The organism is Amycolatopsis sp. FDAARGOS 1241 (assembly GCF_016889705.1).
Lineage (GTDB): Bacteria > Actinomycetota > Actinomycetes > Mycobacteriales > Pseudonocardiaceae > Amycolatopsis.
Genome location: NZ_CP069526.1, coordinates 1,521,285 through 1,746,958 on the forward strand (window position 1 = coordinate 1,521,285; position 225,674 = coordinate 1,746,958).

Consider the following 225,674-nt stretch of genomic DNA (forward strand, 5'->3'; position numbering starts at 1 on the left):
GGTCTCGGCGTCGTGGTGGGAGAGCCAGTCGAAGAACTGGGCGGCCCGCTTCTCCCGCACGTCTGCGACGTCGTCGTCCATCGCGGCGAGGTTCATCGACGGCGGCATGACGGAGTCGAGCCACATGGCCGACACGTGGCTGTCGAACAGCGTCCGGTACTCCGCGCCGAGCGCCGTGCCCCAGGAGGCACCGTAGAAGCCGATGTTCTGCTCGCCCATCGCGGCGCGGATCGAGTCGACGTCACGGGCGACGTTCGCCGTGGTCAGCTGCTGGACGAAGTCGGGGTCCTTCGCCGCGCACTGTTCGTTGAACTTCGCGTTCGCGTCGAAGATCGCCGTGAGGAACTCCTGGTCGGTGGCCGTCGGCGGGAGATCGGCGTGGAAGTCGACGTCGCAGTCGATCCGGTCGCTGTACCCGACGCCGCGCGGGTCGAAGCCGATCAGGTCGAAGTCGGTGTTCAAAGGGGCCGGCCCGCGTGAGGTGAGGCGCAGCGGGTAGGTGATCCCGGTGCCACCGGGCCCGCCGGGGTTCACGACGATCGCGCCCTTGCGCTTCGCCGGATCCTTGGCCTTCAACCGGGAAACGGCGACGGTGAGCAAGCGCCCGCCGGGTCTCGACTAGTCGACCGGCACGGCGACGGTGGCACAGTCCATCGTGGTGTCGCCCTGCGAAGCGTCCGCCCAGTCCTTGAACACCTCCGCGCACGGTTTCCAGTCCAGGGTCGGCTCGGTGGCCGCCGCCGAGGCGGGAGCGGCGAACACCTTCGCGGCGACCAGTGTCATAGCTGCACACGCAGTCAGTCGTTTGATCGCGGGAGCCACGGTCCCGGGAGCACCGCACCGGACGGCCATGGCTCCGTCATCGACCGGTAACGGGTGTCACCGCGTCGAGTAACAGTCCTTTGTGGATGCACGGAGCGTGATTACCGCGGGTCGGGCGTCAGCCCTTCCGGTGTTCGGCCGTTCACCGAGTGGGTGCGGCGGTACGTGGTCGGTGTGGTGCCCACCTCTCGCCGGAAGCTGGCGCGAAAGTTGGCGGCCGTACCGAACCCGGTGGCGGCGGCGATGCGTTCGATCGGCCAGTCGGACGTCTCGAGGAGCCGGCGCGCGCTGAGGATGCGGTGGCTGACGACCCAGCGCATCGGCGACATGCCCGTCTCGAGCTCGAAGCGGCGGATGAACGTGCGCCGCGGCAGGTTGCTGCGCTCGGCCATGCGCTGCACCGTGATCGGGTCGCCGATGTGCTCCATGACCCAGCTGCGCGTGGCCGACAGGTTCGCCCGCGGCGACGTGAGCACGTCGACGTACTGCGGCTGCGCACCGTCGCGGGCGGGCGCGGCGACGACGTCCTTGCCGGCTTCGTGCGCGGCCGCCTCGCCGAAGTCGGTGCGGATCAGGTGCAGGCACGCGTCGATACCCGCCCCGGCGCCCGCCGACGTGAGGATCTTGCCGTGTTCCACGAAAAGCTGGTTCTCAATCACCCGCACGAGCGGGTACCGCTCGCGCAGCGACGCGAGGAAGCGCCAGTGCGTGGTGGCTTCGCGCTCGTCGAGGATCCCCGCCTGCGCGAGCGCGAACGTGCCGGTGCAGATCGCGACCACGCGCCCGCCGCGGTCGGCGCTGCGGCGGATCGCGTCCAGGTACTCCTCGGGCAGCGGTGCTTCCGGTTCCTCGTAGCCCGGCACGATCACGATGTCGGCTTCGGGCACGTCGGCGAGCGGATGGGTGGGCGTGATGCCGGCCGCGGCGTCCCGCTCGTCGCCGCACACGAGGACGCGATAGCCGGCTTGACCGCCGAGGAGGTGGACGGGGATGCTGAAGTCGAGCGGGATGACCCGGGGCACGGCGAGGAGCGCCACGGTCAGCTGCTCGGTGCGGGACAAGGGCTTCCTCCGGATCCGGAGCGCGACGGCTCCCTCCCGCCAGGTTACCGGCAGTGGCACGATCCTTGCCCATTCTGGCATCGGCACGTCTGGTGACCACGGTGAAGCGGCTCGTAGTGTTCGCCCCAGAGGTGATGATCACCCAGCAGGAAGGCTGACCCCCATGACCAAGCCGATCGAGAGGGCCACGGAGAACTTCGGTGTCCCGTGGGAAGGTATCTACGGCTACGCCCAGGCCGTGAAGCACGGTGACACCATCTACGTCTCGGGCCAGCTGGCGCACGACGGCGACCAGCTCGTCGCGCCCGCACCGGTGGACGAGAACGGCGCGGTCACGGACTTCTCGGCGATGGAAGCGCAGATGCGCCGCTCGTACGAGAACGCGACGGAGCTGCTGAAGCGCTTCGGAGCGTCGCTGGCCGACGTCGTCGAAGAAGTGCTCTACGTGCTCGACATCGACGCGGCCTTCGCCGTGGCGGGGCCCGTGCGCAAGGCGGCCTACGGAAGGGAGGATCCGCAGGTCGCCAGCACCCTGGTCGGCACGACGCGGCTCGCCTTTCCCGAGCAGCTCGTGGAGATCAAGCTGATCGCGCGGGTCTGACCTCGTCCACGCGGCACCCCCACCGGACGCTTTCCCGGTGGGGGTGCGGGCGCGTCAGGCTCGCGCCGAGTCGCGCGCCGAGTCGCGGCCGGAGTCGACGAAGAAGGCCGCCACCACACCGCCGGCAGCGCACAGGACGCCGATGACCACGAAAGCGGTGTTGTACCCGTCGACCTGGTTGTCGGCGTGGTCGAGCAGCGCGCCGGTCGCCCACGGCGCGATGATGCCCGACGTGCTCTGCAGCGCGATGAACAGGCTCAGCACACTCGTGCGCTGCGAGGGTGCGGCCGCCGTGCCGATCGCCGCGTACACGATCGGCTGGGCCACGAGCGTGAGGCAGTAGCCGGCGATGAGTACGAAGTACGCGAGGTAGCGGGAGCTGCCGGCCAGCGGCAGCACGGCGAGCAGGACACCGCCCAGCGCGAGCGCCAGCGTGGGCACCAGGCCGTGGGCCACGCGCGCCGACACACCGCGGGCGAGGAGCCGGTCGGTGAGCCAGCCGGAGCCGAGCATGAACACCATGCCGATCACGCTGGGCAGGCCGAACAGGAAACCCGAGGTGATCGGCGAGAAGTGCAGGCCCGCCTGCAGGTAGGACGGGAACCAGCTGAACACCACGGAGATCAGCGCGTACATCGGGTAGGTCGCGATCAGCAGCACGATGAACGTGCGGCTGGTGGCCACCTTCAGGAACGTCCGGCGGCGTTCCGCGCGTTCTTCCTTCCGCGGTGCCGCCGGCGTGACGGCGAACGGGCCGGTGCGCCCGGCGAACAGCCACACCGCGCACCACACCAGGCCCGCGAGCCCAAGCGCCAGGAATGCCGACCGCCAGCCGGAGTGCACGATCAGCAAAGTCAGCAGGGGAGCGGCCACGATCTTGGCGAGCGACGCGCCCGAAGTGAGGACAGCCGTGGGCAGCCCGCGTTTCTCCCGCGGGAACCAGCTGTACGCGGTGGAATTGGCGACCGCCGTCGCCGGCCCCTCGGCCGCGCCGAGCCCGATGCGGGTGCCGAGCAGCACGCCGCCGCCCGCGAAGAAGAACACCGGCAGCTGTGTGGCCGCCCACAGCAGCGACATCACGAACAGCAGCCACTTCAACGGCACGTGCCGCGTCGCGAGGAACCCCACGCCGACGGCGCTGATGCTGTAGAGGAAGTAGAACGAGCTGCTGATCAACCCGAATTGCGCCGCCGACAAATGCAGCTCCTTGATCAGCGGCTGCGCGGCCAGGGCCAGGGAGATGCGGTCGGCGAAGTTCAAGATCATGAAGACGGCCAGCAGGAGCAGCACGGTCCACGCCGGCACGGGCCGGTACCGCGGTTCGGTCCGGTCCACTGAGACGAGCGGTATCTCCGGGGATCTCGAGGTGGTCACGGGAATTCCCTTCGCTGGTGCGACGACGTTGTCGGCATCGCGGTCTGGAGTGGTGGTACTCGCCGGATCGGCCTGCCGGGCGAGTCTGCAGTGGACAGTTCACTTCGGAACGGAAGTGAGCGCGCCGATGCCAGGTCCGATGGCAAGGTGGCCCGCGCAGCGCGCTGGTGCGCAATCGCCGCGTCTCCCGTGCGGAAGCGGGCGTGTTGTGAAGTGAGCGTCGGTGGGAGATCCGGTCGTGGCGAGGGCGGCTCTCGGTGGAGACCGAACGGGTCGGGGATGCGTGGCGTCGCTGTGCAGTGACGCATGTGGTGGAAGCTCGCGGGCCGCACCAGACGCGCCGCCGTTCTCAGGGCACGTTCGAAGGGCGCGCCGGCCGGGCCGGTCGCGGCGAGGGACGGGGCGCCGCCGGGCGTGGAGGATGGTGAAACGCCCGGCGGCATCCCGAGGGTGGAGAGTCCTTTGTGATCAGTCTCGCGGGAAGTTCCACAGGGGGCCGGCGGCGGTGGTGCCGATCGGGCTGCCCCAGCGGTTGCGGCTGCTCACCTCGTGCACTGGCCTGCGGTTGGCGGCGACGCCCCAGCGCCCGAGCGGGTAGCCCATCGCCAGCATCGCCGTCATCTCCCAGCCTTCGCCCTCGGGGACGCCCAGCAGCTTCAGCACGGTGTCCGCTTCATAGCGCAGGACTGTGGTGATCACACCACCGACGCCTTCGGCGCGGGCGGCGAGCAGGGCGCTCCAGATGGCGGGGTAGATGTTGGCGCCGCCGTGGTCGTCGATGGCGAAGACGAACAGCAGCAGCGGGAGGTCGGCGAAGTTGGCCGCGAAGTGATCGCCCGAGGCCTTGATCTTGCGCATCGTCGCGGCGTGCGCTTCGGAATCGTGGCGGGTGGTGCCCAGGGCGCCGGCTGCGATGTCGCGGTACTCGCGGGCGCGGCACTCGCGGTAGAGCTCGGCGAGCTCCTGCTTCGTCGCGGGGTCGTCCACGGCGAGGAAGTGCCACCGTTGCGTGTTGCCGCCGTTGGGGGCCCGGATCGCCGCGTCGAGGATCCGGCTCTGCACGTCGAGCGGGATCGGGTCCTTCCGCATCCGGCGCATCATCCGGGTCGTGTACAGCGCTTCGTGGATCTCCATGCTCAGTCCTTCGGGGAAGGTACAGCGAAAGCACCTGCGGTGGGAGGGGTGTCCGGGGAACGCCCGGGCGATCGGTGTGAGGGACAGTAATGTCGGAGTTGCGTTACAGTCAACACTTGCAACTTAATAACCCGAATCGCCGGCGGCGCGGCACCACTCCGGAAACGTCGGCCTGCCAAGGGTTCCGCAGCCCCCGGACATCACACGAGCTGCGGCTGCAACTCCTCCGCCGTTTCCCGCAGCACAGGCAGCACGCGTGCCCGCATGTCCGCCTCGGAAATCCGCTCCACGCTCGTGCCGATGTTGAGCGCGGCGATCGGCGTGCCGTCCCAGCGGTGCAGCGGCACCGCGGCCGAGTGGAACCCGGCCTCGACCTCGTGGGCGACATACGCCGAACCGGCCTCGCCGACCTCCGTGATCTTCTTCTCCAAAGCCGCGACGCCGGCGTCGTCGAGACCGGCGTGCGTCACCAGATGCTGGTGGCGACGCTCGTCGTCGAGTCCGCTGAGCAGCACGAGCCCCAGCGCAGACTGCACGGCGGGGACCTGGAACCCGAGGCCGGAACCGATGGGCAGGGTGTGGCGCGGCAACGCCCGCGCGATCATCACAGCCACCGGCCCGTCGAGGACCGCCGCGGTGCACGAGGCCTGGAACTGTTCGGCCAGCCGGTCGCACTGCGGCTGCAGCACCTGGCTCACGGGATTGGTGGTCAGGTACGCCGACGCGAGCGTGAGCACCTTCGGGGCCAGCCGGTACGCCTTGTCGTCGGCCACCACGTAGCCCAGGTGCGCCAGCGTGAGCAGGGCCCGGCGCACGGTCGCCCGCGGCAGTTCGAGCTTGCGCGCCAGCTGTGCCTGCGTGAGCCGCTCCTCGGTGTGGTCGAACGCGGTCAGCACGAGCAGACCGCGTTCCAGGGCTTCCGAGTAGTCCGCGCGGTTGTTGCCGTCCACCTCGCGGGCCGCCCGGCGGGCCTCGTCGCGCGCGTTGAGCTTCGACACTCCACCTAGCTCCGTTCACCAACTGTCTGTGTTCGAACAAGTGCGTATGTTCGATTAACGCACACTCTGTCACAAAATATAACACCGACCGCCGGTGAACTCTTGCGGCGACCGAGCGGGCGTGCCTACAGTGCTCACATCAGAACCAAGTGTTCGTTAATTGAACACCTTCCTGAACTACCGGCCCACCACGCTGGACGACGAGGTCGCGAGGAGAACGCTGTCATGCGCGCGGACGACAACCGGAAGATCACCGAAACCGGGCCCGGCACCCCTGGCGGTGACTGGATGCGGCTGTACTGGCAGCCGGTGGCGCTGACCGAAGAGCTGGCGACCGAACGCCCCGTCGTCCCGCTGCGGGTGCTCGGCGAAGACCTGGTGCTGTTCAAGAACGCCGACGGCTCACTCGGGCTCATCGACCGCCGCTGCGCCCACCGCGGCGCCGACCTCTCCCTGGGCCGTCTGGAAGACGGCGGCCTGCGCTGCTACTTCCACGGCTGGCTGTTCAACGGCAACGGGTCCTGTATGGACACTCCGGCCGAGCCCGAGGACAGCAAGCTCAAGGACAAGGTGAAGATCCGCTCGTACCCGGTACGCGAGTGCAACGGCATCGTGTGGGGTTACCTCGGAGAGGGCGAGCCGCCGAACCTGCCCGCGCTCGACTGTTTCATCGCGCCGGCCGAGTACACCTTCGCGTTCAAGGGTTACCTCGACTGCAACTGGCTGCAGGCGCTGGAAGTCGGCATCGACCCGGCTCACGCATCGTACCTGCACCGGTTCGAGGAGGACGAGGACACCGCCGACAGCTACGGCAAGCAGTTCCGCGGCGCTTCCCTCGGCACGAACCTGCCGATGACGAAGATCCTGCGTGAGTACGGCCGGCCTGAGATCCTCAACGCCCGCACCGAGTACGGCCAGCGGATCGTGGCCCTGCGCAAGCTGGACAAAGACGGTCTCGACGGTTCGTCGACCCACGTGCGGATCACCCACCAGGTCTTCCCGCACGGCATCACGATCCCGCTGAGCTCGACCATGGCGATCACGCAGTGGCACGTGCCGATCGACGACGTGTCCTGCTACTGGTACGCGATGTTCACGAGCCTCGACGAGCCCGTGGACCAGAAGACCATGCGCGAGCAGCGGCTCGACGGCATCACGCTGCCCGACTACAAGCCGGTGCGCAACCGCGCGAACAACTACCGGTTCGACTTCGAGGAGCAGCGCACCCAGACCTACACCGGGCTCGGGCGCGACATCAACGTCCACGACCAGATGGCCGTCGAGGGCCAGGGCTACGTCTACGACCGCAGCCGCGAGCACCTCAGCCGCTCCGACCGCGCGATCGTGACCTACCGCCGCATGGCGCTGCAGGCCATCGACACCGTGGCCGAGGGCGGCAGCCCCGACACGCTGCTCAAGGACACCGCCGACGTCGAGAGCCGTGGCCCGATCCCGCTCGACGGCATCGGCCCCACCGGCGAGTGGGAGAACTACTGGGCGAGTTCGATCGCCGATCTGCGCAAGGCGAGCCCGTGGGCCTCGCACCTGCAGGCGGCGCTCGCGACCGGACCGGCGGGCGTGCCCGGTTCGGAGCTCGAACCCGATCGCTCACAGTCGCCCGACGCCTACGACCGTTCGCAGGACTGAGGGCCGCCGCCATGGGGTTCATCGAGAAGTTCGGGCTGTGGACCGAAGAGCAGCAGGAAGCCGCTGGAGCGGTCGCCGCCCGCGTCGAGGCCGAGGGCGTCCGGACGCTGCGGGTGTCCTTCGTGGACCAGCACGGCGTGCTGCACGGCAAGACGGTGCCGGCGAGCGCGCTGCCGAGCGTGTTCCGGAGTGGACTCACCTGCGTGTCGACGCTGCTGTCGAAGGACACGTCCGGCACCACCGTGTTCTCCGCCTTCAACGCCGACGGCGGCCTCGGGGTCGCCGAGATGGCGGGCGCGGCCGACGTGGTGATGGTGCCGGACCCCACGACGTTCCACCTCGTGCCGTGGGCCGAGAACACCGCCCGCCTCCTGTGCGACCTGCGGTTCCAGAACGGCGAACAGGTGCCCTTCTGCAGCCGCGGGGTGTTCCGCACGGCACTGGAACGCGCCGGCGCGGCCGGGTTCGACTACGTGACCGGACTCGAGATCGAGTTCCACCTCTACCGCCGTGCCGAGCACGACCCCAACGGTGACGGCATCGGCCGCTGCACCACCACCCCCACCCCCGTCGAACCGATCAACCAGGGCAACCAGCTGCTCAGCGAGAACCTCGGCGACGAGGTCGAGCCCGTCACCAGCCGCATCCGCGAGGTGCTGGAGCGGATGGGCATCGAGCTGCGCAGCATCGAGGTGGAACTGGGCGCCAACCAGCTGGAGGTCACGCTCGACCCGGCCGCCGGGCTCGCGTCGGCCGACGCGATGGTGCTGCTGCGCAGCGCCGTCAAGCAGCTGGCGCGCCGCACCGGCTACCACGCGACGTTCATGTGCCGGCCTCAGGTCCCCGACAGCAAGTCGAGCGGCTGGCACCTGCACCAGAGCCTGGTCGAGCACGAGGGCGGGCGCAACGCGTTCGTCCCGGCCGACGGCGAGGGCGCCATCTCCGCGCTGGGCGGGCAGTTCATCGCCGGCCAGCTCGCGCACGCGAGCGCGGCCTGCGTGTTCGCCAACCCGACCATCAACGGCTACAAGCGGTTCGCGCCGTACTCGATGGCGCCCGACCGGATCGCGTGGGCGCGGGACAACCGCGGTGCGATGATCCGGCTCGTCGGCTGGGCCGAGGACGGGTCCACGCACATCGAGAACCGGGTCGGCGAGTCGGCGGCGAACCCGTACCTCTACATGGCTTCGCAGCTGCATTCGGGGTTGGCGGGCGTCGACGGCGCGCTGGCGCTGCCGCAGTCGGCCGACGACCCGTACACGACCGAAGCCGGCCGGCTGCCCGCGAACCTGCGGGAAGCCGTCGACGCGCTGGAGGCGGACACGGCGCTCACCACCGCGATGGGCGCGCAGTTCGTCGCCTACTACGCCGCCGTCAAACGAGCCGAGATCGCCCGGTTCGAGCGCACGGTCACCGACTGGGAGCACCGTGAGTACTTCGACCTGTTCTGACGAGCTGGAGTGGACGACATGACCGACTCGGCGCTGCGCGTCACCCGCGTGACCTGGGAGGCCGAAGGAGTTGTCGGGCTGCGGCTGTCGTCGCCCGACGGCAGCCCGCTGCCCGAGTGGGCGCCCGGTGCGCACCTCGACCTGAAACTGCCGTCGGGGCTGGGCCGCCAGTACTCGCTGTGCGGCGACCCGGCCGAGCGCCGGCACTACGACGTCGCCGTGCGGCTCGAAACCGACGGCCGCGGAGGTTCGGCGGAGATCCACGGCACGGCGCTGGTGGGGAAGACGCTCGTGGTGAACCACGTGCGCAACCACTTCCCGCTCGACACTGCGGACTCGTACCTGCTGATCGCCGGCGGCATCGGCGTCACGCCACTCGTGCCGATGGCGCGCGAGCTCGCCGCACGCGGCGCCGACTGGTCGGCGGTCTACTGCGGCCACGGCGCGGACACCATGGCGTTCCGCGAGGAGCTCACGCGCGTCGGCGGCGACCGAGTGTCCTTCGTGGACACCGCGGTCGCGCCGCGGCCGGACCTCAAGGAGCTGATCGGCTCGCTGGCGCCGGGCGCGGTGGTGTACTGCTGCGGCCCGGCCGGCCTGCTCGACGCCGTCACGGAGATCTGCGAGGCCGCGGGCGTGCGCTGCGAGACCGAGCACTTCAGCGCCGCCACGCCCGACCCCGACACCGCCCCGGGTGACGAGGTCGAGCTGGAGCTGCGCGAATCCGGCATCACCGTGGTCGCCGACGCGGACACCACGCTGCTGCAAGCCATCCGTGACGCCGGGATCGACGTCGAGTCGGACTGTGAAGAGGGCTACTGCGGCACGTGTGAGACGCGTGTGCTCGAAGGCACACCCGACCACCGCGACGTCGTGCTCTCGAAGGCCGAGCGCGCGGCCGGCAAGACGTTCTTCCCGTGCGTGAGCCGGGCCTGCGGCCGCAAGCTCGTGCTCGACCTCTAGAGGGGAACCCGATGGCGAACCGCGCCCTGATCCTCGTGCACGACCCCGCGCCCGGCCGCCGCGAACGCGTGCCCGGGGCGATCGGGCCGGCACTGTCCACTCGTGACATCAAACACGAGGTCGTGTCGCTCGTGACCGAGGACGCCCCGGACCCCGCCGGCTACGACCTGCTCGTGGTGATGGGGTCCAGTGAGTCGGCCGCCGACGACACGGTGCCGTGGCTGGCGAAGGAGCTCGCCTTCGTGCGCGCGGTGGTCGAGCGCGGAGTACCGACGCTCGGGGTCTGCTTCGGCGGGCAGCTGCTCGCGCGGGTCCTCGGTGGCAGCGTGGGGCGCGCGGCGCTGCCCGAGTTCGGGTTCACCGCCGTCGACACCGATGACGCGGCCCTCGTGCCGGCCGGGCCGTGGCTGCAGTTCCACTCCGACGCGTTCGTGCCGCCACCGGGCACGGAGCTGGCGCGCAACGCCAGCGGCTCGCAGGCCTTCGCGACCGGCAAGGTGCTCGGGTTGCAGTTCCACCCCGAGATGACGGCGGACACGTTCGCGAGCTGGTGCGAGCGCTGGGCCGCCGCCGGCTGGGCCCCGAGGTCCGAAGTGGACGTCGAGCGGCTGCGGGCCGACGTCGCCGCCGGTGAGGCGCGTGGCCTTCAGTTGTGCGACCAGCTCGTCGGTGCCTTCTGCGCCGTTACCCTCGTGGGATGATCATGACTTCCACCTACGTCAACGGGCACTTCCTCACGTTGGACAGCGAAACGCCGGTGGCTTCGGCCGTGGCGATCCGCGCCGGCCGGTTCACCGCCGTCGGCGATGACGCCACCGTGCTCACCCACGCGGGGCCGGATGCGGAGGTCGTAGACCTCGGCGGAGCGACCGTGATCCCGGGCTTCAACGACAGCCACTGCCACATCGAGTTCGCCGGGCAAGCCGGCCTCGTGGTCGACCTGGCGGGCGTGGGCACGGTCGCCGAGGCGCTCGCCGTGATCCGCGACTTCGTCGCCGGGCAGCCGGCGGGTGAGTGGGTGACCGGCAGCGGCTGGCACCCGCCGTCGCAGCTGGCCGAGGCGCGCTACCTCACCCGCGCCGAGCTCGACGAAGCCGCGCCGCGCAACCCGGTGTTCTTGCCGACCGTCGGCCACGTCGCCATGACGAACTCCGCCGGGCTCGAGCGCGCGGGCATCGACGAGAACACGCCCGACCCGTCCGGCGGCACGATCGAACGCGACTCGGCCGGCCGGGCCACGGGTGTGCTCTACGAACACGCCATCGACCTCGTCACCGCCGTGAAACCCGGCTGGACGACCGAGGAGCTGGAACAGCAGTTCGCCGCCGGATTGGCGCGGGCCAACAGTTTCGGCATCACGAGCGTGCTGCAGCCCTACCTGCACTCGCGGGGGATCCGCGCCCTGCAACGGCTCTGGCAAGACGGCCGGCTGACGGCGCGCGTCGGCGTGCTGTGGGCGCCGGATCCGTCCGTGTCCCTCGACGAGTGGCGCCGCACGGTCGAGGCGACCGGTGTGTCGTCCTGGTTCGGCGACGAGTGGCTCAAGCTCGCCGGGATCAAGCTGATCTCCGACGGCGGCATGACCCTGCGCACCGCATTGATGCGCGGCGCGTATCCCGGCGACGGGCACGACCACGGCATGGCCACGATGTCGGCTGAGCACCTGACGGACCTGGTGGTGGCCGCGCACGAGCGTGACTGGCGCCTCGGCGTGCACTGCGTCGGTGACCTGGCCGTGGACCGTGTGCTCGACGCGTTCGAGGCGGCCGACCGCGTGCGCCCGATCGCGGGCCGGCGCTTCGCGCTGATCCACGGCAGCCTCGGGCGGCGCGAGCAGTTCGAACGCGCTCGCGCGCTCGGTGTGCGGCTGGAACTGCAGCCGGTGTTCCTCTGGGGCAAGGCCGCGACGATCGAGAAGGGCCTCGGCACCGAGACCACGAACCGGGCGATCCCGATGCGCACGGCGATCGACGTGTTCGGCATCGACGCCGTCTCGATGGGCACGGACTTCCCCGCCAACGAACTCAACCCCTTCTCCGGTCTGCAGCTGGCCGTCACGCGCCGCGACGCGCGTGGTGTCGCCTATGGACCGGAAGAAGCGGTGACCCGCGAAGAGGCCTTGCGCTCGTACACGGCGTCGGGCGCGTTCGCGACCCGTGACGAAACGGTCAAAGGCACGATCTCGCCCGGAAAACTCGCCGATTTCGCCGTGCTGTCCGACGACTACCTGGGGGTCGACGCGGACCACATCAAGGACTTGGAGGTGGTCCGGACCGTCGTCGGCGGCCGGGTCGTCTTCGAGAGGTGAACCGATCCCCACCACGTAGAGGAAGCAAGCCATGGCAACGACGCCTACGCCTTCTCCGACCGGCTCCGGCCCGGCCACGAGAGAGCCCGCTCCCGCCCGCACCCGCTGGGTCGCACCCCTGTGCTGGGCGGCCGTCGCGCTCGAAGGGTTCGACCTGGTCGTGCTCGGGGTGGTGCTCCCGACGCTGTTGCGCAACCCCGCGTGGGGCCTGACCCCGGGCACCGCCGCCGTCATCTCGTCGGCCGGGCTGGTGGGGGTCATGGTCGGCGCGCTCCTCGTCGGGCCGCTGACCGACCGCTTCGGCCGCCGTCGGTTGCTGCTGGGCACGGTCGTGGCGTTCTCGCTGCTGACGCTGGCGTGCGCGTTCGCGACCGGGCCGTTCGTGTTCGGCCTGCTGCGGTTCGCCGCGGGGCTGCCGCTCGGCGGGGTGCTCCCGGTGGCGCTCGCGATGGTCAACGACGTCGCGCGGTCGGCCAAGAGCGGGCGCGCCACGACCACACTCATGACGGGGTACCACGTGGGTGCGGTGCTGACCGCGTTGCTGGGGATCGTGGTGATCCCCGCCCTCGGCTGGCAGGCCATGTTCGTGCTCGGCGCGTTGCCCGCGCTGGTCCTCGTGCCGCTGATCGCCGCGCGGCTCCCGGAGTCGATGCCGGAGAAGTCCGAAGTGGATGGAGTGCGCAACCCGGTGGCCGTCCTGTTCTGCAAGGGCAGCCTGGGCGCCACGATCGCCTTCTGGGTCACGTCGTTCATGGGGCTGCTGCTCGTCTACGGGCTCAACACCTGGCTGCCGGAGATCATGCGCGCCGCCGGGTACCAGCTGGGCACGTCGCTGGCTCTGCTGCTCACGCTCAACGCCGGCGCCGTCGTGGGCATGCTGATCGCCGGCCGTGTCGCCGACCGCATCGGGATCCGCGCGGCAACGATCACGTGGTTCGTGGCCGCGGCGGTGTTCCTGGCGCTGCTGAGCGTCAAGCTGCCGGGCGGCGGGGTGTTCGTGAGCGTGCTGCTGGCCGGCATGTTCGTGTTCAGCACGCAGGTTCTCGTCTACGCCTACATCAGCCGCCGCTACCCGGCCGCCGCCCGGGCGACGGCGCTCGGCTCGTCGAGCGGCGTCGGCCGGCTCGGCGCGATCACCGGTCCGCTGATGGGTGGAGCCCTCTTGGGCGCCGGCTTGGCCTACCCGTGGGGTTTCTTCGCCTTCGCGCTCGTCGCGGCGCTCGGCGCGGTCTCGGTTGCGTTGGTCGGCCGGGCGAGTGACGGTTACGCTGCCGAGCGTAGCTGATCTTGGGGTTCCGCTCCTCGCCCGCAGCCGGGCGAGGAGCGGAACCGCTTGGGACACAAGGAGGAAACGCCGCGTGGACGGAGAAAATCGCACGAAGGTCGTGGTCGTGCGACCCGGGGACGAATCGGACAGCGCGGTACTGCCCGGTTTCGGGGCGGTGTTCAAGCTGACGCACGAGAACAACGGGGGAGAGGTGTCGATCCTCGAGCACCCCTTCGCGGTCGGTGCCATCACCGCGCCGCACCGGCACACTCGCGAGGACGAGCATTCCATCGTGCTCGCCGGCGAGATCGGCTTCCGGTCCGACGACAGCGAGGTCGTGCTCGGCCCCGGTGGCTACATCACCAAGCCGCGCGGGGAGATGCACGCCATGTGGAACGCCGGCCGGACGCCGGGCCGCATCGTCGAGGTGATCACCCCGGGCGGCTTCGAGAACTACTTCCGCGAGCTCAGCGACCTGCTCGCGGCCCACGTCGCCGGCGAGCTCGGCAGCGATGCCAAGAACCTCCACGAGACCGACGAATTCGCCCGGCTCGCCGTGAAGTACGGCCTGACGTACGGCACCCCCGACTGGCTCGACGACGTCGTCCAGCGCTACGGCCTGGACCATCCGACCCACTGAACCCGGCGGCGCGGGAGGCCGGTCTGGCTCCCGCGCGCGGCTGATCAGTTCTCGTCGGCCGGGGCGGCGCCGTCGTTGTCGTCGAAGACCGACAGCGCGCGGCGTTGCTCAAGCAGGCGCATCACGGCGTCGAGTTCGTCCTCGAGTTTCCGCAGGCGTGCCTGCTCGGTGTCCGACAGCCCGCCGCCGTGGTGGAGGGCGCGGGTGCGCAGGTCGTGTTCTTCGTCGAGGAGCGTGGCGAGGCGGTCGGTGATCGCGCGAGAAGTCGGGCCCATGTGGTTCTTCTCCCCAGCGGCGTCGGGTACCCCGACCCGGCTGCCGGCCCCGGGGAAGGCGCCGGCAGCCGGGTGATCAGGCTTGGTTCCCCGCCACCGTGGCGAGGGTCTTGCGTGCGGCGGCCACCACGGCTTCGGGCGTGAACCCGAACTCGCGGAACAGCGTGGCGTAGTCGGCCGAAGCGCCGTAGTGCTCGATCGACACGATCTCGCCGGCGTCGCCCACGAACTCGTACCACGGCATCGCGATGCCGGCCTCGACGGCGACTCGTGCCTTGACCGACGGCGGGATGACCGAGTCGCGGTAAGCCTGGTCCTGCGCGGCGAACCACTCGAAGCACGGCAGCGACACGACCCGCGTGGGCACGCCCTCGGCCTCCAGCCGCTCCCGCGCGGCGACGGCCAGCTGCAGCTCCGAACCCGTGCCGATCAGCACCAGCTGCGGGTCTCCGTTCGACGCGTCCGCCAGCACGTAACCACCGCGGGCCACGGCGTCGGCCGACGTGCCGGCCAGCACCGGCACCGGCTGGCGCGTGAACGCCAGCGCACTCGGGTGGTGGATGTCCTCGATCGCGGCCTTCCACGCGCCGATGGCCTCGTTCGCGTCACCCGGGCGCACCACGTTCAGGCCGGGGATCGCGCGCAGCGCCGACAGGTGCTCGATCGGCTGGTGCGTGGGGCCGTCGCCGCCGACGCCGATGGAATCGTGCGTCCACACGTACACGACCGGCAGCTGCATCAGCGCGGCCAGCCGCACCGACGGACGCATGTAGTCGCTGAACGCCAGGTACGTCGCGCCGTACGGGCGGGTGCCGCCGTGGAGGCTGATGCCGTTGAGGATGCCGCCCATCGCGTGCTCGCGGATGCCGAAGTGCAGCGTGCGGCCGAACGGTTCCGCGGTCCACATCTTGGTCGACGCGGCTTGCGGGCCGAACGAGTCGGCACCGTCCATCGTGGAATTGTTGCTCTCCGCGAGGTCGGCCGAACCGCCCCACAGCTCCGGAAGCTTGGCGGCCACCGCGTTGAGGAACGCGCCCGAACCCTTGCGGGTGGCGATCTCGGCGCCGCCCGGCTCGAACGTCGGCAGGTCGTCGGCCCAGCCGTCGGGCAGCTCACGCGCCGAGAGGCGCTTGAGCAGTGCGGCCCGCTCGGGGTTCGCGGCGGCCCACTCGTCGAACGCGACCTGCCACTCGGCGTGCCACTGGGCGCCGCGGGCGACGGCCTTGCGGGTCAGGGTGAGCACGTCGTCGTCGACCACGAAGTGCTGCTCCGGGTCGAAGCCCAGCACGCGCTTCGTCGCGGCGACCTCGTCGGTGCCGAGCGCGGAACCGTGGATCTTGCCGGTGTTCTGCTTGTTCGGGGCCGGGTAGCCGATGATCGTGCGGACGCGGATGTAGGACGGGCGCGAGTCGGCCTTGGCGGCCGCGACGGCGTCCTGGATCGCGGCGACGTCTTCGCCGTCCTCCACGACCTGGACGTGCCAGCCGTACGCGCGGTAGCGCTCGTCCGTGTCCTCCGACAGCGCGATGTCGGTGTGGTCCTCGATCGAGATGTCGTTGTCGTCGTAGAAGACGATCAGGTTGCCGAGCTGCTGGCGCCCGGCGATCGACGACGCCTCGGAGGTGATGCCCTCCTCGATGTCACCGTCCGAGGCGATCACGTACACCCAGTGGTCGAAGATGCTCTGGCCCGGCTCCGGCTCGGGGTCGAACAGGCCGCGCTCGCGCCGCGCCGCCATCGCCATGCCGACCGCGTTGGCCAGGCCCTGGCCCAGCGGCCCGGTGGTGACCTCGACACCCTTGGTGTGGCGGTACTCCGGGTGGCCCGGAGTCAGCGAGCCCCACGTGCGCAGCGCCTTCAGGTCGTCGAGCTCCAGGCCGTAGCCGGCGAGGAACAGCTGGATGTACAGCGTCAGGCTCGTGTGCCCGGCGGACAGGACGAACCGGTCGCGCGCGATCCACTCCGGGTCGGCCGGGTCGTGGCGCAGTTCGCGCTGGAACAGCGTGTAGGCCAGCGGCGCGAGGCTCATCGCCGTGCCGGGGTGGCCGCTGCCGGCCTTCTCGACGGCATCGGCGGCGAGCACGCGGACGGTGTCCACGGCGCGGGTGTCCGTGGCGGTCCAGCCTTCCGGCGTGCGCCGGGCGGCTCCGGCGGGGGGCTGAGCGATGGATGCGGTGTCGGGCACTGGAATCGGACTTCCCCTGGGTTCTGTGGAGTTTTGTCACCCGCGGTGGCTCGTGCGAGCTCGCGGTGGCGGGCCGCGGGACGACGCGAGCCCACCTCGTTGCCGGGCTGACTGTAATGAGCGAAGACGAGGCCCGGCAACTCACCGTGGGGCTGCTCTCAGCCCTGCTGTCCAGCGGGCCAGAGCGGCTCGGGCACGGACACGCCGAAGTCGCGCCCCCAGCGGTTTCGGCTGCTCACCTCGTGCACCGGGCGGCGGTTCGCGGCCACGCCCCACTTGCCGCGAGGGTAACCGAGCGCCAGCATCGCGGTCAGCTCCCAGCCTTCACCCTCGGGTACTTCGAGCAGCTTCATTACCCGATCGGATTCCATCCGCAGCATCGTCGTCAGGACACCGCCGACACCCTCGGCGCGCGCGGCGAGCAGCGTGCTCCAGATCGCGGGGTAGATGTTGGCGCCGCCGTGATCGTCGATGGAGAACACGAACAGCAGCAACGGGATTTCGGTGAAGTGCTCGACCAGGAAGTCCGACGACTTCGTGATCCGCTGCATCGTTTCGGCGTGGCCCTCGACGTCCCGCAAAGGCACGGCGAACGTGCCGGCGTTGATCTCCTCGTACTCCTTGTCGCGGCAGCGGCGGTAGATCGGGGCGATTTCGGCTTTGGTGTCCGGGTCGTCCACGGCGAGGAAGTGCCACCGTTGCGTGTTGCCGCCGTTGGGGGCCCGGATCGCCGCGTCGAGGATGCGGGCCTGCACTTCAAGGGGGATCGGATCGGCGTGCATCCGCCGCATCATCCGCGTGGTGTACAGGGCTTCGTGGACGTCCATGTCCGGCATGCCGCCGATTATGCTCCGGCTTACGTTACAGTCAATGGCCGAAACCGAAGAGGTGAACGGTCGGTGTCTGTCCGTGCTTGTCCGTGCCTGTCGGTGCTCGTCAGTGCTTGCCGGCGCGCCGCCGCGCGGCGGGCTTCTTCGCGATCACGGGCCACAGCACGGACACGACCGCCTCGGGGATCTCGGCCGTGGACTCCCCGCGGTGGAATGCCGCGAAGTAGCTGCCGAAGCACATCGACGCGATCGTGTGCTTGTCGATGTCGTCCTGCACCGCGCCGCGGTCCTGCAGTTGCGTCAGCACGCTCTCGACGAGTTCGACCCGTGGTTCCACCGCGTGCTTGCGCAGGATCTCCAGCAGTTCGGGCGTGCGGATCGCTTCACCGGCGAAGTTGCCCATGAGGATCATGGCGTCCGGGTTGAAGTACGTGGGGTCGAGCCGGTGGACGGCCTCGACGAACGCCTCACGGGGTTCCAGACCGGACAGATCGAGTTCGTACATGTCGCGCTGCTTGCGGAAGCCGTAGTCCAGCGCGTCGACGGTGAGCTCGAACTTGGTGCTCCAGCGCCGGTACAGCGTGGGGCGGCTGACCTTCGCGTCGGCGGCGATGTCGCCGATCGTCATGCGGGAGTAGCCGTCGAGCACCAGCCGGCGGCGCGTGGCGAGGATGATCGCCTCGTCGAGCGCCGCGTCGCGGGGCCGGCCGCCCGGGCGAGGGGTCTCTTCGGTCGCGACGTGTCCTTCCGCCGCCGCTTCGCGTGTGCGCGCCATGGCTCCCACCTCGCCGAGAATGCCGATCCGCGCAGCATATCCGATCCGTTACACGCCGTCATCGTTACCGGAGTATTACATCCTCTGCCTGTAACGAAATACGGTGTCCTGGCGGGCTGCTGCGAGCGCCCCGGGCCCGTCGCCGGATCGGGTGCCGTACTCCTCCAGTTTCGTTACATGTCTTGACCGTAACGGAATGGCGACGTACGGTCGAAGAAGATCGAGCACACCGCAGAGAACGGAGTCGACGATGACCACGCCCCAGGAGCTGATCGACCGCAGCATCCCGTTCCTCGAAGAGGTCAAGAACCGCACCGCGGGTGGGGAGCTCGAGGCCTGGCTCAACGACAAGTACGGTCCCGACTCGGAGCTCTACCAGGACCTGGCCCGCATGATCACCGACGGTGTGGAGCAGGGCTGGGCCGCCAACATCGAGGTCGAGGGCAAGAAGTACCGCCGCAGCCGCATCGCCGAGCCGGCCGACGTCCTCAACTACTTCAGCATCACCGCGGTGTACATGGACAGCATCGAGCCGTTCCGCGGCCAGTACCACCAGCACCCGTACGGCGAGCTCAACCTGGTGGTGCCGCTCGACCCCGCCGCGAAGCTGATGGGACCGAACGGCTGGCGGGGCAAGGGCTGGACCGCGCCCGGGCCGGGCAGCCACCACTACCCGGAGGTCAAGGACGGCGCGCTGATCGCGCTGTTCTACCTGCCGGCCGGGCGCATCTCCTACGACATCCAGCCGCCCGCGGCCTGATCGAGGAGCCGGCGCGATGACTGTGGTGTCTGCGGTGTCGACGATCGAGGAAGCGATGCGCACGCGGCGCAGCTGCCGGGCGTTCCTGCCGACCCCGGTCCCGCGCGAGCAGGTCGAGCGGCTGCTGGCGATGGCGGCCCGCTCGGCCAGCAACTCCAACAGCCAGCCGTGGCAGGTGCACGTCCTGACGGGCGCCGCGAAGCGGGCCCTGACGGCCGACTTGCTGTGCGCGCACGACGAAGGCCGCCGGGTCGACGTCGGCGAGTTCCCCTACCAGCCGGCGGCCGACGCCTGGCCCGAGCCGTTCCGCTCCCGCCGCCGGAGCTTCGGCCAAAGCTTGTACGGCGAAGCGCTCGGTCTGGCACCCGACGACACCGCCGGCCGCCTCGGCCACCACCGCCGCAACTACGACTTCTTCGGCGCGCCGGTCGGCCTGGTGCTGACCGTCAGCCGCCGGCCGCTGCAGGGCGCACTCGTCGACGCCGGGTTGTTCCTGCAAGGCCTCATGCTCGCCGCCCGCGGTGCCGGCCTGCACACGTGCGCCGAGGCGTCGTTCATCGACTACTACCCGGTGCTCCGCCGCCACCTGACCATCCCCGACGACCACGTCGTGGTGTGCGGCATCGCCCTGGGCCACGCCGACGAGACGCACCGGCTGAGCACGCACCGCACCTCGCGCGAACCGGTGGAGTCGTTCGCGCGGTTCTACGACGCGGCCGTGGCTCCCCAGGCCGAGCCGGTGTGAGCGGCAGGCGGGTGCTGTCGCCCGCCCGACACCGGCAGCTGCGAGCCCGCGGTGTGGTTCGTGCGGTTCGGGCGGGCGGAGCCGGCGTGAGGGGCGGCGGGTGGCACAGCACGCGGCCGGTGTCCGCGGGGTGGTGCGGGCGGTTCTACGATTCCGCTGTGACTTCTCGGGCGGAGCCGGCGTGAGCGGCGATCGGGATCTCGTCTACGCGACCGTGGACGGTGCCGAGCTGCGGCTCGACGTGTACCGCGCCCCCGTGGCCGCCGCGCCGGTCGTGGTGTACCTGCACGGAGGCGGGTGGAGCCGGGGCGACCGGGGCGCCGAGGCCCATCGGCGCCAGGCGCCGCTGGCGGAGCACGGGGTGAACGTCGTCTCCGTGGACTACCGGCTCGCGCCGGGGGCGGTGTACCCGCGGCAGGTGCACGACGTGAAGGGCGCCGTTCGCTGGCTGCGCGCCCACGGCGGGCGCCTCGGTCTCGAGACCGGGCGACTCGGGGTCTGGGGCGCCTCAGCGGGCGCGTACTTGGCTTCACTGCTGGCGCTTTCGCCAGGTGACGCCGAGCTGGAGGGCACCGTCGGCGGCAACCTCGAGCAGTCGAGCGCCGTGCAGGCCGTGGTGCACTGGTTCGGCCAGGCAGACCTGGCGGCGACGGCGGCGCGCAGTGAGGTCGAAGCGCGGCTGTTGCCGTTCCACTTCGAAGCCGACTTCCTCGGCGGAGCCGACCCCACGGGGTTTTCGCTGCTCTCGCGGGTGACGCCGGACGCCCCGCCGTTCCTGATCGCCCACGGCGACCGCGACCGCATCGTGCCACCCTCGGAAGGCCGGGCGCTGCACGACGCACTCGTCCGCGCGGGCGCGTCGAGCCGCTTCGAGCTGCTGGGCGGCGCGGGCCACGAGGACGCCGCGTTCGACAGCCCGGTGCACCTCGCGACCACGGCGGCGTGGCTGCGCGCCGTCCTGTCCTGAGCAGCCGGGACTAACTCACCAAGTGGTTTCGTTACACACAATGAACGTATCGAAACCGCCTGGTGAGGAGACCTGCCGTGACCACGACCGTCGAGCACTGGTTCGACTTCCTGTGCCCCTTCTGCTACATCGCCCAGGACCGCAACCGCATCCTGCGCGAGCGCGGCGTCGTCGTGCACGAGCACCCGCTGCAGATCCACCCCGAGATCGGCCCGGGCGGCAGTCTGGTCGGCACGCGCGTCGGCCCGACCTACGACTTCCTCGGTCAGCAGGCGGAAGCCGCGGGCCTGCCGCTGCAGTGGACCGACCGCATCGCCTACTCCCTGCCCGCACTCGGCGCGTACGCCACGCTGTCGGCCGAGGACACCGAGGTCGCGAACCGCTTCGCGGCGTCGGTCTTCAACGCCTACTTCGGTGAGGGCAAGGACATCGAGTCGCGGGACCTGCTGGTGGCGCTGACCGAGGCGGCCGGCGGTGACCCGGAGGTCGTGCGCGCCGCGTGGGAGTCGGGGGAGGCGGACCAGGCCGTCGGCCGGTCGGCGATCCTCGCCTACGAGAACGGCGTGCAGGGCACCCCGGCGTGGGTCGGCGGCGGCCAGAGCTTCTCGGGTCTGCGCAAGCGCGAGTTCTTCGAGAACTGGGCCGATTCGCTCACCAGAGACTGACCCGGGTAGCGGTGTGACGAGCGTTGCCCGCTGCTGGTCCATCCGGGTAATAACCTCGATCGACGTCACCCGTTCGGCCGCCGAAGAGAAAGCCCGTTCACGATGACTCTGTTCGGCCCCGGCGACGAACTCACCTTCGCCTTCGACGAAACCCGCCGGCTGCGCATCGCCGCGCCCGAGGGGCAGCTGCCGCTGGCCGCGTTCCTCTACACGGACGCGCAGTCGGACGCCCACGCCGTCGGCGAGCTCGCCGCGCTGTTGCGCCGTGCCCAGTGCGAAGCCAAAACGTGGCTGGGCAACGGCTGCTCCGTCGACCTCACCGGCGACGTCGCGGTGCTCGACAGCCTCTACGGCACCTGGCCGCGCGCGACTTTCCCGCAGCCGGTGTTCTGGTCGGCTCTCGAAGGTTTGCAGCGGTTCCTGGTGGAGTCGGGCCCCGGCGCACCGGCGACGGGCGTCGCCCGGGCGGCCACCGAGTACCGCAACCTCACCAACGGCCGCTTCTGCTTCGTCGACCACACCTACTTCCCGAGCGATTGGTCGCCCGCCGCGATCACCGAAGCGGGCACGCGCGCGTGGGCCGCCCGCGAAACGCTGCGCGACCCCGCCACCGGCGCCTGGTCCGGCTCGTTCGGTGGCCTGGAAATCGCCGGCTACTACCAGCCGGCGACCGGCGAGGCGCTGACGTATTTCCCTGTGCTGCGCTGACTTCGCGGCCTAGGCTCGCGCCCGTGACCGGGTGGGAGTGGGACGAGTCCTTGTACGCGGGCAGCGCCGAGCACTACGCACGCGGCCGTGTTGCCTACCCACGCGAACTCGCCGATCGGCTCGCTTCGCTGCTTCGGCTCGACGGCTCGGGCCGCCTGCTCGACGTCGGCTGCGGACCGGGCTCCCTCACGCTGCTGCTCGCCGGCCACTTCACCGAAGCGATCGGCCTCGACGCGGACCAGGCCATGCTCGACGAAGCCCGCCGCCTCGCCGCGCGAGCGGGCAAGGACACCACGCGCTGGGTGCGCCGGCGCGCCGAAGACCTGCCCGCCGGGCTCGGCACCTTCCGCCTCGTGACGTTCGCGCAGTCCTTCCACTGGCTCGACCGCCCGCGCGTCGCCGCCGCCGTGCGCGCCATGCTCGACACCGGCGGCGCGTGCGCCCACATCCACGCGACGACGCATCGGGGTGTCGCCGCCGCCGGGACGCACCCGCGGCCGCCGCACGGTGAGATCGCCGAGTTGGTGCGGCGCTACCTCGGGCCGGTGCGGCGCGCGGGCCGCGGCGTGCTGCCCGGGGGTACCGCGGGCGGCGAAGCCGAGATCTACCGCGCCGCCGGGTTCACCGGCCCCGATCGGATCGAGGTTCCGGGCCGACCCGTTGATCGGGACATCGACGAACTCGTCGCCGCGGTGTTCTCCCTTTCGAGTTCCACGCCGCACCTCTTCGGTGAACACCGGGGCGCTTTCGAAGCGGACTTGCGGGCACTTCTCGCCAATTCGAGCCCGTCCGGAAAGTTCGCTGAGCAGATGTGCGGGATCGCGGTTGATGTCTGGTACCCGTGAAATCCGCCAAGGTTGTCACACCAACGAGTGATTCCGCGGGTCGTCGCCTGGAAGTACCCGGCAATGCGGCCGCGCGGCCGCCGGGATCCCCCCTCCCGCGCCGAAAGCGCTCGTGCCGGCCGCAACCCGCTGACCACGGTGAATACGCGAAAAGAGCCTCATTTCCCTAGTCCCCCTATTGGGTCCGGGGCCGGACTCCCTATCGCCGGGACCCGGAACCCCCGGGGTGGCCCCCGATGGCCGCCGAACGGGCTAGCCCTATCTTCATTCCGAGCCAACGGCCTCGCTCCGAGATGCCGAATCATCTGTACACAGGAGACTACGAACTATGGACGCGGTGCAGAACCTGCACGAATTCGCCATGACGCTGCTGAGCGACCCGCAGGCCGCGGCCGCCTACGCCGCCAACCCGCAGGGCCTGCTCGACACGGCGGGCCTGGCCGACGTTTCGCCGGCGGATGTGCAGGACATCATGCCGCTGCTGGCCGACACGGCCCCGCTGGCCGCCGCCCCGAGCCTGCCGGTCTTCGGCAACGTGCTCGAGCACGCGGCCGCCGAGCGCGCCGACCTGCCCAACCCGACCGGCATCGTGAGCGACCTGCCGAACCTGAGCGGCGTCTTCGAGGCCGTCAGCGACGTCGCCGACGAGACCGGCCTCAACACCGCCGCCCACGAAGTGCTGGGCACCGCCTCCGGTGTCGTCGACGGTGTCGCCGGCGCGGTCAACGGTGTCCCGGTCGCGGGCCCGGTCGTGGCCGCCGGCGCGATCGACCTCGAGAACACCGTCGCCGCGGTGGGCGACCACCTGTGGGACGGCAAGCTCGTCGGTGCCGCGGTCGACGCCACCACCAACCACCTGGGCGACGCCCTCATGCCGCAGGCCGCCGTGGCCGCGGTCAACACCGTCCCGGTCGTCGGTGGCCCGGTCTCCGGCCTGGTCGAGGACGTCCGCGAGACGGGTGCCGGCCTGCTCGGCCACGTCAACGAGGCCATCGGCTCCACCCCGGTGGGCCTGCACGGCGACGAGCGCGCCGACTTCGGTGCCGCGGGCGACCTGTCCGGCACGCTGGACAACGCCGTCCACGCGGTTCCCGCCGCCGCGGCTCTGCCCGCCCTCCCGGCGGTTCCGGCTGTGCCGGCCGTGCCCGCGGTCCCGGCGCTGCCGGACGCACCGCACGCCGTCGGCTCCGTGACCCACACCCTGTCGGCCGCCGTGCCGCAGGTCCCGGTCGCGGGCGGGGCCGTGCACCACGTGCTCGACACCGTCGGCCACGCCGACACCGCGGGCATCCAGCACACCCCGATCGCCGACGTCGCGGACGCGACCCACTCGGGCTCGCTGCTGAGCGGCGTCGAGTCCCACGCGCAGGACCTGACCCACGGTCTCGACCTGCACGCCGCGGGCGACGCGCTCGGCGGGCACGACCTGCCGCTGCACTGAAGCACCTGCTGACGGAAAAGCTGGCCCGGACCACCTTGGTCCGGGCCAGTTTTTTGTTGCTGTTTTTCACGAAGCTGCGTGCGTGCGCCGGTAGTGGCGCGCGACCCGCGCGCGGTTTCCGCAGATGTTGCCGGTGCACCACTGCCGCCGCTTTGTCTCGGCGACGAACAGCATCGAGCACGCGGGGTTCGCGCACCGGCGCAGTTTCTCCAGCTGCGCGGGGGAGGACAGCAGCGCGATCGCCTCGTCCGCGATCGCGGCGAGCGCCGCGTTGCCCCCGTGCTCGGTGTGCCAGCGGGTGGTGGCCGTGAGCGTGCCGCCGGTGTCGCGGGTCAGCCGCGAGCTGCGGGGCACGGCGGAGGCGAACGCGTTGAGGTCCTCCACCGAAACGGCTTGCGGCGCCCGGTCTGCCAGGTGTGCCACGAGCAGGTCGCGGATCGCCGCGCGCAGCCGGCGTGCCGCCGCCGGGGCCGGGAGGTCCGCCTCCGGCAGCCGGGGCAGCTGCAGCCGCCACCACTTCTCGTACTGCTCCGCCGGTTCGAACAGGTCCACGGCGGGGTCCACTGCCGTCATCACCGTGTCGGCCAGGTCCAGCGCCACGAGCGGCTCGCCGCCCATCGGGAACCCCGCTGCCTGCACGTCCTCGAGGTTCGGTCCGCCGGTCATGGCCCCACGATATCCGTCACACCCCGCGGGGGTGGTCATGGTGCTGTTAGTAACCCATACTGAGGTTACTAACGAGTAGGAGGTGCCATGAGCCCGTGGTCGAGGGTCGGTGCGGCGGTGCTCGCGGTCGGCTGGGGTGCGAACCAGTTCTCGCCGCTGCTGATCGTCTACCGCGACCAGGAGCACCTCTCGCCGACGGTCGTCACGGCGATCTTCGGTGCCTACGTGGTCGGGCTGATCCCGGCGCTGCTGCTGGGCGCGCGGTTCTCCGACCGCTTCGGACGGCGGCGGATCATGCGGCCAGTGCTGGTGCTTTCGGCGGTCGCGTCGCTGATCCTGCTCCTCGGCGCGGGATCGATCTGGCTGCTGGCCCTCGGCCGGCTCGTCGCGGGTGTCGCTTCGGGCGCTGCGTTCGGGCCGGGCAGCGCGTGGATCAAGGAGCTCTCGACGGACGCGGGTCCGGGCGCCGGCGCTCGCCGGGCGGCGATCTCGCTGTCCGCCGGGTTCGGCAGCGGACCGCTGGTCGCGGGCGCGCTCGCGCAGTGGCTCCCGGCTCCGGCCGTGGTGCCGTACGTCGTGCACATCGTGGTGACGGTGGTGGTGGGGGTGCTCGCCTGGCACGTGCCGGAAACCGTGACCGGCGCCGGGAAACCCGGTGCGCGGCAACGGGCGCTGAAGCACGCGCTGACGAGCCGGGAGTTCCTGCGCCGGATCGTGCCGAGCGCGCCGCTCGTGTTCGCGGTCGCGACCACGAGCTTCGCGGTGCTGCCCGCGTTGCTGCCGGTGCCGGTCGCCCCCGTCGCGAGCAGCGGCGCCATCGCGGGGCTCACGCTGGGCAGCGGGCTGCTCGTGCAGCCGGTGGCCCGCGCGCTGGAACGGCGGCGCAGCCCGTTCGTGCTCTCGTGTGGCCTCGCCTTGACCGTGCTCGGGTTCCTGCTCGCCGCGTTGTCGACGGCGCTCGGCCAGGCGTTGCTGACGCTGCCCGCGGCCGTCGTGCTGGGCGCGGCCTACGGCATGTTGCTGGTGGGCGGGCTCAGCCGGGTCGAGGCACTCGCGGAGCCCTCCGACCTGGCCGGGGTGACGGCCGTGTTCTACTGCCTGGCCTACCTCGGTTTCGCGGCGCCGTACCTGTTCGCCGCGGTCGACGTGGTGGTGCCGGCGCCCGCCGCGTTCGTGGTGGCCGCCGCGGTGGCCGCGGTCCTGATCGCCGTGACCGCGCCCGTGCGCCGGCTGTCCGGGAGGATCTCGTGAACCAGCCTCGCACCCGCGTCACGGCCCAGCTGCGGCAATTGCGGTTCGACGCCGGCGCGCGCTCCCTCGACCTGGTGGCCACGGTCGGTCGCCGGCCGAGCGTGCACATCGAACGCCTCGAAGACGTGAGCCGGCTGGAAACCTGGGCCGAGGGTGTCGGCTTGCCGCTGCTGCCCGGTGAGGCGACCGCGGCCGCTCTCGCAGACGTGGTTCGCCTGCGGGAGGCGGTGTTCGCCGTGGTGACAGCGGTTCTCGACGACGCGCCCGTGCCCGCCGAAGCGGCGGCGCTCGTCACGGAGTACGCCGCCATCGAGCTCGCTGCACCACAGCTGGAGCTGACGCGCGACGGTCACCTCGTGCCCGGCCCGCGCCGGCGCACCGCGCGCGAACTGCTGGCCACAACGGCGCGCGACGCGATCGACCTCGTCACGGACCCGGCTCGGCGGGATCGCTTGCGCGCGTGCGATTCTCCGTTGTGCCGCATGCTCTTCCTCGACGTCCCGGGCGGCCGGCCGCGGCGGTGGTGCTCGATGCAGCGGTGCGGCAACAACAGCAAGGCGGCTGCGTTCCGGGAACGCGACCGCCGCTCGTAGCCGATCAGCCGGTCACGCCGTCACGTGCGGGTTGTGCGGTGACGGCACCACACCCGACGAGTGCAGCGCCAGGCCCTTCTGCGAGACCATCTGGGCCGGGTGGAAACGCACGCGGCGGCCGGTCGCGTCGTCCTCGCCGGCGGTACCCTGGGTGACCCACTCCAGCGTGGCCGTGCCGGTGAGCTGGAGCGCGGAGCCGGTGGTGAAGTCGACGAACAGCAGCGAAGCTTCGGGGTCGCTCGCGATGTTGCCGAGGCTGTTGAACATGTTGTTGCCGGCGTAGTCCGGCCACCACAGGTCGGCGCCGTCGACGCGGACGAAGCCGGGTTCCCCACCCTTGTGCGAGGTGTCGGCACCGCGGGTGGGGTGGGTCGTGCCGAGGAGGAACGTGTCCGCGTGGCGGATGAGTTCGCGGTGCGCGGCGGTCAGCGCGTCGGAACGCTCGACGTCGACTGTTCGCCGCCCGGGATCGATCGCCAGCCGGCGCTGCTGGATGTAGGACGGGCAGTTGCCGTACGCCTGCTCGACGTCGACCAGGAACCCGCCCTCGCCGACGGCCACGACGGTCCCGTTCACGCGCAACCGCCGCCGCGTCGCGAATTCGACGGCCAGCAGCCCGGCCGCTTGCCCCGCGGGCAGCTCGTGCAGCGGGTCACCGGCGGCGGGGCGTGTGTGCACGACGAGCGTCGTGTCGAATCCTTCGAGGAACCCGGCGCGGCCCAGCAGCGGGGCCGTCCACAGGGTCCCGTCGGCGGCCCGGGCCGTGACGGCCGCGAACTCGCGCTGCGCCAGGAAACCTCCGGCGCCCCGGCTCAGGTGTGCCGGCGCGAGCATGCCTTCGAGCCGAGCCGCTTCGTACTCGAGCCCGGCCTGGCGCTGCACGCTCAACTCGCCGGGGTGAAACCCGGCCGCGATCGCTTGCTCGGTCATCGTTCCTCCTGCCCGGCTTGCGGGACGTGGGTGCGCCGGTAGTGCCGTGCCACCCGGACGCGGTTGCCGCACACGCTCCCCGCACACCACCGCCGGCGGCGGTTCGTTGCGAGGAAGAGCATCGTGCAGTCGGGGTTCGCGCACCGGCGCAGGCGCGAGAGCCGTCCGGCGTCGCCGAACAGCTCGATCGCCTCCCGCGCCACCGCGGCGAGCGCGACGTTGCCGCCGTGCTCGGTGTGCCAGCGCGTGTGCGCGGCCAGTTCGGCCTCGGGTGACGGTGAGCCGGCTGCCGGCTCCCGCCCGAGCCGGGGACTCGTCGGCACCGAAGCCGCCACCGCGTTGACCTCTTCGACCGACGCCGGGTCCGGGCTGCGGCCGTCGAGATGGGCTTCCAGCAGCTCGCGGATCGCGGCCCGCAAGCGGAGCGTCGGGACCAAGCCCGGCGCAGGTGACGCCGGCAGGCTCGGCAGCTGCAGTCCCCACCACGCCGTGCTGCGCTCAGGCGACGTCAGCAGCTCGCCGTCGCCCGGGGTGGATTCGGCGGCGAGGGTGTCGGCGAGGTCCAGGGCGACGAGCGGCTCGCCGCCCATCGGGAAGCCCGCCCGGTGCATCTCCTCAAGGCCGACCCTATTGTTCATGTGTTGATAGTAACCATTAGTCAAATCGATGTACAACTAGAAATTTGGCACTTGTGTCGAGATATCTAACGGATTTACAGTCTCGGTACACGTTAGCAAGAAAGAAGGCGAGAGACATGGGACTGGCATGGCAGCAGGGACCGCTTTCGACCAGGTCGGTGGGCAGGTTCCTGACCCCGGAGCCGTTGCCCGAGCGGTTGCTCTTCGTGGAGCCGCTGCGCCGGCGGATGCGGGTCCGCTTCGGGGGTGAGTGGCTCGTCGACACCGAGGACGTGCTGCTACTCCACGAGCCGGGTCACTACCCGGTGGCGTTCTTCCCGAAGAGCGCCGTCGCCGACGGGGTGCTGGCAGCGAGCCGGACCACGCAGCACCGCGAACTGGGTGAGACGACCTGGTACACCGTCACCGCCGGCGACGGCCGAACCGAGCGCGCGGCGTGGGAGTACACCGGGCTGCCCGAGTACGCCGACGCGCTCGAGGGCCGCGTCGCGTTCGCGTGGCGGGCGATGGAGGCGTTCTACGAGGAGGACGAGCGCATCGTCGGCCACGCGGCGGACCTCTACCACCGCAACGACATCCGCAAGACCTCGCGCCACCTCGTCGTCCGCGACGGCGAGCGCGTCATCGCCGACACCCACCGTCCGGTCGTGCTGTACGAATCGGGTTTCGCGCCGCGGTGGTACGTGCCGCGCGAGGACATCGACGAGACGGCACTGGCGCACGTCGACACCCAGACGTTCTGCCCGTACAAGGGCATTGCGAGGTACTACGACATCGGCACGCACGCCGGCGCCGCCTGGTCCTACGAGCACGCCTGGACCGAGGTCGAGCGCGTGTCGGGGATGGTCTCGTTCGAACCGGACAAGATCGAGGTCTACCTCGACGGTGAGCGCCTCGCCCTGGAGCCGGGCCAGACCGTGATCGCCCACGGTGTCGACCGCGGGCTCGACACCGACGAAATCCTCAAGCGCGCCTCCGCCTGAAAAACCCCACACAGCGGCAGCGAAGGAGCCATCATGACCAGCCGCGAAGGGCGCAAGGTTCTCGTCGTCGGCCGCGGCAGCGGTACCGCCCGCGCGGTCGCTCTCGGGGCGCGCGCCGCCGGTGCCGAGGTCGTCGTCGCCGGCCACGATGCCGAAGCACTCGAGAAGGCCTACGCCGACGATCCCGGCATCACCGCCGAGCCGGTCGACCTCACCGACGAGCAGAGCGTCGTCGCCCTCGCCGACCGGCTCGGCACCGTCGACCACGTCGTGTCCACCGCGTCGGCGCGTGCCCGCGGCACGGTCGGCGACCTCAAAGCAAGAGACGGTGCTGCTTTCGTTCAGCACCAAGGTCGTCGGCCCGCTGCTGCTTGCGAAGCACCTCGCCCCGCGCATGCCCGCCGACGGCTCGTTCGTCCTGTTCTCCGGTGCCACCGCGCGCAAGCCGGCGATCGGCATGCTCGCCGTCTCGGCCACCAACGGCGCCGTCGACGCGCTCACGAGGGCGCTCGCCGTGGAGCTCGCGCCGATCCGCGTGAACGCCGTTTCGCCGGGCACCATCGACACCGGCGCGTACGACGCGCTGGGCGAGGACAAGAAGGCGGCACTGTTCGCTCGGCGTGCCGAGACCAACCCGGCCCGTCGCATCGGGGCGGCCGAAGACGTGGCACAAGCGGTTCTGTTCGCGCTCACCACCACGTTCCTCACCGGCGCGTCGCTGCCGGTCGACGGCGGCGAACCGCTCGTCTGAGTCTTACCGATCCCGAACGAAGTGCGGAAACCGGCGGAAACCGTGCTTAGGTGGTACCGCCCTTGCTGCAGGAGGTGGACTCATGACCGCGATGGTGCTGTCGGTCAACGTCGGGCTGCCGAAGGAGGTGTCCTGGGAGGGCAGGACTGTCCACACGGGAGTGTGGAAGCGTCCGGTCGGGGGGCCGGCGATGGTGCGGCGGTTGAACATCGACGGTGACGGGCAGGGGGACACGGCCGGTCACGGTGGTGAGCAGCGGGCGGTGTTGGTGTATCAGCTCGGCTCGTACCGGCATTGGGAGAGGTATTTCGGCCGTGGGGGGCTGGAGTACGGGTCGTTCGGGGAGAACTTCACCGTCGAGGGCCTGGCGGATGACGAGGTGTGCATCGGGGATCGTTATCGCATCGGTGAGGCCGAGTTCGAGGTGACGCAGCCGCGGGTGACGTGTTATCGCGTCGGCCTGCGGATGGGGGAGCCGGAGTTGCCGGCGTTGCTGGTGGCCCACCACCGGCCCGGGTTCTACTTCCGGGTGCTGCGCGAAGGCCACGTCTCGGCGGGCGACGAGATCGTCAAGACCCGCACGGGCCCCGGTGCGCTGAGCGTGGCCGACACGGATGCGTTGCTGTACCTGCCGGGCAAGGACCGGGAGAAGCTCAAGGTTGCCGCCGAGATCCCGGCGCTGAGCCCGGGCTGGCGGCAGTCGTTCGAGGATCTGCTGGCCGTGGACGCGGAGTCGGCGGGCCCGGCGTGGGACGGGTTCCGGCGGCTGCGGGTGACCGCGGTGGAGCCCGAAAGCGCCACGGTGTCGTCGGTGTATCTCGAAGCCGCGGACGGCGGTGCGCTGCCTGCGGCGCGCGCGGGCCAGTACCTGACGGTCCGCGTCGCGGGCGCTGCGCAACCGGCGCCGGTGCGCAGCTACTCGCTCTCGTCCGCGCCGGGGCCGGACGGTTACCGGATCAGTGTCAAACGCGAAGGTGTGGCGAGCACGTACCTCACGACACAGGTGCCGGCCGGCGCGGTGCTGGACGTCGCGGCCCCGCGCGGGGACTTCGTGCTCGGCGACGGCACCGGTCCGGTGCTGCTGGTGTCGGCGGGCATCGGCGTCACCCCGGTGCTGGCGATGCTGTACGACCTGGCGGCGCGCGGCAGTGCACGCGAGGTGTGGTGGATCCACGGCGCCCGCGGACCGGAGGAGCACCCGCTCGCCGACGAAGCGAGCGAACTGGTGGCGTCCCTGCGCAACGGATGCTCACACGTGTTCTACAGCCGGGCGACCGAGGCCGAACGCGGGTTGGCCGGCGCCCGGGCGGGCCGGCTGAGCAAGGACGCGCTGGCCGAGCTCGGCGTGCCCGCCGACGCCACCGCCTACGTCTGCGGCCCGGCCGCGTTCATGACCGACATGACCGCCGCGCTGACCTCGGCCGGACTCGACCCGGCGCGGATCCACACCGAACTGTTCGGCGCGCTCGACGCCATCAACCCCGGGCTCGTCGGGCAGACCACCCGCCCACCCCACCCACCGGCCGGGCCGCCCGGCACCGGACCCGTCGTGACCTTCGCCCGCAGCGGCGTCGCCGCCCCCTTCCCCGGCGGCAGCCTGCTCGAATTCGCCGAAGCCTGCGACGTGCCCGCCCGCTGGAGCTGCCGCACCGGCGTCTGCCAGACCTGCCTCACCCCCGTGCTGTCCGGCTCGGTCGACTACGCACCGGCACCACTGGAGCCACCGGCCGCGGGCCAGACCCTGCTGTGCTGCTCCACCCCCCACACCGACCTCGTCCTGGACATGTGAAAGGAAATCCTCCGATGAACTGGGCTCTCGAAGTCCTCACCCTGTCGGTCAGCGATGTCGACAAGGCGCTCGAGTTCTACACCGACCGCGTCGGCTTCACCCTCGACGTCGACTACCAGCCGCGCGACGGCTTCCGCGTCGTCCAGCTCACCCCGCCCGGCTCGGCCTGCTCCATCCAGCTCGGCGCCGGCCTCACCGACGCCGCCCCCGGCTCGGCGCGCGCCACCTATCTCGCCGTCACCGACGCCGAGGCCGCCCACCGCGAGCTGACCTCCCGCGGCGTGGCCCCCGGTCCGCTTCGCCACAAGAAGGACGCCGACACCTGGCAGGGTGACTGGGAACCCGGCCTCGCGCCGGACCGCCGCGACTACGCGAGCGCGTTCGACTTCGCGGACCCGGACGGCAACACGTGGGTCGTGCAGGAGATCGGGTACCGGCCGGCTGCGTAGGGTGCGCGGGGACGAGGTTCTCGTGTCCCGCTGCTGTCCGCCGTCCCGCTCGTCGGGAGCGTCGGTTGATGTTCCGCTCGGCCCGGCGACCAATGCCGACGGTCTGCTGGTGCTGCCCGGCGGCGCGTTCCGGATGGGCACGGACGACGCTGACGGGTTTCCCGATGATCGTGAGGGGCCGGTGCGTGAGGTGACCGTGGAGCCGTTTGCGATCGACGCGTTCGCGGTGACGAACGCGCGCTTCGCGGAGTTCGTGGACGCGACCGGCTACCGAACCGATGCGGAGAAGTTCGGTTGGACGTATGTGTTCGCGAAGTTCGTGCCGTCGGCGTTGCGCAAGGGGGCGCCGCGGCCGCAGCAGACGCCGTGGTGGATCGGTGTTTCGGGCGCGTACTGGCGGGCGCCGGAGGGGCCGGGCAGCGACGTTTCGCTGCGGCAGGACCACCCCGTGGTCCACGTGTCCTGGACCGACGCGCTCGCTTATTGCGCCTGGGCCGGGCGTCGGCTGCCGAGTGAGGCCGAGTGGGAGTACGCCGCGCGCGGTGGGCTGGACCAGGCCCGGTTCCCGTGGGGTGACGAGCTGACGCCGGGCGGGGAGCACCGGTGCAACATCTGGCAGGGCCGCTTCCCGGTGCACAACACGGAAGAGGACGGCCACGTCGGCACCGCCCCGGTGGATGCGTTCCAGCCCAATGGGTTCGGTCTCTACAACGTGTCGGGCAACGTGTGGGAGTGGTGCGCCGACTGGTTCGGCACCGGCAACCGCTCGATGCGCGGCGGCTCGTACCTGTGCCACGAGTCCTACTGCAACCGCTACCGCGTCGCCGCCCGCACCGGCAACACCCCGGACAGCTCCAGCGGCAACACCGGCTTCCGCACCGCCGCCGACATCTGACAGTGACAATGGGTGCGGGGTCATCCGCCCGAGTTGATCCGTTGTCTGACCGACCTTGGTGTCTTTGCTGAGCTACGTCGCTCGGTGCGGTGGCTCCGCCCGCACGTCACCTGCTGAGCGGCGTGACCTGAGTGGAGCCTGGCTGGAGGCGCCCCGGCAGTGTCTTGTCCGCCCGTTGCGGTGGGTGCCGTGCCACCACCGGATGAGGGAGACGGGGGCCGAGGTGGCGACTGACCGCAGGCGACCACCTCGACCGGCTCCACAGCGACCCCGAATAATCAAACCGTTCGTCGCCCGCGAGATCCGGCACGCCCTCCCGGCTTGAGGATCCAGAGGAGCAACTCAGGCGCCCAGGTACGCCATGACGCCGGCCGGGTCGGGTGCGAAGTGCACGAGCTCGTCGAGCGGGAGCGGCAGGAAACCGTCGTCGTCCATGCGGCGCAGCTGCAGGATCAGCCCGTCGTAGAAGCCTTCGGTGTTGAGCAGCACGATCGGTTTGCGGTGCAGGCCGTGCTTCTTCAGTTCCAGCACCTCGGTGACCTCGTCGAGGGTGCCGAGACCACCGGCCAGCACGACGACCGCTTCCGAACGCGACAGCAGCAACGCCTTGCGCTCGGCCAGGTCCGCCGTGATCACCATCTCGTCGGCGTTCTTCCGGGCCTTGCCCCGGAACAGCTCGACGGAGATCCCGACCAACCGCCCGCCCGTCGCCTGTACCTCGTCGGCGACGACCTTCATCAGGCCCGTGTCCGAGCCACCCCACACCAGCGTGTGCCCGCCCTTGCCGAGCAGCTCCGCGAACTCCCGCGCGGGCCCGGTGTAGCGCTCGTCGAGGTCGGCGGCCGACAGGAAGACGCACACGTTCATGGTCCGCGACTATAGGGTCAGCCGACCCGGTACCGGGCCACCGCGTCGGTGTCCCAGTCGACGCCAGTGCCCGGGTGGTCGGGTGGAGTGGCGCACCCGTCGACGATGGCCAGGGGCTCGCGCAGGATCGGGGCGGCCCAGTCGACGTACTCGAGCCAGTGGGCGGTCGCCGACGCGGCCAGCAGGTGGGCACTGACCTCCGGGTAGAGGTGTGACGACAGCGGGATCCCGTGTGCGTCCGCCAGCGCGGCGGCGTCGCGCCAGCCGGTGACGCCGCCGATGCGGTCGAGGTCCGGCATCACGAGGTCGCACGCGCCGTGGGCCAACGCGGTGGCCATCGCGCGCGGACCTGCCAAGTTCTCGCCGAGCTGCACGGGCGTGTGCACCGCGGCGGTCAGCTGGGCGGCGGCCGCGTAGTCGTCGTGGCGGACGGGTTCTTCGAACCACGCCAGGCCTTCGTGGTCGAGAGCGCGGCAGCGGGCCAGCGCGTCCGGCAAGTCGAGAGCCTGGTTGTAGTCGGCCATCAGCCCGACGTCAGGGGCCAGCGCCGCCCGGACGGCGCGCACGGCGGCCAGGTCGTCCGCCGCGGAGCGGCCGAGGCGCATCTTCACGGCCGGGAAGCCCTCTGCCGCGAGTTCGACCGCTTCCGCAGCCGCCGCGTTCGGGGTGATGAGGCCCAGGCCGTTGCTGTTGTACGCCGGGGTCGGCCGCAGGTCCGCGCCGAGCAGGCGGGCGAGCGGCAGGCCCGCGGCGATCGCCAGCGCGTCCCAGCACGCGGTGTCCACGAGCGACACCACGGCCCCGACCAGCCCGCGCACGCCGAGCAGCTTGAACTTCGCCTCGAGCGCGGACCGCACGGCCGCCGGGGCAGCCGCGACGCCGGCCAGCACACCGTGTGCCTCCCGCACCAGCGCGAGCGCCGCGTGCCCGGCGGATTCGAGGTAGCAGAACAGGTACGCCCGCCCGGTCACGCCGTCGGTGGTGTGCAGGTCGAGCAGCAGCAGCGGCGCATCCGTGACGCGCGCGGCGCTGGTGCCGAGCGGCCGGCGCATCGGCACCTTGACCATCGTGGCCTCGACCGACCTGACGGTGTCACTCATGGCGGCCCTCGGCGTGCACGGCGAGCAGGTCGGTGATCGCGCGGTTGCACGGCGTCGGCACGCCCAGCGCCTTGCCGCGCTCGACGACGTCGCCGCTGAGCCACGTGACCTCGAGCCGGTTGCCGCGTTCGAGGTCGTGGTGCATCGACGAGGTCATGCCCTCGGGCACGCTGTCGGTGAAGGCGAGCCGGTCGTCGGCGTAGTCCTCGGGCAGCGCCACGCCCTGGGCGCGCGCGACCGCGACGACCTCGGCCAGCACGTCGTGCAGGAACGCCCGCGATCGGGGGTTCGCACGGATCGGCCCGATCGGCGTGCGCACCGTGGTCGTGGTGCCCGAAAGGCCGACGAGGAACACGAACTTCTCCCAGATCGTCTGCTCGATCCGGTCGCTGACCTCCACGTCGATGCCACTCTCGGCGCACGCGTCGCGGAACTGCCGCACCCGCGCGGACGGGGTGCCGTCGTACTCGCCGAACACCAGCTTCTGCAGGGAGCCGGTGTGCCTGATGACGCCGGGTTCGGCGATCGTCGCGGCGATGTAGCAGACGCCGCCGATCACGTGCTGCGGGCCGAGTACGCGGCGCAGGATGTCGTCCTTGACCACGCCGTTCTGGAACGACACCACCCCGGTGTCCTCGGTCAGCAGCGGTTTGATCAGCTCGGCCGACGACTCGGTGTCCCACAGCTTCACGCCGAACAGCACGAGGTCCGCGGGCTCGAGCGTCGACGGGTCGTCGGTCACGTCGATAGTGGGCAGGTGGAAGTCGCCGAGCGGGCTCTCCACGCGCAACCCGTTGACGCGCAACGCTTCCAGGTGCTTGCCGCGGGCGATGAAACTCACGTCGTGGCCGCCCTGGGCCAGCCGCGCCCCGAAGTAGCCGCCGACTCCTCCCGTGCCCATCACCACGACCCGCATGCGTCCTCCTTAGTTGAGCGCACGTACAAGTAACGTGCACTGGTTTTCTACCATGTCATGAAGCTGACGTCGATATTCCTGAATATCTGCTCTACAATTTTTTCCGTGGGACGGACACGCACCTTCGACGTCGGCGAAGCACTCGCCGCCGCACTGGACACTTTCTGGGAGCGCGGTTACGAGGCTACGTCGATCCAGGTGCTGTGCCAGGCCATGGACCTGCAGCCCGGCAGTGTGTACGCCGCCTTCGGCAGCAAGCGCGACCTGTTCGTGGCCGCCCTGAAGTCCTACGCGGAGACCGTGTCGGCCGAAGCGGTCGAGCGGATCAACACCGCGGCCAGTGGTGTCGGCGGCCTGCGCGACTACTTCGCGCACCTCGTCGACGCGATGGTCGACGGCCCGCGCCGCTGGGGCTGCCTCGTGACCAACTCACTCGTCGAACTCGCGGAACGCGACCCCGAACTGGCCGGGATGTTCGAGCAGCACCTGGCCAACCTGCGCACCAGCTTCGCGGGCGCGCTCGCGCGGGCCCGGGCCGCGGGCGAGCTGCGGCCCGGCGCCGGCCCCGATTCGGCACCACTGCTGGTGGCCGTGGTGCAGGGGATGAACGTGCTCGCCAAGACGAAACCTGGCCGGCCCGCGCTGCAGGCGATCGCGGACACCGCGCTCGCGGGACTGGTGTCTACTCAGGACTGAATTGACGCTGCCCGGCGGTGAGCGGTTCGCCGAGTTCGGCGCGGACCACCGTCGTGGCCTCACGGTCGCGGGCTCACCGCATGCGCGGTGGTCCTGGGCGATGGCGGCGAGGTTCCGTTCGACGGCGTGTATCGCGACCGGCCCGGCCGCCCGGCGGGTGCCGGGTCAGCCCGCCACCGGGGGCGTGTTCGCGCTGCGGACGCTCGACGACGCGCTGGCGTCGCGGAGAAGCCTTTTGCCGCGGCGCGCCTGGGTTGCGACCTCGACGACCCGCACGCGCGGCTGATGCCGTTGCCGGGGTGGCGCCGGGGTGCGCTCCTTCGCGCTGGGGTCGATTCCGACGACGAGCTCGCGCGGTTCAAGACGCGGCTGGCCGGGGCCGGCGTGAAGCCGCAACGCCGCCGCGCCGCGCGCGCCACGTTCGTCTCCGGCGCGGGCCTGAGCTTCGCGACCGCCGCAGCGATGGTGAAGCCGCTGCCGGAGTCGATGGGCTTCCTCTCACGGCGCCGCCCCCGCGGCGCCCTCGACCGCGTCAACGGCCTGCTCACCGGATGCGCCTCACCCTGGTGCCGGCCCTGTCGGAGCCGGCGGCGCACGAGACCGGCAACGTCCGCGCGGCCGTGCTGGCCGGCCGCGACGGCGCGCGCAGCGGCCTGCTGTGGCTCGGTTTCTTCATTTTGTTCGGCGCGCTGTACTTCGCGAGCAACTGGATGCCGCAGTTCCTGGAACGGAGCGCCTGTCCGCCCAGGCCGGGATCGGCGGCGGCATCATGATCAACGTGGGTGGCATCGCCGGCTCGCTGCTCATGATGTGGCTCGCGCTGCGCCTGTCCGGCCGGCTCCTGTCCGTCAGCACGCCGGCCGGCGCCGCCGCCGTCTTCGTCGCCACTGCCTTCGTGCTCCGCAACCTCGCCGCGACGCTCGTGGTCGCCGTGCTCATGGGCGTGCCGCGACGTCCTCCGTGCCGTCCTGTACGTCCTCGGCCCGTCGCTGTACCCCGCCGGTGTCCGCTCGACGGCCCTCGGCTGGGCCGTCGGCGTGGGTCGCATCGGCGCCATCGTCAAGCTCCTGATCGCCGACGTCCTCGTCGACGCGCGGCGGTCGGAGTGGGGTTGTCCGAGCTGTGCTCGATCCCGCCGGCGCAGGCCGTGGTGGGCAAGGCGCTGCGCTTCCTCAAAGCCGCGCGGACACCAGGGCGGTACTGGTTCCGGCCGAGGCCCCGACCACGGCCTGACCTCCGCTCTCCCACTTGCCCCGAAATGCTCGGTGGCTGCCGGCCTTCCCCGGTGGCCACCTGGGCTTTTCGCCCGGGCGCGGCGCCCGGGAACCAGGGCTTGTGACTGCCCCCACGAAACGGCCCCGAACCTGTCACATCCGGCTCCGCTGTCTTGTCTCCCTGGTGTAGCGAGACGAACAGGGAGTGGTCATGCACAGGATCCTGGTGGTCGGCGGCGGATACGCCGGCTTCTACGCGGCCTGGGGACTCGAGAAGCGCCTGCGGCCGGGCGAGGCGGAGCTGACCGTGGTGGACCCACGGCCTTACATGACCTACCAGCCGTTCCTGCCGGAGGTCACCGCCGGGTCGATCGAGGCGCGGCACGCAGCCGTGTCGCTGCGGCGGCACCTGCGGCGCGCGCGGATCGTGGCCGGCAGCGTCACGCGGATCGACCACGCGCACCGGCGCGTGACCGTGCGGCCGGCCGACGGGCCGGAGTTCGAGCTCGAGTACGACGAGCTCGTGGTCACCGCCGGTGCGGTCACGCGCAAGGTGCCCGTGCCGGGCATCGCCGAACAGGCGATCGGCATGAAACACGTGGAGGAGGCCGTCGCGATCCGCGACAAGCTGCTGACGGCGTTCGACCGGGCGTCGGCGCTGGAGCCGGGGCCGGTGCGGAGCAAGCTCCTGACCGTGACGTTCGTCGGCGGCGGCTTCTCGGGCGTGGAGGGTTTCGCGGAGCTGCTGTCGCTCGCGACGGCGCTGCTGAAGAACTACCCCGAGATCAGCCGCGATGAGCTGAGCTTCCACCTGGTCGAAGCCCAGGGCCGCATCCTGCCCGAGGTCACCGACGAGCCCGGGGCGTGGGTCGTCCGCTCGCTGGAGGACCGCGGCGCCCACGTGCACCTGAACACGCAGCTGCGCTCGGCCGTCGACGGGCACCTGGTGCTTTCGACCGGCGAGGAGTTCGACTCGGAGCTGGTCGTGTGGACCGCCGGCAATGCGGCCAACCCCGTCGTGCACAACCACACCGACCTGCCGCTCGACCCGCGCGGCCTCATCCTGACCCGGGCCGACCTGCGGATCGGCACCGAGGACGAACCCGTGCCGCACGCGTGGGCCGCCGGCGACGACGCCGCCGTCCCGGACCTCGCGTCGCCGGTGCCGGGCGCCCACACCGTGCCGAACGCGCAGCACGCGGTCCGGCAGGGCAAGCTGCTGGCCCGCAACATCGTCAAGGCGCTGCGCGGGCGCGAGCCGAAGCAGTACGTGCACCACAGCCTCGGCGCGATCGCGACGCTCGGCATCGGCAAGGGCATTTTCCAGTACCGGAGCATCGTGATCACCGGCTTGCTCGCGTGGCTCATGCACCGCGGTTACCACGTGCTGGCCGTGCCCAGCTGGGAACGCAAGGTCCGCGTGCTGGCGGTGTGGCTCACGGCCGTGTTCTTCGGCCGCGACATCGTGTCGCTGGCCTCGGTTCAGCACCCGCGCGACGCGTTCGTGTCGGGTGGTGAACTGCCGGCCGAGCTCCGCGTCGAAGACGTGGTTGACCCGATCGGATGACGAATTCGTCGGCGGGTGCTGTCACAGATCCGCCGCCCGCCTTGTCCTGGCTGGTGACCGACGCCCCCGGACCCGCCGGGGGCCGCTCAGCGAAAGGCGCATCATGAGGATTGTCGTCATCGGCGGTACCGGCCTCATCGGCTCCAAGGTCGTCAGCTTGCTGACCGAGCACGGCCACGAGGCGGTACCGGCGTCGCCCAACTCCGGCGTGAACACGGTGACCGGGGAGGGCGTCAAAGAGGTGCTGCAGGGCGCCGACGTGGTGGTCGACGTGTCCAACTCGCCGTCGTTCGCGGACGACGACGTGATGGCGTTCTTCCGCGCGGCGACCACCAACCTCACCGAGGCCGCCAAGGGTGCCGGTGTGGGCCACTACGTCGCGCTGTCCGTGATCGGCAGCGACCGCCTGCCCGACTCCGGTTACCTGCGCGCGAAGGTCGCCCAGGAGAAGCTGATCAAGGACTCGGGTCTGCCCTACTCGATCGTGCGCGCCACGCAGTTCTTCGAGTTCGCGTCCGCCATCGCCGACTCTGCCACCGAGGGCACCACCGTGAAGCTGCCCGACGCGGGCATCCAGCCGATCGCGGCCGGCGAGGTATCGGGCAAGGTCGCGAAGGTGGCGGCGGGCGCGCCGATCAACGGCCTGACCGAGATCGCCGGCCCCGAGGTGTTCACGATGGCCGGCTGGATCCAGGAAGCGCTGACGTTCCGCGAGGACCCACGCCAGGTCGTCACCGACCCCGAGGCCCGCTACTTCGGCGAGAAGCCGGGCCCGAAGGGCCTGCTGCCCGGCGAGGGGGCGGAGCTGGCGAAGGTCAAGTTCGCCGACTGGCTCCCGGCCAACCCGCCGGTCGAGGAGTGAATGCCGCGCGGGTGGCCGTACCCGGCCACCCGCGCACCGGGTGTCAAGGAGGAGTTCCCGATGACTGAACAGCGGATCGCGACGTCGGTTCTCGTGATCGGCACCGGCGGTGCCGGGCTGCGCGCCGCGATCGAGCTGAAAGAACGAGGCGTCGACGTGCTCGTGGTCGGCAAGCGGCCGAAGTCCGACGCCCACACCACCCTCGCGGCCGGTGGCATCAACGCCGCGCTGGGGACGATGGACGCGGCGGACTCGTGGCAGCAGCACGCCGCCGACACCATCAAGGAGAGCTACCTCCTGGCACACCCCGACACGGTCCGGATCGTGACGCAGAACGCCGCCCGCGGCATCGAAGACCTCGAACGGTGGGGCATGCCCTTCGCCCGCGAGACCGACGGCCGCATCTCGCAGCGCTTCTTCGGGGCGCACACCTACCGGCGCACCGCGTTCGCCGGCGACTACACAGGTTTGGAGATCCAGCGGACGCTCGTCAACCGCGCGGCCCAGCTCGACGTGCGGATCCTCGAGAACACCTACATCACGCGGATCCTGGTGCGGGACGACGTCGTCTTCGGCGCGTACGGGTTCAACCTCGACGACGGCACCCGGTACGTGATCCACGCCGACGCCGTGATCCTCGCCGCCGGCGGGCACACGCGGATCTGGCGCCGCACGTCGTCGCGGCGCGACGAGAACACGGGCGACTCGTTCCGTCTCGCCGTGCTGGCGGGTGGCCGCATCCGCGACCCGGAGCTGGTGCAGTTCCACCCGTCGGGCCTGCTGGAGCCCGAGAGCGCGGCGGGCACGCTGGTGTCCGAAGCCGCGCGCGGTGAGGGCGGGCAGCTGCGCAACGCGCTGGGCGAGCGGTTCATGGCGCGGTATGACCCGGGGCGGATGGAACTGTCCACTCGCGACCGCGTCGCGCTGGCCGCGTACACCGAGATCAAGGAGGGCCGCGGGACGCCGAACGGCGGCGTGTGGCTCGACGTGTCGCACCTGCCGCGCGAGACGATCATGCAGCGGCTGCCGCGCGTGTACCAGACGCTGCTGGAGCTGCAGATGCTCGACATCACCCAGCTGCCGATCGAGATCGCGCCCACCGCGCACTACTCGATGGGCGGCGTCTGGGTGCGGTCGGAGGACCACAGCACGGGCGTCGACGGGCTGTACGCGATCGGCGAGGCGTCCAGCGGGCTGCACGGCGCCAACCGGCTCGGCGGCAACTCGCTGATCGAGCTGCTGGTGTACGGCCGGATCGTCGGCAAGGCAGCGGCTGAGTACTCCGCGTCGCTGGCCGCGCAGCGCCGGTCGGCGGGCGCGCTGGCGGACGCGCGCGGTGAGGTCGACGAGCTGCTGGCGGCCGACGGGCCGGAGAACGTCCGCGCCCTGCAACGCTCCCTGCGCACCACGATGACCGAGCACGCGGGCGTCGTGCGGGACGAGGAGGGCCTGCTCGCGGGACTGTCCGAATTGGACTCGCTCGAGGAGCGGATGAAGAACGTCGGCGTCCACCCGGATCTCGCGGGCTACCAGGACTTGGCGCACGCGTTCGACCTGAAGGCCTCCGCGCTGGCTTGCCGGGCCACGCTGGAAGCCGCGCTGGAGCGCCGGGAGACGCGCGGTTGCCACAACCGCTCCGACTACCCGGCGCTGGACGAGTCGTTGCGGGTGAACTTCGTGTGGTCGGGTCCCGGGCAGCTCACGCGTGAGGAGCTGCCGCCGGTGCCCGCGCAGATCGCGCCGCTGATGCGGGAGGTCTCGACGGCCGGGAAACTGGTGGAGTGAGCTGTTCGAAGGGGCCGGCTCCTGGCGGGGAGCCGGCCCCTTCTTTGGGGCGCACGTCAGGGGCGTGGCGCCCTGAGGTGCTTGCGCTGATCCAGTTCCCGTCACTCACGGGCACGAGCATCGGCTGCCCCGGCGCGCAGAACATCGTCACGACGAACTGCGATTCGGCGTCGTCGAGGTTGTTGCCGTCCTGGTAGTGGATCACGTCGTACCCGGGCTCCCAGAAGGACTCGCCGGCCTTCACGACGCGCTCGGGCTCGCCCTCCAGCTCGAAGACGATCTCGCCCTTGAGCACATACCCGAACGCCGGCCCACTGTGCCGATGCGGCGGCGCCCCGTCACTCCCGGGCGGCAACGTAACCAGGATGGTCGTCGGCGTGGCCCCCTCGGGAGCCGCCGGCGCCCCCGCGGCCGTCCCCACCACCTCGATCTTCGGCGGCGGCGCGCTCGACTCGGGATTCGGCAGGTAGTGCGAGTTTTCGACGCTCATACCTTCCCTCACGGAGTCGACTTCTGCTTCCGTGAGCTTGGACAAGACGCGCCCGTGATCTGTGAGAGGGCCTGGAAATTCCAGCGGTGCTCGGCCACGTCCCGGCCTAGGCTCCCTTGCCGACCGCGGCGAGTCGCCGCACATGATCACCGACGAGACCGAGTACCTCGCCGTCCGCGCGGGCGCCGCTGCGGTGGTCGACCTGGACGCGCGGCTGCCCGCTCAGGTGCTCACCGCCGGCGACACCCAGGGCTGCCTGGTCGGCGACGCCTCCGCCTTCTGGGACCCGGACTCCTGGCCCCGCGTTCCAGTCGATCGCCCGCTTACCACGACGACCGGACCGTCGACTTCCTGCTCGTCGGCGGCCCCGCCTGCGCCCACTTGCGCGACCGCGGCGATTACCCGGCGTTGTCGATGCATCCACGCGCACGAGAACCTCTCGTTGTCCGTGGCCAACAGTGTCACCGCCGTCGAGCACGGCGCGTACCGGGTCGACGCGTCGCTCGCCGGGCAGGGTGCGGGTGCGGGGAACACGCCGATCAAGGCGTTCATCGCCGTCGCCGATCTGCTCGCGTGGGACCACGGCTGCGACCTGTTCGCGTTGCAGGACGCGGCCGAAGACCTCGTCCGTCCACTTCAGACCCGACCGGTGCGCGTGGACCGAGAAACGCTGACCCTCGGCTACGCCGGGGTCTACTCCAGCTTCCTGCTGCACGCCGAACGCGCCGCGGCCCGCTACCGCCTCGACGCCCGCGACATCCTCGTGGAAGTCGGGCGCCGCGGCCTCGTGGGCGGCGAGGAGGACGTGCTCGTCGACGTCGCCCTCGACCTGCTGGTGGCAGCCCGATGACCGACCTCACCGCACTCGCGACCCGGCTCGACGACGCCGCGCGCGACCTCGTGCCGAACCCCAGCTGTCGGCCGAGGATGACCTGTCGCTAGCCCAGGCGTACGAGGTGCGTCACGCCCTGGTGGCGCGCCGGCTCGGCCGCGGGGAAACGCGGGCCGGAGTGAAGCTCGGGTTCACCAGCCGCGCCAAGGCCGCGCAGATGGGTGTCTCCGACGTGAGGGTCGACGACGGCGCTGAGCTCTGGCTCGGCGCGTACGTGCACCCGAGGATCGAGCCGGAGGTCGCGTTCCGCCTGGCCCGCGACCTCGACCCGCACCGGTGGACGGGCAATGTCGCGGAAGCCGTCGACGCGGTGGCGCCGGCGCTTCGAGATCATCGACTCGCGCTACCGCGACTTGCGCGCCGACCTGGCCGACGTCGTCGCCGACAACACCTCGGCGTCCGGTTTCGTGGCCGGTGCGTCGCGGCCGCTGCCGGCTTCGCTCGACAACCGTGGGGTCGCCCTCGAGATCGACGGCCGCCTCGCCGAAAACGGCTTCACCGCGGCCATCTTCGGCGACCCGCTGCGCGCGGTGAGCCCGGCCGTCCGCCTGGCCGGCACGTACGACATCCCGCTGCGCGCGGGCGACGTGCTGCTCGCCGGCGCGGGGACCCCGGCCGTCGCGCTGGCTTCGGCCGGCTCCGTCAGCGCCACCGTGTCCGGCCTCGGCCGGGTCCGGGTACGCGTCACGTCCGCTCCCCGATGACAGGAGGCTCCCATGACCGAGGCCAGGACGGTCGCCGGCAAGGCGACCCCGCGCGGCCGGTTCCCGCACCTCACGGTGGCCGTTGGCTTCGGGTACGTGTCGGGCACGAGCAGCCGCCGCCCGGACAACACGATCGCCGGCGCCGAAGCCGACGAGTTCGGCGCCACGCCGCTGGACATGCGCGTGAAGACAGCCGCCGTGCTCGAGAACATCCGCGAGCTGCTCGCGGAGGTGTGGACCGACCTGGCCGACCTCGTCCAGATCACCGCCTACCCGGTGAACATGAACGACTTCTGCGGCTACCACGAGGTCTACGGCGAATATTTCACCGAAGACGGGCCGGCGCGCACGACCGTGGCCGTGCACCAGCTGCCGCACCCGCACCTACTGCTGGAGATCCAGGCGGTGGTGCTGGTGCCGCGATCTTGACACCGGCCGCACTAAGCTCCCTCGGGAACCGGCGAACTGGAGGGAGCCCGCGATGGATCTTCGGCTACGGGGCAAGACCGCGCTCGTCACCGGCGCGAGCCGCGGGATCGGGCTGGCGGTGACGCGGACGCTCGTCGAGGAGGGCGTGCGCGTGGTCGCCGCGGCCCGCAACGTCGACGGCGACCTCAAGGAGCTGCCGGTGGAGGCCGTGGCGATCGACCTCGGCACGCCAGAGGGCGCCGCGCGGGTGGTCGAGGAGGCCGTGACCCGCGTCGGCGGGATCGACGTGCTGGTCAACAACGTCGGTTTCGTCCGGCCTCGCCCGGACGGCTTCACGTCCGTGACCGACGAAGACTGGCTGGCGACCCTGAACCTCGACCTCATGTCGGCGGTGCGCACAACGCGCGCGGCGCTGCCGTCGCTGCTGGAGCGCCAGGGCGCGATCGTCACGGTGTGCTCGGTGAACGCGACGCTGCCGGACCCGCTCGTGATCGACTACAGCGCCGCGAAGGCCGCTTGCCTCAGCTTTTTCAAATCGCTGTCCAAGGAGGTCGGCGCACGCGGTGTCCGCGTCAACACCGTCAGCCCCGGCCCGGTCGCCACCGACCTGTGGCTCGGGAAGGGTGGCGTCGCCGAGACGGTGGGCGCAGCGGTGGGCGCCGAGGCCGGCAACGTCGCGGCGAAGGCGGCGGCGGACTCCGTGACCGGCCGCTTCACGCGGCCCGAGGAGGTCGCGGACCTCGTGGCGTTCCTGGCGAGCGACCGCGCCGGCAACGTCACCGGCACCGACGTCCTGATCGACGGTGGCATGACCCAGACGATGTAGTTTTCGGGCTCACCCCGTCAGATCGCGCGTAGCATCTCGCCGATGACACCCGAGGAGCACTTGAGGCAGGCCGACGAGGTCCTCGGCCGGGTCATGGACGACATCACCGGCACGCCGCCGAAGCTGCCGCCGGACCCGGATTCGTCCGGTGACCCGGACATCCCGAAGGACAGCTACGGCGTGCTCGTGCGGGCGATCGTCAGCCAGAACATCTCGATCCACGCGTCGCGTTCGATCTTCCGCAAGCTGAAGGACCGCTTCGGCGGCCGCCTGCCCACGCCGGAAGAGCTGCTGGCCGACGACTCGGAGGAGCTGCGCCAGGCCGCCGGCCTGTCGCGCGCGAAGACCGTGTCGCTGCGCTCGCTCGCCGACTGCCTCCTCTCGGGGGCCCTCGACCTCGACGAGCTCCGCGGCGTGCCCGACGACGAGGTCATCGCGAAGCTCGACGTGGTCAAGGGCATCGGCGTGTGGACCGCCGACATGTTCCTGATGTTCCACCTGCACCGCCCCGACGTGCTGCCCACCGGCGACCTGGAGCTGCGGCGGATCGTGCAGAAGGTCTACGGCCTCGCCGCCGCGCCGACCCCCGCGGAACTCACGCGGCTGGCCGAACCGTGGCGGCCCTACCGCACGCTGGCGTGCCTGTACCTGTGGCAGCTGGCGGAACAAGCCCCGCGTTTGTGATTATGCTGGTGCGACAGGACTTTCCCTCGGTTAGGAGATTACTCGTGGAGGGTGTCGACCCCGCGGTGCCGCCCAGCGGCACCGGTTGCGCCGAGTGCGATGCGGCCACCCCGCAGGGCTGGTGGTTCCACTTGCGCCGCTGCGCGCAGTGCGGCCACGTCGGCTGCTGCGACTCGTCGCCCGGGCAGCACGCCAGCGCGCACGCCGCCTCGTCCGGTCACCGCCTCGTCCGCAGCTTCGAGCCGGGCGAAGAGTGGTTCTGGGACTACGCCGAGGAAGTGATGTACGAACGCGGCCCGGACCTCGCGCCGCCGGTCCACCACCCCCTCACGCAGAGCGCCCCCGGCCCGGCGGACCGCCTGCCGCTGGACTGGGCCCAGAAGCTGCACCAGTGACCCCGGCCGCCGTCCGGCTCCCACCGCGGGCCGGGCGGCTCCGGGTGCGGCCAGTACCTTCGACACCATGACGAGTTCACGACCGACTCCCGCCGCCGTGGCGAGTGTGTTGTTCGACTTCACGTTGCGGCCCACGCAGGTGGAGGCGGCCGACGCGGTGGCAGGTGGGCGTGACACGCTCGCGGTGCTGCCGACCGGCAGCGGCAAGAGCGCGATCTACCAGGTCGCGGGCCTCGCGCTGGGCGAGCTGACGCTGGTCATCTCGCCGCTCATCGCGCTGCAGCGGGACCAGCGGCGGTCCCTTTCCGGACGTCGCTACGGTGCCCGCGAGATCCAGGCCGAGCTGCTCAACTCGACGCAGAAGGTCCACGAACGCCGCGAAACGGTCGAGAAACTGGCGAAGGGCGAGCTCGACTTCCTCTACATCGGACCCGAGCAGCTCACCAACCCCGAGACCCGCGACGCGATCCGCAACGGCGCCCGCGAGGTCACGCTGTTCGTCGTCGACGAAGCGCATCTCGTCAGCGAGTGGGGGCAGGAGTTCCGCCCCGAGTACCTGCGACTGGTCGACGCCATCGCGGAGCTGGGGCGGCCGCCGATCCTCGCGTTGACGGCCACCGCGTCGCCGCCGGTGCAGGCGGACATCACGCGCCGGCTGGGGATGCGCGACGCGCACGTGGTCGTCGCGGACTTCGACCGGCCCAACATCGCGCTGTCGATGCGCCAGACGCAGCCCCACAAACCCGAGGCGCAGGCCGTGGACGACCGGTGCGTCGACGTGCTCATCCAGCACGACACGCCAGCCCTCGTCTACGCGCTGACCCACGCCCGCTGCGAAGCCCTCGCCGACCGCCTGCGCCTCGACGCGTTCCACGCGGCGCCCTACCACGGCGGCATGACCGCGGCCGCGCGCGCCGACGTCCAGGACCGGTTCTTCGCGGGCGAGCTCGACGTCGTGGTGGCCACGAGCGCGTTCGGCATGGGCATCGACAAGCCCGACATCCGCACGGTCGTGCACGCGGGCGTCCCGGCCAGCATCGACGACTACTACCAGGAAATCGGCCGCGCCGGCCGCGACGGCGAGCCCGCCACCGCCGTACTGGTCCACGACCCGCGCACCATCCGGATCCCGCGCCTGCTCGCCGCGCGCACGCACCTGGGTGAGGACACCGTGCACCTCGTCGTCGACGCCATCGAGAACGCCGCCGGCACGGCGCCGCTGGCCGACCTCGTCAAGGCGGCCGGAGTGCCCGTGCACGCCGTCGAGCGGGTCGTCAACGAGCTGGCCGAGCTGGGCTTTGCGGGCATCGCCGGCACCGGGCACCACCGCGTGGTCAACTGCACGCGCGAGCTGGCGCCGCCGGCCGAGCTGGCGGATCAGCTCGTGGCACTGGACCGGCGCCGCCAAGCCGTGCTCAGCAGCCGGATCGAAGCCGCGCGCGAGTACGCGGAGAGCATGCGCTGCCGGCGAGCCGAGCTGCTGGCGTACTTCGGCGAGAACTACGTTCCCCCGTGCGAAAACTGCGACAACGACCAGGCCGTGCACGCCGCGGAACACGCGAAGCCGACGGTGACCGGCGGTACGCCCGTGCACCACCGCCTGTGGGGCGATGGCCGCATGCTCAGCCACGACGACCACGAATTGCTCGTGTACTTCGAGAGCGTCGGGTACAAGCACCTGACGGCGTCGTCGTTGTCGTCGGGGATCCTGCAGCCGCGCTGAAGAAGTGCCGCCTGGTAACTTCCGCGATGTGGCGCGAGACTGAATGCGCGGAGAGAGGAGCCGTCCGTGGACGACGACATCGAGGACAACGCCGACACCGGCGTGCTGGACCCGGAGGACACCCTCGAGGACGGCGACCCGTACGACGAGGGCTACTCCCCGCCGGAGCGCCCGCTCGAGGTCGACGAGTTCGGCACGACGCCCGAAGAGGGGCGCGAGGGCGAGAGCTGGGAGGGCCGCCTGGCCCGCGAACTGCCCGACGTGCAGCCCGAAGAGGGCGACGACCTGGGCGACACCGAAGACACCGACGGTGAGCTCATCGACGACGAACTCGGCGAGTTCCGCGCGGGCCGCCTGGTCGCCGCCGACGAAGGCAGTGGCGAAGACACCGATGAGGAGCTCTACGCCTCCGACGTCGGCATCGACGGCGGCGCGGCCTCGGCGGAAGAAGCCGCCGTGCACGTCGTGGACGACCCCGAGGACTACTGAACGCGGTGGTGGCGCGGGGTTCGCCCCGCACCACGCCGTTTCAGGCCTTTGTGGGCACTCGCCGCGGAGCCGGCTTTTCGCGTGCGCTTCACCCGTGGGTTTTCCCTGCCGCGCTTGGCAACTCAGCCGAGGCTGCGCTGCCGCGCGATGTCGCCGAACCACCCCAGCACCTTGGCGCACACGCTCGCCTCGCCGCCGCGGACGTGGTCGACGAGCTGGTCGCTCGACCACAGCATCGCGGCCACCACGCCGTGCCGCACCGGCGTCAGGCCGATCTGCCAGCTGCCGCCACGCCATTCAGCCGTGCTCCACTGGCCGGTGGTCGGGCTGCGCTCGATGGTCCACGACGGGCCGGCGGTCAGCTCGGCCAGGGTCCGCGGCGCCTGCCGCGGCGCCGCGGTGTGGTTCTCGGAGCTCATGGGTAGTCCTCGGGGTCGTGCAGGTTCGGGTCGTGTCGCGAGGGCGGCGGGCCGGCCGCGGGTGCACGGGGAGTCAGCGCACGTGTGAGCTCCCTTTCGTTCAACTCCCGTTCACTTTAGCGGCCCGTCAGCTGTGCTTGGGCACACTTGCGGAACGCGGCGACCAACCGGCTGCGGTCGTCCGCCCGCGTGGCGAGCACGACGTGCGCGGGTTCGACGTCCTCCAGCGGCACGGACGTGATGTCCGGCCGGAGCGCGCGCACGTTGTGGCCTGCGGAGATCGCCACCGCCTGCCCCGACGCGACGAGCTCGAACTTGTCCTCGAGCGCGTCGATCATAGGCCCGTCGGGCGCCGGCCTGCCGTCGGGACGCGGTTCGATGCGCCAGTAGGCGCTCCACTCCGGATCCGAGTCGCGCAGCCGTGGCAGGGGCTCGTCGGCGATGTCGTCGAGTGTCACGGACTCCTTGCCCGCCAGCCGGTGCTCCAGCGGCACGATCACCACGCGCGGCTGGTCGTAGAGCACCGTCACGTGCAGTCCTTCGGTCGGGAACGGCAGCCGGCTCACGACGGCGTCGATGCGGTGCTCCAGGAGCGATGCGCGCACGTCGTCCCACGCGACGTGCAACGTCTGGACTTCGGCGTCCGGGTGCTGGTGGCGCAGCTCGCGCACGGCGGGTGTGACGATCAGCCCGCCGGAGTACCCGACGTTCAGGCGGCTCGGCCGCGCCGCGGCCTGCGCGCGCGCGATGGCCTGGGCGGCCGTCCGCAGCAGCGCCTTGGCCTGCGGCAGGAACACCTCACCGGCCTCCGTGAGCCGGCTGCCCTGCGGCGTGCGGTCCAGCAGCCGTGCACCCACCTGCTGCTCGAGCCGGCGGACCTGCCGGCTCAGTGACGGCTGCGTCACGTGCAACGCGTCCGCCGCGCGGCCGAAGTGGCGGTGTTCGGCGACGACGGTGAAGCAGTGCACGAGGCGTAGGTCGAGATCAACCGGCATGGTAGGGACTCTACCTGTGGTGATGCGCAAACCGTATTGCGCGATACGAACGTTTCATTGGCCGCGCAGCCGCGTCCGGCGGCAGGGTTGAAGGACCGGTTCATCCCTTGTCGAAGGAGATCTCCACCATGCGCGTGTTCGTCACCGGCGCCACCGGGTTCGTCGGGACCGCGGTCGTCCGGGAGCTGCTCGGCGCCGGGCACCAGGTGCTCGGGCTGGCCCGCTCCGACGCCTCCGCCGCCAAGCTCACCGCGGCCGGCGCCGACGTCCACCGCGGCAGCCTCGAAGACCTCGAGAGCCTGCGCGGGGGCGTCGCCGCCGCGGACGGTGTCATCCACACCGCCTTCATCCACGACTTCAGCGACTTCGAACGCTCCATCGCCGCCGACCGCCACGCCGTCGAAGCCCTCGGCGAGGCGCTCGCCGGCACGGGCCGGCCGTTCGTGATCAGCTCGGGGACGCCGAGCGTCCCGGCCGGCGTCGCGACGGAGGCGACTGTGCCTGAAGCGGGCTCGCCGGCGGCCGGCCGCCTCGCCGCCGAGGAGGTGCTGGTTTCCCTGGCCACGCGCGGCGTTCGCGGTTCCGTCGTGCGGCTCCCGCGGTCGGTGCACAGCGACGAAGATCGCCACGGCTTCGTGCCGCTGCTGATCGAGACGGCCCGCACCCGCGGCGTGTCGGCCTACCCCGGCGACGGCATGAACGCGTGGCCGGCCGTGCACTGCCTCGACGCCGCCCGCCTCTACCGCCTCGCCCTCGAACACGCCCCGGCCGGCACGCGCCTGCACGCCGTCGGCGACGAGGGCATCCCCGTGCGCGATCTCGCCGAACGCATCGGCAAGCACCTGGGCCTGCCGGTCGAGTCCATCCCCGTCGAGCGGGCGGTGGACCACTTCGGCTGGCTGGGCGGCGTCTTCTCCGCCGACATGCCCGCCTCCAGCGTGGCGACGCAGCAGCTCCTCGACTGGCACCCGGCGCACCCGGGTCTGCTCGCCGACCTCGACGCCGGCCACTACTTCGCCCGGTGAGCGCGATGAACGTCGGTGTGTGCCTCCCGGTGAACTTCACGGTCACCCCGCCGGTCTCCGAGCAGCGGACCGCCGTCCGGCGCCTGGAGGCGGCGGGCTACCGCACGGTGTGGACGAACGAGGTCATCGGCAAGGACGCGTTCACGCAGCTGGCCGTCCTCCTCGGCGCGACGTCGGAGCTGTCGTTCGGCACGTGCGTCGCCAACATCTGGGCGCGCCCGCCCCAAACCGCGGCCGCCGCGGCGGCGTACCTGGCGCAAGCGTTTCCGGACCGCTTCACCTTGGGCTTGGGCGTCGGATATCCGCAGCAGGCCGAGAGCGTGGGCCGCTCCTTCGGCGCCCCGCTGTCGACCATGCGGGACTACCTCGCGGGCCTGTCCGCGGAAACCCGGCCCCCGGCTTCGTTCGCGACCATCTTGGGCGCCAACGGCCCGAAGATGCTCGCCCTCGCCGCGGACCTCGCGGACGGCGCCCTGCCCGCCGGCCTGCCCCCGGAACACACGGCCGCCGCTCGTCGCATCCTCGGGCCGGACAAGCTGCTGGCCGTGGGCCTGTCCATCGCCGATTCCCTCGAGACGGCCCGCCGCACCGTCTCGGCCTGGCTCGCCCGGCCGTCCTTCACCACGACCGTCGCCGAACTCGGCTACCCCGAATCCGGCGACGAGCTGGTCCGCGCTTTGGTCGCTTGTGGTGGCCCGGACGCCGTCGCGGAACGCGTCCGCGCCCACCTCGCGGCGGGCGCGGACCACGTCACGCTCCTGCCTCCGATCGGCACCCCGTTCAGTGAGGGCATCGACCACCTGCTGCGCCTCGCCCCGCCGCTGACCTGATCACAACCTGCCGGCGACGGTCTTGGTGAGGCTGCTGTAGCCGTCCAGGAAAGCGTCACTGGGTCCGCGGACGAACGCGAGCTGTGCGACGCGAACCTTGCCGTGGCTCCGTTTCGCGATGGTGATCGTCGTGCCGCCGCGCGCGCTGGTGCAGTAGACGGCGTCGTCGGTGAACGGCTTGGGCTCGTCGGAGCAGCTGCGTGCCGCCCCCGTGAACGCGTCCTCCGGCGAGGCCAGCACTGTGGCATCGAGCACCACCAGCGCCGCCACTTCCTCGTGCGTGCCGGGGCGGCGGTACTCGCACCCGTGCCCCGTCACCCCGCCCATCGACTGCGGGGGCTGCTCGACGCTCTCGTATACGGCACCGTCGGACAGTCCCCGCTGCAGCTCGTCGGCCCCCAGCAACGAACACGCCACCTCCGGCCCGTCCGGCGCCCCGAGCTCCTCGGGCGCCACCGCCCCGCTCGACCTCGGCAGCGCCATCGTCGTCGAGTTGGCACCACATCCCGCCACAGCCACCACAACCAGAGCTGCGGCGCAGAATCTCCCGGACAAACGCATGGCGTGAATCCTGCCGGATCTTCACCCCGAGTCCTGTTGCAGAGACTGATTCGTGATCATCCCGGATATTCCTTTTCGAGGGTCTACTGGTCTGCACCGGACGCGTTGCCGTCGAGTGGGGAGTTCAGGTCGATGCGGTTCGTGTCACGATCAGATTTGTGCCCAACCGGTTCAAACCCGACTCTGACCCCGGGCCGCGCCGGACCCGGGGCCATCCACCGCGAACCGATCAAGCCTTCGGCTTCGTCAATCCACACCCGCTCAGCGACAGATCCACAGTGGACCCCGCGCCGAGGCAAGCGGGGATTCCCGAGGTCTGCTCGCCGTACGACCGGCTCATGTGGACGAACACAACCCCGTCTTCGTCGACCTCACAGGGGTTGCCATCCGTGCAGACCCCACCCTGGCCGTTGGAGGTGTTGTGGATGCCCACGACCTGGCCGGTGTGCGCGTCGACGATCGGGGAGCCCGAGTCGCCGCCGCCGGGGGAACAGTCTTCGGTGTACTGGATGGCGTGGTGCAGGCTGTAGCCGCCCTCGCGCAGCTCCGGGACGATGTTCGCGACGGCGCACGCCCAGGCCTTCTTCGCGTTCCCCGAGAGCACGTTGACCTGCTCGGCTTGCGCGGCCTCCGAAGTCCCGAGGTCGAACACCTTGACGCCGCCGAGTTGAGCGTAAGTCTTGTCCAGCTGGTACAGCGCGATGTCGGTGCCGGTCATGGTGGCGTAGAGCAGCTTCATCGTGTGCACAGTGGACTTCGGGTTGCCCGCGGCGTCCTCCACGGTCACGTCACGGGCCTCGGCGCGGTTCGTCACCGCCGAGCCGACCGCGGGCCGGTCGCCCTTGACGCAGTGGCCGTTGGTCAGCAACAGCGCCGGATCCGTTGCCGCCGAGCCACGCTTCCGCACGATGGACCCCGAGCACCCGTCGAGCCGTGCGACTCCTTCGAGCGTCGGGTGGCGTTCGGCGGCGGTGTTCTCGGCGATCCAGTCGCGGTACGTGGCGACGTCGGTGTAGATGCCCGGCGAGTTGGTGTCGCCGCCGCTGACCACGCCCGCCAGCACCCAGTCAGCGCCGTTCTTCACCAGGGCCGGCCCACCCGAGTCCAGGTTGGCCGGCCCGACGCTGCCGTCGACCGCGCCGATGCACAGATCGGTCAAGCTGACCTGGCAGGTACTGGTCGCTTGGACCTGGGTGTCGGCTTCGCGCAGCTCAGCGGGGTAACACGCCTTGTCCGCGCACGTGGAGCCCCAGCCGATGATCCGCGCCGGAGTGCCCGCGGCCGGTGTCGACGTGGCGACCCCGATCGGCTTCGCCTTCGCCGGGTGCGCCAGCTTGAGCAGCGCGATGTCCTTGCCGAAGACGTAATGCAGCTGTGGACCGTTCGAACGCCGCGCGTACTTCTCGATCGGGATGAGTTCACCTCCGGACGTCTTGCTCGTCGACCCCAGCCGTACCGACCAGTCGTCCGGTTGGCCGACCTGCTGCTCGTACGTGTTGCGCGCGCAGTGGGACGCCGTGACCACCCACTGCGGCGCGATCAACGTCACCCCGCACACCTGCCCGTCGGGGCTGGGCCCCTCGCCGGGCCGGATCAACGCGCCGGTGAACGGATACGCGTGCGGGGACTCCACTCCGCCGACGATCGCCGACGCCGGCACGGCAGCCAGGGCCGACACGGACACCGCGGCCGCCACGGCGGCCAGCACACTTCGGACTTTCACGGACAGGCGCTCCTTCTCGGGTGAGAACCACGGTCAGGATCAGCGTGGTGACCCTGTGTGCGCGCCCGTCGACCGGACTGTCACGATCCTGTGACAGCTCCCCCACGGCAGGACCTTGCCGTAGCGGATCAGCTGCCCGTAGAACTCGGGTTCCGTCGGCGACAACGCCAAGTCGAGCAACGGCACGGCCGCCGCGGCGGGGCTGGGCGCCGTGCTGACGTCCCACCACAACGCGGAGGTCGGCGTGTTCATCATCCCCGGGCACACCGCCGCGACGAGGACGCCGCGCTCGGCATCCAGCTCGCGGCGGCTCGCGGCCAGCGCGCGCACGGCCGCCACCTGCCCGATCTTCGACGGGATGTTCACGAACGCGGGCCACGCGCCGGCGCGGGCGCTGCCGTCCAAGACCGCGTCGCGCCAGTCGGAGACGGCCTTGTCGACGTCGTCCAACGAGGTCAGGCCGTCGAAGAGGTCGTGTAGCACCGGGGCGAGCCGGCGCAGCGTGCCGAGCGAGCTCGCGACGACGAGGAGCTTGCCGCCGTCTCGCAGCAGCGGCGCGAAAGCCCGCAGCAGGCGCGTGGTGCCGAAGTTGTTGACGTTCACGTACTCGTCGATGATGTCCCGCGGGTCGTCGTCCGGGCCGACGCGCATCACCGCGTTGCCGAACACGACGTCGACCCCGCCGTGGCGTTCGCGCAGCGTCGTGGCGAGCCGGACGACGGACGCGGGATCGGCGACGTCCAGCAGCTCACCGCGCACGCGCGCCCCGCCTGCCGGCAGTGCGTCGACCGCTGCCGTGACGCGCCCGAGATCCCGCCCGGTCAGGTACACGGTGTCCTCAGTGGACAGCCGCTGAGCCAGTCCTTCGACGAGTGCGAGTCCCAAGCCCTGCGCGGCCCCGGTGACCAGTGCGATGGTCATGCTTCCTCCAGAAGTCGTGATGTGTAGTCCCACAGGCGTTGCGCGTTCGCCGGATCCAGCGCGTAGCGCGCCACCCCGTGCAGTTGCGGCACCTCGCCCCGGCGGTCGATCGTCGGCGTCTCGGCGCAGCCGACGAAACAGCGCCCGCCGATGCCCGCGAGCAGCGGCGACGTGGCCAGCAGCACCGACATTGCCGCACCCTGCTCCGGCGTCTTCATCAGTTCCGGCGGGACGGCCCCGCTGCCGCGGCCCTCGGTGTGCCGCTGCAGGTTGGTGAAGATGCCGCCGGGCATCACCGCGTTGGCCGTGATGCCATCGCGGGCCCAGCGTCGCGTCGCTTCGACGGCGAACAGGACGTTGGCCGTTTTGGACTGTCCATACGCGAGCCACCGGTCGTAGCGGCGCACGGCGACAGCTTGTGCCCACTGGGGCTGACGGCGACGATCCGGGCCGCGCCATCGGCGGCGAGCGCGGTGTGGAGTCCGGTGGCGAGGGCGAAGTGTCCGATATGGTTGGTGGCGAACTGCCACTCGCAGCCTTGCGCCGTGTACTGCTCGGGACACGCCATCACCCCGGCGTTGTTCACGAGCACGTGCAGTGGCGCGTCCCACGCGGACGTGAACGCGGCGATCGACGCCGGTTCGGTCAGGTCGAGCGCCGCCACGTGCACGGCGGTGTTGCCGGTGGTCGCGGTGATGTCCTTGCGGGTCCGGTCGCCGGCGGCGGTGGCGCGCACGGCGAGGGTCACCTCGGCGCCGGTGGCGGCGAGGGCCCGGGCCGTCTCCACGCCGATCCCGGACGCCGCTCCGGTGACGACGGCGCGGCGACCGGCCAGGTCGACGCCCTCGGCGACCTCGGCGGCCGTGCTGGCGAACCCGGACGGAGTCTTGATCGGGTTCATACCGGCCACGCTAGGCTTCGCGAGACCATGCCGGTAGCGAAAGCGCGGCACGTGGGGTATGCGTAGTCGGCATGGCTTTCACCGATGCGTCGCTCACGGCGCTGCGCGTGTTCCGGGAGGTGGCGGAGCGCGGCTCGTTCACCGCCGCGGCCGCCGCGCTCGGCTACACCCAGTCCGCCGTCTCGCGCCAGATCGCTTCCCTCGAACGAGCCGCGGGCGCGCCGCTCGTCGAACGCCGCCACGACGGCGTGCGCCTCACTCCCGCGGGACGGCTCGTCGTGCGCCGCGCCGCCGCGGTCGTCGACGCGGTCGACGCCGCCGCCCGCGACCTGGCCGGCCTGCCCGACGGGCACGGCACCGTGCGCCTCGGCTGGTTCGCCAGCGCCGGCGCCGCCCTCGTGCCCCAGGCGCTCGAGCAGCTGCGCCGCACGCATCCCGCCATCAGGGTGACCACGCACGAGGGGAGCACGCCCGCGCTGGTCCGGTCGTTGCGCGCGGGCACGGTCGACCTGGCGCTGATCGCGTCGGCCCCGCCGTTCCGCCCGCCGGACACCGAAACCCCGGCCCTGCACGTGCAGACGCTCACCGAACGCAGTCTGGCTGTCGCCGTCCCCGCGGCGCACCCGCTCGCTCACGGGGACTACGTCGATGTCGCCGAGCTCCACGGCCGGCGCTGGATCGCCGGCTCGCGCAACGAGCACCTCATGGGCGTCTGGCCGGGCCTCGACGAGCGCCCCGACATCGCCCACACCGCCCGTGACTGGCTCGCCAAGCTCCACCTCGTCGCCGCCGGCTGCGGCATCACCACGGTGCCCCCGTCGATCGCCCCGGTCCTGCCACCGGGCGTCCGCCTCCTCCCCGTTCGCGGTGGCCCGTCCGAGCGCCGTCGGATCTTGCTCGCCCGCCTGCCGCACCCGCCGTCGGACGCCGTGAGCCGGCTTTCGGACGTCTTCCGGGAGGTCGCGCTGCGGCTCGAAATCGAGCTCTGACCTGGGAAAAACCTGTTATCGGGCCATCTGCTGCTTCTCGTATAGTCCTGATTCTCAAAAATACGAGCTGCCGAGCGAAGCCGTGCAGGTGGCGCACGTGCGACTGTGCCCGGTGGTGCCGAACCCGGACAAGATCATCTGCGTCGGCCTCAACTACCTCACGCACGTCGGCGAAACGGGCCGGGCCCTGCCCGAGTACCCGGTGCTGTTCACGAAGTTCGCGTCCAGTTTGGTCGGTCCGGACGACGACATCGTGCTGCCGCCCGAGTCGGTACAGGTGGACTACGAGGCCGAGCTGACCGTCGTGATCGGACGCCCCGCGCGCCGGGTGTCCCGCGACGACGCCCTCGACCACGTGCTGGGCTACACGGTCGCCAACGACCTCACCATGCGCGACTACCAGTACAAGACGCACCAGTGGCTGCAGGGCAAGGCATGGGACCACTCGACCCCGCTCGGCCCGTTCCTCGTGCCGCCCGCCGACGCCGACGTCTCGGCGGCCGGCATCCGCACCCTGCTGCACGGCGAGAAGCTGCAGGAAGCCGACCCGTCCCACCTGATCTTCGATATCCCGACCCTCGTGTCGACCATCTCGGAGTTCACCACGTTGCTTCCCGGCGACCTCATCCTCACCGGCACCCCGGGCGGCGTCGGCTACCGCCGCGACCCCCAACTGTTCCTCACCGACGGCGACGAAATCACCGTCGAGGTCGACGGCATCGGCCGGCTCGTCAACCGCGTCCGCGCGGAGAGCTGACCGGGAAGGGAAACCACGGAGGCAGCCGTCCCCTGCCTCCGCGGTTTTCGCCGTGCTCCCACCCGGGCATTCAGCTTCTTCAGCAAAGCGACGAAGCGCATCGCCAGGTCCTGGAGCGGCTGGCCGTGCTCACCTCGCCGTCGTGTGGAGGCGCCGGCGCAGCCATTCGAGGAGTTTCCGATCGGCGCCGTGGCCGATGAGGTCGTTGATCCACTCCTCCAGTTCCCGCGCGTCACCGCTGTCGATCTCGTGGATCACCTTCGCGAAGTCAGGTCCGAGCCCGCTCAACACCGAGAAGTCGGGGTAGTGGCGGCCGGCGGAAACGTCAGCCGGCGTCGAGAGTTCGAGCCAGCTCGTCCAGCCCGGTGAAGAACAGTTCCCAGCCGTCGTTCAGCCGGGCTGATCGTGCGCCGTTGTCGTGGTAGTCGCGCAGAATTGCGAGAATCGCCGCCGTCTCGACGAAGAACGAGTATTCCGGTGCCGTCGTCCACCTGCGGATCTTGGCGAGGACGGCGTGCCCTTCCGGCGAAACGATGGACCACACCAGCTGGCGGCGCTTCGTGAACCCCGCCTCCTTGAGCACCGGGTCGACGTAGCGCTTCGCCAGGTCGTTGAGCGCTTCGACGGTCACTGGGTCGTCAGGAGCAGTCGTTCGCTGATCTGGCCCGCGGCGGCCAGCACCTTGTCCACAATGGCCTGTTCCTCGCCGGGAGCGACGCGCGTCGCGAGGGCGGCGACGCTGACGGCCGCCGCCACGGTGCCGGATTCGTCGCGGATGGGGGCGGCGATGCCGAGGACCTCGGGGTCCACCTCGGCGCGCGTCATGGCGTAGCCGTCGTCCCGGATTTGGTCCAGGCGCTTCAGCACGTCGGGGACCTCGGTGAGCGTGGCGGGCGTGAAGCGCTGCAGGGGAGTGCTGCGCAGCACGGCCTCGACCTCGGCGCGGTCGCTCCACGCGAGCAGCGCCAGTGCCGACGCACCGGCGTTGAGGGGGAGCGTGCTGCCGCGCTCGTAGGAGATGCGCACGCGGTGCGTCTGCGATTCGGCGCGGTCGAGGCACACCACGAGGTTGCCGGTGCGGCGCGTGAGCAGCACGGTCTCGTGCACGGCCTCGGCGAGGTCGGTCATCACGGGCGCGGCGACCTCGGAGAGGCCGTAGGTCCGGCGCGCGAGCCGCGCGAGTTCCAGCACCTTGAGCCCCAGGCGGAAGCCGCCGCCGGGGGCCTCTTCGAGGAAGCGGTTCTTCACGAGGCTCTGCAGGTAGCGGTAGGCCGTCGACTTCGCGACGCCCAGCTTCGTGGCGACCGCGTTGCCCGACAGCACCGGCACCTCGTCGGTGAACATGCCGAGGATGTCGAGCGCGCGGTCGGCCGTGGAGTTGCGCTCGCGGTAGGCACTCGTCTTCTCTACTGGTCCTGCCATGCGGGAAACTATATCTGACATGCGGGTCAGGAGAGGCGTGGGAACCATTCCCGCGCGTTCCGGCCGAACACACCCGCCCGCGTCTCGTCGCCGAGCAGGTCCGTCGCGAGCAGCTTCTCGCGCAGTGCCACGCAGGAATCGGCCGGGGTGAAGGGGAAGTCGCTGCCGTAGTGCAGGTGCGCGGCGTCCGCGACCGACAACCACGCGCCCCGCAGTTCGGGCACCGGGGCGCCGGCGAGGTCGAAGTGCACCGTCTTCAACGCCTTGCGGATGTCCGGCGTCGGCGTGCCGGGCTTCGCGAGCAGCGGCAGGAGCAGCTCGATCCGGTTCGCGAGCACGGGCAGCGCGGCGCCGGCGTGCGGCACGATCACGCGCAGCGACGGGTGCCGCTCCAGCGCGCCCGAGAGGATCAGCTGCGTGACCGCGCGCGTCGAGTCGAACATGAACTCGAGCATCGGCCGCGGATATCCCAGCGCCAGGTGCTCGGCGGCGTCCGGCGTCGTCGGGTGCAGGAACACCACGGTGCCACGGGCGGCAGCTTCCGCGTAAACCGGCTCGAGCCGTTCGTCGCCGAGGTAGACACGGGCCGTGCTGCTGCGCGCCGCCGACCTGCTGGAAGCCGATTTTTCGCGCAACCGCGACTCGCTCGCGCTGGAGGTCGGCGCGGTGCGCGGGTGGGCGGAGATGAACACCGCGGAAGCCGCGGCGACGCTGCGCGAGGCGGCCGGCTTGGCGAGCAGCCCGCTGGGCTCGGTGCTTCCGTCCGCGGATCCGTCCGGCGCGAACCTGAGCCTTCGGACGGCCGCGGGTGTCGTGCTGGCGATCGTGCCGTGGAACGCGCCGGTGGTGCAGTCGGCGCGGTCCGTGGCGATCGCGCTGGCGCTGGGCAACACGGTCATCCTGCGGCCCAGCGAACTGGCGCCGCACGCGGCCGGTCACCTGCTCGCCGACGTCCTGACCCGCGCGGGCGCCCCGGCGGGGGTGGTGAACGTGGTGACGTGCAGCCCTTCGCGCAGCAAGGAACTGGTGGCTTCGCTGGTCGCCGAGCCCGCCGTCCGCCGGGTCGTGTTCATCGGCTCGACGCCGGTGGGGCGCAGCATCGCCTCCGTCGCCGGGAACGCTTTGACGCCGGCCGTCCTGGAACTCGGCGGCAAGAACCCCACCCTCGTCCTGTCCGACGCCGACCTCGACACCGCGGCCGACCGCATTGTCTTCGCCGCCTTCGCGAACTCCGGCCAGGTCTGCATGTCGACAGACCGCGTCCTCGTGGCCACTTCCGCCTTCGCCGAGTTGTGCGAGCGCGTCGCCGCCCGCGCCGCGGCCCTTCCCGTCGGCGACCCCCGGCTCGACACCACGGCCGTCGGTCCCCTCATCACCGACGCCGCAGCGGCACGCTTCACCTCGTTGGCGGGCGACGCCGTGTCGCGCGGGGCCCGCCTGCTGACAGGCGGCAGCGCCGACGGCCGCTACGCCACCCCGACCGTCCTGACCGACGTTTCCCCCGATTCCCCGTTGTACTCCACGGAATTCTTCGCTCCGCTCGTCACCCGCCAGCCGTATGCAGACGAGCCGGCCATGATCGCGGCCGCCAACGACACCCCGTACGGCCTCATCGCCTCCGTCCTGTCCTCCGACCCGTCCCGCGCGTGGCACCTCGCCCGCTCCCTCCGCTGCGGCGCCGTCCACGTCAACGGCCCTTCGGTGGGGGACGAGCCGCACGTGCCCTTCGGCGGGCTGGCCGCCTCGGGCTACGGGCGGCTGGGCGGGATCGAGTCGGTGCTGACCTTCACGGAACAGCGCACGTTCTACCTCCACGACACGGACGTGCTCCCGAATCCGTGAGCCAGGACCGCTTTGGCGGCTAGTGTCTTCACCGCGGAAGCGTCGATTCCTGGAAGGACACAGCTCTTTGGCCAATCTCACGGTCACCTACGACGCCTCGGCGAACGCGGCGTACGTGTATTTCACCGATCCGCGGTTCCCCGAGAAGTCGGCGTACACGTACCCGTGCGACCCGATCGAGGTCGACGGCATGATCAACCTCGACTTCGCCCAGGACGGCCGGGTTCTCGGCGTCGAAGTGCTCGCTGCTCGCGCGAAGCTGCCGCGGTTCCTGCTCGACGCCGCGCAGCGGATCGATCGCCTGGCGACGGCGGCTGCGGAACCCGTGCGCCCCGTTCGGCTCCACGGGCCGGGGATCGCCGCCCGGGTGAAGGCCACGCGGGAAGTGTTCGAAGGCAGGGATATCGAGGTGATCGATTCCTTGCGCGCCACTTCCGGCGATCGCGTCATGGAGTTCCGCGACCCTGCTCAGGGGACAGCGGTCGCCGTAGTCGTGCGGGCCGGCGGGTCGTGGCGTGACGCGGTGGTGACGAACAGCCCGCTCAGTGGCGAGGTGTCCGTGCTTTTCCTGGGCTGGGTACTCGGCGTCGCCGAGGAGAAGCTGGCTCAGCTGTTTCCCGGTTGATCTTGGCCACCGGTCCATCAGCCCCACAAACCGTCAGCCCGGGTTTCACTCTTCGTGACCCGGGATGATCACGGGTGCCCGCATCGCGGGGATGGTCAAGCATGGTGACTGTCATCTCCCGTGAGCGCGCTCAAGCGGCTCGGGGTGCCATGAACTACGGCGCCCGCGCGGCCGCGTCGTTGCGCCACGGGGGCATCGTTGCTGCTCAAGTGGCTGAACCCGGTGCGCGAGCCTTGATCGACTGCGAGTCAATTCACTTGAACGAGTCAAGCCTATTTTCTGGACTTGTTCCAGAAAACGTGATCTGATGCGCTCATGTCGGCCACGGATCCAGCGGAGCGGCTGCGCGGTGTCGCACTGCGGGTCACCAAGCAGCGGAGCCTGTGCTGCGCGCGGTGGAACAGCGGCCGCACGCCGATGTCGACTCGGTCGTCCGCGCGGTGCGCGGGGAGATCGGGGCGGTGTCGACGCAGGCGGTGTACGACATCCTCGCTGCGCTGGGCGAGGCCGGGCTGGTGCGCCGGATCGAGCCCGCCGGGTCGCCGGCGCGGTTCGAATTGCGCGCGGGCGACAACCACCACCACGTGGTCTGCCGGGGATGCGGCGCGGTCGAGGACGTCGACTGCGCGGTGGGCGAGCGGCCATGCCTCACGCCCGCCACCACGCACGGCTTCGTGGTCGACGAGGCCGAAGTGACCTACTGGGGACTCTGCCCAGCCTGCGTCGCACCAGGCACAACAGCGCAACACCCGAACTGAGGAGGATGGGAATGGCTTTCGAGGAAAACACGAAGCCGTTGACCACGGCCGCCGGTGCGCCGGTCGTGGACAACCAGAACAGCCTGACCGCGGGCGCCCGCGGCCCGGTGCTGCTGCAGGACCTGTGGCTTCTGGAGAAGCTCGCGCACTTCGACCGCGAGGTCATCCCGGAGCGGCGCATGCACGCCAAGGGTTCCGGCGCGTGGGGCACGTTCCGCGTCACGCACGACATTTCGCAATACACCAAGGCCGCCCTCTTCGGGAAGGTCGGCAACGAGTGTGAGATGTTCGCGCGCTTCTCCTCCGTCGCCGGTGAGCGCGGTGCCGCCGACGCCGAGCGCGACATCCGCGGCTTCGCCGTGCGTTTCTACACCGAAGAAGGCAACTGGGACGTCGTCGGCAACAACACTCCGGTGTTCTTCCACCGCGACCCGCTGAAGTTCCCGGACCTCAACCGCGCCGTGAAGCGCGACCCGCGCACCAACCTGCGTGACCCCGAGAACAACTGGGGCTACTGGACGGGTCTGCCCGAGTCGCTGCACCAGGTCACGGTCGTCATGTCCGACCGCGGGATCCCCAAGTCGTTCCGCCACATGCACGGCTTCGGCTCGCACACGTTCAGCTTCATCAACGCGGGGGGCGAGCGGCACTGGGTGAAGTTCCACTTCCGCACCCAGCAGGGCATCGAGAACCTGACCGACGAGGAAGCCGCCGCCGTCATCGCGCAGGACCGCGAGTCGAACCAGCGCGACCTGTTCGAGGCCATCGAGCGCGGCGACTTCCCGAAGTGGAAGCTGTTCGTGCAGATCATGCCCGAGGCCGACGCCGCGACCTACCGCTTCCACCCGTTCGACCTGACGAAGGTGTGGAGCAAGAAGGACTACCCGCTCATCGAGGTCGGCGAATTCGAGCTGAACCGCAACCCCGACAACTACTTCGCCGACGTCGAGCAGGCCGCGTTCACCCCCGCCAACCTCATCCCGGGCATCGCCTACAGCCCGGACCGGATGCTGCAGGGCCGGCTGTTCTCCTACGGGGACGCCGCGCGCTACCGCCTCGGCGTGAACCACCACCAGATCCCGGTCAACTACCCCCGAGGGGCCAAGCTGGTGAACACTTACCACCGCGACGGCACCATGCGCGTCGACGGCAACCAGGGCGGGGTCCCGGGCGTCGAGCCGAACAGCTTCGGCCGCTGGCAGGAGCAGCCGGCCTACGCGGACCCGGCGCAGGCCATCGGCGCGAGCGCCGACCACTTCGACTACCGCGAGGACGACGACGACTACTACACCCAGCCCGGCGACCTGTTTCGCCTGCTGAGCGCGGACGAGCAGCAGCGGCTGTTCGAGAACACGGCCCGCGCGATCAAGGGTGCGCGGAAGGTCACCGTGCTCAAGCACATCGAGAACTGCACCAAGGCCGACCCGGCGTATGGCGAGGGCGTGCAGAAGGCCTGTGAGGCCCTCGGCGCGCTGTGAGGTCCTCTCCGGACTAACCGGGCCGCCCCGTACCCGTGACGGGGCGGTCCGGCTTGCGGTCACCGGCGACACTTTTCCTGCTTGCGCTGTACGGAATCGGTGGAATCACATCATGTCGGACAACGAACATCCCGTGGTCGCGCGCGAAGATCTTCACCAGCGAGCGCGAGCCGTCATGGCGGATCTCGCGCGCGACGGCAACACGAATGAGCTCGCGGACTTCATCGAGCACGGCCTGGAGGTCAACGCACTCGACGAGGCCGGCAATTCACTCCTGATGCTCGCCGCTTACCACGGGCGGCTCGAGACTGTGCGGTACCTCCTCTCGAAGGGTGCGGATCCGGACCTCTGCAACGCTCGGGGCCAGACGCCGATCGCCGGGGCGTTGTTCAAGGGGGAGAACGAGATCGTCACTGCGCTCAAGGATGCCGGCGCGGATCTCGATCTGGGTACGCCGACTGCGCGGGAGGCGGCCACGATGTTCGGGCAGGCGTTGTAATACGGACGGTCACCCGAGGCCCAGCACTCGCAGATCGGTGGCGTACTTGAGGATCAGTTCCTCGGTGACGTGCGGGATGCAGCCCGGCACACCGATTTTGTTCCGCCGCACGGCTTCCTGGAAACCGTCTGAGGGCGCGATGCCGGCACGGGCCGGCTCCGCCGGGTGCTCGTAGGAGTGCAAGAGGGGGAGCACCGAGTGCCGCTGCTGGTCCTCGGGCAGTTTCCCCAGCGCCGCCCGGAACCGGCGAAGCCATTCCGAGTAGTCGTCGACGCGTTCGATCCGGTGACCGGCCGCGGCGAGCCAGTCCACGAAGGTGTCGAGTGATATGCCGTCTTCGTGCGGGTTGAGCACGTGGTAGGTGTCGTATCCGCGGGCGCCGAGGGTGTTCACGGCTTCGGCGGTGAAATCGACGGGGAGCCCGTCGTAGTGCGCGGCCGGGGGCGCGCCGTCCTCGGTCCGGTAGAAGGATTTCGGGGCCAGGCCGGTGGTGAGAACGCTCAACAGCAGCCGCGTGAACAGGTCCGGCACGTTGACCTGGCCGGCATAGCGGCGGTGCGCGAGGATCATGTCGGACCGGAACACGGCGACCGGCAGCCCGCACATTTCGTGCGCCTCCCGCAGCAGTACCTCGCCGGCCCACTTGCTGGTCGAGTAGCCGTCGGCGTAACCCTCGCCGCAGTGGCGCACGGGGCTGAGCCGCCGGATGTCCGGGGCCTCGGCGAAAGAGCTGGCGTCGATCTGATCGGCAATGCCGATGGTCGACAAGTACGTGAACGGCTTGAGCTTCGCCGTGACCGCCAGCCGGATCAGCTCGGCCGTGCCGACGACGTTCGGGCCGAACAACTGCTCGTACGGCAGCACGTGGTTGACCAGCGCACCGACGTGCGTGATCGCGTCGACGTCGGCGGCGAGCCGTGACCAGAGCGGTTCCGGCAGGCCGAGCCGGGCCTCTTGCAAGTCGCCGGCGAGCACCTCGAGGTGGTCTTCGGCGACGTAACGGAAACGGCGCACAAGGTCGGTGTCGCCGGTGTCGTAGACTTTTTCGACGCGGCGGCGCGCCTCGGTGTCGTCGGTGGCGCGCACGAGGCAGATCAGCTTGCCGCCGCGTTCGGCGAAGCGTTCGAGCCAGTCCAGGGCCACGAACCGGCCGAGGAACCCGGTCGCGCCGGTCAGCAGCACGGTCTTCGGCTCACCCGCCGCGGGAGCGAGTCGTTTCGCGGCTTCGAGGGTCCGCCCGTCGAGGAACTTCTCCAACCGCAGATCGGCCGCGCGCACCTCGGTGGCACCCGTACCGTGCACGGAGCCGAAGGTCGGCCTCTGCCCGGCGGAACTCCGCTCGGTTTCGACGTACCGGGCGATAGCCCCCAGATCGGAGGCGGGACTGAGGATGACGGCGACCGGCACCTCCACACCGAAGATCTCGCACAGGAGGTGGGCGAAGGACAACGCGGACAGCGAATCCCCGCCCAGGTCGGTGAACTGCGTTTCGGGGCCGAGGTCCGTGCTGTCGCAGCCGAGCAGCGCCTGCGCCGCGCGGGCGACGGTTTCGTACACCGGCCGGTCGGCGCCGTTCGCACGCAGTGCGCGCAGTTCGTCGTCCTGACCCCGTTCGATCTCCTCGTACAGCTGGTCCAGCTGATCACCGTAGCGTTCGCGAAGGCGCGGGCGCAGCTGTTTCCTGATGTCGGACAGCAGTCCGTTGCCGATGCTGAACGGTTCGGTCTCGATGAGGAAATCTCGCGGGACCTCGTACGGTTCCAGGCCGGCCTGCCGGGCGGTCGTCTGCAGCGCCGCGGCGAGCTCGGCCTTCAGCGACGCCGGACCGTCCGCTGCCCGCAGCGCTTCACCGGTCGGCACGATCACCGCGAGCAGATACGGCCGGCTGCTGCTGCCGTAGACGAAGATCTGGTGGATCAGGGGGTTCGCCGCCAAGGTCAGCTCTACTGTGGACAGAGTGACGAACTCGCCCTGGGAGAGCTTCTGCACGTTGGCCCGGCGGTCCACGTACTCCAGCCGATCGGGACCGGTTTCGGCCATGATGTCACCGGTGCGGTAGAAGCCGTCTTCGTCGAACGCCGACGCGGTGACCTCGGGCCGCCGGTAGTAACCGGGGAACACGGGATCGGTCTTCACCAGCAGCTCGCCACGCGGATGCGGCCGGTCCGAAGTGGAATAGCCGAGTTCGGGAACGTCCACCAGCTTGTACTCGAGCACCGGAGGTCGCTGGATCCGGCCGTCCACCAGCACCAGGCCGAACTCCGTGGCTCCGTACACTTCGTGCAGCGGGACTCCGAGCACGGCTTCGGCGAACGCCCGGATCTCCGGCGACGTCGGAGCACTGCCGACCACGGCGTGCAGCAGCCGATCGCCGAGGAACCGGCGCCGGATGTCCGCGGTGACGGCGGCGTCGAGCTCGGCATCGACGGTGAACTCGCCGCGGCGGCGGTCGCGTTCGGCTTGGTAGCGTTCGAAAAGCGTGTCGAAGAGCCGGGGCACGGTCATCAAGCTGGTGGGCCGCGCCATCCCCAAGTCCTCGAACAACGTGGACAGATCACTCCTGGCCGTGAAGTGGTTGATCCCGCCGCGGCCGAAGGTGTCCACGATCGTCGCCCGGCCGAACATGTGGCTCATCGGCATGAAGTTGACCGCAATCGCCGGTTCGCCGGCCGCGCCGAGCGCGCCCGTCCACCACCGTCGCACGAGGCTCTCCGGGTACAAGGCGCCCTTGGGCGTGCCGGTGCTGCCAGAGGTGTAGACCACACAGCTCAACGGGTCTTCGCCGGGCGCCGGCTCGGGCAACGGCGGGGCCGGCAGTGTGCGCCCGTGCTCGATGGCCGCCTCGAGCGTGCCGATCGAACGGCCGGCGCGGGTGAGTTCCGCCTGGGCTGCCTCGAACGCCTCCCGCTCGTCGTCGACCTCCGGGTGATGGTCGAACACCACGACGGCCCGAACCGACTCCGCCGAGAGCGTCAGTTCGGCCGCCGTGCCGAGGTAGGCGGGGCTCGAAGCGAGCAACGCCGGCTCGGTTTCCTCGACGATCGCCCGCAACCGGGCCACGGAAGCGGTCGGCTGGAGCGGGACCGAGACCACGCCGAGGCGGACCGCCGCCAGGTCCAGCGTCGCGTAGTCCGCGCTCGTGAACCCGATGGTGGCCACACGATCCCCGGCGCGGAGCCCGCGCCCGGCCCAGTCTGCCGCGATCGCCGTGGCGCGCGCCCACACCTGTCCGTAGGTGCGGGTCGTGAACCCGGGCACCAGCCGGCGTGCCCGGCGGCGCGAAACCGGGTCGGTGACCAGCGCCGACCGGCGTTCCCTGATCGCCGGTCGATCGGCATACGCGTGCATCACGTGCTCGACGATCCGGATGAGCGGCAGATCCGGCCGCGACAGGGCCTCCCGGACGGCGGGGTCGGGTGCCGCGTCCCTGAACTCCGGATCGGTCGCCAGCAACCGGGCCATCCGCTGCGCCCGGTCCTCTGGGACTCCCGATGTGATCACTCCTGCCACCGCCTTCCGCGGTCGAAAAATCACGTACTACCTTTACCTTACTGACAAGTAATTGAATCAGCACCATGAGCGCACTGTGATCGTTGCCTCACGGAATGCGAGCGTCAGCGGGTGTCGCGCTACGCCAAGCCATACGTGAGCGAAGGCCAGAGCAGTTTCACGCTCTCCCGATCGCGGTCGGTGGCTGCTCGAACGAGGTAGAGGCTGTCGACGAATCGGACGCCGTAGATCATCATCGCAGCGTGCTCGGTGTTCACGTCCGGCCGGATCTCGCCGCGCCGCTGCATCGCTTCGAGCAGTTCGGCGACGGCCCGCGCACGAGGCTGCACGACGTGCTCTTCGAGCAGCTGCAGCAGCTCGGGGACGCGGTTGCTCTCCGCGAGCAAGGTGGTGTACAGCTGCCGGTGCTCGCGGTCCTCGGCCGGCTCGATCGTGCGCAGCAAGTGCAGGAGCCGCTCCTTCGGCGGCAGGCCGGCCCCGTCGTCGGGCAGGGTCGTGAGCGGCTGCTCGAACGTCCAGCGGACCGCGGCCACCACCAGCGCCTGTTTGCTGGGCCAACGCAGGTACACCGTCGGCCGGCTCGTCCCGGCGTCCGCCGCGACCTTCGCCACGGACATCCCCCGATATCCGTCTTCGATGAGCCGCCGGATGGTCGCCTTGAGCACCGCGTCATCGACACCGTGCGTGCGCGGCCGCCCCGACGGCGGCCGGCGAGCGCTCACCTCGGCCATCCCCGTCCCTCCGTCACGTGGCAGCCGAGTCTAGGAGATCGGCGGTCCGGGACCGGGACCAGCCGGGTTCGAGGGTGAAGTGCGACCAGCCGTCCGGGCACGGCGGCCGGCGACACGAGGCTCGGCGTGGACGGATGCGGGGGGCGCCGATGGGATCCAGTCACCAGCGCCCGGTACCGGTTGTCATGGATCCGCGGTTCACCGCCCCGAGGCGCGCCCTATGTCCGAAAAGGACAGCCGGCCGCCTACGGCGCGGTGCTCAACGGGGCGGCTTCACGGCTCTCGGTCCGAGGCGCAGGCCGGGTCGATCGCCGGATCGCCGCGATCAGCCGCAGTACGGGCGGCCGCTGTTCGTCGTCGCGCCACACCATGCTGATCTCGATGCCGGCTTCCGGCGTCACCGGCCGGTGCACGAGCCCGGGGCCGAGCAGGTCGACGGGCACGGGGAGCAGGCTGATCCCCAGGCCCGCCGCGACGAGGTTGAGGATCGCCGCGGTCTCGCCGGCCTCGTAGGCGAACCGCGGCCGGAACCCCGCTCGCGCACAGGCTTTCTCGGTGACCTCGCGAACCACCGACCGCGTCGGCGCGGGGAAGGAGATCAGGTCGTGGGCCGCGAGGTCGGCGATGTCGATGACCGCGCGCTGCGCGAGCGGGTGCCCGGCGGGCACCACGGCCCGCAAGGCGCCGGCGGTCAGGGAGTGCGAGCGCAGTCCGGCGGGGATCGGCTCGCCCGCTCGCACCAGGAACCCGATGTCGACGGCCCCGCTCGTGATCGCGTCCAGCTGCGCGGGCGTGAGCAGATCCGTGTGCAGGTCGACTTCGAGGTCACCGAACCGGCGAGCGGTCACCATGATCCGCGCGAGCAGGGTCTGGGCGGCGCAGCGGGTGAACGCGATCGTGACGCGGGCCGTGGATTCGGTGGCCAGCTCGGCGACGGTGCGGGTCACCACGTCCACCTCCCGCAGGATCGCGCGGCTCCGTTCGAGCAGGACCCGCCCGGCGGGGGTCAGTGCGACGCGGCGGGTCGTGCGGCGGAACAGCGCCGCCTTCAGCTCCCGTTCCAGGCTGCGGATCTGGCGGCTCAACGGCGAAGCCGCGATGTGCAGGCGGTCGGCCGCGCGGCCGAAGTGCAGCTCTTCCGCCACGACGACGAACGCCTTCAGCTGCCGTAGCTCCACGCCGGCCACCTCCTGCGCGCCTTGTCCGGTGATTCGAGTCGAGTTAGCATCCGGGCATGTGTGCCGGTCACCGCGCGGCGGGTGCCGGCCCGTCCGGCACGCCGAAAGCGTTTTGCACCACCGATCTCGCGTTCGCCCGTGAAGAGCTGAGCCGCGTCTACTACCCGCTCCGGGTCGAACCCACGCACCGAACCCGGGACTTCGACTTCACGATGCGCACGCTGACCGTGGGACCGCTCACGATCGGGCGGCTGTCCTACGGGGCCGAGATCGTCAAGGACTGCGGCGACCTGCAGACCGCCTACCACGTGAACGTTCCGCTGGCCGGCGCCGTCGCGTCGACGTGCGGCGACCAGCGTGTCCTCGCCACGCCGCACACGGCCGCAGTGTTCAACCCCGTCGGCCGGACCGTGCTCGACCGCTGGGAGGCCGGGAGCGAGCAGTTGTGCCTCAAAATCGACCGGAGCTTCGTCGAAGGCGAGATCGTCCGGCGGCTCGAGCGTCCGCTGCACGCGCCGGTCCGGTTCCGGATGGCGATGGACCTGACGCAGCCGGCCGCCCGCGCGTGGCTGCACGCGGTCGAAGTCCTGGCCGCCGAGCTGGACGCGCCCGGCGCGTTCACCAGGGACGGGTTGCTCGCCGCGGAGCTGCGCGGGCTCATCGTGGGCGGGCTGCTCTGGGGACAGCCGCACAGCTACCGCGAGGCGCTTTCCGAGCCGGGTGCGAGCCCGCGGCCGCGGACCGTCAAACGGGTGGTCGACCTCATGCACGCCAGTCCCGAAGAGCCGTGGACGATCGCCCGGCTCGCCGAGCAGGCGGGCATCAGCGTCCGCTCGCTGGAGGAGGGGTTCCGGCGCTACGTCGGCACGCCGCCCATGGCTTACCTGCGAGACTGCCGGCTGGAGCGGGTCCGGGCGGACCTGCGGGCCGGGTCGCGGCCGGCCGTCTCCGTCGGTGAGGTGGCTTTCCGTTGGGGGTTCGGCCACCTCGGCCGTTTCGCCCAGGCGTACCGGGCCAAGTTCGGGGAGAACCCCTCCGACACGCTCCGGTTCGGGGAACGCTAGCTCCACCGGCATTCCAGACCTCCCGTCAAGCGCCGTTGCTGACGTTCGACGGGAAAGGTAGCGGCCCGGCGAAGGCCGGGCGATCCGCTCTGCGCGGACCTCAGCCGGAAATCGCGACGAAGGTGGTCACCATCCGGCGCGCCCCGCGGCCGTCAGCGGGGTGGTGTCGGCCCAGCTCGCCGGGCGGCGGTCGCGCTCGTGCCACGGGTGCCCGCGATCCGCCCACTCCCAGAACCACGCCTCGCAGCTGATCGGCTCCGTTCCCTTCCGCGGGGCGTCGTCGAGTTCGAAGCCGTAGCCGCAGCAGGGGCAGCGGGTCCGGGCTGGGTTGCCGAAGTGCACGGCATAGGCCGGCGTGACCTGGTCGACAGCGAGATCGCGCTCCGACAGCCGGTGCCCGCTGCGATGGGCGGCACGGGGAGGAGAAGTTGGGTGATGCCGTGCGGCGCTGAGGTGCTCTGCACAGCGGACATGACCACATCGTCGGTCCGGCCCTGCCGGACGGGCAACAGCCGCCGATGCGCGATCATGACCGGTTCGGTCCTGATCCCGGCCGGCGGACCGTGCGCTGTGGATGATGGCGGGAGTCTGCGACCGAGGGCAGTTGCCGAACCACGGGGTGAGCCACCTCGCCGAACCGCTTGCCCGCGACCTGAAGCATCGAAGGTGAATCCGGATGGAGCTGCGGCATTTGCGGTATTTCGTCGCGGTGGCCGAGGAGTGTCACTTCGGCCGGGCGGCGGATCGGCTGCACATCGCGCAGCCGGCCTTGTCGCACCAGGTCAAGCAGCTCGAGACCGAGTTGGGGGTCGAGTTGCTGGCCCGGACGACCCGCAAGGTGCAGCTGACGCCGGCGGGGCGGCGGTATCTCGATCGGGCGCGGGCGGTGCTGGCGTCGGTGGATGCGGCGGGGGTGGAGGCCGGGCGCATCGCGCAGGGTGAGGTGGGGCGGGTGGCGATCGGGTTCACCGGATCCGCGACGTATGAGCTGTTGCCGTCGCTGGCGCGGGTGTTGCGGCGGGATTTCCCGGGGATCGATCTGGCGCTCAAGGGGGAGATGCTGACGCCGGGTCAGGTGTCGGCGCTGGTGGAGGGGGGCCTGGACATCGGGTTTCTGCGGCCGCCGGTGCGGGAGCCGGGGCTGGTGGTGCGGGTGTTGCGGCGGGAGCCGTTGATCGCGGCGTTGCCGGCGAGTCATCCGCTCACGGCGCGGGACACGGTGCGGCTGGCCGAGCTGCGGGAGGAGCCGTTCATCTGTTACCCGTCGCGGCACCGGTCGGTGGTGTACGACGCGGTGTTCGACGCGTGTCAGCAGGCGGGGTTCGTGCCCTCGGTGGTGCAGGAGGTCGGGGAGACGGCCACGCTGGTCTCGTTCGTGGCCGGTGGGCTGGGGGTGGCGCTGGTGCCCGCGTCGGTGCGGCACCTGCAGATCACCGGATGCCAGTACCGGCCGTTGGCGGGCACCACCCGCGAGGTGCAGCTCGCCGTCGCCGTGCGCACGGGTGAGGACTCCCCGCACGTGGCCAGGGTCCTCTCCCGCACCCACACCCTCCTCGGCGGCCCGCGCTAGCGGGCAGGAGTGTCCACAAAGCCAGATGAGCGGGCTGGGCAGGTCGAGCATGCTTTGGTAGGAGATGGCGGTCTTGTCGAACCGGGTCGCGATGGCGCGGAATTGCTTGAGGCGGTTGAAGCAGCGTTCGACGATGTTGCGGCGTTTGTGGGCGACGCGGTCAAAGACCGGTGGGCGTCCGCCAACCCGGCCGCGGCGCAGTCGGATGGCCCGCTGGTCACGGCGCTCGGGAACGGTCGCCGGCGTGTGCCGCCGACGCAAATAGGAGCGGATCGCGCGGCTGGAATGGCCCTTGTCCGCCAGCACTCTGCCCGGCCGGGTCGGCGGCCGCCCGGCACCCGGCCGGCGGAACGAGATCCCGCCAGTACCTGGGTGACATGGTGCAGTCGTGGACGTTGCCACCAGTGAGGACCACCGACAGTGGCCGCCCGTGACCGTCGCAGGCGAGGTGGATCTTGGTGGTGGGTCCGCTACGGGACCGGCGGATGGCATGATCATCTGGCTCGCTGTGCCCGCCGCACGACCCGGCGTCCCCCTGTGTGAGGTGTGCCGGCGCGGCGGGCGCCGGCAGCGTGCTGGTGCAGCCGCACGATGCTGAAGTCGACCGAAACCTCCCGGTCGAGCTCATCGATCGCGTCGGCGATCACCTGCATCCGCGTCACCAGCATCGTGCGAGTCCCGTGTGTGACCAGCGCCAGAACCGGTTATACACGGTCTTCCACGGCCCCTACCGCTCTGGCAGCTCCCGCCACGCGACACGGGTCTTGGCCTTGAACAACATTCCATTGAGCACCCGACGGTCGTCAACCCGCGGACGCCCCTTCGCACCCGGCACGGGAAGCAACGGCACGATCGCATGCCACTGCTCACCGGTCAGCTCACGCTTACGCACCACAAACCCACGATCAAAGCACGTCACCATCACCCACTTTGATGACACGCGCTAGCGGGCAGGAGTGTCCACAGTGGCCGTTTGACCCGGCGGGGCTGCGCACGTCCTGCGGTGCGCAGCCCGGGGGGTCAGGCCAGGGGTTCGAGCGCCTTCGCGAGCGGCTCCAGCACCGCCGGCGTGTGGGGCGGCGGCAGGTAGACGATCGCGAGGTCCAAGCCGGCCTCCCCGAGGGCCTCGGCCTGCTTGGCGACCGCGGCGTAGTCCAGGTCCGGCTCCAGCCGCACGTGCGAGGACAGCGTGATCTCACTCGGATCGCGGCCGACGTCGGCGCAGTGCTGGTGCAGGATGTCGCGCTTGCGGGCGAACTCCTCCGGCGCGCCGCCGGTGAAGTTCCAGTGCTGGGCGAACCGCGCGGCCGTGCGCAGCGTGCGCTTTTCACCGCTGCCGCCGATGCAGATCGGCGGGTGCGGGGTCTGCACGCCCTTGGGGTTGCAGCGGGCGTCGGTGAGCTCGTAGTGCTTGCCCTTGAAGGTCGTGGTCTCCTGCGTGAGCAGGGAGACGATGACCTCGCAGCCCTCCTCGAAGCGGTCGCTTCGCTCCTTGATGGTGCCCAGTTCCATGCCGTACGCGCCGGACTCCTCTTCGTTCCACCCGGCGCCGATACCGATCTCCAACCGGCCGCCGGACACGATGTCCAGCGTGGCGGCCATGTTCGCGAGCAGCGCGGGGTGGCGGTAGTGCATGCCGCTGACGAGCGTGCCGAGGCGCAGCCGCTTGGTCGCCTGCGCGAGCGCCGTCAGCGTCACCCAGCCCTCCAGGCAAGGCCCGGTCGAATCGGAGAAAATGGGATAGAAGTGGTCGAACGTCCAGCCGGATTCGAACAGCTCGATCTCGTCGGCCGCCTGCCAGACCGCGAGCATGTCCTCCCAGGCGGTGTTCTGGGGCGAAGTCTTGATGGCGAATCGCATGGGTCCGAGCGTAAACCTGGAGCTACGCCAGCTGCCAACCCGTGGGGTCCCCCGGGGCTCGAACAGGACATTGTGGACGTTCGCTCTTCCTGGCTCAGCACCTACTTCAACGCGCCCAGCAGGAGTCCTGGCTCCGAGCCCAACCTCTCTGCGTCCACCCGCTCCACCGCCTCGCGTAGCAGTGCCCGGTCCGCCTCCGTCAGCCGGACCAGCTTCGCGCACGTGTCGCCGGCGTCGACGGTCCTCGACACCAGCCCGTTGGCCTCGAGGCGGGCGACGACTGCGAAGTCATCTTGCTGTCGGTGCCCGCCTGGCGGCGAGGGTCTTTTGCCGCGGCGGGGCGCGTGGTCCTCCAGCCACCGGCAGCACGAACTGCACGTGCGTGAGGTCCAGTGGCTCCAGCGTGAGCCGCATGCACGGTTGCCACGCGAGCGTCACGTGCCAGAGCCCGGGCTCTCATCGGGCCGAAAACCGGGTCACGGCTGGGCGAAGGGGCCCGTCACGCGCGGCCGGTGACCACATTTCCCGCCGCCCGGGACAATCGCGCGGCCGCGATCAACGGCACGACCAGCAGCACCGCCAGCAGTACCAACGCCACCCGGAAAGGCCCCACCGCGTCCGACGTCACCGCGCCGCCCGCGCGGACCAGCAGGGCGCCGATCGCGACGCCCAGGCCGGCGCCCAGTTCCTGCAGGGTCGACAGCAACGTGTTCGCGTGGTTCATCGACGGCTCGTCGACGTCGGCGAACGCGACACTGTTGTAGGCGGTGAACCCCGTCGAGCGGGCGATGCCGCTGAGCAGCAGCACGCCGAGCAGCACGGGCAGTGGGGTGGCGGGCGTCAGGAACGCCATTCCCACCAGGCAGGCGGCACCGACCACGATCGACACGACCAGCACCGTGCGGATGCCGAACAGCCGCATCAACGGGGTGGTCGCCGGTTTGATGCCGACGTTGCCCACGAACAGCGCGATCACCACCAGGCCTGCGCGGGCGGCCGTCCAGCCGAAGCCGACCTGGAACAGCAGCGGCAGCACGAAGGGGATCGCCGTGATGATGCCGCGGTAGACGGAACCGGTGGCGGCCGTGATGCGGAACGTGGGAACGCGCAGGATGCGCAGGTCGACCAGCGGATTCGACGCGCGCAACAGGTGGCGCACCGCCGTGCCGAGGCCCACGACGGCCACGACCGCCGAGACGAGGACCGCGGGGCTGAAGCCCGAGCCGAGGCCCTCGAGCGCGACCACCAGAGCCGCCGTACCGACGGCGATCCACGCAAACCCCACCCGGTCGAACGGCGCAGGACGCGACGCCCGCAGATCCGGCACGATCGCCAGCGCGACGATCAGCGCGGCGGCGCCCAACGGCAGGTTGATGACGAAGATCCACCGCCACGACGCGTATTCCGCGAGCAGCCCGCCCACCACCGGGGCGACCACCGGCGCCAGCAACGCCGGCCACGTCAGGTAGGCCACCGCGCGCACCAGGTCCGTCTTGGGGGTCGCGCGCAAGACCACGAGCCGGCCGACCGGCACCATCATCGCGCCACCCACACCCTGCACCACGCGGGCTGCGGTCAGCAGCACCAAGTTCGGCGCCAGCGCGCACGCCAGCGACGAGAGCGTGAACAGCACCAAGGCCGTGGCGAAGATGCGGCGGGCGCCGAAGCGGTCGGTGAGCCAGCCGCTGATCGGGATGAGCACGCCCAGCGTCAGAACGTACGCGGTGATGGTGACGTTGACGTCGACCGACCGCACCCCGAGGTCGGCCGCCATGGCGGGCGCCGCGGGAGCGATGACGGTGGCGTCGACGATCTCCATGAAGAAGGTGGCGGCGACGAGCAGCGCCAAACCCCGGCGAAACCCCATGACTCTCCTGTGCGCTCGACGGAAATTTCGGTGGAAACCTCGGCGAAAACCGTTGGCGGGTAATGGGCTCAGACCACCAGGGAAGTCTCCACGGAGTAGCGGTCGGCCAGGTACAGGTGCCGGCCGAGCTCCACGAGCTGGCCGGCGTCGTCGAAGACCGACAGTGCGGCGGTGACGCAGGCGAGCGGCCGCGGCTGTCCGAGCAGCGCCGCCTCGTCCTCGTCGGCCAGGCGCGCGCCGATCGTCTGGTGCGCCATGGCGATCTGCGCGCCCTGCGAACGCAGCACGTCGTACAGGCTCTTGGCCGCGAGGTCTTCGTCGTCGAGCCGGTACCGGCCGACGACGTAGTTGGTCATGATCGCCAGCGGTTCTTCGTCGGCGAAGCGCAGCCGGCGGATCCGGTGCAGTGGTTCGTCCGGCGCGAGCAGGTCGAGCAGCTCCTTCACACCGGTCGACGCGGGCGTGCACGAGCCGTGTTCGAGCAGCACGGTGCGCGGCTTGCGGCCGGCTCCGGTGAGGTCGTCGTACAGCGACGACAGGCGCACGTCACGGTGGATCGCCGGGCGCGTGACCTGGGTGCCGAGGCCGCGCCGGCGCACCAGCAGCCCCTTGCGCACCAGGTCCTGGATCGCCTGGCGCGCGGTCGGCCGCGCGAGGCCGAGGCGCTCGGTGAGCGACAGCTCGTTCTCGATCCGGTCGCCCGGGCGCAGCGTGCCCGACGTGATGGCGTTCTCGATCGCCTGCGCCAGCTGGTGGTACAGGGGGACCGGGCTGCTGCGGTCGAGCTGCACGTCGAGCTGCACGGCGTCGGATCGGGTGGCCATGCGCACACCGTACCGGACCGGTGCTAATTGTCATTATGTCTGGACAAACTCTTGACGACGGCCGGGGAACCGACCTAACGTCGGCGCCGTCGCCGTCCGCGCTACCCGAGAGGTCGCCGAAACCCATGAACCAGCCAGCCGAGGTGCTCACCTTCGGCCGTTCCGGGGTCGACATCTACCCGTTGCAGGTGGACGTCGGCCTGGAGGACGTGACGACGTTCGGGAAGTTCCTGGGCGGGACGACCGCGAACGTCGCCGTCGCGGCGGCCCGGCTCGGGCGGCGCGCCGCCATCATCACCGGCGTCGGCGACGACCCGTTCGGCCGCTACGTGCGCCGCGAGCTGCGCCGCCTCGGGGTCGACGACCGGCACGTGGTCACCAGCGCCGAGTACCCGACGCCGGTCACGTTCTGCGAGATCTTCCCGCCCGACGACTTCCCGCTGTACTTCTACCGCAAGCCCACCGCGCCCGATCTGCAGGTGAAACCGTCCGATTTGGACACCGGCGCGATCGCCGCGGCCGGGCTGCTGTGGCTCTCGGTCAGCGGGCTTTCGGAGCAGCCGTCGCGTTCGGCGCACCACGAAGCCCTCGCCGCGCGCGGTGGCCGCGAGACCGTGCTGGATCTCGACTACCGCCCCATGTTCTGGCCTGACGCCGAAACCGCCGGCGCCGAGGTGCGCGAGGTGCTCGGCCAGGTGACGGTCGCCGTCGGCAACCGCGAGGAGTGTGAGATCGCGACCGGCGAATCCGATCCCGAACGCGCGGCCGACGCGCTGCTTGCCACCGGCGTCCGCCTCGCCGTGGTGAAGCAGGGACCCAAGGGGGTGCTCGCCAAGACCCGCGACGAGCGGGTCGTGTCCCCGCCACTGCTCGTCAAGCCCTACAACGGTCTCGGCGCCGGCGACTCCTTCGGTGGCTCGCTCGCCCACGGCCTGCTGGCCGGATGGCCGTTGGACAAGACGCTCGCGCGGGCCAACGCCGCGGGCGCCATCGTCGCCTCGCGCTTGGAGTGCTCCACCGCCATGCCGACCGCCGAGGAGATCGACACGCTGTTGGCCGGCGGCGACCCGAATGCGAAGAGGGAGACCCAGGAATGACCACTGTGGACACAGTGCGGTCCACGGGATTCGCCCGCGACCACGCCGAGCTGCGCGAGATCCGGGCTCGCGAGCCCGAACGGATCGCCGCGCTGCTCGCGGCCCGCTCCCGCCGCGGGTTCCTCCCGCCGGACGGCCGGCTCATGCTGATCGCCGCCGACCACCCGGCCCGCGGCGCGCTCGCCGTCCGCGGCCGGCCCGACGCCATGGCGAGCCGGATCGAGCTGCTCGATCGGCTGGGGGAAGCGCTCTCCCGGCCGGGCGTCGACGGCGTGCTGGGCACCGCCGACGTGCTCGAAGACCTGCTGCTGCTGGGCGCGCTGGAGGGCAAGGTCGTCGTCTCCTCGATGAACCGCGGCGGCCTGGCCGGGTCGGTGTTCGAACTGGACGACCGCATGACCGGCTACGACGTGCGCGGCACCATCGACGCCGGCTTCGAGGCCGCGAAGATGCTCACCCGCATCGACGTCGACGACCCCGCCACCGTCGCCACTCTCGAGACCTGCGGGCGCGCCGTCACCGAGCTGAACCGCGCCGGCGTCGTCGCGCTGCTGGAGCCGTTCCTCACCCGCCGCGTCGACGGCCGTGCGGTCAACGACCTGTCGCCCGAGGCCGTGATCCGCTCCGTCCACATCGCACAGGGGCTCGGCGCTTCCAGCGCGTACACGTGGCTGAAGCTGCCGGTCATCAAGGAGATGGACCGCGTGCTGGCGGCGACGACGCTCCCGGCCCTGCTGCTCGGCGGCGACCCGGCCACCGAGCCCGACGAGACCTACGAATCCTGGCGCGCGGCGCTGGAGCTGCCCGGTGTCCGCGGCTTGATCGTCGGCCGCGCCCTGCTCTACCCGCCCGACGACGACGTGGCCGCTGCGGTCGACACGGCCGTGTCCCTGGTCCGCCCCGAGCCGGCGCGCTCGTGACCCGCGGCGATGAACCGGACCCGACTTGAGCGGGCGCGCCGGCCGGAGAGGGGGCCGGCCGGCGCGCCCGCTCAACCGAGCGAGCTGATCGCCGCCGCGAGGCGCTGGGCGCGGTCCTTGCGGGCCACCAGCGCGGTGTCGAGGTCGACAGGGACGAAGCGGGTCTTCGTGCCCGGCGCGGCGCGCGCCACGACGTCCATGTCGGCGCTGATCACCGTGGCGACCATCGCGTAGCCGCCGCCGGACACGGCGTCGCGGTGCAGGACGATGGGCTGCGTGCCGCCGGGGATCTGGATGGAGCCCACGGCGTAGCCGGCGTCGACGATGTTCGACGGGTCCGAGCCCGCGCCGAAGGGCTGCACGCATTCGCGCCACTCGACACCCGGGCCGTCGTAGCGCAGGCCGGCGCGGTCGGCGACCGGGGTGAGCGTCCACTCCTCTTCAGTCAGGTTGGCCAGGCCGCGTTCGGTGAGGCGGTGGTCGTACAGCCCGAGCATCACGCGGACCTGTTGCTGCGGGGCGAAAACCGGCCGGTGTTCCTCGGCGATGGTGTCGCCTGGTGGCGAGGTCGTCGGCGCGCCGATCGGCAGGACGTCACCCGGCTCCAGCTTCCGGCCCTGGAAGCCGCCGAGGGCGCCGAGCAGGTACGTCGAGCGGCTGCCCAGCACCGCCGGCACGTCGATGCCGCCGGAGAACGCCAGGAAGTACCGGGAGCCGCCGCCGATGTAGCCGAAGGACAACTCGTCACCGTCGGCCAGTGCCAGGCGGGTCCACTGAGGACGCTCCTCGCCGTTCACCTTCACCGGCACCGGGGCACCCGCCACCGCGACCTCCAGCGGGCCGTGGGCGCGCAGCACCGGGCCGAGGTAGGTGCACTCGAGCAGCGCCTCACCGTCGCGGTTGCCCACCAGCGCGTTCGCCAGCTCCGCCGAGTACTGGTCGAGCGCTCCACCCTGCGGGATACCCAGGTCGTAGTAGCCGATGCGGCCGCGGTCCTGGACGGTCGTCGCCAGGCCGGGCTGGCTGATCTCGATCGCGCGCTCACTCGCCACGGAGCACCTCCAGCAGAGTGGCGTTGTAGGCCTCGGGGTCGGCGACGGCCCGCTCGGTGTCGAACTCGACGGGCACGACCCGGTAGCGGAACGTGCCGGCTGCCACTTCGGCTTCGATCGCGCGGTACTCCTCTTCGGACACCGGCGTGAACTTCACGACGTCGCCGGGCCGGAAGAACACCATGGAGTCGGCGAAGTCCGCCAGCTTGCGCGCCGGGTCGAAGATCGGCGCCGCCGCGATGCCGAACATCTGGTAGCCGCCCGCGCCGCGCACGGAGTAGATGCAGGCGAAGCACCCGCCGTGGCCCACGGTCAGCTTCGGCGTGTCCGTGCGCGGGCTCAGGTACTTCGGCACCTCCAGCTGCTTTTCGCGGTCGACCAGCTGGAACAGGAACGGCAGGCCGGCGACGAACCCGACCATCGACACGAGCCACGGGTTCGTGTGGTGGCGCCGGATGAACTCCGCCGCGCCGTCGAGGTCGTTCACCCGCGCCGCGTAGTCGAGGTCCGTGCCGCTCGGGTCCTGGTGGTACCCGTCGCGGAACCGCGCACCGACCTCGCGCGTGTACGGATCGTCGTACCACACCGGGACTTCGATGATCCGCGTCGACAGCACGGAGCTGCTCTGCTGCTGCGTCTCGGTTTCCAGCTGCCGGACGATGGCCTCCAGGTCGGCCGGCGCCAGCACGTCCGGATCGAAGCGGATGAGCAGCGACGCGTTGGCCGGGCAGATGTCGACCACGCCGTCGACGGCCTTCGCGGACAGGCCGCGTGCGATGCCCATCGCGCGCAGGTTCCCCGGCAGGCTCATCTCCTCGGCGATCTCGACGAACAGGAACTCGTCGCCGCCCCACTAGCGGGCTTGGGCGGGCAGGGTCTGCGGTGCGCTCACGCCGTCTCCTTCAGCAGTCCGGGAGCGGTCTCGATGAACTTCGTGTGGTGCTCGACCGCGGCGAACTCCGGCCGTGCGAACAGGTCAAGGTGCAGGCCGGTCGTCGTCGCGATCCCGGTGATCTCCACACCGCGCAACGCTTCGGTCATCCGCGCCATGGCGGTGGCGCGGTCCGGGCCGTGCACGATCAGCTTGGCGATCATCGAGTCGTAGTACGGTGCCACAGCATCACCCGCCTCGACGCCGCTGTCCACCCGCGCGCCCGTCGGCCAGCTCAGGGTTTCCACCGTGCCGGGGCTGGGCATGAAGCCGCGATCCGGGTCTTCGGCGTTGATGCGCGACTCGAACGCGTGCCCGGTGAACGTGACGTCGTCCTGGGCCAGGCCGAGCGGCTCGCCGCGGGCGATCCGCAGCTGCTGCTCGACGAGGTCGATGCCGGTCACCAGTTCCGTCACGGGGTGCTCGACCTGCAGCCGGGTGTTCATCTCGATGAACGCGGCTTCGTGGCGCACCGGGTCGTACAGGAACTCGACGGTGCCGGCCCCGCGGTACCGGCACGCCTTCGCGAGCTCGACCGACGAGCTGCGGATCCGTTCGCGGACCTCGCCGGGCAGCTCGGGCGCCGGTGCCTCCTCGAGCACCTTCTGCGAGCGGCGTTGCATCGAGCAGTCGCGGTCGCCGAGGTGGATCACGCGCTCACCGTCGCCGAGCACCTGCACCTCGACGTGGCGCGCGCGTTCGACGAACCGCTCCAGGTACATCGTGTCGTCACCGAAGCTCGCCCGCGCCTCCGACCGCGTGAGGTCCAGCGCCGAGAGGAAATCGGCCGGGTCGGTGACGAGCCGGATGCCACGGCCGCCACCACCCGCGGATGCCTTGAGCACCAACGGGAAACCCACTTTCCGGGCGAGGGCGAGCGGATCGGCATCCGGGTCGAGCGGCCCGTCGGAGCCCGCCAGCACCGGTACCCCCGCCTTGCGGGCCGCTTCGCGCGCGGCGACCTTGTCGCCCATGAGCCGGATCGCGTCGGGCGAGGGGCCGACCCACGTCAGCCCGGTGTCGAGCACGGCCTGCGCGAAACCGGCGTTTTCGGACAGGAAACCGAACCCGGGGTGCACGGCGTCGGCATCGGTGTCGCGCGCCGCGTTCAGCACGGCTTCCTGGTTGAGGTAGCTGTCGCGCGCCGGCGGCGGGCCGATCACCACGGCTTCGTCGGCGGTCCGCGCCGCGAGCGAGCCGCGGTCGGCTTCACTGCACACGGCGACGGTCGTGATGCCCATTTCCCGCGCGGTGCGCATGATCCGGACCGCGATCTCGCCGCGGTTGGCGATGACGAGCTTGCGCACGCGTCAGTCCTCCACCACGACGAGGACTTCGCCGGGGGTCACGGTGCCTCCGTCCGCGACGTTGATCGACTTGACCGTGCCCGCGGTCTCCGAGCGGATCTCCGTGAACTGCTTCATCACCTCGACGATGCCGACGGCGGCGCCGGCCTCGATGCGGTCGCCGGGCTGCACGAACGGCTCCTTGTCGGGCCCGGGACGCGTGTAGAAGATGCCCGGGAGCGGAGAGAGGATGTCGGACACGGACCCGCCTTTCACTGGTTTTCGTCGAGCACGGCCCGCACGGCCGCGGCGACGTCGGGGGAGTTGGGGGCGTCGGAGTGCACGCAGACGCTGTCGAAGCGGATGTCCAGTTCGGTGCCGTTGACCGACAGCACGGGCCGGCCTTGCTGTGCGCGCCGGACGCGTTCGGCCGCGGCGGCCGGGTCGGTGCGCTCGGGGCGGCGCAGGATGATCAGGTTGCCCTCGTCGTCGTAGTCGAGGTCGACGTAGAGTTCGGCCACGAACGGCACGCCGAGTTCGCCGCACACCGTCTCGTGTGCGGTTCCGGCGATGCCGAAGAACGGCACGCCGAACACCTTCGCCGCGCGGGCCGCGCCGACCATGAGCGCGGGATCGCCGGCGAGCATGCCGTAGAGCGCGCCGTGGGGTTTGACGTGGTTGAGCGAGGCGCCGTGCTTGGCCAGGAACGCCGTGAGCGCCCCGACCTGGTACAGCACGATCGACTCGACCTCTTCCGGGGTCAGGACCATGCGGCGCCGGCCGAAGCCGGTCAGGTCGGGCAGCCCGGGGTGCGCGCCGATGCGGACGTCGTGCGCGACGGCGGCGGCGACGGTCGCGTCCATGACGTCGGGGTCGCCCGCGTGGAAGCCGCAGGCCAGGTTGATCACGTCGACGAGGTCGAGGAGCGTTTCGTCGTTGCCGAAGCTGTGCAGGCCGAGTCCTTCGCCCATGTCGGAATTCAGGGTCGCGGTCATGGTCGGTAACAGTAGGCAGGGTGTGGTGCCCGGCACATTGGTCAGAGTGACCTAATCGCACGGGCTGGGTTGTGCTGAGTGCTCTACGCTGCCGGGATGCGTGTTGCCGACATGCTCGAAGATCCCGGGCGCCGCATCGAAATCCGCGTCGAAGGCCCGCCCGGTGCTCTGGCGAGGCCGATCACCTGGTGCGCACCGACGGAATCGATCGACCCGTCGCCGTTCCTCACCCCGGGCGCGCTGATGCTGACGTCCGGGATGGCCTTGAACGTCACGGACGTCAGGATCTGGGACGCCTACGTGGAACGGCTCGCGAACGTCCCCATCGCGGCGCTCGCGTTCGGCCTCGGGCCGGCGCACGCGGCGCTGCCCGAGGGGCTCGTCCTCGCGTGCCGGAACCGCGGCGTGCCGCTGCTGGTGTTCCCGGACCAGGTGCCGTTCGTGCTCGTGCAACGCGACGTGCAAGACCGCCTGTCGGCCGAGCGCTACGAAGCGCTGCGCCGCGGTTCGGAGCTGGCCGACGACTGCACGCGCATCGCGGCGGACCAGGGCACGATGCAGGACGTGCTGCACCGCATCAGCGAGGTCGTCGGCGCGCGGGTGTCCATTCAGGACTCGACCGGCGCGACGCTGCTCGCCGCGGGTGGTGAGGGCTCGCTCGCGGCCCGCACGGAGTTCACGCTGCCGGGCAGCGACCGCGACCGTTTCCGGCTGGTCGTGGAGGAAACCGACGCGCAGACCACGATCCGGACGCTTCTCGCGCCCGTCGCCGCCGTCGTGTCGATGCAGCTGAGCACCACTCTCGGGTCGGCGGGCGTCGCGCACTCGCGCAACGCGGGCCGGCTCACCGAAGCCGTGTACGGCAACGACGCCGTGCCGACGGCCGAGCTGATCGCGTTGGCCCGCGACGCCGAGCTGGAGCCGTACCAGCGCACGGGCGTCGTCGTGCTGCAGGCCGAAGCGGGGAGGTCGACGACCTACCTGCGGTCGGTGTCGTGGCGCGCCCGCGTGGTCCTGGCGGGGGAATACCCGGCGATGCGGTTCGTCGAGGAACCGGACCTGTCGACGATCCTGCTGCAGAGCGAGTCACTCGACCCGGCGCAGCTGCTGTCCGCGGCGCGCGCGGCCGTCGGGCGGGCGCGCTCGGTGTCGGCCGTGGTCGCGACCGCGGAGAACGCGGCGGAACTCGGCTTGGTGCTGCGGATGTGCCGGCGCGCGCTGGGTCCCTCCGGAGTGCACGCCGCGCCACGGCTGGACTTCGACGCGGTGGTGGACACCCTGCGGCACCCGGGCGCGATCAGCCTGGCCCAGCGGCTCGTGGCGCCGCTGGCGCGGTCGGAGGAGCTGCTGACCACGCTCGAGGCGTACCTGCGCCACAGCGGAGCGACGCCGGCGATCTGCGCCGAGCTGTTCATCCACCGCAACACGCTCGCGTACCGGCTGAAGCGGATCCGGGAACTCCTCGCGCTCGATCTGCAGGATGGTCGTGTTCGCGCGACCCTGATGATGGCGCTGCGGCTGGCGTGACTTCGTGCTGCCTGCACAGCCGCGGTGACCCGGTTTGGGCAGTCAGCTCTGCGTGGCCACTTCCGGCGCGCCTTCGATGAACGCGTGGAGGACCGGGTCGGTCTCGTCGGCGCTCCACGCCGGCGCGGCGCGGCTCGGCGGCAGGCTGGTGAGAGGCACGTACGCCACGCCGAGCCTGAGGAGCTGCAGCTCCTCCTCGGCCACATCGCGCACCTCCACGAGCTGCGCGCAGATCGCCCGCGGACCAGAACTCGGCCCACACCGGGTCGGCTCGTGCAGGGCCGTCGACGGGTCCGCCCACCCGTGGCGCTTCAGTTCCACCTCGACGCCGGGTAACGCTCCTTGAACCGCTCGATCAGTTTCGCCGTCAAGGGCCCCGTAGCGGCGCTGTAGAAGCCGCGCGCCTTGCGCTCCGCGTCCTTCAGCAGCCGCGGGATCGCGTGCGCCCGCAGCGTGGCGCTCTCCGGGCTCCGTGGATAGCACTTCGCCTTCAGTGAACCCGGTGATCCACGGGAAGGAACCACTCCGGTCGGGGGAGTTCGTCGTCGCTCGGGCTCATCGGGCGAACGTAGAGCTCGGAAATCGAGCTGCACCAGGGAAAACCGTGCGAGCAACGACACCGAGGAGGAACGCAACCGAACGGACTTCCCGGATGCGTTACGGACCAGGCTGCACGGACGGCGTGAACGTCGGCGGGGTCTCGGCTGGGTTGGGCAACGGCGTCGGCGTCGTCACGGGCTCGTCGGACGGGCCGGTGTCCTCCGTCTTCGTCCCGGGCTGGGGCACGATGCCCGGGCCCGTCACCTGCCCCTGTGGCCGCGCGTTGAGCGGCTGCTGGTAAACGCGGTCCCGGACCCGGTCGGACGGCGCCTCGTCCTGCGCGGGCGCCACCGCCGCACGCGCCTTGGCCGTCGGGGCCGCCACGGTGTGGACCTGCGGCGCCGCGCTCGACGACGTCGCGACCGGCTTCACCACGGGCACCACCGAGCTCGGCACCACGACCGGCGGTTTCCGCTTGGCCGCCACGACGGGCGCGACCGGCTGCGGCGCCGCCGAGCCACCACTCAACCCCATCACCACGGCGACGACCGCCCCACCCGCCACGGCCGCGACCCCCGCGATGACCAGCTCTCTTCGACGCACGATCGCGAATCCAACCGGCCGGCCCGGTGCCGGGTCAACGGTTGTGCGCAACCGTGACCTTACTGCGCCCACTATGCCCCGATTTCGGCGGCCAGACCTGCGGCAGCGCCGTTGGCCGAGTGCCCACCCGGAAAATCGGGCGGCGGCGCAACTGCCAAGTGCCACGCCTGCCGGAACGCGCTGACCGTCAGCCAGGCCAGCCGAGCGTTGACGGGAAACAGTTGTCGCACTGAGGTAAGCGTGTCGAACGAAGCGTCGCCTTCGGTCTTCCCTCGATCGAGATCGGCCGGAGAGAACCCGGGCCCGAACACCTCCAGCACGGTACCCAGGAAGTACAAGTGCCCGAGCGTTTCCACCTGGAGCCGGTGCAGCGACGCGAGATCGCTCGTCGAGGCGGTGGTGATCGGCGGGTGCGCAGCGGCGCGCACCAACGCCGAAGGATCCGCAACGGCGTGCGCGTCGATGTGGCGGACGAGGTCGCTCACGAGGATGTCGTCGTACGTCCCGCGGGCCACCACTGTGCGCAGGGCGCCGCGCTTGTCTCGCAGCTCCTCGTCGACCAGCCGGCGCGCGACGTCCGCGAGAGAGCCTGAAGCGGTGATCATCTGCCGCGCTACGCGGACGAGTTCTCGGGGCAGCCCACCGGCCAGGCAGTGGCACAGGCACACGAACGGCTCGGGCAGCCCCAGAACGCGGCTGGACAGGACTTGCCGCGAGTCGTCGAGTGTCAAGTACTCCAGCCGGAAGATGAGGTCGAAGGCGCTGTCGAAGGCGTCTCGCACCGGCAGGCCCCGCCGCTCGAACGAAGCCAGCGCGTCCTCCGACACGGAGATCAGGAACAAGAAGCCGGGCACGTCGAGGCTGAAGAGTGCCTTGACCTCGTTGACGAAATCCTGCGCGACTTCGGGGGAGGCGATCTTGTCCAGCTCGTCGAGGATGATCACCACCGAGGTGGGTGCGACGTTGGGAAGCCCGTTCAGGCAGGTGATCATGGCCTTGAGGAAGCCGCCGAACTCGTGGACGATCTGTGGATAAGTCCGTTGCTGCCGTGTCACTTCGCGTGATCCGCTGGCACCGGCCTCGAAACCGACCGGCAGACCGACTTTCCCCGACCACCCTGAAGTGTGCTTGAGCTGGAACTCGATCTCGTCGCGCTTGTGCTCGGCGAGCGCGCGCAGCCCGTGCAGGTCACCGGGACGTGGCTCGGGCGGCTCGTCGTCAGTCCCCTGGTACACGGGCACCGGACGCGGCCGACGGCGCACTGCGATCGACAGGATCGCGGCCGCACCGACCAGCGACACGACCGGCCACCACATCGTGCCGAACCAGGCGCGAAAGTCGACGTCGGAGCGGCCGGCCGCCAGTGAGCCCGCGACCCCCAGCACCACCCACGCGACCACGACCGCCGCGAACGGCCACAGCCGACACAGCCGGCCCAGTCGCGCCGGCCACGGGGTCGCAGCTTCCTGAGTGGTGCCAAGCCGTTTGTCACAGAAGCGCAGGACCGCGTCGCACAAGCGCGCGTGCAGGTGCAAGACGAACTCGCGGGCGTCGTACTTCACCGGCACGCTCTCCAGGAGCGCGATGTGCACCTCGCCGAGCTCGATGAACCGGCCGGCTTGGTACGCCTCCAGCAGCGTGGATTTGCCCGCGCCACGAGGGCCCGCCATTCCCACCGCCCCGCCACGGATGCCCGCAAGGACGGTCTTCAGCCGTTGCCCGGCCGGTGTTTCGGTGAACGCTCGCTCGCCCGCGCGCATCTGGCCGAGCGCGCTGCGGTCGATCTCGGGAAGGTGTGTGCTGAACCCTGGCGTGACCACGGTGTTGAGGTGGTGCGTCACGCTCAGGCGAAGGGGCTTCCGGATACTCCTCGCCCATTCCGCGTCGGCTTCGTCGAAGGCTGCCGTCAACTCGTCGCGCCGTTGCGTCCAGGCCGGGCTGCCGCGCCGCCCTGGATCACTCGAAAGCCGAGCGGGCACCAACTTGGTGGAGCCGAGTACGAACGGCCCGCCGCCGGCCGCGATCAGGAGGGAAAGCGCGTCGGCTGCCACCCAGGCAGCCCACTGCGGCCAGGGAATTCGGATGACGCCGGTCAGCAACAGTGCCAGCACGACCAGTGCGATGATCGTGAAAACGGCCTCGCGACGGACGACGGGTCGCGGGATGCGCCTGCCTGGGCCCTCGTCCTTGAGCGGATCCTTGGCGGCCAGAAGACCCACCACCGCCGCGAGAAAGCTCACCAGTCCGAGGACCACCCACACGACCACGGCCCAGCCCGTCCCCATCGCCTCGCGCCAGGATGTCCACAGCCGCCACACCATCAGCAGGTAAGTGGTGGCGAAGCCGGTCACGAAGGGCCAGCCCGCGCCGCCCAGCGCGGGTTGGCCGCTCAACCGGTGGCCCGCTCGGGCAACCGCCTGGTACACGAGCCTGAGCGTGCCGAGACCGGCGATCACCACGGCGACCGACAGCCAGAAGTGCGCGGACGAGCTCAGCGGTGTCTGCATCAGCTGCCAGGTGAGGACAGGGACGAAGATCCCCAGCCACAAGGCGAACCCGACGGACGCGTGAGCGACCTTGTCCAAGGGGTTCGACTGCCCCGCCGGGCGAGCGGGCGGAGCGTCGTGCCGGGCGAGTGCCCGCTGGGCCTCGAGCAGGTCGTTGATCTGCTGGTTGGTCGTGCTGAGCAGCGAATCCGCGTCAGCTGCCGTTCGCTGCAGTACTTCGGCCTTCACTTCGGCCCGATCGACGTGCGGCATGTCGCGAGCGAGCCGGGAATCATCCGCCGCCAGAATCTCCGCCGCCATCAGCCGGAGCCGGTCACGCAAAGCGAGGACGAGCCGGCTTCGCTCGTGTTCGACGGTGGAGCTGGGCGTCGTCGAACTGCCGGCGTCGTGATCTGTGGGCTCGGTCACAAGCCGCGATCATATCGGAGCGAACCCGTGTCGATCGGTGATTTCGGGCAAAGCACCGAAGGGGCCTAAGCGATGGCGATGATTTCCCCGTGCAGCAACGAAATCCACCCGTCCGGATCGTCCGTCCACCGGCGCCACGCGGTGGAAATCTCTTCCAGATCCGCCTGCGACGCCAGGCCGTCGCGCAGGGCTTGGGTGGCGATGTCCGACTTGAGGATGCGGTCGGCCCACATGCCGCCCCAGTAGGTGCGAGCATCGGGGGTTGCGAAGCACCACGTGCTGGACGAGGGGAACACCTCGGTGAAACCCGCGGCGTGGGCCCAGGCCAGGAGGCGCCGTCCGGCGTCGGGTTCGCCGCCGTTGGCGCGGGCGGCGGTCTGGTACAGCGCGAGCCAGCGGTCGAGGACCGGGTCGGCCGGGTACCAGGTGAACGCGGCGTAGTCCGAGTCGCGCGCGGCGACGACGCCGCCGGGCCGGCAGACGCGGCGCATCTCGCGCAGCGCCCGCACGGGGTCGGCGACGTGCTGCAGCACCTGGTGCGCGTGGACGACGTCGAAGCAGTTGTCGGGGAAATCGAGGGCGTGCACGTCACCGACCACGAAGTCGATGTTGTCCTGCCCGCGCCGCGCCGCTTCGGTCCGCCCGAGGTCCCGCGCGGTCTCCGTGAGCTCGACCGCGGTGACCCTCCCGGGCGCGATCCGCGCGGCCAGATCGGCGGTGATCGTCCCGGCCCCGCTCCCGACCTCAAGCACCGCCTGCCCGGCCGCCAGCCGCGGCAGCAGGTACGCGGCGGAGTTCTCCGCGGTCCGCTGTCGGTGCGAGCGCAGCACCGATTCCTGATAGCCGTGGGTGTAGGCCGCCATGGGCCTCAGCCTAACTCCTGTTCTCACTTATTAGGAAGATATTTCCATTTACTGAGATCGTAGCTTCGGCGTGACCGTGGTGCTCGATGATCAGCGTGGCTGTCGAGCTCGCGCCGATCGGGGGTTCCCGACGCGGCTAAGTCCGGCGCCGAGCCGTGGACCGGTTCGGGAATCGACGGGAAGTCGCGCCCCGCGACGGCATCACCGCGCTCTCGATCCGCCCGGGTCGCCGCCCCGGCGACGCGTGCGTGGTCCAGCCCGCGCCCCACTTGGCGCGCGGGCTCGATCAGGGCCTCGCCGGCGCGGTGAGCCCGACGTGGTGGAACAGCGCCTGGCCGAGATCGCGTTCCAGCGCGCGGATCGCGTGGGACGGCGACGGTTGCGACCCACGTACAACGATGCTGCGACCGACAGTCCCGTGGTCGACGACCGCGAGGAAGTAGCGAAGTCAACAACCGTCCACAGTGGTCAGTGGGGCACCGGAGCCGGTGTCCGGCCTGACCGGTTGGTCGTAAAAGTCTCGCTCACCGTGGTACAGGCCACAGCTCATTCCGGCCACGGCCCCGCGCGTTCTTGCGAAGATCGGCCCGTGGACACCGAAACTCCCCTCGCCGGAGCACCTGGGGCATGCTGATCGCGGCGGTGGTCGGACATGGCTGAAGAATTCCGTCTTCGTTCGGTCGCCGTCGCGGTGTACGCGCCCGCGACGCTGTTCGGGCTCGCCGAGGGCTCGATGCTGCCGGTCGTCGCGTTGAGCGCGATCGACCGCGGGGCCACGACCTCGGTCGCGGCGCTGATCAGCGCGCTGATCGGCATCGGGTCGCTCGTCACGAACATCCCCGCCGGGGTGCTGGCGACGCGCGTCGGTGAACGCAAGTCGATGCTGCTGGCCGCCGCGGTGTCGGTCGCGGGCCTGGTGCTGTGCCTGCTCGACCTCGGCACGGGTTCGTGGCCGCTGGTGGTCTACGGCGCCGGCGTGCTGCTCATCGGCGCGGCGAGCGCCGTCTACAGCCTCGCGCGGCAGTCGTACCTGACGGAATCCGTGCCGCTGCACATGCGTGCCCGCGCGTTGTCGACGCTCGGTGGCACCATGCGCGTCGGCGTTTTCGTGGGTCCCTTCCTCGGCGCCGCGGCGATGCAGGTGTGGGGGCCGCCGGGCGCGTACTACCTGAGCCTGGTCGCGGTGCTCGCGGCCGGTGCGGTCGTCTACCGCGTGCCCGACCTGGAGACCACCGCGGAGGTCCGCGCCGCCGCCGCGTCGATCACGACGTGGGGCATGGTCAAGCAGCAGTGGCGCGTGTACGCGACCCTGGGCGCCGGCATCCTGCTGCTGTCGGGAATCCGGCAGACGCGCCAGACCGTCGTCCCGCTGTGGGCCGCGCACCTCGGGCTGAGCCCCACGGCCAGCTCCGTGATCTACGGCTTCGCCGGTGCCATCGACGCGCTCGTCTTCTACCCCGCGGGCAAGGTGATGGATCGCTACGGCCGCCGCTGGGTCGCCGTGCCGTGCGCCTTCATGCTCGGCGTGTCGTTCGTGCTCATGCCGCTCACCCACGGTGCGCTGCTGCTGTCGGTCGTCGCGATGGTCATGGGCTTCGGCAACGGCATCGGGTCGGGCATCATCATGACCCTCGGCGCGGACGTCTCGCCCTCGATCGGCCGCCCCACGCACATCGGCATCTGGAACGAACTCGCCGACGTCGGTTCCGGCCTCGGCCCGCTGCTGCTCGCCGCCGTGACGGCGCTGGCCGGCCTCGGCCCCGGCATCGTCGTCAGCGGTTTCGTCGGTTTCGGCGCGGCGGCGGCGTTGTGGACGTGGATCCCCCGCACGGTGCGGCGGGTACGCCGGGTCCCGGCTACGGAGTGACGGGACCGGCTCCATCGCGGCACGCTTTTTCACTCTCCGTTGACTTGTGGTGCGCGAGCGGCTCACCCTCGGCCCATCCGGCGTCGACGCAGAGGAGGGCGCCATGACCGTCGATCGCATCAACCCGGAGACGCCGCCCAGACCGGTGATGGACCTGTATTCGCAGGTAGCGGTCGGCTCACCCGGTGCCCGGCTGGTGACGATCGCCGGTCAGCTCGCGCTCGACCCCGACGGCGAGCTCGTCGGTGCGGGCGACTACGCGGCGCAAGCGAAACAAGCCTTCCGCAACCTCCAGGAAGCACTCGAAGCCGCCGGCTGCACACCCGCCGGCCTCGTGAAGTGCACGATCCACGTCGTCGATTCGTCACCCGACGTCATCGATGGGCTGCCGGAATGGCTGATCGAGGTCGACGCCGTGGCGGTCGCCAGCTGAGTCCACTGTGGACCGGCCGGTCGCGCTCGGGCAGCTTCCGGCCGGACTGGTTCCGCGGACGACAGGGGGAAGATGATGACCGCAGCTCCCGGCTCCGAGGTGACCGCGCTGCCGTCCCTGATCCGCACCGATTCCGGGTACCGGATCTTCAACCCGCGCCTGCTCGCCGACGGCTACGCGCTGACGCCGGCCGGTAGCCTTGTCCACCGCCACGACGGCTGGTTCGCAGGGCTCGCGGTCGTGGTCTTCGTCGCGCCGACGGTCGCGCTTCCGGTGTTACTCGCGGACGGCGGAGCCTGGTCGATCGCGCTGTGGCTCGTCCTCGGCGTGCTCGGCGGGCTCGCGCTGGCCGGTGCCGAGGCCGCGCTGTGCCCGGGCGACGCCCTGGCGCGCCACCGGAAGCGGACGACGGAGGAGGCCGAGCTGGCCGTCACCCGCGAGCACAAGCAGGCCTCCCGGCTCTGCGCGCTGGGGGAGCGGATCGCGAAGTCGGCCGCGTGGCGCACCGGTGCGTTCGACGGGGAGCGGCGGCTGGAACGCCTCGTCTGGGGCGCCGTCCTGCGCGCGCGCCGCCTGGAGGAGTCGAAGGAGGACTACAGTGAGGACAAGCGCCTCGGCCTCGACCAACAGTCGCGCGCCGGCGCGCGCCGCGCCATCGCCGAGGCCGAGGAGGCCCTCGCGGAGCTCGAAGGGCGCCTGCGTGTGATCAAAGAGGCGGCCGACGCCGTCGAGTTCAAGGTCGACCCGGCCCGCCGGGCGAACCTGCGGCGGCGGACGCCGGACTGGGCCGACCCCCTGCAGGACGCCGAGCTGCTGCTGCTCGAGATCACGACGATGCGCGACTACCTCTGAGGTACGGGCCGGTGACGCTCGCGGGATCCGTCGCGACCTCGTCCGGTGTCCCCTGCGCGACGATCCGGCCCCCGCCCGGCCCGCCGGCGGGGCCGAGGTCGATGACGTGGTCGGCCGCGGCCAGCAGGTCCAGGTCGTGGTCGATGACGAGGATGGTGGCGCCGTCGTCGAGCAGGCGGTCGAACACCCCGACGAGCGTGCCGATGTCCACCGGGTGCAGACCCGTCGACGGTTCGTCGAGCACGTAGAGCACGTCGCGCTGGCTGCTGCGCAGGCGCGCGGCGATCCGCAGGCGCTGCGACTCGCCGCCGGAGAGTGCCGGCGTCGGCTCGCCGAGGCGCAAGTACCCGAGCCCGACGTCGGCGATGGGCCGCAGCGGTCGGGCGATGGCGGGCACGCCGGCGTAGCGCCCGAGGGCGTCGGCCACCGTGAGCTCGAGGACGTCGGCGATCGTGAGGCCGTCGACGCGCACCGCGAGCGTTTCTCCGGTGAACCGCGCGCCGTGGCACGCGGGGCAGTCGACGGTGATGTCGGGCAGGTACTGCACGTCGAGGTCGAGGGAGCCCAGGCCCTTGCACGTCGGGCACTGGCCCTGCTTGGTGTTGAACGAGAAGTGGCCGGCTGCCAGGCCCGACGCGGCTGCGAAGCGCGCGCGGACGGCGTCGAAGGCGCCGGAGTAGGTGCCGGGGGTGGACCGCGCGTTGAGGCCGATCGGCGTCGCGTCGATCTCCACGACCTAGCGCACCGAGCCGAGCGCCAGCTTCGCGACGTGGTCCGGCAGCGGTTCGCCGGCGAGCTGCGCGCGGGCGGCGGAAGGAGGCTTTCGAGCACGAGCGCGGTTTTGCCCGCCCCGGAGGGACCGGCGAACGCGGTGAGGCGGCCGACCGGGAACGCCGCGGTCACATCGCGCAGGTTGTACAGGCTGCTGACGGTGATGGCGGCCCGCCCGTTCGTCGACGGCCGCCGCGGGCGTTCGACCGTGGCGCGACCGGCGAGGTACGGGCCGATGATCGACTTCTTGTTCTTCTCGAGCGCGGCGGGCGTGCCCTCGGCGAGAATCGTGCTCCCCAGCCACCCGGCACCGGGCCCCATCTCGATGACCCAGTCGGCCGTGCGGATCACGTCGAGGTCGTGCTCGACCACGACCACCGAGTTCCCGTTTCTGCGCCAGGGTGTCGATGGTCTTGCGCAGCCCCTCGACGTTGCTCGGGTGCAGCCCGACCGACGGCTCGTCCAGCACGTAGAGCATGCCGGTGGTGTTCGCGCGGACGGTGGCGGAAGTTGTAGATCAACGGGCTCCACTTCCCAGGATCGACGTGGTCGGTCCCCGGCACCACCAGCCCGGCTTCGCAGTGCACCCGCACCACCGACGTCTCGACGATCGCGAAGCCGTCGCCGTCGTGCGTCGCGCTCACGCGCGCCTCGAGCTGCACCGGCACCCCGCGACCCGGGGCGGCCGCACCACCTCGGCCGGCGCGGGCCGCAGCCCGGCGGCGCCGAACTTGTCGGCCTCGTACCGGAACTTCGCCCGCTTGTGCGCCGGCACCGGATCGGCGCCCGTCAGCGGCGCCGGCCGCTCCACCCGCTCCCCCAGCTCGGGCCCGGGCAGGTTGATCACCAGCTCCGGCCGCTGCACCAGATTTCGCGCCCCGAGCGAACTCCGGCTCAGTCTGAGAACCACCGCCTCGCCCAGCGCCCAGAACGACGACATCGGCGTGATGTTCGCCGACCCGTCCGCGTTCTCGGTTGTCAGCAACGCCACCGGGGTCCCGAAGTACAGCACGCTCGGTTTGATACTCAGGTGTTCGATCACTCCGTCGACGTTAAGCGCCCCAGCCTTCGGCCCGCTCCGAACCGTCCCGCCTCAAGGCGGGGATGCGGACGAACCCCGCGGCCTGCCTGACGGCGATCCCCGCCACCGCGACCGCGGCCGGGATGTGCACCGCGAGCAGGCCGCGCCCGGCGTGCCCCGTCACGATCACCACGACGACGAGCACGAGCAGGAACACCCGCGTCGCCAGTGCCGAACGCGCGTCGGGCCGGCGGTGGAGCAGCACCAGCGCGGCCACGAGGCTCACCAGCGGCGGCAACACCAGCGCGGTGCCCAGCACCTCGTGCCAGGCGTGGAACCCGTGGTCTCCGCCCAGGAACCCGCCCGCGAACAGCCCCTGGACCACCACTCCCACCGCGAGGACGAGCCCCGTCATCGCCGTGACCCGCGGCGCGGCCACGGCTTGCCTCGTGCGGTTCGTTCTGGTTGTGCGGTTCATTCCGGCCTCCTTTCGAGGTTGAGAGTAATACTCTCAATTCAAGAGTGCTACTCTCAACTCGTGACGACTCCCGGACGAGGCGGCCAGGCGCGGACCCGACTGGCTCGCGCGGCCGTCGTCGAAGCGGCGGCCGCGCTTTTCGCCGAACGTGGCTACGCGGCGACGACCGTGGAGGCGATCAGCGAACGTTCCGAAGTCCCGGCTGCCACGGTGTACCGGCTCTTCTCGTCGAAGCTCGGCATTCTCAAGGCCCTGCTCGACGCCGCCGTCTCCGGCAACGAGGACGACGTCGGCCTCGCCGACCAGCCCACCGCGCAGGCCTTGCTGCGCGAGCCCGACCCCGTCCGCCGGCTCGCGGGTTTCGCCGCCCTGTGCCGGGAGGTGAACGTGCGGACCTCACCGCTGTACCGCATCCTCACGGGCGCCGCCGCTTCCGACCGCGATGCCGCCGCTCTCCTGGCGGAGCGGGCCCGGGACCGCAGCGCCGGTCAGAACCGGATCGCCCGCTCCCTCGCCCGGGCCGGCGCGCTGCGCCCCGGGCTGCGCGAGAAGGACGCGGCCGACGTCATCCACGCGTTGATGTCACCCGAGGTGTTTTCGCTCCTGGTCGGCGATCGTCGCTGGTCGCCGCAGCGGTACGAGACGTGGCTCGCCCACACGCTCACCGACCAGCTCCTGCCCCGGTGAACCCCGGGCCGCCCCGGGGTTCACGTTCCGGGAATCAGGCTCCCGCGGCGACGGTGCGCCCGGCGAGCATCACCACGCCCGAGACGAGGCAGGCGCCGGCTCCGACGACGAGCGCGGCCGGGCCGTAACCCCAGCCGAGGCCGGTGAGCGCCGACAGCGGCAGCCCGCCGAGGATGGCGCCGGGCTGGCTCATGGCGAACGCGAACGCGCCGCCGGTCGCGCGGCACGCGGTGGTGTAGCACTCGGACTGGAAGACCAGCAGGGTCGCGTACGGGCCGAGCAGGGAGAACAACCCGATCATGTAGGTGACGAGCACGAACCCCACGTTGTCCGGGCCGAGCAGCATCAGCGTGAACATCACCGCGGCCACGGTCCAGCCGAAGGCGATCACGCGGTGGCGCGGGAAGCGGTCGCCGAGCCAGCCGTGGGCGAGCTAGCCGAGCGCGGCGACCAGGTTCGACGCGACGACCGGCAGCAAGCTGTTCGACGAGCTGAAGCCCTTGCCCGATTCGAGCACGGTGGTGCCGAGCACGCTGAAGGTCTGGATCGCCATCCAGTTGGTGAGCCAGCCGAGCGCGAGCACGAGAGTGTTGCGCAGCTGCGCGCCGGAAGATCATCGACAGCGGCGCGGAGCGCTGCTTCGTGGCCATACCGCGCTGCGCCAGGAACTGCGGGCTCTCCCGCAGCTTGCGGCACAGCAGGGCCACGATCACCCGCGGGCACGGTGGCGAGGAGGAAAACCCAGCGCCACTGGCCCGGGTCGAGGAACACCGACACGAGCGCGACGAGGCCTGCGGCGGCGAGCGCACCCAGCGGCCAGGCCGTCTGCACCATCGAGAAGACGAAGCCGCGGTGGCGCGAAACGCGTTCGTCCTCGGCGGCGTTGCAGAGCTCGTTCAGGTAGGTCGCGTTCACCGACTGCTCGGACAGGCTCAGCCCGCTGATGGAGCGAACGGCGACGAGGCTGGCCGCCCGCCGGTGGCCGCGGTCACTGCGGACGCGAGTGCCGTGCCGCTCACGGTGGCGATCATCCCGCGGCGTCGCCCGATCCGGACGACGATCGGCCCGATCGAGAACAACGCGACCGCGGTGCCCACGCTCGCCAGCGTCGACACGACCGAGCGAACGATTCCGACCAGCCGAACGTCGCCGAGATCCGCGGCAGCAGCGTGCCGAACAGGATGAAGTCGTAGACGGCGTCGATGCCGGCCACCCAGCCGATGCCGGTCGATCGGCGGATTTCCCGCAGCGGCACCTTGCCGGCGGCCGGCTACGGCCGGGCCTCGACGGGATCGCGTTCGAGCGGGTCGGGGTGCGTGGTCATGGGGGGCTCCTTGCGTTGGTGGGGTTCACCGGCGATCCGCGGGCTTCGCCTGCACGGCGCTGCCCGGGGCGCCGACGGCCGGGTTCCCCGCCCACGACGCCTGCCGGCCGCGCCACCGGGTTCGTGTCCCACGCTTCCGGCTGTCGAAACAGTGGAACCGCGCACCCGGCGCCCGTGTGGGCAGAAATTCGCGGCCCTCAGACAGGCCGCCATGACCCGGACGGGCAGCCCACCACCACCATCCGCGCACCACCACTTGATCACCAGCCGCGCCGGAAACGGCCGCCCTCCGCCTGGCCGAGGCGCTCGTCGCGCGATCGTCGCCGGGGGCGCCGTTTCGACAGCGAATTGCCCACGACGATCCAGCGCGTCGTTAGTCCGGCCGTCGGAAGCGGTGGGGAAGTTTTGAGCGAAGAGCCCCATGTGCTGGGGGAAGGTGACCCGTCTTCCCGATCATGAGCGCACGGCCACCCGGCGCAGCGAGTCCCGGAAGGATCGAATCCAGTGTCTATAGTGGACTTATCCGGGCCCGATGGCGGAGGAGCCGAAGTGGACAGTCGGCTCGTCGCCGACACTGCGGCGACGGCGGGCCGGGTCAACCGTGCCATCCGGGAGTCCACGCTCCGCGCCGGTTTCGCGGGCAGGCGTCAGCCGGCTCGTGTCGGGCCCGCCCGGTCCGCCTGGACTGGCGGGTCAGTCCAGGCGGAGGCCGGCGATCAGCTCGTCCTCGTCGAGCACCTCGTCGCCGTACAGGTCGTGGAGCCAGTTCGTCTGGTAGATCGTGTCGAGGTAGCGCTCGCCGAGGTCCGGGGCGATGGCGACCGCGGTGAGGTCGTTCCCCTCGTGTTCGGGCAGCCAGCGCATGGCGCCGCTGACCACGGTGCCGGTGGAGCCGCCGAACAGGAACCCGTTGCGGGCCAGGCGGTGGCAGCTGCGGATGGTGTCCGCCTCGTCGACCACGATCACCTCGTCCACGTAGCGCTCGTCGAGCAGCGGCGGCCGGACGCTCGTGCCGAGGCCGGGGATCATCCGGCGGCCCGGTTCACCACCGAAGGTCACCGAACCGGCGCTGTCCACCGCGATGACACGGACCGGCCGGGGCCACTCGCGGAAGTAGCGGGCACAGCCCATCAGCGTTCCCGTGGTCCCCGCACCCACGAACAGCACGTCGAGTTCGGGGAACTGGCGGGCGATCTCCGGCGCGGTGGTCTGGTAGTGCGCTCGCCAGTTGGCCGGGTTCGCGTACTGGTTGAGCCAGACGTACCGGTCGTCGGCGGCGCACAGCCCGCGCACCAGATCGAGCCGCGCGCCGAGGAAACCACCGGATCCGGCGGGTTGCGAGATCACGTGCACCCGGCTGCCCAGCGCTTCCATCAGGCGCCTGGCGGCCAGGTTGCAGCGTGAGTCGGTGACGCACAGGAACCGGTAACCCTTGCTGGCGGCGACCATGCTGAGAGCGACCCCGAGGTTGCCCGAGGACGACTCGACCAGGATCGAATCCGGCTTCAGCAGCCCGTGCCACTCGGCGGCCTCGACCATCTGGGTCGCGGCCTTCAGCTTGATCGACCCGGCGAAGTTGAAGCCCTCGCACTTCAGGAAGAGCGAGTGCCCGAAGATCGGTTCGAGGTCGACGTAGAGCTCCTCTTCGTTGAAGTCGAAGGGAACGGATATCACGGGCACAATGACCCCCTCACAGTCAAGCTCATCAGTGGCCGTAGCGGCTCAGGTCGTGGAAGAAGTCCGGCACCACGTTCAACTCGCCGGCCCGGGCGACCTCGTCGTGGACGTACTTGCCCACGGCGAGGTCGAGGACCCCGAGACCGAACGGGGAGAACACCACCGGACGGTGGGCCGGCACGGACACCCGCCCGGCCAGGACGTCGTCCAGCGTGCCGTCCAGGAAGTCCCGGTTTCCCGTGAGCTGCTCGGCCAGGTGCGGCGACGTGCCCGCCTTCAGGCAGTGCTCCACGTCGTCGACGAAGTTGGCCGTGCTCAGCAGGAGTTCGGGCGCGAGGTCGCGCAGCGACACGTGCAGCACCAGCGGGTTGTGGTCGAACCACGACCGGTCGGACACGTGCGGCTGGGCCGCGATGGTGGCGAACACGATCAGGTCACTGGAGCGGATCAGTGAGCCGGGCTCCTCGTGCACCGTGATCCGGCTGCTCGTCCCCGATCGCTCCAGGTAGCCGCGGAACCCGGCGGCGCTCTCGGCCGACAGGTCGTGCACGCCGATCTCGTCGAACTCCCAGCCGGTGGCGGCGAGGAAGGTGTGCACGTACCGGGCGATGAGCCCGGTGCCGAAGAACCCGGCGCGTGCCGGTCGCACCCGGCCGCGGCTCAGCGCCGTCGCGGCGGACGTCACCAGCGCCGCGGTCCGCGTGGCGCTGATGATGGAGCTTTCCAGGCACGCGAACGGGTAGCCGGTGTCGTGGTCGTTGAGGATGAGCACCGCCGAGGCCCGGGGGAGGCCGGACGTGACGTTCTCGGGGAAGCTCGCGATCCACTTGAGACCGTCCACTCGCACCGGATCGCCGATCGAGGCCGGCAGCGCGATGATCCGCGACGACGGGCGGTCGGGGAACCGCAGGAAGTAGGAGGGCGGGTTCACCGAGTCGCCGGCGCTGTGCAGCCGGTAGGTGGCCTCGACCAGCTCGACGATCTGCGGCTCCCGTCCGTCGAGCGCGCGCTGCACCTGGCCGCCGCCGATCACGGCGAACGGGCGGACGGCACTCGCGCCGTCGGCCGGGGTTCGGACCGGGGTGGGGCGGGTCGCGGTCATCTCGCACCCGCCTCGACCGTGGGCGCGAGATCGGCCACCCGCACCGGATCGGTCATCCCGACGAGCACCTCGCGGGGCCCCTCGAAGGGTTCCCGGCTGTGCGCGGTCCGGATGTTGTCCACGAGCATGAGGTCCCCGGCCTGCCACGGTTCCCGCACGGTGTTGGCCTCGTACACGGCGTTCAGCAGCTGCACCACGTCTTCGCCGATCGGGTCGCCGCCGCCGAACCGCGTGTTGAACGGCAGCCCGTCGGGCCCGTAGACGTCCACCAGGTATTCGCGGACCTCGGGATCCATCGTCCACTCGTTGAGGAACGCGACCTGGTTGAACCAGCACGGCCGCCCGGTGACCGGGTGGTGCACCACGGCGCTGCGCCATTGCCGGGTCCGCAACCCGCCGTCGGCCTGCCACTCGAACTCGATGGCGTTGGCGCGGCAGTAGCTTTCGATCGCGGCCCGGTCGTCGGTGCCGAACGACTCGGCGAAGGTCGCACCGATCTCGTCGTTGTAGCTGCGGGTCAGCAGCCACCCCTCTTGCTCGAACCGCCGGACGAGGTCCGCCGGCAGCGTGTCGAGCACCGTCGGCGCGTCGGCCACCGCGGTGGCGCCGCCCTCGGTGGGCGCGCCGAGGCAGGCGAACAGCAGCAAGCCCGGGAACTCGAGCCGGTAGCTCAGCTCGTGGTGCATGCACATCGGCTGGTTCTGGGGCCAGGCCGACGACGAATACACTCCGGCCGAATAGGTTTCGCGCGAAGCGAACGCTTCTCGGTCGGGCATCAGCTCGGTGCCCACTTGCGCGAACACAGCGGCGACTTCGGCAGGATCGGCCAAGGCGAGTCCCCGGACCAGGATCGAGCCGTGCTCGGCGACGAGGGCACGCATCGAGTCCCGGTGTTCGCTCGCCCAGGCCGCCGGACTGCCGCCCGGCTCGGTGGGCAGCAGCGGGATGCTGCCCGGCCGCACTTGAACTGCGACCGCGGACGCCGGTGATGAGGAAGTCATCTCTTGTCCTTTCGGCTGGTGCTTCAGGTCGTGGGCACCGGTTCGACGGCGCGCAGAACGATCTGCGCGGTCTCGCCGGGGTTGGTGCTCGGGAAGTAGTGGCCGCCGCCGGCAATCACCCGCAGCTCGACGTGCTCGGCCAGCAGGCTCCATTCGTCGTGGCGTTCGCCGAAGCCGGCGGTGATCGGATCGTCGTCGGCGGCGACCACGGTGACCGGTGTGGTCAGCCGCGCCGCCGGCGGCATCGCCAGCGCGGACGCGAGATAGCTGTGCGCGGACACGCAGTCGTACCGGAACGCGGCGCCGACGCGCTCGGCGCGGCGCGCGCCGAGCCCGGCGAGCTCCGGGTAGCCACTGTCCGCGGCCAGCGCCTTGGCGAGCTCGGCGTTGCTGAGCCGGCCCAGCTCGCTGATCGCGGCGCGCCGCTCGTCGGCGCTGCCCAGCAGCTGCGCGCCCAGGAACAGCCGGCGCACGTCCACCCCACGGGCGGCGAGGCGCCGGGCGGTCTCGAAGGCGTAAGCGGCGCCCGAAGAATGGCCCCACAACAGCACCCGCTCCGGGGCCAGGCGATCGAGCTCCGCGACGACCTGGTCGATCACGTTCGCCATCGGGGCGAACGGCTCGTCGTCGGCGGCCGGATCGTGGCCGGGCAGTTCCACGGCGAGCACAGCCGGCCCGCTGCCGCCCAGCGCCTGGGCCAGCGGCCGGAAGTTCACCGCGTTGCCGCCGGCGTACGGGAAGCAGACCAGCACCGCGGCCGCCGGGCCCACGTGCTCCGTGAGCGGCTGGAGCAGGTCCCCGGTACGGGGGCGGAACCGGTCGTCGAGCAGCGTCGCCTGATCGGCGAGCACCGGGTGCCGGGTGAGGTCGGCGAGCGGCACCGCGCGGTCCAGCGCGACGGCCAGTTTCACCGCCGAAAGCGACGTGCCGCCCCGGTCGAAGAAGTGGTCGTGCCGGCTGATCTTCCCGGGCGCGAGACCGAGCACCTCGGCCCACGCGGCCGCGAGCCGGCGCTCCGCCGGCGTGGCCGGAGCGTCGTACTCCTGGTCGGCCGTTTCGAGTTCCGCCGCCAGCGCGGTCAGGGCTTTCTTGTCGATCTTGCTGTTGGCGGTGAGCGGAAGCCGTTCGCGCCAGTGGCAGGCCGACGGAACCAGGTACTCGGGCAGCGATTCGCTCAACCGGGCTTGCACCGCACCCGCGGGCAACGGTTCGGCGGCGGAGTAGAACGCCACCAGGTGCTTGGTGCCGCCTCCCCGTTCGGCGACCACCACAGCGCCGTCTCGAACCCCCGGCACGCGCAGCAGCGCGTTCTCGACCTCACCGATCTCGATCCGGAAGCCCGAGATCTTCACCTGGCTGTCGCGGCGGCCCAGGAACTCCAGCTTGCCCCCGACCACCCAGCGACCCCGGTCGCCGCTGCGGTAGAGCCGCTCGCCCGCCCGGTAGGGGTCGGGCAGGAACGCCGCGCGGGTGCGCTTGAGGTCGTTCACGTACCCACGGCCCACGCACACCCCGGAGAACACGATCTCCCCCGGCGCACCCAGCGGCACCGGCTGCAGGTGCTCGTCGACGACGGCCACGCGCACGTTCGCGATCGGCCGGCCGAGCGGGACCCGTTCGGAGTCCGGCACGCGGTCCATGACCTCGTGGTTGGTGTCGTCGGAGGTCTCGGTGAGGCCGTAGGCGTTGACCAGCTTGACGTCCGGGTACGCCGCGAACCAACGCTGCGCCAGCTCTTTCTTGAGGGCTTCGCCGGTCACCGACACGCACCGCAGATCCGGCAGCGCACGCGGGTGGCTCTCGGCGAACGACAGGACGACCTCGAGGTAGGAGGGCACGACCTGCGCCACTGCGACTCGCCCCTGCTGGATCCGGTCGACGAACCGTTCGGCGTCGAGGATCACGTCCTGCTCGACGATCAGGGTCCGCCCGCCGACCAGCAGCGCCGCCAGCAGCTGCCACAGCGAGATGTCGAAGCACTGGGGCGCGGTCTGCGCGACCACCGTGCCCTCGGCGATCCCCAGGTCGTCGATCTTCGCGAGCAAGTGGTTCAGCATCCCCGCGTGCTCGCACATCGCACCCTTGGGCTCACCGGTGGAGCCCGAGGTGAAGTAGATGTAGGCGAGCTGGTCCGCGGCGACCTCGACGCCGAGGTCGCTGCCTGACCGGTTTTCCGCGCAGGCCTGCTCGACGTGCATCGGCTGCACGCCGGGCAGCAGCTCCAGCGCCTGCTCGAGCGTGGCGGTGCTGCCCGGTTCGGTCAGGACCAGCTCGCAGCCGGCCCGGCGCAACGTCGTGGCGATCCGCTCGGGCGGGAAGTGTGGTTCGAGCGGCAGGTAGGCGCCGCCGGCCTTGAACACGGCGAGCACGGCGGTGAGCCAGTCGAGGTTCCGCTCGGTCACCACCGCCACCACGTCTTCCCGGCGCACCCCGTGGGCGATCAATGCGCGGGCCAGGCGGTTGGCCCGCTCGTTGAGCTCGCCGTACGTCCAGGCGTGCTCCCCGTGCACAGCCGCGAGTGCTTCCGGGTGAAGCCGCGCCCGCTGTTCGAACAGCTCGTGCGCCCGCAGGTCCGGCAGGGGCCGCTGCGGCCCGGCGAGCTCGTCGAGCTGGAACCGGAGTTCTTCGGGGGAGAGCAGGCTCTGCCCCGCGTGCTCGGCGTCCGGATCCGCCACCAGCAGCGCGAGCGCGGTGGCGTGGTAGCCGGCGATCCTGGCCGCGGCTTCGGGGGCGAGCGCGTCGGTGCGGTAACGCAACCGCACCAACAGACGGCGGCCGCGGACCACGAAGCCGACGCGCAGCACCGCGGCACCGGGGAGTCCGCCGTCGCCGACGGGATCGAACACGGCTTCGGCGACCGGCCCGGTCACGCCGAGGTCTCGCCGCAGCTTGGCGACCGGGAAATCCCGGTGGGACAACAACTCCGCTTCGGCTCGCGCGGTCTCGAGCACCAGCGCCCGCCACGTGCCGGGCTCGGTCGCCAGCCGGCACGGCAACCGCCGGCCTTCCGGCGTGACGTAGCCGGTCACCACTTCGGGTTCGCCGCTCAGCGCGGCGAGCACCCTGGCGTGGGCGGCGAGCAGTACCGCGCTGCGCGGGACCCCCAGTTCCCGTGCCAGCCGGCGCACTCCCGCGGCCACTTCGCCGGGCAGCTTGTGCGTCCGTTTCCCCGCGCCTGCGGCCGAACCCGGTTCCCACCGCGGGATCGCCGTGGCCCCACCGGCCACGAGCACGTCCCGCCAGAACCGGTCGTCGGCTCTCGCTGGCTCTCCCATGTGTCTCCCCTCCACTACCGTCTGAACAGGCCGGCCGGTCGCTTTCCGTTGACGGTGGTGAAATTCCCGTTCGCCTGTCCGTTGCCTTCCGGCGGCCGGCGATGCCTGCCACCCAGCCGGAGTGCTTCGTCCCGTTCCCCTCTCGGCCGACCGGTGCCGATCTCCCTGGCCGGGTTGCCTTCCCACCGGGTGTGCGGCGGGACGTCTTCTCCCTTCATCAGGAAGGAATCGGCGGCGAGGACCGCGTCCTCGCCGACCGTCGCTCCGTAGTGGACCCACGCACCGACGCCGACGGTGGAACGCGCGCCGACGACGATGCGGTCGGCCTTGAAGGCACCGTCCTCCTGGGAGTGGCACTGGACGTGGCAGCCGGCGTTGAGGGTGGCCTCGTCGCCGAGCGTCACGAGCGTTTTCTCCGGCATGCCCGCGCCGTCGTCGAACACGCGCCGGCCGACCTTGACCCCCAGCAGCCGCCACGCCAGGTTCTTGAACGGCGTGCCGTTCAAGGCCTGGACGTACACCGTGGACGCCGCCGCCTTCCAGAACCGCTCGTGCCGCCAGAAGCGGATGTCGTAGATCGAGCAGTACAGCGGCCGCAGCGGGTGGATCACGATGGACGCGCGTTCCACCAGCGTGAAAAACAGGGCGCTGAACAGCAGCGTGGCAACCGAGGCCAGCGCCACCGCCGACACCCCGAACCGCGGGAAGAGGTCCACCGTGAGCCAGCCCAGCATCGTGATGCCGAAGAAGTAGAACCAGCGCACCAGCAGGAACATCAACGCGGTGACGGCGTTGTGCCGGTTCTTCGCGGCCAGCCGGCGGCGCAGCTCGTCACCGGTTCTCAAGTGGTCGAACTGGTGGTCCCGCGCCACCGTGCGAGGGATCTCGAAGCTCGGTGAGCCCAGCAGCCCGACGTTCTCGCGGACCGGGCCGTCGACGGGCACCAGGACTTTCGTGGCGAGCAGGCAGTTCTCCCCGGTCCGCCCTTCGGACGGGTAGACGACCATGTTGCCCAGGAAGTTGTGCCCGCCGATGGCCGTCCGCGACACCTTGAACGACGTGCTCGAATAGTCGGCGTTGACCACCGACAGCCCGTCCGCCACCATCGTGCCGCTGCCGACGGTGCTCTGGAACGGCGTCTCGTGCTTGACCCCGGTGCCGAAGTTCGAGCCGGTCTGCTCGACGTCGGGCATCCGGTAGCCGAGGTAACGCAGGTAGTGCACGATCGCCGAGCTGTCACCGAACACGGTCAGGAAGAACTTGAAGTTGCTGATCAACCGGATCGCCCGCAGGATCGAGTAGCGCAGGCTGTAGAGGCGGTAGACCTTGTCCTGCTTCAGCGCGAGGTTGAGCACGCGCGGGACGACGGCGATGAAGAGCAGCCCGACCAGCGAAACCCCGAAGAAGATCACGAGTGTGACCACCACGGCGTCGCGGTAGAACTGCCAGCTCCCGAGGGAAAGCACGGGGGTGCTGAGCGCCGACGAGAGCCGCGGGACCTTGGCGAGTAGCAGATCCACTCCGCCGATGGCCAGTGGCAGGTAGAGCAGCAGCATGGTCAGCAGCTGCGAGACGCCGTAGCAGAACCGGCGCAGCATGCCGCAGCGCGCGGGGCCGACCCCGCGGTAGTCCGCTTCGGTGCGCAGGGCCGGCGACCCGTGCCAGTGCTCGCCGGCGGGCACCGCCTGCCCGGGGTGCAGCGACGAGACGTGCCCCAGCTGAGCCCCGTCGCCCATCGAAGAGTCGATGTCGAGCACCGACAGCTCGCCCACGAACACGTCCTTGCCCATGGTCACCGGCCCGGTCTGGATCACTCCGGCCTCGGCCCGGTAGCCGGTGAAGAACGAGTCCTTGCGGATCACCGAGCCTTCACCGATCGTCAGCAGGTCGGTGCACACGGGCACGTTGCGGGAGAAGATCGCGACACCACGGCCGATCTTCGCTCCCAGGGCCTTCAGGTAGAGGGTGTACAACGGCGAGCCCTGGAACAGCAGGGCCACCGGATTGCGCTGCACCAGCGTCTTGACGAGCCAGAACCGGAAGTAGCCCAGCGTCCACACGCGGATCCGCTGTGGCTTCCACCGGCCGATGAGCACCCATTTCGCCACGATCGGCAGGAGGCACAAGCCGATGAAGCTCGCGCTGGCGAACAGCACCAGCCGGAGGTAGAGGTCCAGCAGGGTGGGCGCGGCGTAGACCCAGGAGGTTCCGCGCACCACGAGGATCGCGGCGAGGTAGGAATAACCCAGGAAAGTCAGGAACTGGAGCAATCCGCAGAGGATGTACCACCCCGCCCCGGCGCGCCGGGGGGCGGCTTGCTCTTCGGTGTGTGCCGGAGTCCGGTCACGGTCGGTCACCACGACCGCGAGTTCCGCCATCGCGGACTCGTCGTCGGTGAGCGCGGTCGCGAGGCTGCGGGCTGTGGGGTTGGCGTAGACGTCCTTCATCGACACCGACGGCACGTCGGCGCGCTTGCGCACCCGGGCGCAGAAGTGGGCCATCACCAGCGAGTTGGCGCCGAGGTCGTCGAAGAAGTGGCTCTCGGCCGCCACTCGATCGACCTTCGCCACGGTCGCGAGCACCTCGGTGTAGACGCGCTCGGTGCGAGCCGCGGTGATGGCGTGTTTGCCGTACCCCCGTCGAGATTCAGTCCGACCGTCCGTCAGGAACTCGTCGGATTTGCCCGGGCTCCGGCTCTGCTTTTTCCCGCCACGTTGTCACCCCCACCTCTCTTGCAGGACCGGCCAGCCATGCCGGCGTCGTTTCGGGGTGGTGCGACACCCACCCTAATACTCACGGACGCGTCATCGAAACCGAACCCGCCCTTACGGACACATTACGACGCGCGGCTCATCGAGTCCCGAGAGCGTTTTCCGTGGTGTCGACCTTTCTCGTGGACGGGCACGTTCGCGCGGGCTTGAGCATCCTTGGTTTTCCTGAACTGCCAAGGATTTAGCCCAGTGTGGCGAGGTGGTCGCGTCCGGTGTCGACCCGCGGGTCGCGCAACCGCGCAGCGTCGCCGACTGACCACGCTCGCTTATTCCGGGGTTCGCGTTTCAGGGTCGCGGTCTCGTTGTCACAACCATTCCTGAACTTGATCTACCGATTTCGAAGCTGGCCGGACTGTGCGAGGTGCGTGCCGTGGATGAAATGCTCCAAACTCGTCGAGGGACGCTTATTCCTTGACTTGACGTGGACTTGATTTCGGCGATCGCGGTGGGCGCCGCGCGGACCGCGTACGCCTGACCACCCGGTGCGACAACGTGGGAGTCGATACTGATCTTCCGTGCCGACAGTCGGGAACGAGTGCCCCCGTCCCAATTTTTGCCCGAAGTCGAGGTAACGCGCCCGTCGTTCGGGCCCGGCGATGCGGCCGTCCGGTGGCAGTCGACGGTGTCCTGAAAAGTGGTCTTCACCGCGGTGTGCCCGATCATCCGGCCGTCGGGCGACGTGCTTGCGAACGGCCGCGTCGATCGCTGTGCGTGTTCGTCACTGCGCGTGTGCACCGGTGTGTTGAGCTGGCAGGTCTGTTCGCGGTGGGGAAGCCGAGGCTGCTGGCTGCGTGGCTATCCGAGCGGACTGAAACTTTCCCTCCGTCGTCGAATCTGTTTTGGAATACAGGAGTATGGTTTCGCTTTATCGAACTCGGTGGTAGCTTCTCGGCACGCCAGAAAGCCGCCTGATCCGGTCGAGGTCGAGCACTTCGAACCCGGCCGTCCCTCGACGAACCGGACGACGGTGACCGCGCCGCTGCCGGTCGACCCGCTGAACCACGGCTGGCGCGATTACGGGGGCCGAGTCGGCTCCTGGCGGCCGCTTCGCGCGATCGACGAGCACGATGCCCGTCTCGGCGCTGCTGAACTCAGACGCGGCCGAGCGGTACCCCGAGATCGTCGCCGCCGGCCCCGCACGGGGCTGGGCCTTCCTGGGCCACGGCCGCACGAACAGCCGGCTGTGGACGGGAATGGACCTGGCCACGGAGCGGGCGGAGCTGATCGCCATCCGTGACGTGCCCACCGAGGCGACCGGGGCGGCCCCGCGGGGGTGGCTGGGGCCGGTGCTCACGCAGACCGAGCACACCGTCGACCTCCTCGCCGAGCTCGGGTTCACGTACTCGCTGGACTGGATCGCGGACGATTTCCCCTTCCCGGTCGAGGTTTCGTCCGGCGTGCCGTTCGCGTCCGTGCCGTACTCCATCGAAATCGACGACATCCCCGTGTTCGTCGATCAAGGGCTACCGCCGAGCGCGTTCACGCAGCTGGTCGCGGACCAGTTCGCGACGCTGCGCGAGCAATCAGCGGAACCGGGTGCGGTGTCCGCGCTGTCACTCCACCCGTTCCTGGTCGGTCAGCCCTTCCGCGCCAAGGCCCTGGCCGAGGCGCTCGCCGTGATCAGCGGCCACCCGGACGTGTGGTACGCGGACTCCGACCGGATCGCCGAGTGGTACCTCGCGGAAGGCCCCGCGGCCGACCGCCGGGAGATCGACCGGTTTCACGACCAGGGTTTCACGCCGTCACGGCGTCCCTCACTCCGAAGGGATATTCAATGGCAACGTCGCCCACTCCGGTGCGCGTGATCGCGACGGTCGTCCTCGCCGCGTGGACCGCGGCGGAGCAGGGGCGTCCAGGCCGGCGTCACGGGTCGGGTGGACCCGGTGTGGCCGGAGCGGCGTCATGAGCCGAACCCGGTGGTCCGCCGGCGCGCCTCGCAGCCCTGCTGGACAACGCCGGGGTGCCGGCGATCACCCGCAAGGTCCGTGATTTTCCGTGTGCCGCCCTCGAAATCATCGAGCTGAGCCGCGCGGCGAGCCGGTACGAGCTCGGCGACACGATGCCCTAGGCGATGTCGGCCGGCGAAGGGGAGGGGCCTGCGTGAGTTCGGAACTGCTCGATCAGCCGCTGTCCGTGCTCTCGGCGGTGGCGGCCGCTCGTGAGGTCAGCCCGGTGGAACTGGCGGACCACACGCTGACGCGCCTCGCCGCCTGGGAGCCTGAACTGCCCGCCTTCGCGACGGTGACCGCGGAGTCCTTCCTCGCGCAGGCCCGCGGTGATCGCGTCCTGGCGAAGATTCGGGCCCCTGCATGGAATCCCGGTCGCGGTGAAGGCTTCGTTCGACACTCGCGGAGTGCTGACCGCGGCCGGCTCCGCGGTGCGTGCGGACCACGTGCCGGACCGGGACGCGGCGGCCGTCGAGCGGGTGCTCGCGGCCGGACTGCCGATCGTGGGGAAGACCACCACGCACGAGTTCGCGCACGGTGGCACCACTCCCGGCACGGCCAACCCGTGGGACCTGACGAGGATCCCCGGCGGTTCCAGCGGCGGATCAGCTGCCGCCGTCGGCGCGGCATCGTGCACGTGGCGCTGGGGACGGACACCGCCGGTTCGGTCCGCATCTCGGCCGCGGTGTGCGGCGCCGTCGGGTTGAAACCGGCGTACGGCCGCGTTTCCCGGTTCGGGGTGACTCCGTTGTCGTGGGCGCTGGACCACGTCGGTGCGATCACGCGGAACGTCCAGGCCACCGCGTGGATCTTGGCGGTCCTCGCCGGCCCGGATCCTCGCGATACCGGCACCGCCGGGCCGTCAGCAGCGTTCCGCGCGCAGCCGGACGACGGCGTCACCGGCCTGCGCGTCGGGATCCCGGAGAACTACTTCACCGAACGCTGTGACCCCGGGCGGCCGCCACCGCGGCGGCGAGGCCGGCAGCTGCCGGAGCGGAGCTGATCCCCGTGGTGATCCCCGAACCGGATGCAATCCCGTCGTCGAGTGGATGCTGACCGCCGAGGCGAGCGCCTACCAGTCCCACACGCTGCGACGCACCCCCGACTTGTCCGGAGACGACGTCCGCCTGCTGACCGAGGTGGGCGAAGCGATCCTCGCCACCGACTACATCAACGCCCAGCGGCTGCGGACCGCGGTCCGCAGCCGGTTCAAGCAGCTGTTCGAGCGCATCGACTTCCTGCTGACCCCCACGGTCTCCGCACCCGCCGACCCGCGCTCCGACCCGTACATCCGCTGGCCTGATGGCCTCGTCGAGGGCGCGTCGGAGGCCTACACCCGCTTCTGCATCCCCGCAAACGTCACGGGCTTCCCCGCCCTGCAGCTCCCCGCCGGCCGCACGGAATCCGGACTGCCGCTTTGTGTGCAACTCCTCGGCCCCCCGTGCGCCGAGAACACGCTGCTCTCCGCCGGCCTCGCGATCGAACGTCAATCGTCCGCCGAACGACGCCTCCCACCTCCACCGCGACGGCCGGGAGTCGTCATCCGGTGAGACCGCCGGCGTGGCTACCCCGGCCGCCGTGATTCCGGGTGCTCGGGCGAAGTCAGGTAGGCCAGCGCCATCTCGGTCGTCTCGGCGGCCCATGTGGTCCAGGACAGGCCATCTCCCCAGAACCGCCGTGTGGCGGCGCGGTGCACACACGAGCCGATGATGGTTCGCGCGGCCATCCGCACCGCCGGCGCGCGATCCGGCCGCCGGACCTCATCGAGGCACGGCCGCGCGGCGTCGACGAGGGCCTGCTGGATCGCGGCCAGTGCTTGCAGGCCGCGTTCGCGTCCTTCGGCGCGCTGGCCGTCGAGCAACTCCGGGAAGATCCGGTCGTGGTGGGCGAAGGTGCCCGCCAGCGCCGCGGCGAACGCGCCGACGACCTCGCGCAGCCCAGGCGCCGACGAGCGAAGCGCTTCGCCCACGCTGGTCTCCAGCTGCCCGAGCAGTTGGTCTTTGACGGCGTACAGCAGCTGGTCCTTGCCCGAGAACCGGCGGTAGATCGCTCCCACCGACACGCCGGCCCGCTCGGCCACCGCCGCGACGGTGAACTCGTCGAAGCCACCGGCGGCCAGTACGTGCTCGGCGGCGGCCAGCACCTTCTGCAGGGACGCCCGGCTGCGAGCTTGCTGGGGAGGGCGAAAACCCTGCTCGACGATCTGCTCACTCACCGGCCGCACGTTACCTCCCGCCGCGGGGCGGCCAACGGTCCCGTGGAGGAGAATGATAATTTCCGTTCGCATTTGGCGGGTGGGCTGAAGGGGTGGGCGGCAGCACGGTGAGCGTCGAGGTGGAAGGTGCCTACGTCGATTTTCCGATCTTCGACGCCAAGACGCGCTCGCTCAAGAAGCGGGTGCTGGGCAAGGTCGGCGGCAAGATCGGCACGGCAGCGAAGGTGCCGATCATCGAGGCGCTGCAGGACATCACCTTGTCCCTGCGCGACGGCGACCGGGTCGGGCTGGTCGGGCACAACGGCGCCGGCAAGTCGACCCTCCTGCGGCTGCTGTCGGGCATCTACGAGCCGACCCGGGGCAGTACCCGCGTCGTCGGCCGGATTGCGCCGGTGTTCGACCTCGGGGTGGGCCTGGACCCGGAAGTGTCCGGCCGCGAGAACATCCTGATCCGTGGTCTGTTCCTCGGCATGACCCGCAAGCAGATGGAGAAGCGGGTCGAGGACATCGCGGAGTTCACCGAACTCGGCGACTACCTGCACCTGCCCCTGCGCACCTACTCCGCGGGTATGCGTGTGCGGCGCGCTCTCGGTGTGGTGACCACCATCGACCCCGAGATCCTCGTCCTCGACGAAGGCCTCGGCGCGGTCGACGCGGCGTTCATGGCCAAGGCACGCCAACGACTGGTGGACCTCGCTCGCCGCTCAGGTGTGCTGGTGTTCGCCTCCCACTCCGACGAACTGCTCACAGACCTGTGCACCAGCGCCTTCTGGATGGACGAAGGTCGCATCCGCATGAGCGGCTCCGTGCGTGAGGTCCTCACGACCTGCAAACGCGGGCGCCGCACCCTTGGCCAGACCGCGGAAGTCGCGACCCCCACCGACGACGCCCGCTGTTGACGACGGTCGCGCGCTGTTCGGATCAGCGCTCAACGCCGGTAAAAGGCCAACGACGTGAGCTTCGCGACCGAACCCGAGGCGAGCGGGGTTCCGTCGCGCATCCCGAGCAGCGTCGCCCCGCGACAGCTGACCGGAGGCTCACTGCTGCTCGTCGTCTCCCAGGCCGGCGTGTTCGAGGTCGAGCAGGCGCTGGATGCGGCGCCGGGTGGTGTCGGTGATGGTGCCGAGGTCGAAGAGCCTCGTGAGTTCGGCTGCTTCGACGTCGAGGGTTTCTCTCCGCAGCGCGCGGTAGGCGTCGTAGCGGGTGGTGTCGGCCGGTGCGGTGTCCTCGTCGAGGCGGATCCGGGCGATGCGGGCTCGCCAGCCGGCCTGGAGCTGGTCGAGCACGAAGGGCGGGGCGGATTCGGTTTCGGCGAGGTGCTCGAGGTGGCTCAGACCGGCTTCGGCGAGTCGCAGCCGGGCGCGGGTCTGCTCCTGCCGGACGTCGGCGGGGTCGAGGGCGATGCCGGACCGGCGGACGAGCGGCGCGAGCGTGAAGCCCTGCACGACGAGGGTGAGCACGATGACCGTGGTGGTCAGCAGGAGGACCAGGTCGCGGGAGGGCAGCAGGGCACCGTCGAGCGCGAAGACGGGGGGAGTGACAAGGCAGCGGCGAGCGGGACGACGCCCCGGGCTCCGGCCCACGAGACGACCGCGGGCACCTGCCACGAGATCCGCTGCCCACCGCGGCGTTGGCGCAGCGCGGAGAGCACGAACACCAGAACCAGCCGGACGAGCACGAGCGCCGCGGCGAGCGCGAGCCCTTGGAGCAGCCACCACGGACTGCTTCCGGCGACTCGCCGGACCAGGGCGGGCAGCTGGAGCCCGATCAGGGCGAAGACGACACTTTCGAGCAGGAACACGACGGTGTCGTAGACGGCGCCGACCTGGATCCGGATCCGTGCGGTGGTCAGCCGTTCCGCCTGCGTGCCGAGCAGTACGCTCGCGACGACGACCGCGGTCACGCCCGACCCGCCGACGGATTCGGCGAGCACGTACGCCGCGTAGGGCGTGACCAGGGAAACGACCGCTTCCAGTACCGGGTCCTCCGTGCGTCGCCGGATGATGAAGGCACCGGCCGCGATCAGCAGCCCGACGATCAGGCCGCCGCCGGCGAGCAGGGCGAACTCGCCCGCGGTCCGGCCCCAGGACACGGCGCCTCCGGCGACGACCATGAACAACGCGACACGGAACAGCAGGAGGCTGGTCGCGTCGTTGAAGAGGCTTTCGGCCTGAATGAGCGCCTGCACCCGGGGCGGCAGCGCGAGCCGGCGAGCCAGCGCGGTGACCGCGACCGGGTCGGTGCTGGCAAGGATCGCGCCGAGCACGAACGCCATGCCGACCGGCATCGGCGTCACCGCCACCGCGACGCCGACGACAGCCGCCGCCGACAGCAGCACCAGGCCGACCGCAAGCGTCGCGACCGGCCGGCCGACGGCGCGCAGGTCGCGCCACGGCAGTTCCTCACCGGCGGCGAAGAGCAGTGGAGGAAGCACGATCAGGCTGATCACGTCGGGTGTGGCGGTGATCGCGGGGACCCCGGGGAGCAGGCCCACGACCACCCCGGCGACCACGAGCAGGGACGGCGCGGGCACCCGGAGGCGGATCGCGAAGGTCGCGACGACGGTCGCGATCACAACCAGGAACAGCACTGTCTCGACCCCGCGCATGATCGGCCTCTCCTCGCCCGTTCCCGTTGCCGACCAGACTTCCCGGCGCATCCGGCGCAAACCCTACGGCAGTTGCGCGGTGGACGAGGAGCGGATTCGGCCCGCGCCGGGTGCGCCGGGCTCAACGGGCTGTCAAGTTCCGCCCGCACACCGTCAAAGAAGTGTGCTTCCCCGCTGCCGGCCGGTCGCGGCGAGACACACCGCTCGCTGCGCCGCGCGGCGGCACGGGAGAGGGTGGGACGTGAACGGCCTCGAATGCTCGGTGATGCTCATCGGTGTTTTCCTGCTGATCGTGCTCGCGCTCCGTGGCGCACAGCGGTGGCTGGGCACCGACCGACGGAACCAGACCCGCCGCAGGGCCGACCGCCGGTGACGGTCCTCCGGCACTCCGGGCCGGCTCGTGCGGGCGCGATCGGCGACCGGGCGTAGCCGTCAGCCCTCGGAAGCGGAGATCCCGCGGAACACCTCTTGGGCCGCGCGGACGCAACCGAGGATGTCGTGGGCGAGCTGCCCGGGCGGGCGGAGCGCTGCGGACTCGGTGATGCGCAGGTCGACGACCGCACCGTCGAGCGCGACCAGAGCCGAAACGGCGCCGTCGTGGCTGCTGTGGCTGATCAGCACGCTCGCGCCTCGGTGTCCGGGAATCCGGTTCGTGGTCTGGACGTCGGAGTCGGCTGGCATGGCGCTCCCGTCTGTGCTCGGCTCCTGTGACCATGGCCCTTGTGGATGCCCGGGGACGCGGCGGGCACAGCGCGTTGACGGTGGGACGGGCCTTCTTCGCGGGTTCCTTACGCCTGACCGAGGTGGCACCTCGGCACCGCGGAAATTATGGCGTGGCAGGGATAGCGCAAGTTCAGCGGCGCGCGCGGAATCCATTGTGGACGCACCAGAAAGCCACGTCATGCTCACCGAAGCACCGATGGCATCGGCTCCGAAACCGCGCGGCTGCGCGGGAACGCGGAGGAGGGGCTCAGCGGCCTACCAGCGGCTCGTCAACGCCCAGACCGCGTCGGCCGCGGTCGATCCGGAAGTGCTGGGGAAGCTGCGGCAGATCAGCGAACGCATGGCCCAGCGTCGGATGCACTTCCGTGGTGTGCCCGCGTGAAACCGTGGGCACACCACCGGCTCCACCCCGGCGCTCGGTTCGGTTGGTCGAACGGGATGACGTCAGGTGGTACCGTGCCTCGCCTGCGAGCCACCGGAACCCGCCATGGCGTGTTCCTCGTGCGAGCGCCGCACGTGTTCCTCCGGGGTGACGACCTTCGCGGGTGGCACCCACTCGAAGTACTTCGACGTGTTTTTCATCAGCACGAACGTCAGCGTGCCGAAGCAGAACGGCAGGGTGAGCGCGGGCAGGCCCCACGGCACGAAGATCGACCCGATGGCGCCGAACAGCAAGGCCGTGACGATCCCGCAGAGCACACCGAGGATGGCCGACCGCCAGGTCAGCACGTAGAAGACCCCGGCGATCGCCAGTACGGCGTCGAAGGAGTTGAAGCCCCACAGGCCGTTGTAGATCAGCACGCCGTCGGCGCCGAGGGCCATGCCGGTCAGCATCCCGACGGCCGAGCCGATCAGCGCGAAGAGCGCGGCGATGCGGGAGCAGAACGCGATCCCGACGATGATCAGCACACCGGCCAGGATGCTGTTGCAGAAGAACAGCTGGCCGATGCCGCGGAAGATCGCGTTGATCACCGCCACCACGTCCGTGTTGCCGATGGCGTCGGAGCTCGCTCGTAGTGAAGTCCGCACGCCGGGCCCGTTCACCTGGGGTGCCGCCGGGGCGATCGCGTCCCCGAGCCGCCCGCGGGTGAGGTGTAGGGCCGCGATCAGGAACGTCAGCGTGGTGATGTTGAACGCCAGCGTGAAGGGGGGCACTCCCCAGGCGCCGCCGAACGAGGCCGCGAGCGCGGCCATCAGGATGGACGACGCCGCGCTCAGCAGGATGATCCAGAGGATCACGATCCCGTCCCACGGCGGCGCGAGGAACAGGGCCAGGCCGAGCCCGGTGAGCACGCCGTTGAACCCGTAGAGCCCCGCGTGGATCGCGTCGCGGTCGAACCCGAGCGCCAGTGCGGCGAGGGTCGAGGCCAGCACGCCGACCGTGGCGCCGAATCCGAGCCACGGCTCCTGGAGCCAGGCGGCGAGCAGGATGAACGCGCCCGTGATCGGGCTGTTCATGAACACCACCTGCCCGATCCCGCGCAGACAGTATTCGATGAACCCGATCACGGGGACCTTCAGCGCTCGTTCGTCGACTTCGGGCATGGTGCCGTTGATCCATCGCCACGGCCCGTGGTGGCCGCGTTCCGGTGGTGCCGTTGTCATGACCGCCTCCTCCGGCGGGGTAGTACGTCGTCCGACGCGCCGTTCCGGGCGGGAGCCGGGGACTCCCGCCCGGTCACGGCGTCAGAAGCTCGCCGTCGGCACGCTCATTCCTTGTTGGACCTGCGCCGGGCCGCCGGCCGAAGGACGCACGTCGATGTCGAAGATCGCGGTGGGCAGGTACACCGTGGAGCACGAGTTGGGAATGTCGACCACGCCCGAGAGCCTGCCTTCGATCGGCGCCGAGCCGATGATCATGTACGCCTGGATCGCGCTGTAGCCGAACTTCTGCAGGTAGTCGATGGCGTGCAGGCAGGCCCGCTGGTACGACAGGTGCGAGTCCAGGTAGTGCTGGGTGCCGTCGAGCGTGACCGAGGTGCCGGAGAACGCGAGCCACTCGCTGTACTGCGGGCTCACGTTGCCGGGCATGAAAATCGCGTTCTCGGCGACGCCGTAGGTCTCCATGCCGCCCTTGATCAGGTCGACGTGCACGTCCATGAACCCGCCCATCTCGATGGCCCCGCAGAACGTGATCTCTCCGTCGCCCTGCGAGAAGTGCAGGTCACCCATGGAGAGTTTCGCCCCGTCGACGAAGACGGGGTAGAACACCCGGGTTCCCTTGGTGAAGTTCTTGATGTCCTGGTTCCCGCCGTTCTCACGCGGCGGTGCGGTGCGCGCGGCCTCGGCCGCGACCCGGTCGAAGTCGGCTCCGGTGAGGCTGCCGAGGATCGCCGAGTCCGGCAACGGGGGCAGCGCCAGCGGAGGCACCCGGTCGGGGTCGGTGTCGATCAGTGCCTGCTCGCGCGCGTTCCACTTGGCGAGCAGCTCGGCCGACGGAGCCGTGCCCATCAGTCCGGGGTGCACGATGCCGGTGTAGGCGACTCCCGGCACGTGCCGCGACGTGGCGATCCCGCCCCTGAAGTCCCAGATCACCTTGTACGCGTCGGGGAACCACTCCGTGAGGAAGCCGCCGCCGTTCTTGGTGGCGAAAACCCCGGTGTAGCCCCAGCCTTGGCCGGCCAGGGGGCCCGAGTCCTCCTGCGGGATCGGGCCGACGTCGAGGATGTCGACGATGAGGAGGTCACCCGGCTGGGCCCCTTCTACGGCGATTGGCCCGCTCAGCACGTGGACGCTGGGCAGCGGTGCGTTCAGCACGTCCTCGGCCGAATCGTCGTTGTGGATGGCGCCGTCGAACCATTCGCGGCAGTCCACGCGGAAGGAGTCGCCCGGCTTGACCTGGACCTGTGCGGGAATGTCCCCGTGCCACCGGTTGTGGCCGACAATTTCCTGATCAGAGAATTTCTTCGAAGAATCGAGTGAGAAAACAACTTGCGGCATGGCCTCTCCCGAACGGCTTGGTTGGTGACCCGACCGGCACTGGTGGTGCTGAACACCTCCGCAACGTGGAGCGTGGTGGCTCCGCAGAGCACCCCGGGCATCAGCCGCAAGTTCTTCTCCGCCAGCCCAGCAAGCGGGCCATTGCCCGGCAGGGACGCCGGCTGGGCCGCGTGCGCCTACGGTCTAGGTAGGCGTTGCAGAGCGGGGTTCGACGCTGTCGCCGGCCTCCGCGTCCGGCCATGAGCAGGTGGAACTGCTGTCACCACAGCCGGTTCGTCGCGGGTTTTCTCCGCGCGGTCGATTTCGGTGACCAGCTCACGGGGCGCCAGGGCGAGCATCGGCGCGGAGTAGCTCCGCGCCGCCTCGCCGCCACACTCCGGGCACGTCCACCGCGGCGTGGCCGCCCCCATCGGCAGGCGCACCTCGAAAACGCCGTCCTGGTCGCATCGATATTGGTACGTCGCCATGGGTCGCAGCCTCCCTACTGCTCGCTCATTCCCCGAAGTCAGGCCCCCCGGCGCATCGTCAGCAACTCGAGCCGAAGAGCGGGAAATCAGGACAATAAATTACGCTACCAGTCAATTTATGCAGGCACAACGCGGCTCTTTGATCGAAAAACGACTGTGCGCAGCGAGACCATTTATCCACGTGCGGTGACGGATGCGGCTTCGCGGCGGCCGGCGTCCGGGCGGGCCTGAGCTTCGTCGTCGTGTGTCGGCACACCACCCGTTTTCGCGCGACGTCCGGTGTACGGGATTTGTTCACTCCTTGGGCACCAGCCCGGCACCCGCGTCCTGCACGCTCGCTCGGGTTTGGGCGACAGAACGGACGGGACGGACGGATGGCGACGTTTTCCCTGGATCGGCGGCGGTTCCTCACGCTGGCCGGAGGCACGGTCGGTGCCGTGGCACTGGGTGCCGGGCAGCAGGCGGAGGCCGCCGAGCTCGATCCGGCGCCCTTCACCCTGGGCGTGGCTTCCGGCGAGCCCGATCACACGAGCGTGGTGCTGTGGACCCGGCTCGCCCCCGACCCGCTGAACGCGCAGACGGGCGGCATGCCGGCCGCGCCGGTCGAGGTGGCGTGGGAACTCGCGCGCGACGCCGGGTTCCGCCACGTGCTCGCCCGCGGCGCGGTCACCGCGGTGCCCGAATCGGCGCACACCGTGCACGTGCTCGCGACCGACCTGGCACCGGATCGCTGGTACTGGTACCGGTTCACCGCGGACGGCGTCCGCAGCCGCACCGGCCGCACCCGCACGCTGCCGGCGCCGGGCGCGAAGCCGGACGCGATGCGGTTCGCGTTCGCGTCGTGCCAGTCGTGGGCCGGCGGGCCGTACCCGGCCTACCGGGACATGGCCGAGCAGGACCTCGACTTCGTGGTGCACCTCGGCGACTACATCTACGAGACCACGGGCGGCAGCCTCGCGGAGTTCCGTCGGCTGCACGCGCTCTACAAGACCTCGCCCGACCTGCGCGCGGCGCACGCTCGTTTCCCGTTCTTCCTTACCTGGGACGACCACGAGGTCCAGAACAACTACGCCGGCGACGTCGCGGGCGGTGCGGGGGACGGCCGGCCGTTCCTCGAGCGGCGCGCCAACGGCTACCAGGCGTACTACGAGCACCTGCCGATGCGCCCCGAGCAGCAGGCTCACGGCCCGGATGCGCTGATGTACCGGCGGATGCGCTTCGGCCGGCTCGCCGAGTTCAGCATCCTCGACACCCGCCAGTACCGCTCCGACCAGGCGCTGGGCGACGGCCGCAAGGAGCCGGCCGGCGAGGTGTTCGACCCCGGGCGCACGCTCACCGGCCCGGAGCAGGAGCGCTGGCTGCTCGACGGGCTCGCCGCGTCGAAGGCCACCTGGAACGTGCTCGCGCAGCAGACGATCATGGCGCAGTTCGACTACGACCTCGGGCCAGGCAAGATCGTCAACTTGGACCAGTGGGACGGCTACCCGCCGGCCCGTGCGCGCATCCTCGATTTCCTCGCCCGCGAGCGGCCCGCCAACCCGGTGGTGCTGAGCGGCGACTGGCACACGCACTGGGTCAACGACCTCAAGACCGACTTCGACGACCCGCGTTCGCCGGTGATCGCCACCGAGTTCGTGGGCACGTCGATCTCGTCCGGGGCCGGCTGGGACGCCGACGTCCGCCTCGGCCTGGCGGCGAACCCGCACGTCAAGTTCTACAACGGGACCTACCGCGGGTACGTGCGCTGCGAGGTCACGCCTGAGAAGTGGCGCAGCGACCTGCGGATCGTGCTCAACGCGAGCGACGCCGCCTCGCCCGCCTACACCATCGCGGCCTACGAAGTGCGCGATGGCGTGCCGGGTGCCTACCGCGTCGACGACGGCGACGGCTTGGCCGGCGTCGTCACGGACCGGGGGAGCGGCAAGCCGCTGCCGAACGTCGAGATCGCCGTGCACCGCGAAGACGGCTCGCGGCTCGTCGCCGTCACGACCAACCCTGCCGGCGAGTACGTCGCCTTCGCCCCGCCCGGCGCGTTCACCGTGCGCGTGAACGGGGTCGGCTATGACCTCGCGAGCGCTCCGGTGCGCATCGGCGAGTCCGGTGGGTCCACAGTGGATTTCCGGCTCACGCGATCGGTGGCGGCGGCGGCGAAGGGCCGGACGGTGCCGGGCCCGATCTCGCAGGCGACGGCGTCGGACATCGTGCTCGCCAACGACCTGCTGGCACTGGCGATCTCGGCCGGCAGCACTGACTCGCAGCTGCCCGGCGTCACGCTCGGCAAACCGCTCGACCTCGCCGCCGTCGGGCACCTCGACCAGCTGGACTGGATGAACCTGCCGTACGCCTCGGCGGCGCAGCCCCGCGGCGGCAACGCGTGGCAGCAGCTGACCGTGCGGGCCACGACCGTCGAACTGGTCTCGCCCACCGAGGTCCGCGTGAGCGGCGCGAGCACCGCGGTGGCGGACATCGGCGTGGTGACCACGTTCGGCGTGCGCACCGGCGAGCCGTGGGTCCGCGCCACGACGGTGTTCACCAACACGGGCACCGCCGCCCGCACGTTCTGGCTCGGCGACGTCGTCGACCACGACGGCACCGGCCAGCGCAGCGGCGTCGCCGGCCACGGCACCATCACGGCGTCGGCTCCCGCCGACTTCACCCCCACCGCCCCGTGGCTCGGCATGACCGGCTCCGACCGCCAGACCTACGGCCTCCTCTACGACGAGCCCGGCTTCACTGTCTACGCGTGCGGCATCTGGGCCATGACGCAACGGCAGATCACCCTCGCCCCCGGCGCTGCTTTCACCCTGGCCCGCCGCATCGCCGCCGTCGACAACGGCGGTGCGGCCGACCCGTTCGCCGTGCTCGCCGCCCTCTGACCGCCGGGTGGCGGGTGGCCCGGGACCCGGCCACCCGCCACCTGCCCGAAGCCGGCCCACGCGAAGCTGCGGGGACGCTGGAGGTCAGCCTCAGCCGAGGGGGTTGAGGACGAGGTACCCGTCGAGCCGGCTGATCCGGCCGGTGTCGGGGTCCGGCGGCAGGTGGTGACCGAGGTTCTCGGAGCGGACTTCACCGATCCACTGGTCGTGCTGGTATTCGTGGTTGATCAGCGCGACCAGCAGGTGCTGTGCGACGACGGTGAGCTGGCCGGGGGAGCCGACGCGGCCGTCGGCGATGGCGCCGAGGCGGGCGTGGACCCGTTCCGCGACCGTCTCCCGGAACGCGGTGAGCCGCTCGATCGTCGGCAGTGCGCCGCGGAACTGTTCGGGGTTGGCCGAGTCCATCAGCCCGTCCAGTTCGGGGTCAGGGCTCGGCTCAGCGGCGGTCAGGTTGCGGACCATGAAGTGGGCCACGTGAGCTTGGTGGCCGAGGTGCCAGCCGATCGCGCTGGAGTTCTCGTGCGGGCGCCAGGTCACCTCGTCGGGGGTGAGGTCCTTCCACAGCAGGTCGGTGTAGCCGCGCGCCCGGTCGTACTCGCGGAGCAGTTCTGTGACTTCGTGGATCGTGATCACCTCGGGTGTGTGGGATTCGCGGAACGCGTGGGTGCGTCGGGTCGCGTAAAGCGCGGGCCGCCGATCAGCCGGCAAGCGGGGCGCCTTCGAGCTGCCCGGCGTTGCTCGGTGCTGTTTCCGTCGACGCCCAGTGCGGGCGGTCGCCGAGCACGGGATGCCGATGAACCGGGTGCTCGAAGAGCGCGTTCCAGGTTGCATGGTGCTCGTGCTGCCCGGCAAGAAGCGTAAACTCACTCCCCAGCGCACCTGCGCCCGGCGGTGGGGCTCGCCGGACCCGAACCGCGGTTCCGGCCGCCGACAGTCCCTACTTGGTCCACGATCCCAGCGATAACAGGTTGGGGTGCGCGCCCGTGACAACTCTGGCCCGGCCGCTCGGCGGCCCACCCGGAACGGCTCCGCGCGCCGGCGCCGACCATTGGGCACGCGCCGAGCTGTCGGAACGCGGCAGCGTCCTCGGCCTCCTCACCGGCGTCGTCCAGGTGTCCTGAGCTCGCCGCAAGCCGTCATCGACACCCGCGAAAGGAGACAGGAGAACATGTTCACCAACGCCGACGAGATCCTGCGCTTCGTCGCCGACGAGGAAGTCCGGTTCATCGACATCCAGTTCTGCGACCTGCCTGGCATCATGCAGCACTTCACCGTCCCGGCCGCCTCCTTCGAAGCGGATTCCTTCACCGACGGGCTCGCCTTCGACGGCTCCTCGGTCCGCGGGTTCCAGTCCATCCACGAGTCGGACATGCTGCTGCTTCCCGACCCGGTCACCGCCCGCGTCGACCCGTTCCGCGCCCAGAAGACCCTCGCGATGAACTTCTTCGTGCACGATCCGTTCACGCACGAGGCGTACAGCCGCGACCCGCGCAACATCGCCCGCAAGGCCGAGCAGTACATCGCCGAATCCAGCATCGCGGACCGGGCGTTCTTCGGGCCGGAGGCCGAGTTCTACATCTTCGACTCCGTCCGGTTCGACTTCACGGAGAACGGTGCTTTCCACGAGGTCGACTCGATCGAGGGCTGGTGGAACACCGGCGCCGACGAAGCCGGCGGGAACCAGGGTTACAAGACCCCGTACAAGGGCGGCTACTTCCCTGTGCCACCACTCGATCACTTCGCCGACCTGCGCGACCGGATGGTGCGCAACCTGGCCGACGTCGGGATCGAGGTCGAGAAGGCCCACCACGAGGTCGGCAGCGGCGGCCAGGCCGAGATCAACTACAAATTCAACACCCTCCTGCACGCCGCGGACGACCTGCAGCTGTTCAAGTACATCGTGAAGAACACCGGCTGGGCGGCCGGCAAGTCCGTCACCTTCATGCCCAAGCCGCTCTTCGGTGACAACGGTTCCGGCATGCACTGCCACCAATCCCTGTGGGACGAGAACGGGCCCCTCTTCTACGACGAAACCGGTTACGGCGGCCTGTCCGACATCGGGCGGCACTACGTCGGCGGCATCCTGCACCACGCGCCGAGCCTGCTGGCTTTCACCAACCCGACGGTGAACTCCTACCACCGCCTCGTCCCCGGCTACGAGGCACCGATCAACCTCGTGTACTCCCAGCGCAACCGCTCCGCCTGCGTCCGCATCCCGATCACCGGCAGCAGCCCCAAGGCCAAGCGCATCGAGTTCCGCTGCCCCGACTCCTCCGGCAACCCCTACCTCGCGTTCGCCGCGATGGTGATGGCCGGACTCGACGGGATCCGCAACAAGATCGAGCCGGCGGAGCCGATCGACAAGGATCTCTACGAACTCCCGCCCGAGGAAGCTCGCGGGGTCGCCCAAGTCCCCGGATCACTGGACGCGGTGATCGACCGGTTGGAAACCGACCACGAGTTCCTCCTCAAAGGTGGCGTGTTCACGCCGGACGTGATCGAGACCTGGATCGACTTCAAGCGCGAGCACGAAATCGACCCGCTGCGGTTGCGCCCGCACCCGTTCGAATTCGCGTTGTACTACGACGTGTGAGGGGTGACCGGGATCGGCTCGCGGCCGATGAAAAACTGTTGGCCGCGAGGACCCGGCTCGGCTGCGGGCCGGGCGTAGCGTCGTCCTGTGGTGCGGACCCGGCGCAGCCGCGGTGCGGCCGCCGGTACCGATCTTGCCCACCGATCGGAGGCCGCGATGACCTTTCCCGAGGACTACCTGCATCCGGTGGGCCGCGGCGCGTTCTTCATCGAACACCAGCATCGGCACCCGCGGGTTGACAGGTCCGTCTACATCGCCCCGACAGCCGTGTTGTGCGGGGAGGTGACCGTCGGGCCGCACAGCCGGGTCCTCTTCGGCGCCGTGCTCACCGCGGAGGGAGGTCCGGTCGAGATGGGCGCGCACTGCGTGGTCATGGAGCACGCGGTGCTGCGGGGCTCCCGGCGCCATCCGGTTCGGCTCGGGGATCACGTGCTGGTCGGGCCGCACACCCACCTCAGCGGGTGCGTCATCGACAGCAACGCGCGAGTCGCGACCGGTGCGATGATCTACAACGGTGCGCGCATCGGGTCCGGCGCCGATGTCGAGGCCGGCGCCGTGGTGCACGTGAACACCGTGGTACCGCCGGAAACAGTGGTGCCGATCGGCTGGTTCGCCGGTGGCGACCCGGTCCAGCTGATCCCGCCGCAGCAGTGGGAACGCATCTCCGCGGTGATGGAACCGCTCAACTACCGGGGAACCGTCTTCGGCGTGACCGAGGCGCCGGACGAACCGGCGATGACCCGGATCGCGCAACGCTACGCGCGGGCGCTCGCCTTGCACCGCTACGACGAGAACGTCAGCCCGGAACTGCTCGGCGAGCCGAGGGACCGGGTGTGACCAGGCAGGCTCCCGATGAATCTTCCGGCGTGACCGGCCTTGGGGTGCCATCCGCGACGCCGGGAACGTCCGTGCGAGCGGAGACGTCGGCGTCCTCTAAGCCGCGAGGGTGGCTGCTCGGACGCCGACGGTTGAGCCGTTCAACCGCCCGTGGACCAGGTTGCCGCGGACATCGGCACTGAGGTGACCGTGTTGTGGGGCGAGGACCCGAATTCGACCAAACCGGGTGTCGAACGCCACCGCCAGGTAGGGATCCGGGCCACCGTCGCGCCCGCCCCGTACGTGCAGGAAGTCCGCGACAGCTACCGCAAATCCTGACTTGCCCCGTGTCACCACCCCGGCCGCGGTGGTGACCTGGATCGAGCAGCGACGCGGGAGGACCGGCTGTCCCCGTCGAGCGGAGACAGCCGGGGTGATCTTTACTTGACGAAGATCCCGATCCCGTTGGCCACCGAGCGCTCGCCCGCAGCGTCGGTCGGGCGGTTGCGAACCGTGACGGCGTCAGCGCCGGGATCCCAGGCCACGAGTGTCGTCGACCCACCGCCGTCGAGGTTCACCGCGTTGGCGGCGCCGGCTTGCTGCAGCAGTTGTGCGACCTCGGGAGTGGTCATGCCGCCACTCACACCCGGCGCCGGCTGGACCGCGACGAGGAACATCTCGTGTCCGTCGGCACTGAACCCCGCGCCGGTCCGCACCGCGGCGGCCTTGGCGTCCTGGCCAGGTACCACAGTGCCGTTCTCGAGGATCGGGAAGCCACCGACCGCGGATCGGAAGGGGACCCCGGTTCCGGTGGACAGGTTGTAGTGCACCGCGACGTGCTGGCCGATCGTGAGCGACCGAAGCGCGTCCGCGCCGGCCTCGCGCCCGACCAGCACGGTCTCGTCTGGCGCGATCGCGCCGGCGCCGACGGTGCCGCTGACCGCGACGACCCGGCCGAGCCTCAGCGTCACCTCGGCGACGTCCGTACTGCACGCGGCGCCCCTGGTGGTGTCGGTGCCGCAGACCGAACGCGCGCGGGAGGTCGCACCCCACGCGCTGGTGTACGCCCCGATGCCACCGACCGGGATCGCGTACTGGTTCAACCCGCCCAGCGGCCGGGTGGTCGAGTTGATGCGGACGCTGCCCTCGAGGCTCGCCACGCCGAGCCTTCCCACCCCATCGGCACCGACGCCGAGCACGGCCTGCGTGGTGACCCCCGGTGGCATGCCGGGCCCGAACCGCTGTCCGTTGGGCACGGCGGCCTTGAGGGCGCGTCCGCCGGCGATCTCGGGGCCGTCGGAGGAGTCGGTGAAGGCGACGCCGGGGTGCTGGGCCTCGGTGTTGTTGAAGAAGTCGCCGTTGACGCCCGCCACCGCTCCCTGCGCGTTCGCCATCCGGGACACCGTGTTCGCCTGCGCCACGGACTGCGGGTGCAGGAGGTCCACGGAAACGTGCGGGTTGCGCAGGTCGACGGTCAGCAGCTCACCCTGGACAGCCGCCGCACTGACCGACCTGGTCGTGAACGACTCGAGCCGAACGCCGGGAGCGACCTGTTCGCTGGTGGCCACGTCGAGGGCCGTGTCCGCGAACGCCGGCGACGTCAGCGTCATCGGGGCTGCGGCCACAGCCGCGGTGAGCGTCAGCGCCACCAACGATCTGCGCAGTCTCATGGGCGGGTCCTTTCTAGACGGATCGGAGCCCACCCACTGTCCCGGTCGTTGGTGGCCCCGCCGAGACCGCGCCCGTGCGTCGTCGTGAACCCGACATGAACAGGTACGGCGATCACGTCGGCGCGCGGCGATGACCCGGGCGTTCATCCTCCAGGTACATCGCCTTGCCGGTGGAGGCTGATCGGCTCGATCCGCTGGCGGGGCTCGATTTCACCGCCGCGGCCGGGTCGCTGCGACAAGGCAGCTCGGGGGAAGTGCGCGGCCACGAGGACCCCGTCGCGGTGGCGACGCCGGCGACCAGCCGTCAGGAGCGACGCTGGGTGGTGACGCCGCGCCGGATGTCGCCGGGCAGTGGGCGCACGCGCTGCAGGTCCCGCCGAGTCGTGGAGCGCAGCTGCCACGGGACGCTGGTGACCATCACGCCGGGCTCGAACAGCAGCCGGCCCTTGAGCCGCAGCGAGCTCTGGTTGTGGAGCACGTTTTCCCACCAGCGGCCGACGACGTACTCGGGGATGTAGACGCACACGACGTCGCGGGGGCTGGCGCGCCGGAGGTTCTTGACGTAGGCCACGACCGGCCGAGTGATCTCGCGGTAGGGCGATTCGATGACCTTGAGCGGGATCTTCATGTCGCGTTGTTCCCATTGCCGCTGGAGTTCGCGGGTGTCGTGGTCGTCGACGTTGACGGTGATCGCGGTGAGGGTGTCCGGTCTGGTGGCGCGGGCGAACGCGATGGCGCGCTGGCTCGGCTTGTGCAATGTGGACACGAGCACGATGGCGTGGACGCGGCTGGGGAGCAGTTCGCTCTCGTTGTCGGGTTGGAGTTCTTCGCGGACGTGGGTGTAGTGGCGGTGAATCGCGCGCATGAGTACGTAGAGTGCGGGGATGGCGATGACGACCAGGTAGGCGCCGTGGGTGAACTTGGTGATCAGCACGACGACGAGGACGACCGCGGTGAGCACCGCGCCGACGGTGTTGATCAGCCGGGACCGCTGCATCGACAGGCGGGCCCGGGTGTCGGTGGCGGTCGCGAGCTCGCGGTTCCAGTGCCGGATCATGCCGGCCTGGCACAGCGTGAACGAGGTGAAGACGCCGAGGATGTAGAGCTGGATCAGCCGGGTGGTGGAGCCGTCGAAGGCGAAGATCAGGATCCCGGCGATCACCGCGAGCGCGACGATGCCGTTGGAGAACGCGAGCCGGTCGCCGCGGGTGTGCAGCTGGCGGGGCAGGTACCGGTCCTGCGCCAGGATCGAGGCCAGCAGCGGAAAACCGTTGAACGCGGTGTTCGCCGCGAGGATCAGGATCAGCGCGGTCGCGGCCTGCATGAAGTAGAACAGCACCGAATGATCGCCGCCGAACACCGCGGCGGCGATCTGGCTGATGACGGTCCGCTGCGGTTCGGTCTCGCAGTTCCCGGCGAAACCGATCAGGTCGCACGTGTTCTCGGCGATCCGGACGTGGCTGATCATGGCGAGTGCGGTGATACCGCTGAACATCACCACGGCGATCGCGCCCATCGCCGTCATGGTGCGGGCGGCGTTGGTGCTCTTGGGTCTGCGGAACGCGGGCACGCCGTTGGAGATCGCTTCGACGCCGGTGAGCGCGGTGCAGCCGGAGGAGAACGACCGCAGCAGCAGGAACACCAGTGCGAGGCCGGTCAGCCCGACCTGTTCTGGCCGGACGTCGTAGCCGGCGCTTTCGGCGACCGGCGGGTGGCCCGCGACGGCTTGGCCGAGGCCGAGCGCGATCATCAGCATGACCCCGCCGATGAACAGGTAGGTCGGGATGGCGAAGGTGCGACCGGATTCGCGGATGCCGCGCAGGTTCATGGCCATCAGAATCAGGATGAACCCGAGGTTCAGGGCAATCCGGTAATCGTTGAGGTCCGGGATGGCGGAGATGATGTTGTCCACCCCGGACGCCACCGAGACCGCGACGGTCATGATGTAGTCGACCATCAGCGCCCCGGCGACGACGAGGCCCGCGGAGCTCCCGAGGTTGCGTGAGGTGACCTCGTAGGAGCCGCCGCCGCTGGGGTAGGCCTTCACGACCTGCCGATAGGACAGGACGACGACAGTCAGCAGCACGGCGACCGCCAAGCCGATCCACGGCGCGAGGGTGAGGTACGCGAGCCCGCCGATGCTGAGGATCAGCAGGATCTCTTGAGTCGCGTAGGCGACGGAGGAGAGCGGGTCGCTGGCGAAGATCGGCAGCGCGAGCCACTTGGGCAGCAGCGTCTCGCCGAGGGTGTCGCTCCGGAACGGCCGCCCGAGCACCAGCCGTTTGAGCCATGACGTGGGTGCTGGCACGTACGGAGCGTGCCCCGTGACCGCCGGGCTGGGCGTACAGATTTCGTCAAGATATCAGCGAACACGTAGGGATTCCGTCAACACACCGGGGTTGATCGTCAGGGTTGCGTCAACGACGGAGCTTCCCCGGCGAAGCCGAGTGCGTACCGCCGTTCGGGGAGCTGCCATGGCCGACGACCGCCTCGCGCGCGTGATCTCGTGCCCCGGCGCGCCGAACTCCTCGACGAACTCCGGGGACGGCCCTCGTGTTTTCGCCGAACTGCGCGGGATGTCCAGCGACGCACGCTGCGCGTGCCGGCGGCGGGGATCCGGCGTTCCGGCGCGGGGGAAGCTGGCACGTTCAGCCGCGCCTCGCGACGGTGATCACGCTCACGTCGGTCGGCCGCGAACTTGCCGGGGTAATTGTCTGATTTCGGCGAGTGATTGCCGTATACGAGCGATCCCTCGACCGCTTGCGGCGGACGCTGGTCTGCCGCCGGTTCGTTTCCACGTTTTGCACCATGGTGCAGCAGCGCTGTCGCCGGCCGCGGGCAGCGACTTCAAGACGGTGCAGCGGATGTTTGCGGCACGGCTTCCCACCACTGGCAGGGCAGGCTAAGAGCTTGTCTCATGTGGTGAGTTTGCGGAGTTTCTTGTAGCAGGTGAGGCTGGCTCCGAGGAGAAGGAAGGCGAGGAAATGCTCGGCTTTGCGTTCGTAGCGCAGCGTCAGGCGTCGGTATCCGGTGAACCAGGCCATGGTTCGCTCGATCACCCAGCGATGCTTGCCGAACTTGTCCTTGGATTCGACGCCTTTGCGGGCGATGCGGACCTTGATGCCGCGGTCGCGGACCCACTGTCGCAGGTCGGGCTGGTCGTAGGCCTTGTCGGCGTGCAGCTTGGCCGGCTTGCGCCGACGGGGACCGCGGTGGGATTTGATCGCGGGGATCGCCATCACCAACGGTTTGAGTGCGTAGGAGTCGTTCGTGTTGGCGGCGGAGACGGCGACTGCGAGCGGAAGTCCGGCGCGGTCGGACAGGGCGTGGATCTTCGAGCCGGGTTTGCCGCGGTCCACCGGGCTGGGACCGGTCATGGATCCCCCCTTTTCGCCCGCACGCAGGCACCATCCACGATCGCGCGGCTCCAGTCGATGAGGCCCTCGCTGCCGAGTTCATCCAAGAGTGCGTGGTGCAACTGCCGCCACAGCCCGGCCTTGGTCCACTGGCCGAAGCGGCGGTGTGCGGTCTGGAACGGCACCCCGAATGACGGCGGCAGATCCCGCCAGGCACACCCGCTGGTCAGCACGTACACGATCGCCGTGAACACCGCGCGAGCGTCCACCGGGGCAGTGCCACCGCCCTGCGGACGCGGCTCGAACACCGGGATCAGCGGCTCCGCCAGCTCCCACAGTTCATCCGGCACCAACCGCAACGACAACCGATCAACCACAGCAAGATCATCGCTCACCAGCGACAGATCACCACGTAAGACACACTCTAATTACCCGCCGCAAACATGATACTGGGGTCATGGACCGACCTACCGTACTGAGCGGTTTCCTTTACGCCCGACGGTTCCGGCTCCAGCACTGGACTCCGGCAACTCGACTCTGCTTCGCCGGGGAGCAGCCCGTTCACGTAAGTCACGTCCCAGCCTTCGTCGACTTCGCGCCGAACCCGCCGGGCGAGTTCCCAACCACGTTCGTAGAAAGCTCGTTCAGCCTCAGCCGAGGAAAACGCGGCCGAGGCCGGGTCGTCCCCGTCGAAGATGCTGCAGTACTCCCTTGTCGAGACCTTCAGGTCGGCGGCCAGCTCGGCGCTCAACCCCAGGTTCGGCGACTTGGGGTCGACCTTTGTCGGTTCCATCCGGACCGTAGACCCAGAGTGGCCAGGCACCGACTTCGGCGAAGACCTTGCTCAACCGCCACGCATCGCGCTCCGGTTCAGGTTGAGATCCTTGGTGGCCGGACAGCCGACGGAACCACCCGGCGAGCAAGCGGCGAGCGCCCATCTGGCTCACCTCCTGATGGGATCGGCCGGCAGCCAGCGGCACCGACACCGAGGTTAGCCTGGTGGACGATTGCACGCCGCCGCACAACCCCCGCGAACGACCGCCGTTTGTCACGTCATCTTGGAAATGCGGACACGACGTAGCCGTTGCTGCCCACCGTTATCGCCAGTCGGAGGTGCCTGCCGTTGTAGCCGAACTCGTAGATCGCCATGCCGGTACCTTCGGACCTGACGAGACGACCGGAGTTCACCGCCGCCATGAGAATACCCGGCAACTCGGCTACCGGAATTCCCTTCTGCGCGACCTCGTAGCTGTGCCTGGACGAGCCTCCCGTTCGAGTCCCGACCAATGCGGATCACCGCGTCGCTTGAGACTTTGACGCCTGCGGCGACGAGCTGATCGATGAGTTTCGGGTCGACCACTGAACGACCGACCCCGGCGATCACGTCTTGCACTGCGGCGGAATTCTGCTCCTGAACGGTCTTGTAGTCCTGGAAGAGCCCGCCGAACCGGTAGAAACGCCGCGAGATCACCGACGCCGATGGTCATCCATGAGGTGAACGCCATGCCTTTGGGGATGACCGATCATCGCCTGCCGGCCGTTGGCAATCAAGCAGTCGACGCCTACGCGATCGTCGGTTGCCTTTGGGCTTGCCACAGCTGCTTGGACAGTTCGATCAGATGCTCCACGCGGCGGTGCTGTGCTGGGGCAGGCGAAGCTCGCGATCGACCGCTGAGCAGGTCCTGGGCGCCGATCCCGAGGACGGCGCCGCCGAGTTCCACCGGGACCGGCGCGGCCGATCGCCACGTCGTCGGTGATCCGCAAGGCGCAGTCGTCGGCCACCAGCCATTCCTTGTGGTGAAGCAAGCGGGAGGTCGAGCAGTGTCTCACCTTTTTGGCCAGAACGGGGTGCCGGATCCGAGGCTGGTCGTCGACGTCGTCGACCACCACGCCACCGTAGGAGTGCCGGAACCCGGTGTCGGCAGCGAGTCCGATTCTGGATTAGTCAGGGATGGGAGCGGAGTCGCTGAAGGATCCTCGTCAGCAAGCCCCGCGGACGGAAGCGGCGGCACTCGCCGGCCGGGCAGAGCGCGCATTCGGTTCCGCCGCGAAGATGGGTGTGCGCATCGCGGTGGTGGCCGCAGCGGCAGAAGTCGCGCCCTCCGGTGGGGATGCTGATGACGACCCTCCAGTGCCCTCGGGTTGGCCAAGAGCATAGCCGACTTCGTCACAGCACCGTGTTGACGACTCGGAACACCACTGCGGCGATGACGAGCACGGTTACCAGCGCGCCGGCGCGGTCGAGCCGGCGTACGAGTCGTGTTCGTTCGTACGGTCGGCCGCGCGCTCCCGCGGCTCGCTCAGCGAGCACTGTGCGCGTCAAGACGATCGCACCGAATGCGGCTGCCAGCGCGAGGGTGAGGATCACCAGGAACACGTCGGTCATCGGCGCCTATCCTCTTCCGGTACGGGCCAGGAGCCGGCTCCCGCCTTCGTCGAACACAACGTGGTACTTCCCGGAGCTGACGAGGTCCGCGACGAGTCTGCTGGTCCACCCGGGTTGGAGGCCGTAGTAGATCCGGCCGTAGTTTTCCTGCGAGGGAGTCACCACGAAGTAATCCGGTGCCGCTTCTCGCACGCAGTTCGCCACTTGGGCGAATTGTGGGCAAGTGTCTTCGACCGCTGTCTGCTCGACCAGTCCGATCTTGTCGAAGCCCAGCGGTGTGGCGTCGGCGCTGAGTCCGCTGATCGTCTGGCCCGGTTTGGCCAGCCGGTACGCGTCCGCCACCGCGGCGACATCGCTGCGGGTGTAGCTCAGGTAGGCGTCGCCGCCGCCGCGGGCGACGACAGTCGCCAGGCCCAGCAACGTCAACACGAGCCAGACGACGACGGGCCGCACCAGGGGGAACCGGTGGTGCACTCGCCTCGTCGCGGACTGCGCTCCCGGGGCGGCTCGCGCACCGAGCGCCGCGTCGAGACCAGCCCCGGCGAGCAAGGCGGCGAACGGCAGCGCGAACAGGTAGCACCGGACGAACACCTCGCCGCCGTAGGACTGGAGTACGGCTATCGCCAGCGGGGCGGCCGCGAGCAAGACCAGCGGGAGAGCGTGCAGACCGCGGCGATGCCGCGCCCACCAGCCACCCAGCGCCAAGGCGCCGACCGTCCCGGTCAGCGCCACACGCACGAGGAGGATGGCTGTCCGTCCCGCGTCACCGACGAACCGGCCGGTGATGCCCTGGTCGACGGAATTGCTCACTTGCCCCACGTCGCCGATCACCATGTGCAGCTGGCCCTGCCAGAAGTCTTTGGCCCCCAGGGAGAACCACATCAGTGCGGGAATCAGCACCAGCCACGGAAGCCAGCTCGGCCACAGCCGCCGGGTCAGGGCCATCACGAGGAGCAGCCCCGCCAGCACGAAGGGAGTCAGCTGGTGAGTGGGCGCGAGCGCCAGGCCGAAGACCAGGATCAGCACGTGTGCGGCCAAGCGTTCGCGCGGCAGGTTCGCCGGCGGCGCGCGGCGGGCCCACCTGGGCCGCGTGGGTTGGGCGAGGCCGGGACGCACCAGGTACCGGACGGTCAGCGCCAGCGCGGCAAGCATGATCAGGTAGCTGCCGGCCTGGGGCGACAGGTAGTCCTGTTCGGTCCACTGGGTCAAGAGGAACACCCAGGTCGCGAGCCACCCCGCGCGCCCGGTGCCGAAGACCGCGGCAGCGAGTGCGCGCATACCCAGCACCGCGGCACCCGCGAAGACCACCGGCGCCCACTGCAGCAGCGGTGATGCGTCCGGCTGGCCGCTGGCCTTGGTGAGGAATGCGATCAAGGAGAAGAACCCCGGCCATGAGAACCGCGCGTCGTAGCCCTGCAGCGCCTGGCCGTTGTCGGCGACGTAGCGTGCGAACCCGGTGTGCAGCCAGGAAACCGTCAGCCGAGCCGTCTGCTCACTCGCCGGCTGCAGGCCGTAGACGAGCGCTACTCCCAGCGTGGTGAAGCACGACAGCACCCGCGACCGCGGACGGCGCCGGCTCAGCTCGAGCACCACTGCGGTGAGGAGCACGGGGTAGGACGCCAGCAACACGGGCGAGAGCGCGGTGACCAAGCCGAGACCGCCCAGCTGGACCGGCAGCACCGGATGCAGCCCCAGCAGCCACAGCAGTGCAGCGAGGAGGGCGAGCAGGGGGCTCAGCGCGTCGCGCCACTGCCACCGGCCGCCCTCGGGGCCGGAAACCTGAACGGGCGGTTCGAGATCGGGTTTGGACCGTCGGAACCTGGGAAGTGCCACGTCACTTCTCGTCACCGCGCAGCCCCTGCCGCGCGGGGCGTGATCAGCTGCCACAGCAGCGCGAAAAAGGTGACCACGGCGACCACCACGAATACCGCCGTCGGGTGCCACCAGTGGGTCGAGACCATGACTTGCGCGATCAGCAACGTCCCCGAGATGCCGATCGCGATCGCGGTGATCCATTCCAGGGCACGGGTGGCCAACCGCAGGTGGACGACGACCGCCCACCCCGGTGCGAGAAGCACGAACGCGGTGTCCAGGTAGAGCCGCAGTGCGCTGGTCACCTGCCAGGCGGCCAGCAGGAGCACGGACGCGGTCAGCACGAGGAGGACTGCGGCCACGGCTCGCCGTTCGGTCAGGTGCACCGGGACCACCCGGACCTCGCTTTCCAGGCGCTGCGCGCGAGCGCTGGCGGGCCGGAGGCCAGGCCGGTGAGCTGGTCCAGCAGCAGTCGCCGCGCCCCTGGCCCCGTCGAGCCGCTGTCCGGCGGCGAGGAGCGCGCCGAGAGGACCCGGCGTACGCGGTTCGGGACCGCCGCGGCGATCATCCCGGCGTCGCCGGGGTGTTGCACCAGGTGCCGGACGAACATCGCCGACAACCCGACGCTGTAGGCGTGCAACTGCTCGCGCAGTTGCGTCCATTCCGTGCTGTGCTCGTGCCAGGCCACGGCGTGCGGTGTGTACACGATGGACCCACCGGCTCGCGCGAGCCGCAAGAAAAGCTCGAGGTCCTCGCCTGCGCGGGTAGGGGTACCCGGACCGAGCAGTGGATCGAACCCGCCGAGACCGGCCAGGGTGGAGCGGCGCCAGAGCGCGCAGCCACCCGGACCGAACCGCCCTGGGGCGAACGGGTACCGCGGATCGTCGCCGGCGAGTTCGGGACTGAACACCTGGCGGCGGAGGCCTTGTCCGAACCCCTTCAGCATTTCGAACGTCCGCTGGGCCGGAGTGTCCAGGGAAGACGGGAGAACCAGGCTGGTTGCGCAGTCGACTCTCTCGTCGGCGAGTTCGGCCACCAGGTTGGCCAGCCACCACCGGTCGACCTCGATGTCGTCGTCGACGAAGGCGACCAGTGTCCCGCTCGCCTCGGCCAGGCCGGTGTTGCGGGCTCGGCTGACGCCGGGTTCGGCTTCGGCGAGGTAGCGAGTCCTCGGGTCGCCGGCCGTGAGTTCGATCAGCGCTGCGGCCTCGGCCGTGTGCGGCCGGTTGTCCACGAGCAGCACTTCCAGATCGGGGTAATCGGTCGCCAGCAACGATTTCACGCACCGGCGGACCGTGTCGGCCCGATCGGCCGTCGGGACCACAACACTCACCCCCGGGGTCCACGCGGTGGTTTCGGGTCGTGCCGGGGGAGCGTTGAGACGAAGGCCGGCGACGTCCACCCGCCCGCCGGTGACGGGCAACCGGACCAGGTCCAGGGTCCAGCGTCCGTCACGCACGAGCACCTGCGCGTCGCGGTAGACGACCTCGGGATTCGCCGGAGCGGACAGCACCGCCGCCGCGTGGCTGACGTCGAGTTCGGTGACCGCCGTCGCGGGCGCGGTCACGGCGGGTTCGGCGGCGGGTTCCGGCCCGCTTCGGCGCCGTGCCGACTCGCGCAGGTAGCCGCCGGTTGTGGCCAGGAGCGCGGTGGCGATTGCGATGATCGCCTTCCCCGCTTCTGCCGGCCGCCCCCTGCCGGCCTGGACCAGCGCGCCTCCTACTGCGGCCGGGAGCACGCGGGCGACGTAGCGGCGCTCAGTGGCGAGCGCGTGTCCGGTGCCCGCCATCCGGCTCACGGCGGCTTTGGACACTCCTTCAGACCAACTGCGGCGGCGCAGGTAGGACCAGCTCAGCCGGTCCGCGCTGACTTGGTGGGTCACGACCGCTCGAGGCTCGAACAGGATGCGCGCGCGGGGCAACCGTCGGCGGGCCCGGAGGCACAACTCGGTCTCCTCGCACCCGAGGGGGAGCGCACCCACCCGTCCCACCCGGGTGGAGAAGCCGCCGATCTCGTCCAACACCGTGCGGCGGAAGGACATGGTGCACCCCATGACGTTGCGCACCTCGGCGAGCGCGGTCGGCAAACCCGTGTAGGTGCAGCCGACCACCCAATCCAGCACGCCGCCCGAGGGCAGCCAGCCGGGGCGGCCGGATCCCGGTGGCCAGTGGGGCTCGGCCGCACCGCCCACGGCGACGACGTCCGGATCCGCGTACGGCGCGAGCAGGTGCGCCAGCCAGCCGGGCCGGGCCACCGCGTCATCGTCGAGGAACGCGACGACGGCACCCGCGCTGTGGGCGATCCCGGTGTTGCGGGCGCCGGACAAGCCGCGCGGGCCGTCGTTGTCGAGAACCGTGATGCCGGACAGCGTGGTGCGGGCGCGGTGCGCCAGGTCCGGGTTGTGGTCCACCACCAGCAGTATCTCCAGCGGCGTCGGAGCTTGCTCGGCGGCGGAGGCGAGCGCGGCGCGGATCGTGTGCCACCGTGCCGCCGTGAACGCGCAGACGACGACCGATACCGTCGGCACCCGCTCCCGGTCAGTGCCCGCAGCGGTCATCACGCGATCTCCTGCGTGGCGACGTCGCCGGTCGCGGACGGGCCCGCATTCCTCAGGGCCCGGTAGCGCCGGTGTTCCGCGAGGATGGTGCGCAGGATCCGGGCACCGTCGGCGAATGTGCGCAGGTTCGTCTCGCCGAAGACTCGGGGACGCTCGAAACTGGGTACCTCGGCGACGGTCAGGCCTGCGGCGACCACCCGGCAGCTCAGCACGGTCTCGATCTCGAACCCGTCACCCCAGAAGCCTCCCGGGCCTGGCGCGGTCGCGGCGGTCGGTGGCAACCTCAGCTGCGGCACGATGTCTCGCCAGAACGCGTTGTAGCCGTAGCAGAGATCGGTGAAGCTCGTGTGGTACAGGACATTGGTCAACTTGTTCAACGCGGCATTGCCGGCCCGGCGCAGTGCGGTGATGTCGTCGCTGCCACCGTGCCCGTGGAACCGGGTCCCCTTTGCGAAGTCGGCGCCCTGCACCAGGGTCTCTATAAACGCCGGGATCTCCGCCGGGTCGGCCGATCCGTCGGCGTCGAGCATCACGATGATGTCCCCGCAGGCGGCCTCGAACCCACACGCCAGTGCGTTGCCCTTGCCACGCCGGGTCTGGGTCAGGGTCACGATGGACGGCAGCACCTTGCGCGCGACCTCGACGGTCTGGTCGACCGAATGTCCGTCTACCAGGACAACCTCGTCGACTTCGGGGAGCTCCGGGAGGATCACCTCGAGATTGCGCGCCTCGTTGCGCGCCGGAATCACGATACTGATCTTCGGATCCACGCCCTGGCCCATCGAACGCACCCTTTCCCCGATACGTGCGAGTTTGATCCGTGAAGTTTCGCAACAAGTTACCGAAATTTAAGTCGATATCAAGGTTGTCGCGCCCTGATTGGTGGCCGTTACGCTGAAAAAGAGGGCTTGCGGGTGTGGCGGTGATTCACGGGAAGCTCCGGGCGACTCGTGCAAGTATCACTGTGCAATGAGACCTTCGGCGGGCTCGCACAGGTCACCGCCGATGTTTCGGAGCCTGCTCAGGGGTGTGGACCAGGAGAGGTCTCAACCGGTGTCGTCGTGGCGACGGGGTGTGCGGGTGAACTATGTGCGGATGACCGAATCGGCATCTGGTGAAGTTTATCCAGTCGTAACTCGAACCGCGGCAATTTTTCAACTTCGCAGCCGGCAGTGGGTGATCAATGGCGGGGGGTGATTCGCATTTGAAAAGCCGACAGGGGTGCGCTTTGGTTCGGTGACGTCAATTCGGAGGCGGTGAGGTTGACTGTGAGTACTTCTCGCTCTCCGGTGATAACCAGAACCGCGCCGTCCGGTGAATATGCGATCTTGGTCCGGGTGTTGACGTTGGCCGCGAGCCACGTCCAGGGCCCGGCGAGCGGGAGCGGCTCGGCGCCGGTGCTCGCGGTGGGAGTCGTCCACAATGCAGCGCTGGGCACGTCCGCGGAAGCCTGTGGCTGCCACAGCAGCAGACGGGCGGCGCCGCCGCGCAGCGCCTGGGCGACCGCGGCCACGGTCAGTGCGGCCGGCGCCGGGCTTTCCTGCGGCCAGGCTTGTCCACTTGGTTGCGTCGGGTAGAACTCCGCCCACCACACAGGAAGCCCGACGTGGGCTCGAAGCCAGCGGCTGACCTCACCGAACATCGCCGTCGCGTCGAACGCGTCGGTGGTGAGGCCGGCGTCTCGGGTGCCACTCGACCCGTCCACGACGAGGAAATCAGCGCCGTGCTTGTGCGCGTTCCAGTAGTCGATCACGTCCAGTGCGCGCTGGTCGACCACGCCCCACGGACCGGACAGAGCCGAGGGCGCCGGGGTTCCCTCGGCCGACCAGGTGTCGAGCACCACGTACGGTCCACCGACCAGGGCGTCCGGACGCACCTTCTTCACAGCGTCGTAGACCGCGTTGTACAGCTCGGTGTACGCCTCGTAGTCCCAGCGGTTCGCATCCTCGTTGTACAGGCCTTTCAGCTCGCTCCACACCTGGAAGTACCGCACCTGCGGGTAGCGCGCCGCCGCTGCGGCGGCGAGTGCTGCGAAATCTTCGTAGTGCGCACGGGTGGGTGCGGTGTTCAGCCGGGACCAGTCGGTGGTGCCGGCTGAACCGCCCTTCATCCAGTCCGGGGCGCCGGCGAGGGTGAGCACAGGCACGCCGCGGGTTTGTCTGATGAGGTTCATCCGCTGGTCCAAGGTGGACCAGTCGAACACGCCTGGTGAAGGTTCGGGGTTGTCGACACCCCAGCCCATCAGGTACTGGTTCTGAAGCATCGGATGGCCGGCGAGGGCGGCGGTCGCCGCCTCCACCTGCGCTGCGGGGTAGTCGTCCGCGCTGTCCTGGGTGTGGGTCACCCCGACGACAGGGTCCGGCGGCGGGCTTGTTGTCCGGGCAGAGGGGGCGCAGCCGGACAGCGTCGCGGCGAGCAGAACCGCGACACCGGTGATCCGGCCGCGGATCATCGGAGGAACCACGGTGCGGTTTGGGCTTCGCCCGTGACCAGGGCGTCGCCCAAGGAGCGTCCTCGAAGCCCCCGTTCGTCGAGGCCGGCCAACACACGCCTGACCAGATCGCCGCGATCGAACGCAGGCCGCGGCCCGTCGTCCGCACCGTCTTCCGGCCCCGCGTGCCCGTCGTGGGCCAACAGTACCGAACCTCGGGAGAGCCCTCGCAACGCCTGCGCGGCGAGGAGTTCGGGCGGCCGGTCGAGCCAGTCCCACGCACAGGGGCCCCAGAGAACGGAGGTGAGTCGCTGTCGGCGCGCGGCGCGCCAGACCGCCGGGGTCTGCGCACCGTAGGGAGGTCGGAACCAGCGGACCGGTGCACCGAGAAGGTCCTCGAGCTGAGCCGTGGCGGAGGCGAGCAGCGTGCGCACGGCGGCGGACGGTAGCCGCGAAAGCCGGCGGTGGTCCATTCCGTGCAGACCGATCTCGTGTCCGTCCGCCAGCACGTCCCGCACGAGCGAGCGATGCCGCCGGGCGCGGTCGACGAGCACGAAGAACGTGGCCGAGGCGCCGTGCTCCGACAGTGCCGAGAGCACGCGGTCGGTTCCTCCAGGTTCAGGTCCGTCGTCGAACGTCAGGACCACGTCCGGTTGCCGCGTGCGGACGGCGATGAGCGAGCCGACCGGACGGGTCAGCGGCCCGGCGAGAGCGAGCGCGCGCCGGCGCGCCGCGGCGAGAGCGCCCCCGGCTTCGGGGATCGCCGGCGTCCGGCTCTGACGCGGACGGTCGCGCCGGTCGCCGTGCGCGATTCGCGGGTCAGGGACGCCAGACATCGGTGATCGGTTTCGTGTCCGCGGCGTGTCCCAGTGCGGGTAGGCCGTACATGGCTTCCAAAGTGCGCAGCAGCCGGTAGTGGTCCACCGGCTCCGGGTAGGTGCCCGGCCGGATCATCGGACCGGTCAGGAGCAGCGGTATCCGGTTGGTGGCCGAAGCGTCTTCGGCCTCGTCGAACGTCACCACGAGCAGGCTGTCGTGCGTGACCACCCAGCTCGCGTATGCGCTCACGTGGGCCCGGAGCCAGGCATCGGCGGTGCGGGTGTCGCAGTCGTGCATGTTGTGGCACATGTTCGGGATCACGAACGACACAGTGGGCAGGCTGCGGTAGTCCGGTCCGAACGCGGTGAACGGCCGGTTCGCCGCGGCCGGGACCGTGGCGTAGTCCACCCAGGGCGCGTGCCAGCGCACGTAGTCGCCGGCCCGGCAACCGGGGTAACCGGGGCTGGGCAGGTCCTCGGCGAACGCGCTGAATCCGTAGCCGGCTTCGATCAGCTGGCTGCCCAGGTTCGGACCGGTGAACGTGTGCGGGCACGAGTCGTCGCTGACCCCCTGCGGATCGCCGGAGAACAAGGCGAGGTAGTTCGGCTGACTCGGGTGGGTGATTGCGGTGGCGTCGGTGAAGTGGGCCCCGGCCGCGGCGAGCTCGTTGAGGTAGGGCGCCTGGCCGCTGCCTGACACCTGCTCGATCCCGTGGTTCTCCAAGACGACCACGACCACGTGGCTGGGCCGGGGTAGGGCCGCGTTCGCCTGGGAGGCGGTACCGGGCACGGTGGCCGCCGTGGCCGGGAGTGGAGCGTCCGGTGTGGAGGGTGCGCACGCGGCGACCGCGCACGTCGCCGCGAGGAACAGGCCCATCGCCACTCGACCGCAGGTCCTCATCCGAGCGCTTCTTCCGGTCGAGGCGGTTGGTTGCGCCACCGCCACAGCACGCCGAGGGCACCGAAGACCACCACGCATTGCACGATCAGGAAACCCACGCCGACCAGGTTCAGCTGCGTCACGGGAACCACGGCGACCACGCCGATCACCCCGAGTGCGCTGCTCGCTTCCAGCGCGGCGACCAGCCGTCCGCGTCCGTGGGCGATGCCCGCCGCGACCACCAGGGTGATGAGGAGCCGCGGCACGCAGCCGAGCATGACCAAACGCAGCAACCACGCGCCCTGGTCGGCGTAGGACTGCCCGAACAGCGACAACAGCGGGTGCGCGAGCGCCACCCCGAGGAGCAGCGCCGGGACGAAAACCATCGCGAGCTTGCGGCAGCCGATTCCGAAGAGCTCGCGGGTGCGGTGGGGTTCGTGCGCGATCCGCACGATGATCGACTGGGAAAAGCTGATCGCAGCGTAGTCCACGGTGTTCCCGGCCATCCACACCAGAAAGAAGACCGCACCGGTCGCCGGTCCGAACCGCCCGATCACCAGTAGCGGCACCAGGTCGGTCAGCACACCGCCGGTCACCTTCGCCGGATAGGTCGGCACGAGCAGCCGTAGCACCTCGCGCCGGTCCGGGAGCACCGGGGTCCGCTGCGTGATGGAGGGCTCGGGTTCGCGGGTGAGCACCCGGTAGAGCACGACCGAGATCACCGCCACTCCGGCGACGGCCGGGACGATCCACGACAGCAGGATGCCGGTGGCGCCGAGCGCGGGGCCCGCCAGTGCCAGGATGCCGACCCGCGCAACGCCGATCGTGGCGTTCTCGTAGGGCACCCACCGGGCCCGGCCCAGCGAAACCAGCACAGCGTCCTGGAACTGGAACAGCGCCCAGGCCACGGCGGCGAACAGGAACGCGACGGTGCTGAGCCGGGGAAGGCTCTCGGTGATCTCGTCGCCGGTGGGCAACAGGAGCACGACAACGGCCGCACCCACGGACCCCGCGAGCACGAGACCGTAGCAGCGAACGATGAGCACGGTGCGGCGGACGCCTGCTCGGGGAACCCAGCGCATCAAGGCCGCGCCCAGTCCCAGGTCACCGAGGCCGGCCACGAGGAGGAAGCCGGAGACGAACGCGGACGCGTGCCCGACCTCGTCCTGGGGCAGCAGGCGGGCGGCCACGACCCACGCCGCGACGCCGACGAACGAGGTGAGCACGGCGCCCACGACCAGCGACGCGCCGTCGCGGACCATGGTCTGCTCGGAGTTGCGGCCGGTTCGACGGCGCGCCCCGGCGCCGGACGCCGGACCGGCGCTCACGGGAGCTCCCGGCGGAGCGCGCGCAGCACCGCGACGAGGTTGCGGCGCAACCAGATCGGGTTGGCGCTGTAGCGCGACGACTTCGCGAGATTGGCCGAGACCATGTGCAGCCACCCCAGCAGCACGAGCGTGCGAACGGGCACCGGATCGCCACCGAGTGTGCTCCGCTTGTGCAGCACGTCTGCGAGCGCGGGCTCGGAGCCGGGCGCGAGCCACGTGGCGATTACGGCACCGAGTTCCCGCCCGGTCGCCGCCACGTCCGTGGCCAGCACGAGGCCGGCCACGTCGACGGCGACGAGCCCGGCGCTGGTCGCCTGCCCCCAGTCGACGATGCCGGTGACCCGGTCGTCGGCGTCGAGGAGCACGTTGTCGGGACTGAAATCGCCGTGGACCCATCCCACGGGCAGCCGCCGGTCCCGCAGGTCGGCGGAGAGTTCGGCGACGAGCCGATCGACCACGGCACCGGCGCGTGGCGGGACTGCCGCTCGCACCAGCGCGGCCGGGTCGGTGACGTGTTGCCGGATCAGACGGTCGTCCACCCGGGTCAGTCCGGCGGTGCGCCGGTGCAGTCCACCGATGGCGCTCAGCGCCGCGGCGGTGAACCGGGCTCGTCCAGAAGGGTCGGTCACGCGGGCGCGAGCGTCTGTGCCGGGCAGCAGTTCTTGGAGGCTGTACGAGGCGCCCAGCGCGTTCCCCACGTCGTACGCGTCCGGGGCCAGGTGCCGCCACCCGTCCAGCCGGGGATTCTCGCGCAAGTGGAGCAATGCGTTCACCTCGTGCAGGAGAGCTTGTCGTCCCTCCTCGGTGTCGGCGACCTTCAGCAACGCGGCGCACTGGTCGCCGGGGCCGACAGTCGCGATCGCGGAGTCCGACCGCCCGTGCAACCGGTGCTGGACACGCCACGAGCGCGAACCGAGCGCGGTGGGCGCGATCCGGCGCAGCAGGGCCCGGCTGCGCACTCCGGCAAGCGGGCCGATGATGGGCCGTGGCGTCCAGTCGGCCCGCAACCACAGGATCACGGACGCGAGGATGGTCTGGCCGGCCAGCAGCGCCAACCCGACGCCCGTGATGTCGAAGATCGGCATCAGGACCAGGGCCAGGCTCAGCACGAGAACCGAGAGGCTCCCGAGCAGAGTCGCCACAACGCCGGTCCGCCGGAGCGCTCGGGCCTGGCTCACCGCGGCGGCGACGACGACGTTGGGCAACGCCGAAACCGCCATCAGCGGCAGCACCCAGCGACCGGCGTCGGCATAGCCGGGGCCCAGCAGGTGCAGCACCCAGGGTGCGGCCAGGACGAGCGCGGCGACGGCCGGCAGGAGCAGGAGCAGCGATCGCCGTTCGACGCCCGCCCGGGCGGCTGTCGCACGCTCAGGGTCGTGCGCCGTGTGCGCTACCAGCGACTGTCCCATCGCCGCGGGGACCAGGTAGAGCGCGTAGGCGATCGCCCAGGCCGTGGCGAAAGTTGCTGTGGGCACGGCACCGAGCACGCCGAGCACCAGAACCGGCAGCAGCTGGGTGCAGGCGATCCAGCACGTCGCACCGAGGAAGTCCCCGATCAGATATCCGGCAAGCGCCCGGAATGAAATCTCTTCGTCGGTGGTTGCCGAGGCCTCGTGCGCGGGTAATGCGTGCAGGAACAGGTATCCGGTGGTCGCGAGTACCGCGACCGCAGTGGCGGCCATCCACGCCACTGTGATCCCGCCGCTGGGCAAGGCCGCCGCGAGAGCGGCAAGCAATCCGAGCTTCACCACGGAGAACACCAGGTTCTCGACGGGGACCACCCGCGCCCGGCCGACAGCGGTCAGTACTCCGTCCTGCATCACGAAGATCGCCCAGACCGCGCAGGCACCCGCGCAGCCCGCGACCGAGTAAGGGCTGTCCAGGAGGCCGGCCAGGCCCGGCGACCACCAGCGGACGCCGAGCGCGAACACCAGGCCGGCCAGCCCCGCCAGCCCACCGCCCACGACATACGCAACTGCCACCAGCCGGCGGGCCCGTGCGCCGGCCACCAGGACGAATCGGATGAGCACGTTCATCAGGTTCAGCTGCGCCACGCCGGCCAGAAACATGATTGCGTAGACCAGCGCGGAATTGCGGCCGACTACGGCCTGGTCGTAATTGCGCGCGGCGACGATCCAGAACACCATGCCGATCGCCGAGGTCAGCGCTGAACTCAGGACCAGCGCGTAGCCGTGGCCGTACAAGGAACGCGGGGGAGACACCCCGTGCGCCGTAATCGCTTGCTCCGGCTGGCCGTGCACCGCGCTCGTCATCCGGTGCTCACCGCCCTCGACAGGCACCGGGCCACGGCTACGGGCAGTCCCCGCGCGCCCGCGTTGGACGCATCGAGCAGCGTCAGCAACGTTCGGGTGCGCGCTGCGTGAACCGGCGGCCGACATGTCTCGCAGGCGCCGGGGCGGTGGCCGATCAGCAGCTTCGCCGCCTGCTCGACCCCTGCGGCATAGTGCCGGCGCAGCACCTGCACGGTGGACGAGCGCACCCGCTCATCCGCGTTGCCAGGCGCGTAGGCGACGGTTGCGGCCTCCAACATCGGCAGGTCCGCCGCAGTGTCCCCGACCGCCCACGACACCGCGTCGACCCCGAGCGAGGCGGCGAGAAGGGCCAGCCCCGTACCCTTGCCCACCGCAGTGGCGACGAAATCGGTCTGGCCGTCGCCCACGATCACGCGCAAGTGCGAGGCGGCGTCCCCCACCTGAGCCAGCAAGCTCTTGGTGACCCTGGCGGGCAGGGCCCGGCGAACTCCGTCGGAGCCACGCCGGTAGGCACGGACGATGCGCTGGTAGTCCGCGTCCACGACCACGTCGGTCCGGGTGGTCAGGGCGGCCCGGACACGGTCGAGCGCCTTCGCCGCGTCTGCTGGGACGAGATCGTGTGCCGTGCCGTCGTGGAACACGACGGATCCGTACTCGGCCACCCCACCGGCCAGTCCGTAGGACCTGCACCGCTCGCGGACCTCGTCCAGACAGCGGCCGGTGACCAGGACGGGCCGGAAGCCGTGGGCGAGCAACGCGCGCAGGGTGAGTGCAGCGGTCGGGGTGGCCATGGGGAACCCGAGTGCCTCTGATTCGAGCACCCCGTCCACGTCGAGCGCGCACACCGCGCCACCCGGCGCGGCGTGCACTCCGGTGAGCAGCACCTCGCGCAGGTAGCGCTGGACGGCTCGCGCGCCGGCGCGGTGGGCGGGGTGGCCCTGGCGTTCCCGGTCCCACAGGTGCACGAGTTCGTAGAGGAGGAATCGTTCGGGGTCGCAGGGCATCTCCCGGCGGAGGGACTCCGCGAACGCGGGGCTCGCGCTGCCCGGATCGATTCCGGCCAGGTCGTACGCGGGGTCGTAGCAGGCCAGATCGGTGTTGGCGAAGTCGCGGACATCAGCGTCTACTTTGTACAGACCGGCGGCGCCGCGGAACCAGTGGTCGAGGCCGGTCGCGCCGTCGACCACGGAGGGCTCGGCCACCTTGCACAGACGGCGGATCAGGGGGTCGAGCAGCACCGGCCGCAGCACCACACCGGCGCGGCCGTAGTTGCGCTGCAGCACCCGGCTCGCCGCCTCCCACACCGGTTGGCGGCCGGCCAGGCCGGCGGCGTGATCGGCTCCGGCCGGCATCGCTGCCGCCCGGTCGCGGACGTAGCCGGCGAGCTGTTGCGCGTCGGCGGTGTCGGCGTTCGCGAGCTTCTGCTCGCTCGGCAACCAGTCACGGAACACAATCCCGTCGACGAAACCGTAGGTGCGGGGTAGGTACTGCGACACCGCGTGCGCGACGGCGAGCGCGTGCCTCCCGAAGAACCCGAGGCCGGCCCCGGCGGCCACGATGCGCCGGGATTCGCCATCAGGTAATCCGACGTCGAACACGGCACGGGCGTGCTCGCGACCGCGGGACACCCCGATGTGCGGCACTCGACTGACCGACCGAACCGGCTGGTCCAGAAGTGCGGACAGCGACCGCACCACGGCCTCCGTCTCGAGCCGCTCATGGATCGCCCACTCGCGATAGGGCAACGTCACCGAGTCGTAGCCGGCCAAAGTCGCCGGTGGTGCGTCGCCGAAAAGCGGCAGTAGCAACGTGACAGCGCTTTCGGGCACGCCGGCGCGGCGGACCGTGGACGCGACGTCAGCAACCGACTGCCCCGTCTCGGGCGGGTCGTCGACGACGGCGATCCTGCCTCCGCGCCGAGCAGCCGACCGCAGGAGCGCCCGCACTGGTGGCCGCAGCCGGTAGCCGGGCCGTACCGACTCGGCGTGTACCTCTCCGTAACCGACGTCGCGCAAGGCGGCGGCGACCAGCGGGGCGAGGTAGCTACCCGAAGTGCGCACTCCCAGGACAACGATGGGCCGCCCACGGTCCGGACACCGCGGCCGCAGCCGCGTCGCGAGCGCGACCATGTCGGCCGGCTCCTGATCGAAACTCCGGAAGCACGACGGGAGCCGGAGAAGCGCACCGGCGAGGCCGCGGTCGAGCGAGGTGAGCGAGGCGCGCAGGCGGACAGCGGCAGTGGTCCACTCCTCCAACGCGGCCTGCGGTGCGTCGGTGACCACCTGCAGCGCGGCCGCGTCACGCAATGTCGCCGCGGCGTCTCGCCAGCGGACAGCCCGGCGCTCGCCTGCCCGCGACGTTCTCACCATTTCGCCGGCAGCGGCGAACCCCCGGAGGAGGTCGGCAACGATCGCAGCCGTGTCCTGGTCGCGAAGGTACGCGGCGGCGCGGCTCAGAGCGTAAGTGTCCCGTTGGAGGTGGTCTTCCACGATCTGCACCGCGGCGGCGGCGAGGAGGTAGGTGTCGAGGACGTCTTGTGCAGCCACGCGATCGATCAGCCGGTGCGCGATTTCGGTCAAGTCGGAAAGCAGATCGGGCACGACGAGCAGATCGCCGTCGAAGGCCTGTTTTCCGCCGCGCGCTTGCCTCATCGAAGAGCCCTCCAGCATGGTGTTCCGCTTGTAGGCACGGGTTCGCCGCGTGTATTTGCCGGGCATCACCTCATCTTCGGGAATTCGCTGACCCGGTTGCCGCTGTTACAGGGGACGACTCGATCGGGACTGCCTGCAGCGGCGGAAAATTCAACGATCTTGTGTAACCGTTGCGACGAATCGGACGAACTAGAGTTACGTCACCTCTGGGCAACCGCGGTCGGTAAGGAGCGAAGCGGGGCCGCGTCATGGAAGGGAAAGGTGTGAAAAATATGTCGGGTGGGCAAGTGGTCGTACCGGTTGCCGACAGTCTGGTGAAAATGATCAGTCCCGCTCCCCGTGCCGAGTGGGTGGCGATCATGGACAGTGATCCGTATGCGTTGGAAAGTCAATCTCCGCAATGGGCCGATGCGATGTGTGAAGCCCACGGACTGCGAGATGTGAGCCGGCTGTACCAGACGGCCAGTGGACGGACGCTGGTGCTGCCGATGCTCCGGCGTCCCTCGGCGGCCGGATTCCTCACGGCGGAACAGTCCAATCCGCCTGCCTGCGGGCTCGGTGGGCTCCTCGCTCCCGGCGGCGTGCAGGCCGGCGAGGTCAACGCCGTGCTCGAGGACCTGGCGAAGCGGCGCGTCGTGGTCCAATCCGTGTCGCCGGGCCCGCTCGAGGTCGACGCGTGGCGCGACGCGCACCACCCGCGAGCTCTCGTTCATCCTCACCACGTCCACTTGCTCGACTTGCGGGGCGGGTGGGACGAGGTCTGGGCGCAGCGTTTCACCAAGACCTCCCGGCGCGGTGTCCGGATGGCAGAGCGCAAGGGCGTCACGGTGGAACGCGGCACCGGGGGCGAACTTCTTCCGGAGTTCTACGGGCTGATGGAACGAGCGGTCTTGCGGTGGGCGCGCCGGCAGCACGAGCCGGAGTGGCTCGCGAGGCGGCGATTGCACCGGCGGGATCCACGCGAGAAGTTCGACGCGATCGCACGTCACCTGGGCAACCGCTTCCAGGTGTGGGTGGCGCACGTCAACGGCAGGGCCGCTGCGGCCTGCCTGGTGGCACGAGGCGCCAACGCGCACGACTTCCGTGGGGCCATGGACGAAGAACTGAAGCACTACCGGGCCACCGACCTGATCCAGGCGCGGGCGATCCAGGACGCGTGCTACGCAGGGTGCCGCTACTACTACCTCGGCGAATCCGGCACGGGGACACTCGGCCAGTTCAAGGAACGCTTCGGCGCCCGACGGATCGTTACCCCCGAATTCCGCTTCGAACGGCTTCCGATCACGCCCGTCGAACGGGGAATCAAAACGGCGGTGAAAAAGATCATCGGGTTCCAGGACTGATCGGCGTCGCGTATCCCTACCGGCGGCGCGTGTCATCCGGAGGCCTCAGGGCAGCCTCCGCCATCACCGGTACTCACCCCCGCTGAGCGGTACTCCGCCGACCACACCGACACCACGGCCGCCCGCCACGGCACCCGTCCTCACCACCTCGCCGGAGCTTGGCCGCGACCACACCGCGCCACCGGGATCCCGTGACCGCGACGACCTGCTCGGGCTGCTCGACGCGGCGGGGGAAGGTCGGTGGTCGCCGCATACTGGTCGGGTGAGCGCTGGGCCGATCCCGTTGTTCTCGGTGCACCGGGTGGACCCGCCGGGGTTCGCCGCGGCGCAGCACCGCATGTTCGAACCTGCGGATCGACACGTCGGAGACGGTGCCCGGGGTGATCTGGCGTGTCTGGATCAATGGCCTGACGTTGCCCGCGCCGGCCTGCCGGCAGGGCTGGTCCGGCCTCGGGGCGGCGGGGGAGCTGCAGGCGAGCACGCAGGAGGTCACCTGCCGTAAGTGCCGGCGAATCGTCGGTGCCGACGTCGCCCGCCAGGCGCAGGCTGCATTGTTCGAACTGGACTGAGCCGGGCAGCACGGATGCCGTTGATCGGTCACGGCCGGCCCAGGGCTCCCGCGGTGCCCGCGCTCACCACGTAGGGAGACCTGTGGCGCCGTCTCGTCGCCGCCAAGCTCGTGGCATGCGCGGGCGTGGTCGTTGTGCCAGTCGATGCCGGCGTGGATCTGTTCCACGGCCAACCCGGTCATCTCGACGAGGGCGTCGTCGTCGATGCGGCGGGTGGTGTTCGCGAGCACCGCGCGCAGCACCTTGCCGGCCCATAGCTCGGCGTCGACGAAGGGGCGCTTGCGGTACTGCCGGACCAGCTGCTGCAGGTGCTCGTGGGTGCAGCCGCTGATCATCCCCACGCTGTCGAAGTTGGCGTCGTGAGCGTGGATGGCCGAGGAGCCGGTGGTGCAAAATCTGCCGTTCGCGGCGACGCTTCGGCCGCGAGGCCTGGCGTTAGGTTGAGGTTCGTGCGGGATCCATTCCGTAAGGAGTCGGCGCGGCTCGGCTTGGCACTGGAGGAGATGTGCCTGTTCGCGGCGCAGGCGATGCGGGACGCCTCGACGGCGCTGCTGACCGTGGACCGCGCGCTGGCCGAGCGGGTCATCGCCGGTGACGTCGAGCTGGATATGCGGCGCGCGCGGTGTGAGGCGCACGCGCAGAAGCTGCTGGCGTCGAGGGCTTCGGTGACCATGCCGCCGCCGTTCGTGCTCGCGGTCGGGTACTGCGCAGACACGTTCGAGCGGATGGGTGATCTGGCTGTCCGCATCGCCGAGATCGCCTGGTTCTGCCATCCGCGGTCTGCTGTCCCCGCGGTGCTGATGGACAGGTTTGGGCGGATGGGGGAGCTCACCGCCACCATGGCCGAGCGGCTCACCGCACTGTTGGCAGAGCCGGTCGAGGGGATGTACGCCGAGCTGGATGGTGCCGACACCGTCGTGGACGCTCTGCACGGCGAGGTTCTCGACCTGGTCGCGACCTCGGCCGGGGCGGGGAGCCTGGCCGAGGCGTTCAACGCCGTCGTGTTGTCGCGGTTCTACGAGCGTTTCGGCGATCAGGTCGTCTCGGTGGCCGGACGTGTTGAGTTCACCGTCACCGGCATCCTGCCTGGCTGAGCGGCCGTCCCGCGTGCCGGCCCGGGCACGGCCTGTTCAGGCTGGGGATGATGCGGTGCCACCCGGGGCAGCGGGCCCCGAGGAGAGGAAGTCGCCGAGGAAGGTACGGGCGACCTCGCGCAGCGTGGTGTTGGTGTCCTGCGACAGCTTCACCAGCAGGGCGACCGCCTCGTCGGGGCCGCACTGGCGCTGCCACATCAGCACGCCGGTGGCCTGCCCGATCAGTTCACGGGTCCGCAGCGCTTCCCACCGCTCGAGCGCGGGTGCGTCGGCACGTTCGGTGATCTCGGCGTCATCCGCCATGGTCCGCCTCCGCAGGGGCGCGACGCGGGGCGGGCGCGGATCGGGAGGGCTTGCGATCCTGGGACTCCACCACGGACATGACCATTCTCGCCTTCGATTCGCAGCTGAAGCAGAAGAGCCTACTCCGGAGGTAGTGCAACTGCATCAGACTGCGCACCGGGCACGGGTGCGGGAAAATGCCGGGCACGCTGGCCTCCGACCCGAATCCCGACCCGGGCCTCACCTGCGCGGTCAGTCCGACCGCGGAGGTTGAGCTCGCGCATGTCGGCACGTCCGCGGTTCTCGCCGCGTCCGGCGAGTTCGATGCGTTGACCACCCGCGCCTACAGCACGCGCTGCAGCGGGCCCTCGCCGAAGTGCCGCCTGTGCTGGTGCTGGATCTGAGCGAGACCACGTTCTTCTCCACGTCCGCGTTCGCCGTTCTGGTCGATGCCCGGCTGAACGCCTGGCGGGCGACCCGCCTGCGGCTGGTCGCCCAGGCTTCGGTCCGGCGCATGCTGCGGATGCTCGGCCTCGAGCCGCAGTTCAGCGTCTTCGACAGAGCCCAGGACGCCTCGCCGCCGCGCAGTAGCGTCCGCCCGGCGGCCGGGGCCACGCGTCGCATACTCCCGTTCGTGCGCGGGTATGCGAGGCGCGTTCGAGACGACCAGCGGCGACGATCCATGGAGCGGCCACGAGATGCCCTCGCCCAGTGACGTGGCTGACGACGCGGATCCCGCCCTACGTCTGCAGCACCCCGCGAGCACCGAGAACGCCACCGCACTGCGCACCCCGCTCGTCCGCTGGGCCGCGGCCCGGCGCTGCCCCTTGAACTCACCGGCGATCTCGAACTCGCCGTCTACGAAGCCGTGATCAATGCCGTCGATCATGCCTACCGCAACGGCGCCCGCGGGCACGGTTGAGCTCCGCGTCCGCCACGAGGAGCACACCCTCAGTTTGACCCTCACCGACCACGGCCGGTGGCGGCCCCACCCGCGCCCGATCCGCTCCACGGCCGTGGCCTGCCCCTGATCCGCATGCTCGCCGACCACGCCGACATCACAGCCCCACGCCACGGCACCGTCGTCACCATGTCCTGGCAGCTCGGCCGAAACTAGTCCTCAGCGCTCGGCCCTGGCCGCCCCTGATCCGGCATCTCCGCGAGGCGTTCGGCCTCGTCGATCGGCGCCAGCGGGAACCGCACCGCGGCCGGGTCGGGACGCCCCCGCGCCGGTGGCTCGTACTCGGGCAGTGGGCGAAGCGTCCAGCACTCAGTCATGATCATGGCGGTCGCACAACCTTCAGCCGGCGGTCGGGCGTTCGTGTGGGTTGTGGACAACTCGCCTGGTCGGTCGCCGTCGGGGTGATCGCCGTGGCCGCGGGTGCTCATGTCCGGCGCCGTGGCGCCACGGACTGTCGGTGCGGCGCGTGCCGTTGACGAGGCGGCTGAGGTCACGCCTGGCGCGATGCGACCGCCTCGTCAGTCGCCCGTGGTGTGCCCGTCCGCGGGCCCCTGCCGACGGGGGCTGCGCACCAGGAGGGTGAGGCTTGCAGCCAGGGAGCTGTCGCTGCTCGTCAGAGGTTTCCTTCCGGGCGGCGTATCCCGGTTGAATGTCTTCGTGAGGTTCGGAAAGGCAGCGGCCTTGGCCTTCTGCGTGGTGGTGGGGACATCCGGGTGTGCGGGCGGGATGGCACCCACGTCGCCGACGCCGCAGACGGTCACGCCGAGCGCGAGTGTCAGCTATCTGCAGTGCGGTACGGATATCAAGGTGCCGAACCCGGGCTCGCCGGCTTACGGGGGCCCAGGGCCGCACCTCGTCGTTGCGGGGGAGGGCGACGGCGCCTATCGCTCGGGTTTGGTGCCCTCAAGCTTCACCACTGGTTCGCTGCCCATCGCCTGGGGAGCCCGGGAAGACGGCACCGACCGCCCGGACAGGGCCCAGCTCATCGTGTGCCTGACCGGGCTGCGCAGGCGCGGGACGACGTCGATCGGCACCTGCGAGTGGACGATCGCGCGCGGCGACGTCTACCCCGTGACCTACACGTTCGAGGTGTACGAACTCAAAACCGCGCACAAGCTCGCGGACTTCGACGTTGAGAGCGACCTGCCGGCGGAGCAGTCATGTCCGGCCCACGTGACGGCGCACATCGGACAGCACGGTCCGGACGTCGCACAGGACTTCGACGACGACACCTTGGTCCCGCACCTCACCCCTCTCGTCACCCCTGACCTGCCCTGAAATAACAGCGGTCGACCAGCTCTCCGGCATCTCCGTGCTCCACTTGATCACTCCGACCGCGCACGAAGCGTCCAAAACCGGAGATCAACCGCGCACCGTGCGCCGACGCCGAATCCGATCGCCGCCGGGCCGTCGAGCTCGACGGCCCGGCCTCACGACCGATCGCACGCCACCGACTGCTCCGGACTTCCTCGTCCACCTGTGGCGAGTACCTCGCGGAGAATGCGAACCGCCCGTGGTCCGACTCCGTGCATCGCCAGCAGCTCGGCGTCGGTCAGGTCGGCAACCTGGGCGAGCGTGGTGACGCCGGCGCCGGCGAGGGCCCGGGTGGCGGGAGCGCCTATGGCCTTGGGCAGATCGCCGACCGCACCGGCAGCCGCGACGTCTCCAGCGGCCACTTGCGCTGCCAGCTGTTTCGGCGCCCGAAAGAGCCAGGCGCGACGCACCCAGTGGTTGAGTTGCTGGCCGTTGATGTCCCCGATCGGGACACGGACACCAATCGACGTCGCGCCGCGGGCCAGCGGCTGCGCCGTAGGATGCCCGGCGAGGACTTGGTGCATGTCCGGCGCGGAGAGTCGCAGCTCGACCAGCTTGTCCTCGCGCAGCGCGGCGAACTGCGCATCGCGCACCAGGAATGCGACGAATCCTGAGCCGTCGACGTGCTCGGCGGTATCGGGATAGGACAGGGCGGCCTTGCGCAGCTGGGCGAGGGTCGTCATGAACCCAGCCTGGCACATCGGCTGGCATGAAACGCGCCGCTCGCAGGCGCTGACGTCATGCCTGCCTGGCCGCGACAGCAGCAGAACCTGGATCAACAGCGGGGTGGCCCGATCGCCAACGGCGGTCCGGGCGGGCAGGAGCCGCGCTGGGGCAGCGTGGGTGCCGGGGTAGCGGCCGGTGAAGTCGTTGTTGTTGCGGGTGGTCAGTGCTGTGGTGCCGTCGACGGCGATCCGCATGATCGCGCAGTAGCCGTCCCACGTGAACTCGTAGGCGTAGCGCGGGTCGTCGCGCAGTCTCCCGCCGTCCGGTGTGGACCGGCCACCAGGGGCTCTTCTTCGCCGTCGCGGCCTCCGCGCCACGCCCGCCGAGCGCATGTTCTCGCCCGGCGACACAGTGGCCGCAGCCCAGTCCCGCCACGTTGCGCTACTCGTTCGTCACGTGTGGCACTGGGTCGAAACCCGATCGGTGAGCACGGCTGAACCCATTACCCGGCGCCGACAGCTCGTTCCGATTTCTCGGTGCCCTGAGCGGCCCAGGGGCCGGCGCGGCGTTGTCTCACTGTGGGTCGGGCTGGCCGCACTGGCCGTGTGGGTGGGCAGCTGGCGCATCGTGTGGCTGGAGATCTTCCGCTGGCACCATATGACGAAGACGTTCCGGTTCCGGCTGCCCGACGTGCCGCCGGGAGTCGGTGTCGAGCCCCGGCCCGGCCTGCCGGTCCGGGGTCTGCGCGTCATCGCGATCGTGGCGCCCGTGGTGTGCCTCACGGCGTTCGCGCTCGTTGTTCGTCGACGCCGCTGAGCCGGCCGGCACGGCAACGCTCCCCCCGCCGCGGAACTCCAGGGGGTTGTTCACCTCCGGGCGCGAACTGCTGGAGGTAGGTGAACGAGGCCCTTGCGAAGCCGCTTCGGAGATTCGGTCAGTTATGCCGGGGTTCCGCTCATGTGGGCCGCCAGGGTTGCTCGGTCGAGCCGTGGAGGTACCGGGCTGAGTTGTCCGCTGCGGTGTCCGTCGAGGACGTCGGTGACGAACTGTGCGACCGCGGTGGGCGGTGGTGCGATCTGGCCGCGGAGGTGGCAGATCACGGGCGGTTGATCGTTCCCGCGGGGTTCGATCGCGACGTACCAGCCGAGTCGTTCGTCCCCGATGAGCATCAGGTCACGCTGCGGGCGGTCGGCGGTGCGGGCGGTGAGCCCGAGGTAGGCCGTGGCGGTGTCGGTGACTTCGTGCGTCACCGCGTGCAGGGGGACGCCGATCTGCTCGGCCACGGCGCGGGTGTAGGCCGCGAGCGCGCTCTCCAGACTCGGCATTGCGGTGTAGGCCGGCGATTGAAGGTCCAAAATCGACAGCAGGAGCTCCTCGTCCCGCGGGTCGTGGGCCATGCGGGCGACCGTGCGCGCTGCGCGGGCGCGGTGTCGCTGGTGCTCGCGCAGGTGACGGGTACGGCAGGACGTGAGTCGCGCTGCCGGTCCTTGGCCTGGCTGGGCGGGTGTTGACGTCATGGTCTGCACCTCGAAGCCCAGAGGGTCGGATGTGACGGGGATGCGGGTGGGCGGGCGGGTGCCGCCGGGCGTCCACGTCGACGTGGACGCCCGGCCTGCATGGTGGTGGTCAGAGGACCGACACCGCCGTGGCCTGCGGGCCGCGGTTGCCTTGGCCTACGTCGAACTGCACTCGGGCGTTCTCGTCGAGGCTGCGAAAACCGCCGCCGGTGATTTCCGAGTAGTGGACGAACAGGTCGCTGCCACCGTCGTCGGGGGAGATGAATCCGAATCCCTTTTCGGAGTTAAACCACTTCACAGTGCCCTGGGACATACAAGTATTCCTTGTCGCGTCGAACATGCGGCGCAACCTCGGACGAGGCGGCCGGGCTGCGAGCGTGAAACCAAGGACGCCCGAGAGGCACCGAGACGACGCTCGCCAAAAACCTCTGCGGGCGTCAGGAAACAACGAGCACAAAAATCTTCAACCGCACGCAGTGGAGCACACCCGCAGGCGTGCCGTCAAGCAGGGTCGGGTCTTGCCCCCCGTGCTGGTAGTTGCCTGCTGCAGCGCGTAGGGTCGAAACCAGCAGGCTCGCGCCGTACTTCCGACCCTGGTCGTGCGGGATCCTTGATGACGCTGTCCGACCTGCAATCAAGCCCGTGACCGACTTCGGCGTGCCGGCACACACTCGGCCCTGCTGTTCGGCGCTCGTTCTTCTTCGCCGACCGTGTTCATCTGCGGGCTCATCACTGAGGAGTTCTTTGTTGCGCACACCCTTACGTTCCCGCAGTGTCCGGACCCCGGTCTCGCCGGTGCTGTTCAGCGACCCCGACTCGCACTCCGCCGGACGCCGGCTTTCCGGCGCCGACCAGCGCCGCACCCGAGGTATTCGATTTTCCGCCTCCACAGCCGGAGCGCCTGCGATGCGGCGCACGGCCGGCGCGGCCACAGAGCTCGCCACCGTGATGAACGCCGTCGCGCCTAGTTCAGGCACCAGTCTCACAAAGTTGGCGGATCCGCCACAGATCCGCCAATGACCAAGGCCCGGCCTGCACCATGGGCAAACCGGGCCTCTTCGCAGTAGCGGGGACAGGATTTGAACCTGCGACCTCTGGGTTATGAGCCCAGCGAGCTACCGAGCTGCTCCACCCCGCGTCGTGTGCCGAAAGGCTACACGGCGGGTGTTTTGGCGGCGGACCCAGCCGTCCAGGTCGGCCGCGGTCTCCTGATCCGGTTACCTCCGCGCGGAAGGTCCGGACCATGGCGCGGCAGCGTAGGCGTTCAGCAAACGGTCGCCGACCACCGCGCCGCCAACGACTGATCACTGCTGGTCAGGCATATTCGCCCGATTTTCGACGGGTACTACGGGGACCGCTGGTCAGGGGGCTCTTCCGTTGGATCTTCCGCGAGATCTCCGAGAACTCCCTCTTGACGGCTAGCCGGGGGTGGGAGCACCTCGCCACTCCACTGTGGAATATCCGGGGGCGGGCGGCGTGGCCAGTGATTGCCGGTGCGGTGGTGTCCCCGGGCTCCACCCACTGCCCTCCCGGCCCGCCGAGCCTTCGACCCCGGGTCGCGCCACTCGCCGAGAGGCGACCCCGCCCCAGCCTCAAACCACCCCGCCCCAGCCTCAAACCACCCCGCCCCAGCCTCAAACCACCCCGCCCCGCTGCGCCCCGCCCCACGGCAGCGCGGGGCGGGCTTCTGTGCTACCTGCTCCTGCCGCCGGACTCCCGCTGCCGCGCGGCAGGCCCCGTCATGCGCGACGAGGCCGCCGCCTCGGTCGGCACCTCGCGCAAGCTCGCCGCGTTCCACCTGGACAAACTCGTGGTCGCCGGCCTGCTGCGCGCGCGGTACGAAGCCGTCGGCGGAACCCGCAAAGTCGGCCGCACGCCGGGCGGAGGAGGGGCTGGGATTACCCCTTCCGCTGGCGGGGGCGTTGTGGGCAGGCTTGCCCATGGATGCCGCCGGGTGACTGCCCTGATGGCATGTCGGCGAGTTCGGCCTGCAGGGCCAAGCGGGTCAGGTCGGCGCGGCGGCGGCAGCCGGTCTTGTCTCGGATCCGGTCCAGGTGGGTGCGGACGGTGCTCACGCTGATTGACAACTCGGAAGCGATCTGCGCATCGGTGCGGCCCCGGGCGACGAGGGCGACCAGTTCCCGCTCGCGGGCGGACAGGGCCGCGAGCCCGGCCGGGAGGGCCTGCGGCGCCGCGGGAGCGATGAGTGTCAGGGCGTACTCAGCCGCGTCGACCAGGCTCATCGCAGCGCCACGGTCTTCCGCGGCCTGGGCCCGGCTGGGCCCGAGTTTCTGCCGGGCAGCGCGCAGCGGCTCGACCCAGTAGGGCCCGAAGTTGAGCGCGTAGCCGGCTTGTCCAGGGCCTAGGAGCGCGATGTGCGCGGCCCACATCGTGAGGGCCTCAGCCGGCCGGCCCGTCGCAGCGCACAGGTACCCGCAGCAGCCCAGGTACTCGTGCAGAGTGGACCAGATGCCCGCGCGCTGGCAGCCTTGGAGCCCTTCACGCAGGTGTGCTGCGGCGTCCCCGATTCGGCCCGCGTGCAGGTCGACGGTCACCATGTAAGGCAGTAGCTTCCACTGGTTGGTCACGTCGCCGGCGTCGCGGGCGCGGGCCAGCATGGCGGCGCAGACCTCGCCAGCGGCGGCCGAGTCCCCCGCCCTGATCAGGATGTTCGTCAGTACGTAACCGACCCACCGGACGTGCATGCCGGGGACGCCGTCGGTGATCTGTGTGGCCTGCCGGGCGAACTGCACGGCGGTCTCCAGGTCACCGACCCTGCTGGTAGCAGCGGCGAGGACACCTAGCGCGTATAGCTCCGCGGCCCGGTCACCGGCCTCCCGGGCCACCAGGAGCGCGCGGCGGGCCTCGTCGGTTGCCTCGGCGGCCCGATCCAGGTTCACCAACGCAATGGCCCGCATCGTCAGTCCGTCGGCCAGTGCTCCGCACGGCCCCCGAGCGGCCGCCGCCTCGGCCAGTGCCGTGGACTGCTCCAGTGCCGCGGTGTGCTCGCGGTGTTGCGTGGCCGCCCGGCTGAGCCACAGCTGGGCGGCGCACCAGTCGTCGCTGCCCGTCTCGGTGCGCGCGGTGATCTCGCCCAGCAGCCCGTACTGGGACGCGAGCCGGCCTCGTAGGCGCCACCACCAGCCAAGCACCGTGGCCAGCCGCGCCGCGGCAGCCGGGTCGTGTTCGAGTGCCCAGGTCAGCGCCCAGCGCATCATGGCATCCTCGGCATCCAGCCACCGCGCAGCCGCCACCTCCCGCGGCGAGTTGGTGAGAAGCCCCGACTCAGCCTGCCTGGCCACCTCAATGGCATACCCAGCCAGGGCGCCCGCGGCGTCCTGCCCCTCTCCCGCTTCGGCGAGCATCCTGGCACCGTAGGCCCGCAGCGTCTCCAGCATCTGATATCGAGCCCGCCCATCGGCCCCGGCGCGCGGCGGGCTCAGCAGCGAACAGTCCACCAGGTACAGCACCGACGGGCCGCTGTCCGCGCCGGCCACCGCCGCTGCGGCCTCCAATGTAAACGGTCCCGGGAACGTCGACAGGCGTCGGAACACCCGCCGCTGCTCCTCATCCAGCAGCCGGTAGCTCCACTCCACCGTCGCCGCCAGCGACCGGTGCCGTCCCGCTGCCAGCCGGTCCGCCCCGGCCAGCAGCTCAAACCGGTCGTCCGGGAATCCCACCACCTCATCCAGGTAGCCCAGTAGTTGCCGGACCCCCAAGGCCTCCACGCGCGCCGCCGCCAGCTCAATCGCCAAAGGCATCCCGTCCAGCCGTCTCACCAGCCGCCCCACCTCCGGCCCAGTCACCTCGTCCAAGACGAATCGCGCGTCAGCGCGCTGGGCCCGGTCGGCGAACAATGCCACCGCCTCGGACTCGGTGTCGTCGCCTGGCAGCGACAGCGGTCCCAGCCTGTACCGGGCCTCACCGGGCACCGCCAGTGGCTCACGGCTGGTCGCCAGCACCCGCACGTCGTCACACGCCGCCAGCAGTCCCGCGCACAGCTGCGCCGCTGCACTGATCACGTGCTCGCAGTTATCGATCACCAGCAGCACCTGCTGCCGCGCAAGCACCTTCGCCAGCATCAGTTCCGCCGGCACCCCGGGCTGCTCCTGGATACCCAGCGACGCCGTCACCGCCGCCGCCACCTGCCCCGGATCCGCCACCGGCGCCAGCTCTACCAACCAGGCGCCGTCCGCGAACCGGCTCGCTGCCCGCTCCGCCACCTGCCCGGCCAGCCGAGTCTTACCCGACCCGCCCGGTCCGGTCACCGTCACCAGCCGGTGTTCCTCCAGCAGCCCCACGACCTCGCCCACCACGGCGTCCCGCCCGATGAAATTCGTCAGTACAGCCGGGAAACCATGCACTCCACCCCGCTCGGCGAGCACAGACTCACTCACGCCCGCACAACCTCCGTAAATAGGCGAAGCTGTGGGTAACCTTACCCACAGCGCCCGCCTAGTAGAGATGAGCCTCTCGTGGGGACGTCCCATGAAATGATCAGCCAGTTTCGCCGGTGTGACCTGATCAACGCCGCTCTTTCGTGTCGTGGGGCGATGACGGCATGGGCGCCTCGACGCGACTTGTCGTGAGGAAGTGGGATCCAGCTGCGCTGTGACGACGGCACGAGGATGGGGGCGACGTGACGGGCGGTGCGGGCAACGACCACCGCCAGGCCGAGCCACCGACGGTCGGCCATCGGGTGACCTACCTATTGGAGGAACGGTCGTCAGGGGCGCGGCAGCTGTGCCGGCAGGGCGTGGTGGCCGGACTACCAGCCCTCGACCCCGACACCAACCTCGCGTGGGTACCGGTGCAGCGCGACGGACGGGCACGTGACGCCGAGCCGGAGTGGGTCCGGTCCGAAATGATCATCTTGTGGTGCCCGCCACATGACCACGCACCACACCGGCTGCGACGCGACGGCAACTCCAAGGTCTACGGTGCTGAGCTCTTCCGGCTCCCGCCGTCCGACTTCGGCACGATTGAGCACGCCTGCGGTCTTTCCCCGGCCTGGCCGATCTCGCGGGCAGGAAACGGGACCCGACATGTCGAGGATTGAAGACTACGCACTCATCGGTGACCTGCACACTGGCGCGCTGGTGTCCACCTCGGGATCGGTCGACTGGCTGTGCCTGCCCCGATTCGATTTCCCGGCGACGTTCGCGGCCCTGCTGCACGATGAGTCGGCTGGATACTGGCGAATGGCACTGGTTGGCGCCGGAGAATGTACAACGCGCCGCTACGCCGAAGGCACTCATGTGCTCGAAACCGGCTGGCTCACCGACACCGGCACGGCCTGGGTGCTCGACTTCATGCCGCCTCGGCAAGCGAATCCACACCTCGTGCGGATCGTCGTCGGGATGGGCGGAGACGTGAAGCTGCGGTCCGTGATGCGTCCGCCGTTTCGACTACGGCGCGGTCGTGCCTTGGCTGAGGCGCGCCCCAGGCCGGGTCGACGCCATCGCGGGGCCCGACTGCGTGCGCCTCACCAGCGCGGTCGAGTTCGACAGCCAGGGCTGGACCAGTTCGGTCGGGTTCAGGGTGCAACACCGGTCGTAGGCTCGAGGATACCGGCCACGTCGAGGAGTAACTATCCATCGGCCTGAGCTTGCCCAAAGGGGATGCCTGTCCCGATCCGGACAGCACTTCCGCGAGGGCGGCGGCCTGACCGATCTCGACAGCCTTGCTCCCCGCCGGCAGGACTCCTGAGTTCCTCGCTGTAATATCCCTCAGCTGCTGGACGGCTGGGGACTGCAAAGAATTTGTCGTCGGCGGTCCGACGGGTCTGCTTCGGACGGTCGCGGGCCGAGACCGATCGGTGGGCGTTGTTCGAGTCCGCCTATGAGATCACGGGTTTCTATTGCATGCCAGGCAAAGAAAGTGCGCGCGAGAAAGGCGGTGTCGAGGGTGAGGGCGGCCGGTTCCGGTTGCGCTGGTTCGTCCCGGTCCCGAAGATCGCCGACGTCGCCGGTTTGGCCGGTGCCTGTGACGTATTCGGCGCGTTCGGCACCGAGTTCACCGGGCCCTGCTCGTCGTCCGCGCCGACGGCCGCGTCCCGAGCACGCCGAGGTGAAGACCCATCGCGGCCGCGCGATCAGGTCGCCTTCGACCCAATCCAGCAGGATCGATGGCGGGCACCCTGGCCGTGACTGATCGACCAGGCCCTCCAGCCGGTCGGCGATGAACCAGCGCCGCCAGCGGGCTTGCTTTCGAGGTACCGGTGGGTGTCAGCGAGCGCAGACTTCGGCTCCGGCCGAATTCGTACCCACATCCTGACGGTCACGGCAGGCAGGCCATCGTCGCGGCCGACTCGCCGGCTCTCGGCCTTGCCATCCATCCGCGGCAAGCTCTGGCCCGAGAGGCGACCACTCGACAGGTGATTCATCGGCACCGCGTCGAGCCGAGGAGTTCGGCGCTGCGGCGCAGCTGGCCGATCATCGCCAAGGTGGCCGGTGTCAACGATCGCTCTGCGGGCAGAGCCAGGCCGACCGTGTGGCTGATGCGCCCCGGGTCTGGTGCAGGTCTCGTTGTCTGTCACCGAGCCCGGGCAGGCTCTAAGGGTTGATCGTAGCGTGACGCTTGGTGGCCGGCTTCGGTCTGGGCTGGAGTGCGCTGGCCGAGCTCGCCGTGGACACGGCGATGGTTGTACCAGTCGACGTATTCGGCGACGGCGATCTCGACATCACGAACTGATTGCCAACCGCGGCCACGGACAGCAGGGTTATGGATCAATTCTCCCTTGAACAGCGAATTGAATGCCTCGGCCATCGCGTTATCGTAGGAATCTCCGCGCGAACCGACCGAGGCGACCACTTCTGCTTCCGCCAAGCGCTCGGTATAGCGAATGGCTCGGTATTGAACTCCGCGGTCGGAATGATGGACGAGGCCGGTCACGTCCTGTTCGGCTCGTTTTCTGGCCCAGATCCCCATCTCCAGTGCGTCGAGGGCGAGATTCGTGTGCAACGAGGTCGACGCCTGCCACCCCACGACCATTCTTGAGAACACATCGATGACGAACGCGGCGTACACCCACCCCGAAAACGTCCGGATATAGGTGATGTCCGCTACCCAGAGCTGGTTCGGCTGGTCGGCAGTGAAGCGCCGGTCGACCAGGTCCGCCGGCGAAGGCGAGGCAGCAGCGATGGTGGTCCTGGGCCGCCTGCCTCGCCGTAGACCCTGCAGGCCCTTCTGGCGCATCAGCCGCTCGACCGTGCAGCGAGCCACGCGGATTCCCTCACGGTTGAGTTGCGCGTGCACTTTCCGTGCTCCATAGACGCCGTAATTCTCGCGGAACACGCGCTCGATCTCGGTGAGCAGTTCCGCGTCTCGCACGGCGCGTTTCGACGGTGTGCGCTTCTTGGCTGCCCAATACGTTCTCGGGGCGATCCGCACACCCGCGTCGTTCAAGACTGCGCAGATCGACTCGACCCCGAGCTTCTTCCCCTCGACAACTCGCTCGCGGTGGTCGTCGATATAGCCGACAACCACCGCGAGCGGAACCTCCCGCCGAGGCGTGGAATCGTCAGGAGCTACTTGATTTTGCGGTCGAGCTCCGCGGCGGCGAAAAACGCCGAGGCCGTCTTCAGGATCTCATTCGCCCGCCGCAACTCACGCACCTCGCGCTCCAGCTCAGCGATCCGTGCGGCATCATCGCTGGTGCGACCGGGCGCCGTGCCGGCGTCGATCTCGGCGCGCTTGACCCACGTCCGCAACGCCTCCGGGTGCACGTCCAACTGACCCGCGACCCGGCGGATCGCCGCCATCCGCTGGCCCTCGGCCGCGATCGCGTCCAACGCCATCCGCGTCGCCCGCTCACGCAGCTCGTCGCTGTACTTCTTCGGTGCCGGCATGCTCTGCATCCTCCCTGAGATCAGAGCCTGCACAGAACTCGGGGCGCATCAGGCCAACGCTCTCGAGCTCGATCGGAAGTGTCGCAGGTCTCCCTCGTCGATCCGCGCTCGTACAGAGCGACGTCGAGGATCGACTCGATCACAGAGCAACCTGGCCCGACCCTCAAAGTTGATTACTCAACAAGCACCAGATCCCATGATCGTGGCAGCTGACACCCATGGGTAACCCTACCCACAGCGCCCCGGCCGGCGGAATCGGTAATCCGGCCTCTACTCCGCCCGTAGCAGACAGGCGAGCATGTTCCTGCCAGGACCAGCCAGCCGGCCCAGCAAGGCCCTCACCGGCATGAGAACGATGGGCGGGTTGCCAGCGGCCATCGTCACAAAATAGGGAAAAGGGCTCAGAACGTGAACCGCAGTACCTTCTCACAGTCGTTCAGGACGAAACGTGGGCTGACCGCCGTGCTCGCGGCCGCGCTGGTCACCGGTGGGTCGCTGACGTTGGCCGGGTGCGGCGAGGCCGCATCGGCCGCCCGGGTGGACGTGACACCGGGAGCGGCCACCGGCTTGGGGCAGCCGAGCGGGCTGTTACCGCGAGAAAAGCTGACCACTGAAAGCGCGAGTCAGGTCAACCTCAGCAACGACTCATCAGGGTCGTCCAGCACCCGCGCGTGAGAAACGTGGGCGGTGGCCCCCGCTCAGTCTCGAAGCATCGGCTTCGTTCAAAGGCTCAAATCGGATCCGGTTACACGGCGTGGTAATCGCTTCGCAACCAGGGGTGCGCGCGTGTCCGGCGAAGCAGGCATCGGCGCCCACGTCCTCCGAGTTGGTGCCTTCAAGTCTTTCCGATCCGGATGACGCTGCGCTGGGAGGCACCAAGGAGGTTGCGGGCGGAGAAGACGGTCGAAGGAGGGAAGGTGAGGCGGCATGACGCCACAAGCGTCTCGCGCTCAGAAGGCAGACACCACTGACACTGGATGGAAAAGACAGACCACATGACCACGTCGGAGATCAGTGAGCGGGTCCTGGCGGGCGGGCGGAGTTTCGATCCCGAGTCCGCGGCCTGGGTCCGAGAGTTGAGTCCGGGCAGTGCGACTTTCGACGATGCCTGCCGCCGGCTGTATGCGCTGCTCATCAAGATCGCCAGGAGAGAGACCGCGCGCAGGTCCTCGGTCTCGCGGATCAGCGGCCCCGAGCTCGAAGACCTGGCCCACCAGGCCGCGGCCGATGCGCTCATGCGCATCACCCACAAGATCGGAGAGTTCCGCGGCGACGCACGGTTCACGACGTGGGCTTTCAAGTTCGTCATCTTCGAGGTGTCGACGAAACTCGGCCGCCACTTCTGGCGCGACCACCGCGTGTCCCTCGACCAGGACGAGACGAACCACGCACGCGCCGCAGTCGGCGACGAGCCACCTCACCAGGCCCAAGCTCTCGAGCTCCGAGCCGCCCTCACCCACGCCATCGAGAACGTACTGACCGAACACCAGCGAACCGTCTTCGTCGCCGTGGCAATCGACAACGTTCCGATGGACGCTCTCGCGGCGCGGTTGGACACCAACCGCAACGCCATCTACAAGTCGATGTTCGACGCCCGACGCAACATTCGGGCCTACCTGGTGGCAAACGACTTCATGGGTTCCCGGACATCTCGCGGAGTATCCAACGGAATAGCCACTGACCGGCGCTGACGACACCCCGAGCGCTGATGGCTGGTGCAGCCCGAGATGATCTCGATCGTCGAGTTGGTGCACGGGTTGGCGGTGTCTGGTGGCGACGCAGTTCTTCTCGTCGAGCGAGATCGGTGAGTTGGAGTCCTGGCCGGCCGAAGTCGGCCGAGATGAACTGGTGCAGTACTTCCAGCCGGCTGTGGAGGACGTCGAGTGGGTGCACCGCACGACCCGTGGGGCGCCGAACAAGCTCGGGTTGGGGTTGCAGCTGGCTGCGTTGCCGTGGCTGGGGTTCGTCCGGGCCGATGTGCGCGCGGCGCCGCCACCGGCGGTCGCACGGGTGGCGACACAGCTCGGGGTGGAGCCGGGCGCGCTGATGCATTACGGGCGCCGGGAGCAGACCCGGTCTGATCATCTGCGGCTGGTCGCGCAGCGCCTGGGCTGGCACGCCGCTGAGGACGAGGACCGGTCAGCGTGGCAGGCGTTGCGGGAGTTCTTGGTCGATCGCGCGATCGAGCACGACGTGCCGAGTGTGTTGTTCCGATTGGCGACTGAGCATTTGCCCTCGCGGGATGTGCGGATCGTGCGTCCGGGTGTGGTGTCGCTGATGGAGGAGATCGCTTCGGCCCGGGAGGTCGCCGAGCGGGAGGTGTTCGCCCGGATCGAGCCGTTGCTGACCGAGCGGCGGGTCGCGGAGCTGGGCAGCGTGCTGGAGGTGGCGCCGGAGATGCCGGTGTCGCGGTTGACGTGGTTGCACCGTGGCGCGACCAGCTATTCGCCTTCGGCGATCCGGGCCGAGGTGGACCAGGTGTTGTTCCTGCGTGGTCTGGATGTCGACGCACTGGACCTGTCGGTGATCCCGGAGGCGCGTCGGCGGCGGCTGGCTGGTTTGGGGGTCCCCGTAGTACTCGCCGAACAACGGGCGGATATGCCTGACCTGCGATGATGTGGCGCTATCCGCGGCGTCGTGGGCTGGACAGCGCCTCGGTGGCCTGGTGGACGGCGGCGAGGACGGGTTTGACGTTGGTGCTGGTCGGCCGTGAATGCGAAGGAGCCGTCCGCGGAGAGCGTGATGCGGTTGATCTCCGAGGCGATCTCAATCGTGCGCAGGAGGGTGCCGCTTTCGAGGTCGATCTCGGAGATCGAACCGGGACGGACGTTCGCGGTGTAGCCGCGCGTGCCGTCGGGAGACAGCGCGAGCATGTGGGACTGCGCATGCCCGGTGTTCAGGGTCCGCACGACCGACAGGGTGGCGGGGTTCAGCACTGTGACCGTCTTGGTGACTTCGGTCGTCACGTAGAGCAGGCCGTCGCTGCCGAACATGGCGCAGTGCGGACGGCAGGGCACGTTTAGCTCGCTCGTCGTCCGGCGCCGCCCGCCGACGAGATCGATGACGTCGATGGTGCTGCAGTCGGTGCCCGGCGCACCAACCGGGGCGTTGCTGTAAATCGGCACGTAAGCGATCGGGAGTTCCGGGTGTGCCGCCACTTCATGGCCGGGGCCGCTCAGTTCAATGACATCCACGACTTTCATGGTCTGAGCGTCGACCAGTGCCAAAGTGCGGTCGCCCTTGTTGACCACCAGAACGGTTCCAGCAGTCGGGGTTTCCGGAATTGACATCGAACTCACGGTGGATATCCTTTCGGTTCGGTCGCGATAGTCGACGACTTTTCAGAGCCGCAACAAACCTGGAAAGACGCGCCACCACGAGGCCGCAATCCGCAGCATCGCAGCCGGAGGCCCTCTCGACATGATCCACTGTATCCGCGGTCCGCGCATGGATCGCGGATACGTCTCACTGGCCCGACGTGCGCGGCCCTGGCGAATCCACAGTTGGGTCCTGAGCATAGCTCGGGTCGTCGCCTGCGGCGCCAGTCCCCGCCCCACGCCGGCCGCATAAGATCGCCGACCACCGCACCCCGCCGGACGACGGAACTTTCACGACCGCGCGCTCCCGCCGCCATTCAGCACGCGCGAACGACAGCGCCTGCAGGCAGGATCCCTTCCCAGGCGGCGCGGGTCTCTACTGCTCCGACTGCTCATGGACGTTCGGCGACGGCGAGGACGTGGTTCATGCCTGGGTGGACGTCGATACAACAGGTTCGGCACAGGTCTTTCACCGCCGTTGTGTCGAGCGTCGGAAGCACGATTGTCTCCATCGCGTTTGGACCGAAGCTAACTTCGAATCCTTGTCCGCCTTGCTCGAGGCGACCCTTCCCGCCCTGCGCCGCCGCCGTGGCCGGTTCGCCGTCGTCGCCTCGCAAGCGGGCCTGGTCGGCGCACCCGACAACGCCGCCTACAGCACGGCGAAGTTCGCGGTGGTCGGCCCGATCCGTCACCTCGCCGGCCAAGCGAGTGAACAGGACATCACGTACGACGCACTCTGCACCGAGAGTCCCGCAGCTGACCGCCGTGCACGATCAGTTCGCCAGAGCCCAAGGCACCGCACTGCCGAAGAATTCGCCGCGCTGCGACAGTGCAGCGTTCCGGTCGGTCGCTTCGCCACTCCGCACGAAACCGCGGCGGCCGCGGTCTACTTGGCCACCGCGGACGGCCACGTCCCGACGATCCTCGCAGAGAGGGGAGGCGAAGCCGTCTGGTAGAGGCGAACCGCCGTTTCACTGCCCGGGTCGCCGGGTGCCGCGAGCTGACAATCAGGTGAACAGCCGTTGGACCTTTTCGTACGCCAGGTGTGCTGCCTCCTCGACCGGCAAGGCGCGGAAGGCCGGGTTGCCGATCTCCGCGGTGTAGACGCCGTCGTACCCGGATTCGGAGAGGACGCGGATCACCGAACGGAGGTCGAACGTGCCGTCTCCGGGGAGCAGCCGGGTGTTGCGGGAGACGGTGAGCAGGTCGCCGGAGACGGTGGACGGGCCGTCGTTGAGCTGCACGGCGACGATGAGGTCCGGTGGGATCCGCGCGAGGTCCGGAATGCGGCCGCCAGCGGTGAAGAAGTGCCAGGTGTCCAGGAGGAGGCCTGCGTTAGGGGTGTCGGCGAGTTCCAGGAGGCGCAGGGCGGTAGGCACGTCGCGGATCGCCGACCATGGGAAGGGTTCCACTGCGATGCGCAGACCGTGAACGGCGGCCCGGGCGCAGCGTTCGTGCAGGGCCGCGGCGGCGCGAGCGAAATTGAGGGGGCCTGAGTGGTACTCGCCGGCCGACAGGTAGCGTGCGCCGACCTGGTCGGCGACGGCGAAGGCGCGTTGTTCGGTCGAGGTGACCGTGGCCAGGTCGGTGCCGAGGGCCCAGCCGGACAGGAACTCGATCTCGACGAGTTCCAGCCCGTGCGCGCGAATCGGGTCCACCGACGATGTGGGGGACAAATCGTTGGTGTGCAACCCGATTCCAGTGAACCCGGCGGCCGCCGCGGCGGCGCAACGGTCGGCGAGGGAAAACCGCGCGGGTTCGGTGAAGCCGGAGCCCGACAGCGTGACGTGGCTCGCCACCAGAGCGAAGGTCACATCCGCTCCACTGCGCGGCCGTGGAGGCCGTCGAGTGCCATGACGTAGCCGTACCACCCGGCGCCGGCGAGGTAGAGGTCGGCGATCTCGGCGAAGACGTCGTCGCGCCGCCACGGTTCGCGCCCGAGCGGGTTGGACAGGTGCACGATCGCGAGATCCAAGCCGGTGTCGGACAGTGCGTCGCGCAAGGACAGGCCGTAGTTTGTCAGCCCGGCCGGGTTGCAGATGATCGCGTCGGCGTCGTCTTGCCGTTCCTGTAGCCAGTCGATGAGCCGGCCCTCGCAGTTGGCTTGGACGTGATCGACTGTCACGTCGAGCTCGTCGGCCCGCGCATCGATCTCGGACGTCACGTCGGTGAGTGGGCGGACCCCGTAAAAGCGGGGATCACGCTTGCCGAGTCGGTTGAGGTTCGGGCCTTGCAGTACGAGCACGTGCATGGTGTTCTCCTTCTCCGGCGTCAGGGGATCGGCGGCAATTGGGCACCGGCGCAGACGTGGAGGACTTCTCCGGTGATGTTGCGGGCGCGCTCCGACGCCAGGAACACCACGGCGTTTGCGACGTCGATCGGTTCGACCAGCCGACGCAAAGGCGTGAACGCGGTGTAGCGCTCGATCATCCGCTCCTGGTCGGTGATGTCGGTGCGCTGCCGGTTGAACAGGGTGCGCACGAAGCTCGGGGCGACGGCGTTCGCCCGCACTCCCAGCGGACCGAGCTCGACGGCCATCGACACGGTCAGGCCCACCAACGCGGCTTTCGAGCTCGCGTAGGCCGTGTTGGCCGAACCGCCCAGCCACGCACGGGAGCTGATGTTGACGACACTGCCGGATCGCTGCTCGCGCCAGAGAGGCACCACGGCCCGGCACAGCAACATCGGGCCTTTGACGTTGACGTCCATCGTCGTGTCCCAGTCCGCTTCGGACATGCTCTCGAGCGGATGCACCCGCTCGATTCCTGCACTGTTGACCACCACGTCGAGGCGGCCGAACCGCCGTGCCACCTCGTCGACCAGCCGCCGCACGTCCTCGGCGTCGGTGAGGTCCGCCGGCGCCACCACGGGCGAGCCCGGGATGGCCGCCGCGGCGGCTTCGGCGGCCGCCTCATCGCGGTCGGCCAGCACGACCTGGAACCCGTCGGCTGCCAGCTCCCGGGCGATCACCGACCCCAGGCCGCCTCCGGCGCCGGTCACGATCGCGACCTTGTCCACGCTCACTCCTTCCGAACCCGTCATCGCTCGACCCGGATGGCGGTAGCGGCCGGAAGTCGCGCGCCGAGCCGGGCCGTCGGGATCCGGTAGGTCTCCTTGCCCGACAGCACCGCGATGGCGGAGATCAGGCAGATCACGCAGGTGTAGACAGCCACAGGCGCCCAGCCCGACGAGGAGTGGCCGGCGATACTCGCCGTGATCAACGGCGTCAGGCCGGCGGTGGCGAAGCCGAACTGGGTGCCGATCGCCATGCCCGAGAGCCGGACGCCGGTGGGGAACATCTCGGCGTACGTGGCCGGCCACACCGCGAGGGTCGCGGAGAACGCCACGCCCAGCAGCAGGACCCCGGTCACGGCGACCAAGGTCACGTTCGCCGTGGAGATCGACCACAGGAACGCCGCGGTCAGCAGGGCACATCCTGCGATGCCGCCGACGAACATCGGTTTGCGGCCGTGGCGGTCCGACACCAGGGCCAGCAGCGGCACGGTGACGACAGCCAGCGCGTTGCCTCCTGCGGTGACCCAGAGCAGCACGGTCTTCGACATGCCGATGCCGTAGCTGTCGTCGGTCGCGAAGGCCAGCGCGAACACCGCGAAGATGGTGCCGATGTTGGCGATGAGGGCGGCGAAGAACACCCGCACGACCTGCCGGCGGTGGTGGCGGAATAGCTCGGCCACCGGCAGCCTGCGCACCTCGCCGCGTTCGACTTCGCGGGTGAACAGCGGAGTTTCGTCGAGCCGCCGCCGGATCACGAAGCCCAGCACGACCATCACGGCGGACACGAGGAACGGGATGCGCCAGCCCCACGAGTACAGGTCCGCGTCGTCGAGGCCGGCTGCCAGCGGGATGAACACGGCGCTCGCCACCACCTGGCCGGCCTGCGAGCCGCCGAGTGTCCAGCTCGTCACGAACGCGCGGCGGTGGTCGGGTGCGTGTTCGAAGGACATGGAGTTGGCACCGGCTTGCTCACCGGATGCCGAAAACCCCTGCAACAGCCTGAGGACGGCCAGCAGAGCGGGCGCGGCGACGCCGATCTGCCCGTAACCCGGCAGACAGCCGACGAGGAAGGTCGAGGTCCCCATCAGCAGCAGGCTCGCGACCATCACCTTCTTGCGCCCCAGGCGATCGCCCAGGTGACCCATGAAGAACGAGCCGACCGGCCGCGCGAGGTACCCGACGCCGAAGGTCGCGAGCGAGGCCAGTACCGCGGCGGTCGAGTCGCCCGCCGAGAAGAACACCTTGGGGAAGATGAGGGCGGCGGCCGAGGCGTAGACGAAGAAGTCGTAGTACTCCAGTGCGCTGCCGATCCAGGCGGCGATCGCGGCCTTCTTCGGGGTGCGCTCGAACAGCGAGGGCGCAGCGGCCCCCTGGGCGTCGTCGACCATCGTGGGGCTCCTTTCCGTGGATGCTTCGTTGTCCTGCACGGCGTCCGCGGTCCGTTGGAGGGAACGGTAAGAGGCTCGGCATGCTTCGGCAAGCGTTTGCCAAATTTTGCCAACCGCCGCTACCGTGCTGTTCGAGCACACCCGAAGGAGCGTCCCCCATGACCGCGCGCGAACCGTCCAAGCCGATCACCGGAGCGCGACCCCGCCCGGCGACGCTGACCGACGTTGCTCGCGCCGCCGGGGTCGCCGCCTCCACGGTGTCGCGAGCGTTCACGAAACCCGGCCGGGTCAACTCACGGACCCGCGAACACGTGCTGCGGACCGCGGCGGAGCTCGGGTACCGCCCGAACCCCGTGGCCCGTGCGCTGGAGTCGGGCCGGACGTCGACGCTGGGTCTGGTCGTTTCCGACATCACGAACCCGCACTTCTTCGCCCTCGTGCGCGGGGCGGAACGGCAGGCCTCGACCGCGGGGTTCACGTTGCTGCTGGGTGATACGCAACAGTCCCCGCAAACCGAGCGGACGGTCGTGGACCGGATCCACGCATCCGTCGACGGGCTGATCCTGGCCGCGAGCCGGCTGCCGCCGGCGGAGTTGCGCGCTTACGCTGCCGCGAAACCGCTGGTGCTGATCAACCGTCAGGCCGAGCACGTCACGAGCGTCGTCACCGACCACGTGGACGGCCCGCGGCAGATCGTCGAGCACTTGCACTCGCTCGGGCACCGAACGCTCGTTTTCCTGAGCGGACCCCGGGAATCGTGGTCCGGCGCCCAGCGCTGGGCCGTCATCCGCGATGCCGCGGCGGCACTGGGGATCACCGCGACGTGCCTCGGGCCGTTCCCGCCCTCGATGGCGGGTGGGCCTGCCGCTGCCGACGCGGCCATCGGAACCGGCGCCACCGCGGTGATCGCGCACAACGACCTGCTCGCGATCGGGACACTGCGGCGGTTCAGTGACCGTGGGCTCACCGTGCCCGGGGACGTCAGCGTGGTCGGGTTCGACGACATCTTCGGCGCGGACTTCTGTTCACCGCCGCTGACCACACTCACCGGACCGCTCGATGAGGCAGGGCGGAAAGCCGTGGAGATCCTAGTGACACAGCCGGAAATCACCGTGCGTGCACCTCGGTTCTCGCTCCCGTCACACTTGATGATCCGGGAGTCGACCGGGCCGGCGCGGCCGAGTGCATGATCGGAGAGAAGAACCGGCTGTGGTGACGCGCGTGCGCCGTGGCTCGGACCGGTGTCGGCCCGAACCACGGTTCACGCGCGGGTGTCAGCTGGTGCCGGATGCCGCGATGCGTTCCATGGCGCTGGCCGCAGCCGTGGACATCTCCGCAGGAGCGTCGAGGCTGTGCAGGTAATCGGCGGCGTCGCGCATCTCGTGAGAGCGGCGTTCGGCGTGGGCGACCGTGCCACTCAGGAAGCGGTCGAGCAGCACTTCGCCTGCCGCAAGCTGCTGGGAAATCTGGGTACGCAGCCAGGTTTCCACGCCGGCGGCGCGCGCCGCGGTGATGGCCTCCGAGCTGACGACAGCGAAGCCCTTCATGGCCACGCTGCGCAGGAGCGTGCGGGCTGTCGCCGCGCCCGGGCCTCCGTCCACAACGTCGGTGCGGGCGCCCAGCGCGGTGAAGACCTCGGCCACCACATCGGCGCCCGGCCCGCTCACCAGGAGGTCGGTCTTTGCCCCGGTGAGTGGCACAGCGCCCAGCACCGCGACGTCAGCGAAGCACCGTCCGGCTTCTGCAACCACCGCTCCGGCCTCCGCCATCACCGCAGGTGCCGCCGAACTGAAGTCCGCCCACACGACGCTCGCGCGAGCGCGGGGTGCGACCTGCCGCGAGAGTTCGACGCTGAACCGCGAGGGGGTGAGGACGAAGACGGCGTCGACGTCCGCGACCGCGTGTGCCGGGTCGGTGCGCCTGCCGACACCTGGTGGGGTCTCGACGGGACCTGGGTCGTACCCGGCGACGTCGTGACCCGCGGCGGCGAGGTCGGCCGCGTACCGGCCGCCGGCTTCGCCCAGGCCGAGCACTGCGATCTTCACCGGGCCACCGCCTGGCCGATCTGGGCGCGCTGCCGGGTCTCCGCTTCGAACTTCTGCTCGGCGCGTTCGAGGATTTCCGCGACCCGCTCGAGCGGCAGGACCGCGACGCCGTCGTCGTCGCCGACGATGATGTCACCGGGCTGGACCACGACACCGCCGGCCGCGATGGGCACCTGGGACAGCCCGGGGCCGTTGCGGTACGGGCCCGCGGGGGTCACGGCGGTCGCGAAGACGGGCACGCCGAGCTCTCCGATGTCCGCGGCGTCGCGGACGGCTCCGTCGATCACGAATCCCGCGAGCCCGGCGGCCTTCGCCCGGCCGGCCATGAGTTCACCGATGAGCGCGCGGTCGGGGTAGCCGCCGCCCGCGACGACGATCACCTCGCCGGTGCTCGCGTTCTCGAGCGCGGCGTGGATCTCTTTGTTGTCGCCGGCGGCCGTGAGGACGGTGTAGGCCGGCGCCACGAGCTTCGCTCCGGGCCATACCGGTTTGATCGCCGACCGCATGAGGTACAGCCGATCCATCGCGTCGCCGATGTTGGCGGTCGGCAGCCGGCGAAGGCGCTGTTCGAGGTCCGGGGTCATGTTGTGTTCTTGTCCTTTCCCTGGGGTGTGGAGGCGACCGAGCGGAACGCCGCTCGGCCACGTGTGAGGAGCCCTCGGCGTGGGCCTGATCGGGATGACCGCCGATCGAGAGCGGCGGAGAGTCCGACGATGATCCCCGAGACGACCGTGATGACCATCGCCATCGCGGCTAGCGACGAGTACGTGCCGTTCTCCCAGATGTTGAGGATCACGAACCCGACCACGGGGTTGCGGGTGCCAGACAGCAGCGCGGAGACCGTCAGGTCACCAATGGCCAGCACGAACAGCAGTGCCCACCCGGCGAGCAGTCCCGGGGCCATGAGGGGGAACGCGATCTTCGCGACGGTCCGTGCGAAGGTGGCTCCCGACATGCGCGATGCCTCGAACAGCTGGTCGCCGATCTGGTCGCGGGCCGAGCCCGCGGCTACGGCCGCCTGCGGCATGTGGACGACGACGAAGGCCAGCAGGAGGGCGAGGAGCGTCCCCTGAAGCCGGAACGGCGGGCCGGTGAGCGTCGCGACGAAGACGACGCCGATTACGATGTGCGAGAGAGCGCCGGGGAACCGCATCGCCGCGTCGAGTGTGCGGGCTCGCCAGCCGCCGGTCTCTCGTCCGTACACCACGAGGAGGCCGGCGATCACGATGCCCACCGTCGCCGCGAGGATACCGAGGAAGCCGCTCACCGTCAGCGCACGCCCACCCACGCTCGCGGGGGAGAACAAAGCGGCGTACTGGTGGAAGTTCAGCTCGCTCCACGCGATCTTCGGTGCCCAGAACGACTGAGTGACACCAGTAGCAGCGCGATCACCGGGAGGACGGCGCTCAGGAGGAGGTAGAGGAGCACGGTGCAGCGGGCCGGCCACTTCCAGGCCCCGAGCCGCACGGGCGAGGGCCGCGCACCCTTCCCGCCGAGCACCGCGTGCCGTCCGCGCCGGCTGATTCGGCGTTCGAGCCAGAACATCGTGGCCACGACGAGCGCGATGAGGACACTGAGCACGACGGCGACGTCGAGCTGCGGCGGGTAGGTGCCGCGCACGAGCTCGATGATGACCACGGGCAGGACGCGGATCCTCGCGCGGACGCCGATGATCGACGGTACCGAGTAGAGCGCGAACGACGTGACGACGCAGAGCAACGCCGCGGACGCGATCGCGGGGGCGATCGCCGGAATGTACACCCGGAACAGCGTCCTGATCACTCTGGCGCCGGACATCCGGGACGACTCTTCCTGCGAACCGTCCACATTGCGCAGTGCGGCGGCGATGATCAGGTAGGCGAACGGCACGAGGTGCAGGGTGTAGACGAACACAAGGCCCGGCCAGCTCCCGATCTCGAAAATCGGGGTCTGCGGCAAGCCGAGCGCTTGCTGCACGCTGCGGGCGATCGAGTTGAGGTAGCCGGCCGACGAGGAGCCGAGGAACATCCAGCCGATGGCGAGGGCGATCGGCGGCAGCAGGAACGGCACGAGCGGCAGCAAGCGCGAGACCCAGCCCAGCGAGGCGTCGGTCCGTTCGTTCAGCCAGGCGAACAACGTGGCGACCAGCAAGGCGAGGGGGACCGCGGTGACGAGGATGATCACCGAGTTGAGCAGTGCGTCCCCCAGGCCCCGCACGGCGAACGTGCGGGCGAGCAGCGACTGGGCGCCCTTGCCAGACAGCAGGCTGATCACCGTGCCGCCGATCGTGTAAACGAGGAGAGCCGCGTAGCCGAGCGCAAGCAGTGCACCAGTGATCCGCAACCCGTCAGTTCGCCCGCGCTTGCGCTCGATCCTGGGTGCGTATTTCGCAGTGGTGATCGTCATGCCGCCGGCTCCTGGCTTGCGTCGGGATCGCGCACGACGCGCACGCTGGAGGGCGCCACCCGGATCTCAACCGCATCGCCGCGGCGCGGTTCGTCGGTTCCGCGTTCGTGGCTCCACACCGTGAGCTCCTGACCGGTGTGGAGCCGGACGATGCGCTCGCGGTGCGAGCCGACGAACACCTCGCGCACGACCTCGCCGAATCCGGCGCTGCCGAGGTCGGCGGCGCCGGCCTTCGCGAGGGAGATGGCCTCCGGCCGAACCAGTGCGACAACGGGGGCACCCGAGAACCGCGATCGACTCCGGGGCCGAGCTGGTCGTCACCGAGCTCCAGCCGGCCGATACCTGCCAGTTCGGTACGGGTGACGTCGCCGTCTGTCTCGAGGCAGGTCGGCCAGGAGTTGAGCGCGCCGACAAGGCGCTGAGGGCCATCGTCGCGGGGTACGCCGCGCTGGCAAAGCCCTGGAGGTCGCGCACCAGATTCCCCAAGGAGATGACGACTCCAATGGTGTCGGTGCCGATCTTGCTGAAGGGGACGTCATCGAGGCCTTGGCCTCGAGGTCCACCCGACCACGGCATCATCGGCATCTACGGCAGCCAGCTCGACGTCTTCGACGACCCTCGACGCCGAGCCCCAGGCCGTCCTCGTCGTGACCTGTCCTCCCGCAGGTACCACTCGGTGGTCCAGGCCAGCGTGTCGTAGGAGATGCCGGAGGCCTCGGCCATCGGGGTCAGTCCGAAGTTACAGGCCTGCGCCAGGATCGTGGCGTAGAGGTCGCGGCGGAGCTGCGGATCCCGGTGCGTCTTCCCACCGGCGTGAGTGAGCTGGTCCGATAAGGATGCCCATTGGTCCACCTCGATCAGCAGCTCGGTCAGCTGCGGTCGCGGGAGCAGGTCGGCCAGCTGCAGGCACAGCTGGCCGACGGCGTCCGGCACGGCCATCGCCGAGAGCTTGGAGACGACTGTCTCGCCCCGCTCGGTCATTCGGACCGCCCCGTCCCGGGCGGCCAGCAGCGGCTTGAGCTCGCCGAGCGCGGCGTGCAGCTGTTCGCTGACCTGCTCCAGCGCCTCGTCCGCCGAGGGCGAGACGTGCGCCAGGGCGCAGTACTCGGCCCGCTGGCCCTGCCAACGCTCGGCGGGCAGTAGGAACGTGGTCGGGTCGGCGTAGCGGCGCGACCCGGGAGCCCAGACATCGCCCGACCGCGGCGCGTCGCGCAGTCCCAGGAGCGTGCACAGCTCCCAGTATTGCCGGTCTGCGGTGGGTGGTGTTGCCGGCCTTGCGGGCGTGCTCGAGGTAGCCGCGCGAGCGAGTCGGCACGAACTCCGCCGGCGTGCCGTCCGGCACTTTCCGGCTGCCCTTCGCATACAGCTCGCGCAGGACGTCGACCGCGGCCAGAAGCGGCTTCGCGTCGAGCGAGGCCTCGAACTCCAGCCCACCGATCACGTGCAGTGCGAACTCCCGAAGGTAGGTGAAGCTGGCGTCGATCAGGGTCAGGTGCCCGTGGTCGCGCTGCAGCCGGTCCTTCGGGTCCGGCCGCGCCGCGCGCATCCGGTCCAGCCTGATCCCGGCCTGCAGCCGGCCGCCGACCTCGGTGTCCGCGATCGTCTCGTCGGTGGCCACGGCGAGGGTCTCCTCCAGCAGGTCCAGCTTCCGCTCCGACGCTTTCGCTCGTGCGGCGAGCAGCTCGTCCAGCTTCCGCTCCGACGCTTTCGCTCGTGCGGCGAGCAGCTCGTCCAGCTTCCGCCGCGCGCGGCTCTCCGTGCCGGAGATCGCCTGGTCGAACATCTGCACCAGCTCGTCGAGCACTTCGACCGCGCACTCGGCCACCGTCGCCAGCAGCACCGGGAACCGCTTCTCCCCGTCGCGGAGCACGAGCGCCTGGTTGGTGGCACGGCCGACCCCGGCCAGACGGCGGCGCCGGGTGTCCGGCAGGCATGCCAAGTCGATCCGCGCGGACACCCTTCGAGTTCCTGGCGCAGAGTCGTTCACCATAGGCGCATGTCGACGGCCCGCAGCGCGTATCCGGTCTCTCTGGCTAAGAGTGTGTCTCAGTAGGGGTTTGGCTGGTCGTGGTGGATGGTCTTGGGTTGTGGGTGATCTGTCTCGGCGGCTGGTGCCGGATGAGTTGTGGGCGCTGGCGGAGCGGCTGGTTCCGGAGCACGGGGTTCGTCCGCAGGGTGGTGGACCGGCACGGATCGACGACCGGGCTGTGTTCACGGCGATCGTGTTCGTGTTGACCAGTGGGTGCGCGTGGCGGTATCTGCCGCCGTCGTTCTGGGTCACCGTGCCGACCGCGCATCGCCGGTTCACCGAATGGACCAAGGCCGGTCTCTGGCCCCGGCTGCACCGCGCGGTCCTCGATGAACTCGGCGGCCAGGGCATGATCGACTGGTCCCGGGTGGTCTGTGACGGAGCCTGCGTTCGAGCCAAAAAAAGGGGACCCATGACCGGCCCGAACCCCGTCGATCGCGGCAAGAGCGGCTCGAAGATCCACGTCCTGTCCGACCGTGCCGGGCTGCCCTTGTCAGTGGCGGTGTCCGCGGCCAATACCCACGACTCCTACGCTCTCAAACCGCTGGTCATGGCCATTCCCGCGATCACATCCCGACGCGGCCCCCGCCGAGGCAAACCGGGGAAACTACACGCCGACAAGGCCTACGACCAGACTGAGTTGCGGTCGTGGGTTCGCGGCCGCGGCATCAAGGTCCGCATAGCCCGCAAGGGCATCGACTCGCGCAAGAAGCTCGGCAAACATCGCAGCGGGCGTTCGTGTGCGACGGCCGTTTTGAGGTTCTCGAGCTCGGCAATGATGATCCTGTCGGTGGTCGTCGTGACTCCGGCGACCTGAAGACCCGGTTTTTGCTCGACCAACGACCAGGTAGTAGCCGCGCGCCCTCGTCGCGTCCCTCAAGTTCCTCGATCGGGGGCGGGCCCCTGGAAGGAGCCGCTCCGGGCATGACGCAATACACGACCGCCCAGGCCGGTCGCATGCGTGGGTTGCCTTTGTCGCCGTGCTGGCGGGCGACTGCGGTCTCGGGTGCTGGTTGGCGCCACAGGGTGCCGTGTCGTCGTGGCGAAATGTCTTCTGCTTACGCGCTCGGGACCGCCTGGTACGCCGGTGAGGGCTCCGGTGGCTGTGGTGATCACCCCTGGCGGGGCTCGAGGGTTTGGGTGAGGTCGGGTACTCGCTCGGCCGGCGAGAGCAGTTCGGCGTAGCGGCCGAGCATGCGGTCGCCCAGGTGGTGGTAGTAGTCCGGCAGATTCGTGGTGCGCCCCTCGTGGAAGGCCAGGAACCGCGGGTCGTCGCGCAGCATGCCCAGGATCTGGTGGAAGCTGGCGATGTCGCCGCGGAAGGCTGCGGATCGGGCACGGTGCACGTAGCGGATGAGGCGGTGGGACGTCGTGCGCGTGCGGCGGCGCAGCATGGCGCGTGATGCGGCGTGGGAGTACAGCTCGGTGAGCTTGGTGTAGTAGGTGATCGGGTCGTAGTGGCGGAGAGTGGTCACCAGGTACGGTGCGTAGTAGAAGCTGAAGGGCATGGTGGTCAGGATGCGTCCGTCGGCGGTGAGCTGGTCGTGCAGTGGGGTGCCGCCGAAGGGCACCGGGATGTTGATCGTGGGCCAGACGAAGGGGGTGCGGTCCATGAACCGCTTGGTCAGCTCGACCGGCTCGTCGCCCTGGTCGGTGTCCAGCCCGAACATGAAGTTCGCCTGCAGGTAGGGCACATTGTCCGCGAGCACTGCAAAGTGGTCGGCGACATGGTCGACCTTGGCCACGCCACCCTCGCGGCCCACGCCGGCCTTGTTCGAGTAGTCGGTCCAGGACTCCACGCCCGGGGCGACCATGACGCAGTTGGTGTCCTTGAGCCGGCTGGGTCGGTCCTTCCGCAGCACGGTCAGCGAGCTTTCGATGATGTAGGGGGGCCGCTCGCCCGGCGGCAGGGCCTGCAGCACGTCCAGGACCCGGTCGAAGGTCACCGCGAAGTTCGGGTCGTGGAACACGATCAGGGTTCCCGGCAGGTGCCGGGCCAGATAGCGCAGATCGGCGGCCAGGCGGTCGGGGGACAGGGGGCGATAGCGGGTGTTCCAGTCGATGCAGAAATCACACTGGTAAGGGCAGCCCATGCTGGCCAGCATCGGCACGGCGGACAGCAGCAACGGTTTGCGGCCCCAGAAGAACGCCGAGGCGCGAATCTCGGGCATCCGTTCGGCCACGGTCGGCACGTCTTCGAAGGGGCGGGCCGCCGAGACGAGGCTGCCTGGGTCGAACTGCCCGGCGAGGATGTCGGCGACCAGTTCGGCATCGCATTCACCCACGACCAGGTCGAAGAACCGCAGGCAGTCGGCCGGAAACGCCTTGGCATGCGGACCGCCGATCACCGTGCGGACGCCGGCCCGGCGGTACAGCTTGGCCAGCGCGTAGGCGAGGTGGCTGACCTGGGTGTAGCAGGCGATGAACACCACGTCCAGGTCATTCGGCAGCAGCCGGTGCGGATCACCCAGACCGTAATAGGTGGCGTAGAACGTCTCGTGCCCCCGCCGACGGCACCACACGGAGATCGCCTGCGGGGTGATGCTGGCGAACTGTTTGGTCATCAGCAGGCGATAGCCCACTTCCGCCGGCCCGCGCGCCGGCGGGGCCAGAATGTCCAGGACTCCCACCCTCATCACACAACCCTCCTCGTGGACGTTCGGGCCAGGCTGCCACGGATACCCACGCGGGAGCCCAGTCATGCCCCTTCCGCTTGACTGCACTGTGACGACTCCGGTGGCCTGGTGAACAACGGCGTCGATATCGGACAGCCAGCCGATATCCAGCGGGCCCGTGCTGCGCAGATCGTCGAGGACCGCGGCCACTCCGGCAGCACGGGCTCCAGATGAATCCGGGCCGGCCGGCCTCCGCAGTTGCCAGATCGGCGACCAGGGCGGGGCCGCCGCGTTCGTGCGCCGCCGGCCTGGGGCCTTCGCCGACCGTGCTGCGTTCGGTACTCATAGCGCGGGCATACTGCCAGAGCTCGGCCGTGCGGTCCGGCGATCGGTTTCGGACAGGCCGCCCCACACGCCGTAGACCTCCTCAGTGCCCAGAGCGTGCGTGCGGCACTGCGCCATCACCGGGCGGCGGTGGCAGATCTGCTTGGCTCTGGCGTCGCGCTCGGCTTTGACGCGGCCGCGTTCGCTGTCGGGGTGGAAGAACAGGGCGCTGTCCAGCCCGCGGCAGGCGGCTCGCCGCTGCCAGTCCCAGCTTTCGACCACAGGAGCGGTACGTCGCCGGCCGTGAGTCATGCGGAGTCACCCCCGGCGGCTCGGGTGCACGGGGGTGCGCCGACGCTGTGCCGGTGCTGCGTGGCGCGGCCGGAGGGCCGCGGGAGACCGCGCTGGGGGTGCGGCACTTCGTGCCCGGGCACGAGGGAGCCCACGAGCACAAGCCCTTGGTGCACGGCGAGAAACGCCGCCGCTCTCGGCGGGGGGCGGGACGAGGACGATCGCGGTCGGCTGCACGGCCGATCTGCCGGTGACCGCCGTGATGGCCGATGTGGGCGAGCTGGGTGGACGTCACAGCGAAAGCCCTGCCGTGAGCAACCGCCACCGGTCGTCCAGCAGCGCGAAGGCGGCACACCCACCGGCGAAGCCCAGAAGCCCCAAGCTGGTCTTTGCGGCGTAGTACCTGCGGTGCCGTGCCAACGGGGCGGGCGCGGGCCACAATCCACTGCAGGTCGGGGAAGTCGGCCTCGTCCGGTCGCGCATCGCGGGGAACCGTCGGGGGCGCCAACGTCGGGGCCGCATGAAATCGGCTGGGGCTTGGACATAACAGGTCCGCAGTAGACAGTTTCGGACTGGATCAGTCTTGCGTCCGCCGGGATCCGGGCGTGGCTGTCTTCCAGCCGCTGGATGCGAAGTCTCGTTGCGAGCTGTCAACCGATCATAGGCGTCCCGGGGAGAAGACCGCGGGTTCACGGCGCCGTCAGGGCGCGGTAGTTGTCGAGCCCGGTGATCCGCCATCGCACGGTGAGGACGATTGCGGCCCCTCGTCCTTCGTCACACCGCGGGAGTGCGGCCTGAGCCATGCGCGCCAGCGCGCGACCATCGACAACCGTTCCGGTGGTGACCGTGATCGAGGTCAACGCCATGATCGGGCCGGCGAAGCTCGAGGCCGTGCCGAGCGGCGGCGAGCTACCGACCTGCCAGTACACATGACACACCTGGGCCCCGTTGAGGAGGGCGCCGTCGCTCGCGGAGGCCGTGATCACAGTGGACGCCACCTCGAAGATCAACCCAGTGTTCGGATCGCCCTGGCCGTCCGGTGTCAGGGTCTCGCTGAGTGCGAGCGGGCCGGTGGAAAACCCCGGCCAGCGTCTGACCGGCTCTGACCGGCCAGGAAGTACAGTGGACGCCGCCCGCTGTGACCTGCGGCCGCATTCGCGACTCGCAGCGGGCGCCCGCGAGAGCCGATGCTCCTGGTGGAAAAGGGAGGCGTCGATTCTCTCGCAGGCACAGAATGCTCAGGTCAGGGACGTGACAAGGCCGTGATCACAGCGGTGGAGCCGCCTTCGGAGTCCCAGCGGTGGACGTCGTTGTCGGCCGGCAGGTGGGCGACGCCTGCTCCGTCGAGGATCGTCTCCGGGCGCGCTGCTTCGTTCTGGTCGAGGCTGCCGACATCGCGCGCTCGGCGAGGCCTGCGTCGTTCGCGATCGGATGACGAGCAGGGTCAGTCGGCGCAGCAGACTGCCGGTCACGTGCACGACGTGCGGGTCCTGCGAGGGGAACCCCTCCAGCCGGACAACCCTGCCGCGGTGGACCAGTTTGGCTCCGGTGGTCGTCCACGTCGGCGAGGCGAACGCCACCCGCCACACGGGTCCGATCCGCTCGGCGAGCGCGGCGGCTAGTTCCGGTACCTCGGCTGTCAGCTCGGTCGAACGCGGCCACCAGGCGCCATCGACGAAGCCGGCGACGGACAGCGGCGGCTTGAGCCGCACCCTGGGGCTGTCCGGCGGCGCGGGGCGACCGTGCGGTGTGTCGCGCAGGAGAACTCCGATTCGCTCAGGACTGCCGGTGGGGTATCGGTAGCGAATGCGGCTGGAACGTCACAGTGCGAACGCTCCCGGTCGTGCGGGATCAAGTCCGGCCGGTGACACCGCTGCGGCTCAAGATCAGCTGTGCGGAGTCGGTGCTGTCCGGGGCGGACGTCGCGATCAGTGCGCGTTCTGCAGCAACTGGGTCGGCTTCCGGAGGGATCACCAGCAGGGTCAAGTGGTGGATGCGTGGTCCGATCGCCACGACGGTGTGCTGCTGGAGCCCGAAGAATCCCGCCAGCCGCACCAGATCGGGGCCGTGGGCAAGCCGTGCCGGCGCGAGGTCCCACGCGGCCGGGTTGAAGCAGATGCCGGTCCGGTGGCCCGAAGTCGGCGGTGAGCGAGGCGACGAGGGCGCTGAATTCGGTGACCGGGTCTCTCGACCGTGGCCACCAGGCGCCGTCGAAACAGCCTTTTGTCGCTCCCGGTTCCTCCAGTCGCAGTCGATGCCCGATCGCGAGAGAGTCGATCACGGGTCCCGCGGCACCGCTGTGCGATACGAGCTTCATAGTCGCGCTCCTGTCCGGCTTGCATGATGCGACGGCCGCTGCCGCGGTTCCTCCCCGGCGCATCGCTCTCGGCCGACAGCGTCGAATCCGGGATTTCGCGAGCCGATGCGTTCAGCCGACACCGCGTGCACTCGGCGGCGACGGCGCCGCTGTGTGCGTTGCGGCTGGTGCGGATGTATTGCCGCGCGTTCGAAAGGGACCGGAACCAGGGGTGAAGCAATACCCGCCCGTTCGCCGGTGCCGCCTCTGGCGCACGAACGATCCTCGGCCCGGTCAAGGGCCGGAGGTAGGAGCGCCGGAATCCACGAACGAAGGCCGGCAACTTTCCGAGCCCCGGCTGCGGATGAAACAGGCGCTAGACTGAGGCGTGAAGGCTGCGGCCGCTGGGCGAGGCGTCGGACACGATGATGGCGCACCCGCTCGCGGTGCAACTGCGTCATCTGCAGAGCCTCGGGGAGCTGGTTCTGGACAAGAACACCACGGTGGTGTTCCGCCCGCTGATGAGCACCAGCAGTGAGCTGGGCGCTTTTGTCGCCCGCGAGAACGCGGCGGCAACCACTCCGCCAGCTCGGTTCGCCACGCCGGTCGTGATCTCGAACGGCGCCGAGGCAGCCGACCAGTGAGGAGCACAACGATGATCATCGAACTCGCCCCACTGCGGTCGGCCGGCGTTCGCAAACCGGACGGCGGCGCCTGCCCTGTCTGTCCACACGAGTCCAACAGCCACGACGCGATCGCAAGCCGCTTCTGCGCGGCTACAGCGGCGGGCGAGCTCCACCGCGGCTGTGCCTGCGCCGCCGGAAGCCTGGAAACCGAGAAAGAGGGATGGAATCATGACCAGTGACGTGGTCTTCGTGTCGCGCTACGACCAGCGGATCCTACTGGTACGGGACGCGCTGAAAGCGGACACCGACTTGACCGAGTCCGCATGCCAAGCGCTCGCGGTGCGGGAACTGCACCTCATCGACGAGGCGCCCGAGAAGGTGCGAGGGTAGGAGATCACCCCTGCTGTCCAGAAGGCGGCACAGGAGGGGGCGAAGATTCCACCGGTCTCCTCGCTGTGAACGGGACCCGGTCCGTCTCGGCTGCGACAGCCAAGCTTCGATACTGCCCGAAAGTCGTCACCCTGTTCTCGGTTGCGTGTCCATTGCTCCCGCGAGAGCATGGCGGAGTGGTTTGCGGTGTAGGCTCGTAGAGCCGGAGGCGGCACCAGTCTCCGCTGTTTTCGGGTATCAGCCTGCTCGTGGTGCCCCCGGCGTCCCTGACGGCGCGGTCCCTCCGCACTGCGCTCAGTCGCCGGTCATGACTCGACTACGACTGTGCCACACCTCCCGGTCGGCAATGGCAAGACGCCGCGCAACGGGCGGCCATCCCCACCGCGGTGCCGCACCCGAGCGTGGCCAGCCCCGTGGAGCAACAATGGAGGGCCGACGGCGGCCGAACGTACGGCGCGACCTGGCGGCACCGACTTCGGTGCCGATCGGTGCTCGGGTTTCCCCCGCCGAGGCTGTCCACGATGGCAGTCCCAAGCGCCCAGATGAGGACCACAGCCATGACCCAACGTCAGCCAGAGAAGAGCACCAACCAGTTGGCAGTATGGCGAGACCTGATCCAGGCACTCGAACAGGTCGACGCAGCGTGGAAAGCCGCACAACCAGCCGGCACCGGCACTGCTGCCTCGTCGCAGCTGCCCGGAAACCTGGCCGTGGGCTTGGTCGAAGCCAGCCACCGAGCGACTGTGGCGATCGTTGAAATTACCGACATCCTCGTCGAACAGTACGACAGCGGTGACGCCTTCCACGACATCGCGTCGGCGCTGCGGCAAGCACTCGCACGGTGGCCAACACGGTGACCGGTCTGCCCCCAGACTTCGGCTGACAGTGTGGGTTGGTGATTTCAGGCCGCCGCCGTGTAGCTGGCCTCGAACTCGACCGGGGTGAGCTTGCCCAGGCCGCACTGTCGGCGTTTGCGGAGGTACTTCGTCTCGATCCAGGTGACGATGGCCAGGCAGCGCCTCTTCCCGGTTTTCCACCGGCGGGTGTCGGGAATGTTCTTGCGCAGAAAGGAAAACCGACTCCATGGCAGCGTTGTCGCCGCAGGCACCGGCGCGCGGACCGATCTGCACACCGTGGCGACGACACGGGCGACGTGGCGGCCGCTGCAGATCGCCCGGGTGCACGAAACCTTGGTCAGCCACGCCTCGTGCGCGGCCGCCCTCCCCGCTCCCGTGCCGGGGACCCGGGCCGGCCCGGGTGCTGAGGTGGCGGCGCCGGAGAAAGGTTCCTTCGGCCTCCGGACAGACGACGTGTGACCCTGGGCAGGTCGTGGCCCGGCCGAGCAGGGTGATGGCCAGGCCGGTCGCCTTCGGAACGGGCCGCTTCGGGCGAATCCGGGCCGGCGGTAGAAGGGACACCACATGCTGATCCAGATCGGCACGGACCAGGTCGTGCACGGCGACGAAGAGCTGATCCGGCACTTCGAGGAGGAACTCACCACAAGGCTGTCGCGGTTCAGCGACCACATCACGCGGCTGGAAGCCCACTTCAAGGAGGAAGCCGCCGACGACGGGATGAACCGGTGCTGCGTGCTCGAGGCTCGGCCGGCCGGGCGGAGGACGGTGGCCGTCAGCCATCACGCGGGTTCGGTCGACGAGGCGTGCCGGGGTGCTGTGCACAAACTCGAGAGCATGTACGGTCGGGCGGATCACCGCAAGGGCGGGGACTCCATCCGGCACCAGAGCGGGCCTGCCGGCTCATGACTGTCCGCAATGGACCGAAGGAACCCTGGCGACGGATGCCACGACGCGTGGGGATCCGACCGGGAAGCTCCCGCGCTCCCGGCGCCCGCTGCTGAGACCGGTTCCGCCGTGGCCCGTGCCCGGATCGGCCGACGAGCCGCCGGCCGCCGGCACCAGGATCTGACGATCACTGTGGAGCGGCTGGGCCGGGACCTGGTCGTCGCTGTGGACGGCGAGGTCGACCTCTGCACCGCGCCCATGCGCTGCGATGTCCTCGAAGCGGCCTTGAGCCGGGCGCCGTTGCGGACCATCGTGGATCTGTCGGTCGTCTGGCTACTGAACGCCGCCGGGCTGAAGGTGCTGCTCGAGGCACCTCGGCGGGCCGGGCAGGGTACCGACTTGAGACTGGTGGCCACGACGCCCGCGACCTGACGGCCGCTGCAGCTCACGGGGACGCACGGACGACTGGTTGTGCACACCTCGCGCGCGGCGCCGCGATGGCGGGTCCGCCGGGAGGCCGTCGGCGGGCGTGAGGCCGAGCATGGCGAGCAGCAGCTCGCATCACGACCGGCCCGGGGCGGCCGGAAGACCCGTCGGAACCCTCGGGCGAAGTGCCACATAGCCGAGGAGAAGCCGATCGGGTTTCCCGGTGCTCAGCCGGCGTCTGCCAAGGGCCGACGATCCCGGTGGCGACGAGCCCGATGGCGAGGGTGAGGACGACGGCCAGGGGTGCAGCCGGACGCCCGCCCGAGCAGCAGCGGGTGCAGCACGTGGCTTTCGACCTGCAGGACGCCGACCACGACGGCAAGCACGATGACGGCCGTCCGGACGCTGTTGGAGCGGGGGCGCGCCTTCTCGTCGCGTTCAGCGCTCCCTGGTGGCGGCGGGGGCGACAGGCCGGGGTGAGCGGGTCGGATCTGGCACGACGTCGCGGTCATGCTGCCCGCGTCGTCCGTGCCGATGGCCGGCCTGGCGACCGAGGAGCTGTGCTTGGCTGGCGGCGCAGCTGCTTCCAGCTGGTCCTGGCCACCGATGCGCTCGCCCGCCGTCAGGTCGCGCAGCGCCGGCAGGAATACCTGGACGAGATCGACCGACGGGGTCGCCGCGGGTTTCTCCGCCGGCTCGACAGCGGCGCCAAGGCCGGCGGTGATCCCGGTCCGTACCTGACCACCGGGAGCTGAACGTCCTGAGTGGACCTCCATCCCGGAACGCGGTCAGCCGCCCGCAGGCGGACGTGAACCCGGGGCGTAGCGGAGGTAGGGCCTCAGCCGCTCGGCCAGCGACCTGCGGGTCACGTCGACCACCGGGCCGGGAGGCACCTGGTCCGGGGGACTCCCGGCGGCGGTGTCGGCGACGAACCGCGCCACCGCGTCCGGGGCGGGCACGACGTCGCCGCCTTGGTGCGCGAGGACGATCGGGGCCGTGGCGGGATCGGTTTCCACCGCGAGCGACCACCCTCGCCGTTCGTTCCACACCAGCATGACGTCGTGGTCGGGCCGGTCGGGCCACCGCCGCGGCAGCCCGAGGTAGGCGGTGGCCGTGTCGCTGATCTCCACCGTGGTGCTCTCGTCCGGGACGCCGACCGCGGCCGCCACCGCCCGCACGTACTCGCCGAGGGCGCGTTCCAGCGTTCGGGCGTCGGGTTCGGGATGCTCCATGCGCTCCAAGCTAGAGGGCCTCTCAACGGTGTGCGATACGGGCCCGGAGCCGGTCGGTGCACGAAGAGTCATGCATACGGGAATTTTTCCGGCTTGTAATCGTCCGCTGCTCTCCCGCACAGCGGGCCCTCCTCCCAGCGGCGAGACCGTCTCGGCAGCCTCCATCATCCCCGGTTTAGGCCGCCGTCAGCGGGCTACCCGGAACTTGATCGCCCCGGACCTCGGCGGGACAGGTACGTCACGGAAAGAGCGATCGAAATGACACACACGTTTGACCGCCCGCCGACCCGGCCACCCAAGACCCCCGAGCCGGTTCTCGCGGGCCAGAAATCTCGCACCGAAATCTTCCTGGTCAAGCTGTTCGCGGTCGTACCGCTGCTGGCCCTGGCCGCGGCGGTGCCCTTCGCGTGGGGGTGGGGCCTGGGCTGGACCGACGTCGCGCTGACGGTCGGATTCTACTTCCTGACCGGTCTCGGGGTGACGATCGGCTTCCACCGCCACTTCACCCACGGCGCGTTCAAGGCGAACCGCGGCCTGCGGATCGCGCTCGCTGTCACCGGCAGCATGGCCATGCAGGGCCCGGTGATCGGCTGGGTCGCCGACCACCGCCGCCACCACGCCTACGCCGACCGCGACGGCGACCCCCATTCCCCTGGCGCTACGGCACGTCCGCCGCCGCGCTCGCGAAGGGTTTCTGGCACGCCCACGTGGGCTGGCTGTTCGACCGGGAGAAGACCAACGCGCAGCGGTTCGCGCCCGACCTGCTCACCGACCGCGACATCACCCGGATCGACCGCTGGTTCCCCGCTCTCACGGTGCTCACCCTGCTCGCCCCCGCGCTGATCGGCGGGCTGGTGACGATGTCCTGGTGGGGCGCGCTGACCGCGTTCTTCTGGGCGAGCCTCGTGCGGGTGGCGGTGCTGCACCACGTCACCTGGTCGGTGAACTCGTTGTGCCACATGATCGGTGACCGGCCTTACGCCGCCCGCGACAAGTCCGCGAATTTCTGGCCGCTTGCCATCGCCTCCATGGGCGAGTCCTGGCACAACTCCCACCACGCCGATCCCCCCGGTGCCCGCCACGGCGTCCGCCACGGCCAGCTCGACATGTCCGCGCGCCTGATCTGGCTCTTCGAGGAGCTCGGCTGGGCCACCGAAGTCCGCTGGCCCAAGCCCGACCGCCTGGCCCGCAAGCTCAACCCCGGCTACACCGCGGCACCCCGCGGGTTCGGCAGGCTGGAGCGCGGCTTGCTCGCCGAGACACCGGACCGAAAGCACTCGGGCGCCGGGAGCCGGTCATGACGGCCGTTCGCGCTGCGCGCGATGAGGTCCGCCTGCAGCTGAAACCGGCGGCCGGCGGCGGGTATGTCGACGGGGCCTGGTGGCCGCGCTCCCGCGACGGCGGCGTCGAGTTCTCCGAGCTGCTCGCGGCGGTGCGCGACCGCGTGGGCGAGGTCGAGCGGATCAGCTACCCGCTGGGCGACGGCTGGGAGATCGCCCACCGCAAACTCGTGGTGGAAGGCCGCCTCGTGCGGCTGGAAGGGTTCCACGCCATGCAGGCGGACACCCTCGCGCTGATCGGCACGCAACAGCGGCGCCTGATCCTGCTCGTCGTGGCACCGGGCACTGCGCGGGACGCCGCCACCGCCGCCCTGCGGACGGCCGCGGACCCGGCCACCACGGCCAGTGGCGAGGATATCCTCGCCGCGCGAGGCGGGCCGCATGCGCGGGCAACCGGGTACCCGAATCCGCGTTTCCGGGCGCCGAGGTCTGGGCGTGGGCGCCACGTCCCAGACCTCGGCGATCCTGGTTCCCCGGCGCCGGCCGTCCGGCCCGGACGGTGAGTGCGCGATGGTGGGACGCGTCGTGGTGGCTGGTCTGCTCGGTCCCGTCTGCGCTTTGGCCACGATCGGTGCCCCGATCTTGCCGTGGGACGTCGTGTTCGGCTGGCTCCTCCTGGAAACCGGCGCGGGGCTCCTCGTCGCGTTCGGCACTCCGCAGCTCCCGTGGTGGCGCGCGGCGGGCGGGCCCGACCTGCTCGCGGGCGTGACCACCCCGGCGGGCTGTGGGCCGGTCACCGCCGTGCCGCGCCGCCCGCCGCCGTCGAGCCACCCGACGTCCCGGTCACGCTCCCCGCGTCGCGTCGCCCGTACCGGTGGCCGACCTGGCGACCGAGGAGCTGTGCGTGGCCTGGCGACGCAGCCACCTCCTCCTGCTCCTCGCCACCGTCGAGCCGGTGTGGTGCGGGTGAGCCGGCACATCGTCGCTTCGCCCGGTGCGCTGATGGCCGGGCGAGTACGATCGGTGCACGCAGCCGCGGCAGCGGTGCTGATCCGGGCCCTGGTCACGTCCGGGTTGGTGTGGCGATCTCGAACACCGACCCAGAGGGAACCGGCTGCGGAAACGCGAAGCTCGCCGGTGGTGGATTCGCGGTGGCTGAGATCGAGATCCTGCGCGCGAGCGTCCTGGCCGCGCTGGGCGAGGGTGGTGCCGGCAGCGGGGTCGACGTCGTCGGCCGGGTCTGCCGGGCGTGCGTGCGCCTGCTGCCGGTGGACGGCGCGGCGGTGTCGGTGACGGTCGGCACCGGCCACCGTGAGATCGTCTACGCCAGTGACGCGGTGAGCACGGCGCTGGCGGAACTGCAGTTTTCCCTCGGTGAAGGACCGTGTTTCGAGGCCTACGCCGCAGGCGGGCCGGTCCTGGTGCCCGATCTGGCCGCCGGGCCGCAGCTGGCGTGGTCGGTGTTCGCCGCTGAGGCCGTGGCGCAGCTGGTGGCCGCATTGTTTACGTTCCCGGTCCAGATCGGGGCGGTGCGGGTGGCGACCCTCGACACCTATCGCTCGACGCCGGGCTCGCTCGACGCCGCCGAGCTGTCGACGGCGTTGCAGGTGGCCGACATCGCGGCGCTTGCCCTGTTGGGGCTGCGGGATGGGGGCGATCGCTGGCTCGACGGCGACGGGCGGTGGATGGACGGCGCGGGGATGCGGTTCCGGGAGGTGCACCAGGCCACGGGGATGCTGGTCGCGCACCTGGACCTGCGAGCGGACGCCGCCTTGGCCCGGCTGCGGGCTTACGCGTTCGGCCACGGACGTTCCTGCTGGACGTCGCGGCCGACATCGTCGCCGTGCGGCTGCGGTTGGACGAGGAGTTCCGGTGAGGATGACCATAAAGGCAGCTGAGGAACCAGGAGATGGTGGGCATGGCCGACCGTGAACGACAGGTGACCCGGGCCTTCGTCGCGCTGGCGGACACGCTGGTCGACGACTACGACGTCGCCGACCTGCTGCACACGCTGGTGCAACAGTGCGTGGAGCTGCTCAACGTCGCGGCGGCCGGGCTGACGCTGGCCGACGAGCGGGGCGGCTTGCAGGTGCTGGCGTCCTCCACCGAGCAGGCGCGCCTGCTCGAGCTGTTCCAGCTCGACATCGACGAGGGCCCGTGCGTCGAATGCTTCACCACCAGCACGCCGGTGCTGGTGGCCGACATCGCCGCGCAGGCGGGGCGGTGGCCGCGGTTCGCGGCCGAGGCGGCCAAGGACGGATTCGCGTCGGTGCACGCGGTCCCCTTGCGGCTGCGCAAGCAGACGATCGGGGCGCTGAACCTCTTCGGGCAGAACTCGGGGGAACTGCCGGCCGACGACCTCGCCCTGGCGCAGGGGCTGGCCGACACCGCGACCATCGGCATCCTCCACGAACGGGCCCTCCGCCAGGGGGAAGTCCTGTCCGAGCAGCTGCAGACCGCGTTGAACAGCCGGGTGATCATCGAGCAGGCCAAGGGCGTTCTCGCGGTCAGCGGGCAGTTGAGCATGGAGGCGGCCTTCGTGGCTTTGCGCGGCTACGCCCGGCGGAACAACCTCCGGCTCAGCGACGTGGCCCGCGCGTTGGCCGACCGCCGCCTCGCACCCACGGTCGTGCTGGCCCCGTCGACGGTGAGCCACGCGCACCGAAAAATCCTTTGTGGACTGTCGAGCTCCGCGCGCGGGACCGGAACCCGCGAAAGATGCCGAACGGTCGGCCTGGCGGTGACCAACGGTCCTCTCGCCTGGAGACGCGGTGCCGTCATGCTGGGGACGGCAGGCCGGCTTTCGACCTCAGCTTTCGACTCCAGGAGTGCCCATGCGGTTTCGTGATCGCCGGGAGGTCGGCGAACGGCTGGCTCTGCGGTTGCGCCCACTCCGCGGCGACCGGGCCGTGGTCGTCGGCCTGTCCGAGGGTGGCCTGGTGGTCGCCGGGGAGATCGCCGACGTCCTCGGTGCGCCGCTGGACATCCTGCTCACCCAGCGGATCGAGTACGCCGGGCCGCCGCCGACAATGCTCGGCGCCGTCGGCGAGGGCGGCCTGGTCGTCTGGGACCGCAGCGCCATCCGCCGGCTCGACATCTCGGCGGACGGGCTCGCCCGGCTCGCCGACCGGGCGCGGTCCGGCCTGGCCCGGCAGGTCTACAGTCTACCGGCGCACGGCGGCGCCGGTGCCGATCGCCGGGCACACAGTGGTGCTCGTCGACGACGGCGCCGCCACCGGCACGACCGCGCACACGGCGATCCGCGTCCTGCGCGCCCGCCAGGCCCGCCGGATCGTGCTCGCGGTCCCCGTCGACCAAGCACCCGTTCTCGACCGGCTCTCCCGCGAGGTGGACCAGTTCGTCTGCCTGCGCCCGGTGCCCTGGCTGCACGCGGTCCGCAACAGTTACCGGGAGTTCCCGGCAGTCGCCGACACCGAGGCACTCGAACTGCTTCATCGCGAACCCCGCCGGCCGACCGAGGTTCCCCGATGGCGTCAACATTGGACTGAAAGAGCCGGAGTCGCCGCCACCGGAGTGGTGATCGGGCGCGAGGACCACCGGCGCGCCGGCGGCTGAGTCGGCTACGCGTCGACCGGTTCCGACTGGACGGGGATCCGGCCGCCCTCGACCTCCCAGCGCTCCATGGCCGTGTCCTCCTCGAGGATGGCGAGCAGCGTGCCGTCGGTGTCGTCGTTGCCCCGCCGCGCCGCGGTCATCAGTGCGTGTTGTGCGAGATCCGGATAGGCGTCCGGGGGGGATCACGAGCAGCACCAGTCGGTGCCGGGCACCGATCACGGCCACGGTGGCGGTGTGCTGCGACCGGAATCCCTCGAGCCGGATGTCGCCGTGCTCGTCCCCGGAACGCAGCCGGCGTGGGATGGGCGGCCAAGCCGCGACGTGGTAGGTGACCCTTTCGAGCCGCCCAGCAGGCCGGTCAGCGCCGGGAGCAGCGACGGCAGTTCGGCGGCCAGATCCAGGGAATGAATGAGGCCACCAGGCGCCGTCGACCCACCCGGTGGTGTCTGCTTCCGGCTTCAGCCACAGCCGTGGCGAGAAGTGGCGCAGTTCGTCGGCCGCCTGGGCGAAGCGCATGGCGTGGGTGGTGTGCGGGACCGACTTCATGCCGGTGCTCCCGTCCCCGGCCGAGGGCATCGGCCGGACTGCGGGCCACGCTATCCACGTCAAGGTCCGGGACGGGCAGGTCGCCAACCGCCCGGTCTACGCCGCCATCGGCGTCACCGTGGACGGCCACAAGGACGTCCTGGGCTTGGGGATGGGCGTCGGCGGCGAGGGTGCCAAGTTCCGGATGAGCGTGCTGGTCGACGTGAAAAACCGCGGCGTGGCCGACGTGTTCTTCCTCGTCTGCGACGGCCTCAAAGGTCTCCCGGAGACCGTCGCGAAAGTATGGCCGCAAACCATCGTTCAAACCTGCATCGTGCACTTGATCCGCAACACCTTCGGCCTGGCGGCGCGGCAGCACTGGGACGAGATCAAGCGGGATCTTAAACCGGTCTACACCGCACCCAATGCCGACGCGGCGCTCGCCGCATTGGACGAACTCGACGAGAAAAGGGGAAAGAAATATGGTGCGATGATCCGACTCTGGCGCAATGCGTGGAAGGAATTCGTTCCCTGCCTTGACTACGACGTCGAAACCCGACGGATGATTTGCTCGACGAACGCGATCGAATCACTGAACGCCCGCTACCGGCGGGCGATCCGCGCACGTGGACACTTCCCAACCGAGCAGGCCGCGATGAAGTGGCTGTATCTTGTCCCGCGCAGCCTGGACCCCACCGGGACGGGCCGCGTCAGGTGGACGATGCGTTGGAAGCCAGTCATCAACGCGTTCGCCATCACGTTCGGTGACCGCTGGCCGGGAGCCGAGACCTACTAACCGAACCGCCGGAAACACCGATCACGGGATAGACCCCGCCCGAGTGGTCAGCGGCACCTGTAGTGGCAGCTGTGCGGGGTGGGCAACGCCAAATTGGTGGGTATCACGCTCGGTCCGCCCGTTGGGCAACGACAAGAGGATTCGCGGTCCGCACATGTCCCGGTAAAGATCGGCAGCACCACCGAATCGGCTTCCGCCGACTGTCCGCTGGTGGTTCTGTGGGTCCGGGGCAGGCTGGGGACGCGCCGATGTTTACGCACCTGATGCGGCGCCTGGACCAAGGCTTTGCCAGACACGCCCCTAGCCAGGGGCGTGTCTGGCGACCCGCGCCCCGGTCATCCGCTCTCCGTTCGGCAACGGCGATCCGGATGACCGGGCCCGGGGGTCACGACCGGTAGGCGCCGTCGATTGTGGGCGTCGGCGAAGCCTCGGCAGGCTGCGACTGGACGGGAGCGGTGCCCGGCCCCTGGTCGCCGACCTTTTGCGCGGCCTTCTGCTTGGCGGTGGCGGTGTGCTGGCCTGCGCGCTGCTTGCCGGTGGCTAGATCGGCCGCGGCCGTGTCGGACTTCTCGCGGGCTTTCCGGTAACCGGAGTCGACCACGTCGGCGGCGGCGTCGCGCCCACCGAGCCCGAATGCCAGCGCCGCGGCCAGTGCGGCCGAGCCGACGAGGGCGACGTAGGTGATCGTGACGATCACCGGCGCGATCCCCAGCTGCGTGAGGATCATGAACACGGCGATTCCCATGATCATCGCCGGCACCAGGGTGTGGACGATCTTGCCGGTCGGGGTGTCGCCCATCGTCCGGTGCACCAGCCCGCCGATCGCTCCGGCGACCGCCGCGGCGACGATGAAGATCAGCAGCGCGGCGAGGACGTTGGGCAGGTAGCTCAGCACTCGGTCCATGAAGCCGGTCAACGCCGGGATCCCGAGCGTCCCGATGGCCGAGGAGATGACGAACAGCATGATCACCCAGAACACGACCATCCCGACGAGCTTCGACGGGCTGCCCTGCGGGGAGAGTTTCTCGACGTAGTTCGCGCCTCCGGCTGACTTCAGCCGGTCGTCGACCTTCGCCTTTTGCAGTCCCTTGGTGATGGCTTTGTCGAGCAGCTTGGCGATGAGGAAACCGATCAGCAGCACAATGAGCGCGCCGATCAGTTGGGGCAGGTAACTCACGAACGTGGTGAATGCGCTCTGCAGACTCTGCAGGACGTTGAATCCGGTGTTCATCAATCTATCCCTTCAAGAAGAAGTTGGCTCAAGAGTGCCGCGCGCCGGCGTGAATGCCGATCGAATCGGCGGCTTTTCACGAGGTCGAGGTCAATTCCATGAGGAGTTCCCGGATCGCCCCGCTGCGGTGGTGGTGCTGTTCTCGCGTGCGGGCTCCTGGGAGTCACGTGGTTCCGGGCCGACCCGGAAGTCGCGTCGTTGGTGGTGGTCAAGGCATGGCAGAAACTTCCTGATGATGCGGTGCAAGCCGGACAACTCGTCCGGCGAGCCGGTACCGCGGGCTGGCCGGAGCCAGGTCGCACGGCATGGCTTGTGCGTACCCGGGTTTCGCGAAGGCAAACGTCGTGGACGTCCCTTTCAAACGGTGGAGCTCCCGTTTGCGGAGGTGTCGCATGTGGATCATGGCGAACACGACTTCACTTCTGCGTTCTGCGCTCGGGGAATCGCGACGGCCGCCAGTGCGCCCCCACTGTCCGCCAGAGACACCGGGCCGTCCCGACGGTCACTCAGAGAGCCGGAGAAATCCCGTTACGCGAAAGGATTTCCGCCGCCGAGGCGGCGGGCTCCTCGTCGACGACCGACCGCAGCGCGGCGCGGGCAGCGTCCCTGGGGGCCTCCGGTGGCACGACCAGCAGGCTCGCCGACCGGGAGCCCGAACCGATCACGGTGATCGTGTGCGGGTCCGTGAAGCGGAAGCCTTCGAGCCGCACCGTGCGGTCGCCGACACGCACCTTCCGAGCGGTCGGACCCCAGGTGTCAAGGTGGTAGGACACGCTCGTGACCGGACCGACCCACTGCTTGAGCGCGCTCGACAATGCCGGCAGCTCCGCCACCAGGTCCGTCGAGCGCGGCCACCAGCCGCCGTCGAAGTGGCCGCGTTCGGAGCCGGCCTGCTTCATCCGCAGGCGAGGCGCGGAAAGTTGTTCACGTTCGGGCGTCGTTTCCGGCTGAACCGAGATCGCCATTCCGGCGCTCCTGCCTCCGGCTTGTGACCGCGCCGGGGATCGTTCGTCCGCCAGGGGTGGCTCCGGCTACGGCCGGACAGTGCTTCACCTCTGGTACCGAGAGCCTACTCCGCGGTCCGGCTCAGTGGCCCCGGCGACCTTTACGACCTCCTCGGGGAGTTCGAAGCGAGGGCATCCCTCGACGGCGCGCTCGGAGACCCGGCGGTGTACTGTGAGAAGTGTCCGAGAGCATCTCGTGTGTGGACAGTCGAGTCCGCGCCGCCCTCGGCCCTCCTCTGGCCGGTTCGACCGAGGACGGGAGCACGGCATGCTAGCCGGGCCCACGGCACACCATCGTCACTCAGCGGCCTGAAGGCCGCGGAGCCGCTCCGGCTCCGACCGCGTCCGCGGTGCCAGCCGGTAGCGCCCCAACCCGGGTACGGCGATGGTGCGGCGTGGCCAGCTTCCGGTGTCCGCCCGTGGGGCAACACCCCGGGCCTGAAAGGAAAACCGATCAGCACCCCTCCAGTCGACGCGCCCTTGTTCAGCCATCCCCTCGGGGAAGAGCCGCGCCCCGGCGCCCTCGTCCGGCCGCAGGACATCCGTTACGGCGGCCTGTTCCGGCAGCCCGCCCCCGGAACTCGCGATGGGGCCGCAACGCAACTGCTGCAACGCCGCTCGCGCTCCGCACACCGCCGCTGCCCTCCGGTCCACGGTGGACGCTCCTCCGGCTCGGCGTAGGCTGAAGGCACCGGCCGGGCGGAACTGCGTTCCACCCCAGCCGGCCGATCTACAGGCGCGCCCTGGCCCCCGCCGCGCTGACGCCACGGCCATTCGCCGTCGGATGATATCGGACCGGACCACCAGGAGCACGATTGTGAAACTTCCACGAGCGGCGAGCAGCGTAATCCCTTCCCCCGCGACCGGCCGCCGTCTCCGGCTGAAGGAACCGGGAGCCGCGAAGGGCTGTTTTGACGGCGCCTGGTGGCCACGGTCGAGAGACCCGGTCACCGAATTCAGCGCGCTCGTCACCACGCTCACCGCGGACTTCGGGCGAGTGGACCGCATCGGCTTCAACCCGGCGGCGTGGGATCTCGCGCCGGACCGGCTCGCCCACGGACCCGACCTGGTCCGGCTGGCGGGATTCTCCGGTCTGCAGCAGCACACCATCGTGGTGATCGGACCACGCATCCACCACCTGACCCTGCTGATGATCCCCCCGGAAGCCGACCCGCTCGCAGCGGAACGCGCGCTGAGCGTGACCTCCGCCGCGGACACCACCGATTCCGCCCAGCTGATCCTGGGCAGCAGCGGCATCACCGGCCCGACGTGATCCGCCCGGCAGGGCGCACCGAGCAGAGCCACGGCGATGCCAGTGTTCGCGACGTTTCCTTGAACCGGATTAGGAGTTCTCATGGCCGGTGACAGCCCTCGACTTCGAGGTCCCGCCACGACTGACGAATCCCGGGTGCGGCTCAAGCCCCCGCACTCCGTCGCCGGCTTCGTCGACGGCGCCTGGTGGCCACGCTCGGCCGACCTGACAGCCGAGGCACCCGGACTTGCCGCCGCGCTCGCCGACCGCATCGGGCCCGTCTGGCGGGTGGCGTTCGCCTCCTCGGCGTGGACGGCCGCGACAACCAAGCTGATCCACCGGGGCCGAGTCGTCCGGCTGGAGGGGTTTCGCTCACAGGATCCGCATGTCGTGCACGTGACCGGCAGCTTGATGCGCCGGGTCACCCTGCTCGTCGTACCGCCGCGAACGGCACCGGCCATCGCCGAACGCGCGCTGTCGACAGCTTCTGAACGGAACGATTCGACCCTCCCCGAAACGATCCTCGACGGAGGCATCGTCACAGGCCCGCCGGCCGAAAGCGACGTCCAGCGTTGGGAATCCGACGGCGGCTCCGCCGGCCACCGCCTGCCTGCCACCGTCCCGCGCCCCTGACTCGCGCCTGCCCGGGGCCTTTCTCCTGGACGCAGTGTTCGGCGACGGCGTACATCGGGTACCTCTCCCGGATAACCGAGTCCGGGATGCCGGCAGCGGTCGGAACGGCGAGCGGAGGCGCATCGGAAAGCCGTCCCGAAGCGGATGGCTCGTCGGCGCAGCATCACGTCCGGCACATGCATTCAGCCACCCGGAACGTGCCCCGGACGAGCGGGCCGGTGAAAGGTCGGATGCGCGATGAACAGCGATGAATCCCGGGCGCGGCACCGTACGCGGAGGGCTGAGGGGGTCGGTGCGGCGGTGCCTATGGGTTGCGTGTTGGGGCAGCTGTGTTCGGTCGCGTGCTGTTTGTCGCTGGTAAGTTCGCATTGATGGGGTATGTGGCGGTCAAGTTGGCTGCGGTGCTGGTACCGGTCGCGATGGCGTTGTTGCTCGCTGCGTTGCTCGCTCCGACGGTGTCGTGGCTGGTTCGGAAGAAAGTTCCTCGGGGGCTGGCTACCGCGGTGGTGTTGGTGGGTGGTTTGAGGTTGTCCCCGAAGACCGGGCACCGGTTTCATGCCACGAGGGCGAGGCTTTGACGATAGCCGACGCGGACTTCGTGCGGGGTGCGGTAGTTGAGTGTCGAATGTAGACGGTCGTGGTTGTAGTAGCCGAGGTAGGCGAAGACGTCGCTTCGGGCGTCGTCGCGGGTGGCCCACACGGTGGTGCCGATCTCGGTTTTGAGGGTGGCGAAGAACGACTCGGCGACGGCGTTGTCGAAGCACGACCCGGTCCGCCCCACCGACGGGCGCATGCCGTGCCCGGAGAGCGCGGAACGGAACCGCTGGGAGGTGTACTGCGACCCGCGATCGGTGTGAAAGATCGCGTCATCACTGATCAGGCCACGTCGGACGGCGAGGTCGAGGGCGTCGCGGACCAGTTCGGCGCGCATGTGCTCGGCCATCGCGTGCCCGATGACCTCGCGGGTGTGCAGGTCGATCACCGTGGCCAGGTAGAGCCACCCCTGCTGGGTGGGCAGGTAGGTGATGTCGCCGACCAGCCCCGCTGGCCCGGCGCCGGGGCGGTGAAGTCCCGGCCGATCAGGTCCGGCACCGGCGCCGCCACGGTGTCGGGCTTGGTCAGTGACCTGCGTCGCCTGCGGGTCAGACCGACGACCCCACGTTGGCGCATGATCCGCCCGACGCATTTGCGGTTCACTCTCCGGCGCGCCGGCGCAGCTCGGCCACAATCCGTGGACGGCCGTAGGCGCCCTGGTGACTGGCGTGGACTTCGGTGATCTCGGCCGCCAGACGCTCGTCGGCCTCGGCCCGCTCGGCTCTGACGGGTGCGGCAGCGAGCCATTCGTAGAAGCCGGGGCGTCGCACCCGGAGGATTCTGCACAGCCGGGAGACGCCGAAGACGGCGCGGTGTTCGGAGATGAACCGGTAGCTGCAGGTCAACGACCCATCTCCTTGGCGAAATAGGCGGCTGCCTTGCGGAGGATCTCCTTCTCCGGTTCCAGCTCGGCCACACGCTTGCGCAGTTCCTGCAGCCCGTGGTGCTCATCGGCCGGCACACTGCAAGGGCTGCCGGACAGCCTGCGCGTTCTCGGCAATGCGCACCCAGTTGCGCAGGGTCTCGTGGTTGACACCCAGCTCACGGGCGACCTGTCGCAACGGCCGATCCGACGAACGGACCACTCCACGGCGTCCCTGCGGAACTGCTCGGGGTGCTTCGACTTGCCTGATACGGGAACATCCTTCCCCCAGACCGCTGCCTGGGATCAAGGTGTCCGGTTCAAGGGGACAACCGCAGGTGTGCTGTTTCACGCCGTTGACGTAAAACGCCATCGTGCCGGTGGACGCGTCGTGGGTGGCCGCAAGGTGAACCCACTTGTTGTCGACCGCGTCGGCGTCGCTGACCGCCCACCACGCCCCGTCACCGGTGGGCGACGTGCTGATGAGCATCGTCCACTTGGGATGCGCAACGCCGTTCGCGTCCGGCAGGCTGTGGTAGCCGAGCAGTTCAGCGGAGAACTGCGCGTCATCCGTTCCCACCGCAGCCCGTCCGCTCGGGTCGATCGCGCCGTGCGCGTCCACATCCTCGGCAGTCCAGGAGTGGTACGCCCACGCTTCGACGGTGTAGGACTACTCCGTCCGCAGGTTCGCCGGACGGCCCGCATCGATCTGCCCCGTCCCGGAGCTGTCGAACCGCGCGGCGCACGCGTTGTCGTCCGCAGCGAGGCCGACTCCGCCGGAACCGGCCCCGGTCGTCTTGCTGACCGTGTCGAAGTACCGCTGCCCATACAGACCCACGACCTGGTCATCGGTCAGGACCTGACCCCACGCCCGGACCTGATCGACCGAGCCCTTGAAGAAGTTCCCGACGCCGACGTTCGATCCGACCGTGAACGCATCCTCGGCGCTCCACACGGTGGGGACGGTGTTCTGGCCTTCGAGCTTCCCGTTGACGTACAACCGGACGCGCATCGACTTCTGGTCGAAGACCCCGGTCAGCATGGTCCAGGCCCCGACCTGCGGCGCCTGGCTTCCCAACGCCCAGTGGTAGTTGTCGACGGTGTCGTCGTCGGCTGTGGTCATCCCGAACACCCAGCGGTTGACATCCGGCGAATAGCGCAGCTGGAACGCTGCCGTGTGCTGACCGCCCTGGGTGAACAGCGTGTAGTAGCCGTTCGCGTCGTCCAGCTTGGCCCATGCGGACACGGTGAACGAGCGTGTCGTGTCCACCGCCGGAGCCGCGGTGCCGTAGCCAGTGGAACCGTCGAAGTGCACGGCGCCCGCGGCCTGACCGGTCGTCCAGCCATAGCCGCCGTTGAGCGTCATGGTGTTGCCGAACGCGCTCAGGTCATCGGCGGTGTTGCCCGTGCCATCGTCGAACGCCCAGTTGCCCTGCAGCGACGGGACAGTCGTGCCGAGGACGTCGGTGCACCCTTCAGCCAGACCGTATTTCGCGAGCGGCACGGCGGCGTTGGCCAGATCGTGCGCGTCCTGAGCGGACAGCACCCGCTGCCACGCCTGCACGTCGTCCACCTGACCGGCCAGGAAGTCAGCCCGGGCCCCGTTGTGCTTGCCCGCGCCGATCACCAGATTCCCGATGGCAGCCCAACCCGTTCTGACATTCGTGGCCTGCTTCACACCATCGACGTAGAGCGTCATCGTGCCCGTCGACGCGTCGTACGTGCCGGCCACGTGAGTCCACACCCCCAGCACCGGCGGCGTCGTCGACTTCGCCCGGACCACGCCGGCGTTGGCCTGATCGGCGGACAACATGCTGAACGCCCACGCGTTGTCATCTTTCGAGTACTGCAGGGAGAACCCGCTGCCCTGGTTCCCATCCTGCGAAACCACGGTCTGGAAACCATTGGTATTGGCCAGTTTCACCCACGCGCCCACGCTGAACGACGTCATCGTGTCCAGCACCGGACCGCTGGTAGTGACATAACCGCTGGCCCCGTCCAGGGTCAGCGCGCCCTTCGTGCCTTCGCTGTAGCCGGCGCTGTCGGGATGGCTCCAGGCGTTGCCGTGATCGTAGCCCGCGACCCAGTCACCGCCGGCGATCAGGCTCGCGGTGTGCACGGCCAAACCGTCGTTGTTCGGCGTGGTGTTCGCGGTGTCGGCCAGGACCCGGCCACCCATCTCATCCAGCGGCCACGCCCCCACCAGCTCGACGGACGGGGTGTAGGGCAGCACGTGGAAGGAACAGGAGGCAGCGTCGAGGTTGCCGCTGGCGACGCAGGTGGCGTCCGGGCCCGGGGTGCCGGCCTTGTTCACCGCCTTGACCTTGATGAAGTTCTGGTTGCCGTTGATCGCCAACGCAGACAGATCAGCAGTGGCGACCAGATTGCCGCTCGCATCCGTGCCCTGGGTCGCGGTGACACTGGGCGACCCCTGCGGCTGCCGCTCCGAACCGTCGGTGGTGTAGATGAACCGATCGATGTCATAGAACCCGGGCGTGGGCATGCCCACCGAAACACCGAAATGCACACTGTCGTTCTGGTGATCGGGCGGCGTGCCGGTCGTGGTCAACGTCGGAGCCGATGGGGCGCATCGCCGGTTCACCGAGTGGACGACCGCCGGACTGCGGCGCGAGGTGCACCGAGCAGTCCTGGACGAGCTGGGCAGCAAAGGCATGATCGATTGGTCCCGTGCGGTCCTCGACGGAGCGTCCGTCAGGGCCAAAAAAGGGGCGGACTGACTGGCCCGAACCCGGTCGACCGCGGCAAACCCGGCTCGAAGATCCACGCCCTGTCCGATCGCAAGGCCTGCCCCTGACCGTCGCGATCTCCGCGGCCAACACCCACGACAGCCACGCGCTCAAACCCCTGGTCAACGCCATCCCTTCCATCCGCTCCCACCGCGGACCGCGCCGCAGGAAACCGGCCAAGCTGCACGCTGACAAGGCCTACGACATCCCCGCCCTGCGCGACTGGCTCCGCCACCGCCGGATCATCCCGCGCATCGCCCGCAAAGGCATCGAATCCACCGACAAACTCGGCAAACACCGCTGGGTCATCGAACGGGCCATCGCCTGGCTATTCGGCTACCGCCGACACACCATCCGCTACGAACGCAAACCCACCCACTACCTCGCCTTCCTCACCCTCGGCGCCGCCATCACCTGCTACAAGAAACTCACCAAGTGAGACATGCTCTTAAGGCTGACGTCCACCGCAACGGCCTTCGGGCCGATCGAACCGTCGGGTCTTCGCTCGAGCGTCGTGTCGATCGGCGTCCAGGTCGTGCCCTGCTTGACCCGCACAGGGTGCACGTACTCCGTCAAGGCCCACGAGCCATCCTGGTTCGCCAACGTCTTCGACGTCTCCGTCGTCTCCGACGCGACCTCTACCTGCTTGTCACCCGCCCGGGCATACGCCGCCGCCGTCGCTTCATCCGGCGCCGAATCCGGGATGCTCGCCGCCGGAGCCGCGAGCACCGGCTGCACTACAGATACCGTGCTGACAACGACCGCAGCCGTGACCACGACAGCGCGCCAGCGCGCACCAACAGGACGCACGAAGTCCCCCTCGCCAAGAACAACCAGCCAACATGCTGGGTCCCCGACGAACCCGAGATCACTTTGCCAAACGGCATTACTCACGGAAATAGACCAAGCGGCGTATTCGACGGAGAGCGATACAGGGGTGAAAACTGACCAAATTATCTAATAGGACATTCGCCGCACTTCCGTCGGACATACGACGAGGCCCGGTGACGCCGCCGTGTCAAAGGTCTCGACAAAGGAACCGATCGCGCATGCAACGTGGCCCATCAGGCGGTCAAGGCCGTCGACGGCGTCGCGGGGACCGTGGTGTCGCCGGCCAAGGTGCGGTGGATCAGTGACGCGCTTTCGCCGCGGGACCTGTGGGAAGCGGCCGTCGAACAGCTGCAGTACGTCGACACCGAAGAGGCGCTGCTGGCGCATCTGCGGATGCTGTCCGACTTCTCCGCGCACAGCCCGCGCACGCTGCAGTCGGAGATGGCCAAGCGCTGCAAGCGCACGCCTTCACACAACACTCGCGGCCTGGCTGAAGGACACGAAGATCCAGCGCCAGTTCACCGAGGACGTGCTCGTCGCGATGGTCGAGGTGATGGTGGAGAGCATCACCGAGACCACGAAGGTCAACATGGCCGCGGTCGTCGACGCGCACCGGCGCGCCTACCGGTCGCTGATCGCGGCCCGGCACACCGACGTGCTGCTCGCCGGCCCCATCCCGCAGGCACTGGCGAACCTCACCGCGCAGGAGGAGTCGCTGGACGCCGACGACCCGGCGCGGGCTGCGTTCCGCTCAGCCCGCGAGGCGATCCTGAAGGCCGTCGCCGCCGACCGGGCCGCGCACGCGACGTCCACCTGAGCGCCACTTGGGTGCGGCGGCCGGCATCTGGTCGGCCGCCGCACCGCGGTGCCTCAAGCAGGGCGCCCACATTCTTGACTACTGAGCCGGCTTCGCCCGCACGACGGACACTCGATGGCGGTATCGGCCCAGTTCAAAGGCGCGGTCGGCGCGCGCTTCGACCACCACACCGGGCTCGACTGGCCAGAAGGCGAAGTCCTCGGCCCCGGGGAGACCGGCGAGAACCCCGGACGCTCGCTGAGGCCCGCTTTTGGCGAGGTGGAGCCGACCGGCGAGCGACCCGAGCGCTGTCCGCGACAGGGGCGCCGACAGGCCGACCGCCCGTACCCGACCGCCCGGTCTGTCTGGCCGAGCACCAGGGCGGTCGGCCGATACGGGCTGCCGGTCACGCCGAGCACGAGCGCGTCGACGTCGTCGAAGTGGCGGACCTTTACCCACCCGGCGCGGTCGCCGCGCAGCGGGTACCGGCTGGCCAGCGGCTTCGCGACCGTCCCCTCGATGCCCACGGCCGCCTGCTCGGCGCTGATCCACGCCTGGCCCTGGGTGAGGTCGAGGGTCGAGAGCATCAGCTGCACGCCGGCGTTGCCCGCGCCGATGACCGCGGCGAGCCGCTCCCGTCGGCGTGACAGCGGCCACAGCCGCAGGCCACGGCCGCGGGCGCCGAGCAGGTCGAACGCCACGTACACCACGGAGGTGCCTTCGGCGCGGCGCCGGGCCGGGCCGAAGCCCAGCGCCGCGAACTCAAGCTGCTGACCGAATTCGTCAGATGCGACGGACCGGGTCCGTGATTCCGCCGGGGCACGCAAGCGCCGCGATGTCCCATCCGGCGCGTCCGGCCCCGGCCTGGTAGGCGCTTTCGTAGAAGGCGAGCACGGCGGCACGTGGATCGGCCTCGGCGCGGGCCGCGTCGTAGCGCAGCACGGCCAGGTGGCTGTCGCCGCGCGCGACCCACTGCGCGGACGCCGGGCTGAGCGGCGCTTCGGCCAGACCGGCGGGCTCGGGGGCGGTGTACGAGTAGAACGCTGGCTCGGCAAAAGTGTCGTCGCCGAACCAGAAGCCGAAGCTGATCACTTCGGAGGAGTACGCCTCCCGGGTGACGGGGTCGGCCTGCCTGGGCTGGTCGACCCGGCGCCCAGAGAACCGGCTGTGGGCGATGTCGAAGGTGTGCCAGAAGTGGTGCACCGGGCTGGCCTTTCCCGAGAAGTCCGCCGCGAACTCCTCCAGCACGGACGCCACCTGGCTTAGCACCCGCCAGTAGCGGTTTGCGGCTACCGGGTCGTAGGTCGCGTGCTCGGTGTCCTCGGCGAACGGCCGGTCGGCGTCGGGTAGATCGAAGGGCCTGGGAATAGCGATGTTCACCCGGATGCCCAGCGCGGCCAGAGCGCTCAGGGTCTGGTCGTAGAAGGACGCGACGGACTGGCCCGGAAGCGGAAAGGACCGCTCTTCGCCGTCCAGCGTCATGACGGCGAGCCGGTGGTCGACGAAGTCGAAGTCGACCGTGAAGATCGGATTCCCGTCGACCTGACCCATCGGACGGGTGGTGATGCCGCGCCCAGTGACATGGAACGGGACGTTCCACCAGTGGTTGCGCCGAGCGCTCGCGGCCAAGCGGATCTTGCCGACAATCTGCGCGAAGCGGTGCAGCGTCTCCTTCGTGTCCCGCCACTCCGGCAGCGGCGCCGGCGGGAACAGCTCCATCGCCTGCCCCTTCCCGCCCGGCGCTCCCGCGGCGGCCAGGCCGTCTCATCATGACACCGCCGCGGACATTCCGGCACGGGCACGTGTTCATCGTCAACCACACAAGCCCTCGCTGACCAGCAGCGCAGCCGTGCCCGCCCGGGGCTGGGCTAACCCAGCCCCGGGCAGCCTGCATTCAGGAGGCGGCGCGCCATTCAGCCGCGTAGCGGGCGGCCAGCCCAGTGACCGAGGTGCGCAGCCGCTCCAGTTCCGTCCCTGGGGTGAGCGGAAACGCGCGCTGGTGCTGGGTGTCCCACACGAGCACGGTGGCCTCGGGTAGGAGGCTGTCGCGACGGTCGTGCATCGGCAGCAGGAGCCGCTCGGCCTGGCTGCGGATGAGGGGCTGCTTCTTGTTGTAGATCGCGATCAGCGCCCGGCTGCCGTCGGCCAGGCGCAGGCCGAGCAGGTCAGGCAGCCCGATTTCCAGGTGCTCGTTGCTCCAGGTGACTCCTCGCCGGACCGCCACCCGGGTGGCCGCGGCCGGCAGCAGAGCGAGGAAGCCGTCGGCGGCCGTGCGGTACGCCGGACCAGTCCAGTTGCGCTGGGCGAGGGCCTCGGCAACGACCCGGTTCAGCTCGGCGGAGGGATCGGGCAGGTTGATGCACCGCAGCTGCGCCTGCAGGCACGATGGTCGTTGGCGGTGACGAAAAAGGCAGTGTTGTCGCTGGCTCTCCTCGAAACACGGAGAGCCAGCGACGGCTCGTTGTCACCCCAGCCTTCGCTCCTGCCTGCACCTCTACGCCTGGCGCGAGCGCGTACCTGGCGGGAGCGGCCAACTGGCCCGACGTCCCCTACGACCTCAACTGCGCGAACAACGCCAGCTGCTCGGTGCAGTCACCGTCGTTCTGGTCGGAGTACGCGCTGCAGTCGATCCAGACTCAGGTCCTCGTCGGTACCACCGAGACCAATGTGGACAACTGGGCGCTGACCCACACCTACCCCGCGACCGGCGATTCCACCAGCCCCTCGCTGTGGCTCTCGTCGATCGCCCGCACCGGGCAGGACACCTCGGCCGGCGGTTCGACCGCTGCCATCACTCTGCCACCGGTGGTTTTCTCCGGAACCCCACTGTCCAACCGGGCTGATCTCAGCGACGGCTACTCGCCGATCACCCGGCAGCGGCTGTCGACGATCACCACTGAGACCGGGGAAACCATCTCGGTCGGCTACTCGTCCCCGGGCTGCGCGTCCGGCGTCCCGACGGATGCCTCCCAGAACACCACGCTGTGCTATCCGGCCTACTGGCTGCCGCTCAACCAGGCCGAGCCGGTTCTCGACTGGTTCAACAAGTTCATCGTCACCGGTGTCACCGAAGAAGATCCGACCGGTGGCTCGGCCCACGACACCATCGCCACGACCTACACGCCCGTGGGAACACCCGCCTGGCACTACACCGAGGACCCCACCAGCCAACCCGACGAACGGACCTGGGATCAGTGGCGCGGCTTCCAGGGCATGATCGTCACCACCGGCACGGCGCCCGACCCCATCACCAAGACCCAGTACACCTACTTCCGGGGCATGGACGGCGACACTCTGCCCAACGGAGGCACCAGACACGCAACGGTGTCCGATTCGCGCGGTGACCCGCCGGTGGCCGATAGCGACCAATTCGCGGGCGGTACATACGAGACGGTCGTCTATAACGGTCCCTCCGTCGTCTCGGACACCATCAGCGATCCCTGGTCGTCGGCTGCCACTGCGACGCAGGCCGTCTCGGGCCTGAAGCCGCTGCAATCGTTCCTGCTCGACACTGCGGACACGAAGGTCTACACGCAACTGAGTTCGGGTGGCGATCGGGAAACCGAGACTGACTACACCCACGACAGTCATGGCCGGGTCACGGCGACCGACGACCACGGCGACGTCTCGACACCGGCCGACGACCTGTGCAGCACAACGAGTTTCGCCGACAACACGACCGCGTGGATCCTGGACAGGCAGGCTGAGCAGAAAACCGTTTCGGCCGACTGTGGCGCGACGCCCGTGTATCCCCAGGACGCCGTCTCCGACCAGTTGACCTTCTACGACGGCTCGACCACTTCAGGGGCTGCACCTACCGTCGGAGACCCCACCGAAACCGAGAGCGCGATCACCTACACGGGATCGGCGGTGACTTCGACGTATTCGGTGGCCACTGCCTCCTTCGACGAGTACGGCCGTCCGGCGACCACCACGGAACCGGACAACCGCATTACCCAAACCACCTACACCCCCGCGACAGGGGCGGAGCCGACACAGGTGGTGGTCAAGGATCCTTTGACGTTCACCACGACGACGGTGAACGACCCGGTGCGGGACCTGCCCACCTCGTCCACGGACGCCGGCGGGTTCGTGACCAAGGAGCAGTTCGACGCGCTCGGGCAGCTCACCTCGGTCTTGAAGCCGGGAGTCTCGGCGCCGTCGTTGAAGTACACGTACACCATCTCGAACAGCGCCCCGTCCGTTGTGGACACCTACACGCTGAACTTCGACGGCACTTACCGGCTTTCGGAGACCCTCTACGACGCGATGCTGCGCTCGAGGGAGGTGCAGAACCAGACGCCGGACAACGGCCGGGATATCACCGACACGATCTACAACACCGACGGCTGGGTCTCCGAGACCACCAACCCCTACTTCAACTCCGACGCGGTCTCGCCGACCTACGTCCAGGCCTCGGCGGGCGATGTCCCGTCGGCGACCGGCACCTCCTACGACAGCGCCGGCCGCAAGACCGCGGCGATCGCCTACGCGCTGGGCAACGAGACCTGGCGCACCAGCTACGTCTACGGCGGGAACTTCGTCACCACCATCCCGCCGGCCGGGTCGCCGTCGACCACCACGCTGGCCGATGCCAGGGGAAACACGACCGACCTCTACCGCTACAACGCGGGCGCGCCGGCGGACCCCACCGATCCGCCGACCGACTACTCTGCCACCCACTACACGTACTACCCGAACGGCAAGCAGCAGAGCGTCAAGGACGCGGCCGGCAACACCTGGTCGTACCAGTACGACCTGCTCGGTAACCAGACCTCGGCCCAGGATCCCGACACCGGCACGACAACGAGCACCTACGACCACGCCGGTCAGCTCCTCACGACGACCGACTCGCGGGCCAAGCAGACTACCCACGCCTACGACGCCGACGGCCGCAAGACCTTCGACTACGACACCACCGGGAACGCCGCGCCCTCGAGCGACAACGAGATCGCCGGATGGACCTACGACACGATCAAGAAGGGCTACCCGACGTCGCAGACGTCGCACTCCGGCGGCGACGTCTACACCCAGACGATCCGCGTGAGGTTGTCCCCTTGAACCGGACACCCTGATCCCAGACAGCGGTCTGGGATCAGGGTGTCCCCGTGTCAGGCAAGTCGAAGTGCCCCGAGCAGTTCCGCAGGGACGCCGTCGAGCTGGCCCGCTCGTCGGACCGGCCATTGCGGCAGATCGCCCGCGAGTTGGGCGTGAATCACGAGACCCTGCGCAACTGGGTCCGCACCGCCGAGCAGGCCCAGGCCGGCCCTGTCGACACGACGGCCGCCGTGGACCAGGAGGAGCTGCGGGCGCTGCGCAAGCGGGTAGCCGAACTCGAGCTGGAGAAGGACATCCTCCGCAAGGCAGCCGCCTATTTTGCCAAGGAGATGGGTCGTTGACCCGCAGCTACCGGTTCATCTCCGAACACCGCGCCATCTTCGGCGTCACCCGGCTGTGCGGGGTCCTGGGCGTGCGGCGTCCGGGCTTCTAAAAGTGGCTCGCCGCTGCGGCGGCGAGGGCGGAGCGGGCCGCGGCAGACGAGGGGTTGGCCGCCGAGATCGCCGAGGTCCACGTGCGTCACCGAGGCGCCTACGGGCGTCCGCGGATCGTCGCCGTGCTGCACCGCCGCGGCCGTCGGGTCAACCACAAACGGGTCGGACGGGTCATGCGCGAGCACGGGGTCGTCGGTCTCACCCGCAGGCGGCGCAGGTCTCTGACCAGGCCCGATGTTGTCGCGGCGTCGGTGCCGGACCTGATCGGTCGGGACTTCACCTCCCCGTCGCCGGGGAGGCGGTTGGTGGGCGACATCACCTACCTGCCCACCCGGGAGGGCTGGCTCTACCTGGCCACGGTGATCGACCTGTACACCCCGAGAAATGGTCGGGCGCGCGATGGCCGCCCACATGCGCGCCGACCTCGTCCGCGACGCCCTCGACCTCGCCGTCAGACGTGGCCTGATCAGCGGTGACGCGGTTTTCCACGCCGATCGCGGGACGCAGTACACCTCTGGGCGGTTCCGGTCCGCACTTGCCGAGCACGGCATGCGCCCGTCGGTGGGCCGGACCGGGTCGTGCTTCGACAACGCCGTCGCGGAGTCGTTCTTCGCCACCCTCAAGACCGAGATCGGCACCGCCGTGTGGGCGACCCGCGACGACGCCCGACGGGACGTTTTCGCCTACCTGGGCTACTACAACCACGACCGTCTACATTCGACACTCAACTACCGCACCCCACACGAAGTCCGCGTCGGCTATCGTCAAGGTCTCACCCTCGTGGCATGAAATCCGGTGTCCGGCCTTCGGGGACAACCTCAGTCCGCAAAACCCGCAACGGCTTGGACGTCGCTCGGGCACGCGGCCGGGTCGGCGGCCGCCCCCGCGTCGTCGACGCCGACAAACGCCGTGTCATCCTGGCCCGTCACGCCGACGGCGAGTCCGTCCGCACCATCGCCCGCGCCACCCAGCTCTCCGTCGGCACGGTCCACAACGTCCTCGCAGACCACCGCGCCGCCAACGAGTGATCACTGCTGGTCATCCATGAAGGCATGGGGCCGGTCAAGTCGGGTGATGCGGCTGACGTCGAACGCCGCTGCGACTTGGTCGACGGGTTGGCCCGCGTCCGGCGAGCGCGGTGGCGAATCACTGAATGAGCGCAATGAAATCGGCTAACACTGAATTCTTACACCGCATCCGTGCCGCGGAAAGTAGCGTCTGAGTGAGACGGTCGCTCACTGTTTGCCGCGCAGACGGTGACCCATTGCAGTGATAGCTTGATCGTCGCCAATCAATGTATCGAAACTGTGTCGATGCGTATTTGGCGTGCCATCAATGGAATCTTAAAAGGGGGATAGTAATGTCCGTAATTCGAAGATCGCTAACTGTTGGCGCTTTATCTTTTCTGTCCGTTAGGGTCTACTTGTCAGGGAGCGTTACTGCCTGGGCCTTGACGGACTACACACTTCCGTCTGGTGTTTCGGGTGCGGGCCTGACGGCGGCGCAACAGGAGCAGCAGTGTGCACAGCGTGCTGCACAAGCGCGGACGAGTGGCCACTATTCCTGCACAGTCGTCACGAAGAAGCAGCAAACTCGTAGCAAGAAATCTGTTTCGCAGCTGAAATCGGATTCGCTGCGGGAAGTGTCGTCGCGGATCCCGCGCTTCGCGGCCGAGCCCGCCGCGATCGCGCCGGCTTGTAGTTCGGGGTTCTACAACCCGGACCGGTTTACCTCCTGCTCTACCGAGAACTGGACTGTCACCGCGACAGAGACCGTGGACGGCGTCACCACCACGGTCGGCGAGATGGACGTGACCTTCACCTCGTCGGTGGAGTTCGACGAGGGGAGTGGCACGCCGTCGTGGGATCTGGATACTGATCTGAGCGTGCCCGCGGCTTGGGGGACGTTGGAGACGGGCATCACCGGGTCGATGTGGACCGGGTGTTCCGGGCATCCGGACAAGTGCACCACGTCGCAGCTGGAAGGCTCGAACGGAGAAAATGAGCCCATCACGTTGGGCGAGGGCGCCTTCGTGAGCAAGTGGTACACCCAGTACTCGGGCGACATGCTCAACAACCAGGTCTTGTATCTGACTGGCAACCTGGGTTCGGCGATCGAGCTGAACACACCGGGTAACCCGGTGACGTTGGCCGACCATGAGTCCAACACCTTGTTCGGGCGTTGCGACAGTATGAGCAACCGTTATGGCCAGGGCTGCGGGGACGACACGGGCTGGCCCTTCGTGCTCTACAGCACTCCCGACAACCCGGCGGTAGGCCCGGTGGCCCAGCACGTGTTCGACGCCATGCACAACCTGCCGAGTCACTGGGGAAGCCCGGTCAACGGCGTTCCGCTCAACCGGCTCACCAACCAGACCCAGATCGACCAGAACCGGTCGGTCGCCTGCGGTAGCGTCGTGACGCCTACGGGCTACTCGTGCGACGAGCACCCATTGGCCAGCACGTATCAAGGCGGAAACGGTGCGGCGCCGAACGACCGGTCGACCGCAGTAGTTCCTCAGAGCGCCAACAACAGCCAGGGCGGACTGACCGGCGCGTACTACGATTACTACCGTATTCTCGACGACGACCCGTTCTACGTGCAGGCGGTGCTGGCGGACGGTACGACAGCCTGGTGATCGCTGGAGTTCAACCGTCGTGACTGACTCTTCACGCGAAGTGGTACTGACCGTCCCGGTGCGGGATGGTCAGTACCACCTGCGCTCCGCCCCAGGCGTCGACAACATGTGGCCCGGCACGCAAGACGGGATCTTCGTCGGTGAAGACAACTGGGTGGCAGTGCTGTGCGGCACTGACTGGGGCCCCGTCGAGTTGACCGTGCGGGTGCTACCCGAACCACCGGACTCGGTCGACGCGCGCTGGGACATGGCGGCCGAGTGGACACTCGACGGTCTTGGTCATCTACAGATCCACGACACCTACAACACCGCCACGGTCGCCGACCTTGACGTACCCGAAGGATGGATCCGCCTTCGGCTGTCCGCACGGGACCGCAGCCTCGCCGCGCAAGCACCCGAACAACCCGAGCGGCCCACCGAACATCACCAGCTTGAAATCTGGCCTGTCAGCGAACGCCTCGATCCTGCCGTCGTGCTCGGACCCGATGACCATGCGCGAACGCTTCTCTGAACCGGGCGTTCGAGCCGGGTTCCCTGACGCCAGCAACCACCGGGAACCATGACTGTGCGCAAGCGAACTGCGCTGACAGGCGTGGTCGTGATGGCCACCCTCGCGGTGGCTGTCGTCGCACTGCTTGTACTCAGCGGGCGAACGATGGAATCGAAGCCGGGATCAACCCGCTCGACCGCCCGTCACCTCCCAGGTGGGCTCCCTGGCATACCACCAGCATCGGTGACCATCGCATCTCTCCCGCCGGCTGACCACTGAGCGCCAACACGGTGCTCGGAGAGATCACCGGCACCGAGCGCCGGAACCGTGAAAGCTGCGCAGAGCGATCACCACACTTCGCGGCGGGCTCGAGCCAGCCGAACTCTACCCGGGGTTCCGGGACATCTCGCGGAATATCCAACGGAATAGCCACTGACCAGCGCGAACGCGGCTATTTTGAGCTTGCGCGCTCGCGCCGACGTCGAGCAGCACGGATCTCGTCGTCGGCGACTTTGTCGGCGAGGAGGGTGTAAATCTGGGTGGTTTCGGTGCTGGCGGCCGAGCCGGCGGCGGACGCCCTCGATGGAGACGCCGGAGTTGATGAGTTCGGTGGCGTGGGCGTGGCGCAGCTGGTGGATGTCGATGTCGATTTCGGCGGTAGCGCAGTAGCCGTTCCATCGGTGGTGGGCGGCGTCGTAGGATAGTGGGCCGCCGCTGCCGTTGATACTGGCACGGAACATCGGCCCGGCCGTGTTGCAAGCGCGCACGATCCAGCGCCACGAGGTGCTGGTCGAGCAGCTGCAGACCACGTTGAGCAGCCGAGTGGTGATCGAACAGGCCAAGGGCTTCATCGCCAAAGGCCTCGGCCTCGCGATGGACGGTAGCGGCGGACCCACTTGTGCCCGGTCGCGCATGAGATCCCCAGTTCGGCGGCGACGTGGGCGACCGGGCGTCCCGCGTGGACACGCTCGATCAGCAACCATCGGCCGTGCAGGGTCAAGCGGGCATTACGGTGGGACACGAAGACCTCCGTTGTGATCGGCGATGGCGTCAGACACCAGGCCCCGGCCATCCGGACCGGTTTCGCACAGCCCCGGGCAGCCTTGACCTTCTCAGTCCATGTGTCGAAGTTCGCGCGGGCGAGGACGTGCTTCAGGGCCGGGTCCAGGGTGCCGGACTCGGTGAACGCGGCGACCATCTCGCGGAAGCCAGCCGGAGCAGCGACCATCAGGTGGCCACCCGCGCCTGAACAGCACCCGGCCAGCCAACGCGCGACGCACGGCGGTCACCCCACACGACCGGCGGGAACACGGTCTGCCAACCGTCCAGGTACGGGACCTCCAGGACCTCGCCGCGCTCCACGAGGGTGCTCCACCGCTCCGGAGAGACGCCCATGTTCGTGACCAAGTCCATGACCAACTCAGGGAGGTCAGCGAACCGCAGGTCACAGAACCGGCAGCCGGTCTCGGAGTCCACGTCGGACAGCCGGAAGCGCTCGCCCGGCAGGCGGCGGACCTGGGCGCAGTGGCGTTCCTGCTGGGCGACGACCATGTCGGAGTAGGAGCCGAACCGGCCCTCGCCCCGGCAGGTACGGCAGGCGACGCCGGAGCCAGGCGTGAGGGTGCCCATGCCAGAGCACGATCAGCACGGCGTCCACGCGATCACGGGAGCTTGGACGTGCGGCTGCCCGCAGCGGGAGCAGTCGAGGGTGAGCACGTCACCGAACTGCATGGTGGTCATGGCTCAGACCCCCGCGCAGAAGCAGACGTAGGCGGCGCCGACGGTGCCGGTGACCGAACCGTCCCGGTCCCAGGCCGCGAGGGTGCCCCAGAAGTCCGCGCACCAGCCAGCAGGGCCAGCTCGGTGCACGCGGTCGGGGAACGCCACAGCGGGTAGTAGCTCGCGGAGACCACGACCGGCTCGTCGTCGAGGAACCGCAAGCGACGACGAACCACGACCTCGTCGCTGGGTGAGGCGCGCAGCCACTGAGCTGCGTTCGCGGGCAGGGGAGCGCGCCCGATGAAGAGGATTCGCCGCGACGGAACTCGCCCCTGCTCGATGGCTCCGACGTCGAAGACAGGCTTTCCAGTGTCTCGGTGGGCCGCGTGACGCCGCGCGGCCGAGGGCTACTACGTCGGCCGGATCGAAGGAAACCTCTACTGGGTGACCGATTCGGTTTACCAGGCAATGTTCCTGACCACCTCTGAAGGGTCGGTGACCTGCCGGACAACGCGACACTCGATCGAGCTGCCCCCTGAGTCGCTCGTCGGCGACGTGACACCACGGACGTGTCGACGGGGTCACACCGGTTACTCCGTCACTCGGCTCGGTTTGACCCGCGAGCCTTAGAGCTTGTCTCATTTGGCGAGTTTCTTGTGGCAGGTGATGGTGGCGGCGAGGGTGAGGAAGGCGAGGTAGTGGCCGGCTTTGCGTTCGTAGCGGATGGTCAGTCGCCGGTAGCCGGTCAGCCAGGCGATGGACCGTTCGATCACCCACCGGTGTTTGCCGAGTTTCTCGGCGGATTCGATGCCCTTGCGGGCGATGCGCGGGACGATCCCGCGCTGGCGCAGCCAGGCGCGCAGGGCGGGGATGTCGTAGGCCTTGTCGGAGTGGAGTTTGGCCGGTTTCCGGCGCCGCGGTCCGCGGCGCGATCGGATCGGCGGCAGCGCGTTGACCAGAGGTCTGAGCGCGTGGCTGTCGTGAGTGTTGGCCGCGGAGATCGCGACGGTCAGGGGCAGCCCGGCCCCGTCGGACAGTACGTGGATCTTCGAGCCCGGTTTGCCGCGGTCGACCGGGCTCGGACCGGTCAGACCGCCCCCCTTTTGGCCCTGACGGATGCTCCGTCGAGGACCGCGCGAGACCAGTCGATCAAACCCCGGCCGCCCAGTTCGTCCAGCACTGCCTGATGCAACTGCCGCCACAGCCCGGCCTCGGTCCATTCGGTGAACGTCCGGTGCGCCGTGGGCACCGATACCCCGAACGAGGGCGGCAGGTGCCGCCACGCACAACCACTGGTCAACACGAACACGATCGCCGTGAACACCGCCCGCGGATCAGTCCGCGCACGACCACCACCCTGCGGACGCTCCTTTGCCGGCGGGACCAGCGGTTCCACCAACGCCCACAAGTCATCGGGCACCAGCCGTTGCGACAGCGAGTCGATCACGGTACAAGATCATTGCAGCCCAGCGGGAAAGATCCAAACGAGACACGCTCTTAGGGATGACAGGAAGTGACACCGCCGGTAGCGCTTCATTTCCCACGTATGCACTCCTGCGAAATCACCTACGGCCGCGGCTACGTCGCCCTGCTCAAGCTCTACCTCGCCCGCACCGGCTACCAGTTCGGCGCGCTGTTCCGGCCCAGCATTAATTGCAGGAACGGCCCCGTGGGCACCTGCCCTGCGACGCCGCCCACCACCCCTGGCCCAAGTACTGCGAGCAGGCCGAAGTCGACATTGACATCCACCAGCTCCGGCACGCCCACGCCACCGAATTCATCAACGCGGGCGTCTCCATCGAGGCCGTCCGCCGCCGGCTCGGCCACGCCTCCACCGAGACCACCCAGATCTACACCCTGCTCACCGACAAGATCGCGGACGACGAGATTCGAGCCGCCCGCCGGCGACGTGACACCCGACGCTGACCCCGGCGTCAAGCGCCCCGATCAGTGATTACGCCTGGCACGGCCCCTTCTGGCGTATTCGGCTCCCACCCTCGGTGGACCATCACTACTCACCTCCCGACCACGCCGACGGTAGCCACCGCGGTCGAAGCTGACCGGGCGGCAGCCAACCAGTCGGGCAAGTGACTGCATGGTTGGCGGCACCCAGCATGGACGGCCGGGCAGTTTAGCCGAGCACGCGCAGTGCGTGGTCGACTGTTGCTCGCAGCTGGCAGGCGTCATGCCCGGCGCGGTGTCGCACGCGTAACCCGGTCAGGGTGGTGAACAGCACGCGGGCGGTGGCGTCCGCGTCGAGGTCGGGACGCAGTTCGCCGCTGGTGATCCCGTCTTGCAGCACTGTGGCGATCGCGGCTGTCGTGCTCTCGAAGGCTGCGTGCACGCGCTGAACCGTTTCCGGGTCGTCGGTACCCAACTCGGTCGCGGCGTGAGTGACGAAGCAGCCGGGTGCAACGGTTGGTTCGACCATTGAGTAGAGCCAGTCGCGCAGCAACTCGCGGACAGGCCGGCTCTCCTGCAGCGCTGCGGCGGAGCGCGCTGACTCGGACGCCAGGTAGTGGTCCAGCGCGCGCAGGAACAGCGCGTGTTTGTCGCCGAACACGCGGTACAGGCTGCTCGGGTGGAGGGCGAGCGCCTCGCCGAGGTCACGCGTGGATGTGGCGTGGTAGCCGCGCCGGTGGAACAAGTTCGCAGCGCGCGCGATAGCGTCCTGCTCGTCGAACTCCCGTTGTCGTGGCACATCGTGAGCCTACCCCTATTGTGGAACGATCGCTCCATGGCCGCGGATACGAGAGCGCATGCTCCCAAATAGGGAGGCAGTGATGGGCAGCAAAGTTGCCGTCGTCAGCGGTGGCACGAAGGGCATCGAGGCGGCGGTGGTCGAGCGTCTGCGCAAGGACGGGTACACCGTGGTCACCGGTTCGCGCTCGGCGGTACCGGAGGAGGATGACGACCTCACCGTCGTGCGGGCCGATCTCGCCACCGCTGAGGGAGTGGAGGCACTGGTCGCGGCTGCGATCGAGCGTGGCCGGGTGGATGCCCTAGTCAACAACGTCGGTCAATTCGACCCCCGCGGCTCCTTTTTGGACGTAATCGACCAACAGTGGCAGCAAGGTTTCGAGGCGAACGTGCTCTCAGCCGTGCGGCTGACCCGTGCATTACTCCCGGCCCTGCTGGTGCACGGTGGCTCGATCGTCAACATTTCGTCGATCAACGCCCGCTTGCCGTTCCCGATGGTCGTCGACTACTCGGCGCACAAAGCTGCGCTCACGAACCTCACGACGACGCTGTCGGAGCAGTTCGCGCCGCGCGGTGTCCGAGTGAACGCGGTGTCGCCTGGGCCGGTTCGCACGCCGAGCTGGACCGCCGACGGCCGGATCGCCGACGGTATGGCGACCGCATCCGGCGTCACCCGGGAGCAGGTGCTCGACGAGGGGGCACCTGCGAGCATGGGTATCGCGCTCGGCTGGATGGGCGAGGCTGACGAGGTGGCCCATGCGGTCGCCTTCCTGTTGGGCCTGGAGGCGCGCTGGATCACAGGCACCGATCTCGTCATCGACGGCGGAACGATCAAGGCGGCCTGACGGTCCAGTGCTTACAGTCTCCGGTCCGCTGTGGTAGTGCATCGACGACCACCACAGCTAAGCAGGAATGCCGGATACCGGTCAGTGGGTGCGAAGACGGTGACCCGGAGCTGATGCGCGGGTCGGTCAGCGAGCGCTGCGCGCAGCGCACTGCCTGCCCGATGGTTCTGGTCCGCGATGGACCACGGCCCACATAGCCACATCGTTCACGGTTCACGCATTTCATTCCTTCGGAAGGTGAGGCACATGCCGCTGGCGTTGCTGGCTCTGGCCATCGGAACGTTCGGGATAGGCACGACCGAGTTCGGGATGTTCGGGCTGCTGCCGGATGTGGCCGGCGACTTCGCGATCTCCATTCCGACGGCGGGCTGGCTGGTGACCGCTTACGCGGTGGGCGTGATGCTGGGGGCACCGGCGATGACGGTCCTGGGAACCAAGGTGCCCTACCGACGGATGCTGATCTTGCTCATGGGCTTGTTTGTCGCCGGCAGCTTGATCTCGGCGCTGGCGCCGGGGTTCGGTTTCCTTCTCGTCGGCCGCGTCGTCTCCGCCTGCGCGCATGGCGCCTTCTTCGGGATCGGCGCGGTCGCTGCCGCCGAACTCGTTCCGCCGCACAAGAAGGCGAGTGCCATTTCCATCATGTTCGCGGGCCTGACGATCGCCAACGTCGTCGGTGTGCCATTGGGCGCCTACCTCGCCCAAACCGCTGGCTGGCGCGTCACGTTCTTCGTCATCGCCGCCATCGGCCTCATCGGTCTGGCCGGAGTCGTCTTGTTCGTGCCAGACATCCCTAAACCCGCCGGCGTGAGTTTACGCAACGAAGTGTCCGTCTTCCGTGATCCGCAGGTCATCCTTGCCATGGTGGTGACCGTGCTGGGCTTCGGTGGAGTCTTCGCGGCCACAACGTATCTGGCGCCGATGCTGACGACCGTCACCGGATTCGCGGACTCGTCCATTTCCTGGATCCTGATCGTGTTCGGGGTTGGATTGGTGGTCGGGAACCTGATAGGGGGGAGGTTCGCCGACCGGTCGTTGATGCGGATGCTCTTGAGCACGCTCGTTGGTCTGGCGGTGGTGCTGGGCGTGTTCACGTTCACCGCACACGGCAAGATCGCGGCCGTGGTGACAATCTTCCTGATCGGAGTGCTCGGTTTCGCCAACGTCCCGCCGCTGCAGAAGCGCATTCTGGACAAGGCGTCCAGGGCGCCCACGCTCGCCTCGGCTGCCAATATCGGCGCATTCAACCTGGGCAATGCCCTGGCCGCTTGGCTCGGTGGCCTCGCTATCGCCGGAGGCCTCGGCTATGCGGCCGTCAGCTGGGTCGGCGCTGCGCTGTCAGCGTCGGCGGTTCTCGTCGCCGTGCTTTCGGCGGCGCTCGAAAGGCGACGGCGAACGGGCCAGACAGCGGCGCCGACGACGGCCGGTTAGAGAGCGGTGGAATTTCCGCCGCGGCTCGACGCAGTCGAACGCCGGCGGCTGCTTCGGACGCCACGGTTGCGCCATCCGGACGAACGCGGTGGAGAACCAGCCGGGCCCGACCCGTGGTCGCCGCTGTCCATGATCGTGAGGCAGCCGCCGTGACCGGCTTGGCTGCCGACCGTGTCGCTCGACGTGATTCGGAAATCCAGCGACCGAGCTATAGCGACCGGCTGCTGCGATGACGAGGATGAGAGCCTTTTCGAGCAACTCGACACCGAGTGAGCAGTTCGACCGGCCTAATACGCCCGCGCAGGTGATCCTCCGCGATAGTGGCGGCCGAATCGTTGAAGGTTGCGGCGGCGGCCGAGCTGTCCCAACTGTCGCCCTCACCTTCTTCATGAAACGCACAGTGCGGATTCTTCGGACAGATTGAACTGTGCGTGACGTCGCAATATACTCAGTGTTCAGGAACCGACGAGAGAACGTCTGTTTTTGTGACTGGAACCGGTTGCCAGTACTCGGCCGACCTTCTCCGCTCGATCGGCGCGTCAGCCACTTCTGAGATGTCGCTTCGCCTTGCATGCGCTGCAGGGAATGCCGTGCCATGCTGTCACCGAGCACGAGCGGCAGCATTGCGAAAGCGAGGAGCGGCTCGCGACGTGGATGCGCGATCTATCCGGAAGGCGCGTGATATAAAACCGCCATTTGGAGCAGTTGAAAAAGTTGATCAATGATGTTGTTTGCATTTCTATCTTGGATATTGACAAGGCTGGACCCTGGTTTTTACGGTTTGCGCGTGAAACTCCCAGGAAGATTCTCTCGTGCCGCTCTTGCTGTCCTGATGCTGGCTACAGTCACAGCTGTGACGGTCGAAGGGACCAGTGAAGCACGTGTTGTCCCGCAGGCGTCCTCGGCGCAGCCGCCGGCAGGGTTCGTAGAAGATTTCGCCCATGTCAACGGCATCACCGTGGATTACGTCCGCGGCGGCCACGGACCGACCGTTGTCCTCCTGCACGGCTATCCGGAGACTTGGTACGAATGGAAGGATGTGATGCCCGCGCTTGCCGAGCACTACACCGTTATCGCTCCGGACCTGCGCGGCGCCGGTGGATCGAGTGCGCCGACGGAGGGTTACGACAAGACAACCATGGCGGAGGACTTGCACGCGTTGCTCGTTCAACTGCACCTGACGCACAACATCAACTTGGTGGGCCACGACATCGGCACCATGGTGGCCTATTCCTACGCCGCGCAGCACCGCGAGGATGTCGCCAAGCTGGTGCTGACCGAAGCCCCGATTCCGGATCAGAGCCTTTACCAGTTTCCCTCACTGACCTCAGGAGGTCCCGGGTTCTGGAATTTCGGCTTCTTCAACGTCACGAACGGTCTACCTGAAAGTATGTTGGAAGGACGTGAACAGACGTGGATCAACGGGTTCGTGTCCATGCTCGCCGTGCAGAAGGACCGCGCCACCGACCCAGTCGCGATCGCGGACTACGCACACGGCTTGAGTGACAGTGCCCACCTGCGAGCGAGTTTCGAATGGTTCCGCACGCTCAACAAGGACGTCGCTGACAACCAGCAGTATGCCAGAAAACCACTGGACATGCCGGTTCTGGCACTGGGAGCCGCGGGTAGCCTGGGACAGAGCGTCCCCGACCAGGTGCGAAAGTACGCAAGCAATGTCGAGGGTGGGGTGGTCGCCGATTCCGGGCACTGGATCTTTGAGGAACAACCCGAGGTGATGACCCAGACTCTGCTGCGCTTCCTCGCCCAACGGTAGCCGACGCTTTCTACAGCGCTGAACGGCGCTGAGCAGCCCGTAATTGTCGAAAGGCTGGCTTGAGGTAACTCCTGCTCCTGCGCCGGGCGACAGCCGGTGGAGCTTCAAGCTTCATCGGCAGTCGCGGCAGGGCACGCGAATGCTGTGCACATGATCTTTGGACTGGCTCTGGGACGCGCCACGGCTCACCTGGGAATGGATCCGGCCCGAACGATGCGCTGGCGATGGCTCAGCCCGTTGGTGAGCCGCGATGAGGGCGAACGAGGAAATCCTGGCGATGCCGGCGGTAGCCGAGTGCGACTCTCAAGTGGCGGGGCGTTCGTCGCGCAGGCCGATACGCTGGTGGACGGATGGTCGACCGCGGCGCTGAGTCCGCAGTGGCGTTGGCTCGGCCACGCAGGCATCGGCAATACTGATCACGCGGTTTCGCAGATCGCGGGTCCGGAGAAGGGAAGCACGGAATGCAGATCCAGATGAGCACGGACAGCAACTTGCGCGGTGGCGAGGAACTGATCGAGCGCCTCGAAGCCGAACTCACCTCGAAGCTGGCGCGGTTCAGCGAGCACCTGACGACGCTGAACGTCCACCTGAGCGACGAAATGGGCAAGGGCACCGACGGCGAAGACCTGCGCTGCGTGATCGAAGCCCACCCTGCCGGACGGAAGCCGGTTGCCGTCACGAACTACGCAGGCTCGGTGACCGAAGCGTTCAACGGCGCCGTCCACAAACTGGAGCGGGTCCTCGAAACGCTGTTCGGCCGCGCCGCTCACCACAGGGGAGGCGAGACCATCCGGCACATGAAAGAAGACGGAACCAGCTGAGCGGGTGATCGGCTCCGGTCGAGGGCTTCGGCAGCCGTGCGCGACTGTCGCGCAGCGGCGAGCGGCGCGCATCGAGCGTGCGATCGTTCACGCGCCGCTCGACTACGTCCGGCCGGATGCTGTCGATCGCGATCAGACGGTTGCAGGCCGACCGAATCGGCGCTTCTGCAGGGCGCGGTACTCGTCTAGGCCGGCGGGCCTGAATTGCGGGGGTGCGACCGAGCGGACGACCTGATCGGCTTCGACATCCGCGCTTCCAACTACAACGAAAGACCCTCTGTCCAAACTGAACCGCCCCGGGGCACCGGCCAGCACCACCTCGGAGGAATGGTTCCGGTTCGCGGCAACGACGTTCGGGGATCGGGCGCGCGTGCGCGAGGGGGATCTCGACCACGCCCGGTCGAGGACTACGGTGAACGTCGCGGGGGACATGGGCGAGATCCCGCCCGAGCTTGAAGAGCGGAAGACCGGCTGCATCTGCTTTTTCGTGAGCACGGCGCTCGGGTCGACCTACCGAAGCATGTTCGACGCCCACGTCTAGTGGGTGCTGCTGACTGGCTCGTCGCCCGCGACATGACCTAAGCTTCCGCAGCAATGCAAAGGCTCTGGCGTGGGCACTGATCGATCTGCGTGGCGGGTTCGCGGCATACCCACGTAGACATGGGTTGAGCTGTATCTGTCCGGACGCGTCTGCCTCGCGAATGCTAAGGGATGTCTCGTAACCCGGTGTGGGTCTGGTTGCCTAGATAGTTGATCATGTTGTGGTGCAGGTGATCTCGGCGTCGCGGTCGGAGTGGATTGCCCCGTTCACGGGGTTGGAACCGGGTCAGTTCCGCAAGTTGGTGCGGGTCGTGGCGAACCGTGGTGGTGACGAGATCGCCGATGGCCGTCCTGGCCGTCAGTGGCGGCTTGACCTGGCTGATCGGGTGCTGCTGGTGGCGACATACTGGCGGACGAACCTGACGATGCGCCAGATCGGGCCGCTGTTCGGAGTGTCGCATTCCGCGGCGCATCGAGTGATTGACACGATCGGACCGCTGCTGGCGCTGGCCCGGTCCGCAAGCGTCGGATCGACTCTGTCGCGATCGTGGACGGCACCCTGGTGCCGACACGGGATCACCGGCTGGCGTCCGACCTCTCGAAGTACACGAGCAATTCGTGGTCGTCGTGGCTGAGCATGCGGCCATCGCCCCACAGGCGGTGGTGCACGGGCGTACCGCCGGTCACTGTGGGCTTCATCGCCGGTGGGGTGACCATCCACCGGCGGGGTGGCGATGCTGCTGCTCTCCCACCGGCGCTGCGGGCCCCAGATCGCGTTCACCGGCCGTTCAGCGGCGGCGTGCGAAGGCTCCGTCACAGCCGTGTGGTCAAATGGTCTGCGTCAGTCCGCCATCGACGATGGTGTCGGTGCCGGTCAAGTTGCCCACCCGGTCGCTCGCGAGGAACGCCACGAGGTCCGCGACTTCTTCGGGCCGGGTGAACCGGCCGGTGACCGAGTCCGTAGCCGCTTTCGCCGCGACCTCGCCCGGTTGGGCCCCCATTGCCCCGCCGACTGTGTCGGCGACACCGCCCTTACCGAGCCACAGGTCGGTAGCGACGGGGCCGGGGCTGACGGTGTTCACGCGGACACCACGTGCGCCGACCTCCTTCGACAGTGACTTGAAAAAGCTCAGGCAGGCGGCCTTGGCGGCGCTGTAGTCGATGACGAGCGGGTCGGGCAGTGTCGCGTTGACCGAGCACACCGTGACGATCGTGCCCCGGCGCTCCAGCAGCGAAGGCAGCGCCGCGCGCGTGGTGCGCACCGCGGACATCAAGTCTAGGTTGATCGTCGCCAGCCAATCGTCGTCGGTCACGGACGCGAAGCCGCCAGGCCGGGGCCGCGCGGCACCGACGTTGTTGACCAAGATGTCGATCCCGCCGACCCGCGCCACGGCCTCGTCGACCACACGTGCCGCGTCCTCGGGCGTGGCGAGGTCGACCGATACAGCCTCAACCGGCAATTCCTTCAGGTCGCCGTCGACGTTGCGCGCGGAGGCGACGACGCGCACGCCTTCCTCGACGAGTGTGCGGGTCACCGCCAGCCCGATCCCGCGGCTCGCGCCGGTGACGAGCGCGGTCTTCCCGTGCAACCGCAAATCCATCGAAACAACCCCTGTCGTCGAGCTGGGAATCGCGCCAATGCGCAGGCTCCGGCAGGAGCCTGCTGCCTCGCGTCTGCATCCGAAGTGCGCTGATGGAAGACGAATCGGACAGCGCGGTCCCCCGCGACGTCTGACGCGCACGGTGAGACTAGTACGGGATCGAGCGCTCCACAATCTCAGATACGCTGATGCAGTGGTGGATGACGACCGGCCCATTCGCGTGGTGCTGCGCGACTGGCTCTATACGGTGCTGGCGGCAGGCGATGTCTCTGACTGGTTCGTGGCTGACACCGCCACTCGGTTGGCTGCCGACGGCGGGAGGGAAAGATCCGGAGGCCCGCTTGGCGGTATCGAAGACGCGACGGCCGAGATTGCCGCGCTGTTGCGGAAAGGGATCTCTATCGGAGAATTGCGCCCCGATCTCGACGTAACGGCGACCGCGGACCTCCTGTGCACAGTGCGGACGGGACTGTGCACACGTCGGCGTGCGGGCCAGGGCGCTCGGGGCCTGCGTACGCGCATAGACCAGGCGCTACGCATTCTCGATTGAGGCGACGATTGGTCTGGTACGTGCGATACGTCGAAGGGACCGTGTGACGCGAACCGGCCAGACGGGCCGGAAGGATTGGGACTGGGTTCAGTCCAGCATGTTCAGCGCCTGGTCGACTGCCGCGCGCAGGCGTTTCGAGTCATGGCCGGCGCGGTGGCGCACTCGCAGTCCGATCAGTGTGGTGTACAGCAAATCTGCGGTCGCGTCGGTGTCCAGGTCAGCTGCCAGTTCGCCTGCTTCGACCCCGCGACGGAGCACTTTCGCGATCGCGCCGGTGGTGTCGTTGAACGCCGCGTTGACGCGTCGGGTGGTGTCGGGATCGTCGGTGCCCATCTCGACGGCGCTGTTGATGACGAAGCACCCAGGCATGGCGGCTGCGTCGACCATCGAGTAAAACCAGTCGCGCAGCACTTCCCGGACGGGGCCCTCAACGGCCAGCGCCTCGGAATTGCGGATTGACTCACATGCCTGGTAGTGGTCCAATGCGCGAAGGAACAGCGCGTGCTTGTCGCCGAATGTCCGGTAGAGGCTGCTCGGATTCAGTGAGAGCTCGTCACCGAGGTCACGGGTGGAGGTGGCGTGGTACCCGCGCCGGTGGAAGAGCGCGCTGGCGCGCGCGACCGCGTCCTGCTCGTCGAACTCCCGGGGCCGTCCCACGTACAACAGCATAGGCCCCGGTTTGGTAGCGATCGATCCCAAATTGGCCACGGTGACGTGCAGATTGCACGCCATCCCCGGGATCAGGCCGACGGTCACGAATTCAGTGGTGCCGATCGCGAACGTGGCGGCGGCCAAAGCGTAGAGGGCGAGGCACGTCAATTACCTCCCTTCGCGGCCCGGCTCACCGCGGCCCGCGCGATGTCCTCGCATTCCTCATCGCGCTTCAGCGGGACCAGAAGGGGTCCATCGCGGGGCGCGCGTAAGGGAGCCGAACCGTCGGAGCAGCGCTGCCGAACTCCACGCGGAAGGCACACGACCGCCGCGAAACCGCCGACCGTCGCGCACACGGCGCGCTCGACTCCTTTCCATCGGAGCCGGGCAGCTCACCAACGCCGAGGCGCGGGCCGCGATCCTCGCAGGCGCGCGCTGCGCGCGCCTGCGCCGAGTTCGACCGTCCGCTAACGGCTGGTGGGTCCCCGCTTACAGACTGTTGCTGGGACAGTCGCGAGTGACGCACTGAGGGAGAAGGCCGGGTATCGGAGCCTCGAGTCGATCTGGATGCATTCACGCGCTACCTCTGCCAAGCAGCCAATCGCCATAGTTGCCGTGTGACGGAAACCGACTCCCGGCTCGCTGTCGTGTGCGACTGGCGGGTGGACCGCGATAGCCGGGACGTCGGAACAGAGCGGCTGGTCGGCGGCGAAGTCTCCGGGGCCAGGTGCGGGCGACCTCACTCGGTCATCCACTGGCCCGCGCGACGTCGAGCGACAGGAAGTCGGCGTCGAGGCCCGTGACGGCTGTCGCTTCGCGGTCGTGGATGGCGGCGATGATGGTCGCAGTCGGTAGCAGGAGGCGGAGCTGGGCGAGGACGTGCCGGGCGGTGGGAGAGTCCAGGCCCTCTGTCGGTTCGTCGAGCAGCAGGACGCTTGGGTTGCGCGCGATCGCGCGGGCCAGGCAAAGCCTGCGGTGCTCTCCACCGGAGAGGCTCCGTCCGGCCGGCCCTACCTCGGCGCCCGGGTCGATGCCGCGCTCGCTGAGGCACATCGCGTCGAGCAGGGTCCGGATCCGCTCGTCCGGCAGGTCCGGATCGGCCAGGCGCAGGTTGGCTGCCACTGTCCCGCTGAAGACGTGATCGTCGTGGGGCACCAGCACGATGTCCCCGGGCCGGAACGACGCGGGCGGGCGACCGCCGACGGTCACACCGGGGGAGCGCAGTTCGCCGGCCAGCGCGCGCAGCAGCGTGGTTTTGCCGGTGCCCGAGCGTCCTTGCACCACGGTTGTCCGCCCGGGTGCGAACTGCGCGGTGAGCCGCCCGGCCGCACAGCCGTCGGGGGAGAGCGGCAGATCGCGCACTGCGAGCGACGGCTGTGCCGGCATCGGCGACATTCCCGCGGCGGGCGGTGTCCCTGTGGGTGTGGTCAGTGTCGCCAGCCGCCCGGCTGCGGTCGACGCGGCCCGCCATGCCAGACGTGCAGCGACCAGGCGGGCCACCACGTCCAGCGTGCCGGCGGTCAGCAGGGCGATGAGGGTGGCTCCGGCCAGCGGGACCGGGTCGGGGCCGAACCGCGCGACGGCCAGCACTGCGGCCGTGGTTGCGGCTATGCCCAGATCGGTCGCCAACCGTGCTCGTGACTCGGCTTTACCTGCGGTGTCCTCGGTCTCGGCCAGGCCGGTCAACGCCGTCGCGCCGGCGGCGCGCAACGCGTCGAGCGCACCGAGGCAGACCAGTTCCTCCCATGCGTCGACCGTGTCGACGAGCCGGGCGCGGGCAGCCCCGCGCCGCGCAGCCGGGTCGGCCGCTCGGCCCACCGACAACGCGAGCACAGTGGTAACCGCTGTTCCC

224 protein-coding genes, 1 tRNA gene and 16 pseudogenes (2 of these 241 cut by a window edge) are annotated in these 225,674 nt (G+C 69.7%); 113 read left to right on the forward strand and 128 right to left on the reverse strand.

The features are described 5' to 3' along the window. The 3 genes from I6J71_RS07480 to I6J71_RS07490 all read right to left on the reverse strand — a co-directional run. Window positions 1-600: the 5' portion of an alpha/beta fold hydrolase gene (locus tag I6J71_RS07480; protein WP_204094051.1), read on the reverse strand. It extends 120 nt beyond the left edge of the window; the window shows 600 of its 720 coding nt (coding positions 1-600); its start codon is at window positions 598-600; the stop codon falls past the left edge of the window. Window positions 601-618: 18 nt separating this feature from the next. After that, a complete protein-coding gene (locus tag I6J71_RS07485) occupies window positions 619-783 on the reverse strand; it encodes a hypothetical protein (protein WP_204094052.1) in 165 nt (54 codons plus the stop codon). 140 nt (window positions 784-923) lie between these two features. Next, window positions 924-1,883: a GlxA family transcriptional regulator gene (locus tag I6J71_RS07490; RefSeq protein ID WP_204094053.1), complete on the reverse strand. Its 960-nt coding sequence runs from the start codon at window positions 1,881-1,883 to the stop codon at window positions 924-926. A 163-nt stretch (window positions 1,884-2,046) separates the two neighbouring features. Here I6J71_RS07490 and I6J71_RS07495 point away from each other — a divergent pair, with 163 nt between their 5' ends. Next, window positions 2,047-2,484: a Rid family hydrolase gene (locus tag I6J71_RS07495; RefSeq protein ID WP_204094054.1), complete on the forward strand. Its 438-nt coding sequence runs from the start codon at window positions 2,047-2,049 to the stop codon at window positions 2,482-2,484. A 54-nt stretch (window positions 2,485-2,538) separates the two neighbouring features. On the opposite strand, the gene I6J71_RS07500 is transcribed toward I6J71_RS07495, so the two are convergent. From I6J71_RS07500 to I6J71_RS07510, 3 genes are all read right to left on the reverse strand, one after another. After that, a complete protein-coding gene (locus tag I6J71_RS07500) occupies window positions 2,539-3,858 on the reverse strand; it encodes an MFS transporter (protein ID WP_204094055.1) in 1,320 nt (439 codons plus the stop codon). Window positions 3,859-4,326: 468 nt separating this feature from the next. Then, complete coding sequence (locus tag I6J71_RS07505) at window positions 4,327-4,992, reverse strand: nitroreductase family protein (protein WP_204094056.1); 666 nt, start codon at window positions 4,990-4,992, stop codon at window positions 4,327-4,329. Between the two features lie 200 nt (window positions 4,993-5,192). Next, entirely contained in the window at window positions 5,193-5,990 is a 798-nt protein-coding gene (locus tag I6J71_RS07510; protein WP_204094057.1) for an IclR family transcriptional regulator C-terminal domain-containing protein, read from the reverse strand. Between the two features lie 225 nt (window positions 5,991-6,215). Here I6J71_RS07510 and I6J71_RS07515 point away from each other — a divergent pair, with 225 nt between their 5' ends. The 7 genes from I6J71_RS07515 (at window position 6,216) to I6J71_RS07545 (ending at window position 14,266) form a co-directional block, all read left to right on the forward strand. Further along, complete coding sequence (locus tag I6J71_RS07515) at window positions 6,216-7,637, forward strand: aromatic ring-hydroxylating dioxygenase subunit alpha (RefSeq protein WP_204094058.1); 1,422 nt, start codon at window positions 6,216-6,218, stop codon at window positions 7,635-7,637. An 11-nt stretch (window positions 7,638-7,648) separates the two neighbouring features. Further along, window positions 7,649-9,088 (forward strand): glutamine synthetase family protein, encoded by a 1,440-nt coding sequence (locus I6J71_RS07520; RefSeq protein ID WP_204094059.1) that lies wholly within the window; start codon window positions 7,649-7,651, stop codon window positions 9,086-9,088. An 18-nt stretch (window positions 9,089-9,106) separates the two neighbouring features. Further along, window positions 9,107-10,051 (forward strand): PDR/VanB family oxidoreductase, encoded by a 945-nt coding sequence (locus I6J71_RS07525; RefSeq protein WP_204096926.1) that lies wholly within the window; start codon window positions 9,107-9,109, stop codon window positions 10,049-10,051. Between the two features lie 11 nt (window positions 10,052-10,062). After that, complete coding sequence (locus I6J71_RS07530) at window positions 10,063-10,752, forward strand: type 1 glutamine amidotransferase (protein WP_204094060.1); 690 nt, start codon at window positions 10,063-10,065, stop codon at window positions 10,750-10,752. Next, window positions 10,749-12,359: an amidohydrolase gene (locus I6J71_RS07535; RefSeq protein ID WP_204094061.1), complete on the forward strand. Its 1,611-nt coding sequence runs from the start codon at window positions 10,749-10,751 to the stop codon at window positions 12,357-12,359. Before I6J71_RS07530 ends, I6J71_RS07535 begins: the two co-directional genes overlap by 4 nt. Window positions 12,360-12,390: 31 nt before the next feature. Continuing rightward, window positions 12,391-13,644 carry an aromatic acid/H+ symport family MFS transporter gene (locus I6J71_RS07540; protein ID WP_204094062.1) on the forward strand — a complete coding sequence of 418 codons (1,254 nt, stop codon included), beginning with the start codon at window positions 12,391-12,393 and terminating at the stop codon, window positions 13,642-13,644. A gap of 73 nt (window positions 13,645-13,717) precedes the next feature. Beyond that, window positions 13,718-14,266, forward strand: a complete 549-nt coding sequence (locus tag I6J71_RS07545) for a cupin domain-containing protein (protein WP_204094063.1) — start codon at window positions 13,718-13,720, stop codon at window positions 14,264-14,266. A 44-nt stretch (window positions 14,267-14,310) separates the two neighbouring features. On the opposite strand, the gene I6J71_RS07550 is transcribed toward I6J71_RS07545, so the two are convergent. The 4 genes from I6J71_RS07550 to I6J71_RS07565 all read right to left on the reverse strand — a co-directional run bounded on the left by I6J71_RS07550 (window position 14,311) and on the right by I6J71_RS07565 (window position 18,331). Continuing rightward, entirely contained in the window at window positions 14,311-14,541 is a 231-nt protein-coding gene (locus tag I6J71_RS07550; RefSeq protein WP_204094064.1) for a DUF2630 family protein, read from the reverse strand. A gap of 76 nt (window positions 14,542-14,617) precedes the next feature. Beyond that, window positions 14,618-16,726, reverse strand: a complete 2,109-nt coding sequence (tkt, locus tag I6J71_RS07555; protein ID WP_204094065.1) for a transketolase — start codon at window positions 16,724-16,726, stop codon at window positions 14,618-14,620. 158 nt (window positions 16,727-16,884) lie between these two features. Further along, window positions 16,885-17,562, reverse strand: a complete 678-nt coding sequence (locus I6J71_RS07560) for a nitroreductase family protein (RefSeq protein ID WP_204094066.1) — start codon at window positions 17,560-17,562, stop codon at window positions 16,885-16,887. A 100-nt stretch (window positions 17,563-17,662) separates the two neighbouring features. Beyond that, complete coding sequence (locus I6J71_RS07565) at window positions 17,663-18,331, reverse strand: TetR/AcrR family transcriptional regulator (RefSeq protein WP_204094067.1); 669 nt, start codon at window positions 18,329-18,331, stop codon at window positions 17,663-17,665. Window positions 18,332-18,581: 250 nt separating this feature from the next. Between I6J71_RS07565 and I6J71_RS07570 the strand changes: the two genes are divergently transcribed. The 7 genes from I6J71_RS07570 to I6J71_RS07600 all read left to right on the forward strand — a co-directional run bounded on the left by I6J71_RS07570 (window position 18,582) and on the right by I6J71_RS07600 (window position 24,462). Further along, a complete protein-coding gene (locus I6J71_RS07570; protein ID WP_204094068.1) occupies window positions 18,582-19,091 on the forward strand; it encodes a DUF4863 family protein in 510 nt (169 codons plus the stop codon). Between the two features lie 16 nt (window positions 19,092-19,107). Further along, window positions 19,108-19,836 (forward strand): nitroreductase, encoded by a 729-nt coding sequence (locus I6J71_RS07575; protein WP_204094069.1) that lies wholly within the window; start codon window positions 19,108-19,110, stop codon window positions 19,834-19,836. A gap of 181 nt (window positions 19,837-20,017) precedes the next feature. Beyond that, window positions 20,018-20,803, forward strand: coding sequence for an alpha/beta hydrolase (locus I6J71_RS07580; RefSeq protein WP_204094070.1), 786 nt, complete (start codon window positions 20,018-20,020; stop codon window positions 20,801-20,803). Window positions 20,804-20,880: 77 nt separating this feature from the next. Next, window positions 20,881-21,468 carry a DsbA family protein gene (locus I6J71_RS07585; RefSeq protein ID WP_204094071.1) on the forward strand — a complete coding sequence of 196 codons (588 nt, stop codon included), beginning with the start codon at window positions 20,881-20,883 and terminating at the stop codon, window positions 21,466-21,468. A 102-nt stretch (window positions 21,469-21,570) separates the two neighbouring features. Next, window positions 21,571-22,176: an EndoU domain-containing protein gene (locus I6J71_RS07590; protein WP_204094072.1), complete on the forward strand. Its 606-nt coding sequence runs from the start codon at window positions 21,571-21,573 to the stop codon at window positions 22,174-22,176. A 23-nt stretch (window positions 22,177-22,199) separates the two neighbouring features. Continuing rightward, window positions 22,200-23,021, forward strand: coding sequence for a class I SAM-dependent methyltransferase (locus I6J71_RS07595; RefSeq protein WP_204094073.1), 822 nt, complete (start codon window positions 22,200-22,202; stop codon window positions 23,019-23,021). 328 nt (window positions 23,022-23,349) lie between these two features. Further along, the gene (locus I6J71_RS07600; protein ID WP_204094074.1) at window positions 23,350-24,462 is read left to right on the forward strand and encodes an IniB N-terminal domain-containing protein; all 1,113 of its coding nucleotides are present in this window, start codon (window positions 23,350-23,352) and stop codon (window positions 24,460-24,462) included. Between the two features lie 66 nt (window positions 24,463-24,528). Here the strand turns inward: I6J71_RS07600 and I6J71_RS07605 are convergent, their stop codons facing one another. Next, complete coding sequence (locus I6J71_RS07605; RefSeq protein ID WP_239154502.1) at window positions 24,529-25,128, reverse strand: ABATE domain-containing protein; 600 nt, start codon at window positions 25,126-25,128, stop codon at window positions 24,529-24,531. An 87-nt stretch (window positions 25,129-25,215) separates the two neighbouring features. Between I6J71_RS07605 and I6J71_RS07610 the strand changes: the two genes are divergently transcribed. Continuing rightward, entirely contained in the window at window positions 25,216-26,379 is a 1,164-nt protein-coding gene (locus tag I6J71_RS07610) for an MFS transporter (protein WP_204094075.1), read from the forward strand. Next, window positions 26,376-26,972 (forward strand): ABATE domain-containing protein, encoded by a 597-nt coding sequence (locus tag I6J71_RS07615; RefSeq protein ID WP_204094076.1) that lies wholly within the window; start codon window positions 26,376-26,378, stop codon window positions 26,970-26,972. Before I6J71_RS07610 ends, I6J71_RS07615 begins: the two co-directional genes overlap by 4 nt. 12 nt (window positions 26,973-26,984) lie before the next feature. Here the strand turns inward: I6J71_RS07615 and I6J71_RS07620 are convergent, their stop codons facing one another. After that, window positions 26,985-27,902, reverse strand: coding sequence for a pyridoxamine 5'-phosphate oxidase family protein (locus I6J71_RS07620; protein WP_204094077.1), 918 nt, complete (start codon window positions 27,900-27,902; stop codon window positions 26,985-26,987). Then, window positions 27,899-28,540, reverse strand: a complete 642-nt coding sequence (locus tag I6J71_RS07625; protein WP_239154503.1) for an ABATE domain-containing protein — start codon at window positions 28,538-28,540, stop codon at window positions 27,899-27,901. The genes I6J71_RS07620 and I6J71_RS07625 overlap by 4 nt, the downstream gene beginning before the upstream one ends. A gap of 158 nt (window positions 28,541-28,698) precedes the next feature. On the opposite strand from I6J71_RS07625, the gene I6J71_RS07630 reads away from it, so the two are divergent. The 5 genes from I6J71_RS07630 (at window position 28,699) to I6J71_RS07650 (ending at window position 33,407) form a co-directional block, all read left to right on the forward strand. Beyond that, the gene (locus I6J71_RS07630; protein WP_204094078.1) at window positions 28,699-29,523 is read left to right on the forward strand and encodes a DUF427 domain-containing protein; all 825 of its coding nucleotides are present in this window, start codon (window positions 28,699-28,701) and stop codon (window positions 29,521-29,523) included. Between the two features lie 328 nt (window positions 29,524-29,851). Continuing rightward, window positions 29,852-30,274 carry an SDR family oxidoreductase gene (locus I6J71_RS47780; protein WP_239154504.1) on the forward strand — a complete coding sequence of 141 codons (423 nt, stop codon included), beginning with the start codon at window positions 29,852-29,854 and terminating at the stop codon, window positions 30,272-30,274. 82 nt (window positions 30,275-30,356) lie between these two features. Beyond that, a complete protein-coding gene (locus tag I6J71_RS07640; RefSeq protein ID WP_204094079.1) occupies window positions 30,357-32,063 on the forward strand; it encodes an MOSC and FAD-binding oxidoreductase domain-containing protein in 1,707 nt (568 codons plus the stop codon). Window positions 32,064-32,077: 14 nt separating this feature from the next. Further along, complete coding sequence (locus I6J71_RS07645) at window positions 32,078-32,512, forward strand: VOC family protein (RefSeq protein WP_204094080.1); 435 nt, start codon at window positions 32,078-32,080, stop codon at window positions 32,510-32,512. Between the two features lie 22 nt (window positions 32,513-32,534). After that, window positions 32,535-33,407, forward strand: coding sequence for a formylglycine-generating enzyme family protein (locus I6J71_RS07650; RefSeq protein ID WP_204094081.1), 873 nt, complete (start codon window positions 32,535-32,537; stop codon window positions 33,405-33,407). Between the two features lie 342 nt (window positions 33,408-33,749). On the opposite strand, the gene I6J71_RS07655 is transcribed toward I6J71_RS07650, so the two are convergent. From I6J71_RS07655 to I6J71_RS07665, 3 genes are read right to left on the reverse strand one after another with little or no spacing between them, the layout of a single operon-like run. Then, the gene (locus I6J71_RS07655; RefSeq protein ID WP_204094082.1) at window positions 33,750-34,274 is read right to left on the reverse strand and encodes a TIGR00730 family Rossman fold protein; all 525 of its coding nucleotides are present in this window, start codon (window positions 34,272-34,274) and stop codon (window positions 33,750-33,752) included. A gap of 17 nt (window positions 34,275-34,291) precedes the next feature. Continuing rightward, window positions 34,292-35,374 carry an enolase C-terminal domain-like protein gene (locus I6J71_RS07660; RefSeq protein ID WP_204094083.1) on the reverse strand — a complete coding sequence of 361 codons (1,083 nt, stop codon included), beginning with the start codon at window positions 35,372-35,374 and terminating at the stop codon, window positions 34,292-34,294. Continuing rightward, window positions 35,367-36,290: a ketopantoate reductase family protein gene (locus tag I6J71_RS07665; RefSeq protein ID WP_204094084.1), complete on the reverse strand. Its 924-nt coding sequence runs from the start codon at window positions 36,288-36,290 to the stop codon at window positions 35,367-35,369. The genes I6J71_RS07660 and I6J71_RS07665 overlap by 8 nt, the downstream gene beginning before the upstream one ends. Window positions 36,291-36,395: 105 nt before the next feature. Between I6J71_RS07665 and I6J71_RS07670 the strand changes: the two genes are divergently transcribed. The 5 genes from I6J71_RS07670 to I6J71_RS07690 all read left to right on the forward strand — a co-directional run bounded on the left by I6J71_RS07670 (window position 36,396) and on the right by I6J71_RS07690 (window position 42,414). After that, window positions 36,396-36,986 (forward strand): TetR/AcrR family transcriptional regulator, encoded by a 591-nt coding sequence (locus tag I6J71_RS07670; protein ID WP_204094085.1) that lies wholly within the window; start codon window positions 36,396-36,398, stop codon window positions 36,984-36,986. A 551-nt stretch (window positions 36,987-37,537) separates the two neighbouring features. Then, the gene (locus I6J71_RS07675) at window positions 37,538-37,759 is read left to right on the forward strand and encodes a hypothetical protein (protein ID WP_204094086.1); all 222 of its coding nucleotides are present in this window, start codon (window positions 37,538-37,540) and stop codon (window positions 37,757-37,759) included. A gap of 652 nt (window positions 37,760-38,411) precedes the next feature. Then, on the forward strand, window positions 38,412-39,767 hold the full coding sequence (locus I6J71_RS07680; RefSeq protein ID WP_204094087.1) for an NAD(P)/FAD-dependent oxidoreductase: 1,356 nt from the start codon (window positions 38,412-38,414) through the stop codon (window positions 39,765-39,767). Between the two features lie 103 nt (window positions 39,768-39,870). After that, a complete protein-coding gene (locus I6J71_RS07685; protein ID WP_204094088.1) occupies window positions 39,871-40,629 on the forward strand; it encodes an SDR family oxidoreductase in 759 nt (252 codons plus the stop codon). 60 nt (window positions 40,630-40,689) lie between these two features. After that, the gene (locus I6J71_RS07690; RefSeq protein ID WP_204094089.1) at window positions 40,690-42,414 is read left to right on the forward strand and encodes an L-aspartate oxidase; all 1,725 of its coding nucleotides are present in this window, start codon (window positions 40,690-40,692) and stop codon (window positions 42,412-42,414) included. Here the strand turns inward: I6J71_RS07690 and I6J71_RS07695 are convergent. Continuing rightward, on the reverse strand, window positions 42,329-42,904 hold the full coding sequence (locus tag I6J71_RS07695) for a cupin domain-containing protein (protein ID WP_204094090.1): 576 nt from the start codon (window positions 42,902-42,904) through the stop codon (window positions 42,329-42,331). The two genes, I6J71_RS07690 and I6J71_RS07695, sit on opposite strands and share 86 nt — an antisense overlap. Window positions 42,905-43,046: 142 nt before the next feature. Here I6J71_RS07695 and I6J71_RS47785 point away from each other — a divergent pair, with 142 nt between their 5' ends. From I6J71_RS47785 to I6J71_RS07735, 8 genes are all read left to right on the forward strand, one after another. Beyond that, window positions 43,047-43,754, forward strand: coding sequence for a hypothetical protein (locus I6J71_RS47785; protein ID WP_239154505.1), 708 nt, complete (start codon window positions 43,047-43,049; stop codon window positions 43,752-43,754). Between the two features lie 329 nt (window positions 43,755-44,083). After that, window positions 44,084-44,500, forward strand: coding sequence for a hypothetical protein (locus tag I6J71_RS47790; RefSeq protein WP_239154506.1), 417 nt, complete (start codon window positions 44,084-44,086; stop codon window positions 44,498-44,500). A 12-nt stretch (window positions 44,501-44,512) separates the two neighbouring features. Then, entirely contained in the window at window positions 44,513-44,929 is a 417-nt protein-coding gene (locus I6J71_RS07710) for a RidA family protein (protein WP_204094091.1), read from the forward strand. Window positions 44,930-44,981: 52 nt separating this feature from the next. Beyond that, window positions 44,982-45,755 (forward strand): oxidoreductase, encoded by a 774-nt coding sequence (locus I6J71_RS07715; RefSeq protein WP_204094092.1) that lies wholly within the window; start codon window positions 44,982-44,984, stop codon window positions 45,753-45,755. A 42-nt stretch (window positions 45,756-45,797) separates the two neighbouring features. Then, window positions 45,798-46,439, forward strand: a complete 642-nt coding sequence (locus tag I6J71_RS07720; protein WP_204094093.1) for a DNA-3-methyladenine glycosylase — start codon at window positions 45,798-45,800, stop codon at window positions 46,437-46,439. A 44-nt stretch (window positions 46,440-46,483) separates the two neighbouring features. Next, window positions 46,484-46,834, forward strand: a complete 351-nt coding sequence (locus I6J71_RS07725) for a UBP-type zinc finger domain-containing protein (RefSeq protein WP_204094094.1) — start codon at window positions 46,484-46,486, stop codon at window positions 46,832-46,834. A gap of 67 nt (window positions 46,835-46,901) precedes the next feature. Beyond that, complete coding sequence (locus tag I6J71_RS07730) at window positions 46,902-48,557, forward strand: ATP-dependent DNA helicase RecQ (RefSeq protein WP_204094095.1); 1,656 nt, start codon at window positions 46,902-46,904, stop codon at window positions 48,555-48,557. A gap of 66 nt (window positions 48,558-48,623) precedes the next feature. Further along, window positions 48,624-49,046, forward strand: coding sequence for a DUF5709 domain-containing protein (locus I6J71_RS07735; RefSeq protein ID WP_204094096.1), 423 nt, complete (start codon window positions 48,624-48,626; stop codon window positions 49,044-49,046). A gap of 122 nt (window positions 49,047-49,168) precedes the next feature. On the opposite strand, the gene I6J71_RS07740 is transcribed toward I6J71_RS07735, so the two are convergent. Further along, entirely contained in the window at window positions 49,169-49,465 is a 297-nt protein-coding gene (locus I6J71_RS07740) for a hypothetical protein (protein ID WP_204094097.1), read from the reverse strand. A 116-nt stretch (window positions 49,466-49,581) separates the two neighbouring features. Beyond that, window positions 49,582-50,460, reverse strand: a complete 879-nt coding sequence (locus I6J71_RS07745) for a LysR family transcriptional regulator (RefSeq protein ID WP_204094098.1) — start codon at window positions 50,458-50,460, stop codon at window positions 49,582-49,584. 128 nt (window positions 50,461-50,588) lie between these two features. Here I6J71_RS07745 and I6J71_RS07750 point away from each other — a divergent pair, with 128 nt between their 5' ends. Both I6J71_RS07750 and I6J71_RS07755 read left to right on the forward strand, forming a co-directional pair. After that, the gene (locus I6J71_RS07750; RefSeq protein ID WP_204094099.1) at window positions 50,589-51,485 is read left to right on the forward strand and encodes an SDR family oxidoreductase; all 897 of its coding nucleotides are present in this window, start codon (window positions 50,589-50,591) and stop codon (window positions 51,483-51,485) included. 5 nt (window positions 51,486-51,490) lie between these two features. Then, window positions 51,491-52,315 (forward strand): LLM class flavin-dependent oxidoreductase, encoded by an 825-nt coding sequence (locus I6J71_RS07755; RefSeq protein ID WP_204094100.1) that lies wholly within the window; start codon window positions 51,491-51,493, stop codon window positions 52,313-52,315. Here the strand turns inward: I6J71_RS07755 and I6J71_RS07760 are convergent, their stop codons facing one another. From I6J71_RS07760 to I6J71_RS07775, 5 genes are all read right to left on the reverse strand, one after another. Continuing rightward, window positions 52,316-52,798: a hypothetical protein gene (locus tag I6J71_RS07760; RefSeq protein ID WP_204094101.1), complete on the reverse strand. Its 483-nt coding sequence runs from the start codon at window positions 52,796-52,798 to the stop codon at window positions 52,316-52,318. 307 nt (window positions 52,799-53,105) lie between these two features. After that, window positions 53,106-54,599 carry a trypsin-like serine protease gene (locus I6J71_RS07765; protein ID WP_204094102.1) on the reverse strand — a complete coding sequence of 498 codons (1,494 nt, stop codon included), beginning with the start codon at window positions 54,597-54,599 and terminating at the stop codon, window positions 53,106-53,108. 39 nt (window positions 54,600-54,638) lie between these two features. Further along, a complete protein-coding gene (locus I6J71_RS07770) occupies window positions 54,639-55,520 on the reverse strand; it encodes an SDR family NAD(P)-dependent oxidoreductase (protein WP_204094103.1) in 882 nt (293 codons plus the stop codon). Further along, window positions 55,517-55,813 (reverse strand): hypothetical protein, encoded by a 297-nt coding sequence (locus I6J71_RS50395; RefSeq protein WP_370542094.1) that lies wholly within the window; start codon window positions 55,811-55,813, stop codon window positions 55,517-55,519. Before I6J71_RS50395 ends, I6J71_RS07770 begins: the two co-directional genes overlap by 4 nt. After that, window positions 55,813-56,421 (reverse strand): SDR family NAD(P)-dependent oxidoreductase, encoded by a 609-nt coding sequence (locus I6J71_RS07775; protein ID WP_370542095.1) that lies wholly within the window; start codon window positions 56,419-56,421, stop codon window positions 55,813-55,815. Before I6J71_RS07775 ends, I6J71_RS50395 begins: the two co-directional genes overlap by 1 nt. Window positions 56,422-56,492: 71 nt before the next feature. On the opposite strand from I6J71_RS07775, the gene I6J71_RS07780 reads away from it, so the two are divergent. After that, a complete protein-coding gene (locus tag I6J71_RS07780; protein ID WP_204094104.1) occupies window positions 56,493-57,410 on the forward strand; it encodes a LysR family transcriptional regulator in 918 nt (305 codons plus the stop codon). A 97-nt stretch (window positions 57,411-57,507) separates the two neighbouring features. After that, a complete protein-coding gene (locus tag I6J71_RS07785) occupies window positions 57,508-58,167 on the forward strand; it encodes a fumarylacetoacetate hydrolase family protein (protein WP_239154507.1) in 660 nt (219 codons plus the stop codon). 129 nt (window positions 58,168-58,296) lie between these two features. On the opposite strand, the gene I6J71_RS49690 is transcribed toward I6J71_RS07785, so the two are convergent. From I6J71_RS49690 to I6J71_RS47795, 4 genes are all read right to left on the reverse strand, one after another. Further along, window positions 58,297-58,425 (reverse strand): hypothetical protein, encoded by a 129-nt coding sequence (locus I6J71_RS49690; protein ID WP_255570798.1) that lies wholly within the window; start codon window positions 58,423-58,425, stop codon window positions 58,297-58,299. Between the two features lie 67 nt (window positions 58,426-58,492). Beyond that, window positions 58,493-58,798, reverse strand: a complete 306-nt coding sequence (locus tag I6J71_RS07790) for a hypothetical protein (RefSeq protein WP_204094105.1) — start codon at window positions 58,796-58,798, stop codon at window positions 58,493-58,495. Beyond that, window positions 58,795-59,589: an IclR family transcriptional regulator gene (locus I6J71_RS07795; protein WP_239154508.1), complete on the reverse strand. Its 795-nt coding sequence runs from the start codon at window positions 59,587-59,589 to the stop codon at window positions 58,795-58,797. The genes I6J71_RS07790 and I6J71_RS07795 overlap by 4 nt, the downstream gene beginning before the upstream one ends. A 26-nt stretch (window positions 59,590-59,615) precedes the next feature. Further along, window positions 59,616-60,110: an amidohydrolase family protein gene (locus I6J71_RS47795; RefSeq protein WP_239154509.1), complete on the reverse strand. Its 495-nt coding sequence runs from the start codon at window positions 60,108-60,110 to the stop codon at window positions 59,616-59,618. Between the two features lie 67 nt (window positions 60,111-60,177). Between I6J71_RS47795 and I6J71_RS07805 the strand changes: the two genes are divergently transcribed. From I6J71_RS07805 to I6J71_RS07825, 5 genes and pseudogenes are all read left to right on the forward strand, one after another. Then, entirely contained in the window at window positions 60,178-61,431 is a 1,254-nt protein-coding gene (locus I6J71_RS07805) for an aldehyde dehydrogenase family protein (protein WP_239154510.1), read from the forward strand. 67 nt (window positions 61,432-61,498) lie between these two features. Continuing rightward, window positions 61,499-62,056 carry a DUF2283 domain-containing protein gene (locus tag I6J71_RS07810; protein WP_204094109.1) on the forward strand — a complete coding sequence of 186 codons (558 nt, stop codon included), beginning with the start codon at window positions 61,499-61,501 and terminating at the stop codon, window positions 62,054-62,056. A gap of 315 nt (window positions 62,057-62,371) precedes the next feature. Further along, window positions 62,372-62,814: pseudogene (locus tag I6J71_RS07815) on the forward strand (Fur family transcriptional regulator). A gap of 11 nt (window positions 62,815-62,825) precedes the next feature. Continuing rightward, entirely contained in the window at window positions 62,826-64,292 is a 1,467-nt protein-coding gene (locus tag I6J71_RS07820; protein ID WP_204094110.1) for a catalase, read from the forward strand. 112 nt (window positions 64,293-64,404) lie between these two features. Continuing rightward, the gene (locus tag I6J71_RS07825; protein WP_204094111.1) at window positions 64,405-64,791 is read left to right on the forward strand and encodes an ankyrin repeat domain-containing protein; all 387 of its coding nucleotides are present in this window, start codon (window positions 64,405-64,407) and stop codon (window positions 64,789-64,791) included. 9 nt (window positions 64,792-64,800) lie between these two features. On the opposite strand, the gene car is transcribed toward I6J71_RS07825, so the two are convergent. From car to I6J71_RS07840, 3 genes are all read right to left on the reverse strand, one after another. Beyond that, complete coding sequence (gene car, locus I6J71_RS07830) at window positions 64,801-68,292, reverse strand: carboxylic acid reductase (RefSeq protein WP_239154511.1); 3,492 nt, start codon at window positions 68,290-68,292, stop codon at window positions 64,801-64,803. 128 nt (window positions 68,293-68,420) lie between these two features. Continuing rightward, on the reverse strand, window positions 68,421-69,032 hold the full coding sequence (locus I6J71_RS07835) for a TetR/AcrR family transcriptional regulator (RefSeq protein WP_204094112.1): 612 nt from the start codon (window positions 69,030-69,032) through the stop codon (window positions 68,421-68,423). A 245-nt stretch (window positions 69,033-69,277) separates the two neighbouring features. Next, entirely contained in the window at window positions 69,278-70,210 is a 933-nt protein-coding gene (locus I6J71_RS07840) for a LysR family transcriptional regulator (protein ID WP_204094113.1), read from the reverse strand. 56 nt (window positions 70,211-70,266) lie between these two features. Here I6J71_RS07840 and I6J71_RS07845 point away from each other — a divergent pair, with 56 nt between their 5' ends. Further along, window positions 70,267-71,274: an AraC family transcriptional regulator gene (locus tag I6J71_RS07845; RefSeq protein ID WP_204094114.1), complete on the forward strand. Its 1,008-nt coding sequence runs from the start codon at window positions 70,267-70,269 to the stop codon at window positions 71,272-71,274. A gap of 676 nt (window positions 71,275-71,950) precedes the next feature. Continuing rightward, entirely contained in the window at window positions 71,951-72,844 is an 894-nt protein-coding gene (locus I6J71_RS07850; protein ID WP_204094115.1) for a LysR family transcriptional regulator, read from the forward strand. 18 nt (window positions 72,845-72,862) lie between these two features. Here I6J71_RS07850 and I6J71_RS07855 read toward each other — a convergent pair. The 4 genes and pseudogenes from I6J71_RS07855 to I6J71_RS07870 form a co-directional block, all read right to left on the reverse strand. Beyond that, window positions 72,863-73,766, reverse strand: a pseudogene (locus tag I6J71_RS07855) (IS5 family transposase); the annotation flags it as partial. A 98-nt stretch (window positions 73,767-73,864) separates the two neighbouring features. Beyond that, window positions 73,865-74,704 (reverse strand): LLM class F420-dependent oxidoreductase, encoded by an 840-nt coding sequence (locus I6J71_RS07860; RefSeq protein WP_204094116.1) that lies wholly within the window; start codon window positions 74,702-74,704, stop codon window positions 73,865-73,867. Window positions 74,705-75,203: 499 nt separating this feature from the next. After that, window positions 75,204-76,571 carry a DHA2 family efflux MFS transporter permease subunit gene (locus I6J71_RS07865; RefSeq protein ID WP_204094117.1) on the reverse strand — a complete coding sequence of 456 codons (1,368 nt, stop codon included), beginning with the start codon at window positions 76,569-76,571 and terminating at the stop codon, window positions 75,204-75,206. Between the two features lie 68 nt (window positions 76,572-76,639). Further along, window positions 76,640-77,395 carry a GntR family transcriptional regulator gene (locus I6J71_RS07870; protein ID WP_204094118.1) on the reverse strand — a complete coding sequence of 252 codons (756 nt, stop codon included), beginning with the start codon at window positions 77,393-77,395 and terminating at the stop codon, window positions 76,640-76,642. 125 nt (window positions 77,396-77,520) lie between these two features. Between I6J71_RS07870 and iolC the strand changes: the two genes are divergently transcribed. Both iolC and I6J71_RS07880 read left to right on the forward strand, forming a co-directional pair. After that, window positions 77,521-78,492, forward strand: a complete 972-nt coding sequence (gene iolC, locus I6J71_RS07875) for a 5-dehydro-2-deoxygluconokinase (RefSeq protein ID WP_204094119.1) — start codon at window positions 77,521-77,523, stop codon at window positions 78,490-78,492. After that, window positions 78,489-79,412, forward strand: coding sequence for a deoxyribose-phosphate aldolase (locus I6J71_RS07880; RefSeq protein ID WP_204094120.1), 924 nt, complete (start codon window positions 78,489-78,491; stop codon window positions 79,410-79,412). Before iolC ends, I6J71_RS07880 begins: the two co-directional genes overlap by 4 nt. A 71-nt stretch (window positions 79,413-79,483) precedes the next feature. Here I6J71_RS07880 and I6J71_RS07885 read toward each other — a convergent pair whose 3' ends face one another. From I6J71_RS07885 to pxpA, 5 genes are all read right to left on the reverse strand, one after another. Next, window positions 79,484-80,464 carry a biotin-dependent carboxyltransferase family protein gene (locus I6J71_RS07885; RefSeq protein ID WP_204094121.1) on the reverse strand — a complete coding sequence of 327 codons (981 nt, stop codon included), beginning with the start codon at window positions 80,462-80,464 and terminating at the stop codon, window positions 79,484-79,486. Then, window positions 80,454-81,275 carry an allophanate hydrolase subunit 1 gene (locus I6J71_RS07890; RefSeq protein ID WP_204094122.1) on the reverse strand — a complete coding sequence of 274 codons (822 nt, stop codon included), beginning with the start codon at window positions 81,273-81,275 and terminating at the stop codon, window positions 80,454-80,456. Before I6J71_RS07890 ends, I6J71_RS07885 begins: the two co-directional genes overlap by 11 nt. 77 nt (window positions 81,276-81,352) lie before the next feature. Then, complete coding sequence (locus I6J71_RS07895) at window positions 81,353-82,702, reverse strand: acetyl/propionyl/methylcrotonyl-CoA carboxylase subunit alpha (protein WP_204094123.1); 1,350 nt, start codon at window positions 82,700-82,702, stop codon at window positions 81,353-81,355. A gap of 3 nt (window positions 82,703-82,705) precedes the next feature. Continuing rightward, window positions 82,706-82,942: an acetyl-CoA carboxylase gene (locus I6J71_RS07900; protein ID WP_204094124.1), complete on the reverse strand. Its 237-nt coding sequence runs from the start codon at window positions 82,940-82,942 to the stop codon at window positions 82,706-82,708. Window positions 82,943-82,953: 11 nt separating this feature from the next. Continuing rightward, window positions 82,954-83,676, reverse strand: a complete 723-nt coding sequence (gene pxpA, locus I6J71_RS07905; RefSeq protein WP_204094125.1) for a 5-oxoprolinase subunit PxpA — start codon at window positions 83,674-83,676, stop codon at window positions 82,954-82,956. 96 nt (window positions 83,677-83,772) lie between these two features. On the opposite strand from pxpA, the gene I6J71_RS07910 reads away from it, so the two are divergent. Beyond that, entirely contained in the window at window positions 83,773-85,203 is a 1,431-nt protein-coding gene (locus I6J71_RS07910) for a PucR family transcriptional regulator (RefSeq protein ID WP_204094126.1), read from the forward strand. A gap of 42 nt (window positions 85,204-85,245) precedes the next feature. On the opposite strand, the gene I6J71_RS07915 is transcribed toward I6J71_RS07910, so the two are convergent. The 6 genes from I6J71_RS07915 to I6J71_RS47800 form a co-directional block, all read right to left on the reverse strand. Continuing rightward, window positions 85,246-85,524: a hypothetical protein gene (locus tag I6J71_RS07915; RefSeq protein WP_204094127.1), complete on the reverse strand. Its 279-nt coding sequence runs from the start codon at window positions 85,522-85,524 to the stop codon at window positions 85,246-85,248. Then, window positions 85,515-85,727, reverse strand: coding sequence for a hypothetical protein (locus tag I6J71_RS07920; RefSeq protein WP_204094128.1), 213 nt, complete (start codon window positions 85,725-85,727; stop codon window positions 85,515-85,517). Before I6J71_RS07920 ends, I6J71_RS07915 begins: the two co-directional genes overlap by 10 nt. 133 nt (window positions 85,728-85,860) lie before the next feature. Further along, window positions 85,861-86,346, reverse strand: coding sequence for a hypothetical protein (locus I6J71_RS07925; protein WP_204094129.1), 486 nt, complete (start codon window positions 86,344-86,346; stop codon window positions 85,861-85,863). 71 nt (window positions 86,347-86,417) lie between these two features. After that, window positions 86,418-89,261 carry a transcriptional regulator gene (locus I6J71_RS07930; protein ID WP_204094130.1) on the reverse strand — a complete coding sequence of 948 codons (2,844 nt, stop codon included), beginning with the start codon at window positions 89,259-89,261 and terminating at the stop codon, window positions 86,418-86,420. A 65-nt stretch (window positions 89,262-89,326) separates the two neighbouring features. Then, window positions 89,327-90,124, reverse strand: coding sequence for a class I SAM-dependent methyltransferase (locus I6J71_RS07935; protein WP_204094131.1), 798 nt, complete (start codon window positions 90,122-90,124; stop codon window positions 89,327-89,329). A gap of 286 nt (window positions 90,125-90,410) precedes the next feature. Further along, on the reverse strand, window positions 90,411-90,524 hold the full coding sequence (locus tag I6J71_RS47800; protein ID WP_239155286.1) for a LysR family transcriptional regulator: 114 nt from the start codon (window positions 90,522-90,524) through the stop codon (window positions 90,411-90,413). A 252-nt stretch (window positions 90,525-90,776) separates the two neighbouring features. On the opposite strand from I6J71_RS47800, the gene I6J71_RS07945 reads away from it, so the two are divergent. The 3 genes from I6J71_RS07945 to I6J71_RS07955 all read left to right on the forward strand — a co-directional run bounded on the left by I6J71_RS07945 (window position 90,777) and on the right by I6J71_RS07955 (window position 93,276). Continuing rightward, complete coding sequence (locus tag I6J71_RS07945) at window positions 90,777-91,991, forward strand: MFS transporter (protein WP_204094132.1); 1,215 nt, start codon at window positions 90,777-90,779, stop codon at window positions 91,989-91,991. A gap of 49 nt (window positions 91,992-92,040) precedes the next feature. Next, window positions 92,041-92,424, forward strand: coding sequence for a RidA family protein (locus I6J71_RS07950; RefSeq protein WP_204094133.1), 384 nt, complete (start codon window positions 92,041-92,043; stop codon window positions 92,422-92,424). A gap of 75 nt (window positions 92,425-92,499) precedes the next feature. Beyond that, window positions 92,500-93,276, forward strand: coding sequence for a hypothetical protein (locus tag I6J71_RS07955; protein WP_204094134.1), 777 nt, complete (start codon window positions 92,500-92,502; stop codon window positions 93,274-93,276). Here the strand turns inward: I6J71_RS07955 and I6J71_RS07960 are convergent. The 3 genes from I6J71_RS07960 to I6J71_RS07970 form a co-directional block, all read right to left on the reverse strand. Then, on the reverse strand, window positions 93,251-94,009 hold the full coding sequence (locus I6J71_RS07960) for a hypothetical protein (protein ID WP_204094135.1): 759 nt from the start codon (window positions 94,007-94,009) through the stop codon (window positions 93,251-93,253). The genes I6J71_RS07955 and I6J71_RS07960 overlap by 26 nt on opposite strands. 678 nt (window positions 94,010-94,687) lie before the next feature. Beyond that, on the reverse strand, window positions 94,688-95,089 hold the full coding sequence (locus tag I6J71_RS07965; protein ID WP_204094136.1) for a flavin reductase family protein: 402 nt from the start codon (window positions 95,087-95,089) through the stop codon (window positions 94,688-94,690). A 10-nt stretch (window positions 95,090-95,099) separates the two neighbouring features. Continuing rightward, window positions 95,100-95,546, reverse strand: a complete 447-nt coding sequence (locus tag I6J71_RS07970) for a hypothetical protein (RefSeq protein WP_204094137.1) — start codon at window positions 95,544-95,546, stop codon at window positions 95,100-95,102. A 60-nt stretch (window positions 95,547-95,606) separates the two neighbouring features. Here I6J71_RS07970 and I6J71_RS07975 point away from each other — a divergent pair, with 60 nt between their 5' ends. After that, window positions 95,607-96,233 carry a TetR/AcrR family transcriptional regulator gene (locus I6J71_RS07975; RefSeq protein ID WP_204094138.1) on the forward strand — a complete coding sequence of 209 codons (627 nt, stop codon included), beginning with the start codon at window positions 95,607-95,609 and terminating at the stop codon, window positions 96,231-96,233. 34 nt (window positions 96,234-96,267) lie between these two features. Here I6J71_RS07975 and I6J71_RS07980 read toward each other — a convergent pair whose 3' ends face one another. The 8 genes and pseudogenes from I6J71_RS07980 to I6J71_RS08015 form a co-directional block, all read right to left on the reverse strand. Beyond that, window positions 96,268-96,624, reverse strand: coding sequence for a hypothetical protein (locus I6J71_RS07980; protein WP_204094139.1), 357 nt, complete (start codon window positions 96,622-96,624; stop codon window positions 96,268-96,270). A 42-nt stretch (window positions 96,625-96,666) separates the two neighbouring features. Further along, the gene (locus tag I6J71_RS07985) at window positions 96,667-96,816 is read right to left on the reverse strand and encodes a hypothetical protein (protein WP_204094140.1); all 150 of its coding nucleotides are present in this window, start codon (window positions 96,814-96,816) and stop codon (window positions 96,667-96,669) included. Window positions 96,817-97,007: 191 nt separating this feature from the next. Further along, window positions 97,008-97,148: pseudogene (locus I6J71_RS50400) on the reverse strand (hypothetical protein); the annotation flags it as partial. Between the two features lie 1,102 nt (window positions 97,149-98,250). Beyond that, window positions 98,251-99,237 (reverse strand): 2,3-diaminopropionate biosynthesis protein SbnA, encoded by a 987-nt coding sequence (sbnA, locus tag I6J71_RS07995; RefSeq protein WP_204094142.1) that lies wholly within the window; start codon window positions 99,235-99,237, stop codon window positions 98,251-98,253. A gap of 25 nt (window positions 99,238-99,262) precedes the next feature. Continuing rightward, window positions 99,263-100,336 carry a 2,3-diaminopropionate biosynthesis protein SbnB gene (sbnB, locus tag I6J71_RS08000; RefSeq protein ID WP_204094143.1) on the reverse strand — a complete coding sequence of 358 codons (1,074 nt, stop codon included), beginning with the start codon at window positions 100,334-100,336 and terminating at the stop codon, window positions 99,263-99,265. Continuing rightward, complete coding sequence (locus I6J71_RS08005; RefSeq protein ID WP_204094144.1) at window positions 100,333-101,337, reverse strand: TauD/TfdA family dioxygenase; 1,005 nt, start codon at window positions 101,335-101,337, stop codon at window positions 100,333-100,335. Before I6J71_RS08005 ends, sbnB begins: the two co-directional genes overlap by 4 nt. Window positions 101,338-101,360: 23 nt before the next feature. Next, on the reverse strand, window positions 101,361-104,612 hold the full coding sequence (locus tag I6J71_RS08010; protein ID WP_204094145.1) for an amino acid adenylation domain-containing protein: 3,252 nt from the start codon (window positions 104,610-104,612) through the stop codon (window positions 101,361-101,363). A 14-nt stretch (window positions 104,613-104,626) separates the two neighbouring features. Continuing rightward, a complete protein-coding gene (locus I6J71_RS08015) occupies window positions 104,627-107,182 on the reverse strand; it encodes a Pls/PosA family non-ribosomal peptide synthetase (protein ID WP_239154512.1) in 2,556 nt (851 codons plus the stop codon). A gap of 1,268 nt (window positions 107,183-108,450) precedes the next feature. On the opposite strand from I6J71_RS08015, the gene I6J71_RS08020 reads away from it, so the two are divergent. The 3 genes and pseudogenes from I6J71_RS08020 to I6J71_RS08035 all read left to right on the forward strand — a co-directional run bounded on the left by I6J71_RS08020 (window position 108,451) and on the right by I6J71_RS08035 (window position 110,879). Beyond that, a complete protein-coding gene (locus I6J71_RS08020; protein WP_204094146.1) occupies window positions 108,451-109,188 on the forward strand; it encodes a polysaccharide deacetylase family protein in 738 nt (245 codons plus the stop codon). A gap of 548 nt (window positions 109,189-109,736) precedes the next feature. Then, window positions 109,737-110,332, forward strand: a pseudogene (locus tag I6J71_RS08030) (amidase family protein). 46 nt (window positions 110,333-110,378) lie between these two features. Further along, window positions 110,379-110,879, forward strand: a complete 501-nt coding sequence (locus I6J71_RS08035; RefSeq protein ID WP_204094149.1) for an amidase family protein — start codon at window positions 110,379-110,381, stop codon at window positions 110,877-110,879. A gap of 14 nt (window positions 110,880-110,893) precedes the next feature. On the opposite strand, the gene I6J71_RS08040 is transcribed toward I6J71_RS08035, so the two are convergent. Further along, the gene (locus I6J71_RS08040; protein ID WP_204094150.1) at window positions 110,894-111,544 is read right to left on the reverse strand and encodes a TetR/AcrR family transcriptional regulator; all 651 of its coding nucleotides are present in this window, start codon (window positions 111,542-111,544) and stop codon (window positions 110,894-110,896) included. Between the two features lie 107 nt (window positions 111,545-111,651). Between I6J71_RS08040 and I6J71_RS08045 the strand changes: the two genes are divergently transcribed. Next, the gene (locus I6J71_RS08045; RefSeq protein WP_204094151.1) at window positions 111,652-112,443 is read left to right on the forward strand and encodes an ABC transporter ATP-binding protein; all 792 of its coding nucleotides are present in this window, start codon (window positions 111,652-111,654) and stop codon (window positions 112,441-112,443) included. Between the two features lie 138 nt (window positions 112,444-112,581). Here the strand turns inward: I6J71_RS08045 and I6J71_RS47805 are convergent, their stop codons facing one another. Together I6J71_RS47805 and I6J71_RS08050 are read right to left on the reverse strand one after the other, a co-directional pair. Next, the gene (locus I6J71_RS47805; protein ID WP_239154515.1) at window positions 112,582-113,004 is read right to left on the reverse strand and encodes a hypothetical protein; all 423 of its coding nucleotides are present in this window, start codon (window positions 113,002-113,004) and stop codon (window positions 112,582-112,584) included. A gap of 14 nt (window positions 113,005-113,018) precedes the next feature. Beyond that, window positions 113,019-114,152, reverse strand: coding sequence for a sodium:proton antiporter (locus I6J71_RS08050; protein WP_239154517.1), 1,134 nt, complete (start codon window positions 114,150-114,152; stop codon window positions 113,019-113,021). 241 nt (window positions 114,153-114,393) lie between these two features. Here I6J71_RS08050 and I6J71_RS49695 point away from each other — a divergent pair, with 241 nt between their 5' ends. Further along, on the forward strand, window positions 114,394-114,525 hold the full coding sequence (locus I6J71_RS49695) for a hypothetical protein (RefSeq protein WP_255570802.1): 132 nt from the start codon (window positions 114,394-114,396) through the stop codon (window positions 114,523-114,525). A gap of 59 nt (window positions 114,526-114,584) precedes the next feature. On the opposite strand, the gene I6J71_RS08055 is transcribed toward I6J71_RS49695, so the two are convergent. After that, window positions 114,585-114,833 carry a hypothetical protein gene (locus I6J71_RS08055; protein WP_204094152.1) on the reverse strand — a complete coding sequence of 83 codons (249 nt, stop codon included), beginning with the start codon at window positions 114,831-114,833 and terminating at the stop codon, window positions 114,585-114,587. Window positions 114,834-115,029: 196 nt separating this feature from the next. Between I6J71_RS08055 and I6J71_RS08060 the strand changes: the two genes are divergently transcribed. Next, window positions 115,030-115,257 carry a hypothetical protein gene (locus tag I6J71_RS08060; RefSeq protein WP_204094153.1) on the forward strand — a complete coding sequence of 76 codons (228 nt, stop codon included), beginning with the start codon at window positions 115,030-115,032 and terminating at the stop codon, window positions 115,255-115,257. Window positions 115,258-115,319: 62 nt separating this feature from the next. On the opposite strand, the gene I6J71_RS08065 is transcribed toward I6J71_RS08060, so the two are convergent. From I6J71_RS08065 to I6J71_RS08075, 3 genes are all read right to left on the reverse strand, one after another. Then, a complete protein-coding gene (locus I6J71_RS08065) occupies window positions 115,320-116,480 on the reverse strand; it encodes an urea transporter (RefSeq protein WP_204094154.1) in 1,161 nt (386 codons plus the stop codon). 81 nt (window positions 116,481-116,561) lie between these two features. Beyond that, window positions 116,562-117,815, reverse strand: coding sequence for a formamidase (fmdA, locus tag I6J71_RS08070; protein ID WP_204094155.1), 1,254 nt, complete (start codon window positions 117,813-117,815; stop codon window positions 116,562-116,564). 176 nt (window positions 117,816-117,991) lie between these two features. Next, window positions 117,992-118,282 (reverse strand): FmdB family zinc ribbon protein, encoded by a 291-nt coding sequence (locus tag I6J71_RS08075; RefSeq protein WP_204094156.1) that lies wholly within the window; start codon window positions 118,280-118,282, stop codon window positions 117,992-117,994. A gap of 374 nt (window positions 118,283-118,656) precedes the next feature. On the opposite strand from I6J71_RS08075, the gene I6J71_RS08080 reads away from it, so the two are divergent. Beyond that, window positions 118,657-121,158 (forward strand): alkaline phosphatase D family protein, encoded by a 2,502-nt coding sequence (locus I6J71_RS08080; RefSeq protein ID WP_204094157.1) that lies wholly within the window; start codon window positions 118,657-118,659, stop codon window positions 121,156-121,158. 90 nt (window positions 121,159-121,248) lie between these two features. On the opposite strand, the gene I6J71_RS08085 is transcribed toward I6J71_RS08080, so the two are convergent. Further along, window positions 121,249-121,791: a DinB family protein gene (locus I6J71_RS08085; protein ID WP_239154519.1), complete on the reverse strand. Its 543-nt coding sequence runs from the start codon at window positions 121,789-121,791 to the stop codon at window positions 121,249-121,251. A 350-nt stretch (window positions 121,792-122,141) separates the two neighbouring features. On the opposite strand from I6J71_RS08085, the gene I6J71_RS08090 reads away from it, so the two are divergent. The 4 genes from I6J71_RS08090 to I6J71_RS08105 all read left to right on the forward strand — a co-directional run bounded on the left by I6J71_RS08090 (window position 122,142) and on the right by I6J71_RS08105 (window position 124,906). Then, on the forward strand, window positions 122,142-122,279 hold the full coding sequence (locus I6J71_RS08090) for a hypothetical protein (RefSeq protein WP_204094158.1): 138 nt from the start codon (window positions 122,142-122,144) through the stop codon (window positions 122,277-122,279). Between the two features lie 47 nt (window positions 122,280-122,326). Then, the gene (gene glnA, locus I6J71_RS08095; protein WP_204094159.1) at window positions 122,327-123,751 is read left to right on the forward strand and encodes a type I glutamate--ammonia ligase; all 1,425 of its coding nucleotides are present in this window, start codon (window positions 122,327-122,329) and stop codon (window positions 123,749-123,751) included. Window positions 123,752-123,907: 156 nt separating this feature from the next. Further along, the gene (locus I6J71_RS08100; protein WP_204094160.1) at window positions 123,908-124,588 is read left to right on the forward strand and encodes a gamma carbonic anhydrase family protein; all 681 of its coding nucleotides are present in this window, start codon (window positions 123,908-123,910) and stop codon (window positions 124,586-124,588) included. A gap of 150 nt (window positions 124,589-124,738) precedes the next feature. Continuing rightward, window positions 124,739-124,906, forward strand: a complete 168-nt coding sequence (locus I6J71_RS08105; protein ID WP_239154521.1) for a hypothetical protein — start codon at window positions 124,739-124,741, stop codon at window positions 124,904-124,906. Window positions 124,907-125,007: 101 nt separating this feature from the next. Here I6J71_RS08105 and I6J71_RS08110 read toward each other — a convergent pair whose 3' ends face one another. From I6J71_RS08110 to I6J71_RS08180, 15 genes are all read right to left on the reverse strand, one after another. Then, on the reverse strand, window positions 125,008-126,237 hold the full coding sequence (locus I6J71_RS08110; protein WP_239154523.1) for a phosphodiester glycosidase family protein: 1,230 nt from the start codon (window positions 126,235-126,237) through the stop codon (window positions 125,008-125,010). A 304-nt stretch (window positions 126,238-126,541) separates the two neighbouring features. Next, a complete protein-coding gene (locus I6J71_RS08115) occupies window positions 126,542-128,545 on the reverse strand; it encodes an APC family permease (RefSeq protein ID WP_204094161.1) in 2,004 nt (667 codons plus the stop codon). Between the two features lie 607 nt (window positions 128,546-129,152). Further along, window positions 129,153-129,970, reverse strand: a protein-coding gene (locus tag I6J71_RS08120) for an IS5 family transposase (RefSeq protein ID WP_204094162.1) whose coding sequence is annotated in 2 segments (ribosomal slippage) — window positions 129,153-129,628 and window positions 129,628-129,970 — 819 coding nt in all. Because the reading frame shifts where the segments join, the coding sequence is not laid out codon by codon here. A gap of 47 nt (window positions 129,971-130,017) precedes the next feature. After that, window positions 130,018-130,386, reverse strand: coding sequence for a hypothetical protein (locus I6J71_RS08125; protein WP_204094163.1), 369 nt, complete (start codon window positions 130,384-130,386; stop codon window positions 130,018-130,020). A 1,374-nt stretch (window positions 130,387-131,760) separates the two neighbouring features. Continuing rightward, entirely contained in the window at window positions 131,761-131,979 is a 219-nt protein-coding gene (locus I6J71_RS08130) for a hypothetical protein (RefSeq protein ID WP_204094164.1), read from the reverse strand. 6 nt (window positions 131,980-131,985) lie between these two features. Then, the gene (locus tag I6J71_RS08135; protein WP_204094165.1) at window positions 131,986-133,812 is read right to left on the reverse strand and encodes a hypothetical protein; all 1,827 of its coding nucleotides are present in this window, start codon (window positions 133,810-133,812) and stop codon (window positions 131,986-131,988) included. An 11-nt stretch (window positions 133,813-133,823) separates the two neighbouring features. Then, window positions 133,824-134,177, reverse strand: a complete 354-nt coding sequence (locus I6J71_RS08140) for a hypothetical protein (RefSeq protein ID WP_204094166.1) — start codon at window positions 134,175-134,177, stop codon at window positions 133,824-133,826. Continuing rightward, the gene (locus I6J71_RS08145; protein ID WP_204094167.1) at window positions 134,168-136,348 is read right to left on the reverse strand and encodes a glycosyltransferase; all 2,181 of its coding nucleotides are present in this window, start codon (window positions 136,346-136,348) and stop codon (window positions 134,168-134,170) included. Before I6J71_RS08145 ends, I6J71_RS08140 begins: the two co-directional genes overlap by 10 nt. Continuing rightward, entirely contained in the window at window positions 136,348-137,130 is a 783-nt protein-coding gene (locus I6J71_RS08150; RefSeq protein ID WP_204094168.1) for a glycosyltransferase family 2 protein, read from the reverse strand. The genes I6J71_RS08145 and I6J71_RS08150 overlap by 1 nt, the downstream gene beginning before the upstream one ends. Before the next feature lie 398 nt (window positions 137,131-137,528). Then, the gene (locus I6J71_RS08155; RefSeq protein ID WP_204094169.1) at window positions 137,529-138,800 is read right to left on the reverse strand and encodes a hypothetical protein; all 1,272 of its coding nucleotides are present in this window, start codon (window positions 138,798-138,800) and stop codon (window positions 137,529-137,531) included. Beyond that, window positions 138,797-139,615 (reverse strand): polysaccharide deacetylase family protein, encoded by an 819-nt coding sequence (locus I6J71_RS08160; RefSeq protein ID WP_204094170.1) that lies wholly within the window; start codon window positions 139,613-139,615, stop codon window positions 138,797-138,799. Before I6J71_RS08160 ends, I6J71_RS08155 begins: the two co-directional genes overlap by 4 nt. Next, window positions 139,599-140,498, reverse strand: a complete 900-nt coding sequence (locus I6J71_RS08165) for an alkaline phosphatase family protein (RefSeq protein WP_204094171.1) — start codon at window positions 140,496-140,498, stop codon at window positions 139,599-139,601. The genes I6J71_RS08160 and I6J71_RS08165 overlap by 17 nt, the downstream gene beginning before the upstream one ends. Then, a complete protein-coding gene (locus tag I6J71_RS08170; RefSeq protein ID WP_204094172.1) occupies window positions 140,495-141,805 on the reverse strand; it encodes a lipopolysaccharide biosynthesis protein in 1,311 nt (436 codons plus the stop codon). Before I6J71_RS08170 ends, I6J71_RS08165 begins: the two co-directional genes overlap by 4 nt. Continuing rightward, window positions 141,802-144,078, reverse strand: a complete 2,277-nt coding sequence (locus I6J71_RS08175; protein WP_204094173.1) for an aminoglycoside phosphotransferase family protein — start codon at window positions 144,076-144,078, stop codon at window positions 141,802-141,804. The genes I6J71_RS08170 and I6J71_RS08175 overlap by 4 nt, the downstream gene beginning before the upstream one ends. Then, window positions 144,075-146,729 (reverse strand): HAD hydrolase family protein, encoded by a 2,655-nt coding sequence (locus I6J71_RS08180; RefSeq protein WP_204094174.1) that lies wholly within the window; start codon window positions 146,727-146,729, stop codon window positions 144,075-144,077. Before I6J71_RS08180 ends, I6J71_RS08175 begins: the two co-directional genes overlap by 4 nt. 248 nt (window positions 146,730-146,977) lie before the next feature. On the opposite strand from I6J71_RS08180, the gene I6J71_RS08185 reads away from it, so the two are divergent. From I6J71_RS08185 to I6J71_RS08195, 3 genes are all read left to right on the forward strand, one after another. Then, on the forward strand, window positions 146,978-148,072 hold the full coding sequence (locus tag I6J71_RS08185) for a GNAT family N-acetyltransferase (protein ID WP_204094175.1): 1,095 nt from the start codon (window positions 146,978-146,980) through the stop codon (window positions 148,070-148,072). Between the two features lie 380 nt (window positions 148,073-148,452). Further along, entirely contained in the window at window positions 148,453-148,641 is a 189-nt protein-coding gene (locus I6J71_RS08190) for a hypothetical protein (RefSeq protein WP_204094176.1), read from the forward strand. Between the two features lie 503 nt (window positions 148,642-149,144). Further along, window positions 149,145-149,735 carry a PhoU domain-containing protein gene (locus I6J71_RS08195; protein ID WP_204094177.1) on the forward strand — a complete coding sequence of 197 codons (591 nt, stop codon included), beginning with the start codon at window positions 149,145-149,147 and terminating at the stop codon, window positions 149,733-149,735. A 36-nt stretch (window positions 149,736-149,771) separates the two neighbouring features. Here I6J71_RS08195 and I6J71_RS08200 read toward each other — a convergent pair whose 3' ends face one another. After that, window positions 149,772-150,038, reverse strand: a complete 267-nt coding sequence (locus tag I6J71_RS08200; protein ID WP_204094178.1) for an ANTAR domain-containing protein — start codon at window positions 150,036-150,038, stop codon at window positions 149,772-149,774. A gap of 176 nt (window positions 150,039-150,214) precedes the next feature. Here I6J71_RS08200 and I6J71_RS08205 point away from each other — a divergent pair, with 176 nt between their 5' ends. The 3 genes and pseudogenes from I6J71_RS08205 to I6J71_RS50405 all read left to right on the forward strand — a co-directional run bounded on the left by I6J71_RS08205 (window position 150,215) and on the right by I6J71_RS50405 (window position 151,134). Beyond that, window positions 150,215-150,421: a hypothetical protein gene (locus tag I6J71_RS08205; protein ID WP_204094179.1), complete on the forward strand. Its 207-nt coding sequence runs from the start codon at window positions 150,215-150,217 to the stop codon at window positions 150,419-150,421. After that, window positions 150,403-150,732, forward strand: a complete 330-nt coding sequence (locus I6J71_RS08210; RefSeq protein ID WP_239154525.1) for an STAS domain-containing protein — start codon at window positions 150,403-150,405, stop codon at window positions 150,730-150,732. The genes I6J71_RS08205 and I6J71_RS08210 overlap by 19 nt, the downstream gene beginning before the upstream one ends. A 153-nt stretch (window positions 150,733-150,885) precedes the next feature. Beyond that, window positions 150,886-151,134 (forward strand): annotated as a pseudogene (locus I6J71_RS50405) (ATP-binding protein). On the opposite strand, the gene I6J71_RS08220 reads toward I6J71_RS50405, so the two are convergent. Continuing rightward, window positions 151,131-151,301, reverse strand: coding sequence for a hypothetical protein (locus I6J71_RS08220; protein WP_204094181.1), 171 nt, complete (start codon window positions 151,299-151,301; stop codon window positions 151,131-151,133). The pseudogene I6J71_RS50405 and the gene I6J71_RS08220 overlap by 4 nt on opposite strands. 403 nt (window positions 151,302-151,704) lie before the next feature. Here I6J71_RS08220 and I6J71_RS08225 point away from each other — a divergent pair, with 403 nt between their 5' ends. Continuing rightward, on the forward strand, window positions 151,705-152,256 hold the full coding sequence (locus I6J71_RS08225; protein ID WP_204094182.1) for a hypothetical protein: 552 nt from the start codon (window positions 151,705-151,707) through the stop codon (window positions 152,254-152,256). A gap of 152 nt (window positions 152,257-152,408) precedes the next feature. Here I6J71_RS08225 and I6J71_RS08230 read toward each other — a convergent pair whose 3' ends face one another. Then, window positions 152,409-153,212, reverse strand: a complete 804-nt coding sequence (locus I6J71_RS08230; RefSeq protein ID WP_239154528.1) for a hypothetical protein — start codon at window positions 153,210-153,212, stop codon at window positions 152,409-152,411. Window positions 153,213-153,615: 403 nt separating this feature from the next. On the opposite strand from I6J71_RS08230, the gene I6J71_RS08240 reads away from it, so the two are divergent. Beyond that, entirely contained in the window at window positions 153,616-153,774 is a 159-nt protein-coding gene (locus I6J71_RS08240; protein ID WP_204094183.1) for a hypothetical protein, read from the forward strand. Between the two features lie 122 nt (window positions 153,775-153,896). Here I6J71_RS08240 and I6J71_RS08245 read toward each other — a convergent pair whose 3' ends face one another. The 3 genes from I6J71_RS08245 to I6J71_RS08255 all read right to left on the reverse strand — a co-directional run bounded on the left by I6J71_RS08245 (window position 153,897) and on the right by I6J71_RS08255 (window position 155,613). After that, window positions 153,897-154,355: a DUF6292 family protein gene (locus I6J71_RS08245; RefSeq protein WP_204094184.1), complete on the reverse strand. Its 459-nt coding sequence runs from the start codon at window positions 154,353-154,355 to the stop codon at window positions 153,897-153,899. A gap of 229 nt (window positions 154,356-154,584) precedes the next feature. Beyond that, window positions 154,585-154,788, reverse strand: a complete 204-nt coding sequence (locus I6J71_RS08250) for a cold-shock protein (RefSeq protein WP_204089353.1) — start codon at window positions 154,786-154,788, stop codon at window positions 154,585-154,587. A gap of 751 nt (window positions 154,789-155,539) precedes the next feature. Beyond that, window positions 155,540-155,613, reverse strand: a tRNA-Met gene (locus tag I6J71_RS08255). 549 nt (window positions 155,614-156,162) lie between these two features. Between I6J71_RS08255 and I6J71_RS47810 the strand changes: the two are divergent. Beyond that, window positions 156,163-156,354: pseudogene (locus I6J71_RS47810) on the forward strand (hypothetical protein); the annotation flags it as partial. Window positions 156,355-156,373: 19 nt separating this feature from the next. Here I6J71_RS47810 and I6J71_RS08260 read toward each other — a convergent pair. Next, window positions 156,374-158,872, reverse strand: coding sequence for a LuxR C-terminal-related transcriptional regulator (locus tag I6J71_RS08260; RefSeq protein ID WP_204094185.1), 2,499 nt, complete (start codon window positions 158,870-158,872; stop codon window positions 156,374-156,376). A gap of 242 nt (window positions 158,873-159,114) precedes the next feature. On the opposite strand from I6J71_RS08260, the gene I6J71_RS08265 reads away from it, so the two are divergent. From I6J71_RS08265 to I6J71_RS08270, 3 genes are all read left to right on the forward strand, one after another. Then, complete coding sequence (locus I6J71_RS08265) at window positions 159,115-159,534, forward strand: hypothetical protein (protein ID WP_204094186.1); 420 nt, start codon at window positions 159,115-159,117, stop codon at window positions 159,532-159,534. Further along, the gene (locus I6J71_RS50410) at window positions 159,521-160,081 is read left to right on the forward strand and encodes a trehalase-like domain-containing protein (protein WP_370542096.1); all 561 of its coding nucleotides are present in this window, start codon (window positions 159,521-159,523) and stop codon (window positions 160,079-160,081) included. Before I6J71_RS08265 ends, I6J71_RS50410 begins: the two co-directional genes overlap by 14 nt. 219 nt (window positions 160,082-160,300) lie before the next feature. Next, a complete protein-coding gene (locus I6J71_RS08270; protein WP_204094187.1) occupies window positions 160,301-160,624 on the forward strand; it encodes a hypothetical protein in 324 nt (107 codons plus the stop codon). 385 nt (window positions 160,625-161,009) lie between these two features. Here the strand turns inward: I6J71_RS08270 and I6J71_RS08275 are convergent. Beyond that, window positions 161,010-162,325, reverse strand: a protein-coding gene (locus I6J71_RS08275; protein WP_370542097.1) for an IS3 family transposase whose coding sequence is annotated in 2 segments (ribosomal slippage) — window positions 161,010-162,035 and window positions 162,038-162,325 — 1,314 coding nt in all. Because the reading frame shifts where the segments join, the coding sequence is not laid out codon by codon here. 995 nt (window positions 162,326-163,320) lie between these two features. Here I6J71_RS08275 and I6J71_RS08280 point away from each other — a divergent pair. The 3 genes from I6J71_RS08280 to I6J71_RS08290 all read left to right on the forward strand — a co-directional run bounded on the left by I6J71_RS08280 (window position 163,321) and on the right by I6J71_RS08290 (window position 166,598). Then, complete coding sequence (locus I6J71_RS08280) at window positions 163,321-164,016, forward strand: sigma-70 family RNA polymerase sigma factor (RefSeq protein ID WP_204094188.1); 696 nt, start codon at window positions 163,321-163,323, stop codon at window positions 164,014-164,016. A gap of 79 nt (window positions 164,017-164,095) precedes the next feature. Next, the gene (locus tag I6J71_RS08285) at window positions 164,096-164,941 is read left to right on the forward strand and encodes a DUF4158 domain-containing protein (protein WP_204094189.1); all 846 of its coding nucleotides are present in this window, start codon (window positions 164,096-164,098) and stop codon (window positions 164,939-164,941) included. A gap of 1,135 nt (window positions 164,942-166,076) precedes the next feature. Further along, a complete protein-coding gene (locus tag I6J71_RS08290) occupies window positions 166,077-166,598 on the forward strand; it encodes an SDR family oxidoreductase (RefSeq protein ID WP_204094190.1) in 522 nt (173 codons plus the stop codon). A 51-nt stretch (window positions 166,599-166,649) separates the two neighbouring features. On the opposite strand, the gene I6J71_RS08295 is transcribed toward I6J71_RS08290, so the two are convergent. The 4 genes from I6J71_RS08295 to I6J71_RS08310 are packed head-to-tail and all read right to left on the reverse strand — an operon-like array spanning window position 166,650 to window position 170,045. Further along, on the reverse strand, window positions 166,650-167,456 hold the full coding sequence (locus I6J71_RS08295) for a sugar phosphate isomerase/epimerase (RefSeq protein ID WP_204094191.1): 807 nt from the start codon (window positions 167,454-167,456) through the stop codon (window positions 166,650-166,652). Then, entirely contained in the window at window positions 167,453-167,893 is a 441-nt protein-coding gene (locus tag I6J71_RS08300; protein ID WP_204094192.1) for a type II 3-dehydroquinate dehydratase, read from the reverse strand. Before I6J71_RS08300 ends, I6J71_RS08295 begins: the two co-directional genes overlap by 4 nt. A gap of 20 nt (window positions 167,894-167,913) precedes the next feature. Further along, window positions 167,914-168,660 (reverse strand): SDR family NAD(P)-dependent oxidoreductase, encoded by a 747-nt coding sequence (locus I6J71_RS08305; RefSeq protein ID WP_204094193.1) that lies wholly within the window; start codon window positions 168,658-168,660, stop codon window positions 167,914-167,916. Window positions 168,661-168,680: 20 nt separating this feature from the next. Then, window positions 168,681-170,045 (reverse strand): MFS transporter, encoded by a 1,365-nt coding sequence (locus tag I6J71_RS08310; protein ID WP_204094194.1) that lies wholly within the window; start codon window positions 170,043-170,045, stop codon window positions 168,681-168,683. Window positions 170,046-170,203: 158 nt separating this feature from the next. Here I6J71_RS08310 and I6J71_RS08315 point away from each other — a divergent pair, with 158 nt between their 5' ends. Further along, window positions 170,204-171,235: a LacI family DNA-binding transcriptional regulator gene (locus I6J71_RS08315; RefSeq protein ID WP_204094195.1), complete on the forward strand. Its 1,032-nt coding sequence runs from the start codon at window positions 170,204-170,206 to the stop codon at window positions 171,233-171,235. An 84-nt stretch (window positions 171,236-171,319) separates the two neighbouring features. Here the strand turns inward: I6J71_RS08315 and I6J71_RS08320 are convergent, their stop codons facing one another. The 6 genes from I6J71_RS08320 to I6J71_RS08345 all read right to left on the reverse strand — a co-directional run bounded on the left by I6J71_RS08320 (window position 171,320) and on the right by I6J71_RS08345 (window position 175,837). Further along, entirely contained in the window at window positions 171,320-172,090 is a 771-nt protein-coding gene (locus I6J71_RS08320) for a DUF1932 domain-containing protein (RefSeq protein WP_204094196.1), read from the reverse strand. Further along, window positions 172,087-172,674: an RraA family protein gene (locus I6J71_RS08325; protein WP_204094197.1), complete on the reverse strand. Its 588-nt coding sequence runs from the start codon at window positions 172,672-172,674 to the stop codon at window positions 172,087-172,089. Before I6J71_RS08325 ends, I6J71_RS08320 begins: the two co-directional genes overlap by 4 nt. Beyond that, window positions 172,671-173,378, reverse strand: coding sequence for an iron ABC transporter permease (locus I6J71_RS08330; RefSeq protein ID WP_204094198.1), 708 nt, complete (start codon window positions 173,376-173,378; stop codon window positions 172,671-172,673). The genes I6J71_RS08325 and I6J71_RS08330 overlap by 4 nt, the downstream gene beginning before the upstream one ends. Window positions 173,379-173,416: 38 nt before the next feature. Further along, window positions 173,417-174,475 (reverse strand): iron ABC transporter permease, encoded by a 1,059-nt coding sequence (locus tag I6J71_RS08335; RefSeq protein ID WP_204094199.1) that lies wholly within the window; start codon window positions 174,473-174,475, stop codon window positions 173,417-173,419. Beyond that, entirely contained in the window at window positions 174,472-174,738 is a 267-nt protein-coding gene (locus I6J71_RS08340) for a TOBE domain-containing protein (RefSeq protein WP_204096935.1), read from the reverse strand. The genes I6J71_RS08335 and I6J71_RS08340 overlap by 4 nt, the downstream gene beginning before the upstream one ends. A 322-nt stretch (window positions 174,739-175,060) precedes the next feature. Further along, entirely contained in the window at window positions 175,061-175,837 is a 777-nt protein-coding gene (locus I6J71_RS08345) for a Tn3 family transposase (RefSeq protein WP_204094200.1), read from the reverse strand. Window positions 175,838-176,532: 695 nt separating this feature from the next. On the opposite strand from I6J71_RS08345, the pseudogene I6J71_RS08350 reads away from it, so the two are divergent. Continuing rightward, window positions 176,533-177,231 (forward strand): annotated as a pseudogene (locus I6J71_RS08350) (IS5 family transposase); the annotation flags it as partial. A 385-nt stretch (window positions 177,232-177,616) separates the two neighbouring features. Here I6J71_RS08350 and I6J71_RS08355 read toward each other — a convergent pair. From I6J71_RS08355 to I6J71_RS50425, 6 genes and pseudogenes are all read right to left on the reverse strand, one after another. Beyond that, window positions 177,617-179,329, reverse strand: a complete 1,713-nt coding sequence (locus tag I6J71_RS08355) for a radical SAM protein (protein ID WP_239154532.1) — start codon at window positions 179,327-179,329, stop codon at window positions 177,617-177,619. 132 nt (window positions 179,330-179,461) lie between these two features. Next, window positions 179,462-179,755: a WhiB family transcriptional regulator gene (locus tag I6J71_RS08360; RefSeq protein ID WP_204094201.1), complete on the reverse strand. Its 294-nt coding sequence runs from the start codon at window positions 179,753-179,755 to the stop codon at window positions 179,462-179,464. A 668-nt stretch (window positions 179,756-180,423) separates the two neighbouring features. Continuing rightward, window positions 180,424-180,744, reverse strand: coding sequence for a DUF3494 domain-containing protein (locus tag I6J71_RS47815; protein ID WP_239154534.1), 321 nt, complete (start codon window positions 180,742-180,744; stop codon window positions 180,424-180,426). Window positions 180,745-180,972: 228 nt separating this feature from the next. After that, on the reverse strand, window positions 180,973-181,446 hold the full coding sequence (locus I6J71_RS50415) for a DUF5994 family protein (RefSeq protein WP_370542098.1): 474 nt from the start codon (window positions 181,444-181,446) through the stop codon (window positions 180,973-180,975). Between the two features lie 139 nt (window positions 181,447-181,585). After that, entirely contained in the window at window positions 181,586-181,789 is a 204-nt protein-coding gene (locus I6J71_RS50420) for a DUF5994 family protein (RefSeq protein WP_370542099.1), read from the reverse strand. A gap of 109 nt (window positions 181,790-181,898) precedes the next feature. Further along, window positions 181,899-182,114: pseudogene (locus I6J71_RS50425) on the reverse strand (DUF5994 family protein); the annotation flags it as partial. A gap of 341 nt (window positions 182,115-182,455) precedes the next feature. Here I6J71_RS50425 and I6J71_RS08370 point away from each other — a divergent pair. The 4 genes from I6J71_RS08370 to I6J71_RS08385 all read left to right on the forward strand — a co-directional run bounded on the left by I6J71_RS08370 (window position 182,456) and on the right by I6J71_RS08385 (window position 183,903). Beyond that, the gene (locus I6J71_RS08370) at window positions 182,456-182,674 is read left to right on the forward strand and encodes a hypothetical protein (protein ID WP_239154535.1); all 219 of its coding nucleotides are present in this window, start codon (window positions 182,456-182,458) and stop codon (window positions 182,672-182,674) included. Between the two features lie 11 nt (window positions 182,675-182,685). Next, window positions 182,686-182,895: an RGCVC family protein gene (locus I6J71_RS08375; RefSeq protein ID WP_204094202.1), complete on the forward strand. Its 210-nt coding sequence runs from the start codon at window positions 182,686-182,688 to the stop codon at window positions 182,893-182,895. After that, window positions 182,885-183,046, forward strand: coding sequence for a DUF6307 family protein (locus I6J71_RS08380; RefSeq protein WP_204094203.1), 162 nt, complete (start codon window positions 182,885-182,887; stop codon window positions 183,044-183,046). The genes I6J71_RS08375 and I6J71_RS08380 overlap by 11 nt, the downstream gene beginning before the upstream one ends. A gap of 557 nt (window positions 183,047-183,603) precedes the next feature. After that, window positions 183,604-183,903 (forward strand): hypothetical protein, encoded by a 300-nt coding sequence (locus I6J71_RS08385; protein ID WP_239154537.1) that lies wholly within the window; start codon window positions 183,604-183,606, stop codon window positions 183,901-183,903. A 44-nt stretch (window positions 183,904-183,947) separates the two neighbouring features. Here the strand turns inward: I6J71_RS08385 and I6J71_RS47820 are convergent. After that, window positions 183,948-184,188 (reverse strand): annotated as a pseudogene (locus I6J71_RS47820) (IS3 family transposase); the annotation flags it as partial. Between the two features lie 279 nt (window positions 184,189-184,467). Between I6J71_RS47820 and I6J71_RS08395 the strand changes: the two are divergent. From I6J71_RS08395 to I6J71_RS47825, 3 genes are all read left to right on the forward strand, one after another. Then, on the forward strand, window positions 184,468-184,809 hold the full coding sequence (locus I6J71_RS08395) for an HPF/RaiA family ribosome-associated protein (RefSeq protein WP_204094206.1): 342 nt from the start codon (window positions 184,468-184,470) through the stop codon (window positions 184,807-184,809). 108 nt (window positions 184,810-184,917) lie between these two features. Further along, complete coding sequence (locus I6J71_RS08400; RefSeq protein WP_204094207.1) at window positions 184,918-185,220, forward strand: STAS domain-containing protein; 303 nt, start codon at window positions 184,918-184,920, stop codon at window positions 185,218-185,220. Window positions 185,221-185,558: 338 nt separating this feature from the next. Beyond that, window positions 185,559-185,969 carry a hypothetical protein gene (locus I6J71_RS47825; protein WP_239154539.1) on the forward strand — a complete coding sequence of 137 codons (411 nt, stop codon included), beginning with the start codon at window positions 185,559-185,561 and terminating at the stop codon, window positions 185,967-185,969. A 33-nt stretch (window positions 185,970-186,002) separates the two neighbouring features. On the opposite strand, the gene I6J71_RS08410 is transcribed toward I6J71_RS47825, so the two are convergent. Further along, window positions 186,003-186,446, reverse strand: a complete 444-nt coding sequence (locus I6J71_RS08410; protein WP_204094208.1) for a DUF6292 family protein — start codon at window positions 186,444-186,446, stop codon at window positions 186,003-186,005. 258 nt (window positions 186,447-186,704) lie between these two features. Here I6J71_RS08410 and I6J71_RS08415 point away from each other — a divergent pair. The 5 genes and pseudogenes from I6J71_RS08415 to I6J71_RS47830 all read left to right on the forward strand — a co-directional run. Beyond that, window positions 186,705-187,642: pseudogene (locus I6J71_RS08415) on the forward strand (acyl-CoA desaturase); the annotation flags it as partial. A gap of 101 nt (window positions 187,643-187,743) precedes the next feature. Further along, a complete protein-coding gene (locus tag I6J71_RS08420; protein ID WP_204094209.1) occupies window positions 187,744-188,289 on the forward strand; it encodes a DUF5994 family protein in 546 nt (181 codons plus the stop codon). A 588-nt stretch (window positions 188,290-188,877) separates the two neighbouring features. Then, window positions 188,878-189,624 carry a GAF domain-containing protein gene (locus I6J71_RS08425; RefSeq protein ID WP_239154541.1) on the forward strand — a complete coding sequence of 249 codons (747 nt, stop codon included), beginning with the start codon at window positions 188,878-188,880 and terminating at the stop codon, window positions 189,622-189,624. 20 nt (window positions 189,625-189,644) lie between these two features. Further along, the gene (locus tag I6J71_RS08430) at window positions 189,645-190,574 is read left to right on the forward strand and encodes a GAF domain-containing protein (RefSeq protein ID WP_370542100.1); all 930 of its coding nucleotides are present in this window, start codon (window positions 189,645-189,647) and stop codon (window positions 190,572-190,574) included. 338 nt (window positions 190,575-190,912) lie between these two features. Then, complete coding sequence (locus tag I6J71_RS47830) at window positions 190,913-191,302, forward strand: phosphoribosyltransferase family protein (protein ID WP_239154543.1); 390 nt, start codon at window positions 190,913-190,915, stop codon at window positions 191,300-191,302. 5 nt (window positions 191,303-191,307) lie between these two features. On the opposite strand, the gene I6J71_RS49700 is transcribed toward I6J71_RS47830, so the two are convergent. Then, window positions 191,308-191,442: a hypothetical protein gene (locus tag I6J71_RS49700; RefSeq protein WP_255570807.1), complete on the reverse strand. Its 135-nt coding sequence runs from the start codon at window positions 191,440-191,442 to the stop codon at window positions 191,308-191,310. A 91-nt stretch (window positions 191,443-191,533) separates the two neighbouring features. Then, window positions 191,534-191,878, reverse strand: a pseudogene (locus I6J71_RS47835) (DUF5994 family protein); the annotation flags it as partial. A gap of 19 nt (window positions 191,879-191,897) precedes the next feature. On the opposite strand from I6J71_RS47835, the pseudogene I6J71_RS08445 reads away from it, so the two are divergent. Next, window positions 191,898-192,623 (forward strand): annotated as a pseudogene (locus I6J71_RS08445) (IS256 family transposase); the annotation flags it as partial. 385 nt (window positions 192,624-193,008) lie between these two features. Here I6J71_RS08445 and I6J71_RS08450 read toward each other — a convergent pair. Both I6J71_RS08450 and I6J71_RS08455 read right to left on the reverse strand, forming a co-directional pair. After that, window positions 193,009-193,854, reverse strand: a complete 846-nt coding sequence (locus tag I6J71_RS08450; RefSeq protein ID WP_239154544.1) for a hypothetical protein — start codon at window positions 193,852-193,854, stop codon at window positions 193,009-193,011. Between the two features lie 506 nt (window positions 193,855-194,360). Then, on the reverse strand, window positions 194,361-194,819 hold the full coding sequence (locus tag I6J71_RS08455) for a DUF5994 family protein (protein ID WP_204094211.1): 459 nt from the start codon (window positions 194,817-194,819) through the stop codon (window positions 194,361-194,363). 823 nt (window positions 194,820-195,642) lie between these two features. Here I6J71_RS08455 and I6J71_RS47840 point away from each other — a divergent pair. Together I6J71_RS47840 and I6J71_RS08465 are read left to right on the forward strand one after the other, a co-directional pair. Beyond that, window positions 195,643-196,131, forward strand: coding sequence for a DUF5994 family protein (locus tag I6J71_RS47840; protein WP_239155290.1), 489 nt, complete (start codon window positions 195,643-195,645; stop codon window positions 196,129-196,131). Window positions 196,132-196,212: 81 nt separating this feature from the next. Next, window positions 196,213-196,743: a DUF5994 family protein gene (locus I6J71_RS08465; RefSeq protein ID WP_204094213.1), complete on the forward strand. Its 531-nt coding sequence runs from the start codon at window positions 196,213-196,215 to the stop codon at window positions 196,741-196,743. A gap of 553 nt (window positions 196,744-197,296) precedes the next feature. Here I6J71_RS08465 and I6J71_RS08475 read toward each other — a convergent pair. The 4 genes from I6J71_RS08475 to I6J71_RS08490 form a co-directional block, all read right to left on the reverse strand. Next, a complete protein-coding gene (locus I6J71_RS08475; RefSeq protein ID WP_239154546.1) occupies window positions 197,297-197,725 on the reverse strand; it encodes an IS3 family transposase in 429 nt (142 codons plus the stop codon). Window positions 197,726-197,936: 211 nt separating this feature from the next. Continuing rightward, window positions 197,937-198,182 carry an IS3 family transposase gene (locus tag I6J71_RS08480; protein WP_204094215.1) on the reverse strand — a complete coding sequence of 82 codons (246 nt, stop codon included), beginning with the start codon at window positions 198,180-198,182 and terminating at the stop codon, window positions 197,937-197,939. Between the two features lie 102 nt (window positions 198,183-198,284). Beyond that, on the reverse strand, window positions 198,285-198,821 hold the full coding sequence (locus I6J71_RS08485; RefSeq protein WP_204094216.1) for a LamG-like jellyroll fold domain-containing protein: 537 nt from the start codon (window positions 198,819-198,821) through the stop codon (window positions 198,285-198,287). Window positions 198,822-198,869: 48 nt separating this feature from the next. Next, window positions 198,870-200,768, reverse strand: coding sequence for a LamG domain-containing protein (locus I6J71_RS08490; protein ID WP_204094217.1), 1,899 nt, complete (start codon window positions 200,766-200,768; stop codon window positions 198,870-198,872). A 10-nt stretch (window positions 200,769-200,778) separates the two neighbouring features. Between I6J71_RS08490 and I6J71_RS08495 the strand changes: the two are divergent. After that, window positions 200,779-201,385: pseudogene (locus I6J71_RS08495) on the forward strand (IS5 family transposase); the annotation flags it as partial. Here the strand turns inward: I6J71_RS08495 and I6J71_RS08500 are convergent. Next, window positions 201,364-201,684, reverse strand: a complete 321-nt coding sequence (locus tag I6J71_RS08500) for a hypothetical protein (RefSeq protein ID WP_204094218.1) — start codon at window positions 201,682-201,684, stop codon at window positions 201,364-201,366. The pseudogene I6J71_RS08495 and the gene I6J71_RS08500 overlap by 22 nt on opposite strands. 622 nt (window positions 201,685-202,306) lie before the next feature. On the opposite strand from I6J71_RS08500, the gene I6J71_RS08505 reads away from it, so the two are divergent. After that, window positions 202,307-202,594: a hypothetical protein gene (locus tag I6J71_RS08505; RefSeq protein ID WP_204094219.1), complete on the forward strand. Its 288-nt coding sequence runs from the start codon at window positions 202,307-202,309 to the stop codon at window positions 202,592-202,594. 53 nt (window positions 202,595-202,647) lie between these two features. On the opposite strand, the gene I6J71_RS08510 is transcribed toward I6J71_RS08505, so the two are convergent. The 3 genes from I6J71_RS08510 to I6J71_RS08520 form a co-directional block, all read right to left on the reverse strand. Continuing rightward, complete coding sequence (locus I6J71_RS08510; protein WP_204094220.1) at window positions 202,648-203,283, reverse strand: hypothetical protein; 636 nt, start codon at window positions 203,281-203,283, stop codon at window positions 202,648-202,650. A 73-nt stretch (window positions 203,284-203,356) separates the two neighbouring features. After that, a complete protein-coding gene (locus I6J71_RS08515) occupies window positions 203,357-204,292 on the reverse strand; it encodes a DUF5996 family protein (RefSeq protein ID WP_204094221.1) in 936 nt (311 codons plus the stop codon). 175 nt (window positions 204,293-204,467) lie between these two features. Beyond that, window positions 204,468-204,797, reverse strand: coding sequence for a hypothetical protein (locus tag I6J71_RS08520; RefSeq protein WP_204094222.1), 330 nt, complete (start codon window positions 204,795-204,797; stop codon window positions 204,468-204,470). Window positions 204,798-205,159: 362 nt separating this feature from the next. On the opposite strand from I6J71_RS08520, the gene I6J71_RS08525 reads away from it, so the two are divergent. The 7 genes from I6J71_RS08525 (at window position 205,160) to I6J71_RS08555 (ending at window position 211,214) form a co-directional block, all read left to right on the forward strand. After that, window positions 205,160-207,634: an RHS repeat domain-containing protein gene (locus I6J71_RS08525; protein WP_204094223.1), complete on the forward strand. Its 2,475-nt coding sequence runs from the start codon at window positions 205,160-205,162 to the stop codon at window positions 207,632-207,634. A gap of 47 nt (window positions 207,635-207,681) precedes the next feature. Beyond that, window positions 207,682-207,972 (forward strand): transposase, encoded by a 291-nt coding sequence (locus I6J71_RS08530; RefSeq protein WP_204094224.1) that lies wholly within the window; start codon window positions 207,682-207,684, stop codon window positions 207,970-207,972. Window positions 207,973-208,145: 173 nt separating this feature from the next. Continuing rightward, complete coding sequence (locus tag I6J71_RS50430; RefSeq protein ID WP_370542198.1) at window positions 208,146-208,541, forward strand: IS3 family transposase; 396 nt, start codon at window positions 208,146-208,148, stop codon at window positions 208,539-208,541. After that, a complete protein-coding gene (locus tag I6J71_RS08540) occupies window positions 208,450-208,854 on the forward strand; it encodes an integrase core domain-containing protein (protein ID WP_239154548.1) in 405 nt (134 codons plus the stop codon). The genes I6J71_RS50430 and I6J71_RS08540 overlap by 92 nt, the downstream gene beginning before the upstream one ends. Continuing rightward, complete coding sequence (locus I6J71_RS08545) at window positions 208,851-209,093, forward strand: helix-turn-helix domain-containing protein (protein WP_204094227.1); 243 nt, start codon at window positions 208,851-208,853, stop codon at window positions 209,091-209,093. Before I6J71_RS08540 ends, I6J71_RS08545 begins: the two co-directional genes overlap by 4 nt. Window positions 209,094-209,515: 422 nt before the next feature. Beyond that, window positions 209,516-210,703 carry a hypothetical protein gene (locus tag I6J71_RS08550; RefSeq protein ID WP_204094228.1) on the forward strand — a complete coding sequence of 396 codons (1,188 nt, stop codon included), beginning with the start codon at window positions 209,516-209,518 and terminating at the stop codon, window positions 210,701-210,703. Window positions 210,704-210,722: 19 nt separating this feature from the next. Next, the gene (locus I6J71_RS08555) at window positions 210,723-211,214 is read left to right on the forward strand and encodes a hypothetical protein (protein ID WP_204094229.1); all 492 of its coding nucleotides are present in this window, start codon (window positions 210,723-210,725) and stop codon (window positions 211,212-211,214) included. A gap of 326 nt (window positions 211,215-211,540) precedes the next feature. Here the strand turns inward: I6J71_RS08555 and I6J71_RS50435 are convergent, their stop codons facing one another. The 6 genes and pseudogenes from I6J71_RS50435 to I6J71_RS08585 all read right to left on the reverse strand — a co-directional run bounded on the left by I6J71_RS50435 (window position 211,541) and on the right by I6J71_RS08585 (window position 214,347). Next, the gene (locus tag I6J71_RS50435; protein WP_370542101.1) at window positions 211,541-212,107 is read right to left on the reverse strand and encodes a tyrosine-type recombinase/integrase; all 567 of its coding nucleotides are present in this window, start codon (window positions 212,105-212,107) and stop codon (window positions 211,541-211,543) included. Beyond that, window positions 212,047-212,265, reverse strand: a pseudogene (locus I6J71_RS08565) (leucine zipper domain-containing protein); the annotation flags it as partial. The pseudogene I6J71_RS08565 and the gene I6J71_RS50435, both read right to left, overlap by 61 nt. A gap of 155 nt (window positions 212,266-212,420) precedes the next feature. Further along, a complete protein-coding gene (locus I6J71_RS08570) occupies window positions 212,421-212,822 on the reverse strand; it encodes a hypothetical protein (RefSeq protein ID WP_204094231.1) in 402 nt (133 codons plus the stop codon). 114 nt (window positions 212,823-212,936) lie between these two features. Then, on the reverse strand, window positions 212,937-213,080 hold the full coding sequence (locus I6J71_RS08575) for a hypothetical protein (RefSeq protein WP_204094232.1): 144 nt from the start codon (window positions 213,078-213,080) through the stop codon (window positions 212,937-212,939). Window positions 213,081-213,127: 47 nt separating this feature from the next. Next, window positions 213,128-213,253: pseudogene (locus tag I6J71_RS50440) on the reverse strand (hypothetical protein); the annotation flags it as partial. A gap of 297 nt (window positions 213,254-213,550) precedes the next feature. After that, window positions 213,551-214,347 (reverse strand): IS5 family transposase gene (locus I6J71_RS08585; RefSeq protein ID WP_204096803.1). Its coding sequence is split into 2 segments (ribosomal slippage): window positions 213,551-214,017 and window positions 214,017-214,347, totalling 798 coding nucleotides; the frame shifts between segments, so codons are not numbered across the junction. 218 nt (window positions 214,348-214,565) lie between these two features. On the opposite strand from I6J71_RS08585, the gene I6J71_RS08590 reads away from it, so the two are divergent. Beyond that, window positions 214,566-214,838 carry a site-specific integrase gene (locus I6J71_RS08590; RefSeq protein WP_204094233.1) on the forward strand — a complete coding sequence of 91 codons (273 nt, stop codon included), beginning with the start codon at window positions 214,566-214,568 and terminating at the stop codon, window positions 214,836-214,838. Window positions 214,839-215,043: 205 nt separating this feature from the next. Here the strand turns inward: I6J71_RS08590 and I6J71_RS08595 are convergent, their stop codons facing one another. Further along, window positions 215,044-215,613, reverse strand: coding sequence for a TetR/AcrR family transcriptional regulator (locus I6J71_RS08595; protein WP_204094234.1), 570 nt, complete (start codon window positions 215,611-215,613; stop codon window positions 215,044-215,046). An 82-nt stretch (window positions 215,614-215,695) separates the two neighbouring features. Here I6J71_RS08595 and I6J71_RS08600 point away from each other — a divergent pair, with 82 nt between their 5' ends. From I6J71_RS08600 to I6J71_RS08625, 6 genes and pseudogenes are all read left to right on the forward strand, one after another. Continuing rightward, window positions 215,696-216,457: an SDR family oxidoreductase gene (locus I6J71_RS08600; RefSeq protein WP_204094235.1), complete on the forward strand. Its 762-nt coding sequence runs from the start codon at window positions 215,696-215,698 to the stop codon at window positions 216,455-216,457. 246 nt (window positions 216,458-216,703) lie between these two features. Then, window positions 216,704-217,885, forward strand: coding sequence for an MFS transporter (locus I6J71_RS08605; protein WP_204094236.1), 1,182 nt, complete (start codon window positions 216,704-216,706; stop codon window positions 217,883-217,885). An 853-nt stretch (window positions 217,886-218,738) separates the two neighbouring features. After that, window positions 218,739-219,659, forward strand: coding sequence for an alpha/beta fold hydrolase (locus I6J71_RS08610; RefSeq protein WP_204094237.1), 921 nt, complete (start codon window positions 218,739-218,741; stop codon window positions 219,657-219,659). 461 nt (window positions 219,660-220,120) lie between these two features. Then, the gene (locus I6J71_RS08615) at window positions 220,121-220,480 is read left to right on the forward strand and encodes an HPF/RaiA family ribosome-associated protein (protein WP_204094238.1); all 360 of its coding nucleotides are present in this window, start codon (window positions 220,121-220,123) and stop codon (window positions 220,478-220,480) included. 370 nt (window positions 220,481-220,850) lie between these two features. Further along, window positions 220,851-221,021, forward strand: a complete 171-nt coding sequence (locus I6J71_RS08620) for a hypothetical protein (protein ID WP_204094239.1) — start codon at window positions 220,851-220,853, stop codon at window positions 221,019-221,021. Window positions 221,022-221,244: 223 nt separating this feature from the next. After that, window positions 221,245-221,627: pseudogene (locus tag I6J71_RS08625) on the forward strand (transposase family protein); the annotation flags it as partial. A gap of 220 nt (window positions 221,628-221,847) precedes the next feature. Here the strand turns inward: I6J71_RS08625 and I6J71_RS08630 are convergent. Next, complete coding sequence (locus I6J71_RS08630) at window positions 221,848-222,621, reverse strand: oxidoreductase (protein WP_204096939.1); 774 nt, start codon at window positions 222,619-222,621, stop codon at window positions 221,848-221,850. Window positions 222,622-222,814: 193 nt separating this feature from the next. Between I6J71_RS08630 and I6J71_RS08635 the strand changes: the two genes are divergently transcribed. Then, window positions 222,815-223,171: a hypothetical protein gene (locus I6J71_RS08635; protein WP_204094240.1), complete on the forward strand. Its 357-nt coding sequence runs from the start codon at window positions 222,815-222,817 to the stop codon at window positions 223,169-223,171. Window positions 223,172-223,258: 87 nt separating this feature from the next. Here I6J71_RS08635 and I6J71_RS08640 read toward each other — a convergent pair whose 3' ends face one another. Both I6J71_RS08640 and I6J71_RS08645 read right to left on the reverse strand, forming a co-directional pair. Then, complete coding sequence (locus tag I6J71_RS08640) at window positions 223,259-223,990, reverse strand: TetR/AcrR family transcriptional regulator (protein ID WP_239154552.1); 732 nt, start codon at window positions 223,988-223,990, stop codon at window positions 223,259-223,261. A gap of 579 nt (window positions 223,991-224,569) precedes the next feature. Next, on the reverse strand, window positions 224,570-225,674 hold the 3' portion of the coding sequence (locus I6J71_RS08645; protein WP_204094241.1) for an ATP-binding cassette domain-containing protein. Its footprint extends 509 nt past the window's final position; 1,105 of the gene's 1,614 nt are visible here — the last part of the coding sequence; the start codon falls outside the window, past its right edge — the gene reads right to left on this strand; it ends in the stop codon at window positions 224,570-224,572.

Bases quoted from the DNA above. Each gene is read 5' to 3' on its own strand.
- I6J71_RS07485 (WP_204094052.1), bottom strand. From the start codon at position 783: ATGACACTGGTCGCCGCGAAGGTGTTCGCCGCTCCCGCCTCGGCGGCG.
- I6J71_RS07495 (WP_204094054.1), top strand. From the start codon at position 2,047: ATGACCAAGCCGATCGAGAGGGCCACGGAGAACTTCGGTGTCCCGTGG.
- I6J71_RS07505 (WP_204094056.1), bottom strand. From the start codon at position 4,992: ATGGAGATCCACGAAGCGCTGTACACGACCCGGATGATGCGCCGGATG.
- I6J71_RS07515 (WP_204094058.1), top strand. From the start codon at position 6,216: ATGCGCGCGGACGACAACCGGAAGATCACCGAAACCGGGCCCGGCACC.
- I6J71_RS07520 (WP_204094059.1), top strand. From the start codon at position 7,649: ATGGGGTTCATCGAGAAGTTCGGGCTGTGGACCGAAGAGCAGCAGGAA.
- I6J71_RS07525 (WP_204096926.1), top strand. From the start codon at position 9,107: ATGACCGACTCGGCGCTGCGCGTCACCCGCGTGACCTGGGAGGCCGAA.
- I6J71_RS07530 (WP_204094060.1), top strand. From the start codon at position 10,063: ATGGCGAACCGCGCCCTGATCCTCGTGCACGACCCCGCGCCCGGCCGC.
- I6J71_RS07535 (WP_204094061.1), top strand. From the start codon at position 10,749: ATGATCATGACTTCCACCTACGTCAACGGGCACTTCCTCACGTTGGAC.
- I6J71_RS07540 (WP_204094062.1), top strand. From the start codon at position 12,391: ATGGCAACGACGCCTACGCCTTCTCCGACCGGCTCCGGCCCGGCCACG.
- I6J71_RS07550 (WP_204094064.1), bottom strand. From the start codon at position 14,541: ATGGGCCCGACTTCTCGCGCGATCACCGACCGCCTCGCCACGCTCCTC.
- I6J71_RS07560 (WP_204094066.1), bottom strand. From the start codon at position 17,562: ATGCCGGACATGGACGTCCACGAAGCCCTGTACACCACGCGGATGATG.
- I6J71_RS07565 (WP_204094067.1), bottom strand. From the start codon at position 18,331: ATGGCGCGCACACGCGAAGCGGCGGCGGAAGGACACGTCGCGACCGAA.
- I6J71_RS07570 (WP_204094068.1), top strand. From the start codon at position 18,582: ATGACCACGCCCCAGGAGCTGATCGACCGCAGCATCCCGTTCCTCGAA.
- I6J71_RS07575 (WP_204094069.1), top strand. From the start codon at position 19,108: ATGACTGTGGTGTCTGCGGTGTCGACGATCGAGGAAGCGATGCGCACG.
- I6J71_RS07590 (WP_204094072.1), top strand. From the start codon at position 21,571: ATGACTCTGTTCGGCCCCGGCGACGAACTCACCTTCGCCTTCGACGAA.
- I6J71_RS07600 (WP_204094074.1), top strand. From the start codon at position 23,350: ATGGACGCGGTGCAGAACCTGCACGAATTCGCCATGACGCTGCTGAGC.
- I6J71_RS07605 (WP_239154502.1), bottom strand. From the start codon at position 25,128: ATGACCGGCGGACCGAACCTCGAGGACGTGCAGGCAGCGGGGTTCCCG.
- I6J71_RS07610 (WP_204094075.1), top strand. From the start codon at position 25,216: ATGAGCCCGTGGTCGAGGGTCGGTGCGGCGGTGCTCGCGGTCGGCTGG.
- I6J71_RS07620 (WP_204094077.1), bottom strand. From the start codon at position 27,902: ATGACCGAGCAAGCGATCGCGGCCGGGTTTCACCCCGGCGAGTTGAGC.
- I6J71_RS07625 (WP_239154503.1), bottom strand. From the start codon at position 28,540: ATGAACAATAGGGTCGGCCTTGAGGAGATGCACCGGGCGGGCTTCCCG.
- I6J71_RS07640 (WP_204094079.1), top strand. From the start codon at position 30,357: ATGACCGCGATGGTGCTGTCGGTCAACGTCGGGCTGCCGAAGGAGGTG.
- I6J71_RS07645 (WP_204094080.1), top strand. From the start codon at position 32,078: ATGAACTGGGCTCTCGAAGTCCTCACCCTGTCGGTCAGCGATGTCGAC.
- I6J71_RS07655 (WP_204094082.1), bottom strand. From the start codon at position 34,274: ATGAACGTGTGCGTCTTCCTGTCGGCCGCCGACCTCGACGAGCGCTAC.
- I6J71_RS07660 (WP_204094083.1), bottom strand. From the start codon at position 35,374: ATGAGTGACACCGTCAGGTCGGTCGAGGCCACGATGGTCAAGGTGCCG.
- I6J71_RS07665 (WP_204094084.1), bottom strand. From the start codon at position 36,290: ATGCGGGTCGTGGTGATGGGCACGGGAGGAGTCGGCGGCTACTTCGGG.
- I6J71_RS07675 (WP_204094086.1), top strand. From the start codon at position 37,538: ATGCGCCTCACCCTGGTGCCGGCCCTGTCGGAGCCGGCGGCGCACGAG.
- I6J71_RS07680 (WP_204094087.1), top strand. From the start codon at position 38,412: ATGCACAGGATCCTGGTGGTCGGCGGCGGATACGCCGGCTTCTACGCG.
- I6J71_RS07685 (WP_204094088.1), top strand. From the start codon at position 39,871: ATGAGGATTGTCGTCATCGGCGGTACCGGCCTCATCGGCTCCAAGGTC.
- I6J71_RS07690 (WP_204094089.1), top strand. From the start codon at position 40,690: ATGACTGAACAGCGGATCGCGACGTCGGTTCTCGTGATCGGCACCGGC.
- I6J71_RS07695 (WP_204094090.1), bottom strand. From the start codon at position 42,904: ATGAGCGTCGAAAACTCGCACTACCTGCCGAATCCCGAGTCGAGCGCG.
- I6J71_RS47785 (WP_239154505.1), top strand. From the start codon at position 43,047: ATGATCACCGACGAGACCGAGTACCTCGCCGTCCGCGCGGGCGCCGCT.
- I6J71_RS47790 (WP_239154506.1), top strand. From the start codon at position 44,084: ATGTCGCGGAAGCCGTCGACGCGGTGGCGCCGGCGCTTCGAGATCATC.
- I6J71_RS07710 (WP_204094091.1), top strand. From the start codon at position 44,513: ATGACCGAGGCCAGGACGGTCGCCGGCAAGGCGACCCCGCGCGGCCGG.
- I6J71_RS07715 (WP_204094092.1), top strand. From the start codon at position 44,982: ATGGATCTTCGGCTACGGGGCAAGACCGCGCTCGTCACCGGCGCGAGC.
- I6J71_RS07720 (WP_204094093.1), top strand. From the start codon at position 45,798: ATGACACCCGAGGAGCACTTGAGGCAGGCCGACGAGGTCCTCGGCCGG.
- I6J71_RS07730 (WP_204094095.1), top strand. From the start codon at position 46,902: ATGACGAGTTCACGACCGACTCCCGCCGCCGTGGCGAGTGTGTTGTTC.
- I6J71_RS07740 (WP_204094097.1), bottom strand. From the start codon at position 49,465: ATGAGCTCCGAGAACCACACCGCGGCGCCGCGGCAGGCGCCGCGGACC.
- I6J71_RS07745 (WP_204094098.1), bottom strand. From the start codon at position 50,460: ATGCCGGTTGATCTCGACCTACGCCTCGTGCACTGCTTCACCGTCGTC.
- I6J71_RS07750 (WP_204094099.1), top strand. From the start codon at position 50,589: ATGCGCGTGTTCGTCACCGGCGCCACCGGGTTCGTCGGGACCGCGGTC.
- I6J71_RS07755 (WP_204094100.1), top strand. From the start codon at position 51,491: ATGAACGTCGGTGTGTGCCTCCCGGTGAACTTCACGGTCACCCCGCCG.
- I6J71_RS07760 (WP_204094101.1), bottom strand. From the start codon at position 52,798: ATGGCGCTGCCGAGGTCGAGCGGGGCGGTGGCGCCCGAGGAGCTCGGG.
- I6J71_RS07770 (WP_204094103.1), bottom strand. From the start codon at position 55,520: ATGACCATCGCACTGGTCACCGGGGCCGCGCAGGGCTTGGGACTCGCA.
- I6J71_RS50395 (WP_370542094.1), bottom strand. From the start codon at position 55,813: ATGCCCGGCGGCATCTTCACCAACCTGCAGCGGCACACCGAGGGCCGC.
- I6J71_RS07775 (WP_370542095.1), bottom strand. From the start codon at position 56,421: ATGAACCCGATCAAGACTCCGTCCGGGTTCGCCAGCACGGCCGCCGAG.
- I6J71_RS07780 (WP_204094104.1), top strand. From the start codon at position 56,493: ATGGCTTTCACCGATGCGTCGCTCACGGCGCTGCGCGTGTTCCGGGAG.
- I6J71_RS07795 (WP_239154508.1), bottom strand. From the start codon at position 59,589: ATGGCAGGACCAGTAGAGAAGACGAGTGCCTACCGCGAGCGCAACTCC.
- I6J71_RS07820 (WP_204094110.1), top strand. From the start codon at position 62,826: ATGGCTTTCGAGGAAAACACGAAGCCGTTGACCACGGCCGCCGGTGCG.
- I6J71_RS07825 (WP_204094111.1), top strand. From the start codon at position 64,405: ATGTCGGACAACGAACATCCCGTGGTCGCGCGCGAAGATCTTCACCAG.
- I6J71_RS07835 (WP_204094112.1), bottom strand. From the start codon at position 69,032: ATGGCCGAGGTGAGCGCTCGCCGGCCGCCGTCGGGGCGGCCGCGCACG.
- I6J71_RS07845 (WP_204094114.1), top strand. From the start codon at position 70,267: ATGTGTGCCGGTCACCGCGCGGCGGGTGCCGGCCCGTCCGGCACGCCG.
- I6J71_RS07850 (WP_204094115.1), top strand. From the start codon at position 71,951: ATGGAGCTGCGGCATTTGCGGTATTTCGTCGCGGTGGCCGAGGAGTGT.
- I6J71_RS07860 (WP_204094116.1), bottom strand. From the start codon at position 74,704: ATGCGATTCGCCATCAAGACTTCGCCCCAGAACACCGCCTGGGAGGAC.
- I6J71_RS07865 (WP_204094117.1), bottom strand. From the start codon at position 76,571: ATGGGGTTTCGCCGGGGTTTGGCGCTGCTCGTCGCCGCCACCTTCTTC.
- I6J71_RS07870 (WP_204094118.1), bottom strand. From the start codon at position 77,395: ATGGCCACCCGATCCGACGCCGTGCAGCTCGACGTGCAGCTCGACCGC.
- iolC (WP_204094119.1), top strand. From the start codon at position 77,521: ATGAACCAGCCAGCCGAGGTGCTCACCTTCGGCCGTTCCGGGGTCGAC.
- I6J71_RS07880 (WP_204094120.1), top strand. From the start codon at position 78,489: ATGACCACTGTGGACACAGTGCGGTCCACGGGATTCGCCCGCGACCAC.
- I6J71_RS07890 (WP_204094122.1), bottom strand. From the start codon at position 81,275: ATGAGCCTGCCGGGGAACCTGCGCGCGATGGGCATCGCACGCGGCCTG.
- pxpA (WP_204094125.1), bottom strand. From the start codon at position 83,676: ATGACCGCGACCCTGAATTCCGACATGGGCGAAGGACTCGGCCTGCAC.
- I6J71_RS07910 (WP_204094126.1), top strand. From the start codon at position 83,773: ATGCGTGTTGCCGACATGCTCGAAGATCCCGGGCGCCGCATCGAAATC.
- I6J71_RS07935 (WP_204094131.1), bottom strand. From the start codon at position 90,124: ATGGCGGCCTACACCCACGGCTATCAGGAATCGGTGCTGCGCTCGCAC.
- I6J71_RS07945 (WP_204094132.1), top strand. From the start codon at position 90,777: ATGGCTGAAGAATTCCGTCTTCGTTCGGTCGCCGTCGCGGTGTACGCG.
- I6J71_RS07955 (WP_204094134.1), top strand. From the start codon at position 92,500: ATGACCGCAGCTCCCGGCTCCGAGGTGACCGCGCTGCCGTCCCTGATC.
- I6J71_RS07970 (WP_204094137.1), bottom strand. From the start codon at position 95,546: ATGAACCGCACAACCAGAACGAACCGCACGAGGCAAGCCGTGGCCGCG.
- sbnB (WP_204094143.1), bottom strand. From the start codon at position 100,336: ATGACCGCGACCCGCCCCACCCCGGTCCGAACCCCGGCCGACGGCGCG.
- I6J71_RS08005 (WP_204094144.1), bottom strand. From the start codon at position 101,337: ATGACTTCCTCATCACCGGCGTCCGCGGTCGCAGTTCAAGTGCGGCCG.
- I6J71_RS08010 (WP_204094145.1), bottom strand. From the start codon at position 104,612: ATGGGAGAGCCAGCGAGAGCCGACGACCGGTTCTGGCGGGACGTGCTC.
- I6J71_RS08020 (WP_204094146.1), top strand. From the start codon at position 108,451: ATGCCCGTCTCGGCGCTGCTGAACTCAGACGCGGCCGAGCGGTACCCC.
- I6J71_RS08035 (WP_204094149.1), top strand. From the start codon at position 110,379: ATGCTGACCGCCGAGGCGAGCGCCTACCAGTCCCACACGCTGCGACGC.
- I6J71_RS08050 (WP_239154517.1), bottom strand. From the start codon at position 114,152: ATGCGCGGGGTCGAGACAGTGCTGTTCCTGGTTGTGATCGCGACCGTC.
- I6J71_RS08055 (WP_204094152.1), bottom strand. From the start codon at position 114,833: ATGCCAGCCGACTCCGACGTCCAGACCACGAACCGGATTCCCGGACAC.
- I6J71_RS08065 (WP_204094154.1), bottom strand. From the start codon at position 116,480: ATGACAACGGCACCACCGGAACGCGGCCACCACGGGCCGTGGCGATGG.
- fmdA (WP_204094155.1), bottom strand. From the start codon at position 117,815: ATGCCGCAAGTTGTTTTCTCACTCGATTCTTCGAAGAAATTCTCTGAT.
- I6J71_RS08075 (WP_204094156.1), bottom strand. From the start codon at position 118,282: ATGGCGACGTACCAATATCGATGCGACCAGGACGGCGTTTTCGAGGTG.
- I6J71_RS08080 (WP_204094157.1), top strand. From the start codon at position 118,657: ATGGCGACGTTTTCCCTGGATCGGCGGCGGTTCCTCACGCTGGCCGGA.
- glnA (WP_204094159.1), top strand. From the start codon at position 122,327: ATGTTCACCAACGCCGACGAGATCCTGCGCTTCGTCGCCGACGAGGAA.
- I6J71_RS08100 (WP_204094160.1), top strand. From the start codon at position 123,908: ATGACCTTTCCCGAGGACTACCTGCATCCGGTGGGCCGCGGCGCGTTC.
- I6J71_RS08110 (WP_239154523.1), bottom strand. From the start codon at position 126,237: ATGAGACTGCGCAGATCGTTGGTGGCGCTGACGCTCACCGCGGCTGTG.
- I6J71_RS08125 (WP_204094163.1), bottom strand. From the start codon at position 130,386: ATGGAACCGACAAAGGTCGACCCCAAGTCGCCGAACCTGGGGTTGAGC.
- I6J71_RS08130 (WP_204094164.1), bottom strand. From the start codon at position 131,979: ATGACCGACGTGTTCCTGGTGATCCTCACCCTCGCGCTGGCAGCCGCA.
- I6J71_RS08145 (WP_204094167.1), bottom strand. From the start codon at position 136,348: ATGACCGCTGCGGGCACTGACCGGGAGCGGGTGCCGACGGTATCGGTC.
- I6J71_RS08150 (WP_204094168.1), bottom strand. From the start codon at position 137,130: ATGGGCCAGGGCGTGGATCCGAAGATCAGTATCGTGATTCCGGCGCGC.
- I6J71_RS08155 (WP_204094169.1), bottom strand. From the start codon at position 138,800: ATGATCCGCGGCCGGATCACCGGTGTCGCGGTTCTGCTCGCCGCGACG.
- I6J71_RS08160 (WP_204094170.1), bottom strand. From the start codon at position 139,615: ATGTCTGGCGTCCCTGACCCGCGAATCGCGCACGGCGACCGGCGCGAC.
- I6J71_RS08165 (WP_204094171.1), bottom strand. From the start codon at position 140,498: ATGAGGACCTGCGGTCGAGTGGCGATGGGCCTGTTCCTCGCGGCGACG.
- I6J71_RS08175 (WP_204094173.1), bottom strand. From the start codon at position 144,078: ATGACGAGCGCGGTGCACGGCCAGCCGGAGCAAGCGATTACGGCGCAC.
- I6J71_RS08180 (WP_204094174.1), bottom strand. From the start codon at position 146,729: ATGAGGCAAGCGCGCGGCGGAAAACAGGCCTTCGACGGCGATCTGCTC.
- I6J71_RS08185 (WP_204094175.1), top strand. From the start codon at position 146,978: ATGGAAGGGAAAGGTGTGAAAAATATGTCGGGTGGGCAAGTGGTCGTA.
- I6J71_RS08195 (WP_204094177.1), top strand. From the start codon at position 149,145: ATGTGCCTGTTCGCGGCGCAGGCGATGCGGGACGCCTCGACGGCGCTG.
- I6J71_RS08200 (WP_204094178.1), bottom strand. From the start codon at position 150,038: ATGGCGGATGACGCCGAGATCACCGAACGTGCCGACGCACCCGCGCTC.
- I6J71_RS08205 (WP_204094179.1), top strand. From the start codon at position 150,215: ATGCCGGGCACGCTGGCCTCCGACCCGAATCCCGACCCGGGCCTCACC.
- I6J71_RS08220 (WP_204094181.1), bottom strand. From the start codon at position 151,301: ATGATCATGACTGAGTGCTGGACGCTTCGCCCACTGCCCGAGTACGAG.
- I6J71_RS08225 (WP_204094182.1), top strand. From the start codon at position 151,705: ATGGCACCCACGTCGCCGACGCCGCAGACGGTCACGCCGAGCGCGAGT.
- I6J71_RS08230 (WP_239154528.1), bottom strand. From the start codon at position 153,212: ATGCGGATCGCCGTCGACGGCACCACAGCACTGACCACCCGCAACAAC.
- I6J71_RS08240 (WP_204094183.1), top strand. From the start codon at position 153,616: ATGACGAAGACGTTCCGGTTCCGGCTGCCCGACGTGCCGCCGGGAGTC.
- I6J71_RS08245 (WP_204094184.1), bottom strand. From the start codon at position 154,355: ATGGCCCACGACCCGCGGGACGAGGAGCTCCTGCTGTCGATTTTGGAC.
- I6J71_RS08250 (WP_204089353.1), bottom strand. From the start codon at position 154,788: ATGTCCCAGGGCACTGTGAAGTGGTTTAACTCCGAAAAGGGATTCGGA.
- I6J71_RS50410 (WP_370542096.1), top strand. From the start codon at position 159,521: ATGTCGAGGATTGAAGACTACGCACTCATCGGTGACCTGCACACTGGC.
- I6J71_RS08280 (WP_204094188.1), top strand. From the start codon at position 163,321: ATGACCACGTCGGAGATCAGTGAGCGGGTCCTGGCGGGCGGGCGGAGT.
- I6J71_RS08300 (WP_204094192.1), bottom strand. From the start codon at position 167,893: ATGCACGTGCTCGTACTGCAAGGCCCGAACCTCAACCGACTCGGCAAG.
- I6J71_RS08310 (WP_204094194.1), bottom strand. From the start codon at position 170,045: ATGGTCGACGACGCCCAGGGGGCCGCTGCGCCCTCGCTGTTCGAGCGC.
- I6J71_RS08315 (WP_204094195.1), top strand. From the start codon at position 170,204: ATGACCGCGCGCGAACCGTCCAAGCCGATCACCGGAGCGCGACCCCGC.
- I6J71_RS08325 (WP_204094197.1), bottom strand. From the start codon at position 172,674: ATGACCCCGGACCTCGAACAGCGCCTTCGCCGGCTGCCGACCGCCAAC.
- I6J71_RS08335 (WP_204094199.1), bottom strand. From the start codon at position 174,475: ATGACGATCACCACTGCGAAATACGCACCCAGGATCGAGCGCAAGCGC.
- I6J71_RS08345 (WP_204094200.1), bottom strand. From the start codon at position 175,837: ATGCGAAGGGCAGCCGGAAAGTGCCGGACGGCACGCCGGCGGAGTTCG.
- I6J71_RS08360 (WP_204094201.1), bottom strand. From the start codon at position 179,755: ATGACTCACGGCCGGCGACGTACCGCTCCTGTGGTCGAAAGCTGGGAC.
- I6J71_RS08370 (WP_239154535.1), top strand. From the start codon at position 182,456: ATGATGGCGCACCCGCTCGCGGTGCAACTGCGTCATCTGCAGAGCCTC.
- I6J71_RS08375 (WP_204094202.1), top strand. From the start codon at position 182,686: ATGATCATCGAACTCGCCCCACTGCGGTCGGCCGGCGTTCGCAAACCG.
- I6J71_RS08380 (WP_204094203.1), top strand. From the start codon at position 182,885: ATGACCAGTGACGTGGTCTTCGTGTCGCGCTACGACCAGCGGATCCTA.
- I6J71_RS08385 (WP_239154537.1), top strand. From the start codon at position 183,604: ATGACCCAACGTCAGCCAGAGAAGAGCACCAACCAGTTGGCAGTATGG.
- I6J71_RS08395 (WP_204094206.1), top strand. From the start codon at position 184,468: ATGCTGATCCAGATCGGCACGGACCAGGTCGTGCACGGCGACGAAGAG.
- I6J71_RS08410 (WP_204094208.1), bottom strand. From the start codon at position 186,446: ATGGAGCATCCCGAACCCGACGCCCGAACGCTGGAACGCGCCCTCGGC.
- I6J71_RS08420 (WP_204094209.1), top strand. From the start codon at position 187,744: ATGACGGCCGTTCGCGCTGCGCGCGATGAGGTCCGCCTGCAGCTGAAA.
- I6J71_RS08430 (WP_370542100.1), top strand. From the start codon at position 189,645: ATGGCCGACCGTGAACGACAGGTGACCCGGGCCTTCGTCGCGCTGGCG.
- I6J71_RS49700 (WP_255570807.1), bottom strand. From the start codon at position 191,442: ATGACCGCGGCGCGGCGGGGCAACGACGACACCGACGGCACGCTGCTC.
- I6J71_RS08450 (WP_239154544.1), bottom strand. From the start codon at position 193,854: ATGAACACCGGATTCAACGTCCTGCAGAGTCTGCAGAGCGCATTCACC.
- I6J71_RS08455 (WP_204094211.1), bottom strand. From the start codon at position 194,819: ATGGCGATCTCGGTTCAGCCGGAAACGACGCCCGAACGTGAACAACTT.
- I6J71_RS47840 (WP_239155290.1), top strand. From the start codon at position 195,643: ATGATATCGGACCGGACCACCAGGAGCACGATTGTGAAACTTCCACGA.
- I6J71_RS08465 (WP_204094213.1), top strand. From the start codon at position 196,213: ATGGCCGGTGACAGCCCTCGACTTCGAGGTCCCGCCACGACTGACGAA.
- I6J71_RS08515 (WP_204094221.1), bottom strand. From the start codon at position 204,292: ATGGAGCTGTTCCCGCCGGCGCCGCTGCCGGAGTGGCGGGACACGAAG.
- I6J71_RS08540 (WP_239154548.1), top strand. From the start codon at position 208,450: ATGGTCGGGCGCGCGATGGCCGCCCACATGCGCGCCGACCTCGTCCGC.
- I6J71_RS08545 (WP_204094227.1), top strand. From the start codon at position 208,851: ATGAAATCCGGTGTCCGGCCTTCGGGGACAACCTCAGTCCGCAAAACC.
- I6J71_RS50435 (WP_370542101.1), bottom strand. From the start codon at position 212,107: ATGCGCGACCGGGCACAAGTGGGTCCGCCGCTACCGTCCATCGCGAGG.
- I6J71_RS08570 (WP_204094231.1), bottom strand. From the start codon at position 212,822: ATGGGCACCCTCACGCCTGGCTCCGGCGTCGCCTGCCGTACCTGCCGG.
- I6J71_RS08600 (WP_204094235.1), top strand. From the start codon at position 215,696: ATGGGCAGCAAAGTTGCCGTCGTCAGCGGTGGCACGAAGGGCATCGAG.
- I6J71_RS08605 (WP_204094236.1), top strand. From the start codon at position 216,704: ATGCCGCTGGCGTTGCTGGCTCTGGCCATCGGAACGTTCGGGATAGGC.
- I6J71_RS08615 (WP_204094238.1), top strand. From the start codon at position 220,121: ATGCAGATCCAGATGAGCACGGACAGCAACTTGCGCGGTGGCGAGGAA.
- I6J71_RS08630 (WP_204096939.1), bottom strand. From the start codon at position 222,621: ATGGATTTGCGGTTGCACGGGAAGACCGCGCTCGTCACCGGCGCGAGC.